213 protein-coding genes, 12 tRNA genes, 1 rRNA gene, 1 pseudogene and 2 other annotated features (1 of these 229 cut by a window edge) are annotated in these 230,686 nt (G+C 38.5%); of the genes and pseudogenes, 187 read left to right on the top strand and 40 right to left on the bottom strand.

Annotation, left to right across the window (positions count from 1 at the left end; all coding sequences use genetic code 11):
* Positions 1–266 precede the first annotated feature (266 nt).
* Positions 267–383 (top strand): 5S ribosomal RNA (gene rrf / locus QSJ81_RS14885).
* A gap of 191 nt (positions 384–574) precedes the next feature.
* Positions 575–1,765: an MFS transporter gene (locus QSJ81_RS14890; RefSeq protein ID WP_285718158.1), complete on the top strand. Its 1,191-nt coding sequence runs from the start codon at positions 575–577 to the stop codon at positions 1,763–1,765.
* Positions 1,766–1,860: 95 nt separating this feature from the next.
* Here the strand turns inward: QSJ81_RS14890 and QSJ81_RS14895 are convergent, their stop codons facing one another.
* The 5 genes from QSJ81_RS14895 to QSJ81_RS14915 all read right to left on the bottom strand — a co-directional run bounded on the left by QSJ81_RS14895 (position 1,861) and on the right by QSJ81_RS14915 (position 5,200).
* Positions 1,861–1,989 (bottom strand): hypothetical protein, encoded by a 129-nt coding sequence (locus QSJ81_RS14895; RefSeq protein ID WP_256380534.1) that lies wholly within the window; start codon positions 1,987–1,989, stop codon positions 1,861–1,863.
* Between the two features lie 169 nt (positions 1,990–2,158).
* Positions 2,159–3,088 (bottom strand): class II fructose-1,6-bisphosphate aldolase, encoded by a 930-nt coding sequence (fba, locus tag QSJ81_RS14900; protein WP_285718159.1) that lies wholly within the window; start codon positions 3,086–3,088, stop codon positions 2,159–2,161.
* A gap of 126 nt (positions 3,089–3,214) precedes the next feature.
* A complete protein-coding gene (locus QSJ81_RS14905) occupies positions 3,215–4,099 on the bottom strand; it encodes an RluA family pseudouridine synthase (protein ID WP_285718160.1) in 885 nt (294 codons plus the stop codon).
* A gap of 219 nt (positions 4,100–4,318) precedes the next feature.
* The gene (locus QSJ81_RS14910) at positions 4,319–4,786 is read right to left on the bottom strand and encodes a hypothetical protein (RefSeq protein ID WP_285718161.1); all 468 of its coding nucleotides are present in this window, start codon (positions 4,784–4,786) and stop codon (positions 4,319–4,321) included.
* A gap of 84 nt (positions 4,787–4,870) precedes the next feature.
* Positions 4,871–5,200 carry a hypothetical protein gene (locus QSJ81_RS14915; protein WP_285718162.1) on the bottom strand — a complete coding sequence of 110 codons (330 nt, stop codon included), beginning with the start codon at positions 5,198–5,200 and terminating at the stop codon, positions 4,871–4,873.
* Between the two features lie 186 nt (positions 5,201–5,386).
* Here QSJ81_RS14915 and QSJ81_RS14920 point away from each other — a divergent pair, with 186 nt between their 5' ends.
* Together QSJ81_RS14920 and QSJ81_RS14925 are read left to right on the top strand one after the other, a co-directional pair.
* Positions 5,387–5,638, top strand: a complete 252-nt coding sequence (locus QSJ81_RS14920) for a hypothetical protein (protein ID WP_285718163.1) — start codon at positions 5,387–5,389, stop codon at positions 5,636–5,638.
* A gap of 21 nt (positions 5,639–5,659) precedes the next feature.
* A complete protein-coding gene (locus QSJ81_RS14925) occupies positions 5,660–6,154 on the top strand; it encodes a YajQ family cyclic di-GMP-binding protein (RefSeq protein ID WP_038669752.1) in 495 nt (164 codons plus the stop codon).
* A gap of 49 nt (positions 6,155–6,203) precedes the next feature.
* Here the strand turns inward: QSJ81_RS14925 and uraA are convergent, their stop codons facing one another.
* A complete protein-coding gene (gene uraA, locus QSJ81_RS14930) occupies positions 6,204–7,457 on the bottom strand; it encodes a uracil permease (protein WP_285718164.1) in 1,254 nt (417 codons plus the stop codon).
* A gap of 312 nt (positions 7,458–7,769) precedes the next feature.
* Here uraA and QSJ81_RS14935 point away from each other — a divergent pair, with 312 nt between their 5' ends.
* The 10 genes from QSJ81_RS14935 (at position 7,770) to QSJ81_RS14980 (ending at position 17,915) form a co-directional block, all read left to right on the top strand.
* Positions 7,770–8,903 (top strand): hypothetical protein, encoded by a 1,134-nt coding sequence (locus QSJ81_RS14935; RefSeq protein ID WP_285718165.1) that lies wholly within the window; start codon positions 7,770–7,772, stop codon positions 8,901–8,903.
* A gap of 119 nt (positions 8,904–9,022) precedes the next feature.
* A complete protein-coding gene (locus tag QSJ81_RS14940; protein ID WP_285718166.1) occupies positions 9,023–9,418 on the top strand; it encodes a class II SORL domain-containing protein in 396 nt (131 codons plus the stop codon).
* Positions 9,419–9,569: 151 nt separating this feature from the next.
* Positions 9,570–9,767 (top strand): alpha/beta-type small acid-soluble spore protein, encoded by a 198-nt coding sequence (locus QSJ81_RS14945; RefSeq protein WP_285718167.1) that lies wholly within the window; start codon positions 9,570–9,572, stop codon positions 9,765–9,767.
* 137 nt (positions 9,768–9,904) lie between these two features.
* Entirely contained in the window at positions 9,905–11,206 is a 1,302-nt protein-coding gene (gene asnS / locus QSJ81_RS14950) for an asparagine--tRNA ligase (RefSeq protein ID WP_285718168.1), read from the top strand.
* A gap of 99 nt (positions 11,207–11,305) precedes the next feature.
* On the top strand, positions 11,306–12,466 hold the full coding sequence (locus QSJ81_RS14955; protein WP_285718169.1) for an MFS transporter: 1,161 nt from the start codon (positions 11,306–11,308) through the stop codon (positions 12,464–12,466).
* 145 nt (positions 12,467–12,611) lie between these two features.
* A complete protein-coding gene (locus QSJ81_RS14960) occupies positions 12,612–13,859 on the top strand; it encodes an aminotransferase class I/II-fold pyridoxal phosphate-dependent enzyme (RefSeq protein ID WP_285718170.1) in 1,248 nt (415 codons plus the stop codon).
* Positions 13,860–13,943: 84 nt separating this feature from the next.
* Positions 13,944–14,123, top strand: coding sequence for a hypothetical protein (locus tag QSJ81_RS14965; RefSeq protein WP_285718171.1), 180 nt, complete (start codon positions 13,944–13,946; stop codon positions 14,121–14,123).
* Positions 14,124–14,359: 236 nt separating this feature from the next.
* A complete protein-coding gene (locus QSJ81_RS14970) occupies positions 14,360–14,986 on the top strand; it encodes a DUF47 domain-containing protein (protein ID WP_038669771.1) in 627 nt (208 codons plus the stop codon).
* Positions 14,979–15,968: an inorganic phosphate transporter gene (locus QSJ81_RS14975; RefSeq protein WP_285718172.1), complete on the top strand. Its 990-nt coding sequence runs from the start codon at positions 14,979–14,981 to the stop codon at positions 15,966–15,968. Before QSJ81_RS14970 ends, QSJ81_RS14975 begins: the two co-directional genes overlap by 8 nt.
* A 279-nt stretch (positions 15,969–16,247) precedes the next feature.
* Entirely contained in the window at positions 16,248–17,915 is a 1,668-nt protein-coding gene (locus QSJ81_RS14980; protein ID WP_285718173.1) for a nucleoside kinase, read from the top strand.
* Positions 17,916–17,990: 75 nt separating this feature from the next.
* Here QSJ81_RS14980 and QSJ81_RS14985 read toward each other — a convergent pair whose 3' ends face one another.
* Both QSJ81_RS14985 and QSJ81_RS14990 read right to left on the bottom strand, forming a co-directional pair.
* Positions 17,991–19,346 (bottom strand): pyruvate carboxylase subunit B, encoded by a 1,356-nt coding sequence (locus QSJ81_RS14985; protein ID WP_285718174.1) that lies wholly within the window; start codon positions 19,344–19,346, stop codon positions 17,991–17,993.
* Between the two features lie 240 nt (positions 19,347–19,586).
* On the bottom strand, positions 19,587–20,951 hold the full coding sequence (locus QSJ81_RS14990) for a [Fe-Fe] hydrogenase large subunit C-terminal domain-containing protein (protein WP_285718175.1): 1,365 nt from the start codon (positions 20,949–20,951) through the stop codon (positions 19,587–19,589).
* A 123-nt stretch (positions 20,952–21,074) separates the two neighbouring features.
* On the opposite strand from QSJ81_RS14990, the gene QSJ81_RS14995 reads away from it, so the two are divergent.
* A complete protein-coding gene (locus QSJ81_RS14995) occupies positions 21,075–22,382 on the top strand; it encodes an APC family permease (RefSeq protein ID WP_285718176.1) in 1,308 nt (435 codons plus the stop codon).
* Between the two features lie 68 nt (positions 22,383–22,450).
* Here QSJ81_RS14995 and QSJ81_RS15000 read toward each other — a convergent pair whose 3' ends face one another.
* Entirely contained in the window at positions 22,451–24,721 is a 2,271-nt protein-coding gene (locus QSJ81_RS15000; protein WP_285718177.1) for a diguanylate cyclase, read from the bottom strand.
* 123 nt (positions 24,722–24,844) lie between these two features.
* On the opposite strand from QSJ81_RS15000, the gene QSJ81_RS15005 reads away from it, so the two are divergent.
* Both QSJ81_RS15005 and QSJ81_RS15010 read left to right on the top strand, forming a co-directional pair.
* The gene (locus QSJ81_RS15005; RefSeq protein WP_285718178.1) at positions 24,845–25,063 is read left to right on the top strand and encodes a hypothetical protein; all 219 of its coding nucleotides are present in this window, start codon (positions 24,845–24,847) and stop codon (positions 25,061–25,063) included.
* 147 nt (positions 25,064–25,210) lie between these two features.
* Complete coding sequence (locus QSJ81_RS15010; RefSeq protein WP_285718179.1) at positions 25,211–25,594, top strand: DUF1540 domain-containing protein; 384 nt, start codon at positions 25,211–25,213, stop codon at positions 25,592–25,594.
* Between the two features lie 149 nt (positions 25,595–25,743).
* Here QSJ81_RS15010 and QSJ81_RS15015 read toward each other — a convergent pair whose 3' ends face one another.
* Complete coding sequence (locus tag QSJ81_RS15015; RefSeq protein WP_285718180.1) at positions 25,744–25,959, bottom strand: DUF896 domain-containing protein; 216 nt, start codon at positions 25,957–25,959, stop codon at positions 25,744–25,746.
* 133 nt (positions 25,960–26,092) lie between these two features.
* Between QSJ81_RS15015 and QSJ81_RS15020 the strand changes: the two genes are divergently transcribed.
* From QSJ81_RS15020 to QSJ81_RS15245, 46 genes are all read left to right on the top strand, one after another.
* Complete coding sequence (locus QSJ81_RS15020; protein ID WP_285718181.1) at positions 26,093–27,004, top strand: NAD(P)/FAD-dependent oxidoreductase; 912 nt, start codon at positions 26,093–26,095, stop codon at positions 27,002–27,004.
* Positions 27,005–27,229: 225 nt separating this feature from the next.
* Positions 27,230–27,718 (top strand): hypothetical protein, encoded by a 489-nt coding sequence (locus tag QSJ81_RS15025; RefSeq protein WP_285718182.1) that lies wholly within the window; start codon positions 27,230–27,232, stop codon positions 27,716–27,718.
* Positions 27,719–27,892: 174 nt separating this feature from the next.
* Entirely contained in the window at positions 27,893–28,282 is a 390-nt protein-coding gene (locus QSJ81_RS15030; protein WP_285718183.1) for a hypothetical protein, read from the top strand.
* 21 nt (positions 28,283–28,303) lie between these two features.
* A complete protein-coding gene (locus QSJ81_RS15035) occupies positions 28,304–29,698 on the top strand; it encodes a phage tail sheath subtilisin-like domain-containing protein (protein ID WP_285718184.1) in 1,395 nt (464 codons plus the stop codon).
* A 23-nt stretch (positions 29,699–29,721) separates the two neighbouring features.
* Complete coding sequence (locus QSJ81_RS15040; protein ID WP_285718185.1) at positions 29,722–30,162, top strand: hypothetical protein; 441 nt, start codon at positions 29,722–29,724, stop codon at positions 30,160–30,162.
* A 90-nt stretch (positions 30,163–30,252) separates the two neighbouring features.
* A complete protein-coding gene (locus QSJ81_RS15045) occupies positions 30,253–30,618 on the top strand; it encodes a hypothetical protein (RefSeq protein ID WP_285718186.1) in 366 nt (121 codons plus the stop codon).
* A gap of 224 nt (positions 30,619–30,842) precedes the next feature.
* On the top strand, positions 30,843–32,345 hold the full coding sequence (locus QSJ81_RS15050) for a phage tail tape measure protein (RefSeq protein WP_285718187.1): 1,503 nt from the start codon (positions 30,843–30,845) through the stop codon (positions 32,343–32,345).
* An 11-nt stretch (positions 32,346–32,356) separates the two neighbouring features.
* Positions 32,357–33,397: a hypothetical protein gene (locus QSJ81_RS15055; protein WP_285718188.1), complete on the top strand. Its 1,041-nt coding sequence runs from the start codon at positions 32,357–32,359 to the stop codon at positions 33,395–33,397.
* Positions 33,398–33,401: 4 nt separating this feature from the next.
* On the top strand, positions 33,402–34,466 hold the full coding sequence (locus QSJ81_RS15060) for a phage late control D family protein (protein WP_285718189.1): 1,065 nt from the start codon (positions 33,402–33,404) through the stop codon (positions 34,464–34,466).
* Between the two features lie 26 nt (positions 34,467–34,492).
* A complete protein-coding gene (locus QSJ81_RS15065) occupies positions 34,493–34,894 on the top strand; it encodes a phage baseplate assembly protein V (RefSeq protein ID WP_285718190.1) in 402 nt (133 codons plus the stop codon).
* A 10-nt stretch (positions 34,895–34,904) separates the two neighbouring features.
* The gene (locus QSJ81_RS15070) at positions 34,905–35,225 is read left to right on the top strand and encodes a PAAR domain-containing protein (RefSeq protein WP_285718191.1); all 321 of its coding nucleotides are present in this window, start codon (positions 34,905–34,907) and stop codon (positions 35,223–35,225) included.
* Positions 35,225–35,659 (top strand): GPW/gp25 family protein, encoded by a 435-nt coding sequence (locus QSJ81_RS15075; RefSeq protein WP_285718192.1) that lies wholly within the window; start codon positions 35,225–35,227, stop codon positions 35,657–35,659. Before QSJ81_RS15070 ends, QSJ81_RS15075 begins: the two co-directional genes overlap by 1 nt.
* The gene (locus QSJ81_RS15080; RefSeq protein WP_285718193.1) at positions 35,652–36,710 is read left to right on the top strand and encodes a baseplate J/gp47 family protein; all 1,059 of its coding nucleotides are present in this window, start codon (positions 35,652–35,654) and stop codon (positions 36,708–36,710) included. Before QSJ81_RS15075 ends, QSJ81_RS15080 begins: the two co-directional genes overlap by 8 nt.
* On the top strand, positions 36,707–37,381 hold the full coding sequence (locus QSJ81_RS15085) for a UCP028438 family phage-derived protein (RefSeq protein WP_285718194.1): 675 nt from the start codon (positions 36,707–36,709) through the stop codon (positions 37,379–37,381). The genes QSJ81_RS15080 and QSJ81_RS15085 overlap by 4 nt, the downstream gene beginning before the upstream one ends.
* Positions 37,382–37,394: 13 nt before the next feature.
* Positions 37,395–39,725 carry a glycine rich domain-containing protein gene (locus QSJ81_RS15090; RefSeq protein WP_285718195.1) on the top strand — a complete coding sequence of 777 codons (2,331 nt, stop codon included), beginning with the start codon at positions 37,395–37,397 and terminating at the stop codon, positions 39,723–39,725.
* An 18-nt stretch (positions 39,726–39,743) separates the two neighbouring features.
* Positions 39,744–40,292 (top strand): DUF4376 domain-containing protein, encoded by a 549-nt coding sequence (locus QSJ81_RS15095; RefSeq protein WP_285718196.1) that lies wholly within the window; start codon positions 39,744–39,746, stop codon positions 40,290–40,292.
* A 319-nt stretch (positions 40,293–40,611) separates the two neighbouring features.
* Positions 40,612–40,839 carry a helix-turn-helix domain-containing protein gene (locus tag QSJ81_RS15100; protein WP_285718197.1) on the top strand — a complete coding sequence of 76 codons (228 nt, stop codon included), beginning with the start codon at positions 40,612–40,614 and terminating at the stop codon, positions 40,837–40,839.
* A 30-nt stretch (positions 40,840–40,869) separates the two neighbouring features.
* Entirely contained in the window at positions 40,870–41,049 is a 180-nt protein-coding gene (locus QSJ81_RS15105; RefSeq protein ID WP_285718198.1) for a hypothetical protein, read from the top strand.
* A 236-nt stretch (positions 41,050–41,285) separates the two neighbouring features.
* Positions 41,286–41,504, top strand: a complete 219-nt coding sequence (locus tag QSJ81_RS15110; protein ID WP_285718199.1) for a hypothetical protein — start codon at positions 41,286–41,288, stop codon at positions 41,502–41,504.
* A gap of 46 nt (positions 41,505–41,550) precedes the next feature.
* Entirely contained in the window at positions 41,551–42,498 is a 948-nt protein-coding gene (locus QSJ81_RS15115; RefSeq protein WP_285718200.1) for a phage tail tube protein, read from the top strand.
* 22 nt (positions 42,499–42,520) lie between these two features.
* Positions 42,521–42,787 carry a hypothetical protein gene (locus tag QSJ81_RS15120; RefSeq protein WP_285718201.1) on the top strand — a complete coding sequence of 89 codons (267 nt, stop codon included), beginning with the start codon at positions 42,521–42,523 and terminating at the stop codon, positions 42,785–42,787.
* A gap of 14 nt (positions 42,788–42,801) precedes the next feature.
* The gene (locus QSJ81_RS15125) at positions 42,802–43,104 is read left to right on the top strand and encodes a DUF1799 domain-containing protein (RefSeq protein ID WP_285718202.1); all 303 of its coding nucleotides are present in this window, start codon (positions 42,802–42,804) and stop codon (positions 43,102–43,104) included.
* 2 nt (positions 43,105–43,106) lie between these two features.
* Positions 43,107–44,342 (top strand): hypothetical protein, encoded by a 1,236-nt coding sequence (locus tag QSJ81_RS15130; protein ID WP_285718203.1) that lies wholly within the window; start codon positions 43,107–43,109, stop codon positions 44,340–44,342.
* 9 nt (positions 44,343–44,351) lie between these two features.
* On the top strand, positions 44,352–44,696 hold the full coding sequence (locus QSJ81_RS15135) for a hypothetical protein (protein WP_285718204.1): 345 nt from the start codon (positions 44,352–44,354) through the stop codon (positions 44,694–44,696).
* Positions 44,697–44,698: 2 nt separating this feature from the next.
* The gene (locus QSJ81_RS15140) at positions 44,699–45,319 is read left to right on the top strand and encodes a DUF1833 family protein (RefSeq protein ID WP_285718205.1); all 621 of its coding nucleotides are present in this window, start codon (positions 44,699–44,701) and stop codon (positions 45,317–45,319) included.
* Positions 45,303–45,701 (top strand): C40 family peptidase, encoded by a 399-nt coding sequence (locus tag QSJ81_RS15145; protein ID WP_285718206.1) that lies wholly within the window; start codon positions 45,303–45,305, stop codon positions 45,699–45,701. The genes QSJ81_RS15140 and QSJ81_RS15145 overlap by 17 nt, the downstream gene beginning before the upstream one ends.
* Positions 45,694–49,671 (top strand): TipJ family phage tail tip protein, encoded by a 3,978-nt coding sequence (locus QSJ81_RS15150; RefSeq protein WP_285718207.1) that lies wholly within the window; start codon positions 45,694–45,696, stop codon positions 49,669–49,671. Before QSJ81_RS15145 ends, QSJ81_RS15150 begins: the two co-directional genes overlap by 8 nt.
* A 1-nt stretch (position 49,672) precedes the next feature.
* Positions 49,673–51,892: a LamG-like jellyroll fold domain-containing protein gene (locus tag QSJ81_RS15155; protein WP_285718208.1), complete on the top strand. Its 2,220-nt coding sequence runs from the start codon at positions 49,673–49,675 to the stop codon at positions 51,890–51,892.
* Positions 51,892–52,221 (top strand): hypothetical protein, encoded by a 330-nt coding sequence (locus QSJ81_RS15160; protein ID WP_285718209.1) that lies wholly within the window; start codon positions 51,892–51,894, stop codon positions 52,219–52,221. The genes QSJ81_RS15155 and QSJ81_RS15160 overlap by 1 nt, the downstream gene beginning before the upstream one ends.
* 112 nt (positions 52,222–52,333) lie before the next feature.
* Entirely contained in the window at positions 52,334–57,331 is a 4,998-nt protein-coding gene (locus QSJ81_RS15165; protein ID WP_285718210.1) for a TipJ family phage tail tip protein, read from the top strand.
* A gap of 34 nt (positions 57,332–57,365) precedes the next feature.
* A complete protein-coding gene (locus tag QSJ81_RS15170; RefSeq protein WP_285718211.1) occupies positions 57,366–58,691 on the top strand; it encodes a hypothetical protein in 1,326 nt (441 codons plus the stop codon).
* 1 nt (position 58,692) lies between these two features.
* Positions 58,693–59,049 (top strand): hypothetical protein, encoded by a 357-nt coding sequence (locus tag QSJ81_RS15175; RefSeq protein ID WP_285718212.1) that lies wholly within the window; start codon positions 58,693–58,695, stop codon positions 59,047–59,049.
* Between the two features lie 155 nt (positions 59,050–59,204).
* Complete coding sequence (locus tag QSJ81_RS15180) at positions 59,205–59,558, top strand: hypothetical protein (RefSeq protein ID WP_285718213.1); 354 nt, start codon at positions 59,205–59,207, stop codon at positions 59,556–59,558.
* Positions 59,559–59,566: 8 nt separating this feature from the next.
* Complete coding sequence (locus tag QSJ81_RS15185; protein ID WP_285718214.1) at positions 59,567–59,830, top strand: hypothetical protein; 264 nt, start codon at positions 59,567–59,569, stop codon at positions 59,828–59,830.
* The gene (locus QSJ81_RS15190) at positions 59,820–60,257 is read left to right on the top strand and encodes a glycoside hydrolase family 73 protein (protein ID WP_285718215.1); all 438 of its coding nucleotides are present in this window, start codon (positions 59,820–59,822) and stop codon (positions 60,255–60,257) included. The genes QSJ81_RS15185 and QSJ81_RS15190 overlap by 11 nt, the downstream gene beginning before the upstream one ends.
* On the top strand, positions 60,250–60,573 hold the full coding sequence (locus QSJ81_RS15195; RefSeq protein WP_285718216.1) for a hypothetical protein: 324 nt from the start codon (positions 60,250–60,252) through the stop codon (positions 60,571–60,573). The genes QSJ81_RS15190 and QSJ81_RS15195 overlap by 8 nt, the downstream gene beginning before the upstream one ends.
* Positions 60,574–60,952: 379 nt before the next feature.
* Complete coding sequence (locus tag QSJ81_RS15200; protein ID WP_285718217.1) at positions 60,953–62,422, top strand: hypothetical protein; 1,470 nt, start codon at positions 60,953–60,955, stop codon at positions 62,420–62,422.
* Between the two features lie 313 nt (positions 62,423–62,735).
* Complete coding sequence (locus QSJ81_RS15205) at positions 62,736–63,005, top strand: ACT domain-containing protein (RefSeq protein ID WP_285718218.1); 270 nt, start codon at positions 62,736–62,738, stop codon at positions 63,003–63,005.
* Positions 63,006–63,023: 18 nt separating this feature from the next.
* Positions 63,024–64,382 (top strand): PFL family protein, encoded by a 1,359-nt coding sequence (locus tag QSJ81_RS15210; RefSeq protein ID WP_285718219.1) that lies wholly within the window; start codon positions 63,024–63,026, stop codon positions 64,380–64,382.
* 86 nt (positions 64,383–64,468) lie between these two features.
* Positions 64,469–65,101, top strand: coding sequence for an endonuclease III (gene nth, locus QSJ81_RS15215; RefSeq protein WP_285718220.1), 633 nt, complete (start codon positions 64,469–64,471; stop codon positions 65,099–65,101).
* An 87-nt stretch (positions 65,102–65,188) separates the two neighbouring features.
* Positions 65,189–65,791: a peptidylprolyl isomerase gene (locus tag QSJ81_RS15220; protein WP_285718221.1), complete on the top strand. Its 603-nt coding sequence runs from the start codon at positions 65,189–65,191 to the stop codon at positions 65,789–65,791.
* Positions 65,778–66,056, top strand: a complete 279-nt coding sequence (locus tag QSJ81_RS15225; RefSeq protein ID WP_285718222.1) for a GIY-YIG nuclease family protein — start codon at positions 65,778–65,780, stop codon at positions 66,054–66,056. The genes QSJ81_RS15220 and QSJ81_RS15225 overlap by 14 nt, the downstream gene beginning before the upstream one ends.
* A gap of 135 nt (positions 66,057–66,191) precedes the next feature.
* Complete coding sequence (locus QSJ81_RS15230) at positions 66,192–67,748, top strand: ABC-F family ATP-binding cassette domain-containing protein (protein WP_285718223.1); 1,557 nt, start codon at positions 66,192–66,194, stop codon at positions 67,746–67,748.
* Between the two features lie 252 nt (positions 67,749–68,000).
* A complete protein-coding gene (locus QSJ81_RS15235; protein WP_285718224.1) occupies positions 68,001–68,669 on the top strand; it encodes a C40 family peptidase in 669 nt (222 codons plus the stop codon).
* A gap of 92 nt (positions 68,670–68,761) precedes the next feature.
* Positions 68,762–69,012, top strand: a binding site (T-box leader).
* 50 nt (positions 69,013–69,062) lie between these two features.
* Positions 69,063–70,079, top strand: coding sequence for a 3-deoxy-7-phosphoheptulonate synthase (gene aroF, locus QSJ81_RS15240; protein WP_285718225.1), 1,017 nt, complete (start codon positions 69,063–69,065; stop codon positions 70,077–70,079).
* Complete coding sequence (locus QSJ81_RS15245; protein WP_285718226.1) at positions 70,076–70,960, top strand: prephenate dehydrogenase; 885 nt, start codon at positions 70,076–70,078, stop codon at positions 70,958–70,960. The genes aroF and QSJ81_RS15245 overlap by 4 nt, the downstream gene beginning before the upstream one ends.
* A 21-nt stretch (positions 70,961–70,981) precedes the next feature.
* Here QSJ81_RS15245 and QSJ81_RS15250 read toward each other — a convergent pair whose 3' ends face one another.
* Together QSJ81_RS15250 and hydG are read right to left on the bottom strand one after the other, a co-directional pair.
* A complete protein-coding gene (locus tag QSJ81_RS15250) occupies positions 70,982–72,595 on the bottom strand; it encodes an SGNH/GDSL hydrolase family protein (RefSeq protein WP_285718227.1) in 1,614 nt (537 codons plus the stop codon).
* Between the two features lie 246 nt (positions 72,596–72,841).
* Positions 72,842–74,269 carry a [FeFe] hydrogenase H-cluster radical SAM maturase HydG gene (gene hydG / locus QSJ81_RS15255; protein ID WP_285718228.1) on the bottom strand — a complete coding sequence of 476 codons (1,428 nt, stop codon included), beginning with the start codon at positions 74,267–74,269 and terminating at the stop codon, positions 72,842–72,844.
* Positions 74,270–74,539: 270 nt separating this feature from the next.
* On the opposite strand from hydG, the gene QSJ81_RS15260 reads away from it, so the two are divergent.
* From QSJ81_RS15260 to QSJ81_RS15280, 5 genes are all read left to right on the top strand, one after another.
* A complete protein-coding gene (locus QSJ81_RS15260; RefSeq protein ID WP_285718229.1) occupies positions 74,540–75,019 on the top strand; it encodes a YmaF family protein in 480 nt (159 codons plus the stop codon).
* 145 nt (positions 75,020–75,164) lie between these two features.
* On the top strand, positions 75,165–76,520 hold the full coding sequence (locus QSJ81_RS15265) for an FMN-binding glutamate synthase family protein (protein ID WP_285718230.1): 1,356 nt from the start codon (positions 75,165–75,167) through the stop codon (positions 76,518–76,520).
* Between the two features lie 190 nt (positions 76,521–76,710).
* A complete protein-coding gene (locus QSJ81_RS15270; protein WP_285718231.1) occupies positions 76,711–77,760 on the top strand; it encodes a type III polyketide synthase in 1,050 nt (349 codons plus the stop codon).
* The gene (locus QSJ81_RS15275) at positions 77,754–78,260 is read left to right on the top strand and encodes an isoprenylcysteine carboxyl methyltransferase family protein (protein ID WP_285718232.1); all 507 of its coding nucleotides are present in this window, start codon (positions 77,754–77,756) and stop codon (positions 78,258–78,260) included. Before QSJ81_RS15270 ends, QSJ81_RS15275 begins: the two co-directional genes overlap by 7 nt.
* 217 nt (positions 78,261–78,477) lie before the next feature.
* A complete protein-coding gene (locus QSJ81_RS15280; protein ID WP_285718233.1) occupies positions 78,478–79,425 on the top strand; it encodes an acyl-CoA dehydratase activase in 948 nt (315 codons plus the stop codon).
* Positions 79,426–79,464: 39 nt separating this feature from the next.
* Here the strand turns inward: QSJ81_RS15280 and QSJ81_RS15285 are convergent, their stop codons facing one another.
* Entirely contained in the window at positions 79,465–79,671 is a 207-nt protein-coding gene (locus QSJ81_RS15285; protein WP_038669824.1) for a DUF1657 domain-containing protein, read from the bottom strand.
* Positions 79,672–79,851: 180 nt separating this feature from the next.
* Here QSJ81_RS15285 and QSJ81_RS15290 point away from each other — a divergent pair, with 180 nt between their 5' ends.
* From QSJ81_RS15290 to QSJ81_RS15460, 35 genes are all read left to right on the top strand, one after another.
* A complete protein-coding gene (locus tag QSJ81_RS15290; RefSeq protein WP_285718234.1) occupies positions 79,852–80,769 on the top strand; it encodes an acyl-CoA dehydratase activase-related protein in 918 nt (305 codons plus the stop codon).
* A 1-nt stretch (position 80,770) separates the two neighbouring features.
* On the top strand, positions 80,771–81,856 hold the full coding sequence (locus tag QSJ81_RS15295; protein WP_285718235.1) for an acyl-CoA dehydratase activase-related protein: 1,086 nt from the start codon (positions 80,771–80,773) through the stop codon (positions 81,854–81,856).
* Positions 81,857–82,009: 153 nt separating this feature from the next.
* Complete coding sequence (locus QSJ81_RS15300) at positions 82,010–83,149, top strand: PP2C family protein-serine/threonine phosphatase (protein WP_285718236.1); 1,140 nt, start codon at positions 82,010–82,012, stop codon at positions 83,147–83,149.
* 99 nt (positions 83,150–83,248) lie between these two features.
* The gene (locus QSJ81_RS15305; RefSeq protein WP_285718237.1) at positions 83,249–84,679 is read left to right on the top strand and encodes a sodium:solute symporter family protein; all 1,431 of its coding nucleotides are present in this window, start codon (positions 83,249–83,251) and stop codon (positions 84,677–84,679) included.
* A gap of 48 nt (positions 84,680–84,727) precedes the next feature.
* Positions 84,728–85,120 (top strand): ATP-binding protein, encoded by a 393-nt coding sequence (locus QSJ81_RS15310; RefSeq protein ID WP_285718238.1) that lies wholly within the window; start codon positions 84,728–84,730, stop codon positions 85,118–85,120.
* 106 nt (positions 85,121–85,226) lie between these two features.
* Positions 85,227–85,685 (top strand): tRNA (uridine(34)/cytosine(34)/5-carboxymethylaminomethyluridine(34)-2'-O)-methyltransferase TrmL, encoded by a 459-nt coding sequence (gene trmL / locus QSJ81_RS15315; protein ID WP_285718239.1) that lies wholly within the window; start codon positions 85,227–85,229, stop codon positions 85,683–85,685.
* Between the two features lie 45 nt (positions 85,686–85,730).
* Positions 85,731–86,588 carry a TIM barrel protein gene (locus QSJ81_RS15320; protein WP_285718240.1) on the top strand — a complete coding sequence of 286 codons (858 nt, stop codon included), beginning with the start codon at positions 85,731–85,733 and terminating at the stop codon, positions 86,586–86,588.
* Between the two features lie 99 nt (positions 86,589–86,687).
* The gene (locus QSJ81_RS15325) at positions 86,688–87,038 is read left to right on the top strand and encodes a YlbF/YmcA family competence regulator (protein WP_285718241.1); all 351 of its coding nucleotides are present in this window, start codon (positions 86,688–86,690) and stop codon (positions 87,036–87,038) included.
* On the top strand, positions 87,025–87,951 hold the full coding sequence (gene murB / locus QSJ81_RS15330) for a UDP-N-acetylmuramate dehydrogenase (RefSeq protein WP_285718242.1): 927 nt from the start codon (positions 87,025–87,027) through the stop codon (positions 87,949–87,951). The genes QSJ81_RS15325 and murB overlap by 14 nt, the downstream gene beginning before the upstream one ends.
* A 110-nt stretch (positions 87,952–88,061) precedes the next feature.
* The gene (locus QSJ81_RS15335; protein ID WP_285718243.1) at positions 88,062–89,648 is read left to right on the top strand and encodes an MBL fold metallo-hydrolase RNA specificity domain-containing protein; all 1,587 of its coding nucleotides are present in this window, start codon (positions 88,062–88,064) and stop codon (positions 89,646–89,648) included.
* 228 nt (positions 89,649–89,876) lie between these two features.
* Complete coding sequence (typA, locus tag QSJ81_RS15340) at positions 89,877–91,685, top strand: translational GTPase TypA (protein ID WP_285718551.1); 1,809 nt, start codon at positions 89,877–89,879, stop codon at positions 91,683–91,685.
* Positions 91,686–91,870: 185 nt separating this feature from the next.
* Positions 91,871–92,287 (top strand): cell division protein SepF, encoded by a 417-nt coding sequence (locus QSJ81_RS15345; protein WP_285718244.1) that lies wholly within the window; start codon positions 91,871–91,873, stop codon positions 92,285–92,287.
* A gap of 181 nt (positions 92,288–92,468) precedes the next feature.
* On the top strand, positions 92,469–92,663 hold the full coding sequence (locus QSJ81_RS15350) for a hypothetical protein (protein WP_285718245.1): 195 nt from the start codon (positions 92,469–92,471) through the stop codon (positions 92,661–92,663).
* A 34-nt stretch (positions 92,664–92,697) separates the two neighbouring features.
* The gene (locus QSJ81_RS15355) at positions 92,698–93,924 is read left to right on the top strand and encodes a DUF438 domain-containing protein (protein ID WP_285718246.1); all 1,227 of its coding nucleotides are present in this window, start codon (positions 92,698–92,700) and stop codon (positions 93,922–93,924) included.
* 183 nt (positions 93,925–94,107) lie between these two features.
* On the top strand, positions 94,108–94,602 hold the full coding sequence (locus QSJ81_RS15360) for an HPP family protein (protein WP_285718247.1): 495 nt from the start codon (positions 94,108–94,110) through the stop codon (positions 94,600–94,602).
* A gap of 248 nt (positions 94,603–94,850) precedes the next feature.
* The gene (gene asrA / locus QSJ81_RS15365) at positions 94,851–95,846 is read left to right on the top strand and encodes an anaerobic sulfite reductase subunit AsrA (protein WP_285718248.1); all 996 of its coding nucleotides are present in this window, start codon (positions 94,851–94,853) and stop codon (positions 95,844–95,846) included.
* Entirely contained in the window at positions 95,843–96,637 is a 795-nt protein-coding gene (asrB, locus tag QSJ81_RS15370; RefSeq protein WP_285718249.1) for an anaerobic sulfite reductase subunit AsrB, read from the top strand. The genes asrA and asrB overlap by 4 nt, the downstream gene beginning before the upstream one ends.
* Positions 96,638–96,650: 13 nt before the next feature.
* Positions 96,651–97,604 (top strand): sulfite reductase subunit C, encoded by a 954-nt coding sequence (gene asrC, locus QSJ81_RS15375; RefSeq protein ID WP_285718250.1) that lies wholly within the window; start codon positions 96,651–96,653, stop codon positions 97,602–97,604.
* Between the two features lie 152 nt (positions 97,605–97,756).
* Complete coding sequence (locus QSJ81_RS15380; RefSeq protein WP_285718251.1) at positions 97,757–99,058, top strand: MFS transporter; 1,302 nt, start codon at positions 97,757–97,759, stop codon at positions 99,056–99,058.
* A 21-nt stretch (positions 99,059–99,079) separates the two neighbouring features.
* The gene (locus QSJ81_RS15385) at positions 99,080–102,769 is read left to right on the top strand and encodes a nitrate reductase subunit alpha (protein ID WP_285718252.1); all 3,690 of its coding nucleotides are present in this window, start codon (positions 99,080–99,082) and stop codon (positions 102,767–102,769) included.
* Positions 102,759–104,240 (top strand): nitrate reductase subunit beta, encoded by a 1,482-nt coding sequence (gene narH, locus QSJ81_RS15390; protein WP_285718253.1) that lies wholly within the window; start codon positions 102,759–102,761, stop codon positions 104,238–104,240. The genes QSJ81_RS15385 and narH overlap by 11 nt, the downstream gene beginning before the upstream one ends.
* Positions 104,209–104,775, top strand: coding sequence for a nitrate reductase molybdenum cofactor assembly chaperone (narJ, locus tag QSJ81_RS15395; protein WP_285718254.1), 567 nt, complete (start codon positions 104,209–104,211; stop codon positions 104,773–104,775). The genes narH and narJ overlap by 32 nt, the downstream gene beginning before the upstream one ends.
* Positions 104,772–105,473 (top strand): respiratory nitrate reductase subunit gamma, encoded by a 702-nt coding sequence (gene narI, locus QSJ81_RS15400; protein WP_285718255.1) that lies wholly within the window; start codon positions 104,772–104,774, stop codon positions 105,471–105,473. Before narJ ends, narI begins: the two co-directional genes overlap by 4 nt.
* A 122-nt stretch (positions 105,474–105,595) precedes the next feature.
* On the top strand, positions 105,596–106,030 hold the full coding sequence (locus QSJ81_RS15405; protein ID WP_285718256.1) for a GAF domain-containing protein: 435 nt from the start codon (positions 105,596–105,598) through the stop codon (positions 106,028–106,030).
* Positions 106,031–106,059: 29 nt separating this feature from the next.
* Positions 106,060–107,130 carry a PAS domain-containing sensor histidine kinase gene (locus tag QSJ81_RS15410; RefSeq protein ID WP_285718257.1) on the top strand — a complete coding sequence of 357 codons (1,071 nt, stop codon included), beginning with the start codon at positions 106,060–106,062 and terminating at the stop codon, positions 107,128–107,130.
* Positions 107,105–107,764, top strand: a complete 660-nt coding sequence (locus tag QSJ81_RS15415; RefSeq protein ID WP_352230901.1) for a response regulator transcription factor — start codon at positions 107,105–107,107, stop codon at positions 107,762–107,764. The genes QSJ81_RS15410 and QSJ81_RS15415 overlap by 26 nt, the downstream gene beginning before the upstream one ends.
* 76 nt (positions 107,765–107,840) lie before the next feature.
* Complete coding sequence (moaA, locus tag QSJ81_RS15420; protein WP_285718258.1) at positions 107,841–108,812, top strand: GTP 3',8-cyclase MoaA; 972 nt, start codon at positions 107,841–107,843, stop codon at positions 108,810–108,812.
* Complete coding sequence (locus QSJ81_RS15425) at positions 108,781–109,395, top strand: molybdenum cofactor guanylyltransferase (RefSeq protein WP_285718259.1); 615 nt, start codon at positions 108,781–108,783, stop codon at positions 109,393–109,395. Before moaA ends, QSJ81_RS15425 begins: the two co-directional genes overlap by 32 nt.
* Entirely contained in the window at positions 109,392–109,880 is a 489-nt protein-coding gene (gene mobB / locus QSJ81_RS15430; protein ID WP_285718260.1) for a molybdopterin-guanine dinucleotide biosynthesis protein B, read from the top strand. The genes QSJ81_RS15425 and mobB overlap by 4 nt, the downstream gene beginning before the upstream one ends.
* Positions 109,881–109,928: 48 nt before the next feature.
* Complete coding sequence (locus tag QSJ81_RS15435; RefSeq protein WP_285718261.1) at positions 109,929–111,140, top strand: molybdopterin molybdotransferase MoeA; 1,212 nt, start codon at positions 109,929–109,931, stop codon at positions 111,138–111,140.
* 13 nt (positions 111,141–111,153) lie between these two features.
* Entirely contained in the window at positions 111,154–112,170 is a 1,017-nt protein-coding gene (locus tag QSJ81_RS15440; protein WP_285718262.1) for a molybdopterin-binding protein, read from the top strand.
* Positions 112,171–112,183: 13 nt separating this feature from the next.
* Positions 112,184–112,675 (top strand): cyclic pyranopterin monophosphate synthase MoaC, encoded by a 492-nt coding sequence (moaC, locus tag QSJ81_RS15445; protein ID WP_285718263.1) that lies wholly within the window; start codon positions 112,184–112,186, stop codon positions 112,673–112,675.
* Positions 112,660–113,613: a molybdenum cofactor synthesis domain-containing protein gene (locus tag QSJ81_RS15450; protein ID WP_285718264.1), complete on the top strand. Its 954-nt coding sequence runs from the start codon at positions 112,660–112,662 to the stop codon at positions 113,611–113,613. Before moaC ends, QSJ81_RS15450 begins: the two co-directional genes overlap by 16 nt.
* Positions 113,614–113,790: 177 nt before the next feature.
* A complete protein-coding gene (locus tag QSJ81_RS15455; protein ID WP_285718265.1) occupies positions 113,791–115,797 on the top strand; it encodes a molybdopterin-dependent oxidoreductase in 2,007 nt (668 codons plus the stop codon).
* Positions 115,798–115,965: 168 nt separating this feature from the next.
* On the top strand, positions 115,966–116,256 hold the full coding sequence (locus QSJ81_RS15460) for a hypothetical protein (protein ID WP_285718266.1): 291 nt from the start codon (positions 115,966–115,968) through the stop codon (positions 116,254–116,256).
* Here the strand turns inward: QSJ81_RS15460 and QSJ81_RS15465 are convergent, their stop codons facing one another.
* The 3 genes from QSJ81_RS15465 to QSJ81_RS15475 are packed head-to-tail and all read right to left on the bottom strand — an operon-like array spanning position 116,257 to position 120,451.
* Positions 116,257–117,549, bottom strand: coding sequence for an aspartate aminotransferase family protein (locus QSJ81_RS15465; protein WP_285718267.1), 1,293 nt, complete (start codon positions 117,547–117,549; stop codon positions 116,257–116,259). It lies immediately after the preceding gene.
* 44 nt (positions 117,550–117,593) lie between these two features.
* Positions 117,594–119,549: a peptidase U32 family protein gene (locus QSJ81_RS15470; protein ID WP_285718268.1), complete on the bottom strand. Its 1,956-nt coding sequence runs from the start codon at positions 119,547–119,549 to the stop codon at positions 117,594–117,596.
* 32 nt (positions 119,550–119,581) lie between these two features.
* Positions 119,582–120,451, bottom strand: a complete 870-nt coding sequence (locus tag QSJ81_RS15475; RefSeq protein WP_285718269.1) for an ABC transporter substrate-binding protein — start codon at positions 120,449–120,451, stop codon at positions 119,582–119,584.
* Positions 120,452–120,692: 241 nt separating this feature from the next.
* On the opposite strand from QSJ81_RS15475, the gene QSJ81_RS15480 reads away from it, so the two are divergent.
* Positions 120,693–124,121, top strand: coding sequence for a DNA polymerase III subunit alpha (locus QSJ81_RS15480; RefSeq protein WP_285718270.1), 3,429 nt, complete (start codon positions 120,693–120,695; stop codon positions 124,119–124,121).
* 33 nt (positions 124,122–124,154) lie between these two features.
* Here the strand turns inward: QSJ81_RS15480 and QSJ81_RS15485 are convergent, their stop codons facing one another.
* The gene (locus QSJ81_RS15485) at positions 124,155–124,733 is read right to left on the bottom strand and encodes a YdcF family protein (RefSeq protein WP_285718271.1); all 579 of its coding nucleotides are present in this window, start codon (positions 124,731–124,733) and stop codon (positions 124,155–124,157) included.
* A 251-nt stretch (positions 124,734–124,984) separates the two neighbouring features.
* Between QSJ81_RS15485 and QSJ81_RS15490 the strand changes: the two genes are divergently transcribed.
* The 3 genes from QSJ81_RS15490 to QSJ81_RS15500 all read left to right on the top strand — a co-directional run bounded on the left by QSJ81_RS15490 (position 124,985) and on the right by QSJ81_RS15500 (position 128,615).
* The gene (locus QSJ81_RS15490) at positions 124,985–125,185 is read left to right on the top strand and encodes a putative signal transducing protein (RefSeq protein WP_285718272.1); all 201 of its coding nucleotides are present in this window, start codon (positions 124,985–124,987) and stop codon (positions 125,183–125,185) included.
* A 165-nt stretch (positions 125,186–125,350) separates the two neighbouring features.
* Entirely contained in the window at positions 125,351–127,114 is a 1,764-nt protein-coding gene (gene pyk / locus QSJ81_RS15495) for a pyruvate kinase (protein ID WP_285718273.1), read from the top strand.
* Positions 127,115–127,349: 235 nt separating this feature from the next.
* Positions 127,350–128,615 (top strand): hypothetical protein, encoded by a 1,266-nt coding sequence (locus QSJ81_RS15500; RefSeq protein WP_285718553.1) that lies wholly within the window; start codon positions 127,350–127,352, stop codon positions 128,613–128,615.
* A gap of 128 nt (positions 128,616–128,743) precedes the next feature.
* Here the strand turns inward: QSJ81_RS15500 and QSJ81_RS15505 are convergent, their stop codons facing one another.
* Positions 128,744–129,880, bottom strand: coding sequence for an acyltransferase (locus QSJ81_RS15505; RefSeq protein ID WP_285718274.1), 1,137 nt, complete (start codon positions 129,878–129,880; stop codon positions 128,744–128,746).
* A gap of 148 nt (positions 129,881–130,028) precedes the next feature.
* On the opposite strand from QSJ81_RS15505, the gene dat reads away from it, so the two are divergent.
* The 4 genes from dat to QSJ81_RS15525 all read left to right on the top strand — a co-directional run bounded on the left by dat (position 130,029) and on the right by QSJ81_RS15525 (position 133,424).
* Entirely contained in the window at positions 130,029–130,886 is an 858-nt protein-coding gene (gene dat / locus QSJ81_RS15510) for a D-amino-acid transaminase (RefSeq protein WP_285718275.1), read from the top strand.
* Between the two features lie 110 nt (positions 130,887–130,996).
* Positions 130,997–132,427, top strand: coding sequence for an MFS transporter (locus QSJ81_RS15515; RefSeq protein ID WP_285718276.1), 1,431 nt, complete (start codon positions 130,997–130,999; stop codon positions 132,425–132,427).
* A 138-nt stretch (positions 132,428–132,565) separates the two neighbouring features.
* Positions 132,566–132,898 (top strand): hypothetical protein, encoded by a 333-nt coding sequence (locus tag QSJ81_RS15520; RefSeq protein WP_285718277.1) that lies wholly within the window; start codon positions 132,566–132,568, stop codon positions 132,896–132,898.
* 16 nt (positions 132,899–132,914) lie between these two features.
* Complete coding sequence (locus QSJ81_RS15525; RefSeq protein ID WP_285718278.1) at positions 132,915–133,424, top strand: hypothetical protein; 510 nt, start codon at positions 132,915–132,917, stop codon at positions 133,422–133,424.
* Positions 133,425–133,461: 37 nt separating this feature from the next.
* Here the strand turns inward: QSJ81_RS15525 and QSJ81_RS15530 are convergent, their stop codons facing one another.
* The 3 genes from QSJ81_RS15530 to QSJ81_RS15540 form a co-directional block, all read right to left on the bottom strand.
* A complete protein-coding gene (locus QSJ81_RS15530; protein ID WP_285718279.1) occupies positions 133,462–134,208 on the bottom strand; it encodes a M48 family metallopeptidase in 747 nt (248 codons plus the stop codon).
* Between the two features lie 67 nt (positions 134,209–134,275).
* Positions 134,276–134,361: transfer RNA gene (locus tag QSJ81_RS15535), tRNA-Leu, on the bottom strand.
* Positions 134,362–134,492: 131 nt separating this feature from the next.
* A tRNA-Leu gene (locus QSJ81_RS15540) sits at positions 134,493–134,578 on the bottom strand.
* A gap of 189 nt (positions 134,579–134,767) precedes the next feature.
* Between QSJ81_RS15540 and QSJ81_RS15545 the strand changes: the two genes are divergently transcribed.
* From QSJ81_RS15545 to QSJ81_RS15590, 10 genes are all read left to right on the top strand, one after another.
* Positions 134,768–135,130, top strand: a complete 363-nt coding sequence (locus QSJ81_RS15545; RefSeq protein WP_285718280.1) for a hypothetical protein — start codon at positions 134,768–134,770, stop codon at positions 135,128–135,130.
* A 392-nt stretch (positions 135,131–135,522) separates the two neighbouring features.
* Positions 135,523–136,662: a two-component system sensor histidine kinase NtrB gene (locus tag QSJ81_RS15550; RefSeq protein WP_285718281.1), complete on the top strand. Its 1,140-nt coding sequence runs from the start codon at positions 135,523–135,525 to the stop codon at positions 136,660–136,662.
* A 116-nt stretch (positions 136,663–136,778) separates the two neighbouring features.
* Complete coding sequence (locus tag QSJ81_RS15555) at positions 136,779–137,702, top strand: L,D-transpeptidase (RefSeq protein WP_285718282.1); 924 nt, start codon at positions 136,779–136,781, stop codon at positions 137,700–137,702.
* Between the two features lie 300 nt (positions 137,703–138,002).
* Positions 138,003–140,627, top strand: coding sequence for a DNA polymerase I (gene polA / locus QSJ81_RS15560; protein WP_285718283.1), 2,625 nt, complete (start codon positions 138,003–138,005; stop codon positions 140,625–140,627).
* 22 nt (positions 140,628–140,649) lie between these two features.
* Positions 140,650–141,474, top strand: a complete 825-nt coding sequence (mutM, locus tag QSJ81_RS15565) for a DNA-formamidopyrimidine glycosylase (protein WP_285718284.1) — start codon at positions 140,650–140,652, stop codon at positions 141,472–141,474.
* Between the two features lie 20 nt (positions 141,475–141,494).
* On the top strand, positions 141,495–142,118 hold the full coding sequence (gene coaE, locus QSJ81_RS15570) for a dephospho-CoA kinase (RefSeq protein ID WP_285718285.1): 624 nt from the start codon (positions 141,495–141,497) through the stop codon (positions 142,116–142,118).
* A 76-nt stretch (positions 142,119–142,194) separates the two neighbouring features.
* Positions 142,195–142,764, top strand: coding sequence for a lytic transglycosylase domain-containing protein (locus QSJ81_RS15575; RefSeq protein WP_285718286.1), 570 nt, complete (start codon positions 142,195–142,197; stop codon positions 142,762–142,764).
* A gap of 12 nt (positions 142,765–142,776) precedes the next feature.
* Entirely contained in the window at positions 142,777–144,483 is a 1,707-nt protein-coding gene (locus tag QSJ81_RS15580) for a peptide ABC transporter substrate-binding protein (RefSeq protein ID WP_285718287.1), read from the top strand.
* A gap of 130 nt (positions 144,484–144,613) precedes the next feature.
* A tRNA-Leu gene (locus QSJ81_RS15585) sits at positions 144,614–144,699 on the top strand.
* Between the two features lie 43 nt (positions 144,700–144,742).
* Positions 144,743–144,828 (top strand) — tRNA-Leu (locus QSJ81_RS15590).
* Between the two features lie 283 nt (positions 144,829–145,111).
* Here the strand turns inward: QSJ81_RS15590 and QSJ81_RS25800 are convergent.
* Positions 145,112–145,360: a hypothetical protein gene (locus QSJ81_RS25800; RefSeq protein ID WP_502929661.1), complete on the bottom strand. Its 249-nt coding sequence runs from the start codon at positions 145,358–145,360 to the stop codon at positions 145,112–145,114.
* Between the two features lie 246 nt (positions 145,361–145,606).
* Complete coding sequence (locus QSJ81_RS15600) at positions 145,607–146,533, bottom strand: helix-turn-helix domain-containing protein (protein ID WP_285718289.1); 927 nt, start codon at positions 146,531–146,533, stop codon at positions 145,607–145,609.
* 183 nt (positions 146,534–146,716) lie between these two features.
* Here QSJ81_RS15600 and QSJ81_RS15605 point away from each other — a divergent pair, with 183 nt between their 5' ends.
* From QSJ81_RS15605 to QSJ81_RS15620, 4 genes are all read left to right on the top strand, one after another.
* Positions 146,717–147,931 carry an MFS transporter gene (locus QSJ81_RS15605; RefSeq protein ID WP_285718290.1) on the top strand — a complete coding sequence of 405 codons (1,215 nt, stop codon included), beginning with the start codon at positions 146,717–146,719 and terminating at the stop codon, positions 147,929–147,931.
* An 88-nt stretch (positions 147,932–148,019) separates the two neighbouring features.
* Positions 148,020–148,832 carry an alpha/beta fold hydrolase gene (locus QSJ81_RS15610; protein ID WP_285718291.1) on the top strand — a complete coding sequence of 271 codons (813 nt, stop codon included), beginning with the start codon at positions 148,020–148,022 and terminating at the stop codon, positions 148,830–148,832.
* Positions 148,833–149,007: 175 nt separating this feature from the next.
* A complete protein-coding gene (locus tag QSJ81_RS15615) occupies positions 149,008–149,649 on the top strand; it encodes a GGDEF domain-containing protein (RefSeq protein ID WP_285718292.1) in 642 nt (213 codons plus the stop codon).
* A 43-nt stretch (positions 149,650–149,692) separates the two neighbouring features.
* Positions 149,693–150,226, top strand: coding sequence for a histidine phosphatase family protein (locus tag QSJ81_RS15620; protein ID WP_285718293.1), 534 nt, complete (start codon positions 149,693–149,695; stop codon positions 150,224–150,226).
* 63 nt (positions 150,227–150,289) lie between these two features.
* Here QSJ81_RS15620 and QSJ81_RS15625 read toward each other — a convergent pair whose 3' ends face one another.
* Positions 150,290–151,573: a radical SAM/SPASM domain-containing protein gene (locus QSJ81_RS15625; protein ID WP_285718294.1), complete on the bottom strand. Its 1,284-nt coding sequence runs from the start codon at positions 151,571–151,573 to the stop codon at positions 150,290–150,292.
* A 188-nt stretch (positions 151,574–151,761) separates the two neighbouring features.
* Here QSJ81_RS15625 and QSJ81_RS15630 point away from each other — a divergent pair, with 188 nt between their 5' ends.
* A complete protein-coding gene (locus QSJ81_RS15630) occupies positions 151,762–154,389 on the top strand; it encodes a glycosyltransferase (RefSeq protein ID WP_285718295.1) in 2,628 nt (875 codons plus the stop codon).
* 40 nt (positions 154,390–154,429) lie between these two features.
* On the opposite strand, the gene QSJ81_RS15635 is transcribed toward QSJ81_RS15630, so the two are convergent.
* Both QSJ81_RS15635 and QSJ81_RS15640 read right to left on the bottom strand, forming a co-directional pair.
* Positions 154,430–154,741 (bottom strand): hypothetical protein, encoded by a 312-nt coding sequence (locus QSJ81_RS15635; RefSeq protein WP_285718296.1) that lies wholly within the window; start codon positions 154,739–154,741, stop codon positions 154,430–154,432.
* Positions 154,742–155,195: 454 nt separating this feature from the next.
* Positions 155,196–156,596 (bottom strand): sodium:solute symporter family protein, encoded by a 1,401-nt coding sequence (locus tag QSJ81_RS15640; RefSeq protein WP_285718297.1) that lies wholly within the window; start codon positions 156,594–156,596, stop codon positions 155,196–155,198.
* Between the two features lie 146 nt (positions 156,597–156,742).
* Positions 156,743–156,949: a binding site (T-box leader), on the bottom strand.
* A gap of 183 nt (positions 156,950–157,132) precedes the next feature.
* Here QSJ81_RS15640 and QSJ81_RS15645 point away from each other — a divergent pair.
* The 5 genes from QSJ81_RS15645 to QSJ81_RS15665 all read left to right on the top strand — a co-directional run bounded on the left by QSJ81_RS15645 (position 157,133) and on the right by QSJ81_RS15665 (position 161,694).
* Positions 157,133–158,884, top strand: a complete 1,752-nt coding sequence (locus QSJ81_RS15645) for an ABC transporter ATP-binding protein (RefSeq protein WP_285718298.1) — start codon at positions 157,133–157,135, stop codon at positions 158,882–158,884.
* Positions 158,885–158,958: 74 nt separating this feature from the next.
* Positions 158,959–159,147, top strand: a complete 189-nt coding sequence (locus QSJ81_RS15650; RefSeq protein WP_285718299.1) for a DUF1737 domain-containing protein — start codon at positions 158,959–158,961, stop codon at positions 159,145–159,147.
* A gap of 27 nt (positions 159,148–159,174) precedes the next feature.
* Positions 159,175–160,227 (top strand): EFR1 family ferrodoxin, encoded by a 1,053-nt coding sequence (locus QSJ81_RS15655; protein ID WP_285718300.1) that lies wholly within the window; start codon positions 159,175–159,177, stop codon positions 160,225–160,227.
* An 82-nt stretch (positions 160,228–160,309) separates the two neighbouring features.
* Complete coding sequence (locus QSJ81_RS15660) at positions 160,310–161,167, top strand: C45 family autoproteolytic acyltransferase/hydrolase (protein WP_285718301.1); 858 nt, start codon at positions 160,310–160,312, stop codon at positions 161,165–161,167.
* 146 nt (positions 161,168–161,313) lie between these two features.
* Positions 161,314–161,694 (top strand): hypothetical protein, encoded by a 381-nt coding sequence (locus tag QSJ81_RS15665; RefSeq protein ID WP_285718302.1) that lies wholly within the window; start codon positions 161,314–161,316, stop codon positions 161,692–161,694.
* A gap of 97 nt (positions 161,695–161,791) precedes the next feature.
* Here the strand turns inward: QSJ81_RS15665 and QSJ81_RS15670 are convergent, their stop codons facing one another.
* Positions 161,792–162,208 (bottom strand): EVE domain-containing protein, encoded by a 417-nt coding sequence (locus tag QSJ81_RS15670; RefSeq protein ID WP_285718303.1) that lies wholly within the window; start codon positions 162,206–162,208, stop codon positions 161,792–161,794.
* A 97-nt stretch (positions 162,209–162,305) separates the two neighbouring features.
* On the opposite strand from QSJ81_RS15670, the gene QSJ81_RS15675 reads away from it, so the two are divergent.
* A complete protein-coding gene (locus tag QSJ81_RS15675; protein ID WP_285718554.1) occupies positions 162,306–162,983 on the top strand; it encodes a uracil-DNA glycosylase in 678 nt (225 codons plus the stop codon).
* Between the two features lie 57 nt (positions 162,984–163,040).
* Here QSJ81_RS15675 and QSJ81_RS15680 read toward each other — a convergent pair whose 3' ends face one another.
* The gene (locus tag QSJ81_RS15680) at positions 163,041–164,306 is read right to left on the bottom strand and encodes an ATP-binding protein (RefSeq protein WP_285718304.1); all 1,266 of its coding nucleotides are present in this window, start codon (positions 164,304–164,306) and stop codon (positions 163,041–163,043) included.
* Between the two features lie 204 nt (positions 164,307–164,510).
* Positions 164,511–165,155, bottom strand: coding sequence for a phosphoribosyltransferase (locus tag QSJ81_RS15685; RefSeq protein ID WP_285718305.1), 645 nt, complete (start codon positions 165,153–165,155; stop codon positions 164,511–164,513).
* A 547-nt stretch (positions 165,156–165,702) separates the two neighbouring features.
* Here QSJ81_RS15685 and QSJ81_RS15690 point away from each other — a divergent pair.
* The 14 genes from QSJ81_RS15690 (at position 165,703) to QSJ81_RS15755 (ending at position 180,949) form a co-directional block, all read left to right on the top strand.
* A complete protein-coding gene (locus QSJ81_RS15690) occupies positions 165,703–166,659 on the top strand; it encodes an aspartate carbamoyltransferase catalytic subunit (RefSeq protein ID WP_285718306.1) in 957 nt (318 codons plus the stop codon).
* Positions 166,643–167,932 carry a dihydroorotase gene (locus QSJ81_RS15695; protein ID WP_285718307.1) on the top strand — a complete coding sequence of 430 codons (1,290 nt, stop codon included), beginning with the start codon at positions 166,643–166,645 and terminating at the stop codon, positions 167,930–167,932. Before QSJ81_RS15690 ends, QSJ81_RS15695 begins: the two co-directional genes overlap by 17 nt.
* Positions 167,929–168,993 (top strand): glutamine-hydrolyzing carbamoyl-phosphate synthase small subunit, encoded by a 1,065-nt coding sequence (gene carA, locus QSJ81_RS15700; protein WP_285718308.1) that lies wholly within the window; start codon positions 167,929–167,931, stop codon positions 168,991–168,993. Before QSJ81_RS15695 ends, carA begins: the two co-directional genes overlap by 4 nt.
* Before the next feature lie 2 nt (positions 168,994–168,995).
* The gene (gene carB, locus QSJ81_RS15705) at positions 168,996–172,217 is read left to right on the top strand and encodes a carbamoyl-phosphate synthase large subunit (RefSeq protein ID WP_285718309.1); all 3,222 of its coding nucleotides are present in this window, start codon (positions 168,996–168,998) and stop codon (positions 172,215–172,217) included.
* The gene (locus QSJ81_RS15710; protein ID WP_285718310.1) at positions 172,210–172,977 is read left to right on the top strand and encodes a dihydroorotate dehydrogenase electron transfer subunit; all 768 of its coding nucleotides are present in this window, start codon (positions 172,210–172,212) and stop codon (positions 172,975–172,977) included. Before carB ends, QSJ81_RS15710 begins: the two co-directional genes overlap by 8 nt.
* Positions 172,974–173,912: a dihydroorotate dehydrogenase gene (locus QSJ81_RS15715; RefSeq protein ID WP_285718311.1), complete on the top strand. Its 939-nt coding sequence runs from the start codon at positions 172,974–172,976 to the stop codon at positions 173,910–173,912. Before QSJ81_RS15710 ends, QSJ81_RS15715 begins: the two co-directional genes overlap by 4 nt.
* Positions 173,913–173,930: 18 nt before the next feature.
* Positions 173,931–174,656 carry an orotidine-5'-phosphate decarboxylase gene (pyrF, locus tag QSJ81_RS15720; RefSeq protein WP_285718312.1) on the top strand — a complete coding sequence of 242 codons (726 nt, stop codon included), beginning with the start codon at positions 173,931–173,933 and terminating at the stop codon, positions 174,654–174,656.
* Positions 174,649–175,221, top strand: a complete 573-nt coding sequence (gene pyrE / locus QSJ81_RS15725; RefSeq protein ID WP_285718313.1) for an orotate phosphoribosyltransferase — start codon at positions 174,649–174,651, stop codon at positions 175,219–175,221. The genes pyrF and pyrE overlap by 8 nt, the downstream gene beginning before the upstream one ends.
* A 185-nt stretch (positions 175,222–175,406) precedes the next feature.
* Positions 175,407–175,482, top strand: a tRNA-Asp gene (locus tag QSJ81_RS15730).
* Positions 175,483–175,488: 6 nt separating this feature from the next.
* Positions 175,489–175,563: transfer RNA gene (locus tag QSJ81_RS15735), tRNA-Gly, on the top strand.
* 1 nt (position 175,564) lies between these two features.
* Positions 175,565–175,640, top strand: a tRNA-Trp gene (locus tag QSJ81_RS15740).
* 433 nt (positions 175,641–176,073) lie between these two features.
* Positions 176,074–176,655, top strand: coding sequence for a TetR/AcrR family transcriptional regulator (locus tag QSJ81_RS15745; RefSeq protein WP_285718314.1), 582 nt, complete (start codon positions 176,074–176,076; stop codon positions 176,653–176,655).
* 92 nt (positions 176,656–176,747) lie between these two features.
* A complete protein-coding gene (locus QSJ81_RS15750) occupies positions 176,748–177,845 on the top strand; it encodes an efflux RND transporter periplasmic adaptor subunit (RefSeq protein ID WP_285718315.1) in 1,098 nt (365 codons plus the stop codon).
* A gap of 17 nt (positions 177,846–177,862) precedes the next feature.
* Positions 177,863–180,949, top strand: coding sequence for an efflux RND transporter permease subunit (locus QSJ81_RS15755; RefSeq protein ID WP_285718316.1), 3,087 nt, complete (start codon positions 177,863–177,865; stop codon positions 180,947–180,949).
* A gap of 53 nt (positions 180,950–181,002) precedes the next feature.
* On the opposite strand, the gene QSJ81_RS15760 is transcribed toward QSJ81_RS15755, so the two are convergent.
* Entirely contained in the window at positions 181,003–182,676 is a 1,674-nt protein-coding gene (locus QSJ81_RS15760; protein ID WP_285718317.1) for an MDR family MFS transporter, read from the bottom strand.
* 162 nt (positions 182,677–182,838) lie between these two features.
* Positions 182,839–183,729 (bottom strand): LysR family transcriptional regulator, encoded by an 891-nt coding sequence (locus QSJ81_RS15765; RefSeq protein ID WP_285718318.1) that lies wholly within the window; start codon positions 183,727–183,729, stop codon positions 182,839–182,841.
* 131 nt (positions 183,730–183,860) lie between these two features.
* Here QSJ81_RS15765 and QSJ81_RS15770 point away from each other — a divergent pair, with 131 nt between their 5' ends.
* Entirely contained in the window at positions 183,861–184,547 is a 687-nt protein-coding gene (locus QSJ81_RS15770) for a hypothetical protein (RefSeq protein WP_285718319.1), read from the top strand.
* Positions 184,548–184,606: 59 nt separating this feature from the next.
* Here the strand turns inward: QSJ81_RS15770 and QSJ81_RS15775 are convergent, their stop codons facing one another.
* The 3 genes from QSJ81_RS15775 to QSJ81_RS15785 are packed head-to-tail and all read right to left on the bottom strand — an operon-like array spanning position 184,607 to position 187,298.
* Positions 184,607–185,404, bottom strand: coding sequence for an ABC transporter ATP-binding protein (locus tag QSJ81_RS15775; RefSeq protein ID WP_285718320.1), 798 nt, complete (start codon positions 185,402–185,404; stop codon positions 184,607–184,609).
* A 16-nt stretch (positions 185,405–185,420) separates the two neighbouring features.
* Complete coding sequence (locus QSJ81_RS15780; RefSeq protein WP_285718321.1) at positions 185,421–186,194, bottom strand: ABC transporter permease; 774 nt, start codon at positions 186,192–186,194, stop codon at positions 185,421–185,423.
* 27 nt (positions 186,195–186,221) lie between these two features.
* Positions 186,222–187,298 carry an ABC transporter substrate-binding protein gene (locus tag QSJ81_RS15785; protein WP_285718322.1) on the bottom strand — a complete coding sequence of 359 codons (1,077 nt, stop codon included), beginning with the start codon at positions 187,296–187,298 and terminating at the stop codon, positions 186,222–186,224.
* Positions 187,299–187,434: 136 nt separating this feature from the next.
* On the opposite strand from QSJ81_RS15785, the gene QSJ81_RS15790 reads away from it, so the two are divergent.
* The 13 genes from QSJ81_RS15790 to QSJ81_RS15850 all read left to right on the top strand — a co-directional run bounded on the left by QSJ81_RS15790 (position 187,435) and on the right by QSJ81_RS15850 (position 195,633).
* A complete protein-coding gene (locus tag QSJ81_RS15790; protein WP_285718323.1) occupies positions 187,435–188,097 on the top strand; it encodes a hypothetical protein in 663 nt (220 codons plus the stop codon).
* A gap of 60 nt (positions 188,098–188,157) precedes the next feature.
* Positions 188,158–188,520 carry a response regulator gene (locus QSJ81_RS15795; RefSeq protein WP_285718324.1) on the top strand — a complete coding sequence of 121 codons (363 nt, stop codon included), beginning with the start codon at positions 188,158–188,160 and terminating at the stop codon, positions 188,518–188,520.
* Between the two features lie 163 nt (positions 188,521–188,683).
* Positions 188,684–188,759: transfer RNA gene (locus QSJ81_RS15800), tRNA-Asp, on the top strand.
* A gap of 12 nt (positions 188,760–188,771) precedes the next feature.
* Positions 188,772–188,847: transfer RNA gene (locus QSJ81_RS15805), tRNA-Phe, on the top strand.
* A 3-nt stretch (positions 188,848–188,850) separates the two neighbouring features.
* A tRNA-Gly gene (locus tag QSJ81_RS15810) sits at positions 188,851–188,925 on the top strand.
* Between the two features lie 6 nt (positions 188,926–188,931).
* A tRNA-Cys gene (locus QSJ81_RS15815) sits at positions 188,932–189,005 on the top strand.
* Positions 189,006–189,049: 44 nt separating this feature from the next.
* Positions 189,050–189,138 (top strand) — tRNA-Leu (locus QSJ81_RS15820).
* Positions 189,139–189,370: 232 nt separating this feature from the next.
* Entirely contained in the window at positions 189,371–190,852 is a 1,482-nt protein-coding gene (locus QSJ81_RS15825; RefSeq protein WP_285718325.1) for an L-fucose/L-arabinose isomerase family protein, read from the top strand.
* 158 nt (positions 190,853–191,010) lie between these two features.
* Positions 191,011–192,309 (top strand): hemolysin family protein, encoded by a 1,299-nt coding sequence (locus tag QSJ81_RS15830; RefSeq protein ID WP_285718326.1) that lies wholly within the window; start codon positions 191,011–191,013, stop codon positions 192,307–192,309.
* Positions 192,310–192,653: 344 nt separating this feature from the next.
* Positions 192,654–193,295 carry an ABC transporter permease gene (locus tag QSJ81_RS15835; protein WP_285718327.1) on the top strand — a complete coding sequence of 214 codons (642 nt, stop codon included), beginning with the start codon at positions 192,654–192,656 and terminating at the stop codon, positions 193,293–193,295.
* Between the two features lie 12 nt (positions 193,296–193,307).
* A complete protein-coding gene (locus QSJ81_RS15840) occupies positions 193,308–194,201 on the top strand; it encodes a glycine betaine ABC transporter substrate-binding protein (RefSeq protein ID WP_285718328.1) in 894 nt (297 codons plus the stop codon).
* Between the two features lie 4 nt (positions 194,202–194,205).
* Positions 194,206–195,159, top strand: coding sequence for an ABC transporter ATP-binding protein (locus tag QSJ81_RS15845; protein WP_285718329.1), 954 nt, complete (start codon positions 194,206–194,208; stop codon positions 195,157–195,159).
* Positions 195,160–195,198: 39 nt separating this feature from the next.
* A complete protein-coding gene (locus QSJ81_RS15850) occupies positions 195,199–195,633 on the top strand; it encodes a PaaI family thioesterase (protein WP_285718330.1) in 435 nt (144 codons plus the stop codon).
* A gap of 122 nt (positions 195,634–195,755) precedes the next feature.
* Here QSJ81_RS15850 and QSJ81_RS15855 read toward each other — a convergent pair whose 3' ends face one another.
* Positions 195,756–195,974 (bottom strand): hypothetical protein, encoded by a 219-nt coding sequence (locus QSJ81_RS15855; RefSeq protein WP_285718562.1) that lies wholly within the window; start codon positions 195,972–195,974, stop codon positions 195,756–195,758.
* Between QSJ81_RS15855 and QSJ81_RS15860 the strand changes: the two genes are divergently transcribed.
* From QSJ81_RS15860 to QSJ81_RS15955, 20 genes are all read left to right on the top strand, one after another.
* Positions 195,879–196,139 carry a metal-dependent hydrolase gene (locus tag QSJ81_RS15860; protein WP_285718555.1) on the top strand — a complete coding sequence of 87 codons (261 nt, stop codon included), beginning with the start codon at positions 195,879–195,881 and terminating at the stop codon, positions 196,137–196,139. The genes QSJ81_RS15855 and QSJ81_RS15860 overlap by 96 nt on opposite strands.
* A 405-nt stretch (positions 196,140–196,544) precedes the next feature.
* Positions 196,545–199,469, top strand: a complete 2,925-nt coding sequence (locus tag QSJ81_RS15865; RefSeq protein WP_285718331.1) for an insulinase family protein — start codon at positions 196,545–196,547, stop codon at positions 199,467–199,469.
* 304 nt (positions 199,470–199,773) lie between these two features.
* The gene (locus QSJ81_RS15870; RefSeq protein WP_285718332.1) at positions 199,774–201,120 is read left to right on the top strand and encodes a DNA recombination protein RmuC; all 1,347 of its coding nucleotides are present in this window, start codon (positions 199,774–199,776) and stop codon (positions 201,118–201,120) included.
* 366 nt (positions 201,121–201,486) lie between these two features.
* Positions 201,487–202,527, top strand: a complete 1,041-nt coding sequence (gene kdd / locus QSJ81_RS15875; protein ID WP_285718333.1) for an L-erythro-3,5-diaminohexanoate dehydrogenase — start codon at positions 201,487–201,489, stop codon at positions 202,525–202,527.
* Entirely contained in the window at positions 202,497–203,549 is a 1,053-nt protein-coding gene (gene kamB / locus QSJ81_RS15880; RefSeq protein WP_285718334.1) for a lysine 5,6-aminomutase reactivase subunit KamB, read from the top strand. Before kdd ends, kamB begins: the two co-directional genes overlap by 31 nt.
* A gap of 44 nt (positions 203,550–203,593) precedes the next feature.
* Entirely contained in the window at positions 203,594–205,042 is a 1,449-nt protein-coding gene (locus QSJ81_RS15885) for a sigma-54 interaction domain-containing protein (protein ID WP_285718335.1), read from the top strand.
* 15 nt (positions 205,043–205,057) lie between these two features.
* On the top strand, positions 205,058–206,620 hold the full coding sequence (gene kamD, locus QSJ81_RS15890; protein WP_285718336.1) for a lysine 5,6-aminomutase subunit alpha: 1,563 nt from the start codon (positions 205,058–205,060) through the stop codon (positions 206,618–206,620).
* Entirely contained in the window at positions 206,613–207,350 is a 738-nt protein-coding gene (gene kamE / locus QSJ81_RS15895; protein ID WP_285718337.1) for a lysine 5,6-aminomutase subunit beta, read from the top strand. Before kamD ends, kamE begins: the two co-directional genes overlap by 8 nt.
* Positions 207,351–207,451: 101 nt before the next feature.
* Positions 207,452–207,850 (top strand): 3-aminobutyryl-CoA ammonia lyase, encoded by a 399-nt coding sequence (kal, locus tag QSJ81_RS15900; RefSeq protein WP_285718338.1) that lies wholly within the window; start codon positions 207,452–207,454, stop codon positions 207,848–207,850.
* A complete protein-coding gene (gene kce, locus QSJ81_RS15905) occupies positions 207,843–208,673 on the top strand; it encodes a 3-keto-5-aminohexanoate cleavage enzyme (RefSeq protein ID WP_285718339.1) in 831 nt (276 codons plus the stop codon). The genes kal and kce overlap by 8 nt, the downstream gene beginning before the upstream one ends.
* 358 nt (positions 208,674–209,031) lie before the next feature.
* Positions 209,032–210,525: an amino acid permease gene (locus tag QSJ81_RS15910; protein WP_285718340.1), complete on the top strand. Its 1,494-nt coding sequence runs from the start codon at positions 209,032–209,034 to the stop codon at positions 210,523–210,525.
* A gap of 71 nt (positions 210,526–210,596) precedes the next feature.
* Positions 210,597–211,883, top strand: coding sequence for a lysine 2,3-aminomutase (gene kamA / locus QSJ81_RS15915; protein WP_285718341.1), 1,287 nt, complete (start codon positions 210,597–210,599; stop codon positions 211,881–211,883).
* Between the two features lie 40 nt (positions 211,884–211,923).
* The gene (locus QSJ81_RS15920; RefSeq protein ID WP_285718342.1) at positions 211,924–212,577 is read left to right on the top strand and encodes a CoA transferase subunit A; all 654 of its coding nucleotides are present in this window, start codon (positions 211,924–211,926) and stop codon (positions 212,575–212,577) included.
* A gap of 1 nt (position 212,578) precedes the next feature.
* Complete coding sequence (locus tag QSJ81_RS15925; protein WP_285718343.1) at positions 212,579–213,238, top strand: 3-oxoacid CoA-transferase subunit B; 660 nt, start codon at positions 212,579–212,581, stop codon at positions 213,236–213,238.
* A gap of 112 nt (positions 213,239–213,350) precedes the next feature.
* A complete protein-coding gene (locus QSJ81_RS15930) occupies positions 213,351–214,529 on the top strand; it encodes an acetyl-CoA C-acetyltransferase (protein ID WP_285718556.1) in 1,179 nt (392 codons plus the stop codon).
* A 36-nt stretch (positions 214,530–214,565) separates the two neighbouring features.
* Entirely contained in the window at positions 214,566–215,705 is a 1,140-nt protein-coding gene (locus tag QSJ81_RS15935; RefSeq protein ID WP_285718344.1) for an acyl-CoA dehydrogenase, read from the top strand.
* A 42-nt stretch (positions 215,706–215,747) separates the two neighbouring features.
* Positions 215,748–216,536, top strand: coding sequence for an electron transfer flavoprotein subunit beta/FixA family protein (locus tag QSJ81_RS15940; protein WP_285718345.1), 789 nt, complete (start codon positions 215,748–215,750; stop codon positions 216,534–216,536).
* A gap of 13 nt (positions 216,537–216,549) precedes the next feature.
* Positions 216,550–217,752 carry an FAD-binding protein gene (locus QSJ81_RS15945; RefSeq protein WP_285718346.1) on the top strand — a complete coding sequence of 401 codons (1,203 nt, stop codon included), beginning with the start codon at positions 216,550–216,552 and terminating at the stop codon, positions 217,750–217,752.
* 230 nt (positions 217,753–217,982) lie between these two features.
* Entirely contained in the window at positions 217,983–220,139 is a 2,157-nt protein-coding gene (locus tag QSJ81_RS15950; RefSeq protein ID WP_285718347.1) for a glutamine synthetase III family protein, read from the top strand.
* Between the two features lie 125 nt (positions 220,140–220,264).
* Positions 220,265–222,166, top strand: coding sequence for a type I glutamate--ammonia ligase (locus tag QSJ81_RS15955; RefSeq protein WP_285718348.1), 1,902 nt, complete (start codon positions 220,265–220,267; stop codon positions 222,164–222,166).
* Between the two features lie 101 nt (positions 222,167–222,267).
* Here QSJ81_RS15955 and tpx read toward each other — a convergent pair whose 3' ends face one another.
* Positions 222,268–222,780 (bottom strand): thiol peroxidase, encoded by a 513-nt coding sequence (tpx, locus tag QSJ81_RS15960; RefSeq protein ID WP_285718349.1) that lies wholly within the window; start codon positions 222,778–222,780, stop codon positions 222,268–222,270.
* 213 nt (positions 222,781–222,993) lie between these two features.
* On the opposite strand from tpx, the gene QSJ81_RS15965 reads away from it, so the two are divergent.
* From QSJ81_RS15965 to QSJ81_RS15980, 4 genes are all read left to right on the top strand, one after another.
* Entirely contained in the window at positions 222,994–223,491 is a 498-nt protein-coding gene (locus QSJ81_RS15965; RefSeq protein ID WP_285718350.1) for a ferritin family protein, read from the top strand.
* Positions 223,492–223,658: 167 nt separating this feature from the next.
* Positions 223,659–223,793: a DUF2970 domain-containing protein gene (locus QSJ81_RS15970; RefSeq protein ID WP_285718351.1), complete on the top strand. Its 135-nt coding sequence runs from the start codon at positions 223,659–223,661 to the stop codon at positions 223,791–223,793.
* A 147-nt stretch (positions 223,794–223,940) separates the two neighbouring features.
* Entirely contained in the window at positions 223,941–225,170 is a 1,230-nt protein-coding gene (locus QSJ81_RS15975) for a Zn-dependent hydrolase (protein WP_285718352.1), read from the top strand.
* Positions 225,171–225,337: 167 nt separating this feature from the next.
* Positions 225,338–226,063 (top strand): 3D domain-containing protein, encoded by a 726-nt coding sequence (locus QSJ81_RS15980; protein WP_285718353.1) that lies wholly within the window; start codon positions 225,338–225,340, stop codon positions 226,061–226,063.
* Between the two features lie 92 nt (positions 226,064–226,155).
* Here QSJ81_RS15980 and QSJ81_RS15985 read toward each other — a convergent pair whose 3' ends face one another.
* On the bottom strand, positions 226,156–227,367 hold the full coding sequence (locus QSJ81_RS15985; protein WP_285718354.1) for an alanyl-tRNA editing protein: 1,212 nt from the start codon (positions 227,365–227,367) through the stop codon (positions 226,156–226,158).
* 169 nt (positions 227,368–227,536) lie between these two features.
* Between QSJ81_RS15985 and QSJ81_RS15990 the strand changes: the two are divergent.
* Positions 227,537–227,860 (top strand): annotated as a pseudogene (locus QSJ81_RS15990) (L,D-transpeptidase); the annotation flags it as partial.
* A gap of 19 nt (positions 227,861–227,879) precedes the next feature.
* Here QSJ81_RS15990 and QSJ81_RS15995 read toward each other — a convergent pair.
* Positions 227,880–229,400, bottom strand: a complete 1,521-nt coding sequence (locus QSJ81_RS15995; protein WP_285718356.1) for a recombinase family protein — start codon at positions 229,398–229,400, stop codon at positions 227,880–227,882.
* A gap of 271 nt (positions 229,401–229,671) precedes the next feature.
* Positions 229,672–229,998 (bottom strand): helix-turn-helix domain-containing protein, encoded by a 327-nt coding sequence (locus tag QSJ81_RS16000; RefSeq protein WP_285718357.1) that lies wholly within the window; start codon positions 229,996–229,998, stop codon positions 229,672–229,674.
* A 157-nt stretch (positions 229,999–230,155) separates the two neighbouring features.
* Between QSJ81_RS16000 and QSJ81_RS16005 the strand changes: the two genes are divergently transcribed.
* Positions 230,156–230,401, top strand: coding sequence for a helix-turn-helix domain-containing protein (locus tag QSJ81_RS16005; protein WP_285718358.1), 246 nt, complete (start codon positions 230,156–230,158; stop codon positions 230,399–230,401).
* Between the two features lie 18 nt (positions 230,402–230,419).
* A complete protein-coding gene (locus tag QSJ81_RS16010) occupies positions 230,420–230,560 on the top strand; it encodes a hypothetical protein (protein WP_285718359.1) in 141 nt (46 codons plus the stop codon).
* 8 nt (positions 230,561–230,568) lie between these two features.
* Here the strand turns inward: QSJ81_RS16010 and QSJ81_RS16015 are convergent, their stop codons facing one another.
* A protein-coding gene (locus QSJ81_RS16015) for a hypothetical protein (protein ID WP_285718360.1) crosses the window boundary here: on the bottom strand, positions 230,569–230,686 show its 3' portion. The gene runs 107 nt beyond the window's last position; only the last 118 of its 225 coding nucleotides appear in the window; the start codon falls outside the window, past its right edge; the stop codon is at positions 230,569–230,571.

Here is a 230,686-nt window from a genome sequence, read left to right on the forward strand (position 1 = left end):
AGGTGTGTAAGTCCAGCAATGGATTCAGCTGACTGGTACTAATAGGACGAGGGCTTGACTTAAGCAGCGCACCAAAAGCTTGTGAGCAATAGCGAACAAAGTCTTTTGAGTAAGTCGCTTACTTCCGTGTGAAGCGTGAGCGGAACTAGGAAGTATCAAATATGTATCTTTACTTTTCAAGTAGCGGATACGTACCTAACATGAATAGTCTTTCTTCTGTGAAGTTTTGAGGGAGCATACTCTACGAGATGTTTACCTCTTTAAAATCCGGTGACGATAGCTAAGGGGTTCCACCTGTTCCCATACCGAACACAGTAGTTAAGCCCTTATACGCCGAAAGTACTTGGTTGGAAACGGCCTGGGAGGATAGGTAGTTGCCGGTTAAATAAGCCATCTGTTAATACAGATGGCTTATTTAGTTTATTAATAATCAATTACATAATTGGATTTTCGGAAGAATTATGTTGTCAAAAAAACGTAAAAGTATTTGTCAATTTAATCTAGGGGGAGAAATATTATAGAAACTTTAAAAATAAACTATCATAAGATCTTTGATTATCGTTGGACAATAGTTATGGTCATGTTGTTTGGCTCAATCATAAATTATTTGGACCGGGTGAATTTAAGTATTGCTAATACAACAATTGGAAAAGAGTTTGGTCTCGATCCAGTACAAATGGGATTGCTATTATCTGCTTTTATGTGGCCTTATGCATTAGCAAATCTGCCAGCTGGTTGGATTGTTGATAAATATGGTGCAAAAAGGATATTTATGTGGGGGATTATTGTTTGGTCTCTGGCTACCATCGCTGGAGGATTTGTCCAAGGATTTATGTCAATGTATATTACAAGAATGATACTAGGAATTGCCGAGGCTCCATTTTTTATCATTGGGGGCCAAGTCACACAACAGTATTTTTCTCACGAAGAAAGAGGAATGGCTTCTTCTGTTATTAATTTAGGCCCGAAGATTGCCAATGGGTTTGCACCTCCCTTATTAACTTTTCTTTTAATTTGGATGGGTTGGAGAGGTATGTTTATTACTTTAGGTGTCACTGGATTTGCCATTTCATTTTTATGGATGAAATATTATAGAGAAGAGTATAAGGTAGAGCAGGTTGCTCAAGTAAAAAAAGGGAAAGTTAATTTTTGGGCATTATTTAATCATCCAACATCATGGTGGTTTAATATAGGTAATATTGGAAGCTCTTATGTATTTTGGTTATACTTTACATGGTTGCCGACTTATTTAACAACTCAACGAGGTATGAGCTTAACACAAGCCGGCTGGGCAGCAGCCATTCCCTTTATCGCAGGTGTTATTGCAGTACCAATTGGTGGCTGGATGTCCGATTATTTAATAAAAAGAGGTATGAATGTAATTCGTGCACGATTGGTTCCAACAGTGGGAGGTTGCATATTAGCGGCAGTGGCAGTAATACCAGTAAATTATATCGAGGATACCACATGGGCAATGGTTTTAATAACAATTAGCTTATTTGCCGGCGCGTTACGGGTAGGTGTCTTGTGGGCGTTAGTGGGTGATTTAACCCCTCCTGAAGCCGTGGGAACTTTTGGTGGCATTCAAAATTTCGCTAGCTTTATTGGTGCAACATTAGCCCCAATTGGTACAGGATATATATTAAAGGCGACTAATTCTTTTGATAGTGTCTTTGTTGTTAGTGGGGTACTTTGTTTTATTGGCGCAATCAGCTATGCTCTAATAAGTAGAAAAATTACTAGTGAGGATTTATTGCCAAACTAAATTTCTTTAAATACAATTAGGTTTTCTCTAAAATAAATTCCCCCAAGATACTAAGAAATAGTACCTTGGGGGAGTTTGTTTCTAACAACAAGCTTTTATTTTTTACCAATGGCCATGATGAAAAAATCAGTGTGGTATTCTGTATTGAAATTCTTTTCAAAAAGTTGTACTGCTTTCAGCTGTTCTTCCGTTAAATTTGCAAAATCTATATGGTTGTGACCCATAGTAACAATCTCCTTTTTAGATAGTATTTTATGTTGTTACTATGTTTTCCGAATTATATGATTGCTATTCCTATAAGAGAAAAGAAAGAAATTAGCTATATGGAGGTACGGAAAATACTAGGAAGGAACACTAAAAAAAGCTGAGACGATAGTCTCAGCTTTTTAAGAATTATAGTTTATTGCTACAATTTAATACGTTTTTCATTTTATGTTTAACCATATTTTTGATGGCTTCACGAGCAGGTTTTAAGTATTGACGAGGATCAAAATCGCCAGGATGATTAATAAAATACTCACGAATAGAGGCTGTCATTGCCAATCTCAAATCCGTATCAATATTAATTTTACATACACCAAATTTACCAGCGCGTAATAGCATATCTTCAGGCACACCTTGAGCACCAGGAATGTGCCCGCCAAATTGATTACATTTTTCTACAAACTCAGGTAGCACAGTAGATGCACCGTGTAATACTAGTGGATATCCAGGTAGTAAGTTAGAAATCTTTTCTAATCGTGCATAGTCAAGGCTGGGTTCGCCTTTGAACTTATAAGCACCATGGCTAGTGCCAATCGCAATAGCCAGTGAGTCACAGCCAGTTCGTTGAACGAACTCTGCTGCTTGGTCTGGATCGGTATATGTAGCATCTTTAGCAGCAACCTTAACGGCATCTTCCACACCGGCAAGTTTTCCGAGTTCTGCTTCGACAACAACACCATGAGCATGAGCATATTCTACTACCTTTTTGGTTAAGGCAATGTTTTCTTCAAAACTATGCTTTGAACCGTCTATCATGACAGAAGTAAAACCTCCATCAATACAAGACTTACATATTTCAAAGTCATCACCATGGTCAAGGTGCAAGGCAATTGGCAAGCCAGTGTCTTCCACTGCTGCTTCTACTAACTTTGTAAGATATATATGCTTAGCATACTTACGTGCCCCTGCGGATACTTGTAAGATAAGTGGAGACTGTTCTTCTTTGGCAGCATCAACAATACCTTGAATGATTTCCATGTTATTAACATTGAACGCTCCAACGGCATACTGACCTTCATAAGCTTTTTTAAACATTTCTTTTGTTGTAACTAATGACAAGATAGCCCCTCCTAAATAGTTTAATTGTTATGTTATTAATGATACCATATTTTAGCAGACTTGTGTATAAGAAAACAGGGTAAAAAATCATAAAAAAATTGTTTTTTATATTTTTTTTAGAATATTCTATATTTTATTCGCTGAAAGGATATTAATTACTTTTATAATATCAGTTGGTAAAGGACTAGAAACCTCAATAGTTTTCCCTGAGTTAGGATGGGTAAACGATAAACTCGAAGCATGGAGGGCTTGGCGGCTAATTAAATCTCTAGAACCTCCGTAAAGATCATCTCCTAAGATTGGGTGACCGATATGCGATAAATGTACTCTGATCTGATGAGTACGCCCAGTTAAAAGTGTCAATTCAATCAAGCTGGCATTCTTTAAATCTTTAAGCACTTTATAGCAGGTAGTAGCTTGTTGTCCCTCGTTAGAAACTATACGTTGAATGATACTATTAGGGTGTCTTGCAATTGGTGCATCTATTGTGCCTATTGCAGGTTGTAACGCACCTGTTATTAGTGCTACATATTGTCTGTTAATGTTTTTCACTCCGTTAACAGAAAGTAGATGCTGAATATGAGGTAATTTTGCAATTACTAGCAGACCTGAAGTATTACGATCTAAGCGGTGGACCGGATGAAATTTAAAAGGTAGATTTTTTTGTTGAAAGTAATACATAACCGCATTTCCAACGGTTTCTAAACGTTCAGAGGTAGTTGGGTGGACTAACATACCTGGTGGCTTGTCTATAATGAGTAAGGTATCATCTTCATAAACTATTTGAAGCGGTATTTTCGTTGGTATGATATCACACGGCTGAACCCAATTTATAGTAATGGTATCACCGGGTGCAATAGAATTAGTTATAGAAATTTTCTTCCCATTTACAAGTATGGCACCTGAAAATTTAATCTTCCGCCAGACGGTAAGAGAAAGGCCAACATGGGATCGCAAAAAGTCTTTAATTGGCATAGGATTGACTGTTTTTGGTACTACGAGATCTAACATAGGTACTCCTTTTAGGTATAAAATAATACCTAATCTAGTATTTACATTAACATAAAGTTTTATCTATTCGATTTCGCCATGTGTGGTATTAATTCCTTTTAATAATAAAAACACAAAGACAGTATGCTGCTAGCATACCAAGGAACACAAATAAATGATCTGATTTATTTGTGTTCTTTGTGTCTTTGTGTTTTTTAGAAGGGTAGCAATTTTAAAATATTACATTAGTTTTTGACTGATTGTAATTAGGTGGGCAATGTGCTCTCGCTCCATTGTTAATGATTCTTGAAAATAATCACTCATAGGACTTCCACGTAAACCAAAGATATGTTCCATTCGATGGTGCCGCCGTAACAAAGCTAACAAAAGATAGATTAAAAATACGCGATGCAAACCGATCTGCCGTTCACCTAAATTGTCTTGTGCTTCACCTATCAGCATAGTATATTTTTTCATTGATGCACTCATATCCTCGTCATGCATGGAGATGAGATGAATAACATCCAGGTAAGCATCCCAGTGATTTATTGATATATCATCAAGACTATCCCGTGTAGTGTCGCTAGCATGCTCGGCTGCTTCCAAGGTAGTGTACATTAGATCTAGTTGTTCAATGGCTTCATTATGGAGCATTCGTATATGCTCTAAATCCATCGACATAGGCTTTCTTGTCTGGGTTCTTTTCAAAAGAGTAACCTCCTTATAAGAACGAATTTTCAACATTGTATGCTATGAATGAGGAAACGGTGAAGGTTTTACTACTTTTTCATATTAGCAATGTGATTTTGGACCAATGAAACGGATCATGTTAATAGGTACCATCATGGAAAGTGGTCTCTTACGCATACAAACGTTTACAATAATGAAGTCACAACCTACATAGCAAAGCGTACCGCAAAAAGATTCCTGGCGACATATGCGGGCATCTACAGAGAAGATAACATCATCACCTAGCATGCACATGAGTCGATCTTGGAAGGAATTATCAAGACTTGGGTATGCTTTAGGAGCCATACATTCCTGGGGCATCATTTTTTTGTCCATGTAGTCACAGCATGGTTCCATTTCTTCGTGATACCAATGTGGATATTTGCCATCCATATTTGATAGCCTCCTTTATTGATAGATTCTATAGTATCTGATACATCATATGAAGAACAGAAACATAATGATACTGTCAGTAAACTTTTTTTAAAAAGATTAATATAGTTTTTTAAAAAGTATGCAGGAAAAAGCTATTTAGTTACGAATTTATAATCGTTAAGTGTTTATTATGAGGTGATTATCATGGAAATAATGAAAAACAGCAATATTATTATATATGGTTTTTTTGTATGGTTATTTATTGCTCCTCGTAGAAATAGTTCACGATATGGTGAATTCTTTTTAGCCTATATGGCAGCTCTACTCTTCTGTTTAGTTGGTAGTTCAGAGATGATTATGGTGAAGCCGGTAGCATTTTTCTTTACTATCGGTGGAGTCTTTGCATTTTTTTACGTGGTGGTGCGCAAAACTATTTATATAGCAATTAAGAAATAAATAAGATATGGGGGTCATTAAATGGCTAAAGATTGTTCTTTTGATGTGGTTTCAGAGGTTGATATGCAGGAAGTTGATAATGCAGTAAATCAAACAACAAAAGAGATTCAGCAAAGGTTTGATTTCCGTGGTAGTAAAGCAGCAGTTACTTTAGATGGCATAGAGATTAAGGTAGTTGCTGATGATGACTATAAGCTAAAAAATGTGGTAGATATTTTACAAGCAAAAGTGATTAAACGAGGAATTTCGTTAAAAAATTTAGATTATGGAAAAGTTGAGTCTGGTTTTAGTGGTACAGCACGCCAGATTATTAAAATAAAAAAGGGCATTGATAAAGATAATGCTAAAGATGTAATTTCTTCCATTAAAAATAGCAAATTAAAAGTGCAAGCACAGCTTATGGACGATCAAGTACGGGTATCAGGTAAAAACAAAGATGATTTACAAAATGCCATCGCTCATTTAAAACAAGGTGATTTTAAAATTGATTTACAGTTTGTAAACTTTCGTTCATAAAAAGAAAAAACTTCCGCAAAAACGGAAGTTTTTTCTTTATGAATTTTATTTAGATTTTATCATTTGTTAATCCTAACAAATCTAGAACTTTAAGGCTTAGGCTAAGTAAGATAGAAACGATAGTGGCTAAGGCCATGCCTTTCATGGTTACCGTACCGATAGTAATACTAGCGCCACTGATACCAAGAATTAGTACAACGGAAGTCAGGATAAGATTACGAGCACGACTATAATCTACTTTAGATTCTACTAAGATTCGTATGCCGGATGCGGCAATAACACCAAATAACAATAGGGAAACGCCGCCCATGACAGGTACGGGAATACTTTGGATGGCGGCTGCTAATTTACCTATGAAAGAAAGGATGATGGCTAATATAGCGGCACCGCCGATTACTTGTACGCTATACACTTTAGTAATTGCCATTACACCAATATTTTCACCATAGGTAGTGTTTGGAGTGGATCCGAAGAATCCCGAAATTATAGTGGAAAGGCCATTTCCGAGTAAAGAACGGTGTAGCCCGGGAGTCTTCGTCAAATCACGACCGACAATATTTCCCGTTACGACGAGATGACCAATGTGTTCGGCGATTACGACGAGGGAAGCGGGTAAAATAATAGCAATCGCACTAAAATTAAACTCAGGGGTATAAAAAGTAGGAACGGCAAACCATGGAGCGGATGCTACGTTGCTTAAATCTACTAATCCAAGTAAAAATGCTACTAAATAGCCACTGAGAACACCAATCAGAATGGGTATAATCGCCAAAAATCCGCGAAACATAACAGAACCTAATATTGTAATTGCTAGTGTAAAGAGGGAAACAATAATAGTATTCATATCTAAGGTCTTGGCAGTCAGACCTGCCATATCAGCAGCAACTGGGGCTAATTCTAGACCAATTACAGCTACAATGGCACCCATAGCTGCTGGGGGGAAGACAGTATCTATCCACTTTGTACCGATTGCACCGATTAAAAGAGATACTAGGGAGAAGACAACTCCTGCTACGATAAAACCTCCTAGTGCAGCATTATAGCCATATTGAGGTAAAACGATAAAAACAGGCGAAAGAAATGCGAAGCTAGACCCTAAATAAGCAGGAATTTTGCCCTTACAGATAAAAAGATATAAAAGAGTACCAATGCCATTAAATAATAAGATTGTCGCGGGGTTAACTTTAAACAATATTGGAACAAGTACTGTAGCCCCGAACATGGCAAATAAGTGTTGTAGGCTGAGAGGAAATAATTGTAAAATTGGTAATTTGTCTTCAACTTGAATGATACGTGTATTCATAGATTGCCTCCTTAATTACTACCTTGGCACACAATAAAAAAACTCTTACCAGAGTAAGAGTTTAAAGGTCATAATAGATAAAGCTGTTTTGCAGCTACATCATTGTGTACCTTATTAGCCTCTCTGGACTAACTTAAAGGTTATTTTATTAAAATGTAACATAAATTATACTATTTGTCCATTATTTTTATAAAAAACTGGGCAGATAACAAGTATTAGTTTAAAATGGATGGTAGGTTAAAGAATCAATTAAAGATATTCGTAGAAAACTTCGATATAGTGGATGTAATTGAAAGGTGGAAATAAATAGAGATGGCTAATAAAAAAGATTATCAGGCAGAGAGGAAAATGCCTGGTGGGAGACAGGATAAGGCCAAAGTCTATGTTGATGAGTTATACTTTCGTCATGTAGATCAGATGGAACGTTGGCGACAAGAATATGAACGTTGCCAAGCAGTGGAAAGTACATTGGCTCTAGTCAGCACATTGCGTTATGAAGAAGTAGATTATGCATCGCAGCTACTGCGGGTGCCTTGGAAAGAGAGGACTGTGCCAGATTTTTCTCATTTGCTAGAAAAGGCGCGAATCGAAGAAGAGGGTAAATATTTTGCACCTATTATAATACGTAGTTCTTTATTGCTGATTTTATTGCTGATACTTATTTTTAGCAGTAATGCTGTAGTACTATGGGTATCTGGTACCGGTGTAGTTACGTTGCTTGTATTACTAGGTATTTTAATACAGAAACGTCATAGTATGATTGAAAAAGTCATCAAGCAAAAACAAATTGAAATTGATACTAAGGTAGAATATGAACAAAACTTAATCAAAGAAGAAAAAGAGAAGCATGAAAATGCTGAAGAGGAGCGTATTCAAGGGATTGAGCGTTTGTTAGCAGGGGAGATAGCAGCCATTTATGCAAAAGTTGATCAAGCATTGACAACTCGTCCCTTTCCCTTTCATGTAAGTGCGGATATTTCTTTATACTTAAATATACCCTCTGTAAAGATCTGGTTGCCACCAAAATCGATCATACCTACTCAAGTGTGTGCTTTGCAAACATCAGGTCGACCTAGCTTTGAAGAAAAAGAAATACGAACAATTAATAAACAGTATTTTGAATTGTGTGCATCTATTTCTATGAGAGTGATGTCGGTCATTTATGCCCATATCCCTGCCTTTCGAACTGGATATGTATATGGGATGTCAAAAGAGGGAAAGAATATAGAATGTTTATTTACTAGTAAGTTGGATCGGTCAACAGTAGAAGCTGCCTGTAATTCTTCTAATGGTCTAGCAGCGATGCAAATATGTAAAGCAAAGTTTAACTGTGATACAACTCTCGCATTACTACCGATAGAAGTTACGCCCCCAGAAGAATGGGGCGATGTAGAACCTCAATTAGTACATAACCTACATGTGAACTTATTTCAAGTAGAGAATTAAATATTTATTCTATTAGAATTATTTGAAAAGAATTAAAATTAAAAAGGGATTTTTGCTTTATTAGCAAATATAAATAAAGAGGTAATAATTTACTAAATATATAAGGAGGGTTTTTAATTATGAAAATTTCTGATGTAATTCAAAGTGCTGATTGGAAGACTGAAAAACATTCCCCGGTAATTGAGGCTCCTGCAAAAGTGAAAGTGGGAGAAAGCTTTGCAATCGATTTGTCTGTGGGTAAAGAAATTGCTCATCCTAACACCACAGAACATCACATTCGTTGGATTAAGCTATATTTTAAACCTGATAATAGTAAATTCGTATATGAGGTTTCTACGTTTGAGTTTAATGCACATGGTGAGTCTGTAGAAGGTGCAAATAAAGGACCTGTCTATACAGAACCTGCTGCGAAGGCAACTCTAAAGATTAACAGTTCAGGTACGCTAATCGCTACTTCTTACTGTAACATTCATGGGTTGTGGGAAAGCTCCCATGCAATTACTGTAGAAGGTTAAAAATCGGAAACTATTCTGGAGTATTCCAGAATGGTTTCTTTTTTTATCTAAAGATTAAATTAAACCAAAAATTTCAAGGTATGTAATTAACTCATAATAGGCAATCTATAAACAGAATCCATAAATAAATTTAAATGGAGGGTGTTGCGTAATGTCAAGAAGTAGAAAACCTGTAAACCCTGCGGCGCAAAAGGCTCTCGACCAATTAAAAGAAGAAACAGCAGCTGAAATTGGACTCAAGGATTATAAGAACACTTATAAAGGCGCATTGACTTCAGCAGACAATGGCCGTGTAGGTGGGCAAATGGTACGAAAAATGATTCAAGCCCAAGAAGAAAGCTTCCGGTAAATAAGAAATGATGCAAAAAATATAAGCAGGTTAAAAGCCTGCTTATATTTTTATATGTCTTTTTAAATTATTGCAGGATTTTTATGCACTCATAGTAAAATTAATAATATGATAATAAAGTAATAGAATCACAAGGAGTGGCGAATTTGAATACAGTAATGATAAAAAACCTTGGAAATCATGTAGGACAAGAAGTAACCATACAAGGGTGGTTATATAATCAACGTGGCTCAGGAAAAATCAAATTTTTGATTATGCGTGATGGTAGCGGTCTTTTACAATGTGTAATCGTTAAACAAGATATAGGAGAAGAAATTTTTGCACAGGTAAAAGGTCTAACGCAAGAAACTTCTATGAAAGTTACAGGAATCGTTAATGAAGAACCGCGGGCAACTGGTGGATTTGAAATGCAAGTAACAGGTTTTGAAGTTATAAATGTGGCTGAGGAGTATCCTATCACTCATAAAGAGCACGGCGTGGATTTTTTATTAGAACGCCGTCATTTATGGATTCGTACCCCACGTCAAATGGCAATTCTGCGAGTACGCTCAGAAATTGAACATGCTTTCAGAGAATTCTTTTATCAGAATGACTTTGTGTTAGCAGATGCACCAATTATTACACCGTCAGCATGCGAAGGCACTTCGACCTTATTTGGGCTAGATTATCATGGTGAAAAGGCATATTTATCACAAAGTGGACAATTGTACAGCGAAGCAAATGCGATGGCACTGGGGAAAATATACTGTTTTGGGCCAACCTTCCGTGCAGAAAAATCGAAAACTCGTCGTCATTTGATGGAGTTTTGGATGGTCGAGGCTGAAATGGCTTACTTTGATATGGATGATAATATAAAATTGCAAGAAGAAATGCTCTACTATGTAATTCAAAGAGTAATTACCAGATGTGCGAATGAACTAAAAATATTGGAGCGTGACGTAGATAAACTAAAGAACATAACATTACCTTTCCCACGCATTAGTTACACAGAGGCAGTAGAAATCTTGAAGGCAGCAGGAGAAGATTTTTCTTGGGGTGAAGATTTTGGAGCACCTCATGAGACTATCATTTCAAATCATTTTGGATCACCTGTTTTTGTACATCGTTATCCAACAGAGATTAAAGCTTTCTATATGAAACCAGATCCTGAAGATTCTACAGTTGTGCTTGGAGCCGATTTATTAGCTCCTGAAGGGTATGGTGAGATTATCGGTGGTGGGCAGCGTATAGATGATCTAGAGCTCCTAAAAGAGCGTATTGAGGAACATAACTTACCGTTAGAGGCGTTTGAATGGTATTTAGACTTAAGAAAGTATGGATCCGTACCACATTCAGGATTTGGCCTAGGTTTAGAGCGCACAGTTGCTTGGTTATGCGGTCTTGAGCACATTCGCGAAACGATACCTTTCCCTCGCCTATTACATAAAATGTATCCTTGAGGTTGCTAAATTCAATTTTAGAGTTTATTATCAGGATTCTATTTATAATAATTTTGTGTTTACAGTCTTCACCAGGCGGAGCCAAAAAAGAGGTTATTAATGACTAATTCATTTAGCATATTTACGAACAAACAGTTTCAAAACATTGCAATCTCTCACTTTAATACAACCCTTAGTATGTGTTTACTGGTTCCCATATTACCAGTTTTTTTGAAAAATAGCGGAATAAGCGAGACGCAAATTGGTATTATTATGGGGGCGACGGCAATGAGCGCTCTTATAATACGACCTTGGATAGGTTTCCAAGTTGATAGTAAAGGGAGTCGGCCAATCATACTATTTGGTCAAATCTTGCTGATTGTTTCGACCGTTGGTTATTGGTGGGCCACAAGCTTTTTAGCCTTTGTTGCGTTACGATTACTGTACGGCATTGGGCAGGCTTTTTACGGTACTGGGGCGGTTACATTTGCCAGTAGTATAGGAATAGGAGAAACTAATTCTAATTCGATTGCCATGTATACGTTAACCACCATGCTTGGTCTTGGCCTGAGTATGAGTATAGCTCAGGTAGCTTTTGAGCATTTTGGATTTAATGTATTGATTGGAATTAGTGTTGTCCTGATTGTCATCGCTTTTAGTGTGATGAAGTGGCGTTCTCATCCAATTAAGCTAGCAACGAAAAATGTTACGCGGATTCCGTTTATAGATGTACTCAAATCCAATATCGTGTTTGCGTCAACCCTTTGTCAGTTTGCAGCAAGTTTTTCTTTCAGTGCTATTCTTACCTTTATCCCACTTGCTGCTATAGATAAAGGCGTCAACTTTTATTCGCTATTTTTTATTGCCTTTGCTATTAGTGTGATCTTTTCACGTGTTTTTGTTCAACAAGTAAACCATATGCTAGGCTTAGTAAATGCGATTGTATATTCTAGTATTATAATGCTATTTAGCATATTGCTGTTACTTATTACCATTTCCCCTGTAATACTTATTATCTCTGGAATTTTTTTTGGACTAGGATTTGGTATTGTTTATCCCACACTAGTTTTACTTTTAGTAGAAAGAATCAATCAAACAAATCGAGGGACAGCTTTAGGTATTGTGATTGCATCCGGTGACATAGGTAATGCTCTTTCAGCGGCTATATTAGGTGGTGTAGCCGAACATCTAGGTTATTTCGTTTTATTTTCAATGACAGCATTGTTATTAGCATTTTGTACATATTACTTTCAGGTCATACTAGCTCGAAGTGATGAGTAGAAGGTTTGATAATAAAGAACTTTGTATACATTTTATATTTAGCAGGAAATTATCTTTATTATGACCAAATAATACAGGTAGACCTAAACTTATTAACAGGTAGTTTTTACTTACGTTAATAAACAATCTCGGAGGGGGAAAAGAAATGACTACTAGTATTGCCGCGTCTCATGCAAAAGGGAAATGTGCTACAGACAAAATTTTTGGAGCAAATGCTGCAGCTTCTAAGGCAGTTGCTCTTTATGGTAAAGACAAAGTTGTAAATGCTACCATTGGCGCGTTTATGGATGAACAGGAAGCGTTAGCTTGTATACCAACAGTGGGTAAAGTATTTAAAGAATTACCAATTAATCAAATAGTACCTTATGCTCCTATTGCTGGTTTACCAGATTATTTGGATGCTATGATAGATTTAATGTTTGCTGATAATAAACCTGATGCTTATATTGAGGCTGTAGCTACTGCTGGCGGGACAGGTGCAATTCATCATACAATTTGGAATTATTCGGAGAGTGGGGATACGGTTTTAACATCTGATTGGTATTGGGGACCTTATAAGATACTATGCCAGGATTCTTTACGAAAATTAGATACCTACACTTTATTTGATGAGCAGCACAATTTTAATATTAAAGCTTTTACGAATAAGGTAAAAGAATTACTAACTAAACAAGATAATCTGATTATTATCATTAATACGCCTGCTCACAATCCAACAGGATTTAGTCTAAGTGATAGTGATTGGGATAAGGTATTAGATCTCTTTAAAGAGTGTGCCAAAGATGCAAAGAAAAACATCATTCCCTTAATTGACATTGCTTATATTGATTATGCAGGTGAAAAAAACCAATGTCGCACTTTCTTGAAAAAACTAGGAGGCTTACCAGCTAACGTATTACCTATACTAGCATCTAGTATGTCAAAAGGTTTTACTATGTATGGACAACGTACAGGTGCCATGATTGGGATTTCTTCTAATAAAGATGTAATAACAGAATTTGCAAGTGTAAATCAGTTTACAAGTCGGGCGACTTGGTCGAATATCAACTATAGTGCTATGAAGTTAATGTCATTAATTTACCAAGATAAAACATTATTGTCACAGGTAGAAAATGAGCGCAGTCAATACTATGCTTTGATTCGTAAACGTGCTGATATTTTTATGCAGGAAGCTAAGGAAGCCAATTTACATATGCTTCCGTATATAGCAGGTTTCTTTATTACTGTTCCAACAGAAAATCCTGAAGCAGTTTGTGAAAAACTTCATGAAGACAATATATTTGCAGTACCTTTAGCGAAAGGTATCCGAATTGCAGTTTGTGCTGTGTCATCTACTAAGATTACAGGCATGGCGGCCAAAATAGCAAAAGCAATCGTATCTGTTTCAAAATAGTTGATAGAATACATTATTATCCATTCGTAGCTTGCAATGTAGTTGGTTATACTACAAGAAACAAGAAAAAAGGGGGAGATGAACTTGGGTCGTCAGCATGAAAATTGGATTGATGATACTGTTTTAGAGTTTCCTCGAACTATGTTTTGGATGATACATGTAATTGGAACTGTGATGATTTTTATTTTGGGTATGAGATTTGCTTTTAACAGAGCACCAGTTCCTATGGTGGCTTACCGCTTGTTACGTAGGCTAATGCATTAGGTGAAAAACAAAGAAGGGTGAAATAGTTCACCCTTCTTTGGTGTGTAAAATGTCTTTTGCATATTAGAAAGACATTTTATACATAAAGTCTAAATTGTTTGAAAAGTCCAACATAATGTTAACTATGCTATATGTGATTGTTTTATTTAGCTATTGATGATATAGTATTTTTGGGCTATTCAATAGCTGCATTTTGTATACTGAATTTTTCTAATTCTGAAAATGGGGGATAGGACATGTTTGGCTTAAAACCAAAAGAGGATGAATTTTTTAAATTATTTGTAGAAAGTAGTGTGGTATTACGAGAAGGGGCTTATGTACTGCAGAGTGTCATGAATGATTACACACAGTTAGATGTAAAAATGCAACAAATTTCTGATCTAGAGCATAAAGCTGACGATATTAATGATACAATCATTGATAAATTAAATCAGACCTTTATTACGCCACTTGACCGCGAGGATATTTATTCTTTAGCAACTATGTTAGATGATGTAGTGGATTTTCTACAAGGTACAATGCAACGCATGGTGCTCTATAAGGCTGGTAAGCCGCCGGAAGGTTCTGTTCAATTGATAAAAGTCTTAGTGGACTGTACAGAAGAAATGGTATCAGTATTTAATTTGCTAAAAAATATTAAAGGTAACCAAGAAAAAATACTGAGTCACACACATAAAATTGCCGATTTAGAGACGCAAGGGGATAATATTTACCGTCGCGAAGTAGCGTTATTATTTGAAACCTGTTCCGATCCAATTGAAGTTATCAAATGGAAGGAAATATTGGAACATATGGAGGACGCCCTTGACCACTGTGAAGATATTGCAGACTTATTGCGGGGCGTAGTTATGAAATATGCCTGATACACTAATTATTTTTGTTGTATTATTAGCTTTACTCTTTGATTATATCAATGGATTTCATGATACTGCCAACGCGATAGCAACTTCTGTTTCAACTCGAGCATTGACACCAAGAATTGCAGTATGGATGGCAGCAAGTTTAAACTTCCTTGGTGCTATGTATAGTACTGGTGTTGCAAAAACAATTGGTGGTGACTTAGTTAAGTCGGCTCAGATGGTGAATCAATATATTATTATCGCTGCTATTATTGGCGCTATTTTTTGGAATTTAATAACTTGGTGGAAAGGGATTCCTAGTAGTTCTTCTCATGCCTTAGTAGGTGGGGTCGTTGGTGCTGTTTTAGTATCTACAGGCTATGAGGCACTCAAAATCGATGGAATTCTAAAGATTGTTGCTGCTCTAATCTGTTCGCCTCTTATTGCAATGGCAACAGGTTTTGTTGTGATGACAATATTACTATGGATATTTGGTAGAAGAGCACCTTCACGCATTAATCCTAAATTTAAGAAGGCACAGATATTAACAGCCGCTATGATGGCTTTTTCCCATGGGTCTAATGATGCCCAAAAGGCTATGGGAATTATTACGCTAACTTTGGTTAGTACAGGTTATTTAACGACCTTAGAAGTTCCTATATGGGTTAAATTAGCTGCTGCTACTGCCATGGGGTTAGGTACAGCGGCTGGTGGCTGGCGTATTATTCGTACGATGGGAAGTAAAATATTTAAATTAGAGCCTATTAGTGGTTTCGCATCGGATTTGAATTCATCATTGATTATATTTGGCGCAACATTATTGCATTTACCCGTAAGTACTACTCATGTAGTTTCAGGATCGATTATGGGTGTAGGAACTTCCAAACGTATTAGTGCAGTTCGCTGGGGAGTAGCGCAGCAGATGCTGATGGCTTGGGTGTTAACCATTCCTTGTACGGCAGTGGTAAGTGCCTTAGCATATAAAGTGATATCCCTATTTATTTAAAAATATGTTACAAATAAATACATAACAAGAATAGGCAAATAAGCATTTCTGCTTGTTTGCCTATTTTAATGCAAAAAGTAGTAATAGGTATAACTATAAGTTGAATAGTTATTATAATCATTATTTCTTTATGAAATGCAAGTGATTGTGATAAAATGTATTATAAGCTGATAATAGTTAAATGAGATCAAGAAGATAGTAGCAATTCATGTATTATTATGATTGATAAGGTAGTTGCACTGCACTAGTTGTTAAATATAATATACGGGAGGTCGTTTGATGGAAAAAAAGAATATAGTCCTTTCTTTAAAAAATGGTGAACTACTTCAGTTTGATAAAGGAGTAACCTTATTAGAAATAAGTAAAGATGTGCAAAACCAGTTTGCTACACCGATTATTGCTGCAAAAGTTGATAACGAAATCAGAGATTTACAATTTAGTCTAATAAATGATTGTCATGTAGAATTTTTGGATTTACATACAGAAGTTGGGAGTAAAGTGTACCAGCGTAGCCTTACCTTTTTAATGATTACTGCTGTTAACGAACTATTTCCCAAAGGGGAGGTGACAGTAGAGCATTCTCTAAGTAAAGGATTATACTGTGAATTACATATTGGTGAAAAAGTTACAAGCGACCATCTTATAGCTATAGAAACACGTATGCGAAGGATTGTAGCAGAAGATAGACAATTTACTATGAAAAGTCTTCCGATTGCAGAAGCTGTTGAATTATTTAAGGCGAATGGTCAAATTGAAAAAGTGAAGCATTTAGAACAGTTAAAAAGAGAGAGAGTCAGGATTTACTATTGTGGTGAGGCATATGACTTTTTTTATGGAACTATGGCACCAAGTACGGGTTATTTGAAGATTTTTGAATTAAGACAACATGCTTCTGGTTTTATTTTACGCTTCCCTGAAAAAGAGGCACCTAATGCTTTACCTGAATTTATAGTTCAAAATAAACTATCAGAGATTTTTTTAGAAGCAGAACGTTGGGGTGCGATTTTGCAATGTGGCTATGTAGCCACTTTGAACGAATATGTCCAAAATGGTAAAATTAATGATATTATGAGAGTTGCGGAAGCATTACATGAAAAAAAGATAGCTCAAATTGCTGATTTTGTATCCCAGCACAAAGAGGTGCGAGTCGTCTTAATAGCTGGACCATCTTCATCAGGCAAGACTACCTTTGCCCAACGCTTAACGGTTCAGTTAAAGGTCAATGCTATGCGTCCAGTAGCTTTATCTTTAGATGATTACTTTGTTGACCGGGATAAGACTCCAAAAGATGAGAATGGAGCCTACGATTTTGAGTCGATTGAGGCCATTGATTTAGAATTGTTTAATGAACATTTATCCAAAATTTTGGCTGGCGAGGTTGTTAGTATACCTTCTTTTAATTTCTTAACTGGTCAAAGAGAATACCGTGGGAACACTATCCAAATTGATAAAAATCAACCTCTTATCATTGAGGGAATTCATGGGTTAAATGAAAGACTAACAACCGCTGTACCTCGGGAACACAAGGTGAAAATTTATATAAGTGCCTTAACCCAATTATCCATTGACAATCATAATCGTATTCCTACAACGGATACGCGTTTGATTCGTCGAATTGTAAGGGATAGTCAGTTTAGATCTCACGATGCTCTTACTACTTTAAATATGTGGCAGTCTGTGAGACGGGGAGAAGAAAGGAATATCTTTCCTTTTCAAGAGGATGCTGACATCATGTTTAATTCCGCTTTAATTTATGAGTTAAGTGTTTTGAAAAAATATGCAGAACCCTTATTACAGAAAATTACTAAGGAGTACGCAGCTTATTCTGAAGCTACTCGGTTATTGAGGTTTCTCTCTTATTTTGAGAGCATTGATGACAATGAAATTCCTTTTAATTCTATATTACGTGAATTTACAGGAATGTCCTGTTTCCATGAGCATAAATGAAAGTAGTATCTTGACTGCTTAAGCTATTAAAAAAAGCCCTAACCTTTTCAGGTTAGGGCTTTTTCGATAGTTAAATTAACGATTCTTTTCGAAGAACTTTAAAGCTACTTCAGGGAATAATGCATAAGATAAAACATCTTCAACAGATGCATTTGGATATCCCTTTTCAGCAAGCTGTTTTGTCAAAAGTTCCATTTGTGGTTTAATATCATCGGCAGGACGATAGTCAATAATAGGTTCACTGCCAATGATTTTTTCACGAACTTCTTCGGAAACAGGCATAGGAGTTTTACCATATTTACCACGTGCTAAATCTTTTACTTCACGAGGTACCATTTTATAGCGTTCACCCAACATTACATTGAAGGTTGCCATGGAACCAACGATCTGACTGGTAGGAGTAACCAATGGAGGATAGCCAAGCTCTGCACGAACTCGTGGCATTTCTTCCAAAAGTTCTTGGTATTTGTGTTCAATGCCTTGTTCTTTAAGCTGATTGAACAAGTTAGAAAGCATACCACCAGGGATTTGGAAGTCAAGAACATTAGCATCAACATCGAAAGATGTTTTAAGACCAAAGTCTTCACCCAAGCTTTTCTTAACCTTACCAAAATGAATAGCTACATCTTTCAATGCGCTACGTTTAAGACCAGTGTCATACTCAGTACCTTCTAACGCTGCAATCATAGATTCAGTACAAGGCTGTGAAGTTCCAAGTGCAAATGGAGATAATGCACAGTCAACAACATCTACGCCAGCTTCAATGGCTTTCAAATAAGTCATTGAACCCATACCACTAGTATAGTGAGTATGAAGTTGGATAGGCACGCCTATCTTAGAATCTGCTTTCATAGCTTTTACCAAGTCATAAGCGACATATGGTCTAAGTAGACCAGACATATCTTTAATGCAAATGGAATCAGCACCGCGTTCTACTAATTCGCGAGCTAATTTAATGTAGCTTTCTACAGTGTGGTATGGACTAATTGTATATACACATACACCTTGTACGTGAGCGCCAGATTCTTTGGCAGCTTTCATAGCTACTTCAAGATTGCGCACATCATTCAATGCATCAAATACACGGATAACGCCAATACCGTTCTCTACCATTTTCTTAACAAATGCAGTAACAACATCGTCAGCATAGTGGTTGTAACCTAGAATGTTTTGGCCTCTAAGTAACATAGAGATAGGAGTCTTTTTCAAGTGTGATTTTAAAATACGTAGACGTTCCCACGGATCTTCACCTAAGAAACGTAGGCAACTATCAAAAGTAGCGCCACCCCAAGCTTCCAAAGCAAAGTACCCCATGTTATCAAGTTGTTCCAATGCTGGTAGCATATCGGTGAGACGCATGCGAGTAGCAGCAAGTGATTGGTGACCATCGCGTAATACTGTTTCCATAATTTGTACAGGTTTTCTAGACATATGTATCCCCCTTTTTTTTTGTGTGTGATCTTAGTAAAAGTTCCAATTATAAAGAATATAATTGAGAGTTGATGTATTAGAATTTTACTATAGATCCACTTAGTTAAATATGTAACAAGTTCGGACAACTATAATTGTACCGTATTTCACATGCTTTTGCTAGTAATTTATTTTAAATTTATTATTAATTTTTTTAGTATATTGTATTCAAAAGAGAATATTCAGTAAAAAAGGGGGGTTTTATACTAATTTTCGTGCTAATAATTCTGCCATAGGACTTTTTCCGGCCAGAGAAGGTGCATCATTTTCATGGCCAAGACGCGCCAAAATAGCATATACTTGAGAATTCTCTACAGGTGTAGTAGCAATAGCATTTTCACCATATTTTTTTACCTGTTTTTGACCTTCTTCAGGAGGAATTAACCTACCTGGGCCACCGACACAACCGCCTTTACATGCCATACCTTCAATAAAATTAGCATTACGCTGTCCATTATTAAACTCTTCTAATAATTTCTGGCAATCTGGAATTCCATCTACTTTAAGAGAGATAAGCTTTTGTGATTTGTGGGGTACTAATTTTTCTAAAGTAGTGGCTACTGCTGCACTTACACCACCAGTATAGGCATAAACTCTTCCCCCCCAAGATGCCATTGCCTTTTCATTATCTTCTTGCGACCCAGGATTAATTTCGGTAGCTTCAAATATAGTCGCTAGTTCCTGAAACGTTAGTACATAATCAATCGCACCTTTTAAGTCAGGTAATAGGGCTTCTGACTTTTTTGCGACACAGGGGCCGATAAATACTACCTTTGCATCAGGTTCAAATTGTTTAATAACACGGGCGGAGGCCACCATAGGTGAAACTGATGGGGAAATATGCTCTTTTAAATTAGGAAATTTGTTTTCAATTAATTTAATCCAAACAGGGCAACAACAACTAGTAAACATAAAATCTTGGTCCGTCTTGACATGCTCATCAAATTCAAAGGCTTCCTTCATAGTAATTAAATCTGCATATAATGCAGTTTCTACAACATCGGTAAAGCCCAAAGATAAAAGTGCAGAACGTAACTTTCCAGGGGTAACATTTGGACCAAACTGTCCCACGAAGGCTGGGGCAATGGACGCATATACAGCACTATTACGTTGCTTTAATAATTTAATGAGAGGTATAAATTGAGATTTCTCTGCGAGGGCTCCAAAAGAGCAGGCATGAATGCAGTGACCTTCACCTAGGCATTTCTCCTGATTAATTGAGATTTTATCAAGCTCATCACGAGTGATAGCGCCTAATGGACACGCTTTTTCACAACTACGATTATCCTTCGGGCATGCTTTACACGCATCTGGATTGGCCACTACAATTGGTTCACTTCCCATACCCATAAGGGCTTCTTCATCATAGTCATTAAGAACAGAGTCATTGTTATGGGGATGTAGTCCCATTGCAATTCGAATCTGATTTGCAACGTGGCGACGTGTTGTTTTATCTTTAAACTCTTCTGTTACCATATTGCAAATTTCTTCTCGACGTTCAAATAGAGTTCCTTCCCATGCTGCTTTTGCGACGTGATAAAGGATACGTGGTTTAATATCTAGCATAAAAATACCTCCTAAATGATATCTTATCTATAATATAAACTATTTATGTGTTATTTCCTATTGCAGTTAAAGAAAAAATTTGATACTCTATTATTCTGTCAGAAAGCTTTAAAAATAAGGAGAATGTGTGTGATAGAAGGACAAAATAATCTTAAGAAAAATTTAGGGCTAATTGCAACAATTGCCCTAGTTATTGGTATGGTTATCGGATCAGGAATTTTTATGAAGCCTGGAAAGGTAATTTTAGCAGCTGGTGATTCTACAATGGCCCTTATTGCGTGGGTCTTAGGTGGCGTAATTACCTTGGCTGCTGGGTTAACCGTCTCTGAATTAGGTGCCCAAATTCCTAAAACAGGAGGGCTGTATACATATTTGAATGAAGTATACGGAAAAGTATGGTCCTATCTATATGGCTGGATGCAAACGATAATATACGGACCAGCCACAATCGGAGCCCTGGGATTGTATTTTGCTTCGTTAATGTTACCGTTCTTTGCGATTGAGGAAGGCGCAAGGTTACCTATTGGAATAGGTATTGTATTTTTTATGACAGGTTTAAATTGTTTAGGTACAAAATACGGCGGTTTTATTCAAACTGTAGCTACTATTGGGAAACTAATTCCCATTGCGCTTATTGTAGTATTTGGGCTATGGAAAGGAAATGGACAAATACTGGGTATGACCAGCGGAGTTAGCCCCTCAATTGGTATGGGAGCAGCAGTTTTGGCTACATTATGGGCGTATGATGGCTGGATTGGAGTAAGTTTCGTAGCAGGAGAAATGAAGGACCCAGGAAAACAATTACCAAAGGCTATTATTGTTGGATTGGGAATTGTTATAATAGCGTATATTACAATCAATATGGCCATTATGCACGTGTTACCAGCCGCAGAAATTGCTTCATTAGGGAAGTTAGCGGCGAGTACTACAGCAGGATTATTATTTGGTGAAATGGGTGGTAATTTAATTAGTATCGGTATTTTGGTATCTATTTTTGGTGCTTTGAACGGATACATCTTGACAAATGGTCGAGTTCCTTATGCGATGGCATTAGAAGGGCAGCTACCTGGTTCTGCTATATTCTCTAAAGTTCCTAATTCAGTTGGCACACCCGTAAATGCCATGTTACTAGAAGCTGTCTTGGCAACCATTTTGATGATATTTTGGGATCCTGATAGTTTGACGGATATTGCGATGTTTGCAATGTGGACTTTTTACGTAACTGCATTTGTTGCTGTTTTTATATTACGTAAACGTCACCCAAATACTGTTCGGTCTTATAGTGTGCCAGGTTATCCTTTCGTACCAATAATTGCAATAGTAGGTGCACTGTATATTATTTTTAACATGTTTATAGATAAGCCAATGGATGCTATGGTAGCCGTCGGTATTACCTTAATAGGTTTGCCTATATATTGGATAATAAAATAAAAAAATCAGTAGTAAGGCTTGTGCTTTACTGCTGATTTTTTTTAGTTATCTTTTATAAAGCCTTATGATTAACTGATAATAAGGTTGGCGATTACTCGATTGCGACCTTGGTTTTTTGCTTGATAAAGTGCTTTATCAGCTATTTCTATAATTTTTTCCATAGAAGGAAGGGTTGGTGTAATCGCAGGATCATAGGTAGCAATCCCCAAACTAGCTGTAATTTTTCCCGTGTTGGTGTCATGATTATCAGGAAATTCTTCACCCTCAATGATGTTACGTAGTTTTTCCCCAATAAACTTGGCCTCACTGCTATTACATTCTGGTAAAATAATGCTAAATTCTTCACCACCATAGCGAGCTGGTAAATCAATAGTGCGTACATTATTTTGGAGTATTTTTCCGATTTGGCTTAATAATTTATCACCAGTAACATGACCATAAGAATCATTGTAATCTTTAAATTTATCAAGATCCAGCATAATTAAGCTTAGTGGAAATTTTAGGGATGCAGCCCGTTTTAATTCAATCGTTAAAAACATATCAAAATTACGGCGGTTGGCTAAACCTGTTAAGCTATCAGAGAGAGCCATAGACTTAATATGATTATATAAATGGGCCTTTTCTAAACCAAGTGCAATCTGTTGTGACATTAAAAAGGCGAAAGAAATACGATTTAGACGTTCAGGAGCGACAAAATGTTGCCAACCAAGGAGTATCAATCCCATTAGATTTTTCTCCACAGCAATTGGCATGACCATCATATAGCGAGACGCATTTTGATCGTATAGCTCGGCAAAAGGAGCAAAGGCATTGGCGGTTGTAATACATGGTTTGAGGGTTAGAATTAAAGATGCTAAGGTGGGATATAAGTTTAAATCAAATGTTGGAAGTTTATAATTGAAATTTATCGAAGAAATCGTAGTAAAGGTTTCTTTGTTAGGACTAATTAGCAGCCCAATGGCTACATCCGAATTAAGTGCTTTCATAACATGGGAAGTACATTGTTCGATTATCGTATTTGTGTCAATTGTTGTTGATGTCGTATGGGTAATCTCCGAAAGAAATTTTTCTTCTTCAAGATGGAGTTTGGTTTTTTCAAAAAGCATTGCGCTGGCAATGGCTGTTCCTGCATAACGGCCAAGGGCTGTTAAAAATCTTATATCACTTTCATCAAAAGCACTAATTTCCGAAGAGTAAGCTTCAATAACGCCAATGACTTGGTTGTCGTGGATTAAAGGAGCACAAATTAAAGACTGAATGCTAGAAAAAATGAGTTGGGGCTTTTCTATATTAGGATGTTGTGATAAATCATTTATAGAAAGTGCGACGTTTTGCGCAATAACTTGCCCTCGCAAACAGTGATTTAAGGGGATAACAGTTGGAGGAGTATTAATCCCATAAGTGGCAACGACTTGAAGATGAGTTTGATTCGTGGATATTAAGCCAATTAAACTTTGTCTGGAATGCATTAAATCAGTGATCATATCAGCGATCGCGTCAAGAGTATCCTTTACATTTAGTTGTGAAGATATAATCGTTCCTATTTTAGATAATGTGTCTTCTAATAAATTACGTTGCTGTTCTGATTTTTTATATAATTGTGCATTGTTGACAGCGAGTTGCTCTAGTTGTTCTTTTAATTTGAGTAATTGTTCATAGGGATATTTGATTACAAAATTAAACACGGCTTGCAGGATAAAATAATAGGCAAAACATTTACATAGATGGGCTAAAAGATTTTCTTGAACTGGACCACCGGTAAGATAAAGCAGATTTACAAGAATGCTAAAAAACAAGCCTTTTTGAATGTAACTGCGGGTAAGATATTTTTTGTAATTGCGAAGTAAGATAATCATGGTAAGAAGGTGAATACTAAGGGTTACATATAGAGTAGCGATCACTAAGGGATGAGAATCATTTGTGATGTAAATAATGGAAGGTAATACGTCAAAATTAGTAAGATTATAATTGAAATTAGTAAGTAATCCAATAAATAAACCAATTAGTAGTAGCGTTGCAGTATAGAGCAACATAGTATCAGTAAATTTAGGCGTTTTTAGCGTAAGGCTCATGCCGTATAATAGGGCAGAAGCCCAGATTATTCCGGACATCATCCAATAAATAATCCAACCGTTTCCAGCGAGATTATTTGAAGAATAGGAAACGAGATGCAATAAATCGAGAATGCTGGTACATAATATAAAGAAGCTTACAATTTTACCTTTAATATAGTTATGGCTGTCAGCACTTTTCCGAATCCCATGCCAGGCAATAAATGAAATTATTCCTCCAACTACAATTGTGAAAATTTCTAATAGACTGTTTACTGTGACCAGCATTGTTGTCACCTCTTACGTAAAGTGATTTTAGTTTATCATATGCTAATGTATTAGAAATGTTTACACTCTGCTGCTAGGAAGGAAAGCATCGTATAATTTTACAATAGATGAGTGAGGTACTAAATGGATAAACTTTGTCCTATTTGTAATGGATTGCAAGGGCTGAGAAAGCAGTGCCCCAACTGCAGCAGACTGTTAGTAGATGGAGGAAAACTTCAAAACTATGTAGGTCCTTATAGCCCTTACATGGAAAGTCATATCGGGGAACAATGTGTACATTTATTGTATTGTACAGAATGTGGCTACGATGTTCGCGTCGCGTTTAATTTATTAATTGTATGAGCTAACTTTCGGACGTAAAAACCATTTTAGATGGATAAAAATATAGGAAGAGTAAGATACTAGTAAGGAACATAAATTCATAGATACCAATCCTTCATACACTAGCTGTTGAACAAAGGTAAAGTATAATAAAGGAGTGAAGCATGAATGACAAATCCTGTAGTAAAGTGTACTGTTGATCAGTGTACCCATTATATGCCAGGTGATCAATGTATGGCGGCTAAGATTAGTATTTATAATGAAGAAACAGGTACTTCAGACACATCAAAGGACACCCAATGTAAATCATTTCATCATCGTAAGACAATGGGCGACATGTTAGGAGCATTTCATAATGCGAATATTGGCGGTTCCCTATCAGCGGCTTTCATAGAAGGCACTCAAATAACCCCTGTAGTTGAATGTTTTGTTAACAACTGTAATCATTGGCACGACAATAATGTATGTACTGCTACAAACATAGATGTGTTTGGTGAGAATGCTGGCAAAACGGATGATACGGATTGTAAAACTTTTGAAAAGAAAAAGTAATCATAAGAAAAGACTTGGCTTGTGCCAGATCCTCGGACGCAGGCAGAAGCCTTAGTCGTTCTTACTTGGAATCAAGAAAGTGTTATACTTTCTGATTCCGTAAAAATACCGAAGGCTGCAATTAGCCTTCGGTATTTTTACGGAATCCATTAATGTTTATGATGGCAACCACAACCGGGATGATGAACATGTTGATCAGCCTGCTGTTTTTGTGCATCAAATTGAACTTTTACTTGATTTTTAATTGTATCAATGTAAAGACGTCGTAATTTAGCTTGCTCCACGACTTCCTCTTCTGTTAGTTGCCCTGCCTTTTTTTTTCTTCCTAACTCGTTAATTCTGGCAATAATTTCAGGTGTTATCATATTAATACAGACCTCGCTTTTTATTTATGTTATTATTTGTGTAAGATGTTCTAATGTTTTACAAAAAGTTTATAATTATATTCATCGTTTGTAAAGTAGTTACAAAAAAAAGTAAAGGATGGGGTATAGATATATGTATGATTTAATTATTATTGGTGGCGGACCAGCAGGACTAACGGCAGCTGTATATGCAGCACGTAAGAAGATGGATACCCTATTACTAACAAAAGAATTTGGCGGACAGCTTATGTGGACAAAAGAGATTGAAAATTATATGGGATATCAATTTATTAGCGGCCCTGAGCTGATGAGTAAATTTGAAGAGCAAGTAAAACGCTTTGCTGTATTAACAAAATACGAAGAAGTAAGTAGTCTAAAAGTGAGAGATGATGGCACCTTCTTAATTAAGACAGAGGAGGGCGAATACGAAGGTAAAACAGTAATTGCGGCAATGGGTAAACGTCCAAGAAGATTAGAAGTACCTGGGGAAATTGAGTTCACCGGTCGAGGTGTTAGTTATTGTGCTACTTGTGATGGCCCTTTGTTTGCCGATAAGGTAGTGGCTGTTGTAGGAGGCGGTAATTCTGCTGTCCAGGCCGCCTTAGAGCTTAGTGATATAGCTCCCACTGTATATTTAATAGTTCGGAATAATACTTATAATGCGGATCCGATACTTCTAGATAAAATGAAGGTTGCTAAGAATATAGTAGAGATGAAAGGTTATGTTTCAACGGGGATTTTTGGTGATGAATTAGTTGAAAAAATCACAATTAGCGAAATTGCCTCAGGAAAAACTCAAGATTTGGCCGTAGAAGGTGTCTTCGTAGAGGTCGGCTTAGAACCTAACTCTGAATTTTTACAAGACATAGTAGGAATGAACCAAGAAGGGGAATTGGTTGTCGATTGTCGTTCTAAAACAAATATTCCTGGCTTGTATGCAGCAGGAGATGTAACAAATGGACCTGATAAACAAATTGTAATTGCAGCTGGAGATGGCGCTAAGTCGGCTCTTATGGCTTATGATTATTTACTACATAGAAAATAGTTAACTGAAATAATAAAGTTAAAAAGAATAGTTAAAAAATTGTAGGTAGAGGAGAGATCCTCTACCTTTTTTTACTTATTTCATCTTTTATGTAATAATTATGATTTTATGTCAGATTTATGTCAGTTACAAAGGAATTTCAAAGGTGTATCTTAGAAGTGGTAAAGGTTACCAAATATGTTAATTGATATTGTTTTTATCATGCTTGAAATGGGGGACGTTTTTGTGAAAGCAGAATTTATGGCAAATGAGGGTATGATGATTAACTATGAGCATTCGGGGGAATTTGTGAATAGGATTATGTATAGTAGTAGTAGCAGTAGTAGTAGTAGTAGTAGTAGTAGTAGGCCAGCTGGTAATAGTCCAATTGCTAAGTGTGTGGAAGCAGCTTTATATGATTACCCTGTATGGAAAGTCAACTCGGAACAACTCCAACCTCAACATAAGGGAAATATTGTTGAATTAAAGAATATGGTAATGAGCCATAATGGAGGGTTGGGAGTGCGACGCAATGATTATATTTTGCATATTAATCTGATAGAAGCTACTATGACAGTCTTAAGTCCTCTACAACGAGCTTTTGTTCAACAACGGTATTTTAAAAAAACTCCCTTTAAGATTATAGCTGAAGAACTGGCAGTGACTGAACGTCATTTATATCGTATTCGTCAGGAAGTTATTCGTTTATTTGAGGTATCATTCGGTTGGCTTTGAGTGATATCGACTTGGTAGAAATCAAAAAAGATTATAATATTACCTATCTAAATTCAAGCAAATTTGTACGGATAAAGTAATGAGAGGAGGTAGGACGTAATAACAACTGTAGATAAAATTACGGATAAGATTATAGAAATCCTACGGGCTGATGCTGAACTTAAGCAAATAATAATGAATTGGCGAAAAACCAATGGTATGGTTCCAGTAGATGTGACAACCATTAGTGTTGGGTGTGAGGAAGAAAAATTTGAGTTGTATGACAGAACAAGGGACGAGGCAACAGCTATTTTTAAGATTTATGTTCAATGTAAGGATGAAGATGTTGAACGAGGGGAAAAGAATATCCAGATTTTAGCTCAAACAGTGAGATATATTCTTGTACAACGATATGAATTAAAAGGAATAGTTTCAAGCAGTTTTGTTCAAGGGATTCAATATGTAACTATGAATGAGATTGAAAATCTGCATGGAGCTATTATTGCATTTGAGGCGAAATATTATGCGCCACGACAGGTGCCAAGAGAAGTACTAACTGTGTATAAAATTAAAATTGATTTTTGATACGAGAGGGAGTTGATAGATATGCCGATGGAATTTATTGTACCTAGTGTACAAATAGATGAGAGTGATGTGGGAGCGCGTCCCACGCCACAAATGAGCCTTGCTGGTATTGGTATTGTAGGGACATTTGAGAAAGGACCGATTAACATACCTACTACAGTAGGTGATGTAAATCAGCTTATTGAAAAATTTGGTGGATATAAGGCAGGTCTGACAGGATACTTGAGTGCCTATGCAGCTTTACAGCAAGGCGCAAATGATTTTAAAATTGTGCGCATCGCTGGTACAGGCGCTAAAGCAGCCAGCGTTATTTTAAAAGATGATGGTGGTGAAGACAGTTTTATTGTATCAGCTTCGGACCCTGGTGTGTGGGGGAACGACATTAAATTAAATATAGAGGAAAATACTAGTACGTTTCGCTTAACTATTATATGTGGCGAGGCTAAAGAAACATTTAGTGCACTGACACTGGCTAATCTGAGTATCCAAAGTAAATTTGTTACAATTGCCAAGTTAGGTAATGGAAATAAGCTACCTAAAGCAGTAGCCAATGTATCTTTAATTGGAGGAAATGACGGAGTTGCGGTAATGGATGCTGATTACATAGGTACAATTGATTCTTCTACAGGTTTTCGGACAGGCTTAAAAGCATTGGAGCCTGTACAAGTGGGAATTGTTCTTTGTGCCCAACAGTATAGTCCGGCTATTCAGAGTGCATTACTTTCTTTCGTTGAAAATTGTGATATAGAGGAAGGTTTGCGAGTTGCTATTCTTAACACAACTCCTACCTTGAGCGTAGATGCTGTTGTATCACAGACTACATCGCTTGACAGTGATCGAGGGATATTAGTATATCCATGGGTAGAACCGGAAGATCTGCCGGGTAAATTTGTTGCACCTGATGGCTATTATGCAGGAAGACTCTCTTGGCTTGAACCTCATAAATCTCCGAGTAACAAGCAAATTCTTGGTATTATCTCTTGTGAAAATAACTATACCTATGCAGAGGTAAAAGCTCTTACTATGGCTAGAATTAGTCCAATCACATTAGTCAATGAAAGAGGTTTCAGAATTCGTAATGGTTTAACACTCGCATCAGATCCAGCCTGGTGCCAGACCAATATTCGCCGTCAACAGGACAAGATGGAGATGGAACTGTATCATGCTATGCAATGGGCAATATCTGAGCCTCATGATGAGAGACTCTGGCAGGATATTGCTACGCAAATTGATATGTACTTGCAAGTGCAGAAAAATCTTGGCTTGATTAGAGGTTACAAGCCGACCTTGTGTAATGCGCAGACGAATACGCCAGAAATGGTGACAAATCGCATTCTAACAGCTATTATTCGGTGGTTGCCGCTATATGCTGCAGATTTTATTATACTCAGGTTTAAACGTGAATCATCAGTTTAAAATATATGTGAGAGGTGAGAATTTTGGCAAATAATGATCCTATACAAGGTTTTGATGTATCTATATCAATTATGGGACCGAACGGACCGGAGCTTGTAGGTGAGTATAAAGAAGTTACGATTACGATTAAAAATGATACGGAGGATTATCTAGAAACGAATGAGCGAATTGCTCGGATTTTGGATGGTGTTATCAGTATCAGTGGTAAGCTAAAGCGTGGTTGGATGAATACTGATATTATCAGTCGTGTCTATGGTTACTCTGCACTTCGTCGTGGAGAAAAAATCGGGGAAAGTCCGCGTTTTACCATTAGTTGTACGGCTGATAATCCGGATAAAGGAATAAACGGTCGACTGAGAATTGAGCAGGCGGTTATCAATGAATTGGCTCTAAGCATTAAAGGTGGCAAAGGTGTTGTGGACAAAGATCTAAGTTTCAAGGCTGAAGGTATTAGCGAAGCATAAAAAAACTGCAGGGTAGGTGCATTTGCCTACCTTGCTTTCCCTACACAGCTTACAAAAATCTGATTTATATACTTGAAGGAGTGCGTTTATATGGAACAACAAAATTTTGGACCATTAGAGTTACCAAGCGGTAAGAAAATTACTTTTCGAGAACCAATAGGGGCAGACCGTGTGAATGTTGTGCAAATGCTAAAAATGAGTCTAGATAATATGGCCAGCGGTGCCCTCCTGATTGATAATTATGTAGCGGCTAAATGTGTCGCTACTATCGATAGTAAAACGGTTGATCAAGCCGATTACAAACGCTTGTTTGACAATATGTCGGATGAAGACGTTACTTTCTATCAGACAGTATTTCAAGAAATGTTTGGCATGAATGATGAAAAGCGCAACAATGCAAAAGAAGCAGCACGTTTTTTGCGACAAGGGCAGACCTCTATCGCTTCATCCAAATAAGTAAATATGGTCATGCCGCAACATATAACGAATGGCTTTTGCTTAGTGATTTGGAACGGGATGCACTGTATATGGCACTGGAGTGGCTGGTTGATAAGGAAAAACCGCCAGATGATTAAAATTGTAAAAACTATGAGCGCGATAGTAATTGCGTTCATAGTTTTTTATGTACCTATTTTAGTGAAGCTAGTAGTATTTGAAGTTGTAGTTAGAGGGGGGAATGAATGGATATTTCATTCAATATGTCTATGATGCTTAATTCTTTTGATAATGTGAGTCCAATTTTGAACAAAGTGGAAGAGGTTATGGAAAAGATAGAAAAGGCTGTTACCTCGATGAAGTCTTTACCTATGATTACCCAGGTACTTCTAGTAAAACAACCAGCGGAAAGTGCTACCACACAGATTGGATCCTTTTCTGGCAGTGATCTTGAAAAAAATGTACAAAAAGCGAAGGAATTAGAAGAAGAGTTTAAAAACTTGTGGGATGTAACATATAATACTAGTATTTCTATTCAGCAAATGCGGGACGAAATAGTAAATGCATCAGCAGAGGTGAAACGTCTTGGTGAAATAGTTAGAGACAGTGCTAACAATATTAATGAATCTGCTTCAGTTAAGACGGTTAGCAAAAAAGGAGTAGAGATTAACAAAAATCCGGCTACTCAAGTGGTGATCAATAGTAAAGATGCTGTAGCGGGTAGTAGACTTGATAAGTTAGATACAATATCGGGGTGGGAAAATTGGGAAAAATTAAAAAAGTTCGAATCAGGTTTTACTGCAGCTCGTGGCAAGGGAAAAGGCGTTGTGCCTGCAGCAATTGAAGGTAGTAAACAGTCTTTTCCGGAGTATAAGCAATATATTGATGGTTTGCAAAGGTTTGAGTCAGGTTTTAGTGCGGCTCGTGGTAAGGGAAAAGGCGTTTTTCCTGCAGCAATAGAAGGCACAAAACAGGCTTTTCCGAAGTATAAGCAATATATTGAAGGTTTGCAAAAGTTCGAGTCAGGTTTTAGTGCAGCTCGTGGTAAGGGAAAAGGTGTTGTGCCTGCGGCAATAGAAGGCACAAAACAGGTTTTTCCGGAGTACAAGCAATATATCGATGGTTTGCAAAAGTTTCAGTCAGGTTTTAGAGCAGCGCGCGGCAGCGGTGGGACTAATTTTTCATCAATCATTCAAGGGGCACAGAAAGCTATGCCTTGGTTGAATCAAGTGTCTGGATGGGTAGCAAGATTTACACCTATGTGGTTGGTGAATGCGGCAAGGATAGCAAGTGGTTGGATAGTGGCTTTGGGCCCGGCTGGATGGATTATTGCAGGCATAACGGCAATTGTTGTTGCTGCTGTGTGGGCATGGAATACAAACTTTATGGGCTTTAAGGATAAATGTATATGGGTTTGGAACGCTATCAGTGATTGGGGTAAGCAGACATGGACCAATATTTCCGGATTTGTAAGTAACGCCATAAATTTGGCATGCGATTGGATAGACAAGGCAAAAGAGGGATTAGGTCTGACTGGTAAAATGTCATTCTATGGTCCTATTAAAGGTGTGGAATTAAATGCAGGAGACCAACCGTTTCTTAGTGGTGGTAATCGTAGTAATACAAACAATATCAATCAAACAGTTAATGTGAATGTTGCTACGACAAATGAAGCTAATCAATTTGTGGCCCAATTGGAACCATCAGGAAAACATATTGACAGTCGTAATCCGAGCTATAATTTTTAGTGGGTGATGTGATGGAAATCGTTTTAGGAGATCTTAAAATAGCAATTCCTCCAGAAAACAAAATTGATTTTACTGGTATGCGTGCAATGGTCAAGTATGATGTGCCTGGTGATCGTCCTCGATATCAAGATATGGGACGTGATGAAAGAACCGTCAAATGGAGTGGGATTTTCTATGGTGATGGGGCATATCAACAAGCATTAGATTTACAAGCTTTATATGATAGCAAAATAAACATTGATGAGGGAACCGAAAAAAGCGGTTTCCAATTTTTATTTGAAGAAATTTCTTGCAGGGTATTGATTAAAAGTTACTCCTATCAGTATTACCGTAGAGATAAAATTCGCTATGATATTGAATTGGTACGATTGGAAAGTGACTACGACTCTAAAAGCCAACCGAAGAATGACAAGATTGATAAGATAGAAAAAGCAAAAAGTGGCTTAGATAAGCTTAAAGATGACATTAATAAAGCCATGAAGTCTGTAAATGATGTCTCGAAGGCTGCAGAAAGTGTGCGACAAAGCCTATATAATGCGAGAAAAGCTTATTTGTCTGCGGTAGTCACTGTTACAAGTCCAATTCAAAATATGAAACAGCAGCTTAAAAATGTAAAAGATACTTTGGATCAGACCCTAGCAACGGTCAACCATTCCATTGGATGCACATCAACCTCAGTAAATCGTCAGGAATTAATACAAGCATTACAGAAGATGCAAACCACCATACCGTTAGCTCAATCGCTGGTTTTACTAGCCAAGGGGAAAAGCTTGGGGCAAAGACTTGATGAGGTAACATCACAGTTTAATACTCGGCGGGTTACGCAGGGTGACACTTTGAGATCGATTGCTTCTGATGTTTTAGGAAGTCCGCATGAGTGGATGATATTGTCACAAATCAATCGCTTAACAAGTAGTATTATTCCAGCTGGCATGGAAGAAATCAAAGTTCCTAATCGTACAAATACAGCAGAAATAAATACTTTAATAGAGGAACAAATTGGGCAATTACCCAGAGTAGTATCTGATTATTTACCAAGAAATTTGAGGTGATGGAATGGGGGCACATCGTTGTTGGATAGAAGTCATAAATCCAGAAAAAAACGAACCTGTTGCCGTAAAGTGGTCGGACATTATCAGTGTAGATATTGACTTGTCCTTGTATGCAGCTGCAGATAGTTTTAATTGTATATTAAAAAATGATTTCTTACTTTCCGATTATTTTAAAAAAGACCAGGAGATATCTTTTTGGCTCGGTTCTGTATCAGATCCAAATCATTGGTCAAAAGAAGACTTGACCCATGTGTTTACTGGGAGAATTGATGGCGTTAGACCATATTTTGGTGAACAAATGATAGTTCAATTAGTCGGCAGGGATTATTCAGGTAGACTGATTGATAGAGAGTTTTCTGTTGCGTATGCGGAACAAACAGCTTCACAAATTGCGGCAAAGCTGGCAGTCGAAAATGGGCTAACAGTGGATGTAACGGAAACAGAGGTCGTCATTGAAAAAGACCTATACAAAGACCGGAAAGAGTGGGAAATATTGCAGGAACTTGCTGATCGAGAAGGTTTTGTTTGCTATGTGAAAAAGAATAAAATTTTATATTTTGGGCCACGTAAAGAAACAGATGATGCCGTTATTGCTGAACTGAATTATAAGCAAAAAGAGAAGTCGAATGTATTGACAATGCAGTTTGATAACTCAATGGTTGGCATAATTAATTATGTGGTTGTACGGCATTGGTTGGGGTGGAAAAAGAAGATTATTCAAGGTGAAGCGAAAGACGAGGATTTAATGAAATATGGTGAGAAGAAGCGAGTAGTATATGATCCAAAAGCAATAACAAAAGAATTGGCTGATCAAATTGCTGCTAATAAACTAAAAGAATGGTCTCGTGGCGTGGTAACCGCAGAACAAGTACGTATTCCGGGTTCGCCCTTAGTAGACCCTGAAAAAAAAGTAGTAATTAAAGGATGCGGACAAGTATTTGATGGTAATTACTATATCGAAAAAGCCCGTCATATATTTTCAAAATCCGGAGGGTTTTTTACAGAAATGAATCTTACCTCTCAGCGTCCAGACAGTGCGGCTCAGTATAGAAAAGATTTATATGACTAATAGGAAAGTGAAATGTAGGTGATGCTATGCGTCGGGAACCAAGGCAGGATGCACTATCGCAATGTGGAGTTGTGACAAGTGTAAATAAAGTGAGATATAGGGTAAAGGTTTTTTTGCCACTTCTAGACATTGAAACAGACTATATACGAGTTGGTAGTCAGTATGTTGGCGCAGGTTGGGGAATGTATGCATTGCCTCATAATGGAAGTGAAGTATTGGTCAATTTTCCAAATGGTGACTTGAATAATGGTATTGTGGTTTGTAAGCTCTATAGTGAGGAATGTGATCCGGCACCGTTAGAAGATGGAAATGTAGCTCTTGTCCACGAATCGGGATCGGTACTTCGATTTGATAAAGCAGGTAACGTTACTTTAGAGGCAAAAGGTAACTTAACTTTGCTTGGTGCCAATATTTATATGAATAAATGAGGTGAGGATTTTGCCGGCAGTAACTAGGCAAGGAAATACAACAACAGGAATATGCAATAAGGGGCTGCCTTGCTGCCCACATAGCCGATCAGGTACAAATCAACAAGGCAGCATAAATGTATTTGTAAATGGACAGCCAGTGCATCGACTTCATGATACTGGAGCTACTAATTGTCCTCATGGAGGTACTTTTCAAAGTATAGCTGGTTCAAGTAGCGTTTTCGTCAATGGACAACCTGTAACGCGAATCGGTGATGCAACGACGTGTATGTCGTGCGGTCAATCAGGTAGCCATTCATCAGGTTCACAAAATGTTTTTGCTGGAGGGTGATGGTTATAAAAAATAAAGAACTTGGCATCGATATCGCACTTGAGGGATTAAGTTGGGAGGTAGCTATTGGAAATGATATTAAAATTACGGACACGTATGATTTTCAACTCATAGATGATCTTGCAGTAGTTAGACAGGCAATCATCAAACGACTGAATACACCAAAAGGAAAACTTTGGGCACATCCTGATTATGGTTGTGAGATTTGGGATCTTCTTTCCGAGCCAATGACTGATACTTGGTTTATGGAAGCTATAACAGCAATACATACTTGTATAAATGATGATCCGAGGGCTAAAGTTGTCGATGCAACCTACGAGGCTGTACTACAGGAGCGTCAAGTTGCTTTTTCGATTACCTATGTTATTAATGATGGGCGTCAGGGGAATTTGGTTTGGACGTACTCATCAGAGGCGGTGATGCAAAGTGTTTAAAACATTTAAAGATATTTTAACAAACCTCTTTGAATATGTTGGTGAAAATAAGAAAATAACTGATTTCAATGTCGGTTCAGTACTCAGGACTATTCTGGAAGCGGTAGCTGCCGTTTCTGAGGAGCTATGGTATAATCTTCAGCTTTTTGTATCTAAATTCTTTTTAAATACGTCGTCAGGTGAGTGGTTAGATCGGCGTCTCAATGATTTGGGAATGGAGCGAAAAGCTGGTTCAGCCGCATACGGACTTATTACGATTGGTAGAGATTCACCTTCGCCCATCAGTATTTTGATTTCAGCTGGTACAATATTTCAGAATGAAACTGGCGAATTGCAGTATACGACACAGGCAGATACGTTGCTAAATATCGGTGAAGTCAGTATTGATGTCCAAGCGCAAGCTGTGGCTGTCGGAAGTAATTATAATTTGCTCTCTGGTACTGTTTTAAAACAATCAGGAATAGCAATCAGTGGTATTGAATGGGGGAAAATCAAGCTAATGGGCGGCGGCGAGGATATAGAAGATGATACTGATTTTAAAAACCGCGTGCCTGATTACTTCGATTCCTTAAGCAGAGGGACCGCCTCAGCAATTGTATATGCCGCGTCAGCTGTTAAAGGCGTGGAATCAGTTACGATCAAAGAAAATGTGCCAAGTAAAGGCTGGTTTACTATTTATATTGATGATGGATCAGGCGTTGCCAACCAAACATTACTTCAGTCCGTTCGGGCAGTGCTGGAAGACTATCGTGCATTTACTGTTCAGTATATTGTGGATACTGCCAAACTCGCTGATTTTACTACACACTTACAGGTTATAACGAAAGCAGATGTTAATGATGAAGCAGTTAAGGCGGCAGTACAAGAGGCTATTATAGCCTATGTTAATGCTTTGAAGATGGGGCAGTCCGTATATTTAGCTGATCTGATATACTTGGCCCGTGGTGTTGAAGGTGCAGAAAATGTTAGAATTTTAGCACCGACCAATGATGTGATGCTTGCAGAGGATCAATTGCTTCGAACTTCACCTGAAGAGGTTGTGATCGAATGAAAATTCTACAATATCTACAATGGTTTGGTGAGGATGCTGTAAAGCCTGGTACAGTACTGTACGCTTTGGCTTCAGGTGTTCAACGTGTAATTGACGCGATTCAAACTGGAATCAACTTTATGACGGATCAAATTTATTTAACAACAGCCACTGGAGAATGGCTGGAACGATGGGCTTGGGACTTGGCGAGATTGCGTCGGTTACCACTTGAAAGCGATGATGCCTTTCGATCTCGAATCATTTTAACTCTATTTCATGCTAGGGGAATCAGAAAATCGATTCGACAAGCAATTCAAATTATAACTGGTAATGATCCTGTGGAAATTTTTGAACCGATTCGAGATACGGCGTATTGGAATGCCGGCTTTTTTTATACCCAAAAGCAGGATGTTGATACGGCAGCGGCTATAGATGGAAGCGGCGTATACTGTGCAAGAGTGGGAACGAAAGAAGACACTTCGTACACTGGGTATGTTAGCGTACGTTTAGCTGGAGATTATCATGGCGGTGCTGGATTATCATATTTTGATTCTTTGGCTTTTCAAAATTGTGGCTTTTTCTTTTCTTCAATCGTTGATACAAAAAGAGCTTTAACTCGTGAAGCTGTGTTAAATGCAATACATATGGTACAGCCTGCAGGTAGCCAAGTATTTGTGAAATTTATACAATGAGGTGATGTGAAAAATGGATAAAGTTAATTTTAATCCGTTTTCGGAAATATTGGTAGAAGATTTTTTAAGGCAATCCGGTTATATTGGTGATGCATTTGAAATGTTTATCGCTGATTTTTTATGTCAAAGCACGGCTGTCCTGGGACTCGATGTTACAGCGCAATCAGTAGCAGATATGACTGTCTATGTTAAGCCAGGACGAATCTATCAATCTGGTCTACAGGGGCAGTTGACGGTCAATCTTGATCCTGCATTGACAATAACAGCAGCGCATCCCCAATATGATAGGATAGATCGTATTTGCGCTCAATATAAGGAATTGCAGGACACTCCAGAAGCTCGTAATGTAATGATAGATACAGTTTCAAGGCAGGTTACGCAAAAATCAGTTATGACGAGGATCGCCAGTATCATCGATTTTATGGTTGTAAGCGGTGTCGCTGCTCCTGCGCCTGCAGCACCCTCCGTGCCGGATGGATGGGTGAGTTTGGCGCAAGTGAAAGTTAGGTCTCAAGCTACGTCAATATTGCAGACAGATATTTTCGATGAAAGACCTATACTGGAAAGTTTGGCAACACATGGTCATAGTGGCGGGGGCGATGGGGCGAAATTGAGCGCAGGAAATATTACTAATTCGGTCGTTGCTGGAATTGGTACCACAGATGTACAAAGTACGTTGGCAGCTATTTATACTGAAGCAACAAAAAAAGGTGGAAATTGCACAAGAAATTCCGTTATTACTGGTCCTGTAGATAGTAATGGGAATGCGGCAGCTATTTACTCAAATCTAAACACAAGCACGGTAAACTTAAAGGCAAATACATTGATAAATTTTGCTGCTGGGTTTAACGACCGTGGAGCGATTGATTATATCGAAAGAGTCCCTAGAGATATTTCCATAGCACTGGCGGGTGTTTCTCAAACGTTGTATGTATATGCAGAACGGACAGCACAAGGGGTTATTAGTATAGGGGCAACTGAATTTAAACCAATTACAAATAAGCAAATACCTGTGAGTTATGTTTTCCCAAACTATAAACAACTACGAATTGGCGATAAGATAGTTTTTAACTATAATAGTTTATCCCAGACTTGTAATCTTCCTCCAAATATAAAAAAAGTCAAGATAGAATGTTGGGGTGCTAGTGGAGGGAATAGTGGTTCAGATCTAGGTGGTAAAGGTGGATACGCATATGGTGAATTAGACGTTAAAAATGCATCTAATTTAATAATTTGTGTAGGTTCACAAGGTGGCTATAATGATTCGAAATATGGATATAATGGTGGCGGAAAATTAAATGTTACCGGAGATGCTAAGATTTGGTATGGAGGCGGTGCTACCGATGTAAGAATTGGTGGTGGTGGATTAGAAAAACGCTGCATTGTTGCTGGGGGTGGCGGAACTTGCGATGATGATGTTGGAAGCACAAGTGGTGGTAACGGTGGCGACGGCGGTGGCTATTCTGGAGGCGCAGGTAAATCAACTGCTGGTGTTAGCGTACCTTCCGGTGGCACACAGATTGATGGTGGAAATAACGCACTATTTAGTTATACTTTAGCAAACGGAGATGCAAAGGGAAAATTTGGTATAGGTGCTTCGCACACAATTAATTATAATTACCCAATGTCATATGTATTTGGCGTTGGTGGTGGTGGATGGTATGGCGGGGCATCTGGAGCTAGTGCAGGTGGTAGTGGCGGTTCATCATATATTTCCGGTGATCCTAATTGTCCAACACCGCATCCTGATGGAATAAAACTTGTAAATACAGGAACTATTGCGGGTGTAAATACCGGTGATGGCTATGCTGTAATTACTATTTTAGATGCTGATACACCAACCAATACTCATGTTTACAAAATTGAAGATGGTAAAATGATGTACTATGAAGGTGGATTATGGTATGAAAAACAACGTGTCTTTATTGGTGAAGCTACAGTAGACAGTGCCGGGAAAGTTAGTAGTTGTAAGTCATATGACTACGGAGAAATTCAATATGCGAAGTTTGATGATATTCGTGTGCCTGTGCCAACTCAGGCAAATCAACCAGTACAATTAGGGCAGTTTTTAGGATCGTTAGGTAATAATGGATGGCAAAACCTGCCTAGTGGATTAATAATACAATGGGGTGTGTATATAGTTGGACCGGGCGCTGTCGGCACATACAGCTTTCCGATTGCATTCCCAAATGGTGTGGCGAATATAACTGCTTGTGTAATAGGGAATAACTTTGCTTCTGCTAGTGTAAATGTTGTGGTTGGTTTTTCTACAAATTCAAATTTTATAGCGATGCACAACCAGGCTAGCAGTGCGACGATATGTGTCTGGGCAATTGGTCATTAATGAATTTAAAGGAGTGATATGATGTTTTACGCATTTAAAACTGACACTGGAATAAGCTTTATACCTGTGGGCTGGGAAAGTCGCTATCCGAATGGTATTCCTACTGAGACGATTATTATTACAGATGAACAACACCAGGAATATTTCAATGGAGGTCAGAAAATTTTTGATATTGTTGATGGTCAATGGACATACACCGAACCTGCTGGACCAACCCTTGATGAAATAAAAGCACAAGCTATTCAAAAGATAAAAGATAAGCGTAATGAGTTAGAGGAAGCAGGATTCGAATATCAAGGCAAGAAGCTAGATTCTGATCCGATAAGCTCGCAACGAATCTCTCTAGCGGCTTTAGCGGCTCAGTCTAGTTTGGCGGCGAATCAACCTTTTTCGTTGGAGTGGACTTGTGCAGATAACAAAATCCTTACTCTAGATGCGGAGGGAGTTATTGGTATGTCAGTAGCCTTGGCTAAATTCTCGAATCAATTACATGTGACTGCTCGGGATCTAAAAGATAAAATTATGGCGGCGACTACCTCTGAGGAAGTTGCAAAAATTCAAGAGTAATTTAAAGTGTTAACTAAATTATACAAGCAAGAAAAAGCATTTGAAGCAATATAATGGGTCTAAGAAAACCAACTACAGATAACTGTAGTTGGTTTTTTCATGAGCTAATATGGCTTTTGGTTCTGTGCAGAGTTTATTGTCACATTCATGTCAGTTACAAATTCAACATAAGGCAGTATATTGATAATATGGAAAAACATACAAGGGATGTGGTAGTATCGACTACACACAAAAGCAAATAAGACGAACTATAGAAAGATATCAAGAACTTCGAAGTCTTGCAGAAGTAGTAGCTTCCAACTTGGAAGATGTGGGTACCATGGATTTTGTAAAGTGTAGGGGATTTGAGCATATCGTCTGTATATTAGTAGACTTGGATAAGTCGATTGTAATGCTTACTCCACGACAACAAGAAGTAGTGACCTTTGTTAAAGCCGGTTATTCCAATGAGATGATTAGCCGCAAACTTAATCTTAGTGTAGCGACAATAAAATTTCATCTTAATGTAGCAATTCTTAAAATTAGTACCTATCTAAATCATGGTTAATATGTACGGATAAAGAGTGAGGGGATATTTATGAAATATTACACTATGAATATACTGGAAGCTATGTATCGTGAGAAATATCCAGAATTGGCAGCTAATGTAATATACGAACGGGCAAAGGAGTTGCATAGTCAGCTCAATACACTAGACATCCGCTGGAAACGTAGCAATCGTTTGTTCTATAGTAATATTGATTTGTATTGGATGTGAATGATCTAATTATTATAAAATTGCTTTACTTACTAAGGCGAAATTGGACAAACAATTCATGATTTCGAATAACAATGGGAAGATGATGAATTATTTTAGATAATAGGAAGCGCCGAGGAATATGAATTGACTTTTTTTAGCACATGCAGGTGTGTTGTATAAGAAATGGTAGTGGGGGTGGGGTTCATAGAAGGTATACAAAGATTTTTGTGTCGATGAGGGGGGAGGAGTTGCAGATGAATAAAAATTTGATGATGCAGCAAAGCAATGCTAAATTACAAACCTTATTAGAGACGGCATTGGATTTTGCAATGTTGATTACCAATGGAGATCAAGGAAAATTTGAAGTGTTTCGTCGTGTCATGCTTAACAAATATAATGCTCTAAAAAAGATCAATAGTAGCGAACTTGTTGAAACTGAAGAATGGAAGCAACAAGACGTTAGCAAAGTTTAAGTGTTAAAAAAATTAAAAAGTATAGAATTTTAGGAGGAAATATATTATGAGTCAAGCACAAGGTGCACAAGGAAGGTTAGTATTTGATTATGAATCCAGTTTCGGACAAAACCCTACGACTAAGGCCGGTAAAGTGTTACCCTTCAATACATTAGATGTGAAATCAAAACAAAATATGAAGGATTTGGCAACCATTACTGGTACCAGAAATCCGGTAGCTCCTGCTCCAGGAAATATCAGTGTAGACGGCAATATCGTTGTACCTGTAGATGAAGCAGGTATTGGGTATTGGTTGAAAGGATTATTTGGTAATCCCGTTACCACAGGCAGTGCTGATCCATATCAGCATGTATTTAAGATCGGCACAACGCAGCCTTCCATGGTTTTGGAAAAAGGCTTTACTGATATTGGTCAGTATGCATTGCTAAACAGTTGCAAAATTAGTTCTTTCAAAGTCGGTTTTGGCGGTGAGGATGAGCTAACAGCATCTATGACAATTATGGGAGCAAAAGAGGCTCTTTCATCCACTCCTTATATGACGAATCCTTCCAATATAGTGTTATCTCGTTTTACCAATTTGCAGGCCAGCATTGAGGAAGGCGGAGCAGCTATTGCTACCATTACTAAAGGAGATTTTACGATTGATGCAGGCTTGGACGGCACGCAGTATACAATTGGTAATGGTGGTCTTCGTAGTGATATTCCTGCAGGCATCTATAAAATTTCTGGTAATATTACAGCTCTTTTTGATGGTGCAACACTATTGGAAAAAGCTCTCACAGGAACAAAGTCAAGTTTGAAAGTGAAGTTCTCAGCTAATAATCATAGCCTAGAATTTTTATTCCCCGAAATCACATATGAACGTAGTACTCCTGGTATTACAGGTCCGGCAGGTGTTTTAATTACACTTCCCTTCCATGCTTTTTATCAATCAAATACCGATAATTCTGCTGTAAAAGCTACATTAGTTAACAGTGTTGCCAGCTACTTATAATTAAAGATAAGGGAGACTATTTATGACGATACTACCACAAGCAAGGGCTATGAGCCGCAATGAATTGAAGGCTTTTCGTGCTACTGGTTTGGACCCGGTATTTTTTGATTCTACAGGTGACAATCAATTGTCATTTTTAAAATTAACAGTCTTAGGAAATGACTGGATTTTAGATAATATTTATAAAGATCATGATTTTGATGATGTGCCTAATAACCAACTAGTAGAATTGGCAGAGAAAACTTTTCGTATGACTTATGGGTTGGAGAAAGAAGTAAAAAACTCCTAGAGGTCTGGGAATGGGTGGCAGGCAGGCGACAGGAATATTGCGAAGCCTGCCGTAAAACCCAAACGCAGGCCGATAAAAAACGCAAGTGCAGGACTTGTGAAGCTAGTTGCCCTGAGATTATGCCGGAAAATCGTGAAGCCTGGCAGCTATGGATTTATGTAAATACACAATGGCGGGTAAGTCATGGCGGAATAGTCGGATTAGACTATACTGCCGTTTTTGCTATAGCAGAAGTTTATGGTATGGAATTGACTCCGGCTTTGTGTAGAAAAATAAAAGCTCTGGAAATATATGAAATACGAAGACAGGAGGTGTAAGAATGTATCAGGTGCTTTCAGAAGATGGATTTGCTGATGGTTTAATAGCCAAGTTGGTAGGTAGTGACTTTGGACAAAAAATTGCCACAGCATGTGAAATGCAGCAACAGTTAGTAGAAAAGATGAATACGCTAGCAGGTAATGCTCAGAAAGTTCAACAAGAAATACCTAAAGGATCTAGTTCGCTTACTGCAGCAACTCAAGAAAATAAGAATAATAACACTAAGAATGAATTTGATAAGCTTATACAAGCATCACTAGATCGGCTAAAAAACTATGCGCAGGAACAACTGAAAAGTGTGATAGCCCATAAGGAATCTTTATCGCAGGGGCTAAAGAATGTATTTAAAAATATATCTTCAGAAGTTCCTAGTTTGCTAACGGCACTACTTAGTAAAAGAGCGCAAGAAATATTCGATGGATGGCAGTCAAAGCTTAGCAAATCAATTAAGGAACGTTTAGATAAAATATTTAAAACTGATAACAGCAAGGATAATAAGCAAGCTTCTAGTGGGGATAAAAAAACATCTTCCACTAATGCATCAAAAAGTGATGCAAAAGGAGGTCAACAGTCTAATACGCAAGAAACGCAGCCAGATCCAAATTTATATAAACCATCTACAGCTGTGAACGTTTTCAGGAAAGATATGGATGAGAAAAAGACAAATTATACGAAGATTATGGAAGACTCTTTTAATCGCATAAATAGTAGCGCAGAACAACATTTTAACAAGATGCTTACAGGTGCAGAATCTTTTAGTCAAGGATTTAAAGGAATTTTTAAAGATATGACAACAGAGATTAGCAAAATGCTACTTGAAATATTTTATAAACAGGTAATAGAAAAAAAACTGGGCAAGTGGTTTGGAGATTTTTTAGGTAATATATTTAAGGCCGAAGGCGGACCGGTTGCATCGCAAACATCATATATTGTGGGAGAAAGAGGGCCTGAACTGTTCATCCCAGATCACGCGGGAACTGTTATTCCAAACCATCAATTGGATGAAACACTTGCCACTGCAAAAATGCAAGGTATAAGTAGTGTAAGCCGTGCCACAACAACAAGCGCAACCCAAGCCCCGCCAGTTGTCGTTAATGTTGTCAATAAGTCTGGAGTAAAGGCCGATACAAAGCAGGAGACAAGCTGGGACGGGCAGCAGTATGTTATTAATGTTGTCATGGATGCTTATGCACGCAATGTGAATGGCATGCGTGATGTGTTGGGAGTAAGGAGGTAAATAATCAATATGTCATTGTTAGTTTTTCCTAATGTAACAAACCCTGTATATCCACTAGATGAAGGACGGGAGAATCCTGCGATATCTTCACAAATGGAAAATGGAATGGTGGTATCTAGGCCAAGGTTTACGCGCATTCGCAAAAAATGGACATTAAAATGGACTGCTCTTAAAAATAATGAATATCAAATTCTTATGACTTTTTGGGAGAAAATGTGTGGCGGTAGCCAAGAATTCCAATGGATCAATCCAGTTACTGCTGCTAGCTATACGGTACGCTTTACAGGTGAAATGAATTTTCACTTGACTTCTCATGATATGTGGGAAGGCGAAATTACCTTGCAGGAGGTTTGATTGTGGCACTAAATTTATCTAATATTTCAATTATAGAAAAAAATAAGCTAACTTCCGATGGGGCATGGCTGGTTTTACTGGAAATTCAAATAGCAAAAGATTTAATTATTAGGATTGTACGTAATACAGAAGATATTGTGTGGAATGGTTATACATGGGTTGCATTTCCTTTTGAATTAGATGAAATTAAAGAAACTTCCCAAGGTGAACTTCCGCAAATTCCGGTGCGAGTTTCTAATATATCTCGGAGTGTTCAACAATATATTGAACAGGCCAATGGTGGCGTTGGAGCTACTGTAATATTACGTGTAGTTCATTCTCAGCATCTTGAGATACTAGCTGCTGATATAGAAGAAACCTTTACAGTACAGCACGTTAGTTCAGACAGTATGTGGGTTACATTTGATTTAGGCGGTGATATGCCAACGATGCTTCGTTTTCCATTCCGGAGAGTTTTGAAAGATTATTGTCCTTTTACGTATAAAGGAATTGAATGTGGAGCGCAGTCCTATCAAGAAACTTGTAATAAGACATTAGGTGATTGTCGCGAGCGGGGTAATGCAACTCGTTTTGGTGGTGAACCCAGTATACCCCAAGGAGGTATCTATGCATCCAATCGATAAATTGATAGGTAAACCATTTGTGAATGGCGGTAGAGGCCCTGACAGTTATGACTGTTGGGGTCTTGTCTGTGAAGTTTTTAAGATGTATGGGATTGAATTACCAGATTATAAAATCAGTTGTGAAGATGTCAGCCTGATTGACGGTGAAATCAATGAACAACGAAATCGCTGGTGCAGGTGTGAGGGGGAACCCCCTGTACCTGCTCTTGTTGTTATGAGGTTTAATCAGGCTGTATTTTGTAACCATACTGGAGTTTATATAGGTGATGGAAGATTTATTCATACTGCTGAGAAAATGGGTGTTCATATTGATCATATTGATAGTCCAGCATGGCGGCGCAAAATTGAAGGACTTTATGTGCCAGGGTGGTTAGATGGCTGATATAACTTTAACAATATTAAGAAACCCTTTTAATATTAGTGACAGGGAAATAAAAAAACTAGCGTATATACCTGAAAAAACTGTAAGTGAATATATTCAACCAGTAATGATGGGGATCGATTTAGAAGAAATGGTAGTTAGTCACAACGGTGCTATCGTAGATAAGGAACAGCTAAATTCATTGACTGTTGAAAATGGTGACTACATAGCAGCCTGTCCGGTAGTAGGTAAAGGCGGCGGTAAAAACATTCTTAGAATGATTGCCACAGTGGCATTGATGGCGTACACAGGTAATATAGCAGCTGGACATGGATGGGGGGCAACGTTAGGTGGTGCTGGTTCTTGGGGTGCTTCATTGGCAGCTGGAGCAATTAGCGCAATTGGCGGTATGCTCATTAATCACATGTTTCCACAGCCTACACCAGAAATGCCGAGTACGGACATGACGACATCTACGCCAACCTATTCATGGGGAAATTTACAGTCCCTTTCCGGTCAGGGTAATGCCTTGGCTGTCACTTATGGAACCATGCGAACAGCAGGACAAATTTTGTCTCAGCATATCACAAATGGCGATGGAGATAAACAATACCTAAATCTCTTGCTATGCGGTGGTGAGGGACCAGCTGATAGTATTACAGATATAAAAATTAATGATAATCCTATATCAAATTATCATGATGTTTCAGTGGATATACGTTTAGGGATGAATGACCAGACAGCAATTTCTAATTTTAATGATACATATGCCGATCAGGTACTAAGCTATGAACTGTCTAATGATGATATATGGGCAACCCATCAAACTGAAGGAAATGGCGGACAAGGTCTTGAGATCACCTTTGAATTACCTGGAGGATTGTACCATGTAAACGATAATGGTAACTTAGAAAATGCAACTGTTAAATTTAATGCACAATATAGACAGGTGGGGCGGTCAGAATGGAAAGATTGGCTGGAGACACATATTTACAAAGTATATTCTTCTGTTCAAGAAAAAATTGGGACAGTTCAGGCTTTAAAAGTTGGACAAAAGGCTATTGCTGAGACATGGACATTAAGCTGTATTGATGGAAATATATTCTCAGTTACAGGATCAGTTTCGGGACGAAAAGATGATGCTAAAGTTGGAGTTGCTTATGATAACGGATTAATCGGTTTTACGATTATAAGAAATAGATTGGGTTTTATAGGAGGTTTGTTTAATAAAGCACAGTTTACATTAGAAGTTAGGACTAACGAACTAGTTGTAACAGCGGCGAAAAATAGTCCAGTACGTAAGGTATATCGTATTGACAATCTACCTGCTGGTCGCTATGAAGTTCGTGCGAAATGCAGCTATAAATCTGGTACGACAACAAGAGATAGTACTCGAGCGTGCTGGACGCAGCTCAGTCATATTAGTTATGATGATTTCTGCCGTTCTGGTAAAGTGCTTGTGGGTATCAAAGCTTTAGCAACTGATCAGTTAAGCGGCGGTATGCCGACAGTGACCTGGTTACAGACAGTTAACGATATTAACGTATATAACCCTAATATTGTTAAATATGAGCGAAAGTCGGCTCGTAATCCGGCGTGGGCTGCATATGATTTGTTACACCGTTGTAAAATTATAAAGAATACCAAAACAGGGATAGTAGAAAATGTAGTTTTCGGTATTCCGGCGAATCGAATTGACTATCAAGCTTTTGCCGATTGGGCCGACTTTTGTACGGAACGAAAGTTGGAGTTTGAGTATATATTTGATACTGCCTCTGATTTGTGGAGTTCCTTACAAAAACCAGAAAGTGTGGGTCGGGGTAAAGTCATATTAAAAGGAACTCGCTATTCCTGTGTTTGTGATAGACCGACTCAGCCTGTACAACTTTTCACCATGGGCAATATGGTGCAGGATAAATTCCAAGAAGACTTTTTGGGGATGAAGGATAGAGCAAATGCCATTGAAATATCCTTTGTAAATAAAGATAAAGGATATCAAAAAGATACACTTACTATATATGGAGATGACTGGGATAATAGCAAGACCATTCAAAATCCAACTCAGATTACCTTGTACGGCTGCACATCTTATCAACAAGCTTATCGTGAAGGCAAATATCGCCTGAGATTAAATAAATATTTGCAGCGTACCATATCCTTTGATGCGGATATTGATGCTATAGCCTGCCAAGTTGGAGATGTAATTCTAATTCAGCATGACATCCCACAGTGGGGCTATGGAGGTAGAGTATTAGCAGCCACAGAAGATACCATTCAGCTTGACCGCAGTATTACAATGGAAGTCGGTAAAGAATATTCAGTCATGGTGCGGTTAGCAGATGATACTCTTGTAGAGAAGCAAGTCCTCGGATTTATTACAGAAACAGATATAGTGAAGGTATCTACTCCATTTACAACCATTCCACAAGAGTGGGATGTTTTTAGTTTCGGTGAAACCCATAAGGTAACTAAGCCCTTTAGGGTTTTGAACATTAGTCGCTCCCAGGAATTCAAGCGTAGCATTACAGCGCTGGAATATGTTGAAGGAGTATATACGGAAGCTGATGCTATTCCGGTGATTGATTATAGTGATTTAGATATAGCTAGTTTAGAAATCGCTAATCTTACGGTCAGAGAGATGACTTTCAGACAGAAGGATGGAAGTATAGTTTCTCAACTTGATTGTTCTTGGGGATTAATTCGTGGTACAACTGCAGATCGGTTTGAAATTCGGTATAGCTATGATCTTGGTGAATCATGGATATTTCATGCTTCTAACAGTGAAAATAACTGTACAATTCCAAATGTGCAAACTGGAAGGCATTATATAGTAAAGGTTTCTGCTGTTAAAGGTATGGTTATATCTAATGGTGTAGTCAGTGATGCTATTTTTATTAACGGTAAAGATACTCCACCATCAGATATATCTAAATTAACCCTGTCAAAGGTAGGTTTAAATTTACATGCCATATTTAATCCTGTTAACGATCCTGATATTAAGTATTATGAGTTGAGAATGGGCCCGACATGGGAAAATAGTTGTTTAATAAAAACTCTTTCAGGATCGGAATGTGTTTTTGAGGCTCCTAATGAAGGAACACTAACTTTTTGGGTTAAGGCTGTAGATAATTCTGGCAACCATTCAAAAAATGCTGCTAAAGCGGTCATCAATGTTTTAGGACTTCCAGCTAAAAATATTATTCTTGAACGTAATGAAGATATTTCGAAATGGCAGACCAGTCATATGTATCGAGATATTCAAGGCAATTGGAAAATTTGTAGCATTAAAAAAGTTAGTGATTATAAAAGATTTGCAGAGATTTTCGGTATGCCGGAGCAATTACAGGAAGGGCCTGAAATTATATTACCTGCTATTGATCTCGGTCAAAATACTATTGAAGCTAGCAACTTTTATACTGACCCCTGGGGAAATATAAAAGTCAAGTCAGTTGAGAAACTTTGCGACTATGATAGGTTTGTGGATATATTTGGTACGGACATTCATCTTCAGCCGATTAAGTATGCTACAGAGACATTTATATCCATTGATGTTGAATATAAGCAATCGGCTATGAATGCTGTTGAAATAGAATACCGAACCAGTATAGATGGACAGAGTTTCGGTGATTGGATTCCGTCTATCAATAAGCAATTTTTTGGGCGCTACGTACAAATAAGGCTGTTACCAAAATCGATGGATGGTGTAACTAACGTAGTTATTTCTGCAGTTAAAACTGCAATAGATGTTCCAGATATTGAAGAGATCATTGAAAAAATTGATATTCCGGAACAGAAGACTCGTGTATATTTTAAACGAAAATTTTATGCAGAGCCGAAAAGTATTGCTCTTTTTACACAAGATTCTACAGGAAAACAGGCAACATGGCGGTTGTCAAATGTTACAATTGATGGATTTGATATTGAAATTCTTGCTACAGATGGAAGTTTGATTTCAGGTAGACTAAATAAAGCAATTATAAGGGGGTATTAATTTGAGTAGACTAGACATAATGCAAGGTCCGCAGGAGGCTATTGATTACATCAACGGACATAATCATACAGATGGATTAGGTCAGCAGGTCCCTACAGGCGGATTGGCAGATAAAGCGGTTACGGGAGCAAAAATAGCAGATCAAACAATTGTTGGGGCTAATATTCAGGATGAGACGATAGACATTACAAAAATAAAAAAATATTCCATAACAGCTGATCGGTTAGCAAAAGATTTGAATCTTTCAACAGGAGAGAGTGCTTTAGGACTTACTAATTATATAGCAGATGGGATGAATATTTATCCTAGCGAAGGATTAAGTTGTACAGTAGATATTGGTAGATCTAGTATTGGTGAAAAAGTACAGAAACTAAAACAATTCAATCAAGTGGAATTATCTCCGTGTAAAGCTGCGTTGATTTATGCGCAGCAGTCGGCCGATAGTAATGAACCTATTATAGGAAAAGTGAATGCCATATATCCAGAAGCTGAACAGAATGTAACTGTTGCACGATATTTATTTAATCAAAAAGTAAATGATACTACCATTCTTGATACAAGTGGAAATGGTAATGATCTCACTATTAATGGCGGATGTACCTTAGTCGATGGCTATATAGATCAATCAATTAAATTTGATGGTTTAACAGGATACATGCAAAGTAAAAGTAACGTAAATTTACCAGATGGAGCAAAGGAACGTGAAGTTACGGCTATATTTACTACATTGAACACAAGTAGCTGCCAAATTATCTTCGGATATGGACAAGCAGATACTAATGGAGTCGGCTTATGGATCTATAATGGGAGGTTTTATGTCTCCAATAATACTGGAATTGATACAAGCTATCCTGTTGAAGTAGGTAAATTATATGTTGCGACAATATGGAACAATGGGATTGATAACAAATTATTTATTAACGGAGTATTGGTATTTAGTGAAAAGAGAACTCTTGCCACCGTACTGAACACGAATTTTCTTCAAATTGGCAAATATAATACTGATGTAACTAATTATCGTCCAAAAATCATCATGCACTATTTTGAGATTCGTAATAAATGCAGAGCATTAGATCAAATTGCAAAAATGGTAAATAAATTATTAATTCCATGTAATTATGTTGTAACAAATGCCCAATATCCTACTTTCTCTGATACTGACAAAGCAAATTACCATGAATGGAAATTCGATGAAAGCAGCGGTACTACAATTAATGACAGCAATAGCCTTTCCCCTATTATTGGAAGTGGTGTTGGAACGCCTCTTTTTGCAAAAAGCCTTTTGGGATTAGGTAACGCAAGAAAATTTGATGGAACGAATTATATAAATTGCGGTAAGTTTACTTTTCAAGGGGAAGTTACCATAGTTGGTGTTATAACTCTTGATGGCTATAGTAACAAAACAATACTAGGCAATTACAATGGTACAAATGGTTCGATATTCAACGCCTCAGATGTGAATAATAAAATTTCATTATGGTCACAACCTAATGGCTGGCAAGCTGCTCCTACATCACTACCATTGAATATTCCTGCATTTGTATGCATCACAGTTAGCGGTGGAATTGCAACCATCTATTCAAATTCTCCAATACCAGATATTCAAATTCCATACGCGATCGACATGATAAATAATAACACCTTGCAAATAGGTGCTGCAGGGCAAACTGCTACTCCGTTTACTGGAACGATGGACTATCTAGCACTCATTCCAAGAAAACTGCAACAGATAGAAGTAACTAAAATATATAATAGTCTTATGCAACAAGTTGGGAAGAGTATTGTCACTGATATTTTGCCTGATAACAGTATTGGGTTAGGGCTTGTAAAAACTAATTCGAATAAAGTAATTGAAATTGATGATTCTTCCTATAAATATGGACGCAAAGAAGGAGCTGTTGGTGGTAATCGACAAGTATTCTTAGGATGGAAATGGGTAACTGCTGGCGGACTATATTTATATAATCACCCCTTTGGTATAAAAAATATAAAAACAACGCTAATAGCTACAAAAGATATGAATAGCTATTGGCAAAACCCATCTATGGATATGATGTACAATACAGGGGTTGGGACATATGGTCCAGTCGTAAAAGGTGTAACAAATGAAAAAGTAAAGGTTGTAGTAGGTGATTATTGTGGATGGTGGGGTCAAACTACTTATGACGATGGAAGCTATAATGCTTTCTATTTAGGTGTATTAGCGGAGGTGGTTGAATAATGATGTGGTATAACTCAAAATCAAGTGAACTACAAAGCACTCCACCATGGGGTGCTTCTTATATTGCCCAAGAAGTTATTGAGGAACTCTATCTTGACTGGCAGCAGGTGTCGGATGATTTTATACCTTCAATGCCTATCCTGACAAAAGAACAAAAACTTGTAGCTTTGGATGCAGAATATGAATCCCAATTCACCGAACTAGCCAAAGCTTGGGCAACTGCCAGTATGTGCGGGAACAATGTATTGTCTGATGAAATTAAGATTGAATATGCAAAACTAAAAGAAGAATACAACACAAAACAAGAGGCAATTAAAAATGATAGGTAAGCGCTGCTTTATTTGTGGGGCAAAAGAAAAAGGCGGTAAATGTACCAATAGAGAATGCTCACGGAGCAAATAAGAGATTGGATATAGGCTATTAAATATAAGGGGGGGTTAGATGTCTGATATTACATTAACAATACTGAAAAACCCTTTTAATATTAGTGACAGGGAAATAAAAAAAATAGCGTATGCCCCGAGGAAAACGATAAGTGAATATATTCAACCAGTGATGATGGGGATTAAAGTAGAAGAAATGGTAGTTAGTCGTAACGGAGCTATAGTAGGTAATGAGCTGCTAAGTTCATTACCTATTGAAAGTGGCGACTATATTGCAGTATGTCCGGTAGTAGGTAAAGGCGGAGGCAAAAATATTCTTAGAATGATTGCCACGGTGGCATTGATGGCGTACACAGGTAATATAGCAGCCGGGCATGGTTGGGGGGCAACGTTAGGTGGTGCTGGTTCGTGGGGGGCTTCATTGGCAGCTGGAGCAATTAGCATGGTTGGCGGTATGCTCATCAATCACTTGTTCCCGCAGCCAATGCCAGAAATGCCGAGTGCGGACATGGTAACATCTACACCAACCTATTCATGGGGAGGTTTGCAGTCTCTTTCAGGTCAGGGTAACGCTTTAGCTGTTACCTACGGAACCATGCGAACAGCAGGACAAATTTTGGCACAGCATGTCACTAATGGCGATGGAGATAAACAATATCTAAATCTTTTACTATGTGGTGGTGAGGGACCAGTCGATAGTATTACAGATATAAAAATAAATGATAATCCTATATCATATTATACGGATGTTGCAAAACCAGTGTTAAGTTTTGGGACGAATGATCAAGTGGCAATTCCTTATTTTAACGATACTTATGCCGATCAGGCGTTAAACTATGAACTGATTCGGTCTGACGATTGGTTAACTACTCAGCAAACTGAGGGGAATGGCGGTGGAGGGCTGGAGATTACCCTTGAGTGCCCGAATGGATTGTATTATGCCAACGATCAAGGTAGTTTAGATAAAGCCACAGTAAAAGTACAAGGACGATATCGAAAAGTAGGAGCGGACGCTTGGATATGCTGGGACGAGTGGACTATTACTGCAGCACAAAATAATGCTGTCCGCAAGGTCTATAGAATCGATAATTTGCCTGTAGGAAAGTATGAAGTTCAATGTAGATGTTCATATAAATCAAATAAAGACGAATCACCTAGATACTGCACAAAAGTTTATTGGACACAACTTAGCCATATTATTCATGAGGATTTTTCGCGTCCAGGTAAAGTATTAGTAGCTATTAGAGCGTTGGCCACCGATCAATTGAGTGGCGGTTTACCTACGGTAACGTGGCTTCAGAGTGTAGAAACTGTAAATGTCTATAATCCAATTAATGGTCAATATGAAAAAAAACCGGCTCGCATTCCGGCATGGGTAGCTTATGATTTATTACATCGCTGTAAAAAGATAAAAAATACCCAGACAAGAGCAGATGAGTATGTAGTATTTGGTATTCCGGCTAACAGAATCGACTATCAGGCTTTCGCTGATTGGGCTGCCTTTTGTGCCGAAAGGAAGCTGGATTTTGAACATATTTTTGATACTGCCTCTGATTTGTGGAGTTCTTTGCAAAAACCTGAAAGTGTAGGACGGGGAAAGGTTATTTTAAAAGGAACCCGTTATTCTTGTGTATGTGATAGACCGACTCAGCCTGTACAGCTTTTCACTATGGGGAATATTGTACAAGATAAATTCCAGGAGGATTTTCTGGGGATAAAAGATCGGGCCAATGCAGTTGAAATATCTTTTATAAACAAAGATAAAGGATATCAGAAGGATACGCTTACTATATATGGGGATGAGTGGGATAGCTTAGAGACAATTCAAAATCCGACTCAAATTACTTTGTATGGTTGTACATCTTATAAACAGGCATATCGTGAAGGTAAATACCGTTTACGATTAAACCAATATCTGCAACGTACTGTATCTTTTGATGCTGATATTGATGCAATTGCTTGTCAAGTAGGAGATGTAATCCTAATTCAGCATGACATACCGCAATGGGGCTATGGTGGTAGAGTCTTAGCTGCCACAGAAAATACCATTCAGTTTGACCACAATATTACAATGGAGGCTGGGAAAGAATATTCTGTTATGGTACGGCTAGCAGATGATACTCTTGTAGAGAAACAGGTGATAGGTGCTGTAGCGGAAACAGATACAGTGACAGTGTCAACTTCATTTACATCCATTCCACAAAAGTGGGATGTTTTTAGTTTCGGTGAAAACTATAAGGTATCGAAGCCTTTTAGAGTGGTGAATATTAGTCGTTCTCAGGAATTCAAGCGAAGCATTACAGCACTGGAATATGTTGAAGCCATATATACAGAAGCAGATAACATTCCTGTAATTAATTATAGTGATTTGGATAACAGCGCTCCAGAGGTGAGTAATTTAAGTCTAGGACAGCAAACCTATAGGCAGAAGGACGGGACTATCATATCTGAAATAGATTGCTCATGGATAGTACCTAAACAATATATCAAAAATTCAATTGTTTGGTACAGTAGAGATGGGGGGCAATCATGGGTTTTATGGGGTAATACAACGAATAATTTAGCAGTGATTACAGGCGTAAAATCTCAAGAAACATATTTAGTTAAAGTATGTACGCTGAACTATTCAGGTGTGGTTTCGCCAGGCATTATTTCAAAAGGAATTTATATTACAGGTAAGGATGAACCGCCTTCTGATATTTCTATTTTGAGTGCATGGCAGGATATTAGCGACAGTACAAAAGTTGTACTGCAGTGGTCGGTGGTGAAGGATATTGATCTCAAAGGCTATGAAATTAGAGTAGGTACGTCTTGGGATGCTGGAGAGGCAATTACTAGTATAGTATATGGAACAACGTTTACATATACTACGAAGAAAGACGGAGTGTATAATTTTTTCATAAAAGCTGTTGACAATAGCGGAAACTATTCTGTAACCGCAAAGATAACGACTCTCGATATTGTCATCACGCCAAATACGATATCTAATTTCAATGTCAAGCAACTTGAAACAGATAGAAGTAGATTAAAAATGACTTGGGATATGAATATTGAAAATGATTTGGCCTATTATGAAATTCGTCAAGGTGATAACTGGGATACTGCAAAGATTACTGCAACGCAAATTAAGGCTACATTCTTTGAGTATCAACTCCTTGAGGAAGGTAACTATAGCTTTTTAATAAAAGCTGTTAATGTCGCCGGAAATATGAGTATTCATCCAGGACAATATACAAAGCAGTATACATTGCGTCCTAATGCTCCTTCCTCGGGAGGGATTATTCAGGATCGCAGTGATAAAACAACGCTGGTAGTGAGTTGGGACAATATACCGGATAAGGATTTGTATCAATATGAAGTGCGTTTAGGGAATGCCTGGGATATAGCTACATCTATAGCAACTACGAAGGAGTTAAATATTAGGTATAAACTGGCATTAAGCGGCAGGTACAATCTTATGATTCGCGCTCAGAACGTTGCTGGCTATATGTCTAACATCTTAAATCTTACTATTGATGCTGATATTGAAGCCATGGATATAACAGGGTTTTCAGCCACGCAACTTTCTTCAGATCGTACCAAAGTACGGCTGCAATGGAATACGCCTAGTGAATTGGATATTGCGTATTGTGAAATACGGAAAGGTCCTACATGGGATAGTAGTGTGGTGATTGGTAATCGGGTAACTGGAACATTTTTTGATACCATCATAGCAGAAGAATCAAAACAAATATTTTGGATAAAAGCAGTAAATATAGGTGGGATCTATAGTCAATTTCCGGTAAGTGCAGAGGGAATTTTTAATTTGAATCCTGATTGTCCGACAAATTTGCAAGCAATGCATGATTCAAATGACCGTTCGAATGTCATTATTAGTTGGACGGGCATTATAGAAACGGATTTGTTTGAGTATGAGTTGCGGGTAGGTTATACATGGAATTCAAGTAGTTTAGTAGCTAAAACAAAAGAAAGTCAAGTGACTTACCGACCGTCTGATAGTGGCGATGTGAAATTCATTATAAAGGCAAAGAATACTGCTGGTTTTTATTCGGATGAACTATTTATACACTTCAATGCTCGATTGGAGCCAGCAGATGTTGTAGGTTTTCAAGTGATACAGAATGGCGATAATGTACAGTTTTTATGGCAAAAATCAATTGAACCTGATGTTGTTGGATACGAAATTCGTGAAGGCAGTACCTTTGAAAATGGGATGCTGGTAACTACGGGTATTACACAGACGTTCTTACAGGTACCAATCGATACAGAGCGAACATATCGTTATCATATTAAAGCTATCAATCGTTCGGGATTCTACAGTCAGCGAGCAATGTCAGTATCTATTGTTATAATAGGATTATTGCCCAAAAATACAATTCAAACTTATGACGAAGTGAAGCTGCAAAATGGCACAGCAACTAATGTGGAATTTGCTCCTAGTCTCATTAATTTTAGTAATTTTGAAGGTCTGTTTAGCGACTATCCTACTACACGTTATAGCGAAGTTGGCGGGCAAAAGGTATTAAAGTTACAACAGCAAAACGGTGTATATATGTCAACTGGTGAATATTGTTGTCAGCGTAAAGATCTGGAACAAGTAATTACTGCAAATATTTCTACGCAATTTGTTACATCTATTTTGCGTTGCAGTGGAGTGATGGCAAAACTTCAATACCGTATCAGTACTGATAGTATGACATGGAACGCATGGCGGGATTTTTCGCCTGTTTTAGCAACCTTTCGCTATATAGATTTTCGTGTACAATTAGCGACATCTGACTTAGCAAAAACACCGGAAGTAAACCAATTTACGATTAATATTGATGTGCCGGACACAGATAAAGCTGGGATGGCTATAATAGCGAGTGGTGGATCAGATATTAGTTATGGATATAACTATTATACACTTCCTAGTGTACTGCCTACAGCAATTGGACAAGGGGTAAGGGCAGAGCTAATTAGTATAGCAAAAGATAAGTTTCGCTGTCGTGTGATCAATTCAACAGGGCAAGATGTTGACAATGGAAAAATAACTTGGATTTCAAAAGGCTACTAAATATAGTCTTTTATCATTTAGAGGAGAGATGTTTATGGCAAATTATAATGCTAATTTACCAGCAGATACAGATTTCATTGCAGATGGCCCAAAGGAAATACGTGAAAATCAGGAAGCATTGCGTGTTGATCAAATAGTAGATGCGGGAAGAGTGAAAGGTCTGGTGCCGGGAAATGGAAGTGGTCAAATTCCCATTTCAAATGGTAATGTAAATGTCGATTTGAATGCAGAAAAACTGCAAAATAAAACGCCTGCTGATTTCGCAGATGTAAATCATGTTCATGGGGTTGCGACAACAGCAAGTAATGGTATGATGTCAAATACTGATAAAGCAAAGCTAGATAGTATAGCTTCTAGTGCACAGCCAAATCAAAATGCATTTTCAAATATTTTAGTAGGTGGGACAACGATTCAGGCCGATAGTCAGACAGATGTCTTAGAACTTGCGTCAGGAGCAAATGTTACACTTGCTCCTGACGCAGCCAATGATAAAGTGACAATATCCGTTAGCGGCAAAGTTCCTAGTGCAAGTAATGCAGATTATGCCACGACTGCGGGGGCGGCTCCAGCAAATGGAGGTACGGCCAGTACTATAAGCGGAACGATAACCGGTAATCAAGTTATTGCTGATAGAGGTGATACTAATACTGATCTAGGAACCGCAAGGGAATTTCGGTGGAGAAATTACGGCAAAGGTCATACGATAATTGATAATAGTAAAGGAGAATATCCAGGTGGTAATACAAATCCACAAAATGCCTGGTCTGCAACATATCCAATACTTATGGGATACAACGGAAGTCAGACCTATGGGGTAAGAGTAGATAGTGCTCGAGTAGCAGATACTGCAGTAAGTGCCCCAGCTAATGGAGGAATATCTGATTCTTCTCATTATGGGGAAAGGTTGCGTAGAAATGATTCTGGAGACAATTACTCTGTTCAAACGAATTGGGATGGAACGTATTGGAATTTGAAGGGATATACTCCTAATGATGCTTATCATGCGCCTTGTAAGGTGGCTTATGCAGATAATGCGAACACCGTAGGTGGTCAAACTGTTGCACAGCTTCAAGCAACTTTATCGCCAGCCGCTAATGTGTCTATTTTAACAGGAGTAGTGAGTTCACATTGGGTTAGTACTCGTTCTTGGATTACCCATGGGTTTAGTACAGTTACCCATTATGCTTATACCCATGCAGTCGATTTGCCTTTACCAAGTGGATTTACCGCAAATCAATGTAAATTATTAGCTTTTGGTCCAACAGGTACATACACAACATCATCTTTTAGTATCGGTGAATTACCAGAAGCAGATAATAATCCAAGATATTATTCGTATATTGTGATAGGAGTGAAATAATATGTGGTATTTATTTAGAGGCACGTCTTGTATTGGTCTTTGCTCAGATGCACCAAATACCGAAATCTTAAAAGGGCAAGGAGTCGTTGCTATATTTAGTGAAAAAAATATACAGGTCGATAAAGCAGTCTTAGTAGAGGATGAAATTCAAGAAAAAATACCAACATTAGCAGAAAAAAGAACACAAGCGCTTATTGACCTTGATGCACAATACGATTCATATTTCACTGCGTTATCAAAATCATTAGGTCTGGCAATGCTAGATAATGACGCTGACTTAATTAATGAACTCAGAGCGGATTATGTTGAATTAAAACGAGTTTATGACGCTAATAAAGGAGAAATAGAAAATGGATAAACGTTGTTTTATATGTGGGTATAAAGAAAAAGAAGGTAAATGTGAAAATCCCAATTGTAGTCGTAGTAAGTAATGTAATTTTGTTTTTAAGGTAGGAATACTATTTTGCTATAGAGGCAGGTTTTTAACCTGCCTTTTTTATATTGAGGTGACAAATGGAAGCAATTATGCAGTTAATAATCACACAAGGGGCTGGAGTAGTAGCATTAACTATTGTATTTTACCAATATTATGCTATGCCTAAAAAAATCGAAATGAATAAAAAAATTATTGAAGCTTTAAAAAGAGTAATTGAAGAAAATGGCAAGACGATGCTGGCAGTGGTTAAGATTTTAAATAATATTTCAGAACGTTTGACAACTCATGAAAATAGGGCATGTGAATTAGAATACAAATTAGAAAGTATTACAGAAAATATTCAAAGAAGTTTGCAAACTATTAATGATTGCAGTGAAGAGATGAAAACTTCATTAACAAAAATAGAAATCTACTCAGGAAATAAAAAGTAGGTGATAGTATGATGCGTAAAATAATATGCTTTTTGGCGGATAATTGGGTTGGTGTTGTGATCTCGATGGTGTTAGCACTTTTTGTGTTTTGGGCGTTTGGCTTTATGTCAAACGCTCTTTTTAGTACTAAATTTGAACTATCATCCTGTTGGGCAGGTGTAGCCGCTATTAGTACAGCAGGAGTAGTTAGTTTAGGAAAGTATTGGACAGATTCCAAACATAACAGTCCTGTAAGTGAAATGCCAAATAGGGGGGATAAAAATGATATCTGAAGAATTTATCAATTGGATTGCGCCTGGAGTGCAAGAAATATGCAAAAAATATAACCTGTTTTCTAGTGTTTGTATTGCTCAGGCGGCACTTGAATCTGGTTGGGGTAGGTATACGATTGGAAAATATAATTTGTTTGGGCGTAAAGCGGTAGATGGAGATAAATCTATATTGGTTACGACTCAGGAGTGTTATGACGGAGAGTGGCAGAATATATCTGCGGCCTTTAAAGATTATGACTCTTTGGAAGATGCAATTGAAGATTATTGCGTCTTACTTACAGAAGAACCAGTCTATGCGTCTTGTCTGGAACAAACGACGGTAGAGGATTTCGTGAATACATTAGGACCAATCTATGCTACCGATCCTGAATATGCAAATAAGATACTGCAAACAATTGGTGCCAGTGAGTTACAAGAATATGATTAATAGATGGAATAGGGTAAAGCTGTGGTTACAGCGGGAATGGAAATTTGTCATAGTGTTATTCATGGGGTTTGTATTTTATGGATACTCCTGCTATGAATACGATAAATCAAGATCAGTGCCTATGAAGACAATTACCCAACTTTCTGCTGATGAGATAGTAAAAGCAATTAGCAAGCTTAATATTCCTGTGACTCCCACTGAAACTAAATTTATTACCCAAGAAATCGTAAAACGTGAACAATTGCCTCCTGGGATTATCTATGTAACAAAAAATCAGAAAGAAGCCGATGTTGAAGTTGATAAAATAGCAAAGTAAGATAAAGCCGACTTTTTGCTTAAAAACACCACAAACGATAATGGAACCATTACTAATAAATATTATGGTGTACATATGGAGAAGAAACATGAAATAAAATTAGGAGTATCTAATATAGATCACGAATTCTATATATCTGCGGGTACCAAAATAAAAATATAGATATGATTTTTCATAGCAAGGATTTGAAAAGAATAGATGGCGCTTCAGTAATGATGACTGTGGCACGGTTTTAAGAATAATATTATTTTTGTATTTTAGACATTTGTTGTAATGGCAGATGTCTTTTATATTACTAAATTTAAACTACTACAAATTATGTTTGGTGGGTGTCCACGTACACTATAATTTAGATTTTCAAAGGGAAGGAGATAGAGATTTGATGAGAACCAATGGTGTAGAGTACTGGTATTCTGTAACAGTTTTTATCGCAGCTAAGGGTACTCCCACAACCACACATCCTTCTTCTGGAGGGCATATGTGGTTTGGGTTGGAAGATTATACGAATGGTTATAAGATAGACTACTATGGGTTTGCGTCGGCAAATGGATTGCCATGGGGACCGGGAACAGTTGTAACCAATGATAATGAGACATATCAATATTCCGCTTATTGTATAAAGTTTCCTCTTACGAAAGAACAGTATGCAGCAATTAATGAATATGTCTATTTAACCATTGAACATAAAACATCTGGGATAATATGGGGCAATGAAGTATTTAATGGATACAGTGTATTCTCAAATAGTTGTGTTGACTTTACTTGGACTGCTCTTAGGCAAGCGGGGATTGGTAAAAGTCTCAACTTTTTTCTTGAGGATGGGCATTTGGTACCGACGTGGAATATACCTTTGCTAAAACAGGTTCACAAGCAATGGATGCCTGCATGGATTGCTGAGAACACATCTCCTTTTTATGGAGGTGTGGTAAATGATGAACGCACCAAGACTGAATACTGGGAACATGGTACAGGTGGCGCTGATGATTGGATGCCATCGGAAGAAAAGCATACTGTACCAATAAAAAATGTATCATTAGTAAAAGAAAGTTATAAGCAATGGACATCTGAAGGAGAATTAAATAACACAAGTTCTACGTATACTGATGTGGTCAACAATAATATTGACAGAATCAAATATGAGAAAGATGGTATTGAAGGAAATGATAATTGGGCATTGAGTAAGCAAGATGAAACTTTAATCATGTTAATTCCAAATAACTTAACCCCAATTGTCACTTCCAATGTTGAAATTGAGCAAACCGAACCCCAGATCCAAGAGTTGTTTAGTCAGAAAATGATAAGTATAGTCAAAGAAAAATCACAAGGTTATGAAAATGATTTTTCAAAGGAATTTCTAGCCAGTGAAAGTATTGAAGAGTTAAATGAAACACAAAAAAAATATTTTAGCCTTCATAATATAAGTCAGTTACAACAGCAAGACGAAAAATTTACATTTAACCAAGAAAAGTTTTATGAAAACTATGATGAAAAGTTCAAAAGCTTATCAAGAGACCTAGGAACGATATCCAATGACATGTTCACTCGATCTGACAGTTTAATGCTTCAAATGAATAAGTATTTATTAAATGCTTTTTCTAACAAAAGTCAAGATGATGAAGATATAGGTACTACTGTTGCTTTTCAGAGCAGTAATGGGGCATCTAATACTGTTTTTGTGCCTCAATATCAATCTAAGAGTGATTCTAGTCAAGTTTCCCTACAAAGTGGAGTAACAGCACAAGCAACAACTGTCAATATTGTAAACAATCTAGGAGTTACTCTGTCGGCGGTTTCTAATACTAGATGGAATGGAAAACAGCATGTAGTTGATGTGGAATTGAGCGCATAGTAGTGTTGTTTGTATTTTAGGTTAACAGTTAAAAATAAGAGAATTAAATATTCCAAAATGTATAACATCCGCGTTTGCAAGGTATAGTAAAACCATTGCACGCGGATGTTTTTGCTATTTTGGCAGCCTCAAAATAATATATAAATATCAGAATATAAAAACTTTTTCGCGAAACCTTGGCTTTTATATTTATTCTCGTATAATAGATATAAAGTAACATCTTTGTTAGTGTTACAAATGTATTTTTAAAATAGACAAGGGATAAAGTAGGCATTATAATAATAAGATCGACAAAAAAATGGAGAGTGAAAATATGAAAGCAGTAATTACAATTGTAGGACAAGATCGGGTTGGTATTGTAGCTATGGTCAGCGAAATTTTAGCAACGAACAGTGTAAATATTTTGAATATCAACCAAAATATTTTAGAAGGCTTTTTTAACATGGTAATGATTGTTGATATGGGCAGTAGTAAGATTAGTTTAAAGGATTTACAACAAGTTCTTAAAGGAAAAGGGCAAGAACTTGGACTGGATATTAAATTGCAGCACGAAGATATTTTCCAGATTATGCACCGAATATAATAGTAAGGGGGAACGTTGATGTTAACAATTCAAGAAATATTAGAAACAAACCGGATGATAGAACAAAACAATTTTGATGTTCGCACAATTACATTAGGAATTAGCTTACGGGATTGTTGTCATCCTGATATAAAAGTATTTTGCCAGAATGTGTATGAAAAAATTACTCGTGCTGGCGAACATTTAGTACGTACGGGCGAAGATATTGAAGCTGAATATGGAATTCCCATTATCAATAAACGTATATCTGTAACGCCGATTGCAATTGTTGCCGAGAGCTGTCATGCCGATAGTTACGTTCCGGTGGCTCATGCTTTGGATGCTGCGGCAAAAACCGTTGGTGTTAACTTTATTGGTGGTTTTTCTGCGTTAGTCGAAAAGGGGTATACAAAAGGGGATCGAATACTCATTCAATCCATTCCAGAAGCTTTAGCCCAAACAGAGCGGGTATGTTCTTCCATCAATTTAGCCTCCACAAAGGCTGGCATTAACATGGATTGTGTCCGTGAAATGGGACAAATTATTAAGCGTACAGCGGAACTTACTAGTGATCGTGATGCTTTAGGCTGTGCAAAGTTAGTAGTATTTGCTAACGTTCCAGAAGATAATCCATTTATGGCTGGTGCTTTTCATGGCGTTGGTGAAGCAGAAAAGGTAATTAGTGTAGGGGTTAGTGGTCCTGGTGTGGTAAAAAGGGCCTTAGAAGAAGTAAGAGGAAAAGATTTTAGTGCTGTTGCTGAAACCATTAAGAAGACAGCCTTTAAAATTACTCGAGTAGGACAGCTTGTAGCTCAAGAGGCTTCTAGGCGTATGGGGGTTCCTTTTGGTATTATTGATTTATCTTTGGCGCCTACACCAGCAGTCGGAGATAGTGTGGCTCATATCTTGGAAGAAATGGGCTTAGAAAGCTGTGGCGCTCCTGGAACGACTGCAGCCTTGGCTATATTAAATGATGCGGTCAAAAAGGGCGGGTTAATGGCGTCTTCTCATGTTGGCGGACTAAGTGGGGCTTTCATTCCTGTTAGTGAAGACGCAGGGATGATTGCTGCTGTAGAACGTGGCAGCTTAACATTAGAAAAATTAGAAGCCATGACTTGTGTCTGTTCTGTAGGACTCGATATGATTGCAGTAGCTGGAGATACTTCAGCAGCTACTATTTCTGGTATTATTGCTGATGAAGCTGCTATTGGTATGATTAATAATAAAACCACGGCAGTACGTATTATTCCTGTACCTGGCAAGAAAGTTGGTGACAGTGTGGAATTTGGCGGTCTTTTAGGATATAGTCCAATCATACCTGTCAATACATTTAAATCCGATGACTTTATTGCTCGCGGTGGTAGAATTCCTGCACCAATTCGCAGTTTGACAAATTAGTAATATTGTTTTAAATTAAAACATAACCCTTTCTAATTATAGAAAGGGTTTCTTTTCTACTTAAAAAAGCTTAATTTGGAGGATTTATGCGTATTACAAAAGCCATCAAACAACAAATGTTGTCCATATTAGAAGAGTGTTACCAGGGGACATCAACGGCACTACATTATTCTTCTCCATTTGAATTACTCATTGCTGTAGTGTTATCTGCTCAGTGCACTGATGAGAGGGTAAATATCATTACGGCGCGTTTGTTTCCAGAATATAATACGCCAGCAAAAATAAGAGATATGGGCAAAGATAAATTAGAAGAGTATATTAGAGATTGTGGTTTATTTCATAGTAAAGCGCGGAATATCTTGGCTACCTGCGAAATTCTATGCCAGAAATATGGCGGAGAAGTGCCACAAACTTTTGATGAATTGATTACACTTCCGGGTGTTGGCAGAAAAACAGCCAATGTAGTTTTGAGTCAGTTATTTAATATTCCGGCCATTGCTGTAGACACTCATGTATTTCGTGTGTCAAACCGATTAGGATTAGCAAAGGGAGAAACACCGATTGCCGTTGAAGAAGGGTTAATGAAAGCAATTCCTAAAAGTCAATGGAGTGATGCTCATCATTGGCTTATATGGCATGGTCGAAAGGTATGTAAAGCGCGCAAACCTGCTTGTGGTACCTGTCCATTAGTTGCGATTTGTCCGAGTAAATATATTTAAGACTTCGAGGGATCCTATAGAAAGTTGTGATTTTCTGTAGGAGTGATATAATATTAAAGTAATTTAATCGGCAGGGGGAATAAAATCATGTCTAAAAAGATCGTAAGTATCTTACTTATTTTGTTTGTACAAGTATTTCTAGTTGCAGGATGTTCCGGTAATACCGGAAATTCAAGCAGTCAGCCAGTACCTGAGAGTGCACCAAAACAAACAGCTACCAAGAAAAATAGTGTGGCGAAATTTGAAACTTCAAAGGGGAATTTTACAGTCGAACTATTTGAAGATAAAGCACCAGTTACTACGAAAAACTTTATTGATCTAGTAAACAAGAAATTCTATGATGGATTGATTTTTCATCGAGTCATTGACGGTTTTATGATACAAGGTGGCGATCCTAAAGGTACTGGTACAGGCGGACCGGGATATACCATAAAAGATGAGTTTCATCCTGATCTAAAACATGATAGTGCGGGGATTCTTTCTATGGCTAATGCAGGACCGAACACAGGTGGTTCTCAGTTCTTTATTACTTTAGCACCTACACCATGGTTGGATAATAAGCATGCTGTATTTGGTAAGGTGATTACAGGGTTAGATGTTGTGCAGGGAATTGGTAAAGTAAAAACAGGTTCCATGGATAAGCCTGTGGAAGATGTTGTAATCAAGAAAATTACCATTGAACAGCCATAAAAAAATGCCATATACCTACATCGTTCAGTGCGCAGATGATACCTTATATACTGGTTGGACTGTTGATTTAGAAAAACGAATGATCGCCCACAATAAGGGTGTTGGCGCAAAATATACCAGTAGTCGTGTTCCAGTTGTACTTGTATACTGGGAACAGCAGGAGAGTCAAAGTACAGCACAGAAAAGGGAAGCGAGTATAAAAAAACTTAACCGTAGTCAGAAGCTGACTTTAATTCGAGAATTTACTCAAAGTAACATAACGTAGAAAATAAAAAGCGCAAAGTAAGCTTGCAGGCAAACTTACTTTGCGCTTTTTGATTCAAGGAAGTTTTTTTTGACACAATGCGTTTTACAAGCTACAATAATAAAGAAAAAATTTAAGCAATGCAGGTGAATAGATGTGAGTGTATTAACAGTAGAAAATGTAACACATGGCTTTGGTGGCAGACAAATTTTAGAAAATGCATCCTTTCGTCTCTTAAAGGGAGAGCACGTAGGTTTAATTGGGGCAAACGGTGAAGGTAAATCTACCTTTTTAAATATTATTACAGGACAGTTAATGCCAGACGAAGGTAAGGTAGAATGGTCGAATCGAGTAACAGTAGGTTATTTAGACCAGCATACAGTACTACAAAAAGGGAAAAGCATACGAGAAGCTCTTCGCGAGGCTTTTCAAGGTATGTTTGATCTAGAAGCTGAAATGCTGGGGATTTATGATAAAATGGGAGATGCATCACCCGCAGAATTAGATAAGATGATGGAAGATGTAGGCGAGATTCAGACTATTTTAGAGTCTAACGGATTTTACATGATTGATGCAAAAATTCTAGAAGTCGCCAATGGTTTAGGGTTAGCTGATATCGGCCTTGACCGAGATGTAGCTGATTTAAGTGGTGGCCAAAGAACAAAAGTACTATTAACAAAGCTATTATTACAAAATCCAACGATTTTATTATTAGATGAACCAACTAACTATCTAGATGTGGAACATATTGAATGGTTGAAACGTTATTTGAAAGAGTATGAAAATAGCTTTATTTTAGTTTCCCATGATATTCCTTTCTTGAATGAAGTTGTTAATGTTATTTATCATGTAGAGAATACGATTTTGACCAGATATACTGGGGACTACGAGCAATTCCAACAACTTTACAATATTCGCAAAGGTCAGGAATCAAAAGCTTATGAAAGGCAGCAGCAGGAGATTGATCGCCTAGAGGATTTTATTTCTCGCAATAAGGCGCGGATTTCCACAACTGGCCGGGCAAAAAGTCGACAAAAACAGCTTGATAAAATGGAAGTGCTAGAAAAGCCAAAAGAAAAACCAAAAGCAACCTTTCAATTTAAAGAAGCTAGAACACCTAGCCGTATGATTGTAGAAGCAAAGGATCTGGTATTGGGTTATGATGAACCCTTAACTAGGCCTGTTACCTTTCAGCTAGAGCGGGGACAAAAAGTTGCCATTCGTGGTGTCAATGGGTTAGGTAAAACCACATTATTAAAAACCATACTAGGAAAAATTCAGCCTGTAGCAGGAAAAGTAGAACTTGGTGACTTTTTGTATCCTAGTTATTTTGAACAAGAATCCAATCGTAATAACAACAATACAGCGATGGAAGAAGTATGGGAAGAATACCCGGGATTAACTCATTTTGAAGTGCGTCAAGCTTTAGCACGCTGTGGCCTTACTAATGATCATATTACCAGTCAAATGATGGTACTAAGTGGTGGCGAAAATGCAAAAGTACGTTTATGCAAGTTAATGTTAACCGAAGCAAACTGGCTTGTAATGGATGAACCTACCAATCATTTAGATGTGGATGCCAAAGCAGAGTTAAAAAAAGCGTTAACAGAGTTTAAAGGGACAGTACTGTTAGTATCCCATGAACCAGAGTTCTATGAAGATTGGGTAACACATATTTGGAATGTTGAAGATTGGACAACTAAAGTCGTTTAACCTGTTAAGAAAAGACTTGGCTTGTGCCAAGTCCTCGAACGCAGGCAGAGGCCTTAGTCGTTCTTACTTGGAATCAAGAAAGTGTTATACTTTCTGATTCCGCAAAAAAGGCTCTTCCTTAAAGGAGAGCCTTTTTCTTATGCAGCTATAACAAATTAAATAAATCAACTGGATAATTTAGGAATATTGCAGGATTTTAGGTAAATATAGCGAAATAACGGACTAAAGGCTAGAAAGATGGAGGAAAGTAATATGGTTAGCAGATTCAAAGTATTGGTTGCAGGAATTTTATTTTGTACAATTCCAGTGGTAGTATATGCGGCTCAAGCTCCATTTAGAGAAGGGGATCAAGGGGCGGAAATTGCATCCATACAGATGAAATTAAGAGAGAAAGGCTATCCGATTACCAAAGCCGATGGAAATTTTACGGCGGAAACCACAAAGGCTGTTATTGGATTTCAAAAAAAAGAAAAGCTTAAAGCAGATGGAATTATTGAAGAAAAGACCTATTTAACTTTAATGGGCAAAAACATAAAAAGGAACGACGAAAGTGCCAACGAAAAAGCAAAGCAAATTACAGATACTGCCTTAGGGTTTGTTGGAAAACCCTATAAATTTGGTGGTAGTACACCCAGTGGTTTTGATTGCTCAGGATTTGTTCAATATGTATTTGCTAAAAAGAATATTGCACTGCCACGTACTGCCGATACCCAATTTAAGATAGGAAAAATAGTACCCAAGAACAAGTTAGGGCAGGGAGACTTGGTTTTTTTTAGCACCTATGAACCTGGTGCCTCTCATTGTGGCATTTATTTAGGGCAGGGTAAATTTATTCATGCATCGAGTCATGGTGTCATGGTCAGTCAATTAGAGGAGACTTATTGGAAGACTAGGTACATAGGCGCAAGACAAGTAATTTAGCTAAAAAAGTAGCACTTAAAAATAAAGATGTCTTTTAATGCTTGACACTTGTGTAAAGTTTTGTTATATTATCATTAAATCAATAATTAAGTGTAAATACGATGAGTAGGATAAGTAAGTTAGTGGCATTTTACAGAGAGCCAGGGGGTGGTGTGACCTGGTAAATGTGCTGATTGAAATACACCTAGGAGTAGCAGGTTGAAAAGGTAAAAGTAGACCGTGCCGGAATGCCACCGTTATTGTAGGCTAGAGTATCAGGTAATTATGCCTCGTACTTGAAATGATGAATTAGCTTGCAGTGCAAGCAGGGTGGTAGAGCGAGTGATAACATCTCGTCCCTGTATAGGGATGAGGTGTTTTTTATTTTATCTAAAATTAAGGGGGATATAGAATATGATTATAGTAATGGGACCAGAAGCAACAAAAGGTCAAGTCAATGTGGTAATGGATAAATTAATTGCCTTAGGTTTAAAAGTACATTTATCAGAAGGGGCAACTCGTACAATTATCGGTATTATTGGTAACAAACAGTTAATTGCAGATTTACCGATTGAAGCGATGGATGGTGTTGAAAAAACAGTTTCAGTAACTGCGGATTACAAACTAGTTAGCCGCGAATTTAAGCAGGAAGATACAATTGTAGATGTTGCAGGTGTGAAAATTGGCGGAAATTACTTGTCTGTTATGGCTGGACCTTGTGCTGTGGAAAGTCGGGAACAGTTATTGGAATCTGCCTTTATCGTAAAAAAGGCAGGGGCCCAGTTTTTGCGTGGGGGAGCTTACAAGCCTCGTACTTCTCCCTATGCATTTCAAGGATTAGAAGTGAAGGGACTGGAAATGTTAGCGGAAGCAAGAGAGAAAACAGGGCTCAAGATAGTTACAGAAGTAGTCGATGTAGAATCCGTTCCTGTAGTGAGTGCTTATGCAGATATGCTGCAAATTGGTTCTCGTAATATGCAAAACTTCCAACTATTGAAAACTGTAGGAAAAACGAATAAGCCAGTACTTTTAAAACGTGGTTTATCAGCTACGATTAATGAATGGTTAAATGCTGCCGAGTATATCATGAGTGAAGGTAATTATAACGTGGTGCTATGTGAGCGTGGTATTCGGACTTACGAAGAATACACAAGGAATACATTAGATTTAAGTGCAGTGGCTGCAGTGAAGAATATTAGCCATTTACCAATTATTGTAGATCCTAGCCATGGAACAGGTCGTTGGAAGTTAGTGGGTCCTATGGCACGGGCTGGCATTGCTGCTGGTGCAGATGGTTTGATGATTGAAGTGCATCCAAATCCAGCAGAAGCGTTATCGGACGGTAAACAATCTTTAACCCCTGAGAATTTTGAACTTACCATGCAAGAAGTGGCTACTATTGCAAGTGTGATGGGGAAAGTAATGTCATGAAGTCCATGTGTATCACAATTATAGGATTAGGATTAATTGGTGGTTCACTCGGATTGGCGTTGAAGAAACGCTGTGGGCAGGACGTGGTTGTAACAGGGGTCGATTACGATCTAGTTACTTTGCAGCAAGCGATAGAACGTGGTGCGGTAGATTATAGTACTAACGACGTGGGAAAAGGCGTAGAAGAGGCAGATGTGATCTTTTTATGCACTCCAGTTCTGCAAATGCTACCAATTATAGAAGAGTTCCTGCCTTATGTTAAAAAAGGTTGCATTATCACAGATGTAGGGAGTACAAAAGGTTTTTTAGCAGAAAAGATATTGGATATTATACCCGAAGGTATTGACTATGTGAGTGGCCACCCTATGACGGGGATAGAACAAAGTGGTATTATGGCAGCAGATCAGGGATTGTTTAAAGATAAATGGTATATTGTGATCCCAGAGGCATCCACTTGTTCTAAGGCTGTACAGACTATTAGTCAGGTTATTACTTGGACAGGGGCAAGAATTACAACAATGGGCTTGAATGATCATGATCAGTGTGCAGCCATCATAAGTCATGTTCCCCATGTGGCTGCAGCGGCACTTGTTAATCTACTAGGCCAGTATCCAAATTTAGAGGAAAGTTTTAAACTTGTGGGAGGAGGCTTTCGTGATACAACAAGGATAGCTTCCTCTAATGCAGATATGTGGGCAGATATTTGTCTTACAAATGCCCGGCCTATAACAGATAGTTTATTAAAGATGAAAGAGCTGCTTAATGAGATGATAGAAGCTATGGAAAAGAGTGATAGACCAGCTATCCACCATTTTTTCAAAAGAGCAAAAGCTCGACGTGATGCACTAATAACAAAAACAGACTCCCAAATCATTTTTTAATGTAGCTTGGGAGCCTGCTTTTTATTGGGTTACTTTTGACCAGTTGGCATTAATAATCTCTGCCATAAGTTTTTTCCCTTCAATGTCCAGATGCAATCCATCTGTAGCATAGTGAAGAGGTAAAGCTTGATTTTCATCGGCAAAATAGGGTGCGATATCAACATAATACCGTTGCTGGCGGATAAAAGTATTGACAGTGGCAAATTCCTTTTGCCAATTTTGAACTGTATCTTCATCAAATGCTTGTGCAATAGCTGTAGGATTAATAGGTGGGAGGGTCAGGAATATTGGACGAATGCCATGGAGCAAACATTTGTCGCGAATGGCAGTAAGATCTTTAATTACCTGACTAGCTGGTATCCCACCACGCAAACTATTAGAGCCTCCCATGATGATAAGGAATTTGGGATGAAAGGGGAGAACATCGTCATCAAATCGGTTTGCCATAGCCTCGGAAGTATCACCACTTTTCCCTAAGTTGGCAGTGGGGAAAGACAAATAGGTTTGAAAGCTATATTCTAAATCCGCTGGTGAATAAGATATAGCACCACCGCCATGGGTTATGCTATCACCGAAAGTAGCTGCATATTTACCAACATCACGAGTAACAACAAAAGATTCAGCATCAGAATATACGCCGATGGCTTTTCCATTATCGTCAAGGCCCCGAACCCGCCAGAAGTAAGTGCCAGGAGTAAGTAAGGGCATTTCGTCGTAGCAGTCTGTTCCCATTTTAATGATTTGGTTCCTAATACGATGGCGAGAAGGCTCCACACCATTAGGATTCTCTGGTGAAGCTGTAGTTAGCTCCACTTCATAATTAGTTGCTCCAGCAATGGGAATCCAGGAATAGACAGGATAAAGGGGCATGGGCATGTTAGCAGCCTTATAGCCCGTATTGGAAATTGGTTTAAGTACTTGAGGTAGTGAATGGTCAATGAAAATTTCTGTAGCGTCAGAAAATACACCAATTGGATTTCCCGCGAAATCTAGAGCACGTACTCGCCAATACAAATGATTACTAGGGTATGTGGAAAGGTTTATACTATAACCATTAGTAAATACTTCACGAGTTGAAAATACCTGATATTCTGATGGAAGTATACCATTCGGATTCTCTGGTTGCATGCTTAGAAATTCAATTTCATAATAAACCGATCCTGGGAGGATTGTCCATAATAACATAGGAATATTGGGAGCTGGGGCATGAATGGGGTAATGTATCAAAGCCGCAGGCTTTTCGGTCTCCTTATGGAATTTTGTATCTATGATAGGAATGGCTTCTGAATAGTAACCCAGAGGATGATGAAAGAGGCTATGAGCAGATACTCTAAGGTAAGTACTTTCAGGAAAATTTTGATCGATTATTATTGAATTGTCAAAGGTACGATATTTGATAACACGATGATAAGGAATCATGGAGGATTTGTCTGGAGTTTGTTCAGGAATATGATTTAGGACTTCAACTTCGTAGTATGCGAAGTAAGGTATTTTCGACCAGGTTATTGTATATTTATCTTCTATGCGATTTATATTTAAAGAAGGCTTATAATTACCAAATCCCACTCTTTCATTGCTTTCAACAAAATATAGGATACTTATTACTATTACTAATAAAATTAACAGTCGTCTCATGCATAACACCTACTTACTTAACTTGTATAAGAGTTCTTACAATTTTTTTTTACTCTTTGCTTCATGTTACCATAAATTGGTCAGTATTACCATTGGGATTCTTTAATGTTAGTTATATTATGTCAACTTTAGCAGAATTTATGGATAAAATCAATAAAAAAGCTACTGGTTACTACCAAAGGCGGCAACCAGTAGTTTTTTGCGGAATCAGAAAGTATAGCACTTTCTTAATTCGTAACATATTTCTTAAAAGTACAAATCCCGGGAACCTTCTTCAATTTCTTTAAGACGTTTGATAGTTTCAGTGCGTATACTTTCCTGTGGTATAGAGGCAAGGTTCTTTGTAATCATAGTTTCTCCTACTTTTTTCAGAGAATCATCTGCGTAATCAATGAGATACTCTTTAAAAGTTAATAAAGCATTTGGTAAACAAACATTTTGTATTTCGCCGCTTTTAGCCAGACTCATAAATCTGTCTCCAGTACGACCTTGACGGTAGCAGGCAGTACAGTAGCTAGGGATAAAGTTTTTTTCACATAACATACGGATAATCTCGTCGGGTGAACGATCATCACCTGTTTTAAATTGCATAGCTTCCTTAACAGTATCTGAGTGGTCTTGACTTTGCTGGTAACCGCCCACGCCCGTACAGGAACCCGCACTGATTTGAGAAACTCCATAAGTAAGCAGGGTGTCTCTGAGTTTTGGATGTTCTCTAGTAGACAAAATAATACCCGTATAAGGCACCGCTAAACGCATAACTGCAATTATTTTTTTGAAACTTTCATCGTCGACCAGATGCGGGAAATTTTCTAGGCTAATGCCATCAGCTGGTCTTAGACGAGGTACTGAAATGGTATGAGGACCTACGCCGAATGTTCGCTCCAGATGCTCAGCATGTAAGAACATGGATACTGTGTCATATTTATAGTCATATAGTCCATAGAGAACACCAATTCCCACATCGTCAATACCTGCTTGCATAGCTCGATCCATTGCTGTAGTATGCCAATTATAATCTTTTTTTGGACCGCTGTGGTGTAGTGCTTCATAAGTAGGGCGGTGGTATGTTTCCTGAAACAGGATATACGTGCCTATGTCAGCATTTTTTAATTTTCGGTATTCGTCAATAGTAGTGGCAGCAACATTAATATTAACACGTCGAATGCTGCCGTTTTCATTTGTTACGCTATAAATTTCTTTAATTGTATCGACAACATAGTCAATGGAACAATTTAGATTATCTTCACCAGCTTCAACAACAAGACGTTTGTGGCCTAAAGATTGAATGATAGCTACTTCTTGTCTAACTTCTTCCAGTGATAAGTGGCGACGTAGTTGTTCTTGATTGCCGCTGCGATAACCACAATAAGAACAGTCGTTAATACAATGGCTAGAGATGTAAAGCGGTGCAAATAGTACAATTCGTGTACCGTAAATAGCTTGTTTAATATCAGCAGCCACCGCATAGATCGATTCTAACAGATCTGGATCGGTGACTTCTAAAAGAATCGCTACCTCAGCAGCTGATAAGCCTTGATATTGCTCAGCTTTAATAATAATGTTGGTTACAAGTTCCTTATCCTGTGCTTTACTTTTCGCTTCCTGGAGTAATTGAAGAATTAGAGTATCGTTAATAAACGCATCAGATGTTCGTTCGTTAGATGAAATCAATTAGGTGGCCCCCTTATCGTAATTGGTTTACACGAAGAAGCCTCCGTGTTTATTTAACAAGATAGGAAGTCCTCCTTTTGTCGATGACAAAAGAGAACTTCCTATCTTGTTCATCGTGTTTATCCAGTAATACATTTTTTTATCTGTATACATTATATAGTAAAAGTTAATAAGAATATATAGTTTTAAAGAAAAGTTATTGTTTTTATTATGCACAAATGGACTTTAACAGCATATAATGCTATGAGAATTATAGGAGGTGTATTAGGAATGCTTAATGATGAGGATCGAAAACATAAGGGAGATTATGAAGATAAATATATGGCAGATGGAAATAATACAGATATGATTCATGTACATATGTTTACGACAGAGGTAGATGTTGCTGATGATCATCAACATGTACTTTTAGGCGTGAGTGGGCCTGCTCGTATGGAAGGAAGATCCCACGTGCATCAAATTCGTACAAGAACATCCTTTACAACAGAGAATCGGCACTGTCATTGGCATTTGGTGGATATTATGACGGACTGCGCAGTTGCCATGCCTAACGGCACTCATACCCATTATTTTGCAGGACGAACAAGTATGAATGATGATCATTGTCATCATTTTGCAGATGTAACGACTTTAGGGCCTGATAGATGCTTAGAAGAAGATGATGATGAGGATGAAGATTGTATATTTCCTCCTAAGGACTGCAAATATAAATATAAATATAAACGTCCTGAGGATGAAGAGTTTAATTAAGAAAAAGGGCATCTACCAACTGATTGGTAGATGCCCTTTTTGTAATCAGAAAAGCATATATAAAATTCTTTTACTTTTAAAATATTTTTTTATGATAAGTTATAATAAATACCGCATATTACCATACTAAGTATGGAGGTGTTGTATGTTATTAAGTTGGATGATGATGAAACTTATGGATCCCTCAATCGATGAGGCAACGAGAAAAATGCTGACAGAGGATTACCCGGATAATCCTTTTCTGATGGTGACTGTAGCTGAAAAGTTATCACCTCGTGCTATGATGGAAGCTGCTATGCGTGCAGAGGCTGGTAAGGAATTAACTCGTCCCCTTGGTAGTCCCATTGTGTTATCACCTTGGGATAAAATCTTACTAAATCCTAGGCAATTATTTGAACTACCACCCCCCGATTACAAAAATATTGATATGAAGACTGTAATTGGTCCAAGGGCAAAGAAACCCTTACAATTAGATATACCTATAATGATTACAGGTATGTCCTATGGCGGATCGTTAAGTCTACCGATAAAAGTAGCCTTAGCGAAAGGTTCGGCACTGGCGGGCACATCTACCAATACTGGTGAATCTGCTGTTACAGGGGAAGAGCGTGGTGCTGCAAAATACCTTATTGGACAATACCATCGTGGTGGCCAACTAAGTGGTAAAGAACAATTAGGTCAATTAGATGCAATCGAAATTCAATTAGGACAAGGTGCTTGGGGGGGCGCAGTTACTGAAACAATGAAGGCAGATAAAATTGGCGAACATCTAAGAAAAGCTTGGCATTTAGAAAAAGGAGAGGATGCTACGGTATATGCCCGTATGCCAGGGAAAAATACAACGCAAGATTATATTACGATGATTAATGAAATGAAAGCCCAATATGATGTTCCTGTAGGAGTGAAAATAGCTGGTACGGATTACATAGAATATGAATTGGCTGTGATAGCAAAAACGCAAGCAGATTATATTGTAGTAGATGGTTCAGAGGGCGGGACTGCAGTTGCGAACCCTACATTACAGGATAATGTGGGCTTGCCTACTTTTCATACACTAGTGAGAACAGTAGATTGGCTAACAAAAAATAACTTACGGGATAAATTTAGTGTTATCGTTGCTGGTGGTTTAACGACCCCTGGTCATTTTTTAAAAGCTCTTGCCTTAGGAGCGGATGCTGTTTATATTGGATCCATTGCTCTCCTGGCGGCACTTCATACACAGATGACAAAGGCCTTGCCTCAGGCTCCTCCTTCCCAAATGCTATTATATACAGGTAAGCTTACAGATAAACTAAATGTTGATGCAGCAGCCCTTCATTTGGCGAAGTTTTTAGACTCTTGTAAAATTGAGATGCAATTAGCAGTGCAGGCAGTTGGCAAGAGTAGTATTACTGAACTAAATCGTAGCGATATGGTAACCGTAGAGAAGGACTTGTCTGAGTTTGCAGCCATTCGATATGCCGGCAGTCACCGGAATGATCAACAGGAAAACAAATGCTAAATGTATGAATATAAGGATAAGGGCCTCTTCTATATGGAGAGGTCCTATTCATATTCTCTCCAGCCAATCAAATTCACAAAGAGTACGTTTCTAGTCATTTCTTTTATAAGAGATGATAAATATGGTATTTTTCTAGTTATTTTTTAATAGTTTGTTAGTAGCGAAATAAAAAACTGGTGGTGAAGATCAGATGGGGGCTCCCCAGATATTGGCGATTGGGACAGCGGTTCCAAACTATACGTTACAGCAGCAGGAAATAAAACAATTTGCCACTAGTATTTTCCGTTCTCATATGGACAATCTTGAGCGTTTGCTTCCAGTATTTGAAAATAGTTGTATTAAAACTAGGTATTTATCTCAGCCTTTAGAGTGGTATAGTACTCCTCATACCTTTGCAGAAGCAAATCAAGTATACGAAAAAGTGGCATTGGACCTTTCAGAAGAAGCGGCTTTACAAGCTATGACGAAGGCTAATATTCAGCCTATGGATATTGGTATGGTCTTATTTGTTTCGTCAACGGGAATTGCAACCCCAACCTTAGATGCAAAGCTGATTCAGCGGTTAGGATTATCACCTCACACCGGAAGACTGCCTATTTGGGGGCTCGGCTGCGGTGGAGGTGTAGCTGGTTTGGCACGTGCTAGTGAATTGGCTTATCATTTTACTGGAAAAGCAGTGTTATTGGTAGCTGTTGAACTTTGCAGTCTTACTTTCCAAAGAAATGATTATTCGAAAGCCAATGTAGTTGGTACGAGTCTCTTTGGGGACGGAGCAGCAGCGGTTTTACTATCTATGGGTGAAGACAGTGGTCCAGTTGTCCTAGGTAACTACAGTACCTTATTTTCTAATTCGGAAGACATCATGGGATGGGAACTGGTTGATTCAGGGCTAAAAGTACGATTTTCTCGAGATATTCCTAGTATCGTTCGTCGTCATCTGCCAGAGTTGGTAAAAAGCGCCTGTGATAAATGGGAAGTTGATCAATCGGCAATTCACCATTATATTGTGCATCCCGGTGGTGTAAAAGTTTTGGATGCATATCAGGAAAGCCTTCAGATAAAAAAGGATCAATTATTATATGCACATGAGATATTAAGGGATTATGGGAATATGTCTAGTGTATCCGTGCTATTTGTTTTAGATAGGTTTATGGCGAAGACCCCCAGAATGGGGTATTATGGAATATTACTGGCACTAGGGCCAGGATTTAGTGCAGAACAGGTCGTGTTTAAATGGTAGGGCAATGTGTTTGGCTTATGGTTATATTATTACTTATCCAGCGTACAGTAGAACTTTATATTGCGAAGAAGAATCGTAAGTGGGCATTAGAATCTGGTGCGCAAGAATTTGGAAAAGAACATTATCCTTGGTTTTTTGTTTTGCATGGAGGATGGCTACTTGGCTGGGTATTAGAAGTTAGTTTATATGGGCACAATATAAGTGAATTATGGTTTTTATGGCTTAGTTTATTTATTATTGCCCAAGGAATAAGGTACTGGTGTATAGTAAGTCTTGGACGTTTTTGGAATACTCGCATCCTTGTTATTCCTGGAAGGCCACTTGTTTCAAAAGGTCCCTATAAATTTATAAAACATCCTAACTATGTGGCTGTAGCTATCGAATTAATTGCTGTGCCCCTTTTGTTTGATGCAGTAATAACCGCGGGTACTGCTACCGTATTCAACGGGTGGTTACTCTTAAATGTTCGTATACCTGCAGAAGAGAGGGCTTTACAATAAATAAATCCCTGGCAACATTGCCAGGGATTTATTTATTGTAAAGCTCTCGAACGTTCTTCAGCAAAAAGGTAGAACAACGAAAGAGAAGGCTAAAATAAGAACAAATATATAAGTGAGAGCCTAAAAATGGGGTTGAAGTAAAATGGAAGGTAATAAATGTATATTTTTTTTTGGATTATGTACATAATAGTAGGGTTAAGGGATTAGGAGGGTAAAAATGGAAGTATTTTTAGGTATTGATGTAGGCTCGGTTAGCACTAATATTGTAACAATTGATCAAGCAGGAGAACTGAAAGACTCTTTATATATTCGTACCCAAGGTAGACCAATTGATGCAGTACAAAATGGACTTGCAACGATTTATAAGCGCAATACGAATATAATTGTAAAAGGGGTGGGAGCTACTGGCAGTGGTCGACAAATGACGGGGATTATAGTTGGTGCGGATTGTATTAAAAATGAAATAACGGCCCATGCTGTAGCAGCTTTACATAGCATACCTGATGTACAAACGGTAATAGAGATTGGTGGTCAGGATTCGAAAATAATCATTATACGCAATGGTATAGTAACGGACTTTGCCATGAATACAGTTTGTGCTGCGGGTACAGGATCTTTTTTAGATCAGCAGGCTGCGAGATTAAATCTGCCTATTGAGGAATTTGGTACTCGAGCGTTTGAATCAACATCACCTGTTCGAGTTGCTGGTCGCTGTGCAGTATTTGCCGAATCTGATATGATCCACAAACAGCAAACGGGTCATCAAATTTCAGATATTTTAAGTGGCTTGTGTCATGCTTTAGTGCGAAATTATCTAAATAATGTAGGAAAAGGGAAGCCTATTCAAGGGCCCATACTGTTTCAAGGAGGGGTAGCTGCTAATAAAGGAATGAAGAGAGCCTTTGAAGAGGCCCTTGGTTGTGAGGTAATTATACCACCTTATTATAATGTAATGGGGGCTCTAGGAGCTGCGGTGCTAGCAAAAGAAAAAGTGAAGGATCAGAATAATACTGCCTTTCGTGGATTTGATATTATCGATTACCAATATACGCCTCGTAGTTTTGAATGCGACGGCTGCCCTAATTCATGTGAAATAGTGGAACTAAAAATAAATAATAAAACTGCTTCCTTCTGGGGAGATAAATGTGGTAAATGGAATAACTAATAAGGGAGTAATAAAAATTACCCCCTTATGGTCGTTGGATTATTCTGCTTGATTGTTTAATTGGTTTTGGGCTGCGACACTAAGACGACTGTTAAGCTGACTGATATGTTGGTCCATATCCTGAGACATTTGTGTAAATAGTTGTTTTGCTGTTTGGTCATCAGTGGATTGAGCAAATGAGGCATAGGTTCCTTTTGCAGATTCAGCGGCAGCAACTGCTTTTTGCAAATCTTTTTGTACAGTCATGACAAATCCTCCTTTTTGTACCGAAATAAACTTACATTTAATAGTATTGTACAGTTGCCATGCATTTATAATTGGCAATAAATTCAAAATTTTAAATAAGAACATTATTACGAATAACAGTATGTATGTTTGGTGTTAGGTGAATAAGTGAATTAAAATAACGTAGTGGAGTGATTCGTTTTGTCAGTACGTATAGGAGTGCCCCGTGGTCTGCTTTATTATTACTACGGAGAACTGTGGGGGAATTTTTTTAATAAACTTGGTGCCGAGATGATAACTTCTAGACCGACATCTAAAGAAACTTTAAACTGTGGTAGTACTCTTGATGGAGTATGTTTGCCTGTAAAAGCTTACTTTGGTCATGTTATTGAAATTCATCAAAAAGTTGATTACATATTTATGCCACGTATTGTTAGCGTAGCAAAAGGACAATATACTTGCCCAGAATTAATCGGATTGACTGATATGGTACGAAGTAATTTAACTAATTTGCCGCCACTTATCGATGAGAATATTAGCTTATTAAAAAATAAAAGGCAATTGTATCAGTCCATTATTGGGGTAGGTGAAATACTGGGTAAGGGTGCTTTAAAGAGTCTATATGCTTGGAATACAGCCTATAAAGAATTTTGCCACAAGGAAAACTGTGTTTCTAAGAGGTATCAAGTAACTGCAGAGCGGGGGAAAAGGATAGGGATCATTGGTCACCCCTATATATTATATGATTCGTTAATCAGCATGAATGTTCTAGAAAAATTACAAAAGTTAGGTGTCCACGTTTTAACTGCAGATAAGGTAGAGCTCCCTTGCGCTAATAAAGCTAGTAGTTTCTTAGAAAAAAAACTTTTTTGGTCTTATTGTCAGCATTTGGTAGGAGCAGCACAGGTAATGCTGACTCAAGAAAAAACTATAGATGGTATGATTGTAATCACCTCTTTTGCCTGCGGGCCGGACTCCTTAATGGTGGAAATAATAAAACAGCAGGCTCAGACAGCAGAAATTCCTTGTATGTTATTGACGGTAGATGAGCATACAGGGGAAAATGCTTTTGTCACAAGACTAGAAGCTTTTGTCGATATGCTTACATGGAGGTCTTAGAATGGTAATTACCTTTCCACAAATGGGGACGATGCACGTTACTTTAACAAGTTTGTTTAAAGGCCTTGGTGTTGATGTTTTACCGCCACCACCAACTACAAGAAAGACATTAGACTTGGGCGTAAAGCATTCGCCGGAAACAGTCTGCATTCCCTTCAAAATAACGCTGGGTAATTTTATTGAAGCTTTAGAACAGGGGGCAGATACTATCGTCACATGTGGCGGAGTAGGGCCATGTCGATTAGGGTACTATGGAATACTGCAAAAACAAATTTTAACTGACTTAGGGTATCAGTTTGAAATGATAATTATCGAACCTAATATTTTCTCGGTTATGAAATCACTGGGCACAATAGCCCCTAAATTAAGTTGGCGTGAAATTTATCAAGCGTTTTGTTTAGCGGGTGCTAAAATGAACGCATTAGATGATATTGAACATGTTGTTAATAAGGTGCGCCCAAAGGAAAAGCTAAGAGGACAGGTCGATTCTATTTGGCAGCAAGCTCAAGATTACATTGATATGGAGTGTAGTATTGATGAACTGGCATCCTATAGCTTAACAGTAAAAGAAAAACTTCAGGCTATTGAAACGAAATCTGAAGGTAGATCTCTGACAATTGGCATAGTAGGAGAGATTTTCCTTGTGTTGGAGCCCTTTATCAACCAGGATATAATAAGGAAATTGGGTTATATGGGAATTGAAGTTTATAAAACCATGTCACTCACTGATTATGTACGGATACATTTATTAAAAAAGAAAAAATATTTTAAACCATATGAGAATATGCTGAGTTTAGCCAAGCCCTATCTTGGACATTATGTGGGCGGGCATGGGATAAAAAGCATTGGCTCTACGATACAACATGCTCAAAATAAATTCGATGGAATTGTTCATCTATTTCCTTTTACCTGCATGCCCGAGATTGTTGCTAAAAATATTTTGCCACAGGTAAGTAGAGACTTTAATATTCCCGTGTTGTCTTTAGCCTTTGATGAACAATCTGGTGAAGAGGGAGTTAACACGCGGCTAGAAGCTTTTATCGATTTGTTAACCTATCGCCAAAACAAAAAGAATGTCGAAATTTAATAAACGTCTATTAATATAAGCAGGAAAAATGGGATGCCGTGTTGTAAGTCTTATCGATAGTGTATTTTACCAGTGCTCCTTGAGGGATACAGAAATTTATGTAGTAAAGTAGTTATGTTACAATAGGGAATAATTAAAAGGATAGGTGAGTGTATGGGGTACAATATCCTAATTGTGGACGACGTCCTATTTAACCGGACAATCCTGAGGGAAGCCTTAAAAGGCATGGATGAAGTAACATTTATTGATGCTGAAAACGGGATACAGGCGTTAGATATAATCGCAGGGCAGGAAATTAGTTTAATTATTCTTGACTTGATGATGCCGTTAAAGGATGGATTTGAAGTATTACATGACATGAAGCAGGAAAAGGATTTTAAAGATATTCCCGTAATTGTATATTCGGCGATTGATGATATTGACAGTATCAGTAAAGCCCTTACACTTGGAGCTTATGATTACTTTACCAAACCTTTAAAGCCGAAAGAAATGAATGTGATTTTACCTATGAAGGTTAAAAATGCACTGATTAGCTATGACCAACAAAAAACAATCCGAACGTTAAACGAGAAAATGAAACTAGAGCTGTTGATGGCTAATTTGTTTCAACAGTCGATGCTCAAGGAAAAACAGGACATGTCTAGTGCTACCATGTATGGCAAATATATTCCATCCCAAGAAATTGGTGGTGACTTTTATGAATCTTTTCAAATTGGCGAAGATATATGGTTCATCATGGCAGATGTTTCAGGATATGGTGTATCGGCAGCGATGTTGTCATCGATGCTAAAAGTTGAGTTTCATCATTGCGCCCAATTTATTCAATCTCCCGAGAAAGTGCTTAAGTGGATGAATCAAACTTTTTATAAAATTACCCAAAGCAATTACTCATTAACTGCGTTTGTTGGTAAGATTCATGATAACACTTTATCCTATTCTAATGCGGGGCAGCCTTATCCTATGGTGTTTCGAGCTAAAGATAAAACAGTACAAATTTTGCGAGAAAGTAATTTCCCTTTGGGTATGGAAGATAATGAAGCTTATAGCTTATATACTATTGGATTGGAATCAGATGATGTCATTATGGCCTATACGGATGGATTGCTTGAAGATAGATCTTTTAAGGATAGCTTGGGAGTATACGATGATTTGGCAAATCATTTTATAACCTATCAGCAAATTATAAAAGAAAACCCTAGTGATTTTTTTGATATCATTTTTAAACTTTTTGGTAATGTTCAAAATGAAGAAGTTAACCATGATATGGCGATTATGTTGATTTGTATGAAATAATATAGTATATTTATTGCAGTTTACAATGCCTAAAGTTTTGATTGTACAGCTAGTATCAAAACTTTAGGTTATTTGTTGTGAAAAAAGGAGAAAGTGTTGATGAATCCATATTTATTAGCGATTGTTGCATATGCATGTGTTTTGGTTGCCGTGGGGTTTATTGCAACAAAAAAAGTAAAAGGCGTTTCTGATTTTTTCGTTGCAGGGAGAAAATTAGGGCCTGCGCTGCTCTTTACAACTCTGATTGCTCCCAATATTGGCGCTGGGTCCACTGTTGGTGTGGCTGGAGTAGGTTACAAATTTGGGATTTCTGCATGGTGGTGGATCGCATCTTCTGCTGTAGGATCTGTGATATTAGCATTTGCTGTTGGGCCAGCTATCTGGCAAGTGGCAAAAAAGTATGATCTATATACATTAGGGGATTATCTTGATCATCGTTACAATCAAAATTTTCGTGGACTGATATCTCTTATGATGGCTCTTGGAACGATTGCCATTTTTTCAGGGCAGTTAATGGGAATTGCCTGGATTTTAACAGCTGTTGCGGGGACTAGTAAGACAGTGGGAATTTTGGTTGGTGCGATTGTGGTTGTCTTGTATTTTGGCGCAGGAGGGCTTCTTGCAGCAACTGTTGTAAATGGTATCCAAATTGTAGTAAAATTTATTGGCTTTTTCTTGGCAGTACCCTTTGCTTTGCATTATGTAGGTGGTTGGGATGGTATGACTACCTTAGTTGCCCAAAATTTTGCTGAACAAGGCCAGGCAGATGTGTACATGAGTTTTGATGGTATGGGGATTTCGATGATAATAGGTTACTTTTTGATGTTGACTCCCTCTTTTTTTATTTCTCCAGGGCTAATTGGTAAAGTTTATGGAGCGAGAGATGTAGCTACTGTAAGGCTAGGCACAGCCCTTAATGCTTTGGTACAGTTTGGTTTCGCCATAGTTCCCGTAATATTAGGAATGTGTGCTTTTGCTGCATTTCCTAACCTATCAGAAAGGGAATTGGCAATGCCTATTGTGATGAAAGAGTTTATGCCTTTTTGGGCCTCGGCGTTTGCCTTAGCAGCTATTTTTTCCGCGGAAGTAAGTGCGGCAGATGCAGTTTTATATATGATTACTACGTCTTTTACAAAGGACTTGTATAAAACCTTCATTAAGCCTGACATCTCAGATGAAAAATTATTAAAGATGAGCCGCATTGTAACAGCAGTAGCTGGAGTACTTGGTATTGGTATTGCCCTGCTTTTGCCAAATATCATTACAGCATTATCTATATTTTATTCATTAATGTCAGTGTCGCTGACAGCACCTTTATTGTTTGGCTTGTTTTCTCGCAGGCCTTCTACGACAGCAGCTTTTTTATGCGCTATTACAGGTGTATTGACTACGGTAGTATTACAGTTTGGCAATGGAGGGAAGGGAATAGGAATATTGAATGCCCAATCTACAGGAATTGTTTTGACAATTATCATCATGGTATTTATGATGTATGTATATCCAGAAAAGGCGAAAAAGCAGACTATATAAAACAAAAAATTGATATAGTAAAAAATATATTCTAAGGTAGGGATGGGTATGGCAAAGGTTACTAGAAAAATTGTTAAAATTAGTGATGAGTTATGTACTGGTTGTGGCAAATGTGTTTCTCCCTGTGCGGAAGGAGCTATTGAGATTTATAATGGCAAGGCGCGAGTTCTTCGCGAGGAGTTGTGTGACGGTGCAGGTTATTGCTTGGGCGTATGTCCAACAGGAGCCTTGACTACTGAGGAGCGCATCTCTGAAGACTTTGATGAACGTGCGGTGGAAGAACATAAAAGGGCCATCGCCAATCGACCAGAATTTCATCATATTATGAAATGTTCTTTATGTGGTGTAACGGAGAATGATCGACCTTTACTACCGATTAAATCTAAGGGAGAAAGTGATTGGGTCTGTGTACATTGCATTCCTCGTTTGATACACAGTTAAGAACGAGAATATCTATCCTACCTTTACAGGTAGGATTTTGATTTTAATCTGTGGAATTCTTTTTAAGAGTTAAATATTTGGTAAAGATATAATAGAGGTGTTAATCATGCATATTGTTTTAGTTGAACCTGAAATTCCTGGTAATACTGGTAATATAGCTCGATTGTGTGCAGCAACAAATAGCGAACTGCATTTAGTTAAACCATTGGGTTTTTCGATTGAGGATAAGTATTTGAAACGTGCCGGTCTTGATTATTGGAATTTAGTAAAAGTATCTTGTCATGAAAACTTTGCTGAAGTGGTAGAATTATATAAAGGGCATAATTTCTACTTTAATACGACAAAAGCGGATAAACATTATACCGACATTCAGTATATGCCAGATGATTTTTTAGTTTTCGGGAAGGAAACAGCTGGTCTGCCGGAAGCATTATTGGCAGAGAATACAGAAAACTGCATTCGGATTCCTATGGTGAATGATGCGAGATCGCTTAATTTATCGAATGCTGCAGCAATCGTTGTATACGAAGCCCTTCGTCAACAACAGTTTGTAAATTTAAAGTAAAGAACCGAGCGTATTCATTACAGTAAGAAAGGACGGTGATGAAAGTTGTATGCTATCTTTGGTTCTGCAGGTAATCCAGATGCGTTTTATGAAGCTGGCTATAAGGCGTCAGTAGATATGCCTGCTTGGCTAGGTAAACAAAAACTTACTGCCTATGAATATCAATGTAGTCGAGGAGTACATATAAAAGAAGAAACAGCCAGAGAAATTGGAAGTCAGGCGGCAAAATATGGAATAAAGCTAAGTATTCATGCGCCCTATTTCATTAGTTTGGCTACAGAAGATGAGAAAATTACTGCCAATACACAAAACCATTTTATAAAATCATTAGAGGTCGCCCGTTGGATGGGGGCGGATCGTATTGTTTTTCATATGGGAGGACCAGGAAAGCAAACACGTACAGCCGCAATGCAGCGAGTGAAACATGCTTTTAGTGCCGTATTAGAACTCATGGAACAAAGAGGATTCACTGGCATCAATCTTTGTCCAGAAACCATGGGAAAACAAAATCAATTGGGATCATTAGAAGAAGTGATAGACATTTGTTCTATGTCTAAATGGGTTACGCCTACCGTAGATTTTGGGCATTTACATGCAGTCTCAGGTGGGCAGTATATTACAGAATCAGAATTTGAAAGTGTTTTTGACATCATTGGTGAAAAATTAGGTGCAGAAGTAGCGAAACAATTACATATTCATTTTAGTCGCATTGAGTTTACCAAAGGCGGAGAAAAGCGTCACTGGACTTTTGCTGATGATTTTGGTCCTCCTCATCAACCCTTAATTACTTTGTGTGCGAAACGTGGTTTTACACCGCGAGTGATTTGCGAATCAGCAGGTACGCAAGCAATAGACGCAAAGGCTATGCAAGAATTATATCTATCCCTGGTAAATACAAAATGATATTGTATTTACCAGACAATATCTGTACTATTATAAGATAAATATTGTATAATGTATGAATTGGGTGTATTTAGCATATTATAAAACAGGAGGTAGAATGTGAATATTTACGATAAAACTCATGATTTGGTGCGTGCAATAAAGGAGTCACCAGAATATACAGAATTTATGGCAGTAAAAAAAGGTATAGACACCGATGAGACAGCTAAAAAGATGGTAAAAGAATTTATTGCAAAACAAATGGAATTAGAATATGAAATGATGGGTGGTAAACCCGAAGACAAGACAAAAACAGAAGAAATACAAAAAATGTATCAGCTTATTATTGGCAACAGCAAAGCATCTGCATTTATGCAGTCATATATGAAGTTTCAGCGTTTAGTGGCTGATATCTATAAAATTTTAGGTGATTCTGTAGCTGAAGGAATGGATTTTTTTGAGAAGAAATGATCATTCTGAGGAGATTTTATTAGAACTTAATAAAGTCATTCCCCCTGCACGGCTCTTGCTAAATGAGCCATTATCAAAGCATACAACGTTTAAGATAGGCGGCCCAGCTGATTACTTGGTTTTTCCAGCCACTATGGACGAAATATCCGCTATTATGCTCATCTCGAAACAATTTGAGATACCAGTCACAATCTTGGGAAATGGTTCTAATATATTAGTGCTTGATAAAGGGATTAAGGGGCTAGTATTGAAGTTTGGCAGTGAAATGTCTAATATTAGAAACGAAGGATCCACGGTCATCGCTGGAGCAGGTGCTATGTTAGCGGATGTATCTTCCTATGCTGCTAGCTGTGGGTTAGGTGGTATGGAGTTTGCAATCGGAATCCCTGGTAGTATTGGTGGTGCCGTCTTTATGAATGCTGGTGCTTATTCAGGTGAAATGTGCCAAGTTGTTACTGGGGTTTCAGGTGTTTGTGCAGATGGTACCATACGTCACTATACGTCATCAGAACTTGCTTTTGGCTATCGTCATAGTATATTTCAGGATAATGGTTGTATTATTTGTGAAGTAGAATTGAAGCTGCATGTGCAAGAAAAACCCATGATTGTCCAGAAAATGGATGACTATACTGTAAAACGTGAGACCAAGCAGCCATTGGAAATGCCTAGTGCTGGCAGTACATTTAAGCGCCCTACAGGCTATTTTGCGGGGACGCTAATTGAGCAGGCTGGATTAAAGGGCTTTCAAGTTGGCGGAGCACAAGTATCAATGAAACATGCTGGTTTTGTTATTAATGCTGGTGGTGCAACAGCAGAAGATGTTTTACTGTTAATTGAAGAAGTGCAACGCCGTGTATACGAACATTCAGGTGTTATGTTACATCCTGAAGTACGTATCTTAGGAGAAGAATAAGTAAAGACTTAGCGTAAGCTAAGTCTTTACTTGCCAATGGAACAGGGTAGCAGGATTTTTTTACTAATTGTCGAAATATACTGATAGCAGGTAAGAAGGGGGAGAGCAATATGAAAATAACTTTTTTGGGAGCAGCAAAAATCGTAACAGGCTCGTCCTATTTATTGGAAGTAGGTACACAAAGAATCTTGGTAGACTGCGGAATGTTTCAAGGTTCAAAAACAATCACAGCTTTTAATAGGCGTGATTTCCCATATGATCCTGCATCCATTGATTGCGTATTGTTAACACATGCGCATATTGATCATAGTGGACTATTGCCCAAGCTGTGTAAGGCTGGATTTAAAGGTACAATTCATGCAACACGAGTTACAAATGAACTTTGTGGAATTATGTTGCCTGATAGTGCTCACATTCAAGAATTTGATGCTGAGATTGCGAATCGTAAAGGTAAAAGGGCCGGTAAAAAGCCTGTAGAGCCTTTATATTCAATTGATGATGCTTATGCTTGCTTAAAACATTTTTCCCCGGTCGATTATGATAGTGAGTTAGTTATAGCGCCTAATGTTACAGTGCGTTTTAGAGATGCGGGGCATATTTTAGGATCTGCTATGTTGGAAGTTATGGTTTCAGAAGATGGAAAAACAACGAAGCTACTGTTTTCTGGTGATCTGGGGCAACCAAATCAACCTATAATTAAAGATCCAACCTTTATTGATGAGGCTGATTATATCATTGTCGAATCTACCTATGGGAATCGTTTGCATGAGGACTATGATAAAGAAGAACATTTGGCGACGATTATCAATACAAGCGTAGCCCGTGGAGGAAATATTATAATTCCTTCTTTTGCTGTAGGCCGTACACAAACTCTTTTATATTATTTACACAATCTTTTAAAGGCCGGGAAAATTACAGATATACCTGTTATCATTGATAGTCCCTTAGCCATATCTGCTACTGATATTTTCTTGCGTAATACCCAAGATTATGATAACGAAGCCAAAGAAATGCTGTTTAAGGATCATGATAATCCACTTCATATGCCACAATTGCGATTTACAAAAACTGCGGATGAATCCAAAGCTTTAAATAATTTGGACCAGCCTGCAATTATTATTTCGGCTAGTGGCATGTGTGATGCTGGACGTATTCTCCATCATCTTAAACACAATCTCTGGCGCCCAGAGTCTACCGTGCTATTTGTAGGTTATCAGGCGCAAGGTAGCTTAGGGCGTCGTTTGGTAGAAGGTGCCAGCAAGGTGAAGATTTTAGGGGAAGAAATCAGTGTGAAGGCCACGATTCATCGGTTAGATGGTTTCTCTGCTCACGCTGACCAGGGACAACTATTAAACTGGTTATCTTACTTTAAGAGAAAGGCCACGAATATCTTTTTGGTACACGGGGAACCAGAAATGTCAGAGCCTTTTGCCAAAGTAATCAAAGAGAAGCTAGACGTTAGTACTTATATTCCTAATTATGGTGATGTTGCAGTGTTAGATGGAGCACTTTGGGAAATTAATGAGGCTAAAGTGGTCGACCCAGCAGTAAAACAATTGCATGATTACCTAGAATTACTCGATCGGGAATACGCAGAATATCGAAAACAACTCGAACAAATTGGAAGTGCTGACAATCATAAGATTACAGAGCTTATGAGTAGCATAGAGAAGTTACAAAGTCATTTGGGTAAGTAATAAAAGAATTGCAAAGTTTTTAAATAGTATTTTTTGAGCGTCAAAGATACAAAACTGCTACAAAAGCATTGTATCTTTGGCGTTTATTCGTAAATATATTGTTAAATTTTAATAATTAGTAATTGACATCAAGACCACAGTATAATATAGTGGTTTGTATGCGAAAATAAAAGGGTGCAGTAGAAAACGCATCCTTTCTTTGTTTATTTTGTAGGAGGGCTTAAATTGATGAAACGTACAGACTTACGCAACGTGGCCATTATTGCCCACGTTGACCATGGTAAAACAACTTTGGTAGATGCAATGCTAAGACAAAGCGGAGTGTTCCGCGCTAATGAAACTGTAGCCGAACGAGTAATGGATTCTAATGATCTTGAACGTGAACGGGGTATTACAATCCTGTCAAAAAATACTGCGATTATGCATGGCGACGTAAAAATTAACATTGTGGATACTCCTGGACATGCTGATTTTGGTGGCGAAGTAGAGCGGGTATTGAATATGGTTGATGGGGTTTTACTATTAGTAGATTCCTTTGAAGGTCCTATGCCTCAAACGAAATATGTTTTGAAAAAAGCATTAGAGCAAAAATTAAAACCGATTGTTGTAATTAATAAAATTGACCGTCCTGACCAACGTGTTAAGGATGTTGCAGATGAAGTTTTTGAATTATTTATGGAACTAGATGCTACTGATGAACAATTAGAGTTTAAAGTAGTGTATACTGCAGCAAGAGCGGGTATTGCTAAATTAAAAATGGAAGATGAAAGTGACAATTTAGAGCCTCTATTTGAATTGTTGGTTTCTGAAATTCCTGCTCCTCAAGGAGAGATTGATGGACCACTGCAAATCATGGTCACTACCCTAGATTATGATGATTATGTGGGACGTATTGCAATCGGCCGTGTAATTCGTGGCAGAGCTAGTAGCGGCCAGCAGGTTTTAGTATTAAATGGCGATGAACAAAAGAAAGCGAAAATTGGTCGTCTTTATACTTACCAAGGATTAAAACGTACAGAAGTTCAAGATGTAGCTCTAGGAGATATTGTTGCAATTACTGGGCTTGATGATGTTAACATTGGCGAGACCATTGCAGATACAGAAAATCCTGAAGCATTGCCAATGATTGATATTGATGAACCTACATTAGCGATGACCTTTAGTGTTAATAATAGTCCTCTTGCTGGACGGGAAGGACAATTTATAACGACTAGACATTTACGTGATCGTTTATTTAGAGAAGTTGAAACCAACGTGAGTTTGCAGGTCAGAGAAACTGAAAGTGCCGATACTTTTGAAGTAATGGGTCGTGGTGAATTACATCTATCGATCTTGATCGAAACCATGCGTCGCGAAGGCTTTGAATTCCAAGTTGGGAAACCAGAAGTTATTTATAAAACCATCAATGGCCAACGTTGTGAGCCAATGGAAGCTTTGACGATTGATGTACCACAAGAATTCATGGGTGCGGTTATGGAGAAGTTAGGTACTCGTAAAGCTGATTTAGTCAACATGACAGAAGTAGCTGGATACTTGCGGATGGAGTTTTTGATTCCTGCCCGTGGACTAATTAGTTTCCGTTCAGAGTTTTTGACTGCTACCAAAGGTAATGGTATCATGCATCACTTATTCCATGGTTATGCGCCTTATAAAGGTGATATTCCTGGACGTAATCGTGGCGCCTTAGTTGCTTTTGAAGCAGGTGAAACAACAGGGTATGGTATTTTTGGTGTACAAGATAGAGGGACCTTATTCATAGTACCTGGTCAAACGGTATATGAAGGCAGTATTATCGGTGAAAATACTAGAGAAATGGATATGGATGTAAATCCTTGTAAGAAGAAAAATGTTACAAATATGCGTACTAGCGCCTCCGATGAAGCATTACGTTTAACTGCACCACGCATCCTAAGCTTAGAACAAGCCTTAGAGTATATTAACAAAGATGAGCTAGTAGAAGTTACTCCTAAGAGTATTCGTCTGCGTAAAGCAATTTTGAGTCGTACCCAACGTGGTAGAGAACGTAAAAATGGCTAATTTATATAAATATAAGTAAAAAAAGCGCCCTTTGTGGGCGCTTTTTTACGCTTGTGACCAAAAATGTCGTAAATCATATAAAAAAGATGAGGGTAATGCAGGAATCTTTACTAACATGTCGAATGTAAAGCATACATGGAAGTTTTGGTTAAATGATTTAGAAAAGATCTGGAGGGGCAAAAATAATGGGGCTTAGATTGATTGATAAGCTGACAAATTATTTGATGCCACTGGAAGAAGTGGCTACGCAAGGGAAGGTTGTGTCGGAATTGGATACAGCACGTGCTCGTAAATCTGCAAATTTGCAGGTACATAGCAATGAACCAGCTTCTTTACAAGTGGTGGTAGCTTCGCCAGCAACATATGATGATGTCTGTGTGTATGCAAATCATCTAAAAGAAAATATGGCAGTTGTGATTAATTTTACAGGTATAGATATAGAAATGCAGCATGCTATTAAAGATTTTATGAATGGTGTATGTTATATAGTAGACGGCAATGTACAGCGAATTGATGATTCTGTGTTTTTATATGCCCCTGGATATGTAGACATAGAAAAAGAATTGTACGCTTATTCTGTACCCGCTTATACAAAACCTTAGTCATGAATTTTATTTGGAGCGCTCTAAAATGGATGCAAAAATGCAATCCAGCTTAGAGCGCTTTTTTATGTTTACATAATCCAAATAACTCAATATTTACCACTGTTTTTTGCATGAATTATTAAAGCCTGGAAATGCTAACCTAGAGATTTAAAACTACAAATATAATGGAGGAGATACTATGATACGAGTTTGCCCTAACTGTACAGATGTAGACATTGATAAGCTAGAGGAATTGGTACCAGGAAATTTAGAAGTGGAATGTATTGGTGAATGTGGTCAGCATGAAGGAAAATTTTTCGGTTATATAAACGATGAACTGGTAGTCAAAGAGACAGAAGAAGAGTTTTTTGAGGAGGTAAACAAAGCGAAGTAAAAAAAACGGTGATTGCGAGCTGTTGAGGGGGTACATGGTGAGTGAACTAATTAATAATCGGGAGTACAGGCAGAAGGTCTTAAAAGAAATAATTTTGGAACTTCATCAAGGAAAGTCAGTACAAGAAGTGAAAGGGAAATTTGATAAAATCGCTGTAAGTATGGATCCGGCTGAACTTTCTTTAATTGAACAAGGGTTGATAAATGAAGGGCTTCCAGTGGAAGAAGTGCAGCGTCTTTGTGATGTTCATGCTGCAGTCTTTCGCGAAGCTTTAGAAAAAAATCCAGAATTAACAGTAGTTCCAGGGCACCCAGCAGCAATTTTTATCGCAGAAAATCAGGCATTGCAAGAACTAATGGATCAAGAAATTAAGCCTATTATTAGTAAACTAAAACAGGCATCAGATCAGATAGAAAAGGCATTAGTCTTACAGTTGACTGAAAAATTAAACCTACTTTGGGATGTTGATAAACATTATCGGAGAAAAGAAGATCTTATTTTTCCATTCCTGGAAAAGTATGAAATTACTGGACCGCCCAAAGTTATGTGGGGCGTCGATGATAAAATAAGGAACTTGTTAAAAGAGACCAAAAGCTTAGCTGTTGCTTATCAATCAGCCTTAAAAGAAAAGTTAATTGCTAAAACAGAAGAAACATTGGTACAAATCGAAGAAATGATTTTTAAAGAAGAGAAAATATTTCTGCCAATGGCGATGGAGACACTTTCGGAAGATGAGTGGTATCGTGCTCTTCTTGATAGTGATGAAATAGGTTATTGCTTAGTAGAACCCCAGTGTAGTTGGAAACCATATCGTGAGGATTTGAAGGAAGAACCCAATCTACTCAATGAAAATACAACTGGTCAGGTTAAGTTCGAAACTGGTTTTTTATCGCCTCAGGAAATTGAGTTGATTTATCGCCATTTGCCAGTTGATATTACTTTTGTTGATAAAAATGGAATCGTCAAATTTTTCTCTACGCCCAAGGATCGAATTTTCCCTCGCACCCGAACCATTATAGGCCGTAAGGTAGAAAACTGCCATCCTCCAGCGAGTGCCGACGTTGTAGCAAAAATAGTAGAGGACTTTAAAAGTGGGAAAAAGGACAATGAAGACTTTTGGATCAAGATGGGAGATAAATTCGTATATATTCGTTATTTTGCAGTAAGGGACAGGGAAGGAAATTTCTCTGGAGTTTTAGAAGTTACTCAAGATATTAAACCGATCCAAGCGATCATAGGAGAAAAGCGAATTACAGATTAAGCTAAGTAAGAATACAATCAACAATAGGGAATTCCCATGACTTAAAGTGGGGATTCCCTACATTACATTTTACCAGAAAAGGAGTATAATGAATTTCTTACTGATATAGGCACAGGCATATTTACGTTTTTGTAAAATAGTTCTATAACTTTAATTAAATATGGGAGAGGAATAAGGATATGTATGCATACTACTTCGCGGCAAATATTATATCGCAAATTAAACTTTAAGCACATTAGTTGGTCTTCTATAGGAAGTGTTTCTACGATTGCTATTATCGCATATTTATCGACAATTACAGGATATGCTTTTCTAATTCCTCCTTTTGGTGCAACGTGTTACATCGTTTTTTCCATTCCAGATAGTGCATTTGCTCAGCCGCGAAGTATTATTGGCGGACATGTTCTTGCTGTTTTTGTAGGGTTACTCTGCTCATTTATCTTTGGGTCAAATTGGTGGTCTCAGGGTATAGCAATAGGAGCCATTGTCGCTGGCATGCATCTAATTCGTGTAAATCATCCACCAGCCGCAGCCACCACAATGCTGCTGACATTACGAGACTACAATAATTGGAATGTCTTTTATACGGTATTGATTGGTAGCGTCATGATTGCAGTTGTAGCAGTGGTTTTTAATAAATATGTATTAAAACACAAATATCCTCATTATTGGTGGTAAATACGATACATTCTAAGAAAACGCTCATGTATTATTTTTAGATAAGAATTTAGTGAAATAAACAATGTAGGGAATTTCCTTTAGTAATGTAGGGAATTCCCTACATTACTTTTTAGTGGTTAAATATTAAAATTAGTCTGATATATATTTAGGGCAAAGAACCCTAGGGCGGTAAGGATTCTTAATGAGGCAAGGTTAAAAATGGGATCTTCAAAAGAGTAAAAATAAGCTAAGAAAGGAAAAAAATAATGGCATATAAAGTAACAGGATTAAAATTTAATCAGTACTTAAAAGAATTAGGAAAGGAGTATCACATTTTTGCTCCAGTAGGACTCTCTGGAAAAGGGGCTTTTACCGACACGGACTCTGTTAGATATCAGAAAATAACAAGCTTGGAAGAGATAGAACTATCGATAAAGTCTAATTTTTCGGCAAAAGAAATTCTTTTGCCTATAACTGAGACTTTGTTTTATTTTAGCGAGGACAATTGGACAGAACCTAAGATTCATGACAAAAAAATACTGCTGTTTTTGAGAAGTTGTGACATACATGGCATAAAAAGACTTGATGATATTTATTTGAAAAATGGATGTGAGGATCCTTATTATAAAGTACTTCGTGAAAAAGTCAGATTCTGTCTTATCGAGTGTCAAGAAAGCTTTTCAAACTGTTTTTGCGTTAGTATGAATACGAATATTACAGAAGAATATGACATGTTTATCCATGTCGAGGATAGTTTTGTATATGTAGGAATTAATAATAAAGAGTTGGATCGGCTAGATGAAAAGGTAGTCGATCTCTCTCCACGTTTTGTAATGGAAAATAAAATAAAGGTATCGTTACCAGAAGCGGTAACAACTGGACTAACTGAGTCTTCAATTTGGGAAGAATACTCCTCGCGATGTATTGGTTGTGGAAGATGCAGCTTCGTCTGTCCAACGTGTAGTTGTTTTTCAATGCAGGACATCTTTTATAAAGAAAATAAAAACATGGGGGAGCGAAGACGAGTTTGGTCTTCCTGTATGGTTGATGGTTTTACCGATATGGCAGGGGGGCATGCTTTCCGTAAAAAGCAAGGAGAGCGCATGCGGTTTAGAGTGATGCATAAGCTTCATGATTATAAAAAACGCTTTGGTTATCATATGTGCGTCGGATGTGGCAGATGCGACGATGCGTGTCCAGAATATATATCAATTTCCCATTGTGCAAATAAGTTGAACCATGTAGTGGAGGAGAAAAAATGAACAATACGTATCTACCTTTTAAATCCCGAATTATAAAAATAATTCCTCATACTGCGATTGATTATACTTTCTTGATGGAATATAAGGGCGATGTAAAGCCAGGACAATTTTTTGAAGTATCCATTCCTAAATATGGTGAAGCTCCGATCTCTGTAAGTGAAATCGGTGAGGGGTATGTTGGGCTGACAATTCGTAAAGTTGGCTTGGTTACCAATACGATTCATGAACTACAGGAAGATGGTGTACTATTTCTAAGGGGACCATATGGTAATGGTTTTGATATTAACTTGTTTCGATCAAAGGAAGTTATTATTGCTGCTGGTGGGACGGGATTAGCTCCTGTCAAAGGCGTTGTAGATTATTTCGCTGAGAATGTTAATGAAGTTATGTCTTTTTCACTGATTGCGGGATTCAAATCACCGAAAGATATACTGTATAAAGATGATTTTAAGAAGTGGCAAAAGACTATCAACGTTATAGTAACGGTCGATGGCTCAGAGGATGAAATGTATAAAGGAAACACGGGGCTCATTACAAATTATGTAAAGGATATTCAAATTGAAAATCAAGCAGAGGCAAATGTAATTGTTGTTGGTCCACCCATAATGATACGCTTTACTGTGACAGAATTTTTAAAAAGAGGGATTAAAGAAGAAAATATATGGGTGTCATACGAAAGAAAAATGTGCTGTGGTGTTGCTAAATGCGGACACTGTAAAATTGACGATACCTATATTTGTCTTGAAGGACCCGTATTTAATTATGTAAAAGCTAAGAATTTTATTGATTAATAAGGAGGGGTGTATGAGTATGGATATAAATACTAAAATTTTGAAAAAGAATGCCTTTCGTATAACAAAGGAAAGAGATAAGACTGCTGTTCGGATAAGAGTCCCAGGAGGAGAAATGGCAGTCAAATATCTAGAGACGGTTAGGCATGTAGCTGAAACATTTGGTAATGGTACCATTCATATAACAACACGACAAGGTTTTGAAATTCCAGGTATTCGTATAGAGAAAATGGCAGAGGTGAATACCATAATCCAAAGTCTGATCGAAGGACTTGAGATTAACCAAACCCATTCAAATTCAGGGTATCCTGCAGCGGGTACTAGAAATGTAGCAGCTTGTATTGGTAGTCGGGTATGTCAGTTTGCTAATTATGATACAAGTGCTTTTGCTCAAAGAATAGAGAAAGTGATATTCCCCAATGACTATCATGTGAAAATTGCCCTTACCGGTTGTCCTAATGATTGCATTAAGGCAAGAATGAATGATTTTGGCATTATTGGCATGAACGAACCACAATATGATTCTTATCGGTGTATCGGCTGCCAAGCATGTGTAAAAACATGTAAAAAGAAATCTGCTGGTGCATTGAAGGTTGAAAACTTCAAGGTGATCAGGAATTCTGATAAATGTATTGGCTGTGGAGAATGTGTGCTAAAGTGTCCAACAGGGGCTTGGACGAGAAGTTCAGAAAAATTATATCAGCTTGTAATTATGGGGAGAACGGGTAGAAAAAATCCGAGAATTGCTCAACCATTTATCAAATGGATTAATGAAGAAAGTATTTTAGAGATACTTAAGAATACCTACGACTATGTTCATCAATATATCGATAAAGAAGCACCAGGGGGAAAAGAGCATGTAGGGTACATTGTTGATCGTACTGGCTATCAAATATTTAAAACTTGGGTATTAAAAGATGTAAATTTAAATAATGAGGCACAGGTAGCAGAATATATCTATTGGTAAATTGGCAATATTGAGAAAAATAAAATATTTTTCGACGATGTAGGGAGTTCCCAGAATGTATATAGGGAATTCCCTACATTACTTTTTAACGGCAAAATATTAAAATAAATCTGACAATATAAGATTTTATATTAAATAAGGGGGACTAGTCATTGTATAAGCTGAAAACATGGAATCCAGAAGACCCTATATTCTGGGAACAGGAGGGGAAAAAAATTGCGAACCGGAATTTATGGATTTCGGTTCCCGCACTATTAATATCTTTTTGTATTTGGATGTTATGGTCAGTAGTTGCCGTTAATCTTAATAGTGCAGGGTTTAGCTTTAGTGCCGAGCAGTTATTTAACTTAGCCGCTTTACCAGGATTATCAGGGGCAACATTACGTATCTTTTATGCTTTTGTAGTACCTGTTTTTGGGGGACGAAATTGGACTGTCATTAGTACTGCATCACTTTTAATTCCTGCCATTGGTATTGGCTATGCGGTGCAGGATACTACCACAAGCTATACAACCATGGTTATATTGGCCGTATTATGTGGCTTAGGCGGAGGAAATTTTGCATCATCTATGGGGAATATTAACTTCTTTTTTCCAAAAAAACAGAAGGGAACGGCTCTTGGAATAAATGGGGGCTTGGGTAATGTAGGTGTTAGTGTAGTACAGTTTGTAGCGCCTCTTGTGATTACCTGTGGGATTTTTGGCAGTATGGGTGGTGAGCCTCAAATTATAATGAATGGTGGGGTTGGCAAATCCATTTGGTTACAAAATGCTGCTTTTATATGGATTATTCCCATTGTATTGATTACCGTGGCTGCTTTTTTCGGTATGAATAATTTGGAGACAGCAAAAGCATCAGTTCGTGAACAATTCACTATATTCAAATGTAAACATATGTGGGTTATGAGTTTTATCTATACCATTGCTTTTGGGTCTTTTATCGGTTATTCTGCAGTGTTTCCTCTACTGATCAAATTTCAATTTTCAGGTATTAATCCTTTGCAATATGCCTTTTTAGGGCCTCTAGTGGGTGCCCTCTCTCGTCCCATCGGAGGATGGGCCGCTGATAAATACGGCGGGGCGCGGGTCAGCTTTTGGTCTATTTTTGTTATGATAGGTGCCACCTTAGGCGTTATCTTCTTTATGAACCATCATAATTTTATCGCATTTTTTATCATGGCATTAATTTTGTTTGTTACTTCTGGAGCGGCGAGTGGCTCTACCTTTGGAATGCTTTCTAAGATCTTTAATCCGAAAGAAGCAGCACCAGCCATTGGATTTATTTCAGCAGTTGCTGCGTATGGCGCATTTTTTGTTCCTAAAGCTTTTGGTTGGTCAACACAGGCTACGGGATCGCCATCCATGGCCTTATATGGTTTTATTGCCTTTTACATAATCAGTCTATTTGTAATTTATCATTATTACAATCGTAGAGATGCAGAGATAAAATGTTAAAAAATATGGAGGTGAGAGTATATGAATAAAAAAGAATTACCATTATGGAAAAAACTGAATTTCTTTAAAACAAAAGAAAGATCGCAGGATGGCTGGAGTCAAGTAGTTGCAGATGACAGAGAATCCGAAGGGATATATCGTAAACGTTGGAGTTATGACAAAGTCGTGCGTACTACCCATGGGGTAAACTGTACAGGATCTTGTAGTTGGAAGGTTTTTGTGAAGGACGGTATTATTACCTCAGAAAATCAGCAGACGGATTACCCTTCTACAGGGCCTGATATGCCAGAATTTGAGCCGCGTGGCTGTCCGAGAGGTGCAAGTTTTTCCTGGTATGTATATAGCCCTCTTAGGATCAAATATCCCTATATTCGTCGTCAACTATTGGCCTTATGGCGTGAGGCGGTAGAAAATAGTAAGGGCAATTTAGTGAAAGCTTGGAGTTCCATAGTAGAAGATACTGATAAAGCAAAACTATATAAACAAGTACGGGGGAAGGGTGGTTTTGTACGCGCAGAATGGCAAGAGGTTAATGAAATCATGTCAGCGATGCTGTTATATACCATTATCACTTATGGACCTGACCGTATTGCTGGCTTTACGCCCATACCTGCCATGTCTATGGTAAGTTATGCCGCTGGGTCTCGATTTTTATCCCTATTAGGTGCTCCTATGTTAAGTTTTTACGATTGGTATGCTGATTTGCCCCCTGCATCACCTCAGATATGGGGGGAACAAACGGATGTGCCGGAAAGTAGTGACTGGTATAACGCAGGGTATATCATAATGTGGGGATCCAATGTACCAATGACTCGGACACCTGACGCCCATTTTATGACGGAAGTCCGATATAAAGGTACGAAGGTGGTAGCCGTTAGTCCAGATTATGCGGAAAATGTGAAATTTGCTGATAATTGGCTTCCAGTTAATCCAGGCTCAGATGCGGCCTTAGCCCAGGCTATGACCCATGTCATTTTGAAAGAGTTTTATATTGAGAAACAAGAAGAATATTTTTTGGATTACGCTAAACAGTTTACGGATATGCCATTTTTGGTGCTTATTGAAAAAAATGATACGGAATATACTCCAGGCCGATTCGCACGGGCTAGTGATCTTGGGTTAGTAGGGAATAAAGGAGAGTGGAAACCAGTATTATGGGATGTAGTACAAGATGGCTTCGCTACTCCGAAGGGAACCATTGGCCAACGTTGGGATAGTACAGGACAATGGAATTTAAAAATGGAGAGTGAAGTTGGTGACACTCTATCCCCATTATTAACACTCCTAGGGCAAGAAGATGAGCAAATCTGTGTGAATCTTCCTGAATTTACGGAAGGTGGCACTGGAGTTGTTAAACGGGGTATCCCTGTTAAATTAATCATGAAAAATGGTAAGCTACTACGAGTCACAACTGTATTTGATCTTATGTTAGCTCAATATGGAATCGATCGCGGTCTGCCTGGAAAATATCCGATAGATTATTATGATGAAGCAACCTATACTCCAGCTTGGCAAAAGAAACATACGAATGTTGAGACAGAGTTGGTCATTCAGATAGCTAGAGAATTTGCTCAAAATGCTGCCGATACGAAAGGAAGATCCATGATTATCATGGGAGCGGGCATTAATCATTGGTTCAATGGAGATACCATTTATCGATCTATATTGAATTTGGTGATTCTAACTGGCTGCCAAGGGGTAAATGGAGGTGGCTGGGCTCATTATGTAGGGCAGGAAAAGTGTCGTCCAATAGAAGGATGGGGGACTGTGGCTTTTGCTCGCGACTGGTCAATGCCGCCACGCCTTCAGAATGCAACCTCCTTCTTTTACTTTGCTACCAATCAGTGGCAGTATGAAACCCATAGCATGGAAGGGCTAAAATCACCAACAGTAGCAAAAAGTCGCTACAGCCATCCGGCAGACTATAATGTATTGGCCGCTCGCCTCGGCTGGATGCCTTCATACCCTCAGTTTAGCCAAAATTCGTTACAACTAAGTACAGAGGCCAGTGAAGCAGGAGCCGAAACTACTGAAGAAGTCATTAGTCATGTCGTCAAAAAGTTAAAGGACAGAAAGATGTCTTTTGCGGTGGAAGATCCTGATAATGTAAAAAATCACCCTCGAGGATTATTTGTCTGGCGTTCTAATCTAATTTCTAGTTCTGGTAAGGGACATGAGTATTTTTTGAAATATCTACTGGGAACTTCCCATGGACTTTTATCAGAGCCCAATGAGGATTTAAGACCAGAGGAAGTTCATTGGAATAACACTCCTCCAGAAGGCAAGCTTGATTTATTGGTTAATTTAGACTTTCGCATGGCCGGTACCGCTCTTTATTCTGATATAGTATTACCTGCTGCTACTTGGTATGAAAAAACCGATTTAAGTAGTACCGATATGCATCCTTTTGTTCATCCATTCAATCCCGCGATTAATCCGCCATGGGAAGCCAAGTCTGATTGGGATATTTTCAAGGATTTGGCTAAGACTTTTTCCGCTATGGCGAAAGAATATCTACCTGAGGTACAACAAGATATTGTGGCAGTACCTCTTATGCATGACTCACCAGGAGAGATTGCTCAGCCCTTTGGTAAAGTGCTAGATTGGCGCAAGGGGGAAGTGGAGGCGATACCTGGTAAGACGATGCCCAATATGGTAATAGTAGAGCGAGATTATAAAGAAATTTATAATAAGTTTACTTCTCTTGGACCATTACTTGAAAAAAACCCAGTGGGTGCTCATGGCATTGCTTTTCCTGTTAAAGAACAATACGAAGAACTTAAAAAAATTAATGGAAAGAATATGGTGCCTGGTGTAGCTTTTGCGCGTCCTAGTATTGAGACAGCTCGTCAAGCGGCAGAAGCAATCCTTACTCTATCGAGTGCGACAAATGGCAAATTGGCTATGAAAGCCTGGGAAGATGCAGAAAAGAAAACAGGTATGGAACTTAAGAATATTAGCGCGGGTCGTGCAGGAGAAAAATTTACTTTTAATGACATTACGGTACAACCAAGGCAAGTCATTCCTACCCCTGTATTTACTGGCTCAAATAAAGGAGATAAACGCTATTCCCCCTTTACGACCAGTATCGATCATTTGATGCCTTTCCGTACGTTGACAGGACGTCAACATTTTTATATTGATCATGAGATCATGCTAGAGTTTGGCGAAGCTATGCCTACCTATAAACCGACGTTATCCCCAGTGTTATTTGCGGGCAAAGAATATAAACCCGAAGCAGAAGGTAAGGAAATTGTTTTGCGATATCTTACTCCTCATGGCAAATGGAATATACACAGTACCTATCAAGACAACCTGCATATGCTCACCTTATTTCGTGGTGGACCTCATGTATGGGTGAATCATCAAGATGCCTTGCAAGCCGATCTTAAGGATAATGATTGGGTGGAAGTATATAATCGTAATGGCGTAGTTTCTGCTAGGGTAGTAGTGAGCCATCGTATGCCTAGAGGAACTCTTTATATGTATCATGCACAAGATAAGCACATTAATGTTCCTGGTTCATCTATTACTGGTCAACGGGGCGGCACACACAATAGCCCTACTCGAGTTCATGTTAAGCCTACCCAGTGTATTGGCGGATACGCCCAGCTTAGCTATGGGTTTAACTATTACGGGCCAATTGGTAATCAGAGAGATATTTATGTTGCGGTTCGTAAGTTAAAGGAGGTGTCTTGGCTTGAAGATTAAAGCACAAATAGCTATGGTAATTAACTTAGATAAATGTATTGGCTGTCATACTTGCAGTGTGACCTGTAAAAATACTTGGACAAATCGTGAAGGCGCTGAGTATATGTGGTTTAATAATGTGGAAACCAAGCCAGGTATTGGGTATCCCATGGAATGGGAAAATCAAGAAAAGTATAAGGGGGGCTGGGAATTACAGGATGGTAAACTCAGGCTCAAAGGCGGTAGCCGCTTAGCAAAGTTATTACTTAAATTATTCCACAATCCCGATATGCCTACCCTTGATGATTATTACGAACCTTGGACATATGATTATGAGAAATTAATTAACAGTCCTACAAAGCGCTACCAGCCAGTAGCTCGGCCAAAATCAATAATTACTGGTAGAAATATGGACTTAAAGTGGGGGCCAAACTGGGAAGATGATCTAGCCGGTGCCCATCAAACCGGTACTAAAGATCCGAATGTAGTCAAGATGCAGGAAAAAGTTAAATTTGAGTTTGAACAAACTTTCATGGCCTATTTGCCAAGACTTTGTGAGCATTGCTTAAATCCTGGCTGTGTGGCTGCGTGTCCTTCAGGCGCCATTTACAAGCGGGAAGAAGATGGGATTGTTTTGGTGGACCAAGATGCTTGTCGAAGTTGGCGTATGTGTATGACTGGATGTCCCTATAAAAAGGTTTATTTTAACTGGCAAACTCATAAAGCGGAAAAATGTATTTTTTGTTTTCCAAGGGTGGAGTCAGGTCAACCTACTGTTTGCTCGGAAACTTGTTCAGGCCGTGTTCGGTATATGGGAGTCATATTGTATGATGCTGACAGAGTAAAAGAGGCAGCATCTACTAGCAATGAACAGGAGTTATATCAAGCGCAGCTTAGTGTATTTTTAGATCCTGCTGATCCTGAAGTGATTGCGAAGGCTCGCTTAGATGGTATTCGTGAAGATTGGTTAGAAGATGCAAAACGTTCTCCTATTTATGATTTAGCCGTCCGATACGGTATAGCCCTGCCATTACATCCTGAATTTCGCACCATGCCAATGGTATGGTATATACCGCCTCTTAGCCCGATTGTAAGTGTGGCAAAGGAGCAAGGCGTAAATGAGAATCTATTTCCGCTACTAGATGATATGCGTATTCCTATCGAATACTTAGCGAATATCTTAACGGCTGGTAATACAAAAGCAGTTAAGTCGGCCTTAGGTAAGCTGCTAGCTATGCGTACCTATATGCGATCAATCAACACAAACCAAAAAGTCGACAAGGATAAGCTAAGAGAGGTCGGCCTTGATGAAATTGCTGTAGAGCGTATGTATCGCCTTCTAGCTATTGCAAAATATGAGGATCGTTTTGTAATTCCCACATCACATCAAGAAAATTACGTTAATGTATATAAACAGCAAGGTAGCTGCGGTTATTCCCTGCCCCAAGGGAGCGCATGCTATGGTATTAGAGGTGAAGACGATGGTAGATAAGAAAATGCTACAATTGCTATCTATTTTGCTTCAATATCCAAAAAACAGTTGGTTAAAAATTGATGAGTTACGTCAGCTGGCAAGTGAATTGGAACACTTGCCAATGAGGGAAAGGGTACATTCTTTTCTAGATTACTTGGAACATAATACTTGTGAGGAATTAGCTGAGTTTTATGTAAGTACCTTTGATTTTAGTGAACACTGTAATCTGTATATTACCTCCCTACTTTGTCCCGATGATCAAAAGCGTGGGCAAGTGCTAGCCGACTTAAAAGGTATCTACCGACAATCCGGACTTGAGGCAGATTCTGAGGAATTACCTGATTACCTTCCTATGCTGCTTGAATTTCTAGCCATTGCTAACCAGGAATCATGTAAACAAGTTTTAGAGATTGTAAATCCTGGTATTGAAAAACTATGGCAGCAACTTCTAGAAAAACGCAGTCCCTATGCTGCATTGCTTGAAGTTTGTGTAGGATTTACAGTGCCAATAGCATGTGCAGAAACTACCCACAGAGGAGAAGGTATATCATGAATTTTATAGAACAAATTCTATGGGTGATTTTTCCTTATATAGCATTAACTATCTTTATAATAGGACATATTTATCGCTATAACATGGATCAATTGGGCTGGACAGCTAAATCCAGTGAATTGTTGGAAAAACGTAGTCTACAGTGGGGTAGTATATTATTTCATGCTGGTATATTAGCTGTAGTTGGAGGGCATATTTCAGGTCTTTTGATTCCCAAGACCTTTTTTGAATCCATTGGAGTGAACGAGCATATGTACCATATGGCTGCTGTTTATGGTGGAGGACCCGCAGGGATAGTAACGCTAGTAGGTATTCTGATTTTAACTTTCCGTCGTTTTGGTAATGACCGTGTGTTTGCTGTTAGTAGTAAGGCTGATTTACTGGTAGCCGTTTTAGTGCTAGTAGAAGTAGTCTTAGGATTGACAAGTACAGCTACCAATGTGTTCCAGGTGGGAAATTTTGATTATCGAGAAACGATTAGTCCTTGGCTAAGAGGGGTATTGTTTTTGAAACCGAATGCTTCCTTTATGACTGGTGTACCTTTGGTATTTAAGCTTCATGTTGTGACCGGATTTGGAATGTTTGCTATTTGGCCATTTACAAGATTGGTGCATGTATGGAGTATGCCAGTCGAATATATAAATAGAGCGTATATTCAATATTTTAGTCGGGATTTAAAAGATAAATCCTTTCATTGATTTCATAGGGCAATCCATGTTGTATTTGAGATTGCCCTTATGTAATAACCCTGCAACTTTGCTTTTAAAAGGAAACTGTGATAAATTGAAAATAAGATTAAATACTTCGGGAGAATACTTTTATGAATACATTAGAAAGTACAATCAATAAATACTTAGAGGATTTGCGACTTAGGGCGGGTGCTGATTTCTCAGCGTTAGCTCTCCAGGAGTCAAGAGAATCTACGATCCGCTGGAAGTATGCAGTGGGTAATAAAAATGAACGGTTTCGACGGATTGTACTGCGTCTGGGCAAAGGAATTGCAGGGAAAGTATTGATGTCAGGCAGACCTATGATATTGGAACATTATGAACCTCGGCAACATGAAGATCCGCAAGAATACCCGATTCTTTATGCGGAAGAATTGCAATCCGCTCTAGGAGTGCCAGTACTAACAAAGGGAAAAGTCAAAGGAGTGCTTTTAGTGGGTTACCGTACTCCTTGCGTAATTGAGGAAGTAGTCATTGATTTATCAAAACGAGTTGCCACAGAACTAGAAAATAGTATAGACTTTTAAATCATTTGTGCTACATTGGGGGCTGTCGTATGAGGCGAAAAACTTCCGAATCCTTATTAAAAATGATTTTTCAGTATGTAAGCGATGCAATACTCATTTTAGATGAACAAGGAATGATTGTGGAGGCCAATCCATCGATTGAAATGCTGACAGGTTATTGTACTAAGGAGCTTATTCATAAAGTGAAATTAAGCAGTATTTGCCAGGGAATGGACAAATGTGCAGATTTTACCGTTTGTACAAATTGTTTTACGAATTTAGGAAGTATTTCTTCTTTTGAAATTCGCTTACTGCATAGGAATGGGCAAATCTTTTCCGCAGCTGCAAGTACGACTCGTTTGCAAGAACATATGGGTGGTTTGTTAGTAGTCGTACTAAGGGACATGTCAGAACATAATAAAGAGGAACAAAAGCAATTACAAAAAAAAATGGCTAATTATATGATTCAAGCACAAGAAGAGGAACGTAAGAGAGTATCCCGTGAATTGCATGACGGAGTAGGACAAAGTATTTATAGTATGATTGTGGGTCTTAATATCATTGGGCAAATGGAACTTAAAGATGAATTAAAAGAACATTTTCAAATGGTACAAGATATGGCGGTGCAGGCTTTAAATGAAGTACGATACATTGCTGTCGATCTTAGACCTTCCTCCCTCGATGATTGGGGTCTATTACCAGCCCTACGGTCTTTCATTAAACAGTTTGAGCGAACCTATGGCATTGTAACAACCTTATCTGTTGTAGGAAAAGAACGTCGTTACAAATCAGCGGTAGAAACGGCCCTTTATCGTATCTGTCAAGAGGCTATGGTTAACGCAGCTAAATATGCGAACATTGATAAACTACAGATATATTTTGAAGAACAGGATCAACAGTTGCACTTAGTAGTTACAGATTTTGGGCGGGGTTTTAATATTGAAAAGATTGAAATACAGGGAACAGGACTTGGGCTGTACGGTATGCGAGAGCGGGCAGAATTGATTGGCGGCACTCTTGATATTACATCCAACTTTGGCCATGGTACTACGATTCGGGTTAATGTTCCCTTAAGTAAACAGGAGGAAACAACTTATGACCATCCGTGTTTTAATAGCTGATGATCACGCTGTTGTCCGTTCAGGATTAGCTATGCTAATTAACTCTCAGCAGGACATGGAGGTGGTTGGGGAAGCTGCAGATGGAAGGGAAGCTGTAGAATTAGGATTAAAACTACTTCCACAAGTGGCACTTATGGATTTGAGTATGCCTCCAGGTGAGAATGGTTTAATTGCTACTGCAAGATTAAAGGAATTGCTACCACAAACTCGAGTGCTGATTTTGACTATGCATGATGATGAAGAATATTTGTTTCAATCTCTAAAGGCAGGGGCAATGGGATACATCTTAAAGAACGCTCCTCAATTTGATTTAATTCAGGCGATTCGTACAGTTAACCAAGGAGAATCGTATTTGTATCCATCTGCTGCAAAATCGTTAATTGAAGGATTTTTGAGGCAAGGAAATAAAAGGGAAGAGGTTGAGTCACTCACCTTATTAACAGAACGAGAACGACAAACATTACGCTTAGTAGCTATGGGGTATGCTAATAAAGATATTGCTGAGCAACTTTGTCTTTCCGTCAAAACCGTTGAAGCTTATAAAACGAGAATAATGGAAAAACTCCAGTTTAAAACTAGGCCTGAAATGGTGAAGTACGCCATAAAAAAAGGACTATTAGATTTAGAGGGATAATACTACAAAGTAGAAATTAGATAATCCTAATTTTAGGGTTAAATGCATGATGTTTATAAAATTTGGAGGTTGCAGGATGGATGGATTATATGACATTGTAGGCAGGCGCATTCATTATTTGCGAGTAGCAGTAACCGACAGATGCAATTTTCGCTGTCAATACTGTATGCCATCAGATGGCGTAAAATGGACGGAGCATGACAATATTTTACGATATGAAGAACTACTACGAATTATCCATGCATTTACCAGCTTAGGAATTGATAAAGTACGTATTACTGGTGGAGAGCCTTTAGTACGTAAAGGTCTAATACCTTTTTTAAAAAAGGTTACAGCGATTGCAGGTATTAAAGAAGTCGTGCTAACAACCAATGGTAGTATGCTCGAAGAATATGCTCCCCTTTTAAAGAAAGCAGGGGTGAAACGCGTAAATGTGAGTCTTGATACCTTATATCCTGAAAGGTTTAAAAAAATAACAGGACAAGATGCATTGCATCAAGTATTGGCAGGGATAAAAAAAGCGCAAGCAGTAGGTCTTACGCCAATTAAAATAAATATGGTTGTTATGAAAGATTTCAATTCAGATGAACTTGTTGACTTTGCGAATTTGGCAATGGAGAATCCATATCAAATTCGATTTATTGAATATATGCCCTTTTGCTCTGATAAAAACTACCTATTTACCGCAGCTGAGATAAAACAACAACTTATTACCGCTGGTTTTACGACAATGCTTCCAGAGGTGAGTAATAATTCTCCAGCTCAAGTATATCGTTTTCCCCAATCGCAGGGTTCAATTGGTTTTATTACTCCTGTATCCCAGCATTTCTGTAGCTCCTGCAATCGCATTCGTCTCACACCCGATGGCAATCTTAAGCCCTGTTTATTATCGAACCAAGAATATTCTTTGCGAGATGTTTTACGTGCAGGAATCTCTGATCAAGAGCTTTTAGATACGATAAGACAAGTGGTTTGGAATAAGCCGATGGAACATGAGTTAAAGAAGGGGAAGAAAAGTGAAAGGGGCATGTATCGTATTGGAGGGTAACCGGTTTTCAATTGTTGTATTAGCAGGTGGTCAGAGTAGCCGGATGGGCTGCGACAAAGCGGCACTTCCTTGGGAAAATGGAGATATCCTCCATAACTTATTGTTAAAAATGCTAACATTGTCTGATGATATCCTAGTAGTGAGTAACATCACTAGAAATATTAAACTGCCTGTCCGGCAAGTTCCTGATATCCTAATGTCTAAAGGGCCCTTAAGTGGTATTCATGCAGGACTATTCTATGCTCGATATTCTCGGGTTTTTGTTACGGCCTGTGATACACCTTTTTTAAAACCTGAAATTATTCCAATTATTGTTCAATCCTTGGAAAGCCAGGATGGGGCTGTTACTGTACGTAAAGGGAAAATAGAACCCCTATTGGCCTGTTATCGAAAACCTTGCGCTGCCATAATCGAAGAGCTTATTCCGAAGGAACAATACAGTGTTCTTAGATTGTTAGATAAAATTCACTGGGTGCCTGTTACTTGTCTAGATGAACTGGATGATTGCCTTTTTACAAACATTAATACGTATAGTGATTATGAAAAAGCAAAACTAATATTGGGAAGGGGAAAAGAAGTATGATACCCCTTATATCATTTGTGGGCTATTCTGATAGTGGTAAAACCACCCTTTTGGTAAAGGTTATTTCTGAGCTTAAAAGTCGTGGTTATCGAATTGCTGTTATTAAACATGATGGACATGATTTTGAAATAGATCATAAAGGGACTGATACTTACAAGCACCGCCAAGCTGGTGCTGATATTGTATGTATTGCCTCTAGTAAGAAAGTCGCTATAATAGAAAACTTTACTCATCCACCAGTATTGGATGATATAGTGCAGAGTATTACTAATGTTGATTTGATTTTGACGGAAGGCTTTAAACAAGAAAAAAAACCACAAATCGAAGTACACCGCCAGGGAATAGAATGTATTGGTCCCAAAAAGAATCGGATTGCGTTAATTGCGGATCAACAGATTTATGAGGGTGTACCGTATTTTAAATTGGATGAGATAGAAGCGGTTGCTGACTTTTTAGAAAATATAATTCAAGATTCAACGCTATAGCTGTAGGGTTAATTTCTTATCTGCTATTTTGGGAAAGGAGACTTGGAAATGGCAATATCATTAGAAGATTCTATGTCAATTTTACTAGAAAAAATAAAATTGCAAAAAAAAACTCATATTTCCCTAGAAGATTGCTATAATCGGGTATTAGCAGAAGACATTATTGCAGATATGGATTTTCCTCCTTTTGATCGATCGCCCTTAGATGGTTATGCAGTAAGAATGGAAGATGTACAATCTGCCTCTTCTTTTAATCCTGTGGTGCTAAAACAAGTAGATTATGTACCAGCAGGCAGTTGGCCAAGTAAAAAAGTTGAAATAGGCATGGCAACACGCATTATGACAGGGGCGAAAATCCCTGAAGGAGCAGATGCTATCATTCGACTGGAAGATACAGAAGTTCAACAGGACATGGTTAGCATCTTCGCAGCTAAAGATGCCAATCACAATATCTGTAGGCAAGGGGAAGAAATTTGTATTGGCCAGATTATGCTAAAAAAAGGCACGGTCATTAAGGATGGAGCGATGGGGATACTGGCGATGCTTGGCAGGAGTAAACCCTTGGTTTATGAGCAGCCGAAAGTTGCTATCTTGGCTACTGGGACTGAGATTGTTAGTGTTGATCAGCCTCTAACCAAAGGAAAGATTCGGAATTCGAATAGTTATATGTTAATGGCAAAAGTTAGAGAAGCTGGAGGACAACCGATTCTTTTAGGGCAGGTCAAAGATGATATTAAAGAAATGGAAAAGAAGCTAATAGGGCATGAGAACATTGCTATGTATATCACGACAGGGGGGGCGTCTGTTGGTGATTATGACTTAATGGAGCAATTATTTTATAAAATGAAAATTCCCATGTTATTCAGTCGCTTAGCAATGAAGCCAGGCATGCCGGTAATAACAGGTTTCTGGCATGATACATTGGTGGTAGCCTTATCTGGAAATCCGGCATCAGCAAATGTTTCTTTTGAAGTGCTACTAAGGCCTTTACTGCGAAAAATGGCAGGAATTATTGAGATTGAAAGGCCTAGAGCAGAAGCTAAGCTTAAGAAGGCCTTTAATAAAAAAAGTAAGTCTAGGCGTTTCATTTGGGCTAGGTGTGAAAATATCGATGGAGCCCTATATGCTGAACCGATTGATTTTCAAGGAAATGGTATGTTGTCAGGCTTGTTGCCAGCTAACGCTCTTATTGATGTTTCGGCGGACAGTAGTTGTTTACCAATAGGAACGAGGGTAAATCTTCGTTTATTGACTGATTAGAGAGGAAAAAATAATGAAATCAATTGATGTAAGTCAGGCAATCGGTATGATCTTAGGACAAGATCTTACTCGTGTTGTCCCTGGGGAAACGAGCGGCGTAGCTTTTAAAAAGGGTCATATCATTAAGGCAGAAGATATTTCTTTAATGCGCAGCATGGGGAAAAATAATGTATATGTTATGGAATTTGGTGAGGATCAAGTTCACGAAAATGATGCAGCAGAGCAGTTAGCCCTTTTGGTAGGACATAAAGACTTGTTGCTATCAGAAGCTGCCGAAGGTAAGGTAGGGATACGGGCACAGTGTCATGGTCTACTTAAGATAAATACTGAGAAATTATTTGAAATTAATATGTTAGAGGGGGTAGCCCTTTCTACCTTACATAATAATAGCCTTGTGTGTGTGAATGAACTAGTCGCTATTGCAAAGATTATCCCTCTGGTTTTACCAAAGAAAACAATGAATCAAGTAAAAGAAATATGTATAGATGAAGATATAATCCGTATTATCCCTTTTACTGCGAAAAAGGCAGGCTTACTGATTACAGGAAGTGAGGTATATTATGGTATAATACAAGATAAATTTGAAGCGGTAATAAAAAAGAAGTTTGCAGATCTGGGCAGTGTAGTAACAGAAACAATATTTTTACCAGATGATGAAAATTTAATCGCAGAAAAGATAAAGACATTGGCTGCCAAAAATGACATTGTATTTGTAACTGGCGGCATGTCAGTCGATCCTGATGACGTTACATTGGCAGGTGTAAAAAAGGCAGGGGCAGATGTAGCAGTATATGGCACACCTGTTTTACCAGGTGCTATGTTTATGACGGCCTATTTAGGTGAAATACCTGTAATCGGTATTCCTGCATGTGGTATGTTTAGTAAAGTAACGGTGCTTGATGTAGTATTACCCAAGATATTAATCGGTGAGCGTATTACGCGCCAGTATATAGCTTCCCTAGGACATGGTGGTTTATGTCGCCGTTGCGAGAGTGGCTGCACGTATCCTCATTGTTCATTTGCAAAGTAAAAGGAGTGGAATTATGGGAGAATTTACTCATTTTAATACCAAAGGTGAGAGTCATATGGTGGATGTGAGTGCAAAAGAGATAACCCATCGACAAGCAGTTGCTCGTGGACAAATTTTTATGGAAGTGGAAACATTAGAAAAGATATATGACAGTCAAATTGCCAAAGGCAATGTTTTGGAAGTGGCACGTTTAGCGGGTATTATGGCGGCTAAACAGACACAGCATTTAATACCTCTTTGCCATCCTTTACCGATAAGTTCTGTTATGATCAGTTTCACCAAAGGGGAAGCCTCTGTTATCATTGAGGCGACTGTTAGAGTGAGCGGACAAACAGGTGTTGAAATGGAAGCCATGACAGCCGTTAGCATCGCCGCTTTGACCATATATGACATGTGTAAAGCCATTGACCGTTCTATGGTAATATCGAATGTTTGTTTAATGAAAAAGGAAGGCGGTAAGAGTGGCCTATTTGAGAGGGAGGACGATCCATGTCTGCAAAAATAGCTGCTGTTTGCATTAGCAAGGAAAAGGGTGTACGCAAAACGAATATTGGTGAGGCTACTCTAATCCCCAACTGGGGCATGGAAGGTGACGCCCATGCAGGGAAATGGCATAGGCAGATTAGTTTACTCAGTGTAGATAGTATAGAAAAAATGCGGGAAATGGGGAAGCAAAAAGGTCTAGAGTTAGTTCCGGGGGATTTTGCTGAAAACCTTACTACAGAAGGCTTAGAACTTTTCAAACTGCCAGTAGGTACCTATCTTAAAGCTGGTGAAACATTATTAGAAGTGACCCAGATTGGTAAGAGTTGTCATCATGGCTGTGAAATATTTAAACAGGTTGGTCAATGTGTTATGCCAAAAGAAGGCATTTTTACCCGCGTACTTGTTGGTGGTAAAGTTAAGGCTGAGGATCCAATTACACTCTGGCAGGGAATACCAGTAGGAATTATTACTGCTAGTGACAAAGGTGCTAAAGGTGAACGGGAAGATACCAGTGCCAAAGAAATTGAAAAACTTATACCCGAGATTCAAGGGCAGGTTATTGACTATCGTATACTGCCAGATGATCAGGAGGTGTTAGCAAAGGCTATGACGGAGATGGTAGACCAGCTTGGTGTAGGTCTTTTACTTACTACTGGGGGCACTGGTTTTTCCCCTAGAGATGTAACTCCTGAAGCAACTTTGCGCGTGATTGAAAGAGCTGTCCCTGGACTCCCAGAGGCCATGCGCCGAGAAAGCTTTGCTATATCCCCAAGGGCTATGTTAAGCCGAGCTGTGGCAGGTATTCGTGGTAAATGCCTTATTGTCAATCTGCCAGGTAGCCCCAAAGCAGTACGAGAATGTCTGCAAGTCATTTTACCTGTACTGCCTCATGCCCTAGATATCCTTCGTGGCACGGGCAGTGAATGCGGACAATCAATTACTGGTAAAGGGTTATAAAAAGAGAGACAAAGTATAGATTAATCCTATATATAATAAAACACTCCTAAACAGATTTTGTTTAGGAGTATTTGTTTTAATTGTGGGGAAAGTGGGATATTAAAACAGGAAATTGGCACAGGAGGAACGAATAAATTTCTTATAATAGATGTACGAGCACACTAGGAGGTTAAAATAGTGAAGAGTGAAGTAAAACGGTCTGTATGCCCTTATGACTGCCCAGATGCCTGCGGACTTATGGTAGAAACGTTCGAGGGTAAAGCGATAAGAGTTACGGGAGATCCAGATCATCCTTATACAAAAGGATCCTTATGTCCGAAAATGAATCATTATGAAAAGACAGTACATTCGCCAGAGCGGTTGACTCACCCCTTATTACGTACAGGACCTAAGGGAACAGGGGAATTCAAGGCGATTAGCTGGGATGAAGCAATGCATCATATTAAGGATCATTGGCAGAAGATAATTGCTGAGTATGGAGCCGAGTCTATTCTTCCTTATTCCTATGCGGGGACAATGGGAGTGGTACAGCGTAATATTGGAGAGGCTTTTTTTCATCGTTTAGGAGCTTCTCGTTTAGATCGAACAATCTGTTCATCTGCTAAAGGATATGGATGGTCTACTGTAATGGGCGCAAGCCTAGCACCCCATCCTCAAGAAGTAGCAGCAAGTGACTTAATCATTCTTTGGGGCACTAATGTGCTGGCTACAAATATCCATTTGTTATATTATGTTCGCGAAGCAAAAAAAAGGGGTGCGACTGTCTGGTTAATTGAGACTTATGAGACGCCGGCAGCTCAAGTTGCTGATAAGGTGATCATAGTACGACCTGGTACTGATGGGGCCTTGGCCTTGGGGATGATGAATGTCTTGGTACGTAATGGTTTGGTTGATGAGGAATTTGTTAGGCAACATGTACAAGGCTTTGAATCGTTGAAGGAAGAAGTTTTACCAGACTATTCTACTGAAGTAGTAAGTGAAATTACGGGAATTGATAGCACTACAATAGAAGAGATAGCTATCTTATATGGGAAAGCCCAAGCACCTTTTATCGTTATGGGCAGTGGAATGTCACGGTATGGTAATGGTGCTATGACAGTTCGTGCGATTACCTGTCTTCCAGCGATTGTGGGAGCCTGGGCAAAAACAGGGGGAGGCCTTTTATCAAGTATTGGTACGAGTGGTGCCTTTGCTATGGAAACTATCACTCGGACAGATTTTATTAAAGAACCCACTCGCAGCGTAAATATGAATCAATTAGGTATAGCTTTGCAGGAATTGAATAATCCGCCAATTAAGAGTATGTATGTATATCATTCAAATCCTGCAGTTGTTACTCCGGATCAAAATGCAGTAATAAAAGGACTTTTGCGAGAAGATCTATTTACTGTAGTTCATGAAAGATTCATGACGGATACGGCCCGTTATGCCGATATTGTGTTACCGGCAACTAGTTCACTAGAACATGCGGACATATATCGTTCCTATGGGCATTACTGTGTACAAAGGGCCTATTCAGTCATCCCCCCAGTTGGAGAAGCAAAGTCAAATTGGGATGTATTCCGTTTACTAGCTGAGGCAATGGAGTTTAAGGAGCCTTTTTTCCAGCAGACTGTAGATGAAATTATTAATCAATTAATTGACACTCCGAATGCATGGCTTAAAGGCGTAGACATAGAAAAATTGCAGAATGGTGTAGCAGTAGAACTACCATTGCCTCCTAATTACAAAACACTATTTAAGACTCCTTCAGGAAAAATAGAAATATTTAATCCGAGGGAAGAGGAGCCTCTTCCTAGGTACAATACATCACATGGTGATGATGCTCCTTTTTGGTTTATGAATGCTCCCGGACTATATTCTCTTAATTCTTCATTTAATGAACGGCCTGACCTTTTGGAAAAAAGGAAAGGCATGTATTTGATGATGAACCCCCGTGATGCTTTAAATAAAAACCTACAAGATAAGCAAGAAGTCATCGCCTATAATGAGCGAGGAGAAGTTACCTTTATTCTTGATATAACACCAAAAGCTCCCGTTGGTGTAGTGATAGCAGAAGGAATCTTTTGGATCAAAGATACTCCAGGGCAGCGTTCTGTGAATGCTTTGACTTCTCAGCGTCTAACAGATAAGGCGGCTGCTAGTACTTTTTATGATACAAAGGTTGATGTTCGCGCTAAATAAAAAAATGTAGAAATACAATCCTCCAATATATTATTGGAGGATTGTATTTTATTTATTGAATTTTCATATAATAAATAGGAATTTTGGTAATAGTTAACCTTACGTTAGAATAGATTAGATTAACACACTTATTTACAGGCAAATTGACATAAGTAAGGGGTGATGGTTATGAGGACCTTGTTTAAAGAAAAGATAAGTAGATTTGGCTCACTGATTAGTTTATTGACGTTAACCACTATGTTAACGTTGTTTTCTCTCTTTATGCCAGATCTAATAGCAACTCCCTCTGGAAGAGTTTTTGTGGTTTTATGGGCTGTGATCGCGATTGTAGCATTTATTGCCCATGCGAGAGGATTAAGGGTAGGGGTTAATAAGCGCTATAATGCCCACAGTATTATGAGAAAAGAAGAGCGCACCCTTAAAAAGGGGCGCCCTCAACGCTTAGTGCGCGGATTATAGTTAAATTTTAATGGAAGATAACACATCGTCTAGGTTGTTGAGTAGATTGTTGATATCGGCAGTTGTTATAACTAGAGGCGGTTGGAAAGCTAATGTGTTGCGATTGGGACCATTTTTCCCAACTAAAAATCCCCGGTTTTTCATTTCCTCTAGGATATAATCTGTTTCTTTCATAGCTGGCGTTTTGTCAGCGTAAACTAATTCTGCACCGATCATAAGACCTAGACCTCGTATATCTCCGATAATCGGATATTTTTGCTGTAAAAGAGTAAGACCATCCTTTAAAACTTTACCAAGTACAGCGGCTTTAGCGGGTAGATCATTTTCTTGAATATAACGTAAGGTAGCTAAGCTAGCTGCCGCTGTCACTGGGTTGCCCCCTAAGGTAGACGCACCAGGACGAGTGTATATGTCGGCAATCTCAGCTCTAGCAGTAAAGGCTCCTACAGGTGTGCCGTTTCCAAGTGCTTTTGCCATTGTCATTATGTCAGGTTCTACATCATAATGCTCCATGGCAAACATCTTTCCAGTACGACCAAAACCTGTTTGTACTTCATCGATGATGAGTAAAATTCCGTAGGCATCTAAAATGGATTTAACACGTTTAAAATAATCGGGTGGCGGAGTAACCATTCCACCATTTCCTTGAATAGGTTCGGCGAACATAGCAGCTACTTTTCCGGAAGTAGCTGTTTTTATAATGGTCTCAATTTCATTGGCGCAAGCTAAATCACAAGATGGATATTTTTTGTCATAGGGACAACGATAGCAATAGGCATTCGGTGCAAAACTAATCCCCCCAACAGGATTAGGATCTGTACGCCACATACTCAAACCTGTTAAGCTCATTCCAAGTTTTGTGCGACCATGCAAACCCTGGCGCAAACTAATAAACTCAGAGTTTCCAGTATATAAAGTGGCCAAGAGGGCGGCCCCCTCATTGGCTTCGCTTCCAGAACTGCAAAAGAATGTTTTTTGCAATCTTCCTGGTGTTATGTGAGCTAATTGTTCAGCAAGATTCACAATGTTTTCGGTTAAATAAATAGTGCAAGTATGCTGTAGGGTATTGACTTGTTCGCAGATTGCTTTCGTAATCTCAGGATTGCAGTGACCGCAATTAACGACGGATACACCAGCAAAACAATCCAGATATTCTTTCCCGGTGGAGTCATACAAATATTGCATTTCACCACGTACTAATTGCATTGGATGGTTATAAAAATGATACACGCAAGGGATTATATATTGGCTTTTTTTACGTAAAATTTCTTCAGATCCAATATAAGTATTCAAATATATCTCACCTTTCCATTTTTATAGAATAAAAACTATTAAATTTACTTAGATAGGCGATAACGGAAACTGCCGACACCTAGTTCTCTAGGGCTTATTTCAGTAATTTTTTCTAATTGATTCATATCAAATTGGTAGTTTTCCTGTTGAGCTGTTAATTTATCCAATTCCTCACGGTAAACTCTTGTAATAGCTCCTACTACGTCAGCGGTATAGTATTGCCCTTCTATGCGATAATTTTGGACAGCAGTTAGGGAAACTAGGTGGGGTAGTAGGCATAAATCTTTAGCAAATAAAAGATTGCTTCGGCCATATTGATCTACCATAATAGGATGTTGTTGTCCTGCGGTATCGAGTAATGCATACTGTTTTGTGTCTAAAGCTGGGTCATAACACTTTTCGTATTGGTCGTTTAAAATGGCATCAGGTATAGAATGGTCTGTAATCATTGCGGGTATTGATCCGTGGACAATAATTTCTAAAGGAAGTTGGCTTTTTTCTACCAAATGAATAACTTGTTCATAGGTAGCTTCAAGAGATATTGTAGCTTTTTTTACTTCATTATTTCTAAGAAGTTGAGTTGTCATGTGATTAAATACATTAAATGAAAAATCAGTTTGTATTGGGAAGTTAGAGAGTTGTCTTGCCATGGCCAAAGATCCAAGGTTACCAACCATTACACCATGAGGTTTTAACTTGCTAAGAGCAGCGAAAAATTGCTCTAGTTCTCCACATTCTCGTTCCATTGTAATACGAGGAGTAGTAACTATAACTTTTGCATTATATTTTATAGTTTCTTCTATGGCTTCAGATATGGATTGTAATGTCCAGGGAAGGGCTGGTTTGGCTGATTCTCCACCAATATATATGATATTAGCCCCATTTTGGCAAGCCGCACGCAAGGAAGATAAATCAGCAACACGGACACTTAATGTAGGCTTAAATGGTTCACTAGCCTTTGGAGCTTGAACTGGTACTGGTCTCTTTACTACGGTTGTCATATCAGCTTCTCGCACAGCTTGGCTAAAGAAACGGGGCTCCCGTTTACCACTATAACCGATGGCTGTGGCACCTGGATTGCCCAAGGCATAACAAGTAGAAAAATCTCTGGACCGACTGTTTTGTAATTCTTCCCAACCCTGTTGATCTAAGGTATAACCTGTTGGATCAGCAATATAACGATCAATGGCTTTACGATATGTTTTTACGATACGGCTTACAAAATCAGCAGTACGCATACGTCCTTCAATTTTGAATGAGCGTACGCCAGCTTGTATGAGTTCAGGTAACTTAGGGTATAAGCACATATCTTTCATGGCTAGTTTGTAGGGACCAGGATCTTGGTCTGTGACAGGGTTCCCTGTTGCTGTATCCACCAGTTGATAAGGCCAGCGACAAGGTTTCAAACAACGACCACGGTTAGAGCTTTGTCCAAAAACGACACCTGATTGTATACATTGGCCACTGTGAGAAATGCACATATCACCATGAATAAAATATTCGACTTCTATGCCAGTGCGCTCTTTCAAGAGGCTAAGCTGGGAGAGAGACATTTCCCGGTTTACGACAACACGAGTAATTCCATAACCTTGTAAGGTACGTACAGCGTGTTCGTTATGCGTATTCATCATAATGGATGCGTGCAGGGGAACGCTTAGCTTCATTTCCCGTGCCAACTCCAAAATAGATAAATCCTGTACAATAAGTGCATCTGGCTTAAGTTCATCAAGCAGACTAAGATAAGAACGCATCTTATCAATTTCCCGGTCACTGATTAGGTTGTTAACCGTAACATGTAGTTGTACATTGTGATTATGGGCATATTCGATAGCCTTAGCCAGCATTTTATCATCAAAATTAGCGGTTGTTTTAAACATGCGCATATTGAATTGTTTGCCGCCTAGATATACAGCATCTGCTCCGGCTTCAATAGCGGCTTCTAATACATCCCATGTGCCGACAGGTGCTAATAATTCAACAGAGTTTCGTGTTAATAGCATTTTTTCATCTCCAACAATTTTAATAAGGTGATTTATTGAAAAATTTCAGATGCTTCCTGTAACAAATCTTTCGGCAAGCTGATATCTAAATTTTCCGCAGTAAACTGATTCAACAAAATTTCTGGTGATTTTACAATATCAACAGGAATCGTTTTTACTTCTCTGCCATGTAAAATCATTTCGGCTTTTACTGCGCATTCCTTACCTAGTTGATAGTGGTTAGCTACCAAACCACCTAAGGCACCATCCGATATGTTAGGTGTATGAGAGGCAATAATGGGTACTCCAATGGTATCTGTATAATAAACAATAGTAGCAAAGTTTTCTTCTACAATCCGTCCAATTGGCAAAAATAAAGCGTCTAATCCTGATGGTAAGATATCAGGAAGATTGGATAAATCCTCAGAATTATCAATAGCAATTTCTACTAAGCGTATGGTAGGATGAACTACTTTACGGAAGTTTGCTACTTCAACCATAGAATTTATATCTTTTGTGTGATAAAGGATGCCTACGGTTGTTGCTGTAGGCAGTAAACGACTGATAAAAAGCATTTTGTCATCTGCTTTAACCATACCGGCAACTCCTGTTGCTTTACCGCCAGGTTCTGCCAAACTATGTACAAGGTTCGCGCCGATAGGGTCAAATACAGGTGTAAATACTACAGGGATATTTGCAGTAAGTTTTACAGCAGCAGTAGCCGCGGGCGTCGAGCAGGCAAATATAAGATCCACTTTTTTTTCAGCCAATTGATTGGCGAGTTCAGGAAGTTGATCAATATTTCCGTCAGCGTTTAGATAATGAAACTCAGTTTGAATACCGAGTTGTGCAATCTCAGATTTAAAACCATGCACTGCATCGTCTAAGTTTTGTGTAAGTTGCAGAATGCCTATATTATACAATTGATAACACCTCTTTAAAACATTTCTAACCACTATAAATTCAACAAATTATGAGTAATACCTGCGAAAGATTGTGAAAAAATATCCTAATTTCGAAAAAAATATATTATATTGTTAGATTAAGAGGGAAAGTAGTAAATTTCAGTAAGGAATGTTATTTCGTTATTCCATACTATAAAGTATAATGAAAAGGAACTTTTCTATACAATTAGTTTTCTGTCTTCGGAAGGGTGTGAAATATATGGAGCAACAACTACAGCATTCGAATAATAAAGCATTTGTACATTTACATGTTCATACAGAATATAGCTTACTAGATGGTGCTAGCCGCGTTAACGCTTTAGTAAAGCGGGCAAAGGAATTGGGTATGCCAGCCATTGCAATTACAGATCATGGCACTATGTATGGCGCTATAGAGTTTTATAAACAAGCAAAAAAACAAGGTATTAAGCCAATTATTGGTTGTGAAGTGTACGTGGCTCCTCGCTCTCGTCAGGAAAGAACAATGGTGGAGGGAGAAGCCTACTATCATTTAGTACTTTTGGCGGAAACGGACGAGGGCTATCGTAATTTGATTGAGCTTGTGTCACGAGCCAATACAGAAGGTTTTTATTATAAACCAAGGGTGGATAAGGAACTACTCAGTATTTATAGTAAAGGGCTTATTTGTCTAAGTGCCTGTATTGCAGGAGAAATCCCATCTTGGTTGTTAAAAGGCAATATTGAAACTGCAGAGGCTTTGATTCAAGAGTATATTACCATATTCGGCAAAGATAACTTTTTTTTGGAACTTCAGGATCATGGAATACCAGAACAAAAAAAGGTAAATAAGTTCTTAATAGAGATGTCCGAGAAGTTTGGTGTTGGCTTAGTTGCTACTAATGACTTACATTATATTAATAAAAAAGATGCGGAATGTCATGATGTGCTGTTATGCATTCAAATGGGTAAGACGGTAGATGACACAGCTAGGATGAAGTTTTCTAGCGATGAATTTTATCTAAAGAATTTTGATGAAATGTCCCAGTTATTTGGAGAACATCCAAAAGCCTTGACAAATACTTGTCTTATTGCTGAACGCTGTAATGTAAATCTGGAGTTTGGGAATTTATATTTGCCTGAATTCCCCGTACCAGAAGGCCTTACAGCAAATGAGTACCTTGAGCAGTTATGTAAAGAAAAATTAACGGAACGTTACAGCGATATCACGCCTGAGGTGCTAGAGCGTCTTGCATTTGAGCTAGACGTGATTATAAAGATGGGTTTTGCTGGGTACTTTTTAATTGTGTGGGATTTTATTAATCATGCTAGGCAGCAGGAGATTCCAGTCGGACCAGGCAGAGGGTCAGCAGCCGGTAGTATTGTATCTTATTTGCTAAGGATTACCAATATTGATCCTATTGCCTACGGATTGCTATTCGAAAGGTTCCTAAATCCGGAACGGGTCACCATGCCCGATATTGATATTGATTTTTGTTATGTGAAACGCGGTAAGGTTATCGAATATGTATCGGAACGATATGGGGCTGATAAAGTGGCCCAAATTATTACCTTTGGAACGATGGCAGCAAAGGGAGCTATTCGCGATGTAGGGCGGGCTTTAAATATGCCTTATGGAGAAGTCGACCGCATTGCCAAAATGGTGCCAAATGAACTGGGCATTACTCTAAAACGTGCCTTGGAAATTAGCTCTGAATTTCGGACAACTTATGAAAGCGAAGCAATGGTGGGAAAACTTTTGGATTTGGCTATGGCGGTTGAAGGTTTGCCCCGGCATGCTTCTACCCATGCAGCTGGGCTCGTAATTTCCAAGGAGCCTTTGACTCATTATGTGCCACTACAGAATTCAGCCGAAGGTTTTCTGACGACCCAGTATGATAAGGATAAAGTAGAAGAGCTAGGCCTATTGAAGATGGACTTACTCGGCCTTAGAACCTTAACCGTAATTGGCGATACGATAAAGTTAGTGAAGGAAAGTCAGGGCATCAGAATAGATATTGATAAGATCCCTTTTGATGATCCTAAAGTAAGTGCTATGTTGACGAGTGGGGATACGGCGGGAGTCTTTCAATTAGAGTCAAGTGGTATGACTGCTTTAGTAAAAGACTTAAAACCGGAATGTTTTGCAGATTTAATTCCTTTAGTCGCTTTATATCGGCCAGGTCCTTTGGGAAGCGGCATGGTGGAAGACTTTATTAATGGCCGCAACGGTAAAAAGCAAGTGACTTACGTACATCCTTTACTAGAGCCTATCTTACATGACACCTTTGGCGTTATCCTATACCAGGAACAGGTTATGCAGATTGCGTCTGTTATGGCTGGTTTTACTTTAGGTCAAGCTGATCTTTTGCGGCGAGCGATGGGTAAAAAGAAACATGATGTACTAGATGCTCAGCGAGAGAACTTTTTACGTGGCGCAATGGAGCGGGGCATTGAAGGAAAAATGGCGGGAGAAATCTTTGACTTAATGGCCCATTTTGCGGATTATGGCTTTAATAAATCTCATAGTGCGGCTTATGCCTTAGTTGCATATCAAACAGCCTATTTAAAGGCAAATTACCCCCAGGAATTTATGGCGGCGCTGCTATCTAGTGTTATGGGGACAAATGATAAAATAGGCTCTTATATTGAAACTTGTCGCCAAATGGGAATTGCTGTATTGCCGCCAGATATAAACGCGAGTCAAAGCAGCTTTAGTGTTGATGGTTCTGGGATACGCTTTGGTTTGGCCGCAGTAAAAAATGTAGGGGAGAATGCCATTCAAAATATGGTAGCTTCCCGTGATGCAGATGGAAAGTTTGAATCATTAGTGGACTTATGTACAAGGGTAGATATGCGGGTTATTAACAAGCGTGTTATTGAAAGTCTGATTAAATGTGGGGCTTTTGACTCATTAGGGGCAAGACGTTCCCAATTGCTAGCTGTACTGGATCGTGCTGTCGATATGGCTGGGGTAAGACAAAGGGATAGAGTCAGCGGGCAAATTGGACTCTTTGGTGAAGAAACTCTCAATGAGGCAGATGAACTTATCTTGCCAGATATTCCTGAAATTCCAAAAGATCAAATACTAGCCTTAGAAAAAGAAATTACTGGTTTTTATGTTACAGGGCATCCTCTAGATGCTTATCGGGATAAGATGAACCATTTTACACCATTAAGTGAGCTTGCTAGTGGTGAGTATGGAGATGGTAAGTCAGTAAAAGTAGCTGGTCTTATTATGAATGCAAAACGCATTACGACTCGTAATGGGGATATGATGTGTTTTATGGTTCTTGAGGACTTTACAGAACAGATGGAAGTAATCGTTTTTCCAAGAATATTTGACAAGTTTAGTAAAATTTTGCTGCCCGATATGCCTGTAAAAGTAAGTGGACGGCTAAATATGAGTGAAGATAAGGCGAAAGTAATTGCGGATGATATTCAACTCCTTAGTGATATGAAAAGTATAGAAGTACGGCTTAAAATAAGTAAGCTGCAAGAGAGTGGGGAAGTGTTTGAACAATTGAAACAAGTTTTTAAAATGTACCCTGGTTCATCTGTCGTATTTTTACATCTTATTGACAGCCGTCGTGTTATTAAGACGGAAAAACAATTTTGGATTAAGCCCACTGCCCAAGCAATTGAGGCATTAGAAAATATTATTGGCAAAGGCCGGGTAACGGTTGCCTGACAAAAAGGACTTGGCCATAGCCAAGTCCTTTCTTTACTTTCCAGTGAGCAGTAGAACAGCGATTGCTGCTCCCTCACGAATATATTGTTTCGTAGTAAGATAAAGGTTATCAGCCATGGGTGCAGGGGCACCAGTTGCTGATATTCCTTGATTTTGGGCTAGGATGAGAGAACGGCGTATGTGCGAAGCATTCGATACAATTATGGCAGTTTTTAAGTTGTTTTCCTGCATAATCTTATGAGAATTAGCTAAGTTTTGCATTGTGTTAAAGGATTGATCTTCTACAAAAATATGCTCTGAGGGGATGCCATGATTCACTAGATAGTTTTTCATGCTGCTAGCCTCGCTGATAGCTTCGTCTTTCCCTTGTGCGCCACTAACAATAATCCTTTTTGCATAACCCTCTCTATAGAGTTTAATTCCTTCATCAAGACGTAGACTAAGCATGAGACTAGGATCTTGCCCGATAAGTTTGGCTCCCAGGATGATGATGGTGTCACTGGCAGATGGTTGTGTTAGATAACCAACTGCAATAATTGGGATCTCGATGGATAAAGTTATTATGAGAACTATAAATAGAATATACCGCTGCAACTTTTTCGAGTAATTCATATTGGCCTCCCAAGGATAATATCACATTGTCTATTATATAATATTGTAAGGGAAAATGTTACATTAGTGCAATGGTAGTTAAAGTTAGTTGAAAATAGGTGAATAATTTTTACTTTTGGCAGAAAACGCCAAGAATTTAGCAGGAATAAAATCCGATATGGAGAAAGCAATGTAGAGATTTGATTTTCATGGTACTATGAGTAGATTAGTAGGATGGTTTCAAAAATATGGGAATAATAGCAGGAGGAATTATGTGGACTGTAATATATATTGCAACGAATCGAGCTCAAGCTGAAAAATTGAAGAACTTACTATGTACAGAGGGAATTTTGGCCAATACAAGACAAGCCGGTGTTTCGTCCGTTGTTGGTGATGGTTTATATGAAATATTAGTACTGGAATCAGAAGCAGATGAAGCACATGCAGTTCTTTGTCAGCATGCGATAAAATAAAGAAAACTAAGATTAGGTAGAGGTAATAACTTTATTTGAATCTTAGACGCCTTCGCCCTTATTCAGGGGCTAGTTCCTCTTAACTTCCACTGTAGAAGATAGGGGAGTATAAGAGCGACTTAGTACCGGATTCATTGTAATATATGTTTTAAAAATTGTAGGAGAGTGTACAGCGTGCTAAAAAAGACGAAAATTATTTGCACATTAGGACCAAGTACGGATAAAACAGGTATTTTGGAAAATTTGCTGGTTGAAGGTATGAACGTTAGCCGTTTTAATTTTTCCCATGGATCTCACGAAGAGCAAGGTAAGCGTATTGAAATGCTGCGTGCTGCTAGCAAAAAACTGAATAAAACAGTAGCCTTATTATTAGATACTAAAGGGCCAGAAATACGTTTGGGTAAGTTTGCTAGTGGGAAAGTTCACTTAACAACAGGACAAGCATTTACATTGACGTCAAAGGAAATCTTAGGGACAGTTGATAGGGCATCTGTTAATTACAGCTTATTACCGCAAGAGGTAAATGTAGGTAATACAATTTTATTATCTGATGGCTTAATTAGTTTACGTGTAGACGCTGTCCAGGATGATGAAATCGTTACTACAGTGCTAAATAGTGGCGATATTAGTGATCGGAAAAGAGTAGCAGTACCTGATGTAAGTCTTAATATGCCCTTTTTATCAGAACAAGATGAGGCAGATATCTTATTTGGTGTTAAGCAAAATATGGATTTCATTGCGGCATCTTTTGTACAAAGGGCTGCTGATATCTTGGCAATTCGTAAATTACTGGAAAGTGTTAATGCCCATATGGAGATTATCGCTAAAATTGAAAACGCAGAAGGTGTTAGAAATATCGATGAAATCTTAAAAGTTGCTGATGGCATCATGGTAGCCAGAGGTGATTTGGGAGTAGAGATTCCAACAGAAGAAGTTCCAATTGTACAAAAACGTTTAATCGATAAATGTAATAAAGCAGGTAAGCCTGTTATCACCGCGACCCAGATGTTAGAGTCGATGATGGTGAACCCTCGCCCTACGCGCGCAGAAGCGAGCGATATTGCCAATGCTATTTTGGATGGTACAGATTGTATTATGCTAAGTGGAGAGACTGCATCAGGGGATTACCCTGTTGAAGCCGTGAAAACTATGGCTCGGATAGCTATACGTACGGAGGAGTCGTTACAATATAGATCCATCTTACAAGCTAACGGTGTAATGCTGCAAAATACGACTACAGACGCAATTAGTCATGCTACCGTGCAAGTTGCTTATGAATTAAACGCGGCAGCTATTATCACAGCCACAGAACACGGCTATACAGCTCGGATGGTATCAAAGTATCGTCCACAAGCTCACATTGTAGCTGTAACGCCAAATGAAAAAACGATGAGACGTATGATGCTGTTTTGGGGTGTACAACCCATAATGGGAGTAGCAACAAAAAATTCTGATGAAATGGTACAAAATGCTATGAATAGAGCAGTCGAACACGGGGTGGTAAAAGAGGGAGACCTCGTGGTAGTTACTGCTGGAGTTCCAGTAGGTATGTCTGGTACTACGAATATGATTCGGGTACATGTTGTGGGCAATATTTTGCTTCGTGGAGTAGGTATTGGACAATGTTCCGTAACTGGTAAGGTTTGCATTGCCCATTCGATTAAAGACGTTAAAAACAAGTTCCAGCCAGGCGATATTTTAGTTGTAACGGGTGTGGATGAAGAAACAGCAGTTTATGCGGCAAAGGCATCCGCAATTATCGCTGAAGAAGGGGGACTAACTTCAAACGCGGCTATTGTAGGTATTAGTGTTGGCATACCTGTTGTAATTGGTGTTGATGGTGCAGTAGAACGTTTAACAGATGGATCATTAGTTACAGTTGATGGGTCAAGAGGGCTTATTTATCAAGGCGAAATAAACGCTAGATAGCGAAGTTATCAGATAGATAAGATTTCCCGGAAGAAATTGCTGTCGTACTGCCATAAGTCACTTATAAGACTCTGGGTTTCTAGAGTCTTATAAGTGTATAGTAAAAGATATTATTGATGAGCGGAGGGTGTTACTATTGTTCTGGGTGGCATCGACAAGCACTATTGTAATCATGATATGTATTTATTACTATTGCCGGAGAACAACTTGGAAAATTAAATTGCTTACATTCCGGATGCATAAAGTGATCAATAAATCGCAGAAAAATAAGAAACAGGTTCAGCGATTATTAAAAGATATATATATGCTTCTTAATAAAAGTATAGAAAGTCATGATCAGGTAATTGCTTATAAATTAATTGATTTACTTAAATTAGCTTTTGGTTATGGGATGATGCGTCAAGATGAGTCAGTTCGGCTTATGGCAGTTAGTGTTGCAGCATTGAACAAGGGAAATCCCGATACGGTAAACTTTATTTTAGATGCTTTTAAGCCATTAATTCGTCAAATAGCTCCTGAATTTGTTCCTAGTGCAGCAGAACAGTTAACATTAATTGGGGCAATTGCTTTGAAGAAGAAACAAAAATTTTTATTCGCAAAAGTGGCAGAATGCATTTTTCTTATAATGGAAAGACCAGATGCTACTGGGGATAAAAAAATAATAACATCAGTTATTGAAGCTCTTAAAGTAATTGGGGTCTTAAGTCTTAGACGCCGTGATACTGCCTTATTTCGGGAAATAAGTGTACGTTTATCTAGTGGGTTTAATGGAAATCAAGTTACCGTGGATATTACGGAAACTTTAATAACTATGTTATCAGCTTGGCTGCATCGCATTATTGGATTGAATGAAACCTCTCTATTTGATATTCTAGAGGAATCTTCTTATAGTTTGCTAGAATCTAACGTGTTACTTGAAACTAAGCTAGATTTATTATTTGAGGAATGGGGAAATCTTGCAGCATCTGCCTGCTTAAACCCGAATAGTCAAATAGCTGGCCGAATTATAGACCTTTTGTTTACTCTAGCTAGTATGAACGATGATAGTAGGCGTTGGGCAAGGACGATATCTATAGCTGGGCGAGTTGCAAAGTTAGCAATCTCACGGCATGGCATTGCTGTGGCATTTATGGCTTTTTACCCTATGCTAGAAATGGGGAGAAAGTTATTATGGTCGGAATTAAGATTTGTTCAGTGTATTGATGAGTGTAGACAAGAGATGTTATTTGCAATTGTCAGGGAGTCGTTATTGATTATTTCATTTGCCTCGAAGCAGGATTTGGTAGGATCTTCAGGGCAAACGATTGTTGATCTTTATAAATGCTGGGTAGAGAATCCTGCAATGGCGGGAAAGCAGAAATCAATTAAAAAGTATTGTCAGTTACTACTGCTTTTTTGGTTAAAGGATAAAAGAAAGGTTAGAAAAAATCTACCTCATAATAATGATCTTACAGAGCCTATGTTATTTTCTGATAGTGAAAGGCAAAGATTCAGAATATAGAAAAATAACATAAGAAAAGACTTGGCTCGCGCCAAGTCCTCGGACGCAGGCAGAAGCCTTAGTCGTTCTTACTTGGAATCAAGAAAGTGTTATACTTACTGATTCCGTGAAAAAAAATCCGGGTATTTTTATACACCGGACTTTGGTTTTGGTAATTTACTACCTGTCAATAATAAGCTGATAACTGGTATGACTTTGCCAATTTTTTTTATGAAAATTGCAAAGGTCAGACTAATAATGACAGTTGTTAAATAAAACATAATTGTGGTAGGGGCTGTCATTAATAAATTGCGGACAGACAAGTAGCTGGCTAAATAATACATGACCAAAGGATGAACTAGATACACTACATAGGAGTGTTCACCTAGGCTGCTAAGCAGCTTTTGGATTCCTTCTGGTAGTCTGTCTTTACTAAAAAGCATAAATAAAAATAACGTACTAGATAGGGTATATAATATGCCGATAGGGCTAAGCTGATGATCAGTGTTGACGGCAGCTTCAGGTGTGTAATTCAGAGTATACACTAGATAATAATAAAATAGTAACATCCCTGCTAAACTAATCGAAAAGAATGTTTTAATATAGGATCGATAACATTTGATTGCTTCTTTGAATTTTATATATTCTACGGCGCAAACAGCGCCGAATAGAAAAATAAATATGTAATGGAATATCCAATAACTTGTACGATGAAAGATTAATTTATTTAGATAATGATTAGAGAAATTTGCGTGTAGCATATAACTTGAGTAATAATTAAAAAGCATTTGTAGTAGCAGGAGTATGCCTAAATTGCGGATTGGATACTTTATTATACTTCTGACTAGAGGACGCCATAAGGGCATAAGTGTGTAAAACCATAATAGAATAACTAGAAAATAGAGTTGATAAGAAGCAAGACCGAAAAAAGCAAACTCATAAAGGAGTGGAGGATGCCATATGGTGCTATCGCCACTCACGAAGGTGTAGTGAAGCATGTATAAGATAGACCAAACTATATAAGGTAGTAACACCGTACGGAGTCGTCTGATAAGGAAGCTGCTATAATTGAGCTTTGCTGTAAGATCTTGTGTGATAAATAAGCCAAAGGCCGATACGAAAAAGAAAATCGGAACGCTGAAACGCGTGATAATTTCTAGTAAAGCAAATAAATGAATGTTTACTTTAGGATTGCTTAGGGAGTAAGCTCCCGTATGAATACCAATTACGCCAAGCATAGACACGCCGCGGATGTATTCAATGGCCATTATTTTTTTTCTAGACATTGTTAAGTTCCTTTCTACTGAGAAATTTAGAAATTTTATCCTAAAAATACTTTATTCGTAATTAGTCAGCATTTTCCTGCTTGTCATGAATAGCTAAAGAGAATAGAGTATTTCAAATACATATTAATTAAATTTTTAGGAGGTTATTATGAGAGAATTAGGATTAGTAAATGGTAATTTGGTTGATATGAGTGATAGCTTCATACCAATGGAAGATCGTGGTCATCAATTTGGTGATGGAGTTTATGAGGTGACGAAAGTATATAATGGTCGGTGTTTTGCGTTGAGACCACATTTGGATCGATTGTATCAATCCTTGCGTGCTATAAGAATTCCTGCTACTTATACTTTCGAAGAATTAGTCGAGTTTCATGAGTTGTTGATAAAAGAAAGTGGTATTACAGAAGGAGCCATTTACTTGCAGATTACTCGAGGCGTTGCACCGCGCGTACATTCTTTTCCGGAGCAAGTTGTACCATGTTTGACTATGTCTATTCGCCCTAGCGGTCCAATAAATCCGGAATTTAAAGAAAGAGGTGTTAAAATTATATTAATTCCAGATGAACGTTGGCTGCGTTGTGATATTAAGTCTTTAAATTTGCTGAGCAATGTGCTGGGGAAACAACAAGCAAAAGAGGCTCACTGTTTTGAAGCTGTTATGGTGCGAGGCGATCACGTTACGGAAGGCACTAGCAGTAATTTCTTTGTTGTAAAAGATGGAGTGATTTGGACTCACCCAGCTACAAATTTAATACTAAAAGGTATCACTCGGTCAATTATATTAGAAAGATTGGCAAAGGATTTGGATTTGACAATTTTAGAAAAACCTTTTGGTGTGCCTTTCGTAAAAGGAGCAGAGGAAGCATTTTTATCCGGAACGAGTACAGAGATCATGCCAGTTACTTCCATCGATGGAGTTGCTGTGAACAATGGTTCTGTTGGGCCTATTACGCGAAAATTGCAATTAGCTTATGCTCGTCTAATTGATGAAGAGTGTCATCGTTAGTAGAATGCGATTTAAAACCATGATTCGTCTAGTAGCAGGGAATGGACCCTGCTACTTTTGTGTATAGTAATAGGGAATGCAGTTTGTTTTTTTTGGGGAGGATGTAATGCATGCAAGAAAAGATTAAGCAATTACCGTACTACCGATGGCTTATTTTTAGCGTAACGGTAATGGGAACTTTTATGGCTGTATTGGATTCTAGTATTGTCAATGTAGCTCTACCTGTAATTGCAGTAAGCTTTGGTGTAGAATTACCAGTAGTCCAGTGGGTTGTAACCGCTTATTTACTCGTCATATCTAGTTTATTACCTCTCTTTGGTAAGGTAGGCGATATGTATGGGCGACGTAGAATTTATTTACTAGGATTTAGTATCTTCACGATAGGTTCTTTATTATGCAGTCTTTCTAACACTGTATGGCTTTTAGTAGCAGCTAGAGTGGCGCAGGCGATAGGAGCATCTATGCTAATGTCTAATTCTCCTGCGATTATTAGTACGACTTTTCCTGGTAAGGAACGAGGACGTGCCTTGGGAATGAACGGTACAGTCGTAGCCTTAGCCGCTATGGCTGGGCCTAGCCTGGGAGGGTTATTAGTAGGCTTATTCAGTTGGCAATCTATTTTTTATATTAACTTGCCCATTGGTATACTCTCTTATTTAGTAGGACATGTTATTTTGCCTGTGGAAGAGAAACATTCAGTAGGAACATTTGATTTTAAAGGAGCAGCTTTATTTGCCTTGGGTATGACTGGGCTATTGGTCGTGCTGAGCAATGGGCAGGAATGGGGCTGGAGCTCTTCTATTGTACGCGTAATTAGTATGATGTCTGTAATGTTATTAAGTGTATTTGTTTGGCATGAGGGTAGGGTAGAACACCCGATGATTGATTTATCATTATTTAAGCGTTGGCCTTTTTTAGCGGGAAATATTGCAGGATTGTTATCTTTTATGGCCATGTTCTCCAATAATATGTTGATGCCCTTTTACTTACATTCGGTCTTACTGTTGTCGCCAACAGAGATCGGGTTAGCTATTACGCCATTTCCCCTATTGATGGCAATTACAGCACCTGCTAGTGGGTATCTATCGGAAAAAGTTAGCCCAGTTGTGCTGACGTGTAGTGGTCTTAGTATTTTAATGTTGGGTCTATTATACTTAGCCACATTAGATGCTCAGTCGGTTATTTGGCAGGTTGCTATAGGTCAGGCTGTAATGGGAATTGGAAATGGTATGTTTCAGTCACCGAACAACAATAGTGTCTTGAGCTCTGTACCTTCTAATAAAGTAGGTCTAGCTAGTGGAATTAGTGCTTTGATGCGTAATGTAGGCATGGTAAGTGGTATAGCAGTTGCAGTGTCTGTATTTGAGAGTAAAAGACAGCAAGAATTAGCTGGTTTAGCTACCCCTGATAATGCAGCTCAACTTAGTGCGTTTTTGTCAGCATATCATGTTGCCCTAGTAATTGGGGCCTGTTTTGCCGGCGCTGGTGCAATTCTCTCTTTGAGTAGAAAAGGGCACGTATATCTAAAAACTACACAGTAAAAATTTTTCTTAGATTTAGCATCTAGGAAAAATTGTGTATTGGTTTTAGAAGTTGACAAAAATACAGTTTATTACTTATAGTAAGAGTAGGATAAAAGAACTGCACTGGATAAGTGTAGTGTTTAGGGAGGCTGGAAAATGAATCAAATTTGGATGCGAATTTTTTTTATAATGATTGGCGGTAGTATTGTTAAGTATTTATTTGCTTCTTCCCTTGTTTGGGTAGGAATTGATTTGGCTGTTCTCGCAATTTGCTATTTAACTTTAAAACGATATCCCTTTGTGGATTTGAAAACAAGTATGTTATTTCTTGGTGGCTTAACTGCCGTTTCTGTTTTGACGGATTTAGGGATCATTAGCGGCCTTATTGCCAATATCATTATACTGGCATTGATGGCATGGATGATGTTTGGACGTAATGGTAATAATGGCCCTAAGAGGCCTCAAAATCGGCATAAGTGGCATAAATAAAGGGGAGCCTTAATATATGAGCTCATCGTCCAGAATCTTAACACGTACAGCATTGCTGCTGGCTCTTGTTTTGCTGTTTCAATCCTTACGGTTGGTGATTCCCATCTCGCCATTTTTATCGACATTTTTAATTGGCACCTTGATAAATAGTTGTTTGCTAATTGCTGTTGAAATGGTAGGGGGAGGACCGGCTTTGGTGATCGTGTTCTTAACACCAGTGGTGGCATATTTTCAACAAGTATTGCCTCTTCCCATTTTTATTCTGCCTGTGGCATTAGGGAATGCTATTTATATTGGCATATTTTTAATGGGAAAACATTGGAAATATTGGATGAGTATTAGTGTTGCTGCTGCATGCAAAGCTGCATTTATGTATTTGGCTTTTAGTTGGTTGCTTACACTGGTAGAAATTCCTGCTAAAATAGCCATTGGATTGCTGTTTGCTATGAGTTGGCCTCAATTTGTCACAGGATTACTTGGCGGATTATTAGCTGACATTATAAAAAAGCGTTTGAAATTGCTGTAAAAACAATTTCAAACGCTTTTTTCATATGAAAGTTGAACTATAAGATGGTCATGAGTAACCTTCCGTTCGTGCGTAGCCATGTGCGGTGCTCTTTATAATTGGGGGAGTATTTTTCAACCTCTCGCCAAAACGAGTCAGAGTGATTCAGTATACGCAAATGGCAAAGCTCATGAATGACTAAATAATCAACGACTTCAGGTGGTGCCATAATGATTCGCCAGTTATAATTAACGTTTCCTCTAGAAGAACAGCTGCCCCAACGGGTCTTTTGCTCCTTGATGGTAATACGCTTTGGAGATACCTTAATTTGAGCGGACCAGAAAGTTGTTTTTTCGGTTAAGATGTTTATAGCGGAGTCAATATACCATTCTTTTAATAGTGAGTATGACAGGCTATCCAAATCGGCCGCTGGGAGGGGAGGGAGCTCCAATAGGATTTGATCCTCCTCTAGATGCACAGCAGGTCGGTGGTTCTCCTTTATGATAAAGGTAAGGGTATGGGGGGTTCCTAAATACAGGATACTAGCATTATGGCTAATAGATTTGTTGATTGGATTAGATGCCACTGTTGTTAATTTTGAAATTTGGGTTATAATCCATTTTGTCTTTTTAAATATTATCTTTTCAATTTCCTCAACTGGAAAGTGTGTAGGGGCAGTAATATTTAGATGATTTACAGATGTTAGTTTTAACTGAATGGATTTGCGGTTTTTCTGGTAACGGATAGTATACGTAATTGGCTGGTTTTCAATAAGAATTGTATTCATAGAATTAGAATTAGACATTGTAAAGAAGGAATCCTGCAAAAAAAAAGCTTTCAATTTTTCTGAAAAATTGAAAGCTCTAATATACTGGTGCCGAAGGCCGGACTCGAACCGGCACGTGGAGTACACGTCTGATTTTGAGTCAGGTGCGTCTGCCAATTCCGCCACTTCGGCACGTTTTAGGTTGAACTCTTGGCCCAACAAACAATATATTAACATAATAGATAGTTATTGTCAAGTATCTAGTTTTAGAAAAGAAAAATAAAAAAGACTTTAACACAAACATGTAAAGTCTTATAAAATACTGGTGCCGAAGGCCGGACTCGAACCGGCACGTGGAGTACACGTCTGATTTTGAGTCAGGTGCGTCTGCCAATTCCGCCACTTCGGCACATTTTAAGTTTTGCTATCAGGTGGTGGCCCACCGGACAAGTAGTATATTATCATGATTCTAATAAAGATGTCAAGAAGATTTTTATGGAAGAAACATAATCAAAAAAATCTTAATAACAATTAGTATAAATACATAATTCCAGGGAATAATTGTACCATATATGGAAGAACGAGGAGGATGTAAATTATGGCAACGAAGATGGGGCCTTTACCCATAAAAAAGGTTATGTTTAATAGCAAGGTTGCGAACGATGATGGAGAATATGAATTTATTATTGATTGTGAATCTGTTTATTTTGATGTAGGATATGACAATGAAGGTAATTTACAGTTTGTTGATCAGTATTTTTACACGGAGCGCCATTCTCACGGGGATATAAATTACGCTTTAGAGCAAGAAGACTTACTAAGTGTTGATGATACTGATTTCCCAGTGAAAAGTTATTTGTTAGCGAAGCAGGAAAATGGGAATGAATGGCTGCGTTTTCACGCAGTAGTACCAAAGACAGTTGATCCTGGATATTTCCACCAAAAATACATTGGTGAATAAACCTAGAATTAAATTATTTTGATTGTGCCCTGTTTTAGAGGTGGTTTTAATGACCGCCTCTTTTGTTGTTTGTAACGTATTAAAAATGTAATTATATGGAAAATAACATAAAAAATGTAATAAAATGGTAAAAGAATAAAACAATTAGAACTAGAACATTTTGCAATGCAGTTATAAATGTCGAATAAGGTAACAAAGAGAATAGAGGAGAGACTTGTTAAATCAAGGGGGAGCAAAAAAGGGTAAGGATATTCGACAGCAAATGCTTGTTTTCCTTAGTATTATGTCGCAATTTTACGAAAAGAACTTAGTCTAATTTAGCAGGAGTTACAATTATTTACAAGAATATTATGTATCACTTTAATAAAGTAGAAAAAGGGAGATGGCGGAATATGTATCTGGCAGCAGCTTCTCAAAATAGAGTAGTACACTTAGTGAGAGAAGATGAATACAAAGAATATTTTGAGTCAACAACAAATGGAATTTTACACTTAGATAATAACATGCGGATAAAAAGCTTGAACCGTGAGGCAGAAAGAATCGGTGGTGTAGACCGTTCGAATGTAATAGGAAAGCGGGTAGAGGTTGTATTTCAAAAGTTTGGTGAGCAGTTTTTAAAGATTTTTGATACCTCAGACTTTGAAGATATTAAAACATCGAATCTTAGTTTGAAGGTGAATGAACAGGTTATTTACGTGCATACAGATGCGTTAAAACTCATGGATTCATCAGGCGTATTCAATGGTATGATTGTCATTCTACAAGATGTATCCGCAGTCAGGGCAGCTATAAAGCAAATACAGACTACTCAGATGCTTGTTTCATTAGGTGAATTAGCTGCTGGGGTAGCCCATCATGTACGAACTCCCCTAACCACAATTAGTGGATATTTGCAAGTAATGTTAGGGCGTATTGATGATGATAAATATACGGTACGTCGTGATGTATTAGAAACTTTATTAGGTGAGGTCTCCTATATCAATGATGTAGTAAAAGAGTTGATTTTATTTGCAAAACCTCCAGTACAAAAGGAACCGGATGTTGATATTAATCGTTTGCTGGAAGATGCCCTTCGATTAGTCTTTAAAGAGATAGGTGGAGAAAAGATTGATATAAATAAAGAACTAGTAAAAAATCTTCCAACCATTATCGCAGATAACAATCTTATTAAGCAAGCTGTGATGAATATTATGCAAAATGCTATAGAATCCATGGATGGAGAAGGGGTATTAGGTATAAAAACCTGGATGAATGCAGAGCTAAGTATGCTAGTAATTGCAATAAATGATACTGGGGCAGGAGTGACACCTGAGATAATGTCTCGAATCTTTGAACCTTTTTATACTACTAAATTGGACAGGGTAGGATTGGGACTGCCGATTGCTAATCGTATTATTGTGGAGCATGGTGGGTTTGTTAACGTTAGTTCTGGGGAAAAGGGCGGTACAAAAGTACATATTTATTTGCCAATCGTTGATGATTGCACAAATCGTCTAGCGGTAATACATCAACAAATTCTAAACTTACAATAGGGCTTACAAGTTGAACTACCTTTTTAATAATAGGAATTTTTATATCCTGTCATATACACAGAGCATTCTTCATATACGTTTATTGTTGTTTAATTTTTAATGAAGAAGGGATGTCTGTGTTTTGTTTTCTAAAGAAAGTAGTCTGTCTAATTTGTTTATTGTTACTCATAGTGATACCAGTATCTGCAGAACAGATACGTTCACCGCAAGTAATTGTGAACTTACCGAGCCGCACCTTGCAATTATATTCAGGTACTGCGTTTATTAAAGAATATCCAGTGGCAATTGGTAAACCTTCTACTCCGACTCCTTTAGGGAGCTATACTATTACGAGTAAGGAAAAAAATCCAACTTGGATTCCTCCTGGGCGTGGTTATGTGGTAGAATCTGGCCCAGATAATCCACTAGGATACAGATGGATGGAATTCCTGCCGCTATATGGTATTCATGGAACGAATGCTCCCTGGACAATTGGGATGGCTGTATCTAACGGGTGTATACGGATGAAGGAGGAGGATGCAGAAGAATTATTTGAAGTTGTAAAATATGGTACTCCGGTAAAGATAACCTATGAACGTATTAAAATAAATGTTGATAGTCAAGGGCAGGCATCCATCGGAATCTTTCCCGACCTGTATGGTTATCAGAGCCTTTCAATTGCAAATGTAGATGATAAACTAGCTGAATATGGTTTTAAAGGTTTTGTAAGCGAAACGGTTTTGTTATCAATGCTTAGAGGGGAAACAGGTAAACAAGTGCCATTTGCCAAAATTCACACTTTACGTGTCAACGATAAAACTTTGCGGGAAAAGGCGATAACGGTTGATGATGCAACCTATGTACCCGCATGGGCAGTTGCTGTTGCATGTAATAGTAACATTGTTTGGGATGAACAAAAACAGCTAATATGGAAAGGGAAACGTGGAATTAACGGTGTGATAAAAGGTGATATTATATATAGTAAAGTTGAAGAAATTTCATCGTTATTTGGTCTAGAGTCAATTTTAAAAGAAGATAATTCATTAGAAATGAAGGACTGAAAAACGCTAATTCATCATCACCAATACAAAAAACGCTGTTGTCGGATATGAGTTAATTTGTCGCCATTTTATAGAGGGCTTATCTTTTATGGAGTATGTCGCTTATATAAATCTAAGCCCTAGATAAATAGAAATTGATTATTTGGCGTAAGATAGATATAGACTATATGGAAATAAAAAGAGATCTGAAAATGATCTCTTTTTATTTTACTATTATAAAAAAGAAAAAATTAAAGGGATTCTGTCATATTTAGCAAAATATAATATAGTTTAAATCTATTATTTAAGGTGGTAAAGCATATGCCTGGAAATTTTATAATTATTGATGGAAGTAGTTTGGTACATAGGGCGTTTTACGCATTACCCTTATTAACTACAGCAAGTGGACAATATACAAATGCAGTTTATGGTTTTACAACTATGATGGTAAAATTATTAGGGGAACTTAAACCAGATTTTATGGTCGTAGCTTTTGATAAAGGGAAAATCACGTTTCGTAATGATGCGTATGCTGAATATAAAGCCCATCGTAAACCGACTCCAGGGGAGTTGTCAGAACAGTTTCCCTTGGCGAAAGAGGTACTGGATGCCTTTGGTATCCGAGTAATTGAAGAAGCTGGATATGAGGCAGATGACATTATTGGAACGTTGGCTGCTAAGGCGGGACAAGCAGGGCATAAAGTGACTATCGTTACCGGTGATCGTGACGCATTACAACTAATTTCCCCTAGTACCCGAGTCATGTTGACGAAAAAAGGTATTTCTGAAATGGAAACCTTTGACAGAGATGCTTTTAAAGCGAAATATTGTGTAACTCCCGAGCAGCAAATTGATATTAAGGGCTTGATGGGAGATGCTTCTGATAATATCCCAGGTGTCCCAGGTGTCGGTGAAAAGACGGCAGTAAAGTTAATTGCTGAGTTTGGCTCTATTGAGAATGTTCTCGAAAACATAGATTGTATTTCCGGGAAAAAACTGCAAGAAAACTTGCGTAACAATAAAGAAATTGCTTTATTATCGAAAAAGTTAGCAACAATTGTTTGTGATATGCCCTTAGAGTTTTCTACGGAGAGTTTTGAATTCCACCCTGATGTTGCCAAAGTAAAAGAATTGTTTGCTAAATTTGAATTTAGAACCTTACTAGGCAAGGTTGACAGTATATTTCCAGGAAACGAACAACAAGGTATAGTTGAGGTAGAATGTCTGCCTGAAGTTACTGCTTTAACTGACAATAATGAGCTTAGGATCCTTGTGGATAAGGTGCGAGAAGCTGGCGTGCTAGAATTCTACCCAATCATTACAGGAAAACTACCTGCAATTATAATGCAGGGGTTGTCTGTGATTTTCGACGACAAGGTAGTATATGTACCAGCCTCGATAGAAGGCTGGCAGGAGATGTTAGATCTATTTGCTGATGCATCAGTGATGAAAATTACACACGATGCTAAGGTTCTATATAATGCTTGTGCTAGAATGGAGACTTCATTAAATGGCCTTGTTTTTGACACGATATTAGCAGCTTATCTTTTGGATCCGACAGCCAGTGAATATTCCCTTGCTATGTTGAAAGAAAAGTACCTTGGACGGCCAAATACAATTCAGTGGAATAAAATGTACTATGAACCTGTTTTTGCTGTATGGGCTGTTGAAGTCATACATGAAATTTATCCTTTGCTAAGACAAGGGCTAATAGAGAATGAACTGATTACCTTGTTTGATGAGGTAGAACTTCCTTTGGTAGAAGTTTTATCTGTAGTAGAAAACTATGGAATTAAGGTAGACAAAGAATATTTAGAAATCATGTCTGCTGAGATTGGGACTAAAATTAATCAGCTACTTTCTGAAGTTCATTGCTCAGCCGGTGAAGTTTTTAATGTAAATTCACCAAAACAACTTGGTACTATATTATTTGATAAGTTACAGTTGCCTGTAATGAAAAAAACAAAAACGGGATACTCTACTGATGCAGAGGTATTGGAGAAATTAGCAGGACAGCATGCTATTATTGATACAATCTTAGAATATCGGATGCTGACAAAATTAAAGTCGACCTATTTGGACGGAATGATCGGTTTAATTAGTCCAGATACAGGACGTATCCATACGACTTTCAATCAAATGGTGACAGCTACTGGTAGGCTCAGCAGTTCGGAACCTAATCTACAAAACATACCGATACGAACGGAAATTGGTAGGAAGATACGAGAACTTTTTGTACCTGATGAAGGATTTGATTGTATTATGACTGCTGACTATTCTCAAATTGAACTTAGGGTGTTAGCTGATATGTCTGGTGATGAGAATATGATCGAGGCCTTTGCCCAGAATCAAGATGTTCATACTCGTACAGCCTCCGAAGTTTTTGAAGTACCTATGTCTGAAGTTACACCTGAGTTGCGCTCAAGGGCGAAAGCTGTAAACTTTGGCATCGTTTATGGAATTAGTGATTATGGCTTATCACGAGATACTGGCGTTAGCCGTAAAGAGGCAGGTCAATATATTGAGAATTATTTTGCAAAATATCATGGTGTTAAAGCATATATGGACAAAATGGTAAGTGATGCACATAAACAAGGGTATGTGACCACTTTATTGGGGCGCCGTCGTTATTTGCCTGATATTAATAGCAAGAATTTTAACCAACGATCTTTTGCGGAACGTACTGCGATGAATACTCCCATACAAGGGACAGCGGCAGATATTATAAAAAAGGCTATGGTGGATGTATACCGAGCCTTGCGAAAAGCGAATTTACAGAGTCGTATTTTGCTGCAGGTACACGATGAACTAGTGCTAGAAGTTCTTGCTTGTGAAGCGGAACAAGTAGCTAAAATAGTAAAAGATGCAATGGAGCAAAGTGTGACCTTGCGAGTACCTTTAGTAGTAGATGTAAATGTAGGGAAAAATTGGGCTAGTGCAAAGTAGGAGTTAAAGCAGGAGGACAATTATGCCAGAAATGCCAGAAGTGGAAATTGTTCGACGTACTCTTGTCGACAAAGTAGCTGGAAGGACAATTAAGGAAGTAGAATTTTTGTTGGCCCGACTAGTGAAATGGCCTTCGCCTGGTGAATTTCAGGCGGTGCTAACAAATCGGAAAATTATAACGCTAACTAGACGAGGGAAATACTTATTATTTCATTTAGATGATGGACAAGTGTTAGTCATCCATCTTCGCATGACAGGACGATTGCAATACATTCGTACTGGCATGGAGAAGGACAAATTTACTCGTATCATATTTAAGTTGGATAATGGTGATTTGCTTATCTATGCAGATACGCGTACATTAGGAACCTTATATTTAATGCCAATGGATGAATTATGGCGTATTTCGGGACTCGCTACCATGGGGCCAGAACCTTTGACGCCTGAATTTTCACTTGATTATTTAAAGAATATGTTAAAAAAACATCATGGCAAAATTAAGGCTATTTTGTTAAATCAAAAATATATAGGTGGTTTAGGTAATATTTATGTAGATGAAAGCATAGCGATTGCCGGTATTCATCCGGAACGTATTGCTAGCAGTTTGAGTGAAAGTGAAAATGAAAAATTATATCATGCAATTAATAAAGTAATAGCCGATGGCATAGAACACGGTGGTACTACATTCCGAGATTATCGTGATGGGATTGGCAGAAGTGGCACTCATCAACACCATCTTATCGTATATGGACGTAAAGGAGAGCCATGCCTCACCTGTGGTATCCCAATTGTATGGAAAGAGGTATCGGGTCGTGGAAGTCACTTTTGTCCTAAATGCCAAGGCTAGGATAGGTTGGAGGCGGTTACATGTATATTGTTGGTTTAACAGGTGGTATTGCAACGGGTAAAAGTACTGTAAGCGCCATGCTAGCAGAATTAGGTGCCTATATTATAGATACAGATAAAATTGCCCATGCCATTGTTTTGCCAGGACAGCCTGCGTTTCTTGCTGTTGTGGCCCATTTTGGTGGTGGGATAGTACGGAGTGATGGGGCTCTCAATCGAGAGGTTTTAGGTGAAGTTATATTCAAAAACCCAGAAGAACGTACTTGCTTAGAAAGAATCACTCACCCTTTTATCGAAAAACAAGTAAATGAAGACATCCAAAAAGGGGAAGAACTCGGCTATAAAGTGGTTGTTGTTGATGTGCCCCTGCTATTTGAGGTTGGGTGGCAAAATAGAGTTGATGAAGTTTGGGTAGTTTATGTTGACCAAGAGGTACAGATAGCGAGGTTGATTGCCCGAAATCAATTAACTTATGAACAAGCACAAATCAGAATTAATGCCCAACTACACGTCAAAGAGAAAGCAAAACAAGCTGATGTAGTGATTGATAATACTCTTGATACAGAAAATACAAAAAAACAAGTAGTAAGCGCATGGCAGGGCGTATGCACTAGAGCGCAAAATTTGATTGTTGAAAAAGTTTAGTCGTTCTATTTTCTTTGGGCTTTGCGTAAAATTTTGTAAGAAGATGGCTAGTAAATTAACAACGGAGTGATTTGTTTTGCGGATTTTAACCCGGATGAAAATCCTGGTGGGTAGTATACTACTATTAGTAACCATTGGTTATCATATATATAGCAGCGATTGGTTTCAAAAAAAATATGTTTATCCCTTCCCATATCAGGAAATTGTGTATCGTTATGCCTTGGATAGAGAATTGGATCCTTTTCTTATTGCTGGAGTCATAAGAGCAGAAAGCAAATTTAATACAAAAGCAAAATCTCCTAAAGGTGCCCTAGGATTAATGCAGTTGATGCCTGAAACATCAAAATGGGTCGCTGAGCAAATGGAAAATCAAGATTTTAATACAAAACAGCTAGAGGATCCAGAGCTAAACATTAGTATGGGTACTTGGTATCTATGGTCATTAAAGAAAGAATTTAAAAGCAATGAAGTATTAATGTTAGCAGCCTATAATGGTGGGAGAGGTAATGTAAAACAATGGATGGCCCAATATGGATGGAATATGTCTTTTGTTGAAGATGAAAAAATTCCCTTTCGAGAAACTCGGGAATATGTAAATCGAGTGTTAGATAATAAGAAACGGTACCAAGAGTTATATGGCAGATAGGAGAAGGTAGTATTGGAAGATGGAAGACCAGTTGCAGTCAAACATAAAACTGATGACTTATTTTCTAAAAGAAAAACCATACAAATATCTAGATTCAGGTATTGTAGTTTTTTATGCTTTCTGATGGCTATAGTCTTACTGGTAGGTGGTTGTAGTTCCAAATCACTGCCAAATCCTAACAAGCCTGAATTAAAGCAAGGCGGACAATTGGTCTATGGCAGTCTGCAAGAACCGAATACCTTAAATCCATTGTTATCTGATTTTCTGGCTACTGCGGAAGTGAGTAGTTTGATTTTTAGCGGATTATTGGTAAACAATGAAAAAGGGGAATGGGTTCCAGACCTTGCGGTTGAAGTTCCCACCTTACAAAACGGTGGAGTGAGTCAAGATGGTCTCAGCGTAACCTATAAGCTGCGTTCAGGCGTGACTTGGCACGATGGGATGCCTTTTACTGCAGAGGATGTTAAATTTACTTGGCAACTTATCATGAATCCGAAAGTAAATATTGTGTCTCGTGATGGATATGATAGAATTTTGGCAATCGATACTCCCGATAGCAACACCGTCATAGTGCGGTTTAAAGAGTACTATGCTCCTTACTTAACCCTGTTTACTAGTGTTTTACCTAAACACATAATAGAGTCGGCAGGTGATGTCAATAAGGCAGCCTTTAATCGTGGGCCAATTGGCACAGGTCCTTTTAAATTTAAGGAATGGCGTCTTGCAGAAGCCATTGTATTAGAAGCAAATACTACATACTTTCGTGGTAAACCTAATTTAGATACTATTGTTTATAAAATAATTCCTGATAATACTATTATGTTGACGTTGCTGAAGGCTGGAGAATTAGATATTATGGCAAACGTTCCTTTCTCCCAATATGAGCAAGTCAAAAGTATAGAAGGTGTCAAGGTTGTCAGTACTCCAGCTATGATTTGGGAGCACCTCGATTTTAATTTGGACAATCCCTTATTTCAAGATGTGCGAGTGCGGCAAGCCATTTCACTAGGGATAGATAAGCAGGCTTTGATTACCAATCTATTTAAAAATGCAGCGAGTCCAGCATTTGGTGATCAATCACCCTTGTCTTGGGGTTATAATCCAGTTGTAAAAGGGGCTGTACGTGATGTTACGGCTGCACGTGAATTATTAGTCCAAGCAGGATGGCAACAAGGGACGGATGGTATTTTTGCCAAAGGTGGACGTAAGCTATTGTTTTCTCTAAGTGTGCCAGCAGGAGTAAAAACACGAGAACTTACAGCCCAAATGATAGCTCAGCAGTTGAAAGAAATCGGTATTGAAGTAGAAGTGAAAGTCCTAGATGCACAGCTGTTTTTTGCTGATACCTTAAAAAAGCGTAGATTTGAAACTGCCTTATATGCCTGGGTGGCAGGAGTGGATCCGAATAACCTCAACTTGTGGAATTCAAAGAAAATTCCTAGTGCAGCCAATCGGATGGAAGGACAAAATTACCCAGGGTGGCGCAACGCGGAAGTTGATTTGCTAACGGAGCAAGGGGCGCGGACGGTAGATATAGAAGCGCGTAAACAAATATATTTTCGAATTCAGGAGTTAATTCAGCAAGACTATCCAATTATTCCACTCTATTTTAGGACCAATATTGATGTAGCGAAAAATAGTGTTGAAAACTACAAATCAAATCCTACTCCATCAGGTAATTTATGGAATTCTTGGCAATGGGGAATTGCTTCAAAGTAATTGAGAAAACCTTTCTCATAAATTAAAAAGGATAAAATGAATTATCTTGTTGACATTTCCCCATGAAACGGTATAATAGTATATGTCGGCAAGTTAAACCATATAAAGTGAGTCCCAATTGTCTTGCTATGCGGTCGTGGCGGAACGGCAGACGCGCTAGATTCAGGTTCTAGTGAGGGAAACTTCGTGGAGGTTCAAGTCCTCTCGACCGCACCAACTTTAGTATGAGTGACTTGTTAACGAAATAAATAATTTATTCGCGGTAGTGGCGGAACGGCAGACGCACCAGCTTGAGGGGCTGGCGGGGGCAACCTCGTGATGGTTCAAATCCATTCTACCGCACCAATTCAGTAATAATAGGCTTACAGGCATTTTGCTTGTAGGTCTTTTTTGTTGTTTGTGAAAGGGTTTGATGTGGATTTGACACCATTATTGACACCATCTTCATTTATTAGCTCAGTTATTTTGTTGACGGCTTGTTGTTTAAGACCTGGAATAACATGACTGTAAATGTCTAAAGTTGTGCTGATGAGTACATGTCCTGATAATTACTGAACGATCTTTGGATGCTGCAATATGTAAAAGCTCGTCAATTCCCTGACGAGCTAACTTATAATTATCAGGTATGCTAATCGGTATCGGTATCGGTATCGGTATCAGTATCAGTATCAGTATCAGTATCGGTGTCAGTATCGGTATCAGTATCGGTACAAGTATCGGTACAAGTATCGGTACAAGTATCGGTACAAGTATCGGTACAAGTATCAGTACAAGTATCGGTACAAGTATCAGTACAAGTATCAGTACAAGTATCGGTATTAGTATTGCTATTTTGCCCGGGTTTGGGGGGGCCGAGAGGACGCTCTTTTTTTGTCATTAAGTTAACACCTCCTTTATTAACATAATATGTTGTGGGAGGTGTAATGTGACAGAATTTAAGAATATTCCAAAATAAACCAGACAACTCTGCTGGCGGCCATTTGTCACGGCTGTATGCTTGAAACTTGGTGATAAATGGCTAAAATTCTGTACCATAATAAAAAGTAGAACTCATAAACAAAGGGTGGGCTCTACTTACAGGAATCTACTCGCAGGATATACGTAGGCTTTTGTTGCAATGGCGTTACTTTCGCATCGAAGATGGCGATGTTTTCTGGTATTTTTTAAATAAGCGACTGAAATAATTACTATCATCAAAGCCGACGGCCATGGCAACTTCGCTAATATTAAAATCGCTTTCTGACAAAAGCGTTACGGCCTTATTAATTCGTAGGTAATTCATATAATCAACTGCGCTTTTACCAGTAATGCTTTTAAAGAGACGACAGAAATGTTGGTTGCTCATATTGGCTAAACTTGCCAGTTGACTCAGACTAATGTTTTCATTGTAATGCTGATCCATATATTTTAAAACAGTACGTAACTGGTGCATGTTTTTTTGTTGGCTATCCTGTCGATTTTTATGAAACGTGTCTTGTTGATAATGCCGCAATAGTAGTACGATTATATGGTAAATTCGTGATTTGACTGCTAATTCGCATCCTATTTCTTGGTTATTATATTCGTTAACAATTTGCTGGATTTGCTCAGCCAATTCATCATCTTGGGAAATATAATTTTGAAAGCGAATTCGGCCTTGTAGCAAAGGATTTAAATATTGTGTTTGACAAAAATCTACCTGACTGCCAAGCAAGAAATTAAGATCGACTTTTACGATATAATAAACTAGATGTTGGCAGATGGTCTCACCGTAGTGTATTTCGTTACTATTTATAATAACTAGATCCCCTGGTTTCACCTCGTAGGGATGGGAATTGCAGTGAATTAATGCATCACCTTGCTCAAAATATAAAATTTGAAATTGTTCATGCCAGTGGCTTTCAAAAATGGGGCCACGTTCCAAGCGTTCGCTGCGGCTTATTTTCACCGGAAAATCTCGATACATGTCGTAATCCCACTGCCGGCTATTGTCGTTAACTTTTGGCTGCCCATTGCATAATAGTATACATACACTGCAGTTTTTCTCGCAGAGATTGCTGTCAATCATCATTTGCTATCACCTTTTATTGTTAATATTGTGCTAATATCTAGTAATATAGTCCATGAATTACAATATTGATTTATGTATAATAATACCATGATGCAAATAAATGTATAAGGTGTATCTTGAAAATTATTAAATTAATTTTATGCTACTTTGCAAAATGTAATTTATATCGGAAAGGGGAATCTTATGAAGATGAAATTTTTAAATGGCATAGACCGTAATTATTTTTTCTTTTTACTATCGACAGCTTTTATTGGTATTGGGCAGAGTGTTGATGGTGCAATTCTGACTAATTATCTAAAAGAAGGCTTGGGAATGATGATTCTAGAGCGGTCAGCTTTAGAGTTTCCGCGGGAACTACCAGGGCTGCTGATGGTTGTTATTATTGGGCTGCTTTCTTTCTTAGGTGATGTAAGAACTATGTTGGTAGGAAATGTTATCTCGGCGATAGGTATGTTTTCTTTAGGGATCATTCCTCCCGAATACAGTTGGCTCATAGTAACTATTTTCGTTTACAATATGGGAACTCATATTTATATGCCTCTGTCTAATAGTATTGGAATGAGTTTTGCTACCGCTGGTGAATTGGGGAAAAAACTTGGGCAGATGAACGCCATTAATACTTTAACACTAGTTATTAGTAGTGCAATCTTATGGATGTTGTTCAAGTTTCTGAACATTAGTTATATGACCGCTTTTTCAATAGGCGCTGTGGCCTTTTTATTGGCAGCCGTCTCACTTATTTTTATGAAGCCGGCCAAAACAATAAAAAAATCCAGACGTTTTGTTTTCAGGAAAGAATATGGCCTATATTATTGGTTGAGCGTTCTGTATGGAGCGCGCAAACAGATATTTATTACTTTTGGTCCATGGGTGCTTGTGGATGTTTTCCGCCAACCAGTTACTACTATGATTATGCTATTTTTTATTGTTTCGATTGCCGGAATTTTTGTAAAGCCGTGGATTGGGCATATGATTGATCATTTGGGAGAAAAAAATGTTCTTAGCAGTGAGGCAATAGGTTGTTTTATTATTTGCTTAGGTTATGCGTTTGCTGATAATCTATTTGGTAAAGAGCTTGCATTGTTTGTAATTTGTGCATGTTATGTTTTGGACCAGGCGATGAATGCAGTTAGTATGGCTAGGGCTACTTATATGAAAAAAATCGCCCTACGACCTGAGGAAATTTCACCTAGTTTGTCTTTAGGTACTAGCATTGACCACGTCGTAACCATGTTCTTACCTATCTTAGGAGGTTTAGTTTGGTACAATGGTGGTCCGAATGGATATAAATATGTATTTATGGGCGGTGCTGCCATTGCCCTGTTGAACTTTGTGTCGACTAGATTCATCCAAATAGAGGAGGCAAAACCGCAACAAAAAGTTGTGAGTGGTGCTTAATGTCTTGAACTGTAGCTACGATGGAATATGCCAGTGGTTTAGGTTGTGATGTCTATTTTAATAGAGGTCAGAGTAGTGAGGGGAAAAAATGAGTGGAAAAATAATTACATTTACTGATGCACGGAAGGAAGTGTACTGTACGTCACCGATGACGAAGTGCGCCGCACAAACCTATATTCTTATTGCTGGTGCGTGGCATAACGGTTGGTTCTGGACTGGGGTGAAGGAAATACTGGAGTCAGAAGGTCATAAAGTGATAGCTGTTGATTTGCCGGGTCATGGTAACGATACGGCTTGTTTAGACGATCAAAATTTGGAGAGTTACTCTCGCTCCATTGCCAATATTATGGAGCAACAGCTGGGGCAAGTAATCTTGGTGGGTCATAGCATGGCAGGGGCGGTTGCCTGTCAGGCATCCGAGTATAAACCAGAAAAAGTCAAAAAAATGGTAGTCCTTTGTGGATTTCTATTGAATGATGGTGAAAGTATAAATGGCCTAAAGGATGGCTTCAAACCTACAGATTGGACTAAAATGGCTGATTTGGGTATCGTCGATCTCTCCTTCGATAAAAAGGTTTCCTATATGAACCCCCAAGTAGCTAGGGAAAAATTTTACGGCGAGTTAACTGACGACCAGGCTAAATTGGCAATTCTACACCTGGGGGGAGAAGCTATTGCGGCGCAGCACCAGGCCGTGAAACTTGGCAATAATTTCAGAAGTATCCCTAAGATTTATATCAAGACTCTTCAAGACATGATGTTACCCCTTGATTCTCAAGAGAAGATGATTCAAAGGGGTGTTGAAAAAGTTTATGCTATCAACTCGGGGCACTCCCCATTCTTGACAGCTCCGCGGCAACTAGCAGATATTCTACTAAACATTGCTGTCGATGTAGCGTGAATTCAGTAATGATAGGCTTACAGGCATCTTGCTTGTAAGCCTATTATTGCTTATGAATGCTTAAATAGGGGGTTGGAAAAGTATAGGAATTTGAACTAAAAGTTCCCTATTCCTTCGGATTGTAGTAGAATATGAAATAACACTGTTTTTTATATTGAATAAAAGGGTGAATAGAATGAAATATGCGGGAAGAATAACTGGCTTAATAATTATGCTAATGACTATTATAGCGGTAAGGTTATATGCTTATATTTATTTAGACTATTCATTCAGCAATCCGCCTTATCCTGGAATTATTGGTTTACTTATTGCTTATTGGGCTGGTAAACAGTATGACAAAGTAAAATTTTATTCAGAAAAAGATAGTTTGACGGGTTTTTATAACCGAAGATTTGTTGACGAACTTCTTCCGTCTCTTTTGGCTAAAATGGATAGAAAAAATGAAAAATTAAGTATAGTTATTTTGGATTGTGATAATTTCAAGGCCATAAATGACCGATATGGTCACAGAAAAGGGGATTTGGTGCTACAAGAACTTTCAGCTTTACTTTTAACTACTATAAGAAAGAGTGATATAGCTGCTAGGTGGGGTGGCGATGAATTTCTGATTATTGCACCTTGTGCAGGTGATGAAGAGATAAAACAAATTCTTAAACATTTTAATAATGAACTCCTCGAATTATCGAAGAAATTGCAAATTGCCATTTCTCTTTCAAGTGGTTATGCAATCTACCCTAGTGACACAAAAAAAATAGAAGATTTAATCAGTATTGCGGATAGCAAGATGTATAGCCTTAAAAATGCAGCTAGATCATAGTAGGGTATTATATATAGCTTAGTGGCAGAACTAGGAGGGGCATATGAGAATTGGATTGATGCGGCATTTTGAAGTTGAGTGCCCTCATAAAAGGATGATGTCTGCAAAAGAATTTAGTGAATGGGTCAATTTGTATGACAGTTCACCCATTAAAATTATGGATTTAATAATAGAGCAAGGAACGTGGGAAAAGTGCTATTGTAGTGATTTATTGCGTGCAATTGAAACCGCGCAGCATATCTATAGAGGAGATATTACTAAAACAGAATTAATTCGAGAAGTGCCGATTTCACCAGCATTTGATTCTAAAATAAAATTGCCATATATATTTTGGTTACTGGCAGGAAGAGTGGCATGGCTTTGTTCACAGCAATCTCAACCTGAAAGTATAAAACAGACAAGGGATCGGGTAAAAATGTTTATTTCAAGTATTCTTGAGGAAGATAATGTCTTAATAGTGACACATGGATTTTTGATGCTGCAAATTAAAGAACATTTGATTAGTATGGGTTTTCGTGGTGACGAATTCAAAAAGGCGAAGTACGGAGAAGTATATGTATTTGAAAATAATGAATAGTAGTGAAATAAAAATACCTAGTCATTGGCTTGTTATTTTTATTTCAAAGTAAAAAGCTACCTGTTACGGCAGCTTTTTTGTTATCTTGGTATCTTCTATATCTTCCGGTTCTTTTTCAGCCCATTTGCCAAGATAGGGATTGTAGTCGCACTGGGGCGAAGGCGCTCTCCATCGTTTGTCTGGGTCGCTGCCCTGGGCGAGCGGTCGGCAGTCGCCGCAGGCGTAACGATATTCACAGTCTTTACACTTCTCGACGGCATCTTTGGTAGCACACCAGCAGCTCTGCAGGGACTCATTGGTGAGAACTTCTTTGAGAGGTTGGTTCAATATACTGCCGGCTATCTGGTCCCTCGCAAAGATACAAGGGATGACATCACCATTTGACGTGATGGCAATCTTTCCCATGAGGCAGTTATTATACTCTTTGTTTATCAAGAAGCTTTGCATATCAGTATAAAAGGGTGGCCTAATCGGCGGTTTATGATACTTATTAGGCAACAGGTCTAGGTCGTCACCGCGGCCTGTTGGGCGCACTACGTCAGGGTAGGCGCCTTGGACGCCTAAATCTTGGCATAGTTTCACAATTTTTTCGGCTTCATCTTCATTGTCTTTCATTATAATAGAAGCAATACGCAGGTCAACTCCGGCAGCAATGATTTTTTTCACCGCATCCATAGTTCTTTCGAAGCTGCCCTGGTTGAGTGTTATCTTGTCATGGGTTGTAGCGTTGTCTGCGTAAATGGTTGTTGCTACATGGATGTTATACTGCTTAAAGAAGTTCACACAGTCATCATCAATGAGCGTAGCATTGCTGAAGATCTCTATGAACTCATATTCATCTTCATGCGCTTTGATCGCAAGTTCGCGCCATTTAGTATAAAGTAGCGGTTCACCGCCGATAAGCTGGATCGCGGTAGCTCCAGCTTCTCTGGCTTCAGAGATTAACGACAGCCATCTGTCATGAGGCACGCAATCATTGTTAACTGTAGGCCCACTTGTGGCGTAACAGTGCAGACATCGGTTATTGCAGCAGGAGGTAAGTTCAAGCCATAAGAAGCTCAATTTAACCTCAGTTTCTGCTTTAGGTAGTGGCGGTGTCTCTCCAGGGTCAATCGCATAGAATACCCCCAGTTCTTTGCGGGTTAAGTCATCGAGAAAGGCAATATAAGGCTTGGTATCAGGAGCATTTATGTCCATGAAATCTTCTAGTGGATTGCCCTGGCAGGCTTTCAACATCTCTACCGCGCCCTTGTTTATAGAAAACACTTTGCCTGACTGAAAATCATAGATGGCGCCTCTGACCGCGCCCTCGACTAAGGCACAGTGGGGTTTAAGTCGATAGTACAAGTTTTCGTCCTCCCTTGTTTTCGGTATGACACATCATATGCATTTGTGGCGTTTGGGGTGTCGAGCCTGAAATAGCCGGCGACAATTAATAGTTTTTGCATAACATGAGCATTATGGCTGATAAGTCACAGGTAAATATTGGTCTGCATATTATATGTTATGAATCTCTGCGGACTTGGAGGGAGTATATGACAAGGTACGGAGGAACAGATTGGCAAGATCCCGACATGGATGATTGTTTTGAAGAAGCTGGTGAGCACTGCCTTCCCTGCCAGTGGGATATTGCAGATAACGGATATGGCGGTGAGACCTTTTGTGCTAAGTACAAAGGCGGTTTACTAACCAGTATTATAATTCTTACTCATAATCAACTTGACTTCACGAAATTATGCGTTGAGAGTATTCGTAAGTATTCCAATCCTAAAGAGTATGAGCTAATTATAGTGGATAATGATTCTAACGATGGCACAAGAAAATGGCTTACACAGCAGAGCGATGTTAGAACCATTTTTAACAATCAAAATTTAGGTTTTCCTAAAGGTTGTAATCAAGGAATTGAAATTGCCGAGGGGGCAGAAATTTTATTGCTTAACAATGACACAGTAGTTACTGTCAATTGGTTAAACAATATGAGATATGCGCTATATAGCGATGAACAAGTAGGTGCTGTTGGACCTACTACCAACTATTGCTCCGATTGTCAGGCAATTATTCCGTCATATTCCTCGCTTTATGATATGGACAAATTTGCTTATAGTCATAATAAATCTAATCCCGAATTATGGGAAGATAGATTAAAACTCGTTGGCTTCTGCCTTCTAATTAAGAGAAAGGTAGTAACTGACATTGGTTTACTTGACGAAGTTTTTTCACCAGGAAACTATGAAGATGACGATTACTCTGTACGTATGGTTAAAGCTGGTTATCGGTTAATCCTTTGTAAAGACACATTTATCCATCACTTTGGCAGTGTGTCATTTAAACAAAACCCTGAGGAATTCAGTAAAATTCTACGTAAAAATGCGAAGGTGTTTGAGAAGAAATGGGGGTTTAATCCAGCTTATTCTTTGTTTATCCGTAATGAAATAATTGACCTAATTGACAGGCCGAAAAACACTCCGATTAAGGTGTTGGAAATAGGTTGCGGATGTGGCTGCACATTGTTGCAAATTAAAAACATCTTTAGATATGCAACTGTATACGGTGTTGAGTTAAACAAAAATGCTGCGGCAATTGCCGAAACCTTTGCTCAGGTTTTTTCTGAAGATATTGAAACTGAATCTTTACCCTTTAAAAATGATTTTTTCGATTATATAATTTTAGCTGATGTATTAGAGCATCTTAAAAATCCATGGGACATCCTCAAGCAGTTGAAATGTTATTTAAAACTAGGTGGATACATATTAGCAAGCATTCCTAATATTATGCACTTCACTGTTGTCAGAGACCTCTTAAATGGACAGTGGACATATAAAAATGCGGGTATCCTTGATCGTACACACCTCCGTTTTTTTACACTTCATGAAATACATGAGATGTTTATATCAGCAGGGTATAATAATATGGTTTATGGTGATACCACAATTCAGACAACTGAGGAAGATGAAGCATTTGTAAGATCCCTAGCTAGTTTAGGTAATGAGAAACTTATCAAGCAATACAAGGTATATCAGTATATTGTGAGAGCACAAAAGACTGCAAAAACATCTAGTAAGCCGACCTTTGTAACAATTTTTCCAGAAACTGAAAACGTTCATCTAACCAAAGATGTGGGAATGATTCCTTTTATCATGCAAAAATATTACGGATATGATTCTACAATCGTCTGTTATAAAAATGGAGAGTATCCTTATTTGGACAGAGAAGTCAAAGGGTTAAATATCGATTATTTGAATTATATTTCAGGCTCCGAGAATGACGATGTGTGTAAATATTTAGAGGAGCACTCAGCCGAAATTGATATCCTTCACCTATTTCATCTCTCGGTACGAACTTTAAAATGGATTAACACTTATAATTCGAATAATCCTCAAGGTAAGATCTATCTTAAACTTGATGCAGATATTAAAATTACTAATCTTACTATTGACGGAAATCCACGAATAATGGACATTTTAAAAAAGTGTGACCTCATAAGTGTGGAAACATTGCCGCTGTATTACTTTTTAAAGGAATATTGGCCGATTAAGGTTGAATATATTCCCAATGGATATTATGATTTTTCTTATGATAAACAGGTAAGGTTTGAAAAAAAGGATAATATTATATGTACAGTCGGAAGAATAGGCCTACCTGTAAAGGCTACTGAGATACTTATGGAGGCATTTCGCCTTGCTGAACCACGCATTTCAAATTGGAAACTAAGGATAGTTGGACCGGTTTTATCAGAGTTCGATGCTTATATCGATAACTATTTCGAAAAGTATCCCCATCTAAGTGAAAAAGTAATATTTACAGGTGAAATAGTCGATAAACATAAGCTAGAGCGCGAGTATGACCGAGCTAAAGTTTTCTGTTTAACGTCGAGAATAGAAAGCTTCGCGTTAGTTCTAGTAGAGGCAGCTAGAAGGGGGTGTTTTTTAATCACATCAAATATTATTTCTGCTAACGACATTACTAGTAACGGTAAATATGGAGATATTTTTGAGGTGGATAACATAGGGCAATTAAAAGAGTTGATAATCCAAAACTGTAACAGTCAGAAAAAGCTGAATAATAATTGTAATGCAGTTGAGAAGTTTATCAAAAACAACTTTAATTGGGTTGATATTTGTGGGAATATTAATCAGCTGTTAACTGGAAAACGAAACTATTGAAAGTGAAACAGAAGTAGACCCGCAAATAGGGTACGAGAGACTAAAAAGAAGCTGCACGGAAGGCAGCTTCTTTTATTTGGTCTAGGCTACAAGAAGGGAAAACACCCTGGATTGCATGCGGAATACGGGTCGTTAGGATGTTTCTTTGGATTACAGGTTCCAGGTGCATATGGCTTGCAATATGGAGAGCATCTAGGATTGCATTTGGGGTTACAACCAGGTTGACAACGCGGACGGCAATAGGGGCTACAGTTAGGATTACAATGGGGATTGCACCCCGGATTACAGTTCGGACGGCAGTTGTCAGGCCCGCATGGACGATAATCAGCCATATTGTGGTTATAGTAGTCATAATCGTAATAGGATTTACTCCAGTCTATGATCTCCGGTTCATCCCAGTCGAAGATTCGAAAATGTTTTTTTCTATCCATGTACTCACTCCTCGAGTATCGATGTTACACTCACTTCAATACATAATATGCAGATGAGAAAGTAGCGGTTACACACGTCGGCCCTTGTGCTACATTCTGGAGGGGAGCCTCTGCTGAAGAGGAGTGGGGCAAAATCTGAAAAAGTTATTATGTTATGATTAGTCCGAGTTATGCGGAGGACTGTGGTTGACTTAAAAGATGATGTATGGTTTGATACTAGTCTTGCTTAGATTTTATATCAAGCAAGACAACCTTGGGCTGAAAGAGAGGCTTTTGTAACATGAAAAATGTAATACTGAATTGGCATATATATTTGAAAGATCGCAACAAAAAACCTGCAAGAATTTAAAGAAATTCTTGCAGGTTTTTTGTTTTCTATGCGCATTCAGAGGCAGTAATCACCTTTGAATCAAGTAGATATGTTAATAGAAAGGTGCCAACACAAGCAATCCATTCAAGATAAATTACGTGAGGGAATATGTGTGTTGAAGGGAAAGTCTGCCAGACAATTAATATAGCTAAACTAACTGCAATAGTATAAAAAGCAGCATTCTTTCGGCAAAGAGACGGGGCGAACAAGGTAAAGAGTACAATCACACTAAAAGATGCGGTTAAACTGAGACCAATCATAAGAGTAGTGATAATACCGCTAATCGTCATTGCAAAAATTAGGGTTAACAATCCTAAAGAGAGTACAGATGCTTTGGTGACAATAAGAAACCTTTTATCACTCGCTGCAGGATTAATGAATTTTTTATAGATGTCTTGGGAAAATAAAGTTGCTGAGCTAAGGAGCAGATTACAGGCCGTTGATACATCTGCCGCCCATAACGCCGCAAGAGTAATTCCAGCTAGAATTGGGTTCAAAGACATAATGGTCATTGGCAAAGCCATAGCAGGGCTTACATCTGGAAACATTGTTTTTGCAATGACCCCTAATAAGGCACTGACAAAGCCAATCGGCAACATCATTAATCCACCGATAACAAAACCACGGCGAGCTGTTTGCACATCTTTTGCTCCCAATGAAATTTGAATGATACTTTGTAGTGACAAGTTAACAGTTACTAATACTAGCATCCAGGTAACAATGCCGATGATGCCAACACCGTCAAAAAAACTGAGATACGTTGTATTAACAGGAAGCGCGGCCTCGATGTTTTTAAGACCCCCAGCATGTGTTACGCTGACAATAGTAGCTAAGATAATACCAATATATTTTAGCGAGACGTTTAAAATATTGGAAAGGCTAGCTGACCACATGCCGCCAATCATAGTTACGCTTATGAATACTACAGCACTTGTAAGCATACCGGTGGTAAGTGTGAATATTTCAGGCATTAAAGCACAGAGGATACTGCCGCCTGCTAGATATTGAAGGGACATAACGACTAGTTGAATCAGTATCTGACAAGCTATTCCAGCAACCATGCCTTTTTTATCATAATACCTTCCTAATAGTTCGGGGATGGTAGTTATATTAAGTTCACGATATTTTTTGGCAACTAACATTCCCATAGTAATAGCGCCAATACCCCAAGCTGTTGTATACCAACCAGCCGAAAGACCAACTTTATATGCTTGTTCAGCCACACCGATCGTTGAAGCTCCGCCAACTGCAAGTCCTACAATTGATACAGTAATCAGCGGCGTTGTAAGTTGTCTGCCTGCTAAAATGTAATTTGTAGCACTGCCAGCAGAACGCCGCTGGGCAAAATAACTGATCACAAAAAGTAGAAAAATATAAATACATACGATAAGAAATGGAATATTCATGATTAACCCTCCTAGTAATAAAGAATTTTTGCATATATTTTCTTTTATGCCGGCTATAAAAGAAAAAACGCCCCTCGTAAAGAGGGACGATATGACCGTGGTACCACCCAAATTTAATCTTAAGACAAAAATAAAAAGCGATACCGATAAGGGACGAATCACCGCGGTACCACCCTAGTTTTGATCATAAGATTAGCTCTAAATCTGTAACGTAGATATACGGCAAGACCTACTGTAAATTTCAGTCTGCAGTTCGGGAAGGAACTTCATTGTGTATTTTCAACTAGTTTACACCAACCACTAGCTCTCTGTATGAAAATAACATAATTACTTTTTTCCGTCATCACCAATAACGATATGGTATTGTAACGATTATAAAATGTTACGATACAAATGTCAATATGCAATGTACAGTAATTTACGGTTTTTATATTTTCGTAACCATTATCCCTTCTATTTGTTTGTACTATTTGCAGGAAAAGTTTTTAGTAAAAGAGAAATTCTTTAAGTTACTTATGATAAACGGAGGCTATGTTATGTCTATTTATAAAAAATTCATTCAATATTATAAACCATATCAGCGGTTATTTTATTTCGATTTATTTTGTGCATTGGTTGTTTCCTTAATCGATCTTGCATTCCCTCAGATTCTGTATTATCTTACCCATGGGGTTTTTACTGGTGATGCAACTGATATTTTGAATGTGATTGGTTTTGTCGGTGTGGGAATGCTCATCATGTACAGCATTCGTTATGCTTGTCAATATTATATCACTACATGGGGGCATATAATGGGAGCCCGAATGGAAAGCGATATGCGCCAAGATTTATTTAACCACTATCAAAGGCTGTCCTTTTCTTATTATGACAATAATAACACTGGCGAGATGATGTCAAAATTAGTATCTGATTTATTTGATATATCCGAATTGGCTCATCATGGGCCTGAAAATATTTTTATATCGACTATAAAGATTTTGGGCTCTTTTGCATTTTTGATGCTTCTCAATGTCAAAATGACATTGATTCTTTTTGTTGTTACCTTCCTCATGATTATTTTTAGTATTTATAAAAATAAAAAAATGAAAGCAGTATTTATGGATAACCGAAAAAAGATTGCCAGTGTGAACTCACGAGTGCAGGATAGCCTATCCGGTATTCGTGTTGTCAAATCTTTTGCTAATGAGGATTTGGAAAGGGAAAAGTTTTGCTCTAGTAATCTTGAATTTTTGGATTCAAAGGAAGACAGTTATAAAATTATGGGCAGCTTTCAGGCGGGTAATGCCTTTTTTCAAGGATTACTATATACGGCGGTACTTGTTAGTGGAGGCTTTTTTATTGCCAATGGTAGTTTGAAAGTTGCTGATCTTGCTGTGTATGCACTATATATCGGGATTTTTATTAATCCAATTGATGTGCTGATCAATTTTACGGAACAGTTTCAAAAGGGATATTCTGGTTTCAAACGTTTTATGGATGTGGTGGGAATAACCCCGGAAATTCTAGATAAACCGAATGCAATAACATTGACTAATGTTGAAGGTAATATTGTCTATCAAGATGTTTCTTTTCGGTACAATCAAAATACAGGCGTACTTCATAAAGTAAACATTTCCATTGAGGCTGGGAAAACAGTGGCACTGGTGGGCCCTTCTGGTGGCGGAAAAACTACACTATGTTCCCTATTGCCACGTTTTTATGATGTTACTGAAGGTGCCGTTATGATTGATGGAAAAAATGTGCGTGATGTTACGCTCAAGTCTCTGCGCAGTTCTATTGGTATTGTTCAACAGGATGTTTATATATTCGCTGGCAGCATCGGTGATAACATTGCCTATGGTAAACCAGACGCTACAGATGCAGAAATTATAGAGGCGGCTAAAAACGCCAATATTCATGATTTTATTACGAGCCTTGCTGATGGGTACGATAGTTATGTCGGTGAAAGAGGAACACGCCTTTCTGGTGGTCAAAAGCAAAGAATTGCCATTGCCCGTGTGTTTTTGAAAAATCCTAAGATTCTTATTTTGGACGAAGCAACATCTGCTTTGGATAACGAAAGCGAACGTTATATTCAGACCTCTCTGGAACGTCTTTCAAAAGATCGTACTACCATTGTTGTGGCTCATAGACTTAGCACCATTCGAAGTGCAGATGAAATTATTGTAATCAATCACAAAGGAATTCAAGAGCGGGGATCCCATGAAGAACTGTTATCTTTAAATGGTCTTTACGCTAAATATTATAAGATGCAGTTTGAAGGGTTGGATCAACTGCAAGACGAATAGTAAAATAATTAGTGAAAAAAACAGTTCTTGATTGAAAGTAATATGTAAAAGTAGCTTTAAGAGGGGGCATTTTTGTGGAAAAACAACTTAGATATCGATTGATTACAGGAAAAGATGATGCAACGTTTTGTCAGAGAATTTCTAAATTGCTAGATGAGGGGTATATGCTATATGGATCTCCTTCTGCCACGTTTAATGGAACCGATGTGATAGTGGCGCAAGCTGTTATTCTTAAGGATGTCACTGGAACCACAAAGGTATAACTAGTTTGTTGTATGGTGGTGATAGAAATGATCGAGAAGTTATTTGTATTTTATATGACGGGTACAGGTAATTCCTATAAGGTTGCAATGTGGTTTGCTGGAGTAGCAAGGTCTATGGGGGTGCAAACAGGTGTACAACAAATAAAGATCGAGAAGTTGTCTTTTGTCCCAGATGAGAAAACCTTGTGTGTGTTTACACTGCCTACTCATGGCTTTACAGCCCCTTGGTTAGTGATAAAACAGATTTTGCAGCTTCCGCGGGGGAATGGTGCGTCGGCTGCCGTTCTACCAACGCGGGCTGGTACCAGAATAAAAGGGATTGCGTTACCAGGAATGGAAGGGACAGCTGGTTACCTAACAGCATTTCTGCTATTCTTAAAAGGATATAAAATCAAGGGTGTTATGGGAATCGACATGCCTAGTAACTGGACAGCTGTTCATTGGGGGTTAAGCAAGGAGAATGCCAAATTCCTAATTTCAGAGGCAGAACCAAAAGTCAATTCTTTTGCTAAAACTGTTTTATTAGGGCAAGTTTATTTTAGCGGATTTATTCCTTTGGTTTTAGGCCTACTGTTAGCTTCGGTTTCATTTATGTATCTAATTATGGCACAACTTATTTTATCAAAACTTTTCTTTGCCTCAGATAAATGCGTAGGATGCGGGCTGTGTTCCACTATTTGTCCGACAAAAGCGATTAAAATGACTGGAAAAGTTGAAAAACGTCCATATTGGAGTTATTCCTGCGACAGCTGTATGGCTTGTATGAACTATTGCCCTTATCAAGCAATTGAAGCAAGCCCAATATTGGCTATCGTTTTTTACTATATAACTACAGTGCCTGCTGCTATCTATTTACAGCGTTATCTATTTAATGGATATCTAGATTGGCTTCCTATAAATTGGGTAGGAATTGTGCAATATGTCTTTGTATTAAGTTCAGTTTACCTTGCGCATATGCTTATTCACCAAATCATGAGATGGCGAGTATTCAGTATGGTTTTTAGCAGACTATCGCATACTCATTATTTACGCAGATATCATGCTCCAGATGTGACTTTAAAGGACATTAATAATAGATGAGTATTCTAATGTTAAAGAAAATTAATTTACCAAGAAGTATATAGTGGGACCTATTAATCTAGAAAATATGGGGGGAATAAGTTTGAAACGATATTTAGCGATATGGACCATGCTGTTGGTAATTACTTTCTCTGTTACTCCCACTCAAGCTTGTACATTATGGGCTGCAAATGGGAATGCAGTTGAGGGTGGAGGAAGCCTTATAGTAAAAAATCGTGATTGGTTACCTGACCACCAACAAGATGTACAACTTATTTCACCCGCGGATGGCTATAGATATTTGGGACTTTTTGCAATAGATGGGGCGCATAAAGGCCTAAAGGCCGGAATTAATGAAAAAGGTCTTGTGGTAGTAAGTGCTACTGCAGGAAGCATACCAGTTAAAGAACGAAAAGGAATGCCATATACCCATGGGCTTTCTGCGAGATTGCTAAAAGAGTGTAATAGTGTCGAAGAAGCTATATCAAAAACTGATTTATTTGTGGGGCCACAGATTTTAATGATCGCTGATAAAGAAAAAATTGCGACAATAGAAATTGGGCCCGAGGGTAATTTTTCTGTTATGGTGAAGGAGAATGAAGTTATCTTTCATACCAATCATTATGTAGCTGAATCTATGCTAGAATTTAACCATATTTCTGGTATAAGTAGTCAGAAAAGATATAGCCGTATTGGCGAATTGCTAAAAAATATTTCGGAGAAAGTTGATTTCGATACCTTTATAGCTCTCAGTAAAGATCAGAATGATGGACCGGATAATAGTATTTTTCGTACAGGAAGCACACCAAATAAAGCTCGGACAATGGCTGTTTGGGCAGTAGCAATACCACAAAATAACTCTCCGGAATTATATATTAGAATTCTAAATCCTAATGAAAGTGAGAAAATTTTAAGAATAAATTCTGAGGATGTTTTTAAGGGGAATTTATTGACAGAGTGAATGTTTGGACTAACTCACTCTATCTGTATTCGGATAAAATTGTGGTAGATCACGGTCCTCATAGTTTTAAAAATAACTACCAAGAAATTCAATGTATTCGATTTTAAAATTAAGCCATACTATTTATTGTAGAGGGTTCGTAATGGTTGAGCCAAGACTGGTGCCGGATCTTACAAGGGTTCGGTATTGGTCGGCCAAAGATTATTGTCGGGTCGAAAGGTTCGGCAGTAGTCGGCGGGCAGATCGTTATATGTCTTGTAAGGCTGTGCGGCAGCCCAACTGTTGTCGTATGGTCAAAAGGGATGTATAACGGTCGAGCTAAGACTGTCATGGGTGCTGAAGCTATAGGGGTCGGCCGTTGTCGGGAGATTGCGACCGGTTCGGTAGGTATCTGTGGCAGTCGAGCAAAGGTCAGTATCGGTTGTGTAATGCTTGTGGGTAGTCGAAAGATTGCGTATAGGTATGTAATGATCGGTATTGGCTGTAGCGTAGATCATTACGGGCTCTTTTTAAGGCTAACGGATTAATCCGCTAGCTTTTTCCTATTACAAAGTGCAAATTAGTAGCGAAAAAAGCCAGAGATATTCTCTGGCTTTTTCCATTGAAATTAGTGTATTTTTTTACTCAATGAGATGGTTCCTTGGCGATATTATGTAGCAATTGCCAATGCTCTTCTGATACAGGCATAACAGAAAGTCGTGATTGGCGAACTAGCTGCCAATCTTGAAAGATTGGGTTGAGTTTGATTTCTTTTAGTGTTATGGCTTTTTCTAAACGATAACGAGGCTCCACATCTACGACGACAAATCGATTGTCAGTTTCATTAGGATCGGGATAAGCTTGTGTTACGACTTCGGCGACTCCAATGATGGATTTTTCTTTGCCTGTATGATAAATAAACACCAAGTCACCAGGCTGCATTTTTTTCATATGTTTTAACGCTGCAAAATTTTTCACGCCATTCCAGCGGTCACGTCCTAATTTTTCAAGGTCTCCATAACTAAAACTTTCTGGTTCGGTTTTGGCAAGCCAGTAAGCCATAGAAATCACTCTCCTATAATATAATTTATATTTAGTGAAAATATCTACAGTAACAGAAGGAACTTTTTATGTGATATAATGGAGAAAGGTGATGAAAATGATAACATTTAAAAATGATTGGCAGGACTTACTAAAAGAAGAGTTCCAAAAAGAATATTATTTAAATTTGCGGCAATTTTTAATTAAAGAATACCAAACAAAGACTGTTTATCCTAATAAATATGATATCTTTAATGCTCTGCATTATACGGCTTATAAAGATGTTAAAGTAGTAATATTAGGTCAAGATCCATACCATGGGCCAAATCAGGCTCATGGACTTAGCTTTTCCGTAAAACCAGGTATTCAGTCTCCACCGTCCCTACAGAATATTTACAAAGAGTTAAAAGACGATTTAGGATGTTATATTCCGAATCATGGCTATCTGAAAAAATGGACAGAGCAGGGAGTGCTTTTATTAAATACTGTTCTTACGGTCGTAGAGGGACAGGCAAACTCTCATAGCAAATTGGGATGGGAGCAGGTAACTGATAAAATAATTACTTTGTTAAATGAGAGAAAAGAGCCTATTGTTTTTATTCTATGGGGGAATAATGCACAATCCAAGACAAGTTTAATAACCAATGAAAATCATTACATTATTAAGTCGGTTCATCCTAGTCCCTTATCAGCAAGCAGAGGCTTTTTCAAAAGTAAGCCTTTTTCCAAAACGAATACAATGTTAACATCCATGGGACAAACTCCGATTGATTGGCAGATTGATAATTTGGAATAATTTTCTTCTTATAGGTAAGGTCCTAACTCTAATGGGAGTTAAGACCTTACTTTTCATTTAGGATTGATGGCTCAAGAGGTGATTGATAAATTGTTGTACAGTTCGACCGGAACGTCCGTTATGTCGACGTTCCCATTTTAGAGCTTCTGCTTTTAGTTGTTCCAATGGCAAAGATATATTATTCTTGCTAGCCATTTGTTCTACGATGGCAAGATACTCTATCTGATTTGGTGACAAATAGGTAAGGGTGATACCAAAGCGCTCAGATAAAGAAAGTTTTTCATTTACAGTGTCAAAGCGATGTACATCATCTGTATTGCCTTTTCGATCATCCCAACTTTCTTTTATAAGGTGCATTCGATTTGATGTTGCATAAATGAGAACATTTTTAGGGGTTATTTCGATTCCGCCATCGATGATGGATTTTAAGTATTTATATTCAACTTCGAATTCTTCGAAGGATAAATCGTCTAAGAAAATAATGAATTTTTGTGAGTGGTCTCGAAGGCAGTCCATTAACTTGTGTAAGGATTTTAGTTCATGTTTTGAAACCTCAACAAGGCGTAGATTTTTGGCGAAAGGTTCATTAATAAGGGCCTTAACAGAAGATGATTTACCTGTTCCAGGTGACCCGATCAGTAGGATATGATTGGCAGGCTTTTCTGCAAGGAAAGCACAAGTATTTTGCACCAAAGTTTCTTTTTGTTGTTCATATCCAGTAATATCATCAAAGGTAATTTGATCAAAGTTCTTGATGCCCGTAAGTCCAGAGGTGCTGTTCCAGCGGAAGGCATTATAATCAGACATTATGCCACATCCATAAGATGAATAATAATACAATAATTTCTCTACTAATGAATTAGGTGTAGCGGTTTCGTTAAGAAGATTCAAATATGGATGTAGTATTGAATAATTGGTTACGGTAGTACTAGGAGTGTTTGGAACGAAATCGAAGAGGAACTTGCTGTTTTCTTTTTTAGATAGAATGTGTAAATCATGAGAAATAAAATTTTGTATAATCTGCATATCATGTAATGCTGCTTGGTATAGCGTAGAATCACAAGCTAGGATTCCCTTGCTTTTTTCTACAGTCTTACTAAAGATATTTTCATCCTTAGCAATTAAGTAAATAAGATAATTTCTTAGCAAGTTCCCTTCTAAATGTAGTTGTTCTGCTTTAGAGAAAAGTTCGCTGCAAAGTTCATAATACAACCGTTTAGGACAATTATCGTCTTGTAGAAGTTGCACCTTCTTTATAATATTATCATCTAAAATATTACGATAAAGTATTAAGTTGTGTAGAGTAAATTCCTTAGTAATCATAGTATTCCAATCCTTTTTTCGCAAAATTACTCGTTTTAGTTTTCTATATTATTGGCCAAAAAGGGACAATATCCTTTAAAAGTACTAAGTTTAATACAAAAATATAAAGCTCTCGATTCCAGGAATTGAAACCAAGAGCTTCATTATTATAGAAGATAACATGCTGGTCAGTATTTTTTCAATGGATTGTCTCTTAGAATTTTATTACATACGAGGATGATTTATCTCATGTAAAATAGCGAGTACTTCCTCATCTTCTGTTTGGGGGAAGTCCTCATAATACATGCCAACCGCTCCAAAGGACTCCGGTTGAAAGGGACAGATTATTTTATCAACTTGTGTATCAAGTATTTCTATTACATCAGGAGGGGCGACTGGTACAGCAATGATTATCTTGGCTGGATTTAATGTTTTAATCCACTGTACTGCTGCTTGAATTGTATAACCAGTAGCAATCCCGTCGTCAATAATTACTACAGTTCGGTTTGTTACTTCTGGAGGTTGGTCGCTTCCGGTATAAGCCAGCATTCGCCGTTTGATTTCACCATGTTGGCTCTGAATCATTTGCTGTAGTTCAGTTTGTCCAATACTGAACCTTTCAAGAGTACACTGGTCTAAAACAGCACTACCGTCAGGCATGACTGCTCCAATAGCAACCTCTGGGTTTAAAGGATGGCCAATCTTTCTAGTAACCAACACTCCTAAACTGCTATTTAATTGTTGTGCTAATGGAGCAGCAACTACTACACCGCCTCGTGGCACTGCTAACAGGCAAATGTTGTTGCCAGATAAAACCGTCGATAGCTTATCAGCTAGCATTTTACCAGCTTCGGTACGGTCCTTAAACATGCGCATATCCCCTTAATCAAGAGAGTAATATCGTTCAGGTGAAAGTATTACTCTTAGTTTTTCTTAATTATGATGAACTTATTCTAATGTACTTTACTTCTATTATAAATAAGGCTCTTGATGAAAGTACACAGTATGAATAAAGATATTGACATATAAGGGCTGTTTTTGATATAATCACCCTAATAGAATACTACCTTTAACGTGGTCCTGTGAGGCTGCAAAGGAGACATTTACTAAAGTAGTGTATATTTATGCCTTCTTGCGTCATCACACGCCAGAAGGCTTTTTTATGCATGTTTTAAAGGGATTGACAACCGTTTCAATAATTTGATAGTATATATATAAGTAAAACATGCATAAATATAAATGGCTTTCACAAAAGTCTAATATGGTAGGGCGTATTCTGTTGCAAAAATACAAATACTATCCTTTAAGCTAATCCAGAGAGTTTGGCAAGGGTGTTTGTTCGGCCACAAGTCTATCTTGTTGCCCTGAAGCTCCTTGCCTACCTGGTAAGGAGTTTTATTTATGAGGAGGAGTGGCTGTGAGTAAACGCCAAATATCATTACGGGGAAAAGACATTTTAGGTCTTGAAACGATGACTGTGCCAGAGATGGAATTGATTTTAGAGACTGCTCGAGAAATGAAGGGGATTATTGGCCGTGATATAAAAAAGGTGCCATCATTACGAGGTAAGTCCGTTGTAAATTTATTTTTTGAAGCAAGTACTAGAACACGTACTTCTTTTGAATTAGCTGGTAAATACCTTGGGGCAGATGTAGTAAATATCACTGCGAGTGCAAGTAGTGTGACAAAAGGGGAAAGCCTGCGGGATACTTTATATACAATAGAAGCTATGGGGGTAGACGTGATTGTTATGCGTCACGAGGCTGAAGGTTCTGCCCAGTATGCGGCGAATATAGCCTCCCCTGTAATTATCAATGCTGGAGATGGAGCTCATGAGCATCCTACCCAAGGGCTTCTGGATATGTTTACGATTAAAGAAAGCAAGGGTAAACTTGCAGGGCTTAAAGTTGCTATTATCGGTGACATTTTTCATAGCCGAGTCGCTAGGTCTAATATTTGGGGGCTCATGAAAATGGGAGCTGAAGTTCACTTAGCAGGACCAAAAACCTTAATGCCTCGTGGTATTGAACAAGCAGGGGTTTTTGTCCATGACAGAGTGGAAGCGGCCATAGAGGGAGCTGATGTTGTCAATGTTCTACGCATTCAGCGGGAACGGCAGCATAAAGGTTTATTCCCATCCGCAAGAGAATATGCACGTATTTTTGGTGTGAATCAAGCTCGCTTGGATTTAGCAAAGCCAGATGCACTAGTTATGCACCCAGGTCCGATGAATCGAGGATTAGAGATTTCTCCTGATATAGCCTATGGTGATCAATCTGTTATTCAAGAGCAAGTCAAAAATGGATTAGCAGTGAGAATGGCAGCTTTATTTTTGGTGTTGACAGGAGGTAAGAACATTGAAACTATTGCTTAAAAATGGACGAATGATCGACCCAGCTCAGAATATTGATAAAGTTACTGATATATTGATAGAAAATGGTTTAATTGCTAAAATTGGAGACAATCTAAATGAAGTAGGAGCGGAAGTGTTTGATGCTCAAGGGCTCGTGATTGCTCCTGGATTTGTAGATATGCATGTACATCTAAGGGAACCAGGACTAGAAGCAAAAGAAGATATTGCATCGGGTACTAGAGCTGCAGCAGCAGGTGGTTTTACTACCATCGCGTGTATGCCCAACACAAGTCCTACTATAGATAATGCCATTCTAGTATCGGGTATATTGCAGAGAGCGCAGTTAGAGGGTGTAGTGAATGTTAAGGTCATTGGAGCTTTAAGTAAAGGTCAGCAAGGCAAAGAATTATCCGAAATTGGTGACATGATACTTTCAGGCGCAGTTGCCATTTCGGATGATGGAAGTTCCTTGGATAATAATCGACTTTTTAAAACGGCTCTTGAGTATACAAGTATGTTTGGATGTCCTGTCATTTCTCACGCTGAGGATGAATCCTTGGTAGAAGAAGGAGTCATGCATGAAGGTGCAGTTTCGGCTATGTTAGGAATGAAAGGTCGACCTGCTGTAGCCGAAGACATTGCAGTCGCTCGCGATATAATGCTTGCCGAGTATACTGATTCTTTGCTTCATATTGCTCATGTCAGCAGCAAAGGTGCAGTAGAGTTAATTCGCCAAGCTAAAAAACGGGGTGTTAAGGTCACTGCTGAAGTAACACCACATCATCTTACTCTAACAGATGAGGCTGTAAAAACTTTTGATACAGCCACTAAAGTAAACCCGCCACTCCGCTCCTCTGATCATGTTGCCGCCTTGCTAGAAGGGTTAAAGGATGGTACATTAGACGCCATTGCAACAGATCATGCTCCCCATGCCTTTGAAGAAAAGGATCGAGAGTACAAACAAGCACCTTCTGGTTTTGCCGGGCTAGAAACAGCCATAGGAGTTGTTTTGACGGATCTATATCATACAGGAAAGTTCACATTGGTTGAGATTGTCGAGAGGATGTCAACAGCTCCTTCTCGTATATTAGGAATTAAGGCAGGGGGACTAGCGGTAGGATCCCCGGCAGATATAACGATCATAGATGCAGATTTGGAATGGGTGGTAGACAGTAGTACCTTTTATACAAAAGGGAAACACACTCCATATGAGAAAAAAATATTAAAGGGCAAAGCGGTTGCTACACTAGTGAATGGCAATTTCGTAATGCAAAAAGGCGAGGTATGTATATGAAAGGGAAACTTATATTAGAAGACGGCTCCGTGTTTTACGGAAATCTGGTAGCAGATAGTAGTGCCGTTGGAGAAGTAGTATTTAATACAGGGATGACAGGATACCAAGAAATACTAACTGACCCGTCTTATTGCGGTCAGATCGTAACCTTGACCTATCCTCTCATTGGAAACTATGGCGTGGCAGATCTATTTGAACAGTCAAGAAAATCATTTGTTCGCGGCTTTATTATTAGCGAACTTTGTGAGGAACCAAGTAATTATCAGTGTGAAAATACATTGACCAAATATTTAACGGATCATAATATTCCGTGTATATATGGAGTGGATACTCGCGCAATCACGCGGCGTATTCGTGCCAATGGAACGATGAAAGGTGTTATTGTTCCAGCAGAAACAAGTGAAGAAGAAAGCAAAAAATATTTCGCAGTACTTCCTGAAATGAAAGAAGTACAGGAAGTGACCACTCCTGAAATATATAAGATTGAAAATAAAGGACCTCATGTAGTAGTAATGGATTTTGGTATTAAAAACAACATCTTACGTTCTCTTCATCATTTAGGTTGTAATTTAACGGTTGTGCCAGCAGATACTACAGCTGAGAACATTATGAACTTAAAACCTGATGGCGTCTTTTTGTCAAATGGGCCAGGAGATCCCAAAGATGTACCCTATGCCATTGAAACGATTAAAAAATTAATAGACAAAAAACCGATTTTCGGTATTTGCTTAGGTCACCAATTATTAGCGTTAGCGTTAGGTGCAGATACCTATAAATTGAAATTTGGTCATAGAGGTTCCAATCAACCGGTAAAGAATTTGTTAACGGGCAGAGTGCATATTACCTCTCAAAATCATGGATATGCAGTTGAGGAATCTTCCTTTGAAAATTTGGATGTATGTATTAGCCATAGGGCTGTAAATGATAATACAGTAGAAGGTATGCGTCATAAAAGCTTGCCAGTCTTCTCTGTACAATATCATCCTGAAGCATCGCCAGGGCCAGATGATAGCACGTATTTATTTGAAGAATTTATGGCGCTGTTGCCGAAGGGAGTTTAATTATGCCAAAGAAGGAATATCTAAAAAAAGTCATGGTAATCGGTTCAGGGCCTATCGTTATTGGGCAGGCTGCAGAATTTGATTATGCAGGTACCCAAGCGTGCCGCGCACTAAAAGAAGAGGGATTGGAGGTAATATTGGTTAACAGTAATCCAGCAACGATTATGACAGATACCAATATTGCTGACCGTGTATATATAGAGCCTCTAACTCCAGATTTTTTGGAAGCAATTATCGCAAAAGAACGTCCAGACGGGCTCTTAGCTACATTAGGAGGGCAGGCAGGGCTAAACTTAGCTGTTAACTTATATGAAAATGGTGTACTGTCCAATTTTAATGTAGAACTATTGGGAACTTCATTGGAAGCAATCAAAAAGGCAGAAGACCGTGAATTATTTAAAGCAACGATGCAATCCATTGGCCAACCCGTTCCAGAAAGTATTACTGTAGAAGATGTAGAAAGTGCCTGTGAATTTGCAAGGCAAATCGGTTACCCTATTATTGTGCGTCCTGCTTATACCATGGGGGGAGCTGGCGGCGGTATTGTAGATAACGAAAACGACCTGATTGATGTTGTAATTCGTGGATTGAAATATAGTATGATTGGTCAGGTTTTAATTGAACGAAGTGTGGCTGGTTGGAAAGAGATTGAATATGAAGTCATGCGTGATGCTGCAGACAACTGTATTGTTGTGTGTAATATGGAAAACTTTGATCCAGTCGGCGTTCATACTGGAGATAGTATTGTAGTAGCTCCTTCTCAAACTCTGAGTGATCATGAATATCAAATGCTTAGAACTGCTTCTTTAAAAATCATTCGTGAACTCGGAATTGAAGGCGGTTGCAATGCCCAATATGCCCTTGATCCTCATAGTAGTCAATATTACGTTATTGAAGTAAATCCTCGGGTTAGTCGTTCCAGTGCGTTAGCTTCTAAAGCCACAGGATATCCTATTGCGAAAGTTGCCAGTAAGATTGCGATTGGTTACAACCTTGATGAAATACAAAATGCAGTCACGAAAAAAACCATGGCATGTTTTGAACCTACTCTAGATTATTTAGTAGTAAAATTCCCGCGTTGGCCTTTCGATAAATTCATGTTTGCTGATAGAATACTTGGCACACAAATGAAAGCTACAGGGGAAGTCATGTCCATTGATCGTTCCTTTGAAGGCGCTCTATTAAAAGCAGTACGTTCACTAGAGATTGGACTCAATCATTTGCAAATACCTGAAATGGCGAACTTATCGACGGAAGATGTGCACAAAAAGTTAACCGTTGCTAATGATGAACGGATATTTATGATAGCAGAGGCGTTGCGTAGGGGTATTTCGGTTGATGAAATCCATCGAATTACTAGTATTAACACCTTTTTCTTAAATAAGATTAAAAATATTATAGCTATGGAAGTATTGCTTAAAACAGAGGAGATATCCTCCGAATGTATGTTAAAAGCAAAAAAAATGGGCTTTACCGACAGAACTATCGCTGCATTATCTTCTAGTTCAATAGAAGAAATCAGAACTTCTCGCAAACAACAAGGTATTGTACCGTCCTATAAAATGGTAGATACTTGTGCCGCTGAGTTTGAAGCGGATACACCTTATTATTACTCTACCTATGCCCAAGAAGATGAAGTGACAGTCTCGGAAAAACGTAAGGTTATGGTTTTAGGTTCAGGCCCTATTCGTATCGGGCAGGGTGTAGAGTTTGACTATTGCTCTGTACATTCTGTTTGGGCTCTTAGAGAGATGGGTTTAGAATCTATTATCGTTAATAATAATCCTGAAACGGTAAGTACCGATTTTGATACAGCAGATCGTCTTTATTTTGAACCCTTGACTCCTGAAGATGTAATGAACATTATTGATAAAGAAAAACCAGAAGGTGTTATTGTACAGTTTGGAGGGCAGACAGCAATTAACTTGGCTCAGCCTTTAGCAAAAGCTGGTGTTAAAATATTAGGTACCAGTGTAGATAACATAGATCGAGCGGAAGATAGAGAACGCTTTGATGAGCTTCTTGAAGCAAATAACATTCCAAGACCTCAAGGTGGTACAGTCACGAATGGGGCAGATGCTGTTATAGAAGCAGCTAAGATTGGTTATCCAGTTGTAGTAAGGCCTTCCTATGTATTAGGCGGTCGTGCTATGGAGATTGTTTATACGGAAGCAGAATTAAAAGACTATATGACGAGAGCGGTTAAAGCTTCACCTGAGCATCCTGTATTAGTAGATCGTTATATGCAAGGTACAGAGGTAGAAGTGGATGCCATTTCTGACGGTAAAGATGTATTTATCCCAGGTATTATGGAGCATGTGGAAAGAGCTGGGGTGCATTCAGGTGATAGTATCGCTGTATACCCAACCAAGAGCTTGTCACCTGCCATTATTAATACAATCGTGGACTATACAACTAGATTGGCAGTTGGCTTAGAGGTCAAAGGACTTATTAATATTCAATATGTAGTAGTAGACGAAAACGTCTATGTTATTGAGGTAAATCCACGTTCTAGTCGTACGATTCCTTTCTTAAGTAAAGTAACAGATGTGCCAATGGTAAATGTAGCTACCCGCGTAGCTATGGGAGAAAGTCTTGCTTCTCTTGGTTATAAATCTGGTTTGTTACCATCTAAACCATATACGGCGGTTAAAGCACCAGTTTTCTCTTTCTCTAAGATGCAGCAAGTAGATATATCCTTAGGGCCAGAAATGAAATCTACTGGCGAAGTTATGGGGATTGATTATCATTATGCCAGAGCCTTATACAAAGCCATTACAGGTGCTGGGATGAACGTGCCTGAGTATGGAACGGTATTATTCACCGTAGCAGACAAAGATAAAGAAGAGGGCGGGGAACTAGCCAAAAACCTTGCAGATCTTGGATATCATTTAGTAGCGACGGGTGGTACTGCGAAACATCTGCAGTCTTTAGGACTAACTGTCAATACTGTGGATAAAGTTCATGAACATAAACCTGACATTATTCAGATGATCAAAACAGGAAAAATTAACATGGTTATCAATACACTGACTCATGGCAAAGAACCAGAGCGCGATGGCTACAAAATTCGTCGAGCAACAGTAGAACATGCTATTCCTTGTTTTACTTCTATGGATACAGCAAAGGCTGTATTAGAGGTTCTCACCTTCATGCGGGAGCGTCGCTTGTCTTACGTATTAGCAATACAAGATTATGTAGGTGGAGGGGATAGCCTTGCCTAAACTAGTGGTAGAAGCTCAGATTGTACGTAATAGTGAGATTGGCAATCAAGTGAAAGAATTAGTCCTATACGCCCCAGAAATTGCCAGAGTGGCAAAACCAGGACAATTTCTTCATGTGAGAGTGGCTAAGTCCTATCATCCCTTACTGCGTCGCCCCCTGAGCATTTCTGGCGCAGATAGAGAGGCTGGAACAGTTAGTACAATTTACCGGATAGTCGGACAAGGTACCGCTTACTTGGCGACCTTAGATACTAAGGATTCTGTAGACTGCATGGGTCCCTTAGGCAATGGTTTTTCAATACAAGGTCAACGCCCTTTGTTAGTTGGTGGGGGAATGGGATTGGCGCCGCTAGTGTATCTAGCTGGTGCCTTATGCCCACGCCCTAGTGAGGTATTAATGGGCGGTCGTACAAAAGAAGAAATGTTTTGGCTTAGTATGTTCCATAACATGTGTAATAATATCCACGTAACAACAGATGATGGTACGTTAGGAAGTGCTGGTGTAACATTAGATATATTGCCTGAGTTATTGAAGAAATCCACTTTTGATATGATTTACACTTGCGGCCCCCGAGTTATGATGGAGGGGGTAGCGAGACTTGCCGAAGAACACAACATTCCTTGTCAAGTTTCTTTAGAGGACTTCATGGCCTGTGGTATTGGAGGCTGTTTGTCCTGCACTTGTGCCGCTAATGATGGGACGCGGAAAAAAGTATGTACGGATGGTCCTGTGTTTTGGGCTCAGGAGGTGATTTCATGAGTAGAGGGCAAGACTGCTGTACTCAGAAGGATATGCTTTCCGTAAGTATAGCCGGAATTGAAATGAAAACTCCCGTTATGACTGCTTCTGGAACCTTTGGTTTTGGGCTGGAATATACGGACTATGTAGATTTAAACAAGATTGGTGCCCTAGTTGTGAAAGGGACAACCCTGGCACCACGTTCGGGAAATAATGGGCGGCGTATTGCTGAGACGCCAGCTGGTATGCTAAATTCCATTGGTCTAGAAAATCCAGGAGTAGATGAATTTTTAGCTAATACATTACCACGGTTATCAAAATATGACGTGCCTGTTATTGTGAATATGTCAGGTAATACAGTAGAAGAATATGGGGAATTAGCTGCTCGTCTTACTGTTAAAGGTATTGCAGGAGTAGAACTTAATATTTCCTGTCCTAATGTAAAAGAAGGTGGCATTGCTTTTGGAACGAATTGCGATAGCGCCTCTGCCGTAGTACGGCAAGTAAAAGAGAATACCAATCTACCAGTCATTGTAAAGTTATCTCCCAATGTAACGGATATTGTTGCTATGGCTCAGGCAGTAGAAGCAGCTGGCGCAGATGCCATATCCCTTATTAATACCTTACTGGGGATGTCGATTGATATTCATAAATGGCGTCCTGTATTAGGTAATGTAGTGGGGGGGCTATCGGGACCGGCAGTAAAACCAGTTGCAGTTCGTATGGTATGGCAAGTTGCCCAAGCTGTTAGCGTACCGATCATTGGTATGGGCGGAATTATGACAGCGGAAGATGCGATTGAATTTATGTTGGCAGGGGCTAGTGCTGTAGCGGTAGGTACGGCTAACTTTGTCGATCCTCGGGCCTCTCAATCCGTAGCAGACGGTATTAAAGACTATCTCGTGCAACGTGGTTTAAACCATGTTAGCCAATTAGTAGGTAAAGTCAGTATATAAAATATTGGATGTGAGTGAATGAACGGTGATAAACGTTTAATCGTAGCTTTAGATGTTCATAGTATGGAAAAGGTACAGCAACTTGTGGAGCAACTAGGTGATTCTGTTAATTACTATAAAGTAGGCATGGAGCTTTTCTATAGTGTGGGAAGTCAAGTTATCACTTATTTGCGCCAACAAAACAAAGATATTTTTTTAGATTTGAAATTACATGACATACCGAACACGGTAGGACAAGGATTAGCTTCTTTGACTGAATTAGGTGCAAACATGCTCAATGTGCATGCATCCGGTGGATTTACTATGATGCAAACTGCAGCGAAAGCTGTAAAGAATAAAGCAGAACAGATGAATGTTTGCCCACCTAAGTTAATTGCAGTTACTGTATTAACGAGTATGAATCAAGAAGAATGGTCAACCCTTGGTTTTGACTCAGATTTGTCTGAGCAGGTAGTTCATTTAGCTAAATTGGCACAAAAAGCAGGTTTAGATGGAGTGGTGGCATCGCCACAAGAGGCAAAGCAAATTCGCGCTGCATGTGGTAATGACTTTATAATAGTTACTCCTGGTATTCGGCCAAGTGGAGCAGCGATTAACGACCAGAGTCGTATTGCTACACCAGCTGGTGCGCTTTTAAATGGGGCTAATCATTTAGTGATTGGACGCCCGATTACTGGAGTAACCGATCCAAGACAAGCTGCAGAAGATATTTTAAAAGAAATGAGGGACTATAGTCATGAATGAAACACAAGTAAGACAATTGTTTGTTGATACAGGTGCCATCCTGGAAGGACATTTTTTATTGACGTCAGGATTACATAGCCCTTTATATGTCGAGAAATTTCAAGTATTGCAATATCCAGAACATACAGCAAGCTTGTGTAAGGCACTGGCAGAACGGTTTGCTCAAGATCAAGTAGAGTTAGTAATTGGCCCTGTTACTGGCGGGATCTTATTGGCCCATGAGGTTGGGAAGAATCTTGGAACTCGTGCTATCTTTACAGAGCGTGAAAATGGTAAAATGACCTTACGGCGTGGGTTTACCATAAAGCCTGGTGAACGGGTATTAATTGTAGAAGATATTGTTACTACAGGTGGTTCTGTGCAAGAGGTTCTAGATGTTGTCCGTGAACATGGCGGTACACCTGTAGGTGTAGGTATCTTAGTAGATAGGAGTGGCGGCAAAGCTGACTTTGGTGTGCCTCATCAAGCATTATTGCATCTAACGGTGGAGACATACCAACCAGACAATTGTCCCCTGTGTGCCCAAGGGAACCCTATAACAAAACGTGGCAGTCGCAAGTTATAAAGGAACTTTAAGGTTCAGATGAAGGTATTTCACTTCAATCTGAATCTTAGTCTTTATATAATAGTGAATAAGTGGTAAAAGATAATAAAAATTTATAGTAAATTAACATAATTCGTTAAAAAATGTCTTGCCATTAAGAACAAGTTGTGTTATTATTATCAAGTCGGTGGTTGACGCGACAATGTGGCCCAGTAGTTTAGCGGTTAGAATGCCGCCCTGTCACGGCGGAGGTCGTCGGTTCAAATCCGATCTGGGTCGCCATTTATTGCGGAAATAGCTCAGCGGTAGAGCATCGCCTTGCCAAGGCGAGGGTCGGGAGTTCGAATCTCCTTTTCCGCTCCATAGGGGTATAGCTCAATTGGTAGAGTAGCGGTCTCCAAAACCGTTGGTTGAGGGTTCAAGTCCTTCTGCCCCTGCCACTTAAACACACAGAATCTCTCATGTCGAGGGGTTCTTTTTTCATTTTATATGATTAACCTTGCTTAAATAAGCGCTCATTACATAACTACACCATATAATGGAATAAAAGAAATTTATTATGTTGGGTGATGATTTCTGGCTGAAGAATGTGACTGTAAAGAATCAGTAAGTGCTTTAATTCTTAAGAAATTAGATGATATCCGAAATACTGTGAAAAGAGAATATCGGTCTGAATCCTATACTACGTTTTTCTACTTTAGGACCTATATACGAGGCAATACAATGAGATGTTTTATGAGAAAAACCAGTACAATTAGAAGGTTTTTACTTGTCTCAAATTTTCATTGACAATAGATTAGGTTTGGAGGATAATAACAACATACCGACTGGTAGGTTTGTTGTTATTATTTTTATGACAAGGTGGATGATATAGTGACCAAAGAGAATATTATCATTGTAGCGTTGCGCTTATCGCTAACGCGCGGCTATAAGTCGGTTTCACTCATAGATGTTGCGAATGAGATTGGCATTACTAAAGGAGGGATATATCATTATTTCTCCAGTAAAGATGAGTTATTGCGGGCTGCGCTCCACTTTTCCCTTGATTATTTTGAAAAGAGATATGCTGAATTATTAAGTAATAAGAGTACCCTGCGAGAAATTTTATACGCCTTATTGGTTGATAATGTATTCGATGAAGATTCTAAGCAATTTATAGGATCTACAGGAGAATGCAACGTAGATCACGTGCACTTTTACATTGAAATGATGCAGCGATTTTCTGAAATTCAAGAAAGGGTACAAGAAATTAATGTGTCAACTTGTGAGGCTTTTGCAAAAAGAATTCAGGTTGCGATGGACAAGGGCGAAATTAAGAAAAATCTTGATTGTTATGCATTAGCAGCCAATGTTATGGCATTGGTAAATGGTCAAAAATCATTAGGAAGTAATTTTCAATCTCAAGAGATGCGTAAGCGCATGATGGATTCGATGTGGACATTGATGAATAGTTAGGGCTGATAGAAAGCTCTAATTATTTTTTTGGCATAACATACCGACTGGTAGGTATGTTATGGTTATTTTAGAAGAAATTGGAGGACAGATTAATGAATCGATTGAAACAAACTAAATTTTGGATTATTCCAATTGTACTTATTATTGGGATTACGTTAGTATTTCGCAGTGGTGTCTTTGCGAGCAAAGACAAAACAAAAGTTGTTGATAATTCTTTGAGCGTAAAAGTTATAGAAGCACAGCAGGTGGATCTAGTACCTAGCTTGACGTTTACTGGTTCCCTAGAAGGTCAAGTCTCGGCTACCGTTAGTGCTAAAATTTCTGGATTAATTGAAGAAGTTTTTGTTCAAGAGGGACAACAAGTTAAAGCGGGTGACCCATTGGTAAGACTAGGCACAGTTGAGCTTGCAAACGCTGCACGTCAAGCAAGTGATGCTGTAAATAAGGCGCAGGCGAACTATGAATTGGCATTAAATGATTTTAACCGTTATCAAACCTTATATGAAAAAGGAGCCACTTCTGAGCAACAATTAGATAATGCTAAGGCAAAGCTTAAAACAGCTCAGGCCGACTTATCAAGTGCTACAGCTAACCAAAGCAGCTCCGAACAACAATATAGTTATGGCGTTATTAACTCACCAGTCGACGGTCTGGTTGCGAATAAAACAGCGACTGTTGGACAGGTGGTTTCTCCAGGGCTGGCATTGATGACAGTACAAGATATTAATCAGGTGTATGCTGTAGTCAATGTAGAGCAAAAAGAATTAGGACGTGTGAAAATTGGTCAAAAAGCAAACGTGACTATCGACGCTTATCCTGGTAAAGTTTTTTCAGGCGTAGTTGATATTATGAATCCCGAAGCAGGATCAGCCAGTCGTATGTTCCGTGTTAAGATTAAAATTGATAATGCTAGCGGTGAGTTAAAGCCTGGTATGTTTGCTAAAGTACAATTAACAACAGGTAATAATTATAAAGTTATTACTGTTCCCCAAGCTGCTGTTCTTCAAAAGCAAGGTATCAATTATGTATTTGTTTTAGAAGGTGGTAAAGCTCTTCGCCACCAAGTTGAAATCGGTGAGATTTCTGAGAACACGATCATCATAAAATCTGGCTTACAGCCGGGTGAACAAGTTATTATAAACAGCGTAAACCGACTAAATGATGGAGATGCTGTAAAAGTAACGCAGTAGAATAGGGGAAATAGACTATGAATATTACTGAAATTAGTATTAAACGTCCAGTATTTGCAACCGTCGTGATTTTTGCATTGGTAGTGCTAGGTTTATTTAGTTATGTATCTTTGAGTGTGGATCAGTATCCTAGCGTTGAAATGCCAGTTGTTGCTGTTACCGTTCTATATCCTGGTGCAGCACCTGAACAAGTAGAAACGAAGGTAACGCAAAAGATAGAAGAAGCGGTTAGTGTAGTGGCTGGTGTTGACCATGTAACATCAACTGTAAGTGAAGGTTCATCCATCACTGTTATTCAGTTTACAATGGAAACCAATGCGGATGCGGCAGCGCAGAATGTCCGGGATAAATTAGGTGTCGTTCAAGCGACTTTACCTCAAGATGCAAAGGCGCCAATTGTTTCACGATTTGACCCGACAGATACACCAATTATGTCTATTGCCTTAATGGGAGATCTTAGCCAAAGAGAGTTGACAGTGCTTGCAGATGATCTTTTAACTAAGCGTCTAAAAGCAGTAAATGGTGTAGCATCTGTTACTGTTCAAGGGGGGCTGGATCGTGAAATTCAAATCCGCTTGGATGGTAGCCAAATGGCTGCCTACGGCTTTACTGTACCCGAAGTCTTAAACAGCTTACGAAATGAGAATGTTGATTCTCCGGGAGGTAAGGTGACAAACGGGCAGCGAGAAACGGATTTACGTGCAGTAGGTAATATTACCTCCACGAATCAGTTTCTAAGTATTCCGATTGGTCAGCGCGACGGTGTGCAATTTTTTGTGAAAAATATTGCGACAATTAAGGATACAACCCAAGAGGTTAGTACAATCACCAAAGTCGATGATAAGCCTGCTCTTGGGTTAGATATTATGAAACAATCTGGCAGTAATACAATCCAGGTTGTAGATAATGTAAAAAAACAGTTAGAAAGTATTAAAAAAGAGTTGCCACCGGGCGTTACGTTAGTCGTTGTTCGTGATAATTCGAAGACAATTAGTGAGTCAGTGGATGACGTTCAATTTAACCTTGTTCTGGGTGGGTTCTTGGCTGTTGCTATCGTATTTCTGTTTCTGGGGAACTGGCGTAGCACGATTATAAGTGCTATTGCGATTCCTGTCTCAGTAATTACATCCTTCCTTGTAATGAAATTGCTCAATTTCACACTGAATACTATGTCCCTCTTGGCGTTGTCCCTTGCAGTTGGTCTGCTGATTGATGATGCGATCGTAGTAATTGAAAATATAGTACGTCATCTGGAAATGGGCAAAGATAAGTTTACTGCCGCTATGGATGGTACATCTGAAATAGGTCTTGCCGTTATGGCAACTACTTTTACCTTGGTAGCTGTTTTTTTACCAGTAGGTATGATGAGTGGTATTGTTGGCCAATTTTTTAAACAATTCGGTATTACGGTGGCGGCCAGTGTGCTGGTTTCCTTATTTGTCGCTTTCACCTTAACTCCCATGTTATCAGCTAAATACCTTGCTCATTCTGAGATTAAAGGTGATAGTCGATTAGGAAAAGCTTGGCTTGTATGGAACCGCAAATTTGACGAGGTAACTGCAAAATATGGTAATTTCTTAGGTAAGGCATTAAAACAAAGGAAAAAGGTAATTAGTGTTGCAGTAGCCTTGTTCTTTGGCAGTTTATGTCTCCTGCCGTTTCTCGGTTCTACCTTTGTGCCTGATGCGGATAATTCGGAAATTAATGTAACCGCTACAGTTGATCCAGGTATGAGCGTGCAAGCGGTAAGTGATATGTCTGACAACATGGTACAAATCATTCGGGCTATTCCTGAAGTCAAGATGACCTATAGTGTTGTAAACCCTAGCAACATTAGTATACTGACTCAGTTAGTACCGAAAAATCAGCGCGCCATAAGTGATAACAAAATTATTGAAGATTTGAGACAGAAACTCAATACGATTCCTGGTGCGAATATAAGTGTTTCGAAGAAATCTGGATTGTCAGGCGGTAAGCCTGTATCCATTGTTATTCAAGGACAGAAATTGGAGACGTTATCTACTATCTCTGATCAGGTGCAACAAATTGTGGCAAGTGTGCCGGGAGCTGTAGAGGTTACCTCTAGTTATGAAGCTGGGAATCCTGATGCGCAAATTGTGGTAAATCGTGATCGAGCAGCTGATATCGGCATTTCAGCTGCAAGTATAGCAGATACTTTGCAGACAATGTTTAACGGAAAAGTAGTAACCGAGTACAAGGAGGGGGACGATGCTTATGATGTAAGAGTCATCTTAGATCCAGAAGCACGTCGTAGCTTAACTGATGTAGATAATGTTTATCTAGCCAGCTCTGCGCGAAAACCAAACGGGCAAGCAGTAATGGTTTCTCTCTCGCAAGTAACGGATACTGTTTATGCAACAAGTGCAGCACAAATAAAACGTTACGATAACCAGCAACAGATTACCATTTCAGCCAATTTAAATGGTATCACTCTTGGCGAATTTAACAAAGAATTTAATAAAAAAATTACTGAAGTCAAGATGCCAGAAGGATATAAAATTGTAACAACAGGTCAAACTCAGTCGATGAATGATGCTTTTAAAGGCATGGTAATGGCTCTAGCGATGGCCGTATTATTTATCTTCTTTGTTTTGGCTGCTCAGTTCGAAAGCTATATTGATCCATTTGCGATTATGCTGGCCTTACCTTTGGCGATTATTGGTGCGATTATTGGCCTCTTGCTAATGGGTAGTGCCCTTAGTATCATGTCGTTAATTGGTATCATAATGCTAATGGGGCTTGTAACCAAGAATGCTATCCTGCTCATTGACTTTGCTAAACAAAGGCGTGCTGCCGGTGTAGAACGTAATCAAGCTTTAGTAGAAGCGGCAGTACAACGGATGCGTCCAATTATCATGACGACGGCAGCTATGATTGTAGGTATGATTCCACTGGCACTAGGTATTGGACCAGGTGCGGAATCACGGGCGCCTATGGCTCATGCCATTATTGGTGGTCTAATCACTTCGACCATCCTAACATTGATCGTTGTACCAGTTGTGTATAGTTTATTTGATGATCTTCAAAGTAAGAAATTCAGTTTTAAATCATTATTTCACAAAAAAAATAAAAGTGTCTTATAATAAATAAAAAGTACCCCGTCGATACGAATCGTATTGGCGGGGTACTTTAAAATTCATTTTTGAGACTTTTTTTCATTTCCTATTAAATCGGGTACCAATTCGGCTGATATTTCTACTTCTGGAGTAATTCCTTCAGTGAATAAAGTAACTCCGGCTTCTTCAATAAGAGTTCTATCGCTTTTTTTTCCAAGTCTGGCATCTCCCATTAGCAAGCTAATAACAATACCAATAACCGATATAAACATGGCAACCCAAAAGACTATATGAAGGGAATCGGCTAGCGCTGTTTTAAGTGGTGGAAGCAAAATTCCCAGCAGGTTAGGTGGAATCATAGCAACAGTATCTGGACTTAATAGTACATTAAATAAACTCAAAGGCTCAGTATGAGCCTTTTCAAACATCGGTGTGAGTGGTCCTAATAGTACAGAACCATTTTGTAAGCTTGGGAAAAATTCTTTTTCCATGATATTTTTTGAGTAGCCATTAAAGATGGAACCTAATATAGTCATGCCAAGAGTACCGCCAATGCTACGGAAGAATTGAGTAGCAGAAGTTGCCACTCCACGTTGCTCAGCTCCAAAGGCACTTTGTACAGCAATTGTAACTATAGGCATAATAGTACCCATTCCAACACCAAGAATCACTATATAATAAATCGCTGTTCGTTGTGTAGTGAATACGTTCATTGTACTCAAGAGATAAAATCCTAACGCCATTAGTGCCATCCCAAGTATGTAGAAAGACCGGAAACTTACTTTAGTTGCGAAACGTCCGGCTACTATGCTGGTTAGCATTAAAGAGATCATCATGGGTAACATGGTATTCCCAGAACCTGTGGCACTTATCCCAAGGACTCCCTGAAGAAAAAGAGGTAAAAACATTAAAGAACCAAACATTCCTAGTCCCATGAGGAAACCGACTATATTAGTAATTGCAAAAATCCTATTTTTAAACAAATCCAAACTTAATACAGGATCGGTAGCTCTTTTCTCCAAAGCAACAAACAACAACCAAGATAGTAATGAAAGTCCTACTAACCCTAGGATTTGCCATGATAGCCATGGATACTGTGTGCCTCCGAGATTTAACCCTAAAAGTAGGCTGACAGTGCCTATAATTAAAGTAATGATTCCTGCATAATCAATGGCGACTTTGTCTGTTAGGCGTTTTTCTCCACGTAAACCAAGATAGATTGTAATTGTTGCAAGAATTCCTATCGGTAAGTTAATATAGAATACCCATTTCCAAGAAGAGTAATCTACGATCCATCCTCCTATCGTTGGCCCAACTACAGATGACAATCCAAATAAAGCACCCATAAGGCCTTGCCATTTACCACGTTCTTCAGGAGGGAAGATATCACCGACAATCGTCATTGCGAGTGGCATCATGATACCTCCGCCGATTCCCTGAAGTGCTCGGAATAAAATTAGCTGCAGCATTGTTGAACTAGTACCACATAGGGCAGATCCGATCATAAACAGCAGTAAACCTGTTACATAAATAATTCGACGGCCATATATATCTGCAAGTTTACCTGCGATAGGGACAATTGTTGTCGAGGTAAGCATATATGCTGTTGTTACCCAGGTCATTATGCTGAGTCCACCAAGCTCACCGATAATCCTTGGCATAGCTGTTCCGACTACAGTTTGATCCAGTGAAGAAAAAAATAAGGCTAGAAATAATCCTACTAACAGCGTTCTACGTGGAGACCCATTTCTCATATTGCTCTCCCTTCACCAAGAATAAAGTTTATTTTTAAGATTGCCCTATTCGAAGAAAAAAATGCGACATTTAAGCAATACTATAGATAAGCTTCTAAAAATGATTAATGGAGATAGATGTATATGGGAAAGTTATCTTGGAAGAAACGAAAGATAACTTAGCTACCTATTTTTAAAAGTTGTAAGAGTTATATCAATAAAAGCTCGTAGGGCGGGAGAAATCCATTTATCTTTATGATAGATTAGTTGAGTTTGAATATTAAACGGTGTACCGGCCCAAGGCAATTCTATTAATTGTTGGGATATGATTTCTTGCTTAACCGCCACTTGCGGTAAAAAACCGATTCCCCAGCCGTCACTAACAAATTTCTTGATTACTTCATTGCCACTGAATGTCAATATAGATGCTGGTTTTGCACCAGCTTGTGCGAGAATACTTTCAAAGATTCGACGATAGCTACATCCCAAGTCAGTCAAGACAAGTGCTTGACCATTTATATCCTGCGGTAGAACCTGAGTTTTTTTAGCTAAGGGATGGTTTGGTGCTGCGATAACTGCCATAGGTTCTTCGAAAAGTATGTGAGTAACAAGATCTGCTTCGTTAAATGGTACATCTAGGAATAAGACGATATCAATCGTGTTTTTTCTCAGATGAGTTCGATATTCGCTACAGGCATCAAAGCGAATATCGATTTCTACGTTGGGATAACGGGCACGAAAGGTCTTGAAAACTTCAGGTAAACGATGTGTGCATAGAGATTCTGCTGTACAAATGGTAAGAGATCCTTTGGGAATGAGGGAACTAGAAATTAAATCTTTAGCTTCATCTGATAGTTTAAGAATTTGCTCAGCATAGGCATAGAGATGTTCACCGTCTTTGGTTAATTTGATTTGTTTACCCAAGCGTTCAAAGAACATTGTGCAAAACTCTTCTTCCAATGCTTGAATTTGATTGGTAATGGTAGACTGGGCGTAACCTAATTCATTGGCGGCTTTGGTGAAACTCAACATTTTGACTACTGTAACAAAAGTTTTTAGTTGGCGAAATTCCATTTTATAACCACCCATCAGTTTTTATGAAGAACTACATCGATACTATCAATTTTACCTATTAATAACTCTATGATAGTATAATTTGTAAAAACGGTCTAGCAGAAAGCAGAAAATTGATGGGGGTTTGGAAAATGAAAAACATCAGTGCTGACGAAATAAAGTACCGGGTAAAAGAGCTGGGGGCAGATTTATGTGGGATAGCTTCCGTAGAGCGCTTTGCAGATGCACCTTCCGGGTTTCATCCGACGGATATTCTTAAAGAGTGCAAAAGTGTAATCGTAATCGCTGCGCGCATTCCTGTAAATGCTTTTATTTCTTCCTCACAAGCCATATATACCTTTACCCATTCTAGATTATTTGACAAGATAAATTCTATTACATTTGCTATCGCAATAGAATTAGAAAAATGGGGAAGCTGTGCCGTCCCAGTGCCAGCATCGGAGCCGTATGAGTATTGGGATGATAGTAGGCGACATGGGCAAGGTATTCTATCGTTAAAACATGCAGCCGTACGCGCTGGATTAGGGCAAATGGGGAAAAACACCCTTCTGGTTAACGATCAGTTTGGGAATATGCTTTTGTTAGGTGCGGTTCTACTCACTGAAGAAATTGAACCCGACTTGTTAGCAACATATCAGGCTTGTATACCCGGTTGTCGGATTTGCTTAGACGCTTGTTCCGTTAGTGCCTTGGATGGTAACACGATTGAACAGCGCAAATGCCGCAGCATTTGTGGAAAAACGACTGAGGGTGGAGGCTTTGTATATAATTGCAATTTATGTCGGAAGCTTTGTCCTCATCACCAAGGAATAAGATAACAAAGCTAGAGGAGGACTAATAAAAATAAGTAACCTACAAATTTGCAGGTTACTTATTTTTATTTCACAGAAAGCCCATTTTTGCTATTAATAACTTCATCGCGAAGAATGAGCCAAATGGACTGAAATAATTGATTATATTGAAGGGAGGTACGGATATCTGATATATTTCGTGGGCGGGGGAGGTCAATATTTATTATAGTTTTGACCTTGCCTGGGTTGGCGGTCATGACCATAACTCTATCACCTAGGCACAAGGCTTCATCTATACTATGTGTGATAAATACAGTCGTTTTTCGGCTTTCTTCCCAAATTCGTAATAACTCTTGCTGTAAAAGGATTCGATTTTGTTCGTCTAGGGCTCCGAAGGGTTCATCCATCAATAAAATTTCGGGATCATTGGCAAAGGCGCGAGCTACGCTAACTCGTTGCTTCATACCGCCTGACAATTGAGAAGGATAGGCGTGAATAAACTTACTAAGGCCAATCATTTCAATATAGTGCTGCGCTATTTCATATCGGTCTTTTTTGGGTATGTTCCGCATGCGCAGTCCATAAGACACATTGTCAATCACTGTCATCCAGGGAAAAATAGATTGTTCTTGAAATACCATAGAATTAATTGGTCGGTGTTCGTGGTTTTTTTTAATGAAAATATTGCCGCTTGAGTGATCATCGAGGCCGGCTAAGATTCGGAGTAATGTTGTTTTTCCACATCCGCTAGGCCCAACAATACAGAAGAATTCTCCGTTGCCAATAGAGAGGGAAATATCATCTAAGGCGGTCACCAAACCAGAATTAGTGTGAAAAAATTTTTTTAGATTTCGAACTGAGATGCTTTCTTCTTCATAAACCATGCTCTGCATCTCCTTTTTATATTTGCTTTTTCCAGGGCAGGAACCAAATTTCTATCTTATCCAGAAGTAAAGAAAAAATATAGCCTAAAATCGATAGGGTAATAAGTGCTACAAACATTTGTTCAATGTCAAACATATCATAGGCTCGCCATATCATCCAGCCCACCCCGGCTTTTGCTGCGGAAAGTTCTGCTGCGACAATGAGAATTAGGGCCATACCCATACCTAGCTTTAATCCCGCAAAAATCATTGGCAAGGCACCGGGCAAGGCGACAGTCAGATAAAAATTTTTTCGATTAGCTCCAAAATTCTGGGCAACGTCTAAATAAATTTTATCAATACTGAGTACACCAGCCATGGTGTTGATAACAACCAAGTAGAAAACGCCAATGGCAATTGTAAAAATCTTGGACGTTTCTCCTAAGCCAAATATAAGTAAGATTAAAGGCATCAAAGCGAGTTTGGGAATGGGATAGGTGGCAGCGATCATCGGCTCAAGTGCCGAGCGGATTAGTGGAGATAAGCCCATTCCTATTCCCAGTAATATACCTGGGATGGAACCAGCTAAGAAGCCCCACAATACCCTTTGTACGCTGACTGCCGTATTATACAATAAGTCACCTGAAGACAAGAGGGGAATGAAAGCTTGTAATATTAAACTGGGACTTGATAGCAGGCGAGTATCTATGATGTGAGTACGAGCCATTAGCTCCCACAACAAGAGAAGGGTTATAGGAGATAATACAGAGAGGATTCGAATAAATAAAGTGGAATTATGTTGTTTTATCATGCTCTCATCTCCCAAAGAAATTTTTAGTTATTGGTATTTTCCTAGGGTTTTAACTGCAAAGTCAACATACTGGTTATCTACAGCATCTTCGTATTTAATATCGGATTTCAATAAATTATTTTCTTTGTACCAATCTAGATCCATGACAATGCCTTTTTTACGAACGTAGCCATCTGGATTTAAACCAGTAGGGTACATTTTTTCATATAACGGTGCATCTTTTATAACAGAGTACTTGCAGAGAATGTCTATAATTTCGGCTTTGTTTTTATTTTTGAAAAAGGCGTTATTATAGTCTCGTACAGATTGTATGTAGGCTGTCATAAAACGATTGGCAACGTCTGGATGCTGTGTCAAACTAGTGCCGAAAACTAGCAGCGCAGTCTGGGCATCTGGATCATAGTCCGCTGGGTCTTTCCAGGGGTCAGCTAGATCTTTGCTCATGCTTAGTGTAACAAAAGGTTCGATGACCATAGCAGCATCGATACTCTTGTTTCCAAGGGATACTAACATGTCAGGAAAAGAACGAATAATTTGCACATCAACGTCTTTTGTAGTTAATCCACCTTTTTGTAAAACCCTTGCTAAAGCAATCTCGTCGAGAGAGGCAGTGCCAACAATAGCAATTTTTTTATCGCGAAGGTCTTTGTAATCCTTAATCATATTCACTAAGTCTTTGCGGATGACTAGACGATAATAACCTTGCCCAGCGACATTAATGCCCTTATCCGCAACGATTTTTACTGGTATGTCACGAGACATTGCATTTAATAAGCCAGAGGATGTAACGGTAGCTCCCACGTCGAGTTGCCCGGCTGCTAGTTGATTAATCATTTCCTGCCCGGTGCTGAATTGAACAGGTTCGATCTTGATGCCAACATCTTTATAATAATTTTTTGCCATACCAATTAATATGCCTGCATCAGAGACAACCTGCTTCATGCCAACCTTGACTACCGTTTCCTGAGGTAGTGGGGATAACCCTTGAGCCCATGTAGGTCCAGTGGTAGATGTATTTTTATTAACGGTACCTTGACTGCAAGCGGTGATAAGCAGCGTTAAGAGCAGCAGGGTTATTACTTTTAAATTTATAAAACGTTTCACATACTTCCCCCCCCGAATTAATCATTAATTAATCACATGATATTCATTTTTATTATATTTGGTGATAAAGTAGCAGGTTTTTAGATGGAAATACAGAATACGTAATAGTACTTCAATTAGAAAGGTATCGTTTTGTATGGAAAAAATAATAGAGCAAGTACAAGCATGGAACATGCTTGGTAAACTTCCAAAAGAATTTGTAGGGTTCACTTTAACACTAGAATTAGAGAAGCGGGATACACAATACTGTATATTTACTTACAAAAATGAAGAGAGACATAGGAGTTTCTCAGTATTGTATGATCATGCAACTAAAGAATATTTTGCTCGCACAGTAATTGGCTTGATGGAATATTATGACGTTAATTTTATTGTTGGAGATATTGAGCAGCTGGAAAGCTTATTAGTTGAAAGGTTGAGAGCTGTTTTAACTAGCCTAGCTTCTTTTACTAGAGAAAATTTAGATAGCATTCTTCTTGACAAAAAAGTTATTGAGTGGCCATATAATAAAGAACTGCCACAACAGCTCTTTGGGTTTGAGTTGTTTATAAGGCCGGATGAACCAATAAAAATTATCAATGGTTCTTATATAATCTTAGATTACAGTGATTTTAGAACAGAAAGTAATTTAGCGATTTATTATAATATCTTTAGGGATGAGTTTTTTGGAGAAACACGTATCAGGCGTACTCCGACTATGGCCGCTGTTTTTGATGCCAATAACTTAGATGACTTACAAGAAGCTCTTGCAAGTAACCTTACGAGTGTCTTAGAAAGTTTAAGGGCACAAATAGACTGATTATGTAAAGTATGAAGAATTTAAGTATCAAGATTGTTAATTGTAGGAGGTTCAATTCGAATGGCAAGAATATTAGTCTGTGATGACTCTGCTTTTATGAGGATGATGTTAAAGAGAGTGCTGGTGGATAATGGTCATGAGGTGGTAGGTGAAGCAGGGGACGGAATGGAAGCTGTCCAACTTTATCGGCAACATAAACCGGATTTGATAACGATGGATATTACAATGCCTAAAATGGATGGGATACAAGCAGTAACACATATTCATGAAGAAGATCCTTTGGTCAGAATTATTATGGTTACTGCTCTTGGACAGCGAGCAATTATTACAGATGCTCTTAAGGCGGGTGCGTCAGATTTTATTGTGAAACCTTTTGATAATATACAAGTAATTGAAACTATTAAAAAGGTATTGCAGGAATAGATAAGTTTATTTACGAAAGTACTTGACAATAAAACTCCACATGCTATAATAGTATCTGTGGCCGAGGCTTGTAGCTGGAAAAAAGTACTTCGAAAGAAAATACTAAAAACTAGTTGACAAGTTGAAAGAAAGATTATATAATGGTTTTTGTGACCAATGAAGTGGCCCAGTAGTTTAGCGGTTAGAATGCCGCCCTGTCACGGCGGAGGTCGTCGGTTCAAATCCGATCTGGGTCGCCATTTAATCTTAATGCCTCGATAGCTCAGTCGGTAGAGCAGAGGACTGAAAATCCTCGTGTCGACAGTTCGATTCTGTCTTGAGGCACCATTTGCGGAAATAGCTCAGCGGTAGAGCATCGCCTTGCCAAGGCGAGGGTCGGGAGTTCGAATCTCCTTTTCCGCTCCATTTTAAGGCGGCATAGCCAAGTGGTAAGGCAGAGGTCTGCAAAACCTTTATCCCCAGTTCAAATCTGGGTGCCGCCTCCAAATTAGTTTCATACACTGCCTTTAACAGTTTGGCATAGTAATATGCCGGGGTGGCGGAACTGGCAGACGCAACGGACTTAAAATCCGTCGGAGAGAGATCTCCGTACCGGTTCGATTCCGGTCCTCGGCACCACGAGTATTCAAAGCTTCGCAGCTAATGCGAAGCTTTTTTGTTATGAAAAATTAAGGGTAAGATATTTTTTAAAAAAACAAATAAACAGAAATAACATAATTTTATAAATTTTCACATAAAAATGAAACCCTATTCGGGAGGAAGTAGGCAACTTAATACGAATAGGAAAGTTGTGGGAAAAGTAATGAAGGAAATTTTGGCTGGTGTAATATTAATAGAGGAGGATTCGGAAATGATAAATATTCCAAAAGTTAAACTTGGGATTGTAGCGGTAAGCAGAGATTGTTTTCCCGTTCAACTTAGTGAAGAAAGACGGAATGCAGTTGTGCAGGAATGCAACAATAAAAAGATTGCCATTTTTGAGGTAAAAGCCGCAGTGGAAAATGAAAGAGATGTAGTAGTGGCATTAGAGGAACTTAAAAATGCAGGTGTAAATGCATTGGTAGTATACCTTGGAAATTTTGGTCCTGAAGGACCGGAAACGATTCTGGCCCAAAAATTTGCTGGACCAACCATGTTTGTTGCAGCTGCAGAGGAAACAGAATCCAATCTTATAAACGGTCGTGGCGATGCATATTGCGGCATGCTTAATGCATCTTATAATTTAGCGTTAAGAAAGCTGAGCCCCTATATACCGGAATATCCTGTGGGTACACCGGATGAAATTGCCGGATTTATTTCTGATTTTGAAAATATTGCACGAGTTGTGCTTGGGGTTTCCAACTTGAAAATTTTTAGTTTTGGACCGAGGCCTCATGACTTCCTAGCGTGCAATACACCGATAAAACCTCTATTCGACCTTGGTGTAGAAATCATGGAGAACTCTGAACTTGATTTGTATGCTTCATTTAATGAACATGAAAATGATCCGAGAATTCCGCAAGTTGTAAAGGAAATGGAAGAGGAGTTGGGAGAGGGGAACGGATATCCAGGTATTCTTCCGAAACTTGCCCAATACGAGTTGACGCTACTTGATTGGCTGAAGAGTAATATAGGAATTTCAACATATGGTGTTTTTGCCAATAAATGTTGGCCTGCTTTCCAGACCCAATTTAAGTTTGTACCCTGTTTTGTAAACTCAAGAATGGCTGCAAAAGGTATTCCTGTAGCCTGTGAGACAGATATATACGGTGCGTTGAGTGAATACATCATAACCTGTGCGACGAATTTGCCTGCTACGCTACTTGATATAAACAATTCAGTGCCGAAGGATATGTTTCATAATAATGAGGAAAAATTCGAAGGATATCAGCTTAGTGATTTGTTTATGGGCTTTCACTGTGGTAATACTCCAAAGAGTTGCATGAAAAATGCGGCTATGAAATATCAACTGATTATGAAAAGACTTCTTGAACCTGATAAGGAGCCGGATATATCAAGGGGAACGTTAGAAGGGACGATAAGACCTGGTGATATTACATTCTTTAGAGTTCAGGGTACAGCAGATTGTACCTTGCGAAGTTATGTCGCCGAGGGTGAAATAATTGATGTGGATCCAAATACTTTTGGGGGAACAGGAATTTTTGCAATTAAGGAGATGGCAAGGTTTTATAGGCATGTACTAATTGGAAAGCGATACCCTCATCATGGTGGTGTTGGTTTTATGCATGCAGGCAAAGTATTATATGCTGCGATGAAAATGTTTGGCGTGTCAGATGTAGCATTTAATCAGCCTGCATCTATGCTTTACAAAAACGAAAATCCTTTTAAATGAGGATTTAATCTAATCATAAAGCGGCTCTATTCCTCTTAGGAATAGAGTTTTCTTTTCGGTATTTTTAATAATAGAGGAAGTGTGGTATAATATTACAATATATAAAAATAGAGGAGGTGTCCTATTTTCCCAGAGGATGGGGATAATAGGGACTTTTATTGGACCCTGCGTCGATCTTGTTTAATATTTTTTTAGTTTTATTGTTAGTTATATTGAATGGTTTTTTTGTAGCAGCTGAATTTGCTATGGTTAAGGTTAGGAGTAGTCGAATCGAAACGTTAGTTTCAGAAGGAAATCTGAAAGCGAAATTTGCACAACGGTTAACAAAAAACCTAGACGCGTATTTATCAGCTTGTCAGTTTGGTATCACTCTTGCTTCTCTTGGATTGGGTTGGGTAGGAGAACCAGCAGTAGCTAAGATGCTTACGCCGATTCTCTCCGTATTCGGTTTTTCTGAGCAAACAATTGAGACGATTTCCTTTACCATTGCCTTTTCTGTCATTACTTCCCTTCATATTATATTAGGGGAGCTAGCTCCAAAGTCATTGGCAATTCAAAAAGCAGAGCAAATTACCATGTGGACAGCACCGCCGTTAATTGGTTTTTACAAAATTATGTACCCATTTATTTGGTTTATGAATGGAACGGCAAATAAGTTTCTAAAATCTTTAGGACTTGAACATGCAACGGATAGTGAATCTGCTCATACAGAGCAAGAGATACGCATCCTTATGGAAGAGAGCCATAAACAAGGTTTTATTAATCAAACAGAATTAACATTAATGGACAATATATTTGATTTTGCGGAGAAACATGCCCACGAAATAATGATTCCCCGCACGGATATGATATGCTTAGACATTAAAAAATCGAATGAGGAAAACCTAGAAATTGCATTACGCGAGGAAAAAACGCGTTATCCAGTATGTGATTCCAATAAAGATGATATCATTGGTTTTGTTCATATTAAAGACTTGCTTACGCCCATCGCATTAGGGGAGGCACCTGCATTGCAGGATATTACGAGAGAAATACTGGCCGTACCCGAAAATATGCAAATTAGTGCTGTTTTGAAACTTATGCAAAAGAATAAGTCACAAATCGCGATTGCGGTAGATGAGTATGGTGGCACAGCCGGACTTGTCACAGTAAAAGATATTCTTGAAGAGATCGTTGGTGAAATGCAAGATGAGTTTGATGACGAGCGTCCTTTAATTGAGATGCAAGACTCCAATGCTCATATTGTAGATGGAAAGATATTAATTGAAGAATTTAATGATTTTTTTGATTTAGAACTTCAATCGGATGATGTAGATACTCTTGGCGGTTGGATTTGTGCTAGAACAGAATTGCCATTAGAGGTTAATCGTAAGATTACCTACGAAGGATATGAGTTTATTATTACAGAAGCTGATAATATGCGCGTCAATCGAGTGCTCGTTAGGAAAAAGGAATAGAGAATATTTCACCCCTCGCAGACAGTGCGAGGGGTTTTCCTATAACCACTTAAAATAAAAAAGATTCTAAAAATTCCGTAATATTAGCAAGAGTTTTTACTTTCCGTCAAGCTGTAGCTCCAATGTATGCTAAATTCCCTGAATATAAAGAAATAGTTGCACAGATTCAAGCAGTTAAGAAAAGGAATGGGTAATGAAAAGATCTTACAGATTGTAAGGTCTTTTTTCTATTACTACTTTACATACAAAGGTTTTAAGGGTATTATTTGTCATACTTTCTTTAATATGTAATAAGTTAATGTTATACTTGAAGAGATAAAACTTGATGGAAGTCAGGTGAGAACATGAGTTTGTTTTCTTTATTAAAAGATCGAGCAGACTTCTTCAGCGAGCTAATCGTGCAACATATTATATTATCTATGATCTCCATCGGATTTATCACAATCATCGGGGTTGTGGTCGGAGTTGTGATAACAAGAAACAAACCTGTAGCACGTTTTGTAATAGGAGTTACGAATTTTCTATATACGATACCCTCAATCGCTTTATTTGGATTTCTAGTATCCATTACAGGTATCGGAAATAAAAGTGCAATTATCGCTCTTGTAGTATATGGATTATTGCCAATTATAAGGAATACATATGTAGGGATAAATGAAGTCGATAAAGAGATCGTAGAATCTGCTATTGGCATGGGAAGTACAGATGCTCAACTGTTGTTTCATGTGCAAATCCCTCTCGCATTGCCTGTCATTATGGCAGGATTTAGAACCATGGTTGTAATGACGATTGCTCTTGGTGGAATTGCTTCCTTTATAGGAGCTGGTGGGCTTGGCGTTGCTATCTGGCGAGGCATAACTACTAATAATCCTGAAATGACGATAGCAGGAAGTTTGCTAGTTGCTCTATTGGCTTTACTTTCCGACTTTGTACTGGAGTTAGCAGAAAAAAGATTACATCTTAAAATAGTAGGGCGTCAGAAATAGGAGGGGATTATAGTGAAAAACAGATTGATAGTAATGCTGATTACCGTGATTTTTGTTTTTATCGCTGCGGGTTGTAGTCCGAATTCTAGTCAAAAGTCGGTGGTAGTTGCATCTAAGCCTCATACGGAACAATATGTTTTAGCGGAACTAATTACCCAATTAATTGAAGGAAATTCTGATATTAAGGTTGTGCAAAAACTGGGGATTGGTGGCGGGACAGCTAATATACAGCCTGCAATACTAAAGGGTGAAATTGATATATATCCAGAATATACAGGAACAGGCTGGTTATATGTGTTAAAGGAGAAACCTGAAAGTGATTCAGGTAAGCTATATGAAGAGTTAAAAAGTAAATATATTGAGCAATATAATATGAAATGGCTTGGTTTATATGGTTTTAATGATACCTATGCCTTAGCGGTAAAAAAATCAGTTGCTGATAAGTATAATTTAGTTACTTATTCTGATCTTGCAAAAGTCAGTGAAAATCTAGTCTTTTGTGCAGAAGCTGATTTTTATGAGCGGGAGGATGGGTTTAAGGGGCTTGAAAAAACATACAACTATCATTTTAAGGATAAGAAAGAAATTGATATTGGTCTAAAATATGAGGCAATTGATTCTGGACAAGTTGATGTAATAAATGCCTTCTCCACCGATGGATTGTTAAAGAAATACGATTTAAAAGTCTTAAAGGATGACAAAAACTTTTTTCCTTCTTATTTTGCAGCAACTGTTGTGAGAAATGATACATTGAAGAAGTATCCTGAATTAGAGAAAATATTAGGGAGATTAGATGGGAAAATTAGTGAAGAAGAAATGATAGAAATGAATTATGCTGTGGAAAAGGATAAGAAGGATCCAAAAGAAGTAGCGAAAGCATTCTTAGTTAAAAAGGGATTAAAATAATATTATGATACGATTTGAAAATATAGTGAAATCATATGGTGAAAAAACAGTACTAAAAAATCTTAATATTTCTATAAACAAAGGTGAATTTATTACATTGATTGGGTCATCAGGTTGCGGTAAAACAACGATACTAAAACTAATTAATGGATTGATTAAGCCTGATAGTGGAAAGGTTTGGATTGGTAATCGAGATCTTTCTACGCAAGACTTAATTGAAATGAGAAGAAATATTGGCTATGTAATTCAGAATGTAGGCTTATTTCCTCATTTTACGATTGGCGATAATATTAGCTATGTGTTAAAACTAAAGAAAGTTGATAAAGTAAATGCAAGGCAAAGGGTGGAAGTACTAATTAACCTTGTAGGCCTTGATAAGAGTTATCTACAGAAATATCCATGGCAATTAAGTGGGGGGCAGAAGCAAAGGGTTGGCGTAGCGCGTGCCTTGGCCGCTGATCCAGAAATCATCTTAATGGATGAGCCCTTTGGTGCGGTGGATGAACTTACACGAAGGTCCTTGCAAGATGAGATACAAAATATACATAGGAAACTTGGTAAGACAATCGTGTTTGTAACTCATGATATTGAAGAAGCTATCAAACTCGGCAATCGTATTGTCTTGCTGCATGAGGGGGAGATTGAACAGATTGGTACAAAAAAGGAATTAATTTTCTCCCCGAAAAACGATTTTGTTAGGAATTTCTTTGGTAACCGAAATTTTGTAGCGTATCTTAATACTACTAAGATAAAAGAAGTATTTAATCCTTTATCTAAGGAGGAGGCAAAGGATTATGAAGAAATGCCATATGCTTTTGCCGATGATACCCTTACTGAGGGTATAAAGATTATTTTTAATCAAGGAGTAAACAAAATCGCAGTTCGAGATGAAGATAATAAGGTGATCGGTGAGTTTGGTTTTAATTTTCTAAAGCAATGCAGTAAGAGTAGATGCTGATAAGATGCAATTAAGATAATAATGTTAGGAGTGCTAATTGTGGAAAAAAATATAGAATGGCTGAAAAAGAATTTGGCGACGATTTATGATCAAAACCCATATATTAATTTGTTGGATATTCAGATAAATACATTAAAAGAGGGGCAAGCAGAGCTTAGTATGCCAGTTCTTGCAGGCAAGCATACTAACTTATACAATATTGCCCATGGGGGAGCTCTGGCTTCATTAGCTGATACTGTAATGGGCGTTGCATGCGCTACAACGGGAAAAAAGGTAGTTACCCTGGATCTGAATATGAATTTTATAAAAGGTGCAATACCTCAATCTGAAATTAAGGCTTATGGAAAAGTTGTACATAATGGGAAAAATACAATGGTAGCAGAAGGTGAAATTTTTGATAGCGAAAAGCAACTACTTGTAAAATCGCGAGCTACTTTTTTCGTTACAGGTATGTTTGAAGAAGAAAAAGAATAGAAAAAAAGACGCCTATCTTTGTGATAGGCGTTTATTTGTTAAAATGTCTGAAATTCTCTTTACAAGAACGTTTGTTTGCTTTAGTATAAAAATGCAAACTAATGTTCGTAATGTTTTCGCAACTACGCTAAACGATACTGCATAAGTCGTACTACACAATGAAATAGGTGATTATTTTCAATTGGGCGATACATATTATTATTGGTCTTTTTTTTAGCATGGAATTCGCCAATCAGCCAACGGATATTCTTTTTATCATGATTGGTAGTTTGTTGCCGGATATTGATCACCGCAGGTCGATGGTGGGTAGGTTGAATATCTTTGTGAGTTTTATGAGTCATCGAGGTTTTTGTCACACACTAGTAGGGTGCATTGTACTGTCTCTGCCTTTTTTATTGATTCAGGGCGCGGCGCCTTACGTTTTCTTAGGGGGAGTTTCTCATCTGTTTGGAGATCGGTTGCAATCTGCATATAGTTCAAAAATGTTTAGAATTAAAGGTTGGTAAAATCATAAATTTTTATTGAGGAAATAGGATACTATAAATAAGTATAATTGCAATAGCTAGTCCAGAAATGGAAAATAAAATTGCCTTTTTAGTTTGATGCTGCTGATAGTTATAAAATCCGACCCAAAGCAGGGTGAGAGACAATAATAGTCCACCTAACATGGAAGAGTAATAAATTAATGTTTCCAATATAAACATCCTTTCCGTACTAATATAGGAATTATGTATACGTGCATCTATTATTTTCTCATTTTACACTGTTAGCGTCAATCTTTTAATCAATATTGCATATAGTATTGTCGTGGAGTTTCTATCGATACTTGCTAAAAATATGCATATTGCAGGACGTTTTTCCAGTTATAACGAATATCTATAGAAATGAAATTTTTGAAAAGAGGTAATGGCATGGATTTGATAAAAGGAAATTTGTATAACGGCTTTCGTTTAGAAGAAGAAAAGAAGCTTGATGATATAAATTCGCTAGCCAGGACGTTTTATCACGAAAAAAGTGGCGCGCGGTTATTATACTTGCAAAATGATGATGACAATAAAGTGTTTTCAATTACATTTCGTACCCCGCCAGAGGACAGTACTGGGGTTGCTCATATAATTGAGCATTCTGTACTGTGTGGATCTCGTAAATTTCCCCTGAAAGAACCATTTGTGGAATTAATAAAAGGTTCTTTAAATACGTATCTAAATGCAATGACTTTTCCCGATAAGACTATGTATCCCGTCGCTAGCCGTAACGCCAAAGATTTTCGCAATTTAATGGATGTGTATATGGATGCCGTATTTTATCCAAACATATACAAAACTCCAGAAACTTTAATGCAGGAGGGGTGGCATTACGAACTAGAGGATAAAGATGGCGAAGTAACTTATAAGGGCGTTGTCTATAACGAGATGAAAGGTGTTTTTTCCTCGCCTGATGCCATTTTAGAAAAGAAAAATTTTGAATCCTTGTTTCCTGATACAGCCTATGGAGTGGAATCAGGTGGTGATCCTGAGTTCATTCCTGAACTAACACAAGAGAAATTCATTAATTTTCATAAAAAGTATTATCATCCATCCAATGGCTATATCTTTTTATATGGTGATCTGGACATTCTTGATAATCTTAAATTTATTGATGAAGCCTATTTGCAAAACTTTGAAAAGATCCAAGTCGATTCTGAGATTGCAATGCAGAGTGCTTTTCCTCAAAGGGTGGAAAAAGTTTTTGAGTATTCTATTGCCCCTAGTGAAACTACTGAAGATAAAACATTCATTAGTAGGAACTTTGTCTTAGGGAAAGCAACGAATTCTGAAATAAGCCTAGCTTTTCAAGTATTAGAGTATTTGCTTTTAGAAACTCCAGCAGCTCCCCTGAGAAATGCGTTAATCGAAGCGGGATTAGGGAAAGATGTAGTAGGGAATTTTGTCAAAAGCATTTTGCAGCCTACATTCGGCATTGTTGTCACTGGTACAAATGAGCAGGAAAAAGAGAAATTCATTCAAGTTGTAGATGAAGAATTAAAACGGTTAGTAACTGAGGGAATTGATAAGAAGCTGATTGAGGCATGTATCAATATTTTCGAATTTACCTTACGTGAAGCGAATTATGGTTCTCGTCCAAAAGGACTCGTCTACAATATAAAATGCATGGACAGTTGGTTATACGATGCAAGTCCTTTCCTGCTATTAGGATACAAGCAAGACTTGGAAAAAATAAAATCAGCTTTAAAAACCAATTATTTTGAACAAATGATTGAAAAATATCTACTGAATAATACCCATCAATCTGTGGTGGTTTTAAAGCCAAAACCAGGATTATCAGAGGAAAAAGATGAAGAGGTGCGTAAACAGTTAGCTGCATATAAAGCGTCTTTATCAGCAGAAGAAATAGATAAACTGGTAAAACAAACACTTAGATTAAAAGAACTGCAGCAAACCCCAGATTCGCCAGAAGCGCTAACTACCATCCCATTACTAACACTGCAAGATATCGAAAAAAAGGCAGAAAAATTAATACTAATTGAAAAAGAAGAGTTAGGGGTACCTATTTTACTTCACCCTCTTCAAACGAATGGTATTGCTTACGTGAATATGTACTTTGATACACACCGTGTACCGCAAGAATGTTTGCCGTATGTATATCTTCTAGCAGAAGTGCTGGCAAAAATTTCTACAGAAAAGTATGATTACACAGAGTTGTCAAACGAGATTGATAGTAATACAGGTGGTATCGTTTTTGATGTGGCAGTATATACGGAAGATGCAAATGATTCTAAGTACGTACCTAAATTTTTAGTCAAAGGAAAATCTCTGGTAGAAAAGTTACCTCAACTTGTAAACTTGATTGAACAAATAATTGCCCATAGCCGTTTTGAGAACGATAAACGTATGAAGGAACTGATTCAAGAGATTAAATCAAATTGGGATATGAACTTATTCCGTCGTGGTCAGCAACTTGCCACGAATCGAGTACTTTCCTATTTCTCACCCATTGCAAAATATAATGAAGTGGGAATGTTAGCGTTTTATGAGTTCATGGCTAGTTTAGAAAAAGAATTTACGGATCGATCTGAAGAAATCTATGGAAACCTTATGAAAGTGGCTAACTTGATTTTTAATAAGGAAAGTTTGCTGGTAAGTGTGACAGTAGAGGAAGAAAACTATCCTAAATTCCAAGATGCTTTTAAAAGCTTTTATTCTTGTCTCCCATCGACAACTGAAAAACCTGTCCAATATAGTTTTGAAACTAAGCAGCAAAATGAAGGATTGATGACATCTGGAAAGGTGCAATATGTCGTAAAAGGGGCTAACTTCCGTAAACTAGGGTACTCTTATCATGGAAGCTTAAAAGTACTAGAAACCATTCTGCGTTATGATTATTTATGGACTCGGGTCCGGGTTCAAGGGGGAGCCTATGGTGGCTTTGCGAGATTTGAGCGTAATGGAAATATGGTACTCGGTTCTTATCGAGATCCTAATTTAAAAGAAACTTTGGCGGTCTATGATGAGACAGCAGCATACCTTCAGAGCTTCTCTGCAGATCAACGAGAAATGACCAAATATGTGATTGGTACCATGAGTCAATTGGATACACCTTTGACTTCGTCCCAAAGAGGGGAACGTGCAACGAATCATTATATTCGCAAAATTTCCCAAGACATGATCCAAAAAGAGCGGGATGAAATTTTGTCCACAAAGCAGGAAGATATTTGTAAATTGGCTGCTTTAATGGATGATGCTATGAAAGAGAATCATCTTTGTGTATTAGGAAATGAACAAAAAATAAAAGAGAATAGTAATACTTTTCAGCATATAACCAACATTCTAAAATGACCTAAAGAAGCTACTATTTCCTTAAATGGGGAAAAAATTAAGAGGGTGGTTATAAACCACCCTCTTAATTTTACTTCTTTTCGTTTTTGTTTTTAGGGCAAATTTCTTTAGCAAATTCAGCAGAAGCTTTTTTGGATTTTTCTTTGTTGCCCTGATTTTGACGTTTTTCCATAATATCACCTCCTCGCTACTGTCGGATTAGAATGTACATGTAGAAAACAGGATCTTTCAATATTTTTGCCAAAAATAAAAATTATATGAAATATTATCAAAAAAATAAAATAGCATATTTGGAGGACTAATTTTGTTGGAGAAGATGATTTATATACTGCTTGGGCTCAATGCAATTATGATTTTCCTTATTATTATGATCATGATGCGTAGCGGGAAGAATCAGCAGAAAGACTTTTTAGTGAATTTTGCAGCCATAGAAAAAGCCATCGAAAGAGTAGAACGTACCGTTAATGATGAGATGGCGAAGAATCGTGGCGAGAATGGATTTAGTGCTAGAGCCTTACGAGAAGAAGTAGGCAATACATTAACCAAATTTACTGAGTCTGTTCTAAAAAGAATGAATGAAAATACAGCAGCGCAGCTTGCTCAATTAGAAACTTTCGCGCAACAATTGCAGGGGCTAACCCAAATGAATGAACAAAAACTAGAACGGATGCGTGAAACAGTAGAAAAACAATTACATATGCTTCGTGAGGATAATGGAAATAAACTTGAAGAAATGAGAAAAACGGTAGACGAAAAGTTGAATCAAACGTTAGAAAAAAGGCTAGGAGAAAGCTTTAAACTCGTTAGTGAAAGACTGGAATTGGTGCATAGGGGCCTAGGGGAAATGCAGACACTTGCTTCTGGTGTAGGAGATTTAAAACGAGTATTATCAAATGTAAAAACCAGGGGTATATGGGGTGAGATTCAACTTGAGAATCTACTAGAACAAATACTAACGATAGAGCAATATGCAAAAAATGTTGCTACGAAACCTGGGAGTAATGATCGAGTAGAGTTTGCCATAAAACTGCCTGGTCGGGATACAGAAGAGAGTATCGTATGGTTACCGATTGATGCAAAATTCCCACAAGAGGATTACCAACGTTTGTTAGAAGCCCAAGACCAAGCCGATGCCCCTTTAGCAGAAGAGGCGGCAAAGGCGTTAGAAACAAGAATTAAGGGAGAAGCAAAAGATATCTCTACTAAGTACATCAGTGTACCTCATACCACGGAATTCGCTATTTTATTTTTGCCAATTGAAGGACTGTATGCAGAAGTGTTACGCCGTCCAGGATTGTGTGATAACATAATGAGAAATTACAAAATCCTTATTGCTGGTCCTACTACACTTTCAGCACTATTGAATAGCTTGCAGATGGGTTTTAGAACCTTAGCTGTTGAAAAACGTAGTTCTGAGGTATGGTCGTTACTCGGAGTAGTGAAGACAGAGTTTGGTAAATTCGGTGACTTGTTGGATAAGACGCATAAGAAGCTGCAAGAAGCTAGTAACTCTATTGATATAGCTGCTCGGAAGTCTCGTAATATTGAGAGAAAGCTTAAGAATGTACAAGAGTTACCGCAAGAAGAAACCTTTAATTTATTAGATGTAGCAAGTAGTGCAGAAATAGCAGCAACAGTAGAAGAGGAATAAAAATTTGCAACCTGTATGTAAGCGCCCAAAATTCAGCAGTAGAATGCTGGCTTTTGGGCACTTACATACAGGTTTTTGTTTCTAAAATAAAATAGCCCGCCCAAAAATGGGCAAGTTGGTGAATGACTTTAAAAATATAATGGTAAAAGTGCTGATTTAATAGATATATTGTGAGATGGAACGGAATTTGCATAATAATCCTATTGTTAGAGAAGCGAAGTCTCTTAGCATGAGAAAGTCTTTTATTTGGATATTGGGGGTGAGGTATTGTGGGGTGAACACAGTCGGATTAGTTTAGTGATGGGAAGATGTAAAAATCAAAAGGATTATATTTGAAATTATAGAATATATTGGGGGTAGATTGTTATGACAAAAGTTGGTTGCGAGTATGGAACGCATCGCGTATTAGAACCTCAAGGAGTTTTACCTCAGCCAGCATGGAGAATTGATAATATGATGGAAATCTACGATAATGAGCTGTTGATTGAAGTAGATACGTTGAATATTGATGCAGCTAGTTTTACGCAAATCAAGAAAGAAGCCAATAAAGATCTGGAAGTAATGGAAAGAATTATGCTTGAAATGGTGGAAAAACGGGGCAAACATCATAATCCGGTTACTGGCTCCGGAGGAATGCTGATGGGTACTGTTACTAAAATTGGCCCTGCTTGGGCTGGTAAAACTCCGGTAAAAGTAGGTGACAGGATTGTTACCTTAGTGTCTTTATCATTGACTCCTTTAAAAATTCATAAAATTAAAAAAATTCACTTAGAAAAAGAGCAAGTAGAAGTAGAGGCTCAGGCAATTTTGTTTAGCAGCGGCATTTATGCCGTACTGCCTTCAGATATGTCACCATCTTTGGCGTTAGCTGTATTGGATGTAGCGGGGGCACCAGCGCAAACTGCCCACCTTGTGCGTCCAGGACAAAGCGTACTCATTATTGGTGGAGGTGGTAAATCGGGAATGCTATGTCTCTATGAGGCTAAGAAGAGAGCCGGCGTAACAGGTAAAGTCATTGGTCTAGGTTCAAGCAAAGGTAGTTGTGACAGAATGCAGCAATTAGGGTATGCAGATGAAGTTCTTCAAGTGGATGCGACTGATCCTATTAAAATTATGAAAGCTGTATCGGAGGCTACAAATGGCCAGATGGTGGATGTCACCATAAATTGTGTTAATATACCCGGTACAGAAATGGGCTCGATTATGGCGACAAAAGATGGGGGTACGGTATATTTCTTTAGTATGGCTACCAGCTTTACAGGCGCGGCTCTTGGGGCTGAGGGAATAGGCAAGGATGTGACCATGTTGATTGGCAATGGGTATTGTCGGAATCACGCGGTGGTTGCATTAGAAACAGTCAGAGAAAGTCCGATTCTTTGGAAAATATTCCAAGAACTTTACGCATAAAAGAAATGTTAACTTGGAGTGATTTTTGTGGAGTACCTCCCTCAGTTGTAACAATTGTCGGCATGGCCAAAAATGTAGGGAAGACTGTAACTTTAAATTATATACAAAGGGTTTTATATCATCAGGGGTTGATCTTAGGCTTGACTTCAATCGGACGGGATGGAGAAAGCTTTGATGCTTTGACAAACATATCTAAACCCTCAATTGTTGTGCAGCCTCAAGCAATTGTGGCTACTGCTGAGAAAGTAGTTGCCAATCCGAATCTATGGGATTATCTGCAAAAAACAGATATAGTGACCCCACTTGGCAATGTAGTCATTCTTAGGGCAAAAGCTGTAAGTAAGGTTGTTTTAGCTGGGCCAAGTAAAAATCAAGAAGTAAAAAGGCTACTACAGTATTTATCTGGTTTTGGAACGAATTGCATACTAATTGATGGTGCTTTTGATCGGCAGAGTTCAGCTGATCCCTTGGTTAGCAATCAAGTAGTGTTGGCTAGTGGGGCAACTTTGAGTCGTGATTTGGAGCAATTAATATATATAACTAAGAGTCGAGTGGAACAATTGATGTTACCTAAGTGTGATGATTTTTACCTTACGTTATGTAAGCAATCTAAGTCTAAAGTGGTGTTGGTTGGTAATAGTGGGTTGCGTGAAATAGTTGCAGATACTTCTCTTTTAAGCACGACAGAGTGGGCAAAATTGCTTTGTGACGATTGCTCTGTCGTGCTTATCAAAGGGGCAGTAGGGGATGGTTTAGCGCATGCTTTACTAGAAAAACGGCATACTCCAGCTGTAATTGTTCAAGACGGCAGTAAAATTTTTATCACGCCATTTCTGTGGAGGCAGCTTAAAGTCCGAAATGTAAAGTTTCAGGTTGTGCAGCCTATTTCTTTGCTGGGAGTAACCATCAATCCATCCTATCCAGGAGGAAATGGCTTTGACCCAGATGTTTTGCTTCAAGGGATGGGCAAGGCATTAGCACCTTTGCCGATAATTGATGTGGTGCGTGAGGTGAAATTTTAGTGGAGTGTTTTGAAAGAGGCTTTTAGGTATTGGGGGGAAGTAGATTGTTTAATTGGTTAGATGGCAGTGACAGTTGTCTTGATTTAGTGCTGGATCGTCTTGACCAAGCGGTACATGTAATAAATTGTGAAGGAATAACGGTTTATTATAATCAGACAGCGGCTGAAGTGGAAGGGTTGCAGGTAGTTGATGTTGTTGGAAAACATTTTCTCCAGGTATATCCTTCATTAACCCTTGAAACGAGCAGTTTGATGAAGGTTTTAACTACTGGAAAGCCAGTATTGAATCAGCAACAAACGATAGTGAGCAGGAAAGGGAGAATTATCACAATTCATTACTCTACTTTCCCGCTTTATCGAGATGGGATATTAGTTGGTGCCTGTGATATGTCGCGAGATATAACAAAAATAAAAGAATTGTCAGATCGGGTGATGGATTTGCAGGCTGAACTTTTAGATACCAAATCCAGTGGCTGTAAGAACTCTAAAAAAACGGAAGCTAGTTTTTCAAAGTACACTTTTAACGATATTATTGGCAGTCACGATTTGATAGTTAAACTCAAAGTACTAGGTCAGCGGGTGGCATCAACATCTTCTCCTGTTTTGGTGATTGGTGAAACAGGAGCAGGCAAAGAATTAGTAGTGCAATCCATTCATAATGCTTCATCACGTAAAGAAAGACCTTTTGTGGCGCAAAACTGTGCGGCCTTTCCAGCGACATTATTAGAAAGTATTTTATTTGGCACTGTTAAGGGAAGTTTTACCGGAGCAGAAGACCGGCCAGGGTTATTCGAACTTGCTGATGGAGGAACCTTGTTTTTGGATGAAATCAATTCCATGCCAATGGAACTGCAAAGTAAATTGCTCAGAGTGTTGCAAGATGGGACTTTTCGTCGTCTAGGTGATAATAAGTTGCGAGAAGTAGATACCAGGGTTATTGCCTGTACCAATGTAGATCCACAAGAAGCAGTACGAAAAAAGGAACTGCGTGTTGATTTATATTATCGGCTGAATGTTGTTGCTTTGAAAGTACCTTCTCTCCGAGAACGAAAAAGTGATATTTCTTCCTTGGTGGAACATTTTATCACTATGTATAATGCCAAAATGGGTCGCTCGGTGAAAAAAATCAGTGAGGAAGTGAATCAGGCCTTCTTACATTATTCGTGGCCAGGTAATGTTCGGGAATTGCAGCATGCAATTGAGCATGCCATGAATATCGTCTCGGGTCTGGTCATTGAAATGGAACATGTTCCTGAACATCTACTTAAATATGATGAGGAACCAGATAATGAAAAAGGTTGGAGTCACTTGGGCGGAAAAGGTCTACCCGAAGTACTTCAAAATGTTGAAAAAAGCGCCCTCATACAAGCGTTAGAAAGAAGTGAGGGAAATATATCAAGAGCAGCGCTGTCTTTAGGTATTCCTCGTCAAACCATACAATATAAGTTAAAAATATATGGATTAGTTGAAAAAGACAAAAAAGCAACTCTTTAACAAGGGGGGATTATATTGAAAAAACTTAACTTGGATCAGGGCACCATTGGGCGTGGACGGGAGTTAGCTAAGCTAATTGTGGATAAGGTGCAAGAACACATTGATGCTCATAGTACAGTTGCGGTTGAGCGATCTGTTTTAAGATTGCTGGGTATAGATGGAATAGACCAAGCAGGGGTGCCTGTAGTTAATAGGGTGGTCGAAGACCTATATGCAGCAGGAGTATTAGGAAAAGGGGCTATGTATTGGCTCGTCAATGCTATGCTTAACACCCAATTATCTCCACAACAAGTTGCGGAGTATGTTGTAAATGGAGAGATTAATTTAGTGGAATTACCTATAAAATCAGATCAGGAAATAGAGAAATTAGCCAATCAACTTGCTATCTCAGCATTACATAAAATTCAAGATCGCCGTGAGGAAAGAGAAAGGCTGATTGCTGATTTAGGCAAGGGGCCAGAGCCTATGCTTTATGTAATTGTAGCGACCGGAAATGTTTATGAGGATGCCATTCAAGCTCAGGCTGCAGCTAGGCAAGGGGCAGACATCATTGCTGTAATTCGTACTACAGGACAAAGTTTATTGGATTATGTTCCTTATGGACCTACTACTACTGGGTTTGGCGGTACGTATGCTACTCAGGCTAATTTTAAAATCCTGCGGGAAGCGCTGGATGAAGTGGGGCAAGAAGTAAACCGGTATATTTATCTGACAAATTATTGTTCGGGGTTATGTATGCCTGAGATTGCGGTGATGGGGGCCCTGGAGCGTCTGGATGTTATGCTCAATGACTCAATGTACGGTATTATTTTCAGGGATATAAATATGAAGCGTACCTTTGTTGACCAATTCTTTTCTCGTTTAATTAATGGCTATGCTGGTATTATCATCAATACTGGTGAAGATAATTACTTAACAACGGCTGATGCCATGGAAAGTGGTCATACTGTGCTGGCTTCTGAATTGATCAATGAACAGTTTGCCTTCCGGTGTGGTATGGTTTCAGAGCAACTTGGTCTTGGGCATGCTTTTGAAATTGATCCCAAAACACCCAATGGTTTTCTCTATGAATTAGCTCAGGCTCAACTGGTCAGGGAGGTTTTTCCACATAGTCCGATCAAGTATATGCCACCAACTAAATTTATGACAGGAAATATTTTTAAGGGTCATGTACAGGATACCCTCTTTAATGTGTGCTCGATTATGACAGGACAGAGTTTACATCTCTTAGGCATACTGACAGAGGCAATTCACACACCTCTTATTCAAGACAGGTTTTTGAGCATAGAGTCAGCCCGCTATGTTTTTGATAATATGCGGGGACTTGCCGATGAAATTTGCTTTAAGAAAGATGGAGTTATCCAGCAACGGGCAAGTGAAGTATTAGAAAAGGCTGTTGTATTGTTGGAAGAAATCGCTGAAATGGGACTAATGCAAGCTATAGCTGCAGGATATTTTGCTGATATAACGCGTACTCCAGAAGGCGGGAAAGGCTTAAATGGAGTCATTGTACGTGAAAATGGCTATCTTAATCCCTTTATTCCTTTAATGCTCAAAGGAGGAAGAAGGAATGGTTGATTTACAGAATGTCAAACCTTATGGAGATACCTTGGATGATGGTATGGTGCAGCTATCGTTTACATTGCCTGTATCTTTATCGAGTGCATCTAAAGAAGCTGCGAGGCAATTGGTTGCCAGTATGGGGTTAGATGAGCCGGCAGTTGCCCATGCCGAGGCAATAAGTAATGAATTTAGTTTTTTTATTGTCTATGCAAAATGTAAGCATGGGATAGATATTGCAGGGATTGTTGTGCCAGAAGTTGATTTAGAGGTGTTGTCTAAAAAAGAAATCGATGACTTCATTAGTACACATCTAGGACGGAAACTCAATATAGTAGGAGCCTGTATTGAAAGCGATGCTCATACTGTCGGTATTGATGCCATCATGAACATAAAAGGATTTAATGGACATAAAGGTCTAGAAAGTTATCATGAAATCAATGCTGTGAATATGGGGGCGCAGGTTACTTGTGAGGACGTAATTCGCAAGGCCTATGAGATCAAGGCCGATGCCATTTTAATATCTCAAGTGGTAACTCAGAAAAATATTCATATTACCAATCTCACAAAACTGGTAGATATGCTTGAGGCAGAAGGATTGCGGGATAAAGTAACGTTAGTTGTAGGTGGGCCGCGAATTAGTCATGAACTGGCGAAAGAATTGGGATATGATGCTGGCTTTAGTTCGAATACTTATGCAGAACACGTGGCTTCTTTTCTTGTGCAGGAAGTAAAGGGGAAAAATTAGCGGGATATAGTAGAGGGACTGGTAAAAAAAATTCAGATGCTAGGCTGAACTGCTTACGGCAAAGGTGAAGCGAGCGACTGGAGAAAAAAAGAGGGAAGAATATGGAAGAAGCATTAATACGTATACGAATGAGTGAACATGATGCTCATTATGCCGGAGGATTAGTCAATGGATCGCGAATGTTGGATTTATTTGGTGATGTGGCAACAGAATTGTTAATCCGTAGTGATGGTGATGAAGGTCTGTTTGTTGCATATGATAATGTGGAATTTAAAGAACCTGTTTATGCTGGTGATTTTATCGAGGCCAGGGGGAAAATTGTAAAGATAGGTAATACATCACGACGGATGGAATTTACCGCTATGAAAGTTATTGCATTAGATCAAATTGCCCCACATGATTCTTCGGCATCTGTACTTATTGAACCAGTGCTTGTTTGCACGGCTAGCGGGACATGTGTCGTTCCTAAAGAAAAGCAAAGAGGTGGAGAATTTGGATAAGCTCATCATTACGGTTGCACTAGTCGGGGCTGAAACCTCCCGAAAAGACAATCCTAATTTACCACTTACGCCTAGGGAAATTGCTGATGAGGCAATACATTGTGCTGAAAAAGGAGCTTCTATTATTCATCTTCATGTTAGAGATAAAGAGGGAAATGCCACTCAGTCTAAATCCATTTTTAAAGAAACAATGGATTTGATCAAAAAGGATAGTAATGTAATTATTCAAACATCCACTGGCGGAGCGTCATGGATGACAGCGGAGGAACGTTTACAACCGGTAGAACTAAGACCAGAGATGGCAACATTAACTACAGGTACAGTTAATTTTGGTGAAGAAATATTTTCAAATTCCATGTCAAACATTGAAACATTTGCCCAAGCAATGGTAGAGCAGGGGGTTAAGCCGGAAATTGAGGTATTTGAGGTTGGTATGGTTAATAATGCTTTGCAGCTAGTAAAAAAAGGAATTTTGCAGCTGCCCCTTCATTTTGACTTTGTGATGGGAGTTCCTGGAGGTATAACGGGAGAACCTAGGAATTTACTGCATCTGGTTGAGTCTTTACCACCTGGATGCACTTGGACGGTGGCTGGAATCGGGCGCAGTGAATTGCCGCTAGCGACAATGGGTATTGTAATGGGCGGACATGTTCGTGTCGGCTTTGAGGATAATGTGTATTATACAAAAGGAGTATTAGCTGACAGTAACGCCCAATTAGTAGAACGAGTTGTACGGATCGCAGGAGAGTTGGGACGGGAAATTGCTACGCCTGATCAAGCTAGGGAAATTTTGGGGTTGCATGGGAGAAGTAGAGCGGTTTAGTCAATAGATAAAGAAGTAGATTTCCTAAAAAATCCGGCAGTAGATACTGCCGGATTTTTTGCATCTGCTGAATTTTAGGCGATTAATAAAAAGCTATAAATAGAGTAAGTTAGCCATTTTGTTTTGACACAGTGCCCAAAAATAGTCAAGAGTAGAGGCTGATACTCTGTGGGGGTACCATAAGTATGTCATTGACGTGGACTCTACTGTTGGCATGTTTATTGCAATTCATTTATAGTGAAAGGTATTGGTGCCCTAGAAATCTTCGTTGTTACAGTAATTTAATTTATTGAAAATTTAAAATTGTTTTAAATTTACTGAAGCGTTCTTAAGCTGAATATAAAAAGGAGTGAATCGAATGAACGCCGACCTAGAGAAGGGGAAAAACTTAAGTATAAGGGAGACTGGTATTGGGGATAAAGAGGAGCTAAAGCGAAGTTTAAGAGCCCGTCACATGAATATGATAGCACTTGGAGGTGCTATCGGTACTGGTTTGTTTTTGGCTAGCGGTGCATCAGTTAGTACTGCCGGTCCGGGCGGAGCACTAGTGGCTTATGGAGTTATTGGAATTATGGTTTACTTTCTAATGACGAGTTTAGGAGAAATGGCAACCTATTTACCTGTTCCAGGATCTTTCGGAACATATGCGGCCAGGTTTGTCGATCCCGCCTTAGGATTTGCAATAGGTTGGAACTATTGGTTAAACTGGGCTACTTGTATAGCGGCAGAATTAGTGGCAGGAGCTATCATTATGAAGTTTTGGTTCCCTGATATCCCAGGATATTACTGGAGTGGGCTATTTTTAGTCATTTTATTTACACTTAATTTTTTGTCAACACGAGCTTATGGTGAGAGTGAATATTGGTTTGCTGGTGCTAAGGTTGTAACTGCAATGATATTTTTATTGGTAGGTATTTTGATGATTTTAGGGATAGGGAGTCCCTCGCCTGGATTTGCTAATTGGCACATTGAGGAGGCACCTTTCGTCGGCGGATTAGGCTCTATACTGGCGATTTTCATGATTGCTGGCTTTTCTTTCCAAGGAACTGAGCTAGTTGGTATTGCGGCTGGTGAAAGTCAGAATCCTGAAAAAGATGTGCCAAAAGCAATTAATACGGTGTTCTGGCGTATTCTCCTATTTTATATTGGTGCTTTAATAATTATTGGTTTTGTACTACCTTATACTGACGAAAATTTATTGAAAAGTGATGTGGAGAATGTTGCCGTTAGTCCCTTTACTCTTGTATTTAGCCGTGCTGGTTTTAGCGCAGCGGCTTCCCTGATGAATGCAATCATTCTCACGTCAGTACTATCTTGTGCTAATTCAGGACTGTATGCTTCAACTCGTATGCTTTATGCGATGGCAAAAGAAGGAAAAGCACCGAAGATATTTGGTAAGGTTAATAAACGTGGTGTCCCAGTTAATTCTCTATATATTACGTCTGCTATTGGATTTCTTGCCTTTCTGTCCTCACTAGTTGGTGAAGGCACTGCTTATACCTGGTTACTTAACATTACTGGTATGATCGGATTTATAGCTTGGTTGGGTATTGCCATTAGCCACTACCGTTTTCGGAAGGCATTTATCAAACAAGGGTTTGATTTAAATGAACTCAAGTATAAAGCAAAATGGTTCCCCTTTGGACCTATATTCGCTATGGTACTTTGCTTTTTTGTAATTATTGGGCAGAACTATAACGCATTTTTAGGCGGGGAAGTGGATTGGTATGGCATAGTCGTTTCCTATGTGGGTATTCCAATCTTCTTGGCAACTTATATTGGATATAAGCTTTCGAAGAAGAGCAAGTTAATTGCTTTGGAAGAAGTAGACTTAAGTAAGAATGCTATCTGATTGCAAGTTCCACCCCAAAATGGGGATAACAGATTGTAAAAATCAAGTGAATTCCGAAGGGAGTACATAAAATGCGTGATTATCGTGATATCCCCTTGTGGGCGAATGTTAAAGAAGAAGAGTGGCAAGACTGGCGGTGGCAGGTAGCTAACCGTATAACTTCAATGACGGTATTGAAGCAGGTTGTTTCATTAGCTCGTGAGGAAGAAGACGGAATAGTCAATTGTTTACAAAGTTTAAGAATGGCGATTACTCCTTATTATGCAACATTAATTGATGCTGATAACTTGAATTGCCCAGTTCGCAAGCAAGCTGTTCCGACAACGGCTGAATTAGAGTTTGGCCAATTTGATATGGCTGATCCTCTGCATGAAGATAAGGACTCGCCTGTTCCTGGACTAACTCATAGATATCCTGATCGGGTACTGTTTTTAGTTACTGACCAATGTTCAATGTATTGCCGTCATTGTACTAGAAGGCGTATTGCGGGAGTCTGTGACCAAGCGCGTTCAAAAGAACAAATTAATCGTTGTATCCAGTATATACGTGAAACAACCGTAGTTAGGGATGTAGTTTTGTCTGGCGGTGATGCCTTTTTAATAAGCGATGAGTTGATTGAGTATATTTTACAAGAATTACGGCAAATAAAGCATGTAGAAATTATCCGTTTTGGTACTCGTACGCCGGTGGTTTTGCCGCAAAGGATTACTCCTGCCCTGTGTGCTATTCTGAAACGCTATCATCCGATTTATGTAAATGTTCATTTTAACCATCCCAAAGAAATTACGACAGCTGCTAAAGAGGCTTGTGCTCGTTTGGCTGATGCTGGAGTGCCGCTTGGCAATCAAGCTGTCCTCTTAAAAGGCGTCAATGATTGTCCGGAATTAATAAAGAAATTGATGCAGCAATTACTAATGATAAGAGTAAAGCCTTACTATATTTATCAATGTGATATGTCACAAGGCATACAACACTTTAGGACTCCAATTAGTTCAGGGATTCAAGCGATTGAGTATTTAAGAGGGCATACTTCAGGTTTAGCAGTTCCCACTTATGTGGTTGATGCACCAGGCGGTGGCGGTAAAATTCCTGTTATGCCTCAATATATGGTTTCCCAAAATTCCAGTAAAACCGTTTTGCGGAACTATGAGGGCATCTTCACAACCTATACTGAACCAAAGCACTGTGTAGATCCAGAAGCGCCGTGCGAAGTATGCGGTGGTTACCATCATGATACAACGGTGGGATTGGCTGGATTACTTAGTGGTGATCATTGTTCCTTGACATCGACGCAATCCGTGCTTAGAAACACAGAAAAATTAGGAAACGAGGAGCCTGCTTTACTTATAGCAAAATAGCTTAGTGATGATTGGGGTTTTAGGAGGTGGAAGGTGGATTATGGCAAGATTTTGTACTGCTGAAGAGGCGGTAAAGGATATTTGCGAGGGAATGTCGATCATGATTGGTGGTTTTTTAGGTGTTGGTACACCTGATAGCTTGGTGCAGGCTCTGGTAAATCAAGGTACTAAAAACATAACCATCATTACGAATGATAGTGCTTTTCCTGGCGTAGGTGTTGGTAAGCTTCAAGACAGCAAACAAATTAATGTATTATATACATCTTATATCGGCGGACATCCTGATAGTGGCAAATGTATGGAGAATGGGGATATGAAGATTGTTTTAACCCCTCAGGGAACTCTTGCTGAACAAATTCGAGCAGGCGGTGCTGGCTTGGGGGGGATATTAACTCCTACCGGTGTTGGAACAGTCGTAGAAAACGGAAAACAAAAAATAGTTGTAGCAGAGAAAACGTATTTGCTAGAAGAACCATTGAAAGCTGATATAGCTTTGATAAAAGCATATAAAGCCGATACGAGCGGTAATCTAGTCTATCGTTTTTCAGCCAGAAATTTTAATCCCTTGATGGCTATGGCTGCCAAGACAGTTATTGTCGAAGTGGAGGAAATAGTGCCAGTAGGCTCGATTGAACCTGATTATGTGGCAACGCCGGGAATATTTGTCGATTTGTTGGTCAAGGGGGGGGAATAGTATGCCACAAATGGATAAGCGAACTCGCATTGCAATACGGGTAGCCAAAGAATTGCATGATGGTGATGTGGTAAACTTGGGGATTGGTATGCCCACTCTAGTGGCAAATTATCTACCCAGTGGAGTTTCTATTATCTTGCATTCGGAAAATGGATTCTTAGGAATTGGACCAGAACCGCAAAAAGGCTCGGAAGATAAAGATTTAGTAAATGCTGGAGGAAAGCCAGTGACGATACAAGAGAATGGATGCTGTTTTGACAGTGCTATGTCATTTGCCATAATTCGAGGAGGGCATGTTGATACTACGGTGTTAGGCGCATTGGAAGTAGATGAACAAGGGAATCTAGCTAACTGGATGGTTCCGGGAAAAAGAATTTCGGGTATGGGCGGAGCCATGGACTTAGTTGTGGGCGCAAAAAAAATCATTATTGCCATGGAACATATAAATAAAGATGGCTCTCCTAAAATAGTAAAGAAGTGTTCTTTGCCGCTTACAGCTCAAGCTGAGGTTGATCTAATTGTTACAGATATGGCGGTTATCGCAGTTCGTCCAGATGGACTACATCTCATTGAAATAGCCGAAGATACCACATTAGAAGAAGTAGTTGCTGCTACTGGTGGGCAATTATTCTATTCAAACGGAAACATTGGGACGTTTTGATTTTAGTTGGTCAAACGTACAAATAGTGCCAACAGATCCAACTGTTGGCACTACTTATCAAAATTGTTTCGGAATGAGGAAAGTGAGGGAATATGCAGGAAGGCGTGAGATTATGAAAGACGTGGTTATTGTTAGTGCAGTGCGCACTGCCATAGGTAGTTTTAACGGCTCCTTAGCTTCTTTTTCTGCTATTCATTTAGGTGGTATTGTCATTAAAGAAGTTGTGGAACGTGCTGGAGTAGCAAAAGAAAATATTGATGAAGTGATTTTTGGTAATGTTCTGCAGGCTGGGTTGGGGCAAAACCCTGCCCGACAAGCAGCTATAATAGGCGGCATTCCAGTTGAAGTACCATCTTATACTGTGAATAAAGTGTGTGGTTCAGGACTAAAAGCAGTTAATTTGGCGACCCAGGCCATTATGGCTGGTGATGCTGATATTGTTGTCGCTGGCGGTATGGAGAGTATGACCAATGCGCCATATCTTTTGGATAGCAAGGCACGATGGGGCTATCGCATGGGGCATTCCAAGTTAACTGATGTTATGATTCAAGACGGTTTGTGGTGTAACTTTAACGACTATCACATGGGTATTACCGCTGAAAATATTGTAACCAAATACGGTCTTGCTCGTGAAGAGCTAGACCAATTAGCATTTGAATCTCAAAATAAAGCCGCTAAAGCGATTGAGAGCGGCGCATTTAAGCAGGAAATTGTTCCTGTTACTATAAAAGGCAAAAAAGGCGACACTATTTTTGATACAGATGAATATCCAAAAGGAACAACCTATCAAAGCTTATGTGATTTGCGTCCTGCTTTTAAAAAAGATGGTACCGTTACAGCTGGTAATGCCTCCGGTATTAATGACGGTGCAGCTGCATTAGTCGTGATGTCTGCTGATAAAGCACAACAAATGGATATTAAGCCACTGGCTCGTATTCGTTCTATTGGTTCAGGCGGTGTTGATCCAAGTATTATGGGAATGGGACCAGTTCCAGCAACTCGTAAGGCATTGAATAAAGTTGGTCTGACTGTGAATGATCTTGACCTTATTGAGGCTAATGAGGCTTTTGCTGCTCAGTTCCTTGCTGTAGGTAAAGAGCTTGGTTTTATGAAAGAAAAAGTTAATGTTAATGGTGGTGCCATTGCTCTAGGCCATCCAATTGGTGCAAGCGGAGCGCGTATATTGGTTACATTACTTCATGCTATGGAATATAGAGGTGCCAAAGTGGGTCTGGCGACTTTGTGTATTGGTGGCGGTCAAGGCATAGCGACTGTTATTGAGCGTATATAGTTGTTTTTTTTAGAAAAAGATCGGAGGAGTGCGATTGTGCAATTTCAATATAGTGAAGATCAAAGGATAATTCAAAAAATGGCGCGTGAATTTGCAGAGAAAGAAGTGGTCATTGGTATAGGTGAGCGGGATGAAAACGAAGAGTTTTCTCGGGAATTATTTGATACACTGGGGAAAATAGGGTTCGCTGGTATTTGTTTTCCCGAGAAATATGGTGGCGCTGATGGTGACTTTTTAAGCTATATTTTAGCGGTTGAAGAACTATCTAAAGTGGATGATGGTCTTGGTATTACTTTGTCTGCTACGGTATCATTATGTGCCTGGCCAATTTATGCTTATGGAACGGAAGATCAAAAACAGAAATATTTGCCGCCATTACTTGAAGGAACTGCGCTTGGAGCATTTGGTTTGACTGAGCCTAATGCCGGTACTGATGCTGCTTCACAGCAGACGGTGGCTATATTAGATGGAGAGCATTACATTATAAATGGCAGTAAGATTTTTATTACTAATGCTGGTGAAGCTGAGACTTATGTTATTTTTGCTATGACTGACAAAGCAAAAGGTGCAAAGGGTATTTCCGCATTTATCCTGGAAAAGGGTATGCCTGGTTTTACTTTTGGTAAAAAGGAACATAAGATGGGTATTCGTACTTCCATTACTATGGAACTAGTATTCCAGGATTTACGTATACCACGAGAAAATCTGCTAGGCAGAGAAGGCGATGGCTTCAAAATTGCAATGAGTACTCTTGATGGCGGTCGTATTGGTGTTGCCGCTCAAGCTCTTGGGATTGCCCAAGCCGCTCTGGATCATGCCACTAAATATGCCAAGGAGCGGGTGCAATTTGGTAAACCGCTTGCCAGCAATCAGGCTATTGCATTTATGCTAGCTGATATGGCGACCAAAGTTGAGGCTGCCCGTCTTCTAGTATATCGAGCTGCCTATCTTAAAGGTAAAGGCTTATCTTATGCCAAAGAAGCAGCCATGGCAAAAATGTATGCTTCTGATGCAGCCATGTCTGTTACTACTGATGCCGTGCAAATTTTTGGCGGCTATGGCTATAGCCGAGAATATCCAGTTGAGCGTCTGATGCGTAACGCAAAGATTACACAAATTTATGAAGGTACCAACCAAGTACAACGTATGGTTATTTCCAGTGCTATATTACGGTAAAAAACATATGGAATTGATTTGAGTAATGGAGGTTTTGAGGTAATGGAAATAGTAGTTTGCGTCAAGCAAGTGCCTGACACGACTGAAGTAAAGATTGATCCCCAGACGAATACTTTGATTCGCCAGGGTATTCCCAGTATTGTCAATCCTTTCGATAAAAATGCCGTAGAAGCTGCGTTGCAAATTAAAGAAAAGTATGGCGGACGGGTTACGGTCATTTCCATGGGACCACCCCAGGCTAAAGAGGCTTTAAAAGAATGTTTGGCCATGGGGGTTGACGAAGCCATTCTGATGAGTGATCGTGCCTTTGGTGGCTCTGATACGTTAGCTACCAGTCATACGCTAGCTGCTGGCATCAAAAAAATGGGCAAAGTGGATCTCATCATCTGTGGCAAACAAGCTATCGATGGCGATACTGCTCAAGTTGGTCCGGAAATTGCCGAACATCTTAATATTCCACAAGTAACCTATGTAGCAAAAATTGATGCACTGACTGATGCTATCCGTGTGGAGCGGGAGCATGAAGAAGGTTATGAAATTATTGAATCTTCTTTGCCTGCACTAGTGACCGTAATTAAGTCCAGCAATCATCAGCCGCGTTACGCTACCGTTAAGGGCGCGCTGAAAGCTAACCGCAAAGAAATTCCTGTATGGACAGTACATGATGTTCAGGTTGGAGCTGAACGTATCGGGCTTAAAGGATCGCCAACCCAAGTGCGCCGTATTTTTACTCCAAGTCAACGGATGCAAGGAGAAATCATTAAGGCAGATACAGCTAGAGAAGCGGCTTTTAAGTTAGTAGCCAAACTATCAGAGGCAAAGATTGTTTAGGGGGTAGAAAAAGGTGGCAATAAAAGTAATTGAAGAATGTATCGGCTGCGGTGCTTGTATTGGCGTTTGTCCTTTTAATACTATTATTATGCAAGATGGCAAAGCGGTAATTGCGGAAGGGTGTACCGTATGCTCTGCATGTCTAGATACTTGTCCGATAGGGGCGATTATCCTGGAAGATGAAGAAAAAACAATTGAAATAGATAAAAATGAGTATAAAGGTGTCTGGGTATTTATTGAGCAAATCAGCGGACAGGTACGTAGCGTTGGGCAGGAACTTTTAGGCGAAGGTCGCAAGTTGGCTGAAACAATGGGGCAGGAACTTTCAGGTGTAATCATTGGTGATAATGTAAAAAAACTAGCTAAAGAAGTTTTTTCCAGTGGTGCCGACAAAGTATACTTAGTAGAAGGTGCTGAATACAAGCACTATACCACTGACGCTTATACTATTGCCTTTTCCGATCTAATAAAAACCTACCGACCTGCTGTTATTCTCATAGGTGCGACCAATGACGGGCGTGATTTGGGACCGCGGGTAGCCTGCAGGGTAGGCACAGGTTTGACGGCTGACTGTACTAGTTTAGGTATTGATGAAGCTACCGGACTTGTTGCTTGGACGCGTCCGGCCTTTGGCGGTAATATCATGGCTACTATTCTCTGTCCTGATCATCGTCCACAAATGGGCACTGTTCGCCCGAAAGTATTCAAGTGTCTGGAGCAGGATTTTACTCGTACCGGTGAAATTGTGCAAGTGGCAAGCAAAGTCAAATCGTCAGACATTCGCACAAAACTAATCGACGTCATCAAAGTATGTACCGCCTCATGCAAACTAGAAGAAGCTGAAATTATCGTGTCTGGTGGTCGTGGTATGTGTAAACCAGAAAACTTTGTGTTGATTGAAGAATTGGCAAGTGTTTTAGGTGGCGCGGTGGGGGCATCGCGGGCGGCGGTAGACGCTGGTTGGAAGCCTCATATACATCAAGTAGGGCAGACTGGTAAAACAGTAGGACCGAAAATATACTTTGCCTGCGGCATATCAGGAGCTATCCAGCACTTGGCAGGCATGTCCTCTTCGGACATTATCATTGCTATTAACAAAGATGCCGATGCTCCAATCTTCAAAGTGGCGAATTATGGTATCGTTGGTGATGCAATAGAAATTATTCCGTTTTTGATAGAAGAGTTCAGTAAAAATAAGTGTGAGCATATTTGTTAGATAACTCATTTAATGTAACGATATAGAGCATTAATCTGGAAGAAGGTATTTTTTATTTTTATAAAAGTAAGTTAAAATATCTAGACAAAATTCATTCTTGTGCTATAATAATACTATAACTGAAAAATAATGGGTCAACGAAGACTCCTATCACTGAATAAGTGGAGGGGTCTGTTTTTTTTTAGGAATTGTGTTACCATTATTGGAAAAACTAAAGTGTAAACGTTTTAATGAGAAAAGAAATTGCTATCCGTTTAATGCCAAATGATGAAAAGATGAGAGGGGTTTTTTTGATGAGCAAGTTAGGTCAACTTTTTGGATCAAATGTATTTAATGATGCCGTTATGAAAGAGAGTCTTCCTAAAGCTACATATAAAGCTTTAAAAAAGACAATTGAAGGGGGTCTTCCTTTAGATCCAGCAGTAGCAGATGTAGTAGCTACCGCTATGAAAGATTGGGCTCTTGAAAAAGGCGCAACCCATTTTACTCATTGGTTCCAACCTATGACAGGTATCACTGCGGAAAAACATGATGCCTTTATATCACCAACTGATGATGGTAAAGCTATTATGGAGTTCTCAGGCAAAGAATTAATTAAGGGAGAACCGGATGCTTCTTCATTCCCTTCTGGTGGTCTTAGAGCTACTTTTGAAGCTAGAGGATATACTGCATGGGATTGTACATCACCAGCATTTGTAAAAGACGGTTCATTATGTATACCAACGGCTTTTTGTTCTTATACTGGAGAGGCCTTGGACAAGAAGATTCCGTTATTATCTTCAATGGAAGCGTTATCGAAACAAGCATTACGTGTATTAAAAGCGCTTGGAAATACAACATCTAAGAAAGTTATAACAACTGTTGGACCAGAACAAGAATACTTTATTGTTGATAAAAAAATATATGATCAAAGAAAAGACTTAAAATTTACAGGAAGAACACTTTTTGGTGCTAAACCTCCTAAGGGCCAAGAATTAGATGATCATTATTTTGGTTCAATTAAAGAAAGAATTTCTAATTACATGAAGGAATTAGATGAAGAACTTTGGAAACTTGGGATTTCGGCAAAGAGCAAACATAACGAAGTGGCTCCTGCGCAACATGAGTTAGCTCCAATATATACTACGACAAATATAGCAACAGATCACAACCAACTTACTATGGATACAATGAAGAAAGTTGCCTTAAGACAAGGTCTTGTTTGTTTGTTGCATGAAAAACCATTCGCTGGAATTAATGGTTCCGGTAAGCATAATAACTGGTCTATGGGAACAGATGATGGAATGAATTTACTAGAACCAGGTAAGACTCCTCATGATAATAGACAGTTTCTTGTATTCTTATGTTCTGTTATAAAAGCCGTTGATGTTTACTCAGATTTATTGAGAGTATCGGCTGCAAATCCAGGGAATGATCATAGATTAGGTGCTAATGAAGCTCCTCCAGCTATTATCTCAATATTCTTAGGAGAGCAATTACAAGATATTCTAGAACAAATTGAGAACGGTGGAGCTACAAGCTCTAAATCTGGCGGTAACATGGAGATTGGTGTTACTACGTTGCCTGTATTGCCAAAAGATGCAACTGACAGAAACAGAACTTCCCCATTTGCATTTACCGGTAATAAATTCGAATTTAGAATGTGCCCATCTTCAGCATCCATTGCTGAGCCAAACATAACTTTAAATACGATTGTAGCTGAAATACTGGACGAAGTTGCTAGTAGATTGGAAAAGGCTAAGGATGTAAATGCCGAAGTCAAAGCAATTCTTGCTGAATATGTTAGCAAGCACAAAAGAGTGGTATTTAACGGCAATGGCTACTCAGATGAATGGGTTGTTGAAGCTGAAAAGAGAGGGCTTCCAAACTTAAAAACTACAGTTGAATCGATTAAAGCTCTTATTTCTGAAAAGAACATAGCCGTAATGGAAAAACATGGTGTATTGAGTAGATTAGAAATGGAATCTCGTTATGAAATAGCTCTTGAGAATTATATCAAAACAATTAATATTGAAGCATTGACAATGATAGAAATGGCTAAGAGAGAAATAATGCCTGCTGTTATCAAATCTGCTACAGGTCTTGCTGCTTCAATCAATACAATCAAAGCTACAGGTGTAGCGGTTGACTTAACCGCTCAAACTGAATTGTTAACAGAAGTTTCTTCCTTAAATGGGGCATTAAAGAAAGCGATTACTGTTCTTGAAGAAACTGTAGAAAAAGCCTCAAATGCACATGGGGACATATATGAACAAGCTTCATTATATCGTTTTGATGTATTTGAAAAAATGGCAACACTACGTGAAGTTGTTGATACACTTGAAACTCTAGTGGATAAAGATGTATGGCCAATGCCAACGTATGGTGAACTATTATTCAACATATAATCGATTAATTAAATATCCTGGCTGTACAAGCCAGGATTTTAATTTTTGTATACAAGCGCTTACTTGTTGACGTCAGTCAATATGGGGAGTACAATTGTAGTTAAAATATGTAAGAGGTGATGCAAATGATAAATGAATTACTCTATGTGATTCCAGCTGGGAAATATGGTAAAAATGAATTGGTTGAGTTATTGCAAGAACATTCGGAGATTAAGTTTGTTTCATTAGTGGGTATTGACCTTGCTGGTAATGACACTGATGAGAAAATTCCAATGGGAATATTCCTTAAAGATATGGATGATTTTTTTAGAGGAAGCGCAGTACAAACGGATGGTTCTTCTGTAGTACTTACAGGTATTGCTACTTTGAATAATGCAAAAGTAGATATGCCAGCCGATGCTAATGTAAATTGGTTTGTTGATTATAATTATGATAATATTGATGAAGTAACTGGCAAACCTACTGGTACACTTCGTATTCCAGCATTTCTTGTGCATGATGGATTGCGTGTTGATTCCCGTGCGGTATTAGCTGATAGTCTCGCTTACATAAAATCTGAACTGAAAAGTTTATTCAAAAAATATCCTAAAGTTGCTGGCCTTGAACATATCAATGGGGAAGACATTGAAGATATTGTTTTTACATCAGGAACGGAACTTGAGTTTTGGGTTAAGACACCAGTTGATAAAGCTGAAGTTGCTGAATTGTCAGCATCCCAGACTTTGCAAGAACAATATTGGCAACGTACTCGTGGTTCTGTGCGTACTGCATTAGAACAAACGGTTGTGATGCTAGATAATTATGGTTTGAAAACTGAAATGGGCCATAAAGAAGTTGGTGGGATTAAAGCCACTATTGATGAAGCTGGTAATTTGACTCATGTTTGCGAACAGTTAGAAATTGACTGGCGTTTTGCCGATGCTATGCAAGCAGCCGATAATGAATTACAAGCTCGTATTGTTGTAAGAGAAGTTTTTAGAGCCAATGGTCTTGAAGTAACTTTTAAGGCAAAACCAATCATTGGTGTAGCAGGTAATGGTGAGCATACTCATGTAGGTTTCGCAGCTAAAATGAAATCAGGCAAATTAGTAAACTTGTTTGCTCCTACTGACATGAAAGCTGATTTTATGAGTGCTGTTGGTTACGGTTCCCTCATGGGTTTACTTAAAAACTATGAAGCCATCAACCCATTTATTTCTTCAACAAATGATGCGTTGAATCGTTTGAAACCAGGTTTTGAGGCGCCGGTTTGTATCGTAACTTCTCTTGGACATACGCCAGAAATTCCTTCCCGTAACCGTACAATCCTTGCAGGCTTGGTACGTGACGTAAACAATCCATTAGCTACCCGTTTTGAGGTTCGTGCAGCGAATCCTTATACAAATACGTATGTTGCGTTATCTGCTATATACTTAAGCATGCTTGACGGGGTTAAAGCGATTGTGGAGTCCGGTAAAAATACTAAAGAAATTTTGGCTGAGTTATCTAAAGAAGCAGGCGTTCCTGGATTCTATTTAGAAAAAGACCGTGCTTATCGCAGTGAACACGATGTGTTCGAAGATTATGCAGAAGAAGAACGTAATAAATTATTCAGTAAACCTCCTGCTACCGTTTGGGAAAACATGGAAAATATTAAAAAGTATCCTGAAAAAACCCAAGTAATTAAAACAGGTAATATTTTGCGTCAAGAAATTATTGATGCTTTCGTTGCAGGGGCATTAATCCGTTGGTCAACAGAATTGGTTAAGAGAATTATTCCTGAGAACCTTGCTATTGTTAAGGCTACAAAACCTTTGCATGATGCAGAAACTGCAGTTGATTACGACTTATACCTTTGGGAAAAAGTTAACGCCTTACGTGTAGATTTGGCTAAAGATACTGTAGCTCATAAGGGTATTTTTACTCGCATTGCTAATGCCATTGCAGCAGGCGATTATGACACTGCTTCTGCTCTTCAAGTTGAAATGTATGGCAAAGTAGAAGAGTTGAAAGCTGTATACGCTCAATACAAATCTAACATTATTTAATAATGTAATTACAAAAGCCCCTTATCTACGGATAAGGGGCTTTGTGCTGTTTTTTTACATGAAAATAGCGACCAACTATATGTGGCCGCTATTTTTAAAGCTTATATGTACTGCTTTACAACAGCCATTACTTTATCGTAATCAGGCTGATCGCCAATATTAGCAACATACTCTACGTGACGTACAATGTCATTTTTATCAATGACTACTGTACCGCGGGATAACAGACGTAATTCTTCAATGACAAATCCATATTTAAGACCAAAATCTAGATCCTTGTGATCAGAGATCGTTTTTATGGTGGCGATATCTTTTGCAGCACAATATTTTTTCAAGGCAAAAGGTAAGTCAACACTGATGGATAAAACGGTTAAACCATCAATTTTAGCAGCCTCTTCATTAAACCAGCGAGTTTGAATATCACAAACAGATGTATCTATGGAAGGCACAACGCTAATTACGCGAACCTTACCCTTTGTATCACTAAGTGAAAGAGGAGATAGATCTGGAGATAATGCAGTGAACTCAGGAGCCTTATCACCGATCTTTACTTCCGTACCAATTAGTGTCACTGGATTGCCACCGAATTTTACAACATCACTACGTTTACTCATTAGGGAACGCCTCCTTGTTTAAATATGATCATATATATATGGTAACATGTGTCAGAGAGAATGTAAATAATAATTATTATTAAATAGTTTGAAATTTTATTTTAAAGAATGAGAGAAGAAGTCAGTATTTGTAGTAGCTTTGCAGGAGTTTAGTAGAGATTGTTGAAGTATTAGATATGATATAATAGTATTTTTACTTGAGGGGGCATATAAATGGATGTAAAATTATTTAGTGATCTTGAAGGCTTACGAATTGCGATGGATATAGAGGAGCAGGGGCGTGATTTTTATCAGCAAGCTTTCGATATAGCAAAAGAAGATGCCCATAAAGATCTATTCTGTTTATTGAAAAACGAAGAAATTATTCATTTTGAAACATTTAGTAAAATTTTTGATACAGTAAATAAGAATAAAGAGGCAGCTTCAGAGGAATATTTGTTTGATCCTGAGACTTCCCGTTATCTTACAGTGCTGGCAGAAGGTCATGTATTCCCAACAGCAGCCGATGCGAAAGTTAAAATTGCGGAAGTGACAACAGTTCGCGAAATTTTACAAATGGCCATTCAAGCTGAAAAAGATTCTATATTGTTTTATGATGAATTAGCAACTAAATCAAAATTCGAAGACGCTAAGAAAATCTTTACAACTCTTAAAGCAGAAGAACAAACCCACGTAGTTAAATTACGCAAAATTCTTGATACCTTAGCTTAAGTAAATATATTATCCTCACCAGAATAATCGCGGCATAGTTTCCGCGATTATTCTTTTACCAATAAATATTAAAGATTGTACTTTCCAGCAGGAAATATTCTGAAAATAGGGAATTATATATACTAGAATATAGCCTATCATATAGAAAGGTAGGAGGGGGTTACGTAATGACTAAAGGAATGGGAAAACGTGCTCATCATAGAGAGGACATGAAAAAGTTAAATCAAACTGCACTTACGATTGGTGGTGTGTTAGGAGCTATTTGCTTAATAGCGGTCGTCGTCTCTCTTTTGTATAAGTGATATAAAGTGCCTTTGGGCACTTTTTCTTTTGGGTATAAAAAGTATCAGAAAAGAATGCTAAATTATATGTAGGTAAGAGATGGAAATATTGTTGAGATCAGGTTATACTGTTTATATAGAAAGAAACGTTATAAGGGGGCGGTGCTGATGATTAAAGATAAAGAATGGGTAATAAATGAAATAGAGAAAATTGCCTGTTTTGGAAAGGGACCTCGCGGCATAACTCGCTTAGCTTTTAGCCAAACCGCTGTAGAATCGCAAGAATACATAATAAGCTTAATGAAGCAGGAAGGCCTAGTCGTCACAGTCGATCAAATTGGCAATATTATTGGTCGTCTAGAGGGCAAAGATAATACATTACCAGCAGTAGCTACGGGTTCCCATTTGGATACAGTGCCAGAGGGGGGCAAGTATGACGGTGTACTTGGAGTAATTGGCGGGTTAGCAGCGATACGTCGTTTAAAAGATAGAGGAGGCTTAACACACCCAGTTGAGTTGATTGTTTTTGCTTCTGAAGAATCAAGTCGCTTTGGTTTTGCTACAATAGGAAGTAAAACTATGGTGGGATTAGCTAATAGCATTGCTTGGAGTAAGGCTAAAGACCAAGATGGCAGGAGTTTTCCAGAAGTAATGTTAGAAAATCGTTATGATTTAGAACATCTCAGTGCTGCAGCACGAAGTAGTGAGGAAATAAAGGCATTTATTGAACTTCATATTGAGCAGGGAAAGGTGTTAGAAAAGGAAGAAAAAACGATAGGAATAGTGGAAGCCATCGCTGCTCCTACACGTCTTAAGATTATAGTAGAGGGCGTAGCTGCTCATTCAGGCTCTACTCCAATGGAAGAGCGACAAGATGCCCTAGTAAGTGCTTCTATGATCGTGTTAGCGATACAAGAGATCGGACTCGAACAATCAAGCTACGGCACAGTAGCTACGGTAGGCATGCTCAAAGTCCACCCAGGTTCTATCAATGTTATTCCTGGTATGGTGGAAATGCATGTAGATATTCGCGGCATAGATCATGAAAGTATTATTGAATGTTTACAGGATATTAAGGATGCGGTTAGCGCAATTGCGGAAGAGCAAGAAACTGGGGTTTCCATCGTAATGCTTTCAGCAGAAAAGCCTGTAAAAATGAATAAAGAAATTATGAGTCTTATTAAGAAGGTTTGTAATGAAAAAAATGTGCCTTACCAATTTTTACATAGCCGAGCAGGTCATGATGCTATGAATCTATCTCGCTTAGCACCAACGGGTATGATATTTGTTCCTTCCAAAGATGGAATCAGTCACAATCCAGAAGAGTACACGAAGGATGATGATATAATGGTAGGAATTGATATTCTAACGGAAACTTTATATCAGTTGGCAAAGTAGACTCATGGTTTTGTTCATAATGAAATATCGAAAAAGCCAGTAGTAGAGCGGTCTTAAGACGGCTCTATTTTTTTTAGGCAGTTATTACCGTTACTAATTATGTAAACAGTATGGTAAAATGACAGGGACAGGACTTATCCATGACGTATTTTGAAAGGGGATTTTGAATGAAAAAATTAATTGCCAGTATATGTGCAGTTGTGGCAGTTCACTTCTTTTCTCCTGCCATGCCAGTTCATGCTGCAGCCTTAGATGAGCAGTTGGCACAGTTGGTTGCGCAAAATGCTAGTGTTGATCGCATACAACAACTGTTGCTATTAAAGAAACAATGGGAGCAGGGAAATAAACAGGGACTATTAGAAAACTTGGCAAAAACGGCTATAAACCAATCAAGTCAAGTGAGCACTGCCAATGCCTTAGTGCAAGGTAATGTGAACCAAGTAGTAAGCAATGCTTTACGCCAACAGGTTGAGCAAAAGATTACAGATCAAGCAATTCCTTATGGAAAAGAATTAGCGGCAATTGCTGCATTATTTAATAATCAATCCTTGGCACCAAAAGCTGTCCAAGAGAGTAATTCTCTGACAGCAGCGCCTCAAAATTATAAGAGAGTATTAAATATGACTTCTACGGCCTATGCGCCTGGGCCATTAGATAATGGTAAATGGGGTAATAAGAATTATGTAGGTGGCGCTGTGCGTCCAGGAGTGGCCGCAGTAGATCCTAATGTCATTCCAATGGGAACAAAATTGTGGGTAGAAGGTTATGGTGAAGCTGTCGCAGATGATCAAGGCAGTGCTATTAAAGGCAATCGTATTGATTTAGTCTTTAATAATCGTCAAGATGCTCTTGATTATGGAATTAAGAACGTAAAAGTATATGTATTAAATTAATCAAAAAATGGCTCTAGTGAGTAACTATAAGTTACATGCTAGAGCCATTTTTTGTTATTTGATAACCTATAAAATATAACAGTTACAGGTTCCTACAATTGTTTCCGTATGTTTTCTCTTGCTAACGTAAGTGCGGCAGGGAGCTCGCCAATATTACTACCGCCTCCTTGAGCAGATTGCTCATTTCCGCCACCTTTTCCATCTAATAGAGGGAGTATCTTTTTTACTTCTTGACCCATGTGAAGAGCAACATCCGATGAAGCGGAAAAAACAAGGTGAACTTTAGTTTGTTCTTGATTTACCCCAGCGATAAGAGCGATGGTATAGGGGTTACTACTCAGTTCCTTGGCGATATAATTTACCTCGTTAGGGCTAGCGTCTGTGAGAGTATGTACAATTAATTTATGATGATTAATGACTTCTCCTTGTTGATAAAGAGTAACTGCGAGATTGCGGTGTAATTCTTGCTTTAATAAGGCTAATTCTTTGGTAGTAGTCTCTAACTTCTGCAATTGTTTTTCTACGCCATTAAGAACATTAGGAATAGGCAATGATAGGCAACTTGCTAGTTGATGCAGAATCGTATTCTTTTGCTGATAGTCTGCGAGGCCGCGCCAGCCGCAGACAAAATCAACTCGTACGCCATTTTTCTTACGCTCCCAGCTAAGAATTTTAATACAGCCGATTTCTCCTGTATTGGCAACATGAGTACCGCAACAAGCAGAGTAGTCAAAATTAGCGATTTCCACTAGTCGTATTTCAGAAAAGTCTTTTGCAGGAGGTTTGCGTAAGGGGAAGTTCTGCAAGTTAGATTGATTCAACCAGTGAGTATGTACGGCTTGTGCTTGGATAACAACTTGATTGGCTGCTATTTCTACGGATTCTAGATTTTCAGGTGTTAGAAATTCAATATCTAAATCAATTTGGCTGGATTCTTTGCCTAAATGAAATCCGACAGTATTTGCTTTTAGTATAGAGTAAAATGCACCAGAGAGAATATGTTGACCGCTATGTTGCTGCATATGATCAAAACGCCTCTCCCAGTTAATCCGTCCCTGTACACTGCGAGTAATTGGTTCTGCTTCAAGGATATGAACGACATTTTCGCCATCTTCCTGAACTTCGATAACAGCTAGATCGTCAATATAGCCAAGGTCGAAGGGTTGTCCACCTGATTCTGGATAAAAAGCAGTTCGGTCTAAGATGACAGCCCACCTATTATTAGGTAAGGGGCTAGCTTGTATAATATTGGCATTAAATTCTTTTATATAAGCATTTTCGTGGTAAAGTTTTGTAGTTGTCAAGAAGATACCTCCTATAATAACTGGTTTTGATAAGCTATAGATACTATTATACTATTTTTTCCTTCTTGCACATATATTTTTTGGGAGAGGTTGTGTAGGGGGAATAGGTGTGACAATTTTAAAGGTAAAAAAATCACAAGTTTTTTATAGTGTAGCTATTTTACTTCTTATGAGTCTTATCTTTGGGATGGTTGGTTTTGAATACATGGATGAACAAGAGTTGGCGGCTATTGAAAATCAGCCTAAAACTGCACCGATCGGAGCAGTAAGCATTGTTGTTAAAGTCTCTCAGCGAGTCTTAGAAGTATATAGTGATGGAAACCTACATAAAACATACCGAATTGCGGTTGGTAAGAGTGGAACTCCGACGCCCATTGGCGAGTGGAATGTAGTATGGAAAGACTATAATTGGGGAACTGGATTTGGTACTCGTTGGATAGGGATTAATGTGCCCTGGGGAATTTATGGTATTCATGGAACAAACAAACCATGGATAAATCAACATGACAAAATTATACTGTCTCCCATACGATCTTAAATATAGGCGGCTTACTGCGTGAGCCTTTCCCAGAGTGATTATCAATTCTAGTTACGGTTATTTTACTAATAGTGGCGGTAATGATTTTTCTTTTTTGTTCCTTCGTTAATTCACCCTGGTCTACGAGGAGGCGCATATTTTTTGCTAACGATGCAAAAGACGGCTTATTCTGTGAAATAATCACGGGAGCGAGGCTGTCTTTTCTGCTTTTTATAGTATTTAACTGTGAATTGATTGCTGTTAGTTCCTTTTCTGCTTCGGCTTCGGGTAAGATTTGCTGCCTAAACCACCGGGCAATAGTTTCACGCCGTTTAATCAACTCAGTCTCTAATTTAGTGATTTTCTCCAATTCGGAACTATGGTCAACTATTTCTTGTTTGGGCATATATTTTTTTGCCTTTTCAGGGTCTAAGAACGATTCCATTAACATAGTCCAAATATCCTGATCTATCGCATTGGCTGGAAGACTTCTACTTTCGCATTTAAATCCTGCAGCCTTTAAGTTAGGGTTACGTTGCGTTAGGCATTGGTAATACGGTTTATAGCTACCGTCACGGAATGCACAGTGGTGAGCAACCATTCTACGTCCACATACACCGCAATATAAAATTCCAGACAGTAGGTAAGGGTACATCATTGGCCGCTTAGTTTTGATTTTATTGCGGTCTAATTGTGCCTGTGTACGATTGAATAATTCTTCCGGTATGATTTCCGGAACAGGGATGTTAATCCATTCATTTTCAGGACGATGTGTAATAAGCTTGCTTTTTATGCCAGTTTTCTGTTGCCTTATTTTCATGCTTGCAAATACACCTGTATAGGTATGATTTTTTAAAATTCTATATATGGTTGATGTTGGCCATATAGCTTTGCCAGTCGGAGAGGGGATAGCCTTATCTTTTAAATACGTTTGTATACTGACAACGCTGTCCTGGTGCTCTACTACACGATTATAGATATCCTTGATAATTGCTGCTTGATCGGGATTGATTTTATAAGATTTAGTCTCTTTAATATAATCGTAGCCAAATAGATTGCTATTAGATAGTTTTTTATCTTGGGCCTTTTTGCGTTTACCGCGCATAGATCGTTCACGAATCTTCTCTTTTTCGAATTCAGCCACAGCTCCGCGCATGGAAAAGAAGAGTCTTCCTTCTGGGCTAGAATCATACTGACCAGTAACGAAATGCAGTTTTACATTATTACGCTCCAATTCTTCGGAGATAAGGAGTTGAATAAATAGCTTTCTGGCAAGTCTGTCTGGGTCATATACGGCTACTATATTAATGCGTCCTTCGTCTGCATCATCCCTAAGATTGGATATAGCTGGTCTGTCTATGTATTCACCGCTATAACCATCATCAACATATTCAATTATATCGTGATAGCCTAGTCCTTGAAGATAAGTTTTACAGGATGCTATTTGATCCGGTAAAGAATATCCATGCTTGGCTTGGTCTTCTGTACTTACACGTGCGTAGATGGCTGCTCTCATTACGTCTCCTTACTAGTGCATATTAATTACTTTCATAGAATTATATTTATGGCCTAGTTTTAAAAAGACACAGCCTGACCACGCTAATAGTGGAATAGTGCTGTATCTTTTGCTAGGATTTACTATTTAATTAGGCGTTTCAGTGATTATCCATTAAATTAGTACATTTTTGTCGAAATAAATCGAAAACAAGTAAAGATGATGCACTTTTTGTATCATTTTCGATTTTTAGACAGTTTTAGACTTTGTCGGACAATTCGCGGTAAAATTTTTACTTCCCCGATGCTGCAGCCTGTTCTTTTGCAGGTTGATTAACTTCAATAACTGTATCAATAATTTTTTTAGCTTGCTCCGGCAAGTTTTTTATTTTGTCGTCGTAGTTTGGTTTATGGTTTAGAGGCTCATTTGTTGCAATTAACTCCATTGGAGAAATTTCTAATGCGGAACATAGTTTTTCAACTGTATCCCACGAGGGGGATGTGTTTTTTAATTCAATTTCTCTTAATGTTGATTGGGCGATCCCAGCAGCTTTGGCTAATTTGGTAGTACTATATCCTCGGAAATTTCTCCAATACGTGATTTTTTCAGCAATATCCATTTATTTTACCTCATTTAACGATTTTTCGTTATGTTATATAGAGATTATAACAAGAAAATTTATAAAATATTAAACTAAATACCGTTGACGCATAACTAAATATAGTTTAAGATTAAAACAAACGAAATACAGTTTAAAAATGGAGGTGAAAAACGATATGTCGTTAGGAAAGAGAATAAAATTATTCCGCAATCAACTAAGGAAGTCGCAAAAAGAAATTGAGAGTATTACTGGTATCCCACAAACTACCTTAAGTGGATGGGAAAATGACAATTCTGAACCAGCAGCATCAGATATTATAAAGCTTGCTTCGGTTCTTAGAGTAACGGTTAATGATCTGCTATATGAGCTCAGTGGTGAAGATGAAACCAGTAATCCAGTCAATGTAAAGCTAGTAGGGTAGAAAGGGGGGGTGAGACAATTGGAAAAAGTAGAAATAATTAAATCCGTTAATGTTTTTTTAGTTAACTTGACGGTCTTAGAAAAGCAATTGGAGATACTTTTATCTGCTGTGAAGGAAGTAAATGAATTAGCAAAATTAAAAGGCACAGGCGCAGAATAATTATTGAATTAGCTTAAATTGTTTTTATCAGGAAACAGGGAGAGATAGTTTTCAAGTGCGTTTTTATCAGTACTAGCATGATTTTCTGTGCTGCACTTGCTACAAACAAGTGTTTCGCCTCCCATA

It is taken from the genome of Pelosinus sp. IPA-1 (assembly GCF_030269905.1).
GTDB lineage: Bacteria > Bacillota > Negativicutes > DSM-13327 > DSM-13327 > Pelosinus.

What these genes read in the sequence shown, in the direction of transcription:
- QSJ81_RS14890 (WP_285718158.1), top strand. Translation starts at nt 575, where the DNA reads ATGGTCATGTTGTTTGGCTCAATCATAAATTATTTGGACCGGGTGAAT.
- QSJ81_RS14895 (WP_256380534.1), bottom strand. Translation starts at nt 1,989, where the DNA reads ATGGGTCACAACCATATAGATTTTGCAAATTTAACGGAAGAACAGCTG.
- QSJ81_RS14905 (WP_285718160.1), bottom strand. Translation starts at nt 4,099, where the DNA reads ATGTTAGATCTCGTAGTACCAAAAACAGTCAATCCTATGCCAATTAAA.
- QSJ81_RS14915 (WP_285718162.1), bottom strand. Translation starts at nt 5,200, where the DNA reads ATGGATGGCAAATATCCACATTGGTATCACGAAGAAATGGAACCATGC.
- QSJ81_RS14920 (WP_285718163.1), top strand. Translation starts at nt 5,387, where the DNA reads ATGGAAATAATGAAAAACAGCAATATTATTATATATGGTTTTTTTGTA.
- QSJ81_RS14925 (WP_038669752.1), top strand. Translation starts at nt 5,660, where the DNA reads ATGGCTAAAGATTGTTCTTTTGATGTGGTTTCAGAGGTTGATATGCAG.
- uraA (WP_285718164.1), bottom strand. Translation starts at nt 7,457, where the DNA reads ATGAATACACGTATCATTCAAGTTGAAGACAAATTACCAATTTTACAA.
- QSJ81_RS14935 (WP_285718165.1), top strand. Translation starts at nt 7,770, where the DNA reads ATGGCTAATAAAAAAGATTATCAGGCAGAGAGGAAAATGCCTGGTGGG.
- QSJ81_RS14940 (WP_285718166.1), top strand. Translation starts at nt 9,023, where the DNA reads ATGAAAATTTCTGATGTAATTCAAAGTGCTGATTGGAAGACTGAAAAA.
- QSJ81_RS14945 (WP_285718167.1), top strand. Translation starts at nt 9,570, where the DNA reads ATGTCAAGAAGTAGAAAACCTGTAAACCCTGCGGCGCAAAAGGCTCTC.
- QSJ81_RS14955 (WP_285718169.1), top strand. Translation starts at nt 11,306, where the DNA reads ATGACTAATTCATTTAGCATATTTACGAACAAACAGTTTCAAAACATT.
- QSJ81_RS14960 (WP_285718170.1), top strand. Translation starts at nt 12,612, where the DNA reads ATGACTACTAGTATTGCCGCGTCTCATGCAAAAGGGAAATGTGCTACA.
- QSJ81_RS14970 (WP_038669771.1), top strand. Translation starts at nt 14,360, where the DNA reads ATGTTTGGCTTAAAACCAAAAGAGGATGAATTTTTTAAATTATTTGTA.
- QSJ81_RS14975 (WP_285718172.1), top strand. Translation starts at nt 14,979, where the DNA reads ATGCCTGATACACTAATTATTTTTGTTGTATTATTAGCTTTACTCTTT.
- QSJ81_RS14980 (WP_285718173.1), top strand. Translation starts at nt 16,248, where the DNA reads ATGGAAAAAAAGAATATAGTCCTTTCTTTAAAAAATGGTGAACTACTT.
- QSJ81_RS14985 (WP_285718174.1), bottom strand. Translation starts at nt 19,346, where the DNA reads ATGTCTAGAAAACCTGTACAAATTATGGAAACAGTATTACGCGATGGT.
- QSJ81_RS14990 (WP_285718175.1), bottom strand. Translation starts at nt 20,951, where the DNA reads ATGCTAGATATTAAACCACGTATCCTTTATCACGTCGCAAAAGCAGCA.
- QSJ81_RS14995 (WP_285718176.1), top strand. Translation starts at nt 21,075, where the DNA reads ATGTGTGTGATAGAAGGACAAAATAATCTTAAGAAAAATTTAGGGCTA.
- QSJ81_RS15000 (WP_285718177.1), bottom strand. Translation starts at nt 24,721, where the DNA reads ATGCTGGTCACAGTAAACAGTCTATTAGAAATTTTCACAATTGTAGTT.
- QSJ81_RS15005 (WP_285718178.1), top strand. Translation starts at nt 24,845, where the DNA reads ATGGATAAACTTTGTCCTATTTGTAATGGATTGCAAGGGCTGAGAAAG.
- QSJ81_RS15010 (WP_285718179.1), top strand. Translation starts at nt 25,211, where the DNA reads ATGACAAATCCTGTAGTAAAGTGTACTGTTGATCAGTGTACCCATTAT.
- QSJ81_RS15015 (WP_285718180.1), bottom strand. Translation starts at nt 25,959, where the DNA reads ATGATAACACCTGAAATTATTGCCAGAATTAACGAGTTAGGAAGAAAA.
- QSJ81_RS15020 (WP_285718181.1), top strand. Translation starts at nt 26,093, where the DNA reads ATGTATGATTTAATTATTATTGGTGGCGGACCAGCAGGACTAACGGCA.
- QSJ81_RS15030 (WP_285718183.1), top strand. Translation starts at nt 27,893, where the DNA reads ATGAATTGGCGAAAAACCAATGGTATGGTTCCAGTAGATGTGACAACC.
- QSJ81_RS15035 (WP_285718184.1), top strand. Translation starts at nt 28,304, where the DNA reads ATGCCGATGGAATTTATTGTACCTAGTGTACAAATAGATGAGAGTGAT.
- QSJ81_RS15045 (WP_285718186.1), top strand. Translation starts at nt 30,253, where the DNA reads ATGGAACAACAAAATTTTGGACCATTAGAGTTACCAAGCGGTAAGAAA.
- QSJ81_RS15050 (WP_285718187.1), top strand. Translation starts at nt 30,843, where the DNA reads ATGGATATTTCATTCAATATGTCTATGATGCTTAATTCTTTTGATAAT.
- QSJ81_RS15055 (WP_285718188.1), top strand. Translation starts at nt 32,357, where the DNA reads ATGGAAATCGTTTTAGGAGATCTTAAAATAGCAATTCCTCCAGAAAAC.
- QSJ81_RS15060 (WP_285718189.1), top strand. Translation starts at nt 33,402, where the DNA reads ATGGGGGCACATCGTTGTTGGATAGAAGTCATAAATCCAGAAAAAAAC.
- QSJ81_RS15065 (WP_285718190.1), top strand. Translation starts at nt 34,493, where the DNA reads ATGCGTCGGGAACCAAGGCAGGATGCACTATCGCAATGTGGAGTTGTG.
- QSJ81_RS15075 (WP_285718192.1), top strand. Translation starts at nt 35,225, where the DNA reads ATGGTTATAAAAAATAAAGAACTTGGCATCGATATCGCACTTGAGGGA.
- QSJ81_RS15085 (WP_285718194.1), top strand. Translation starts at nt 36,707, where the DNA reads ATGAAAATTCTACAATATCTACAATGGTTTGGTGAGGATGCTGTAAAG.
- QSJ81_RS15090 (WP_285718195.1), top strand. Translation starts at nt 37,395, where the DNA reads ATGGATAAAGTTAATTTTAATCCGTTTTCGGAAATATTGGTAGAAGAT.
- QSJ81_RS15095 (WP_285718196.1), top strand. Translation starts at nt 39,744, where the DNA reads ATGATGTTTTACGCATTTAAAACTGACACTGGAATAAGCTTTATACCT.
- QSJ81_RS15100 (WP_285718197.1), top strand. Translation starts at nt 40,612, where the DNA reads ATGGATTTTGTAAAGTGTAGGGGATTTGAGCATATCGTCTGTATATTA.
- QSJ81_RS15105 (WP_285718198.1), top strand. Translation starts at nt 40,870, where the DNA reads ATGAAATATTACACTATGAATATACTGGAAGCTATGTATCGTGAGAAA.
- QSJ81_RS15110 (WP_285718199.1), top strand. Translation starts at nt 41,286, where the DNA reads ATGAATAAAAATTTGATGATGCAGCAAAGCAATGCTAAATTACAAACC.
- QSJ81_RS15115 (WP_285718200.1), top strand. Translation starts at nt 41,551, where the DNA reads ATGAGTCAAGCACAAGGTGCACAAGGAAGGTTAGTATTTGATTATGAA.
- QSJ81_RS15120 (WP_285718201.1), top strand. Translation starts at nt 42,521, where the DNA reads ATGACGATACTACCACAAGCAAGGGCTATGAGCCGCAATGAATTGAAG.
- QSJ81_RS15130 (WP_285718203.1), top strand. Translation starts at nt 43,107, where the DNA reads ATGTATCAGGTGCTTTCAGAAGATGGATTTGCTGATGGTTTAATAGCC.
- QSJ81_RS15135 (WP_285718204.1), top strand. Translation starts at nt 44,352, where the DNA reads ATGTCATTGTTAGTTTTTCCTAATGTAACAAACCCTGTATATCCACTA.
- QSJ81_RS15145 (WP_285718206.1), top strand. Translation starts at nt 45,303, where the DNA reads ATGCATCCAATCGATAAATTGATAGGTAAACCATTTGTGAATGGCGGT.
- QSJ81_RS15150 (WP_285718207.1), top strand. Translation starts at nt 45,694, where the DNA reads ATGGCTGATATAACTTTAACAATATTAAGAAACCCTTTTAATATTAGT.
- QSJ81_RS15160 (WP_285718209.1), top strand. Translation starts at nt 51,892, where the DNA reads ATGATGTGGTATAACTCAAAATCAAGTGAACTACAAAGCACTCCACCA.
- QSJ81_RS15165 (WP_285718210.1), top strand. Translation starts at nt 52,334, where the DNA reads ATGTCTGATATTACATTAACAATACTGAAAAACCCTTTTAATATTAGT.
- QSJ81_RS15170 (WP_285718211.1), top strand. Translation starts at nt 57,366, where the DNA reads ATGGCAAATTATAATGCTAATTTACCAGCAGATACAGATTTCATTGCA.
- QSJ81_RS15175 (WP_285718212.1), top strand. Translation starts at nt 58,693, where the DNA reads ATGTGGTATTTATTTAGAGGCACGTCTTGTATTGGTCTTTGCTCAGAT.
- QSJ81_RS15180 (WP_285718213.1), top strand. Translation starts at nt 59,205, where the DNA reads ATGGAAGCAATTATGCAGTTAATAATCACACAAGGGGCTGGAGTAGTA.
- QSJ81_RS15185 (WP_285718214.1), top strand. Translation starts at nt 59,567, where the DNA reads ATGATGCGTAAAATAATATGCTTTTTGGCGGATAATTGGGTTGGTGTT.
- QSJ81_RS15190 (WP_285718215.1), top strand. Translation starts at nt 59,820, where the DNA reads ATGATATCTGAAGAATTTATCAATTGGATTGCGCCTGGAGTGCAAGAA.
- QSJ81_RS15195 (WP_285718216.1), top strand. Translation starts at nt 60,250, where the DNA reads ATGATTAATAGATGGAATAGGGTAAAGCTGTGGTTACAGCGGGAATGG.
- QSJ81_RS15205 (WP_285718218.1), top strand. Translation starts at nt 62,736, where the DNA reads ATGAAAGCAGTAATTACAATTGTAGGACAAGATCGGGTTGGTATTGTA.
- QSJ81_RS15210 (WP_285718219.1), top strand. Translation starts at nt 63,024, where the DNA reads ATGTTAACAATTCAAGAAATATTAGAAACAAACCGGATGATAGAACAA.
- nth (WP_285718220.1), top strand. Translation starts at nt 64,469, where the DNA reads ATGCGTATTACAAAAGCCATCAAACAACAAATGTTGTCCATATTAGAA.
- QSJ81_RS15220 (WP_285718221.1), top strand. Translation starts at nt 65,189, where the DNA reads ATGTCTAAAAAGATCGTAAGTATCTTACTTATTTTGTTTGTACAAGTA.
- QSJ81_RS15235 (WP_285718224.1), top strand. Translation starts at nt 68,001, where the DNA reads ATGGTTAGCAGATTCAAAGTATTGGTTGCAGGAATTTTATTTTGTACA.
- aroF (WP_285718225.1), top strand. Translation starts at nt 69,063, where the DNA reads ATGATTATAGTAATGGGACCAGAAGCAACAAAAGGTCAAGTCAATGTG.
- QSJ81_RS15245 (WP_285718226.1), top strand. Translation starts at nt 70,076, where the DNA reads ATGAAGTCCATGTGTATCACAATTATAGGATTAGGATTAATTGGTGGT.
- QSJ81_RS15250 (WP_285718227.1), bottom strand. Translation starts at nt 72,595, where the DNA reads ATGAGACGACTGTTAATTTTATTAGTAATAGTAATAAGTATCCTATAT.
- QSJ81_RS15260 (WP_285718229.1), top strand. Translation starts at nt 74,540, where the DNA reads ATGCTTAATGATGAGGATCGAAAACATAAGGGAGATTATGAAGATAAA.
- QSJ81_RS15265 (WP_285718230.1), top strand. Translation starts at nt 75,165, where the DNA reads ATGTTATTAAGTTGGATGATGATGAAACTTATGGATCCCTCAATCGAT.
- QSJ81_RS15270 (WP_285718231.1), top strand. Translation starts at nt 76,711, where the DNA reads ATGGGGGCTCCCCAGATATTGGCGATTGGGACAGCGGTTCCAAACTAT.
- QSJ81_RS15275 (WP_285718232.1), top strand. Translation starts at nt 77,754, where the DNA reads ATGGTAGGGCAATGTGTTTGGCTTATGGTTATATTATTACTTATCCAG.
- QSJ81_RS15280 (WP_285718233.1), top strand. Translation starts at nt 78,478, where the DNA reads ATGGAAGTATTTTTAGGTATTGATGTAGGCTCGGTTAGCACTAATATT.
- QSJ81_RS15285 (WP_038669824.1), bottom strand. Translation starts at nt 79,671, where the DNA reads ATGACTGTACAAAAAGATTTGCAAAAAGCAGTTGCTGCCGCTGAATCT.
- QSJ81_RS15295 (WP_285718235.1), top strand. Translation starts at nt 80,771, where the DNA reads ATGGTAATTACCTTTCCACAAATGGGGACGATGCACGTTACTTTAACA.
- QSJ81_RS15300 (WP_285718236.1), top strand. Translation starts at nt 82,010, where the DNA reads ATGGGGTACAATATCCTAATTGTGGACGACGTCCTATTTAACCGGACA.
- QSJ81_RS15305 (WP_285718237.1), top strand. Translation starts at nt 83,249, where the DNA reads ATGAATCCATATTTATTAGCGATTGTTGCATATGCATGTGTTTTGGTT.
- QSJ81_RS15310 (WP_285718238.1), top strand. Translation starts at nt 84,728, where the DNA reads ATGGCAAAGGTTACTAGAAAAATTGTTAAAATTAGTGATGAGTTATGT.
- trmL (WP_285718239.1), top strand. Translation starts at nt 85,227, where the DNA reads ATGCATATTGTTTTAGTTGAACCTGAAATTCCTGGTAATACTGGTAAT.
- QSJ81_RS15335 (WP_285718243.1), top strand. Translation starts at nt 88,062, where the DNA reads ATGAAAATAACTTTTTTGGGAGCAGCAAAAATCGTAACAGGCTCGTCC.
- typA (WP_285718551.1), top strand. Translation starts at nt 89,877, where the DNA reads ATGAAACGTACAGACTTACGCAACGTGGCCATTATTGCCCACGTTGAC.
- QSJ81_RS15345 (WP_285718244.1), top strand. Translation starts at nt 91,871, where the DNA reads ATGGGGCTTAGATTGATTGATAAGCTGACAAATTATTTGATGCCACTG.
- QSJ81_RS15350 (WP_285718245.1), top strand. Translation starts at nt 92,469, where the DNA reads ATGATACGAGTTTGCCCTAACTGTACAGATGTAGACATTGATAAGCTA.
- QSJ81_RS15355 (WP_285718246.1), top strand. Translation starts at nt 92,698, where the DNA reads ATGGTGAGTGAACTAATTAATAATCGGGAGTACAGGCAGAAGGTCTTA.
- QSJ81_RS15360 (WP_285718247.1), top strand. Translation starts at nt 94,108, where the DNA reads ATGCATACTACTTCGCGGCAAATATTATATCGCAAATTAAACTTTAAG.
- asrA (WP_285718248.1), top strand. Translation starts at nt 94,851, where the DNA reads ATGGCATATAAAGTAACAGGATTAAAATTTAATCAGTACTTAAAAGAA.
- asrB (WP_285718249.1), top strand. Translation starts at nt 95,843, where the DNA reads ATGAACAATACGTATCTACCTTTTAAATCCCGAATTATAAAAATAATT.
- asrC (WP_285718250.1), top strand. Translation starts at nt 96,651, where the DNA reads ATGAGTATGGATATAAATACTAAAATTTTGAAAAAGAATGCCTTTCGT.
- QSJ81_RS15385 (WP_285718252.1), top strand. Translation starts at nt 99,080, where the DNA reads ATGAATAAAAAAGAATTACCATTATGGAAAAAACTGAATTTCTTTAAA.
- narJ (WP_285718254.1), top strand. Translation starts at nt 104,209, where the DNA reads ATGGTATTAGAGGTGAAGACGATGGTAGATAAGAAAATGCTACAATTG.
- narI (WP_285718255.1), top strand. Translation starts at nt 104,772, where the DNA reads ATGAATTTTATAGAACAAATTCTATGGGTGATTTTTCCTTATATAGCA.
- QSJ81_RS15405 (WP_285718256.1), top strand. Translation starts at nt 105,596, where the DNA reads ATGAATACATTAGAAAGTACAATCAATAAATACTTAGAGGATTTGCGA.
- QSJ81_RS15410 (WP_285718257.1), top strand. Translation starts at nt 106,060, where the DNA reads ATGAGGCGAAAAACTTCCGAATCCTTATTAAAAATGATTTTTCAGTAT.
- QSJ81_RS15415 (WP_352230901.1), top strand. Translation starts at nt 107,105, where the DNA reads ATGACCATCCGTGTTTTAATAGCTGATGATCACGCTGTTGTCCGTTCA.
- moaA (WP_285718258.1), top strand. Translation starts at nt 107,841, where the DNA reads ATGGATGGATTATATGACATTGTAGGCAGGCGCATTCATTATTTGCGA.
- mobB (WP_285718260.1), top strand. Translation starts at nt 109,392, where the DNA reads ATGATACCCCTTATATCATTTGTGGGCTATTCTGATAGTGGTAAAACC.
- QSJ81_RS15435 (WP_285718261.1), top strand. Translation starts at nt 109,929, where the DNA reads ATGGCAATATCATTAGAAGATTCTATGTCAATTTTACTAGAAAAAATA.
- QSJ81_RS15440 (WP_285718262.1), top strand. Translation starts at nt 111,154, where the DNA reads ATGAAATCAATTGATGTAAGTCAGGCAATCGGTATGATCTTAGGACAA.
- moaC (WP_285718263.1), top strand. Translation starts at nt 112,184, where the DNA reads ATGGGAGAATTTACTCATTTTAATACCAAAGGTGAGAGTCATATGGTG.
- QSJ81_RS15450 (WP_285718264.1), top strand. Translation starts at nt 112,660, where the DNA reads ATGTCTGCAAAAATAGCTGCTGTTTGCATTAGCAAGGAAAAGGGTGTA.
- QSJ81_RS15460 (WP_285718266.1), top strand. Translation starts at nt 115,966, where the DNA reads ATGAGGACCTTGTTTAAAGAAAAGATAAGTAGATTTGGCTCACTGATT.
- QSJ81_RS15470 (WP_285718268.1), bottom strand. Translation starts at nt 119,549, where the DNA reads ATGCTATTAACACGAAACTCTGTTGAATTATTAGCACCTGTCGGCACA.
- QSJ81_RS15480 (WP_285718270.1), top strand. Translation starts at nt 120,693, where the DNA reads ATGGAGCAACAACTACAGCATTCGAATAATAAAGCATTTGTACATTTA.
- QSJ81_RS15485 (WP_285718271.1), bottom strand. Translation starts at nt 124,733, where the DNA reads ATGAATTACTCGAAAAAGTTGCAGCGGTATATTCTATTTATAGTTCTC.
- QSJ81_RS15490 (WP_285718272.1), top strand. Translation starts at nt 124,985, where the DNA reads ATGTGGACTGTAATATATATTGCAACGAATCGAGCTCAAGCTGAAAAA.
- QSJ81_RS15500 (WP_285718553.1), top strand. Translation starts at nt 127,350, where the DNA reads ATGCATAAAGTGATCAATAAATCGCAGAAAAATAAGAAACAGGTTCAG.
- QSJ81_RS15505 (WP_285718274.1), bottom strand. Translation starts at nt 129,880, where the DNA reads ATGTCTAGAAAAAAAATAATGGCCATTGAATACATCCGCGGCGTGTCT.
- dat (WP_285718275.1), top strand. Translation starts at nt 130,029, where the DNA reads ATGAGAGAATTAGGATTAGTAAATGGTAATTTGGTTGATATGAGTGAT.
- QSJ81_RS15515 (WP_285718276.1), top strand. Translation starts at nt 130,997, where the DNA reads ATGCAAGAAAAGATTAAGCAATTACCGTACTACCGATGGCTTATTTTT.
- QSJ81_RS15520 (WP_285718277.1), top strand. Translation starts at nt 132,566, where the DNA reads ATGAATCAAATTTGGATGCGAATTTTTTTTATAATGATTGGCGGTAGT.
- QSJ81_RS15525 (WP_285718278.1), top strand. Translation starts at nt 132,915, where the DNA reads ATGAGCTCATCGTCCAGAATCTTAACACGTACAGCATTGCTGCTGGCT.
- QSJ81_RS15530 (WP_285718279.1), bottom strand. Translation starts at nt 134,208, where the DNA reads ATGTCTAATTCTAATTCTATGAATACAATTCTTATTGAAAACCAGCCA.
- QSJ81_RS15545 (WP_285718280.1), top strand. Translation starts at nt 134,768, where the DNA reads ATGGCAACGAAGATGGGGCCTTTACCCATAAAAAAGGTTATGTTTAAT.
- QSJ81_RS15550 (WP_285718281.1), top strand. Translation starts at nt 135,523, where the DNA reads ATGTATCTGGCAGCAGCTTCTCAAAATAGAGTAGTACACTTAGTGAGA.
- polA (WP_285718283.1), top strand. Translation starts at nt 138,003, where the DNA reads ATGCCTGGAAATTTTATAATTATTGATGGAAGTAGTTTGGTACATAGG.
- mutM (WP_285718284.1), top strand. Translation starts at nt 140,650, where the DNA reads ATGCCAGAAATGCCAGAAGTGGAAATTGTTCGACGTACTCTTGTCGAC.
- coaE (WP_285718285.1), top strand. Translation starts at nt 141,495, where the DNA reads ATGTATATTGTTGGTTTAACAGGTGGTATTGCAACGGGTAAAAGTACT.
- QSJ81_RS25800 (WP_502929661.1), bottom strand. Translation starts at nt 145,360, where the DNA reads ATGACAAAAAAAGAGCGTCCTCTCGGCCCCCCCAAACCCGGGCAAAAT.
- QSJ81_RS15600 (WP_285718289.1), bottom strand. Translation starts at nt 146,533, where the DNA reads ATGATGATTGACAGCAATCTCTGCGAGAAAAACTGCAGTGTATGTATA.
- QSJ81_RS15605 (WP_285718290.1), top strand. Translation starts at nt 146,717, where the DNA reads ATGAAGATGAAATTTTTAAATGGCATAGACCGTAATTATTTTTTCTTT.
- QSJ81_RS15610 (WP_285718291.1), top strand. Translation starts at nt 148,020, where the DNA reads ATGAGTGGAAAAATAATTACATTTACTGATGCACGGAAGGAAGTGTAC.
- QSJ81_RS15615 (WP_285718292.1), top strand. Translation starts at nt 149,008, where the DNA reads ATGAAATATGCGGGAAGAATAACTGGCTTAATAATTATGCTAATGACT.
- QSJ81_RS15620 (WP_285718293.1), top strand. Translation starts at nt 149,693, where the DNA reads ATGAGAATTGGATTGATGCGGCATTTTGAAGTTGAGTGCCCTCATAAA.
- QSJ81_RS15630 (WP_285718295.1), top strand. Translation starts at nt 151,762, where the DNA reads ATGACAAGGTACGGAGGAACAGATTGGCAAGATCCCGACATGGATGAT.
- QSJ81_RS15635 (WP_285718296.1), bottom strand. Translation starts at nt 154,741, where the DNA reads ATGACTACTATAACCACAATATGGCTGATTATCGTCCATGCGGGCCTG.
- QSJ81_RS15640 (WP_285718297.1), bottom strand. Translation starts at nt 156,596, where the DNA reads ATGAATATTCCATTTCTTATCGTATGTATTTATATTTTTCTACTTTTT.
- QSJ81_RS15645 (WP_285718298.1), top strand. Translation starts at nt 157,133, where the DNA reads ATGTCTATTTATAAAAAATTCATTCAATATTATAAACCATATCAGCGG.
- QSJ81_RS15655 (WP_285718300.1), top strand. Translation starts at nt 159,175, where the DNA reads ATGATCGAGAAGTTATTTGTATTTTATATGACGGGTACAGGTAATTCC.
- QSJ81_RS15670 (WP_285718303.1), bottom strand. Translation starts at nt 162,208, where the DNA reads ATGGCTTACTGGCTTGCCAAAACCGAACCAGAAAGTTTTAGTTATGGA.
- QSJ81_RS15675 (WP_285718554.1), top strand. Translation starts at nt 162,306, where the DNA reads ATGATAACATTTAAAAATGATTGGCAGGACTTACTAAAAGAAGAGTTC.
- QSJ81_RS15680 (WP_285718304.1), bottom strand. Translation starts at nt 164,306, where the DNA reads ATGATTACTAAGGAATTTACTCTACACAACTTAATACTTTATCGTAAT.
- QSJ81_RS15685 (WP_285718305.1), bottom strand. Translation starts at nt 165,155, where the DNA reads ATGTTTAAGGACCGTACCGAAGCTGGTAAAATGCTAGCTGATAAGCTA.
- carA (WP_285718308.1), top strand. Translation starts at nt 167,929, where the DNA reads ATGAAAGGGAAACTTATATTAGAAGACGGCTCCGTGTTTTACGGAAAT.
- carB (WP_285718309.1), top strand. Translation starts at nt 168,996, where the DNA reads ATGCCAAAGAAGGAATATCTAAAAAAAGTCATGGTAATCGGTTCAGGG.
- QSJ81_RS15715 (WP_285718311.1), top strand. Translation starts at nt 172,974, where the DNA reads ATGAGTAGAGGGCAAGACTGCTGTACTCAGAAGGATATGCTTTCCGTA.
- pyrF (WP_285718312.1), top strand. Translation starts at nt 173,931, where the DNA reads ATGAACGGTGATAAACGTTTAATCGTAGCTTTAGATGTTCATAGTATG.
- pyrE (WP_285718313.1), top strand. Translation starts at nt 174,649, where the DNA reads ATGAATGAAACACAAGTAAGACAATTGTTTGTTGATACAGGTGCCATC.
- QSJ81_RS15750 (WP_285718315.1), top strand. Translation starts at nt 176,748, where the DNA reads ATGAATCGATTGAAACAAACTAAATTTTGGATTATTCCAATTGTACTT.
- QSJ81_RS15755 (WP_285718316.1), top strand. Translation starts at nt 177,863, where the DNA reads ATGAATATTACTGAAATTAGTATTAAACGTCCAGTATTTGCAACCGTC.
- QSJ81_RS15760 (WP_285718317.1), bottom strand. Translation starts at nt 182,676, where the DNA reads ATGAGAAATGGGTCTCCACGTAGAACGCTGTTAGTAGGATTATTTCTA.
- QSJ81_RS15765 (WP_285718318.1), bottom strand. Translation starts at nt 183,729, where the DNA reads ATGGAATTTCGCCAACTAAAAACTTTTGTTACAGTAGTCAAAATGTTG.
- QSJ81_RS15770 (WP_285718319.1), top strand. Translation starts at nt 183,861, where the DNA reads ATGAAAAACATCAGTGCTGACGAAATAAAGTACCGGGTAAAAGAGCTG.
- QSJ81_RS15775 (WP_285718320.1), bottom strand. Translation starts at nt 185,404, where the DNA reads ATGGTTTATGAAGAAGAAAGCATCTCAGTTCGAAATCTAAAAAAATTT.
- QSJ81_RS15780 (WP_285718321.1), bottom strand. Translation starts at nt 186,194, where the DNA reads ATGATAAAACAACATAATTCCACTTTATTTATTCGAATCCTCTCTGTA.
- QSJ81_RS15790 (WP_285718323.1), top strand. Translation starts at nt 187,435, where the DNA reads ATGGAAAAAATAATAGAGCAAGTACAAGCATGGAACATGCTTGGTAAA.
- QSJ81_RS15795 (WP_285718324.1), top strand. Translation starts at nt 188,158, where the DNA reads ATGGCAAGAATATTAGTCTGTGATGACTCTGCTTTTATGAGGATGATG.
- QSJ81_RS15825 (WP_285718325.1), top strand. Translation starts at nt 189,371, where the DNA reads ATGATAAATATTCCAAAAGTTAAACTTGGGATTGTAGCGGTAAGCAGA.
- QSJ81_RS15835 (WP_285718327.1), top strand. Translation starts at nt 192,654, where the DNA reads ATGAGTTTGTTTTCTTTATTAAAAGATCGAGCAGACTTCTTCAGCGAG.
- QSJ81_RS15845 (WP_285718329.1), top strand. Translation starts at nt 194,206, where the DNA reads ATGATACGATTTGAAAATATAGTGAAATCATATGGTGAAAAAACAGTA.
- QSJ81_RS15855 (WP_285718562.1), bottom strand. Translation starts at nt 195,974, where the DNA reads ATGACTCATAAAACTCACAAAGATATTCAACCTACCCACCATCGACCT.
- QSJ81_RS15865 (WP_285718331.1), top strand. Translation starts at nt 196,545, where the DNA reads ATGGATTTGATAAAAGGAAATTTGTATAACGGCTTTCGTTTAGAAGAA.
- kdd (WP_285718333.1), top strand. Translation starts at nt 201,487, where the DNA reads ATGACAAAAGTTGGTTGCGAGTATGGAACGCATCGCGTATTAGAACCT.
- kamE (WP_285718337.1), top strand. Translation starts at nt 206,613, where the DNA reads ATGGTTGATTTACAGAATGTCAAACCTTATGGAGATACCTTGGATGAT.
- kal (WP_285718338.1), top strand. Translation starts at nt 207,452, where the DNA reads ATGGAAGAAGCATTAATACGTATACGAATGAGTGAACATGATGCTCAT.
- QSJ81_RS15910 (WP_285718340.1), top strand. Translation starts at nt 209,032, where the DNA reads ATGAACGCCGACCTAGAGAAGGGGAAAAACTTAAGTATAAGGGAGACT.
- kamA (WP_285718341.1), top strand. Translation starts at nt 210,597, where the DNA reads ATGCGTGATTATCGTGATATCCCCTTGTGGGCGAATGTTAAAGAAGAA.
- QSJ81_RS15920 (WP_285718342.1), top strand. Translation starts at nt 211,924, where the DNA reads ATGGCAAGATTTTGTACTGCTGAAGAGGCGGTAAAGGATATTTGCGAG.
- QSJ81_RS15925 (WP_285718343.1), top strand. Translation starts at nt 212,579, where the DNA reads ATGCCACAAATGGATAAGCGAACTCGCATTGCAATACGGGTAGCCAAA.
- QSJ81_RS15930 (WP_285718556.1), top strand. Translation starts at nt 213,351, where the DNA reads ATGAAAGACGTGGTTATTGTTAGTGCAGTGCGCACTGCCATAGGTAGT.
- QSJ81_RS15940 (WP_285718345.1), top strand. Translation starts at nt 215,748, where the DNA reads ATGGAAATAGTAGTTTGCGTCAAGCAAGTGCCTGACACGACTGAAGTA.
- QSJ81_RS15950 (WP_285718347.1), top strand. Translation starts at nt 217,983, where the DNA reads ATGAGAAAAGAAATTGCTATCCGTTTAATGCCAAATGATGAAAAGATG.
- QSJ81_RS15955 (WP_285718348.1), top strand. Translation starts at nt 220,265, where the DNA reads ATGATAAATGAATTACTCTATGTGATTCCAGCTGGGAAATATGGTAAA.
- tpx (WP_285718349.1), bottom strand. Translation starts at nt 222,780, where the DNA reads ATGAGTAAACGTAGTGATGTTGTAAAATTCGGTGGCAATCCAGTGACA.
- QSJ81_RS15965 (WP_285718350.1), top strand. Translation starts at nt 222,994, where the DNA reads ATGGATGTAAAATTATTTAGTGATCTTGAAGGCTTACGAATTGCGATG.
- QSJ81_RS15970 (WP_285718351.1), top strand. Translation starts at nt 223,659, where the DNA reads ATGACTAAAGGAATGGGAAAACGTGCTCATCATAGAGAGGACATGAAA.
- QSJ81_RS15975 (WP_285718352.1), top strand. Translation starts at nt 223,941, where the DNA reads ATGATTAAAGATAAAGAATGGGTAATAAATGAAATAGAGAAAATTGCC.
- QSJ81_RS15980 (WP_285718353.1), top strand. Translation starts at nt 225,338, where the DNA reads ATGAAAAAATTAATTGCCAGTATATGTGCAGTTGTGGCAGTTCACTTC.
- QSJ81_RS15995 (WP_285718356.1), bottom strand. Translation starts at nt 229,400, where the DNA reads ATGAGAGCAGCCATCTACGCACGTGTAAGTACAGAAGACCAAGCCAAG.
- QSJ81_RS16000 (WP_285718357.1), bottom strand. Translation starts at nt 229,998, where the DNA reads ATGGATATTGCTGAAAAAATCACGTATTGGAGAAATTTCCGAGGATAT.
- QSJ81_RS16005 (WP_285718358.1), top strand. Translation starts at nt 230,156, where the DNA reads ATGTCGTTAGGAAAGAGAATAAAATTATTCCGCAATCAACTAAGGAAG.